Below are 230,686 nucleotides of genomic sequence, written 5' to 3'. Positions count from 1 at the left end.
AGCCCGACATCAGCCGCGTACCTATTATGATCGACTCCTCTAAGTGGGAAGTGATCGAAGCTGGCCTCAAATGTATTCAAGGCAAGGGCATAGTTAACTCTATTTCCCTCAAAGAAGGCGAAGCCAAGTTTATCGAGCAAGCAACACTGGTGAAACGCTACGGCGCGGCGGCCATTATCATGGCATTCGACGAACAAGGTCAGGCCGACACTAAAGCGCGTAAAATCGAAATCTGTACCCGCGCCTACCGCGTGTTGGTCGATAAGGTCGGCTTTCCGCCAGAAGACATCATCTTCGACCCAAATATCTTCGCCATCGCCACAGGTATCGATGAACACGACAACTATGCCGTCGATTTTATTGATGCCATTAAAGCGATTAAAGCCACCCTGCCCCACGCGATGATTTCGGGCGGCGTGTCCAACGTGTCGTTCTCGTTCCGCGGTAACAATCCAGTGCGCGAGGCGATTCACGCGGTGTTCCTGTACCACGCCATCAAAGTCGGCATGGACATGGGCATAGTCAACGCGGGCCAATTAGCCATTTACGATGATATCGACCCTGAACTTAAAGTGCGGGTCGAAAACGTAGTGCTTAACTTACCCTGCCCAGTTGAAGGCTCGAGCAATACCGAGCAGTTACTTGAAATCGCGGAGAAATTCCGCGGTGATGGCGCACAGGTCGGTAAGAAAGAAGATTTAGAATGGCGCAGCTGGCCAGTGAGCCAACGCTTATCCCATGCGCTCGTCAAAGGTATTACCGAATTTATCGATGAAGATACCGAAGCCGCTCGCCAAGAAGCGAAACGTCCGCTAGATGTGATTGAAGGCCCGCTGATGGATGGCATGAACGTAGTCGGCGACTTGTTCGGCTCGGGCAAGATGTTTCTGCCGCAGGTGGTGAAATCGGCGCGGGTAATGAAAAAAGCCGTGGCTTACTTAAATCCGTACATTGAGCTTGAAAAGGTCGAAGGCCAATCAAATGGCAAGATTTTGATGGTGACGGTAAAAGGCGACGTGCACGATATCGGCAAGAATATCGTCGGCGTGGTGCTCGCCTGTAACGGTTTTGAGGTATTCGATTTAGGCGTGATGGTGTCGGTGGAGCGAATTCTCGACGCCGTGAAAGAACACAATATCGATATCATCGGCATGTCGGGCCTCATCACGCCGAGTCTGGACGAGATGGTGCATAACGTGAAAACCTTCCACCGCGAAGGCTTAACCATTCCGGCGATTATCGGCGGCGCGACTTGCTCTAAAATCCACACAGCGGTGAAGATTGCGCCCCATTATCCCCATGGCGCTATCTATATCGCCGATGCGTCCCGCGCCGTGCCTATGGTGAGTAAGCTCATCAACAACGAGACTCGCCAAGCGACCATAGACGAAACCTATGCCGAATACGACGACATGCGCACTAAGCGTTTATCCCAAGCCAAGCGCAAAGAGATAGTGTCACTCGAAGCGGCGCGTGATAACCGCTGCCAACACGATTGGGCCAATTACACCCCGTTCACGCCAAACGTGCTCGGGCGCCAAGTATTTGATAACTATCCATTAGAAGACTTAGTCGAGCGTATCGACTGGACACCGTTTTTCCGCTCGTGGGAACTGCACGGCCATTACCCCGAAATCCTCACCGATAAAGTGGTCGGTGAAGAAGCGCAAAAGCTGTTCGCCGATGGTCAAGCCATGCTCAAACAAATCATCGAAGAAAAGTGGCTCACGGCGAAAGCGGTTATCGGCTTATTCCCAGCCAATACCGTGAATTACGACGATATCGAGCTCTATACCGATGAGTCGCGCACCACAGTCGAAATGACCACACATCACCTGCGGATGCAGCTTGAGCGTGTCGGCAATGACAACTTCTGCCTATCCGACTTTGTTGCGCCAAAAGACTCAGGCGTCGCCGATTACATGGGCGGCTTTGCGGTGACCACAGGCCATGGCATAGACGAACATGTGGCGCGTTTTGAAGCCAACCACGACGACTACAACGCCATCATGCTCAAATGCTTAGCCGACCGTTTGGCCGAAGCCTTTGCCGAGCGGATGCACGAACGGGTACGTAAAGAGTTTTGGGGTTATGCGGCCGACGAGCAGTTAAGCAACGAAGCCTTAATCCGCGAGAAATACAAAGGCATACGCCCCGCACCGGGCTACCCAGCTTGCCCAGACCACACAGAAAAAGGCTTGTTATGGGACTTGCTCAAGCCCGATGAGACTATCGACTTGAACATCACCGAAAGCTACGCCATGTTCCCCACAGCGGCAGTATCGGGCTGGTATTTCGCCCACCCGAAATCCCGCTACTTTGGCGTGAGTAATATCGGCCGTGATCAAGTGGAAGATTATGCGAAGCGCAAAGGGATGACTGTAGCTGAGACGGAGAAGTGGCTGGCGCCAGTACTTGACTATGATCCCGAGTAATCATGTTTACTCAGTAATTTGCCCAAACTGAATTTAGGCAACTTTATAAATGGGCAAAGTTAAGGGGCGAGTTATCGCCCCTTATTTTTTACTTTAGAAAATTAAAATCAAAGTCGTGGGGCTTCACCCCACACCCGACCAAGGAGGACTGCTCGTCCTATCCTCCTTGGATGCTCCAAGACGACCCTAGCGAAGTTACATGCATTGATTAGTGGCTTCGTGCTTATTCGAAAATCGCTAACGCTTCCGATGGGGCGTCCCTTCCCCCCGAAAGCTACGCAGACGTCCTGTCTGCGTCACGCTATTTTCTTCAACGCTCTTCAGCAACTTCGCAGGGGATCGGTGAACTTCTGTGGGATTAGAGTTAGCATATTGCATTGAAAGAGTTATGCCCGTCCCATCTATCTATTTACTTCTTTTAGAAATAGATAATATCTCTTTTTCAGAAACTTCTAATGCATGAGAAACCATTTTATGAACTGCCATTTGGTTCGTACGCTTTATTTCCCCTCTTGTTAATTTAGGCTGATCTTTATAAGACCAACTAAAACTATCCAACGTACTTATTTTCGCACCAATAATTCCAACTTGATAAAAACAAAGAAGTGACTCATACATAAAATCAGAAACATCAACACTCTGCCCTACCTCATACATTTTTCTGGCTACCACAGTACACGGGTCTATACTTAATTCTTCAGAACTAACAGCCAATTCAGAGGCTACAGCTTCAAGTTTATCACTGGATAATACGTTGCGCGTAAATGGTGACGTAATTCCTCTTAAAATTTCAACGGAAACCTCTAGATTTGGAAAAATTTCATGCCACTCTTCCTTTAAAGAGTCAAGCCTCTTAACCGAGTAACTTGATTCTGCAACATAAATTGATCTCCATGAAATCCTAGGAGTATCTAACGCAGCAACAAAACACTCATTGGCAAACTGTATAACATCTCGAGGTCGCATCAATGTCCGTTGAAAAATATAAGACAATGCATCGACATTATGTTTAGGCGAGGGAAATACATCATTAAACTCTACTGTACTTGAAGTATACTGCCTTCTATATACCTCTCTCAATCTTCTTTCAAGTAAACTTTTAAGATCGTGCTCCGTCCAATTTATTTTTACAATATATGACTCGTACTTGTCTTGCTGAAAACCTGAATCTCGTGTTTTATTAAATACTACATTTAACAAATCTACTCGAAGAGCTGTAATTATCTTAACCTGTGGAATATTCCTAAATGATTTAGTTTCCTCAATCAATGCCCTGATAAGCCTACAGCGCGTTTCTGTACTAGCCCAATCTTCATCAAGCTTATCTATTAAGATGTAGAATTTCTTTTGTTTATCATTAAATGCATAGTCTGACAACAATTCAAAAACTTCATTAAGTTTTTGAACCTGAATTTGATTTATAACTTGAGTCGCTAGTGTTTTCACCTCTACCTTAACTTCATCAGATAAATGCTTAGCACCTTCCAATGATATATTCAGCGTGGAGAATTTAGTTCCTAGCCCTGATTTTAAGTCAGTACTAAGTTTATTTGTAATCTCCCGAAGATGTTCACTTGTTTCTAACCAAAATTTATCACCCCACTCTCTAAAATAATTTAAAGCCCGTTGTTTAGTTTGGTCTCTACTAACTGACTCATATAGTCGTCTAAAAAATGTTGCACTTGCATCCTGACTTCTAAGGTCATATCTTAACTTTAATAGCTCAACAATTAGAATATGTCGCCAAAGCATCCGATAAAACAAATCTAGTTTTATACCTAGTTTATTAAAGAACTGTATTATATCTGAATGCTCAACAAATTGTACGGATATAGAGTGAGGATCAAGAAGCACTGAGTACTCTACAGATTGAGAAATATGATATATAAAAGCACTTTTCCCAGCCCCTGTTCTACCGACAAGAATAGATTCAGTTCGCTCGACATCAAGCAGATCACTTAACTGACCATTATCAACAAAACAAGCATCTAATAAGCTAGCATCAGATTCAGCATCTAACTGGCCGAGCTTTACGCCTTTTTTAATAATTATTTCATTCAAGACAACCCCTCCTACTCTTCAAAAAATCACACTAATAACAAGTGCAATCAAATAGAAAAAGATCCAAAAATACCTTTTAAATACAATTAAAAAATTGATATTAATTAATCGATTTCGCTAACTTTAGTTATATGGATTATATACCCTATCAAATTCTGCTTTTGCATCGGCTTTGTGGTTGATGCAGTTGACCATGTGTTCGTCGGACTTAAAGTTTTTACAGTCTTCGGGGACAAGATAATACTTGCGCCATGCTTCGGCTTTGCGTAATCGAGCGGCCTCGTTTTGCTTGGCTAGTCTGGATTTTTCAGCCGCATTTTGCTGTAACTCTTGCTGAATCTGATACTCAGCAAGCTGGCGATCTTTCGCAGCCTGCTGGCGAGCTAGTTCCGTTTGCTTTTGTTGCATAGCAAACTCATTAAGCCCTTGTGTCAGGCGGTATTCGACATAACTCAAATAGCCAATTCGCACCAACAAAGTGACTAAGCTCGCTAGCAAGATACCTAAGGTAATTTGTAGTATTAGTTTCATTGCAGCTCACATAACCCTAACTAAACTGAACCTAATGCTTTATCTGTTGCTGTCACTAATTCAGTAATAAACCGAATACACTTATCCACTTCATCACGCTTAATAATTTGAGGTGTTCCTATTTCAACCTGCGCACGATGAACCGCATCTCCACGCTTTCTTAGCCAAGTATTAAGGGTTTCTCTCGCTTGTTTAGGGATGTAATTCGGCCATTTCCAATGCTCTGTAACATCAATCCCGAAAAACTCTTCAAAAATTTGCTTCGTTTTAGCGGAGTCTGGGTTATGAAACATTTTCAAGCGGGTAGAAAACTGCTGCTCCATAAAGTTTCCAATTTGACACCCTTTTAGTGCACCAAACTTGTTGTTGAAAAGTTCTGTAGCAACATCTTCTACATAGGTTTCCCAAGCCGTCATAGTCATGATCAAAGCGGCTCTTTTTAATGCACCCAATGCTTGTGATTCCTGTTTTACATTTAGTTCGTCGTAGCATTCGATCAAAGCTCTTGCATCATTGATTGCACGCTTAAATGTATTTAGAGCAACAGACATTTTATTCCTTAGCCAAATAGTAGCCATACAAGTAACAATCTGAATTTTAATAAAGTTTTTTGAATAAACACTAATGCCAAGAGTTACACCAATACCCTGCGAAGTTGCCGACGGGCGTTGAAGAAAATAACGTGAGCGAGGCATGGATAATGGAATGGACCCATCCACTTTTAATCGGCCTCGCAATGGGCCACGATGTAGTCGCTAAAACTCATCAGAAAGAGGACGGGTCCACCTATGAAGATTACTACAATCGGTTTAGATATCGCAAAGTCTGTTTTTCATGCTGTTGGCGTCGATAAAGCGGGTAAGTTAATCAAAAAGAAAATGCTTAGACGCAAGGACTTACTTCCCTTTCTTGCTCAAATTGAGCCGTGTCTGATTGTGATGGAAGCCTGTGGTGGGGCAAATTATTGGGCCAGAGAATTTGAGCTGTTGGGCCACAGCGTCAAGTTAATTGCTCCTCAATTTGTAGTACCTTTTCGGCAAGGTAATAAAAATGACTACAACGATGCGCTAGCCATTGCCGAGGCTGCGCAGCGGCCCAACATGCGGTTTGTAAAACCCAAAAGCGTCGAGCAGCAAGATGTGCAACTGCTCCACCGTATGCGGGAACGATTAACTAAACAATCAACCGCCTTAATCAATCAAGTCAGAGGGATGCTAGCAGAATACGGCATTGTGATGACCAAAAGTAAATCGGCTTTTAAAGTACAGTTCCCAGATATTTTAGCGGATGAAGCCAATACACTGACCACTAAAGGTCGGGCCATTTTTTATCAGTTATATGAAGAATTTAGTGATATAGAAAAACGGCTTAAGAGTTGTGATGCACAAGTGCTCACAGAAACTAAAAACAATGTGATTTGCCAGCGTTTAGAGACTATCCCTGGCATTGGTCCAGTCACCGCTACCGCCTTTTATGCCGCCGCAGGTGATGGTAAAGATTTCAGTAATGGCAGACACTTTTCAGCTTGGTGTGGCTTGGTTCCCAAACAACACAGCAGTGGAGGTAAAGATAACCTTCTTGGAATAAGCAAGCGGGGAAATGCGTATTTACGCACCCTGTTCATCCACGGCGCCAGAGCGGTGTTGCAACACAGCCAGAATAAGCAAGATAAGTTTAGTTGCTGGGCAATCCAGTTAGCAGAGCGCCGAGGTTTTAACCGAGCCTGTGTAGCCGTCGCCAATAAACTCGCGAGAATGGCATGGGTTATCGCGGCGCATGACGAAGAATATCGACTTCCAGTATAGTGCTGAATAGATTCAATAAACGTTAATAATTAACCAACCAGCAAGTTGCTAAGACACTTGAATTGATGATGAGACAGTCAGACTGATCTACTAAAAACCTTAGCTCGCCATAGGCTCATAATGAAGCCGCAAGGATGATAAGGACAGTAGAAGCAGATATCCATCAGGGCCAGAGGCATACCTCAATAACAGGCCGAATATATGGGTGCAATGAACTCTTCTCAAAATTGATATCGAATGTCTTGCAAACCGGATGGGTCCATATATGCCGAGCTAGCTTTCGGGGTACAGGATGTACCATCGGAAGCGTTAGTGATTTTCGAATAAGCGCTAGGCCAGTAACTAATGCATGTAACTTCGCTAGGGGCGTCTTGGAGCATCCAAGGAGGATAGGACGAGCAGTCCTCCTTGGTCGACTCTTGATTGAAAATCAGGGGTTGAAGACCCACGACCTTGATTCACCTCGGCCGTTAGGCCGCAAAATTACCAGTTCACTACTTTGTGAACCGACAAATTGTGAACCGACAAAGCTTCCCCATTGCTACCGCACTTCGCCAACACCTGTCAGCCAAGCCATCAATCAAAACAAGGTCGCACTAGCTCAAAACGTCCACTGCTGAACATTGAGCAAAATGCCAATAAGCACTGTGGCAACAAGCATAAGTGCCAAAGCATATTCACGAATTTGCAGGAGGAGTTGGGTATCTAAGAAAGAGAAAAGACACATCGTCCTGATGCAAGTGACTCGAATCGCGGGTACGCGATTAAAGCTCATCCTTGTTAAAAACCTAAGATAGCGACATAGCGTACACTTGTCTATAACTTTAGCATTACAAATCAAGTAATTAAGCAAGCACTGATTTAACCATTTTGATATGACTGCATGTGACTAAACCTGTCGCCATCAAATAACACTATCTCTTGATCTTACGGTGGCAATGAAGTCTTGCCGTGACGGGCGGTTTGGTTTTGGCAAGCGAGCCAATTTCGACATGCGAATAAGCCCCAATTTGAGTGCATTGCTCAAGGGCTCTGCGCAAAGAGCACTGAACAAAATTCAGCCATAACGTAACTGAGTTGAATCACAGTACGAACATCACTGTAGAAGCCTGATAACACGGGTTTTACACTCTGATTTAGCTTGGTCAAAACTGCAACGATTAACCGCCTAAATTTGCATTTTCGGCCCTACATGCTAACGTGGCTAATGTAAATTTACATTCAGTGTTTATCAAAGCTATGTCGCAACAATCAATAAAAAGTCGATCGACAACAAGCTTATATCGGGCGATACCATGCAGCGCGGCTGATATTACACGGAAGCACAACTGAGGTTGAGATATGGAACCATCTAATACGTCACGCCGGACCTTTATCAAGCAATGTGTGATTGGCGGGGTTGCCGTATACTCGGCCCCTTTGTTGTGGGAAATGAGTCGCGCGAATGCGGCGATTGTCTCACCTGAACTAGCAGCCCAATGGCAAACTCAGGTTAATGGTCAATCCAAACCTAAGTTTCGTAACGACGGCATAGCTAAGGTCACAGGCCAAAAGGTCTATGGCCGTGATTACCGCGCTATGGACATGGAGGGCTGGCCCAAGCAGCAAGGTTACGCTTTTATCCTTCGCGCCGCCGATGCCTCCCATGTTTATCAAGGCTTTTCCCTCGACCACCTGCCCGCATCGGCTAAGCCCTATAAAGTGATCACAGCGGCCGATCTGGCCCGTGATAAAATCAAGCTGCCCGATTTTTACGGTTACAACATGTTGCTGGCCGAAGGGCAAACCGCCGACTACTTAGGCCATGCGGTGGCGATATTGTTGTTCGACAGTTTCCCCGCCTTTAAGCAAGCTAAGTCTTTACTGCAATTTGATCAAACCTTACTGCGCTTTGGTGAGCAAACGCCGTTTGTGTCGGACACCAAAGACCCATACGCCAGCTGGCGTTTGATTCGAGTTGAAGGTGAAGATGGCGCAAGGGAAGATTTATATAGCCCACTCCACGATGGGCTATTTTTCCCCAGCGTAAAAGATCGCAAGCCAGAATGGTTGGGCAATCCGAATGCCAAAGGGACAGTGTCTGAGCGCGGGCTTTATTATGCGGGCGAGATAGATAAGCAGATTGCTAGCGCCCAAGCCAATCAACAATGGCAAGTGCTAGAGCGGGAATATCGCACCCAGATCATCGATCCTATGATGATGGAACCCGAAGCCTTTAACGGCTGGTATGACGCGGCTAGCCAAACCTTTCATACTGTGATTACCTCGCAGTCGCCGCAGGACTTTCAAGAGATGGCAGTGCACATGCTGTTATCTAGCCCACTGGCAGGCAAGGTAAAACATCTGGTGGTGCACTCGCCTTATATCGGCGGTGGATTTGGCGCGAAAGACCATTCGATATTTCCTTATTACGGCGTGATCGCGGCCGTTTATGCCAAGGGGCCAATCCGACTCGCCAATGACAGATTCGAACAATTCCAATCTGGCCTTAAGCGTCATCCGTTCATCATGAAAAGCCGCTTAGCGGTGGATAAATCGACCTTAAAAATCCAAGCCTTAACTTCGCAGATGACAGTCGATGGCGGCGGACGAGTCAACTTTACTCCGTCTGTGACCTCGGTTGGCGCAACAGCGATGCAAAGCATTTATTACACGCCGCGCAACGATATTATCGCCACCGCCTATGCGTCGCGTAACCCAGATGCGGGGTCGATGCGCGGTTATGGCACGCTGCAATCGATGACGGCGATGGAATGCATGATCCACGAGATAGCCGACGAGCTAAAGGTTGATCCCTTTAAACTGCGCGCCGCCAACGTGATGGAGTCTGGCCAGCGTAATACTCAAGGTGCGATTCCTAACGGTACTTTGCGTTACCGCGAAATGCTCGAGATGGCCGAGCAAGATCCCGTGTGGCAAAACCGCGCGGTGAATAAAAAGGACTATGAGGCCAAACATCCGGGGATGCGTTACGGCGTCGGTTTTGGTATCGCCACCAAAGATTATGGTACAGGTGCAGCGGCGCCAAGTGCGGCGGTTCGCCTAGCGAAAGACGGTAAAATCACCCTAGAAATCGGCTTTATCGAAATGGGCACTGGCACGCAAACCTCCCAAGCCGTAGTGGTCAGCGATGCCCTTGGCAACTTTGCCGATGAAGTAAAACTCGCCGAAGTGGATATTTGGGATGCGATGCAATTAGTGCAAACCGATAATCCTTATATTATTTCGCAGCAACGCCAAGATGAAATGGCGGCTAATCCACGCTGGACACCGGTTAAAGCCATGGCATCGTCGGCGTCTATGTCGGCCTATTACCAAAGCCATGTCACCCGCATCGCCGCCGACGTTATCTACCGTCACGGCCTGTGGCCTGCGGCGGTATCAATTTGGAACGAGTTGTATTTTAACACCCCAATGGGTTCGACTAATTTACATAACTCACGCGATGGTCGCTGGGTCGATGGCAAGCTAACCGCCTTGGGCTTTCCACCATTGTCGCTAGATATTCTCGCGAAACGCGCCCACGACATGGGCTTAGTGGTTGGCGTGATGGGCCATGCCTTTAATCGCTGGGCTTGGGCCGAAGCTGATTTCGACATTCTTGGCACTAAAGAGCGTTTAGCACTCGATGCGCTGGCACTGCAATACGGCGAAGGGAACGCGACGTTTGCGGCCACTTCTGACACGACTATGAGTATCAAAGCGCGCCAAGCCAGCATGAAGTCTAATGGCTATCACTTGATCGATCGTCAAGCCATGAGTTATCCCAGAGCCGAACTGAACAATGCCATGGTGACTTACTACGCCCCCTGCGCCACTTTGGTTGAAGTGGCCGTAAACGAAGGCAATGGCGAAGTCACGCTACTGAGTTCTCATACTTGGTTAGAAGCGGGCAAAGTGATTGTTAAAGAATTAGTCGAAGGGCAAATTCAAGGTGGCCTTGCGATGGGGATTGGCCATGCACTGCATGAAGGCTTACCGCCATTTGAAGCCGGCGCTGGCAATGGTACCTGGAACCTCAATCGCTATCAGGTGCCGTTAGCGCGGCATGTGGGCGTGTGGGATCAACGTCATACCATATTGCCGCAGTTATCTGATAACGATCCTAGCCGTGGTATCGCCGAAGTCGTGATGATCCCTGTGGTCGCGGCGCTGATTGAAGCCGTGTATCAAGCAACCCATGTCCGCTTTTACGATTTACCTATGACAGCGAAAAAAATTAAGGAGGCCATGGCATGAGCCAGTCTATTAAACTGACCATTAATAACCAAGCCGTAGGCCCGATTGACGTCGCCGATGGCGTGATGATGATTGAGTTTCTACATGAATACTTGAACCTCACAGGCACTAAGTTTGGTTGCGGCGCGGGCGTATGTCACGCCTGTACCGTGATCGTCGACGACGAGCAAGGCATGAGCGAAGTGGTGCGCACCTGCATCAATGGTGTCGAGCGTTTTAATGGTAAACGCGTCCGCACTGTCGAAGGTCATGCTAGACAAAACTCCCTTGGCGAAATCACCGCCCTGAGCCCAGTACAAGAGGCTTTTTTGGAACATTTCTCGTTTCAATGTGGCTGGTGTACCTCGGGCTTTGTCAACGAATCGACTGCGCTGCTTGAGCGACTAGAGCGACAGCCTATCGCTAAAGATCAAGTTGAAAAAGTCGTTGAAGATGCCTTGAGTGAACACGTATGCCGCTGTACTGGCTACGTAAAATACTATGCGGCAGTTAAAGATCTGATCCTCAAGACTAAGGGGCTAACCCTGTGATGACATCAGCCTATCTGCGCTATTTCCCGCACATTAGTAGGATAAAAAATCTGTTGAGTCACAATCTACTCCTGAGTTTAGGGCTAGGTTTGCTCGCCTGTTCCAGCAGCGTTGCCGATGAAGGCGGCAATACGAATAACGACATTGCACGCGGCGCGTATCTGATGAAGATAGGCGACTGCGTAGCCTGCCATACTGCGGTCGGCGGGCGCGAACTCGCGGGCGGTTTGCCGTTCGAAACGCCCTTTGGCGCTGTGTACTCGACCAATATCACCTCAGATAAAGAAACTGGGATTGGCAAATACAGTTACGAGGAGTTTTTTGATGCCATGCACCACGGTGTTGGCGTCAACGGCAACCTCTATCCTGCTATGCCTTACACTTCCTACAGTTTGCTCACGGACGACGACACTCAGGCGATTTATGCCTATTTGATGAGTACTAAACCCATCAAGCAGGCCAATCGCGACAATGATGTGTACTTTCCGTTTAACCTGCGTTTTGGCCTAAAAGCTTGGAACTTAGTCGCCCACGATGCCAAGGAATTTACCCCGAACAAGGAAAAAAGCGAACATTGGAACCGCGGCAATTACTTAGTCAATGCCCTAGGGCACTGCGGTGAATGCCACACCCCAAGAGACACGCTGTTTGCCATGGAGCAGGACAAGCACTTTGAGGGCGCGATTATCGAAGGCTTAGAGGCATCGGACATTCGCCCCACTGAGCTTAACAGGCAGAACTGGACCCATGAGGATCTTAAGTCGCTGTTTACTGAAGGCTATTCCCGTAAAGGCACAGTATTTGGCGGCATGTATCCCGTGGTGTATCACAGCTTTAGCCACTTAACCGATGATGATATGCGCGCGGTAAGCAGTTATCTGCTCGATACCGACGAAGATATTAAACCACAAGCGCTCACCTTTAACGGCCATAAACCTGAACTGCCAGGCTATACGCTCTACAAAGGTTACTGCGCCGGTTGCCATGGTCAAAATGGTGAAGGTCGTCCTAATGTCGCCCCTGCGATGGCAGGAAACGCCACCTTAGATAAAGCGAGTCCACACAATATCGTCGCAGTGATGTTAAAAGGTATTCAAAGCCAGCATTACAACGCTACCACCAGCTTTTATGCCATGCCGGGATATGCTGATGAGTTAAGCGACGAGCAGATTAAAGACTTAGCCAATTACCTAAGACTCACCTGGAGCACACAACCCGGTAATCTCGATGTGAAAACCATCCAAAGCTTAAAAGAAGTGATCCTCGAGCACGACTAACCCACATAGATATGTGGGATATTTAAGATAAAAGCCGCATAGGTATGTGGGAGATTTAAGATAAAAGCCGACGCTAGCGTCGGCTTTTGCTTGATTAATATAGAGCGCGAGAATCGGTCACTCATCGACTTAATCAGAATAAGCGGGATCAGAGTAAGCGGAGCTTCACTTTCACTTAGCCACGCAGTCGAGTATCGAAGAAGGCTAAGCTGCGCGTCCATGCGAGCTCGGCGGTGGCTTTATCGTATCGGCCAGTAGAATCGTTATGGAAACCGTGATTCACATTCGGGTAAAGATAGGCGACATAATCGGCTTTGTTGGCCTTTAATTGGGTTTCGTACTCGGCCCAAGTGTCGTTTATCCGCTGATCGAGCCCAGCAAATTGCAACATCAGTGGACCTTTCACGCGGCTACGCAGTTCAGTGGCTGCGGGTGTGCCATAGAAAGGTACGCCAGCATTGAGTTCATCGGGAATGGTCGCGGCCAGCATATTGACGATATAGCCGCCAAAACAAAACCCCACGGCGCCGAGTTTGCCATTGCTTTGGGGATGGGATTTTAAAAACTGCGCAGCGGCAATAAAGTCTTGCTCGATTTTGGCTCTGTCTAAACTACTTTGCATGGCGCGGCCCGCATCATCATTACCCGGATAACCACCTAGGGAATAAAGCGCATCGGGGGCGAAGGCGATATAACCCTGCGCGGCTAAGCGGCGAGCCACATCTTCGATATAGGGATTCAGGCCACGGTTCTCATGCACCACTAACACCACCGCGGCTTTTTTAGTGGGATCTAAGGTTTTCGGCTCTCCTGCGGCACTGCCCGCGAGCAATAACTCATCGGGCATGACTAAGTAGCCGCGCCCTTCTCCGTAACCATTGGGCGAAGGAAACTTGACATAACTGGCTTGAATACTGGGGTCATTAAACGACACTTGTTCGGCTAAAGCGTAATTGGGCATCAGTGCGCCCGTGAGCGTGGTCAGGGTAAACCCTAGCGCCACCAGTCCTGCTAGCCGCCCCATAAACTCACGGCGATCGATAATGCCATGGGCATATTCGTCATACCAGTCAAAGGCTTCCTGCGGTATCGGTTGTACTTTCTGGACATATATCTGGCTTGTCTCTGCTAAGGCTTGCTTGTCTTGCTGTGTCATCGTTATTCCTCCGTTGAACAAGCTAACCACAGGTCACTTCCCTAGCTTGTGGGTGTTAAGATTTAACTCAAGAGTAAAGGAAGAATCGCACTTAGGGCAACTGACTTTAACGTTTGGCGTTTGGTAAGCTTGGTTTGAAATAACACACGATTGGCACAAACGGCTGTCGGTTAGGGCTAGGCTAGCTTAAAATAGCGATTTAGATTCTAGAGGGCCTAGCGTGATACAACATAGAGCTAGCCAGATGGTGATATTTCACACTCTGGTGACTAGTGGTAGTTTTACCCAAGCGGCGGCCAAGTTAAAAACCTCGACTTCCTATGTCAGCAAGCAGCTTGGCGCACTGGAAGCCGAGCTGAACTTGTTGTTAGTGCAGCGCACTACTCGCACCTTAGTGCTAACAGACGCGGGCCAACAGTTTGCCCATTACTGTGAGCAAGTGTTTGAAGCGACGCAAAATGCCGATGCGATGATGCTGGATGCCCGCGACGACATTAGCGGGACGATTCGCCTAGGTTCCTCCCAATCCTTCGGCACCTTACACATCATCCCCGCACTGGAAGTGTTGCAGCAAAAGTATCCCGAATTACGATTTGAACTAAGCCTGTTCGACCATAAGGCCGACATGCTAGAGGAAGGTCTCGATCTGTGGATCACTAACCATGAACAGCTGAACGAAGGTTATATCGCCCAACACCTCGCCGAGACGAACTTTGTGGTGGTTGCCTCCCCCGATTATTTACTCAAGCACGGCGTGCCACATCATCCGCGGGAGTTAGCTCAGCACAATTGTGTTATCTATCAAAGCAAAAGCCGTAATTATGATCGCTGGAGTTTTGCTAAGGATGACCTAGAACAAACCGTGCATGTGGCGGGGAATTACCGTGTCGACTTAGCCGAAGCTGTGCGCAATGCTGTGATTGCAGGGCGCGGCATAGGCTATGTGGCCACGTATTTACTCAGTGATGAGTTTCAAAGCGGCAAACTCATTCAACTCTTACCCGATTGGAAACCACTGCAGCAGATGCCCGTCTATGTGGTTTACCCAAGGCGGCGCCATTTACCGACTAAGTACAAAGTGATAATCGAGTGTTTAAAGTCCCATATCGGCCACCCGCCCTACTGGGATAAAAAGCTCAAACCTTGGTTAGGTAAGACAGTCACTTAAGCAACAGTCATTTAAGCTGCATTTCAAACCAGCGCTGACTACGACACCAGCCTAAAGTCGTCTGTGGCGTGATTTCGATTATTGCCGCAGACACAAATATTATTTCCTCTGGGCAACAGTAGCCGAAATTTATTTTATTCTCCTGCATAAACAGCAAGTTAAACTGTTGCTATTTTCGACACTTTTATCGTAACAGCCCAGTAACGCTCTCGACTTGCCCTTACGCTGGCTCGGCCTACAATGCGCGACTTCTTCTATCACTCAAAAGAATAAACCCATTATGACCGCGATATTAGGCATGATTAGCATCTTGTTTTTTGCTTGGTTACTGTCAGTGAACCGCAAGAATATTCCCTACCGCACTGTGATGTTAGCCCTAGGCCTACAAATTATATTTGCCCTGTTAGTGCTCTACGTCCCTGTGGGTAAGGCCGTATTGCAATCTGTTACGGCGGGCGTGTCGAGCGTGATAGCCTACGGCAACGAAGGAATTGGTTTCCTGTTTGGCGATCTCGCCACGGGTAAAGTCGGCTTCGTATTTGCGATCAATGTGTTAGGTATCATCATCTTCTTCTCGGCGCTGATTTCAGCTCTATACCATATTGGTCTTATGCCTAAGGTGATCAACATTATTGGTGGTGGTCTGCAGCGTTTATTGGGCACGGGCCGCGCCGAGTCTTTATCTGCCACGGCGAATACCTTCGTCGGCATGATTGAAGCACCGCTGGTGATCAAACCCTATTTAAAGCACATGAGCGATTCACAATTCTTCGCGGTCATGAGCTGTGGTTTAGCCTCAGTCGCGGGCGGCACTTTAGTGGGATATGCCGCTTTAGGTGTCGACCTTAACTATTTGATTGCCGCCGCCTTTATGTCGGCACCCGCGGGTCTGTTGATGGCTAAAATCCTTATGCCGCCTAGCGAAAACGATAAAAACAGCTCAGATGAAATCACCTCAGTCGAACTGCCACGCGCCACCAATGTGGTTGAAGCCTTAGCCGATGGCGCTATGTCTGGCATGCGGATCTCAGTGGGGATTGGTGCCACTCTGCTAGCTTTTGTCAGCGTTATTGCCCTGTTGAACGGCATGTTAGGCGCTGTGGGTGAATGGTTCGGTTACCAGTTAAGCTTCGAATTCTTGCTCGGTTATCTGTTCGCCCCTATGGCGTGGCTGCTGGGTATTCCTTGGCATGAAGCCATTACTGCGGGCTCACTGATTGGCCAAAAAATCGTAGTGAATGAGTTCGTGGCCTTTATCCAGTTAATGAAAGTCGAAGACCAACTGAGCGCCCATTCTCAGGCCGTAGTCACCTTTGCCCTGTGTGGTTTTGCGAACATTTCAACCATGGCAATTTTGATCGGTGGACTGGGTAGCATGGTGCCAGAGCGCCGTGAGTTTATCGCCCGTAATGGTTTTCGCGCCATTGCCGCTGGCGTATTCGCTAACCTCATGAGTGCGGCCATTGCCAGCGTGATCCTCTCGCTGTAGCTTGTTTTCGATAACAGCTTTCTGTCCTCGAGTATCAATCACTGATCTCGAGCATCGAAATAGAAACAGCGGCTCCCAGCGTAAACCCAAATCAAGCACGCCTTGGTTTGGGTTTTGCTTTATCCCCCGCTTAATTATCCGCTTAAGCTCGTCTTTACTGCCGCAAGGCTGACCTAAACCTCGTCGCAAACAAAATTAGCACGGACAGTCTCTTTACCTTGCTTACTCGCCTTTTAAGCTCACATTTTGATGACGTTGTTTTATTGCCTCAGATAGTTTTTGTGTATAATGTCGCCAAACCAAGATTAATACACTTACATTTCAATAACATGCGTAGCCAAGGGAGCACAAATGGCCACAGGGAAATACAAGGCAGTTCACGCCGCAATCGCACTGACAGTGGCAAGTATCACACTCTTGTTAACCGCCTGCGATGACTCAACGACGTCCTCAGAATCGGTTACGACGAATGTACCCACAGATCGCGAGTATCAGATTATTTCTACCATAAGCCTCAACGATGGTTTCGAAACTCGCAAAGTGTTGCAGGCACGATTACTGCTGGATTACCAATTACAAGATGTAGAGGGTAAGGCGGCTAACTTAACCACGCCACTAACCCATAATGCCCGCTTTTTTATCCAACCTAACCTGCTGCAAATTAGCGATTATGGCATGCCGATCCCGGTGAGTAATATTGACCCCAAAGGCAAGTCCAATGAAATCTTTCAGTTGGTTAAAGATGGCTTTAATGTGGAATTTAACAATGGTGAAGTCCGCGAACTGACCCCCATTGCCAAGATGGATCAAAAAGATATCAAGGAGTTATTTGAGCGCTGGCAAAATCTTAATCACTTGTTTAAACAAGCCCCAACCTTGCCTGTAGCGCTTGAGCCTAGCGTTGGTTATAGCATCAACGCCCCCATGGATGGGCGCTTAACTTGGACGGTTGAGCAGGTCAGTGAAGATAAGTTGATCGCCGTATTACAAGGGGAGAAAGACAAGTATAAGGCCTATGGCAAGTTCGAAGTTAACCGCAAAACCGGTTGGTTAGAGAGCATGGCGTTTTTTCAACGGGAAGAGCGCCAAGGGCGTACCTTTACCCACCGAACCGTAATGGCGCCTAAGGAGAGGCCGTATATCATGAGCACGCTTTGGCATGCCGATGATAGCTTTGATGCTGAGCGCGATAGGGATGATAGGCAAAAAGAACTGTACCGCATTAGCGATATACCGCAGGAATATCGCCCCAATAATGAGGCATTTATAAAATCCTTATTACCTGATCAACAAGGTATTTTAGATAATCTTGGCCCTTGGGGCACTGATACCCCTGAAGATCTGCAATTGCGCTTTGTCCACAATATGAGTCCGCAATATGTGGAAGCCGATGTGCGTTATGAAGACTTAACCGCCTATGACGCAAACGGCAAACCGATTGACATTCACTTCTGGCAGCACGGTAAAGGTTGGGCGAGGAATTACCATCCCTCGATTGAATCTGCAACCGATATAATTGCGACTGGGTGGGATAACACCGCGAATAAACTCAAACAGATAGACCATATTACTGCCAAGCTAACACTTATCCCACAGACGAATAAGATCGTCGAAAAGTCGTGGGATGAACTGCTGGCAACACCTTACAGGGTTGGCGATGCCAGCCTAACAATCCAAGTGCTCGATGCCGAGGCGAAACTCTTTAAAGTCGTGTCAAAGCAGAGTGAGGATCAGAGTATTAATCTGCCTTTCCAACAATTTAAAGGCATGATGGCTGAGGCCCGTCGCGAAGGTAATTATCCCTCTTGGCTAACGGCGACAGAAAAGGAACTGCTAGAGCAATTGATTGGAACCGATGAGAGCCATCACCTCACCAGCAACGCACTGTTACTCAAGCTGGATGAAATCCCTAAAACCCTAATGTTAATTGAGCAACAACCCCAGCCGGAGTTGACTCAAACCAAAACGATCCGCTTTGTACAATTTAGCGACTACAACAAAAATCTGGCGAATCCTCCCACCGAGTTTGGTAACGCTGGCCTAGGTAGCTTTATCAATCCGGCGCTAGATGCTGCAAAAAATGAGTTCAGTACGATCCAAGGGATAAAACCTGTAACTGACAATGGTCATAATCTGTATATTCCCATGTCAGCTGCCTTGGCAACCGCCTGCAAACCTGAAATAGATCAAGGTTTTAATGAGGGTAAAAATCCCGTCACTTGGCAGTTTGATCCCAACGCCCCAAACGGGGCAGCTTATAGCTTGATGACCCCAGACCGCGTGCGGCAGTTTTTCTACGATAAACAGATCAAGGGCAAGATCCATTGCCAAGGTGATATTCACTGGCAGCCTTTAGAACTGGCTGTAACCGACCGCCCTTGGTTAATCGATTTAGCGTCTTGGCTGACGCAAACCGGATATGGCAATGAGCCGAGTAGCGATCTTAAAAATTACTTTAAGGTCGAAGATGCCCAAGGCAATCTGTTAACCATTCGACTCCCCGAAAATACTGAGCAGCGGATAAACGAGGTGCTGGTCGATGGCCGTTATTTGAGTATTGCAGGCCCCGCGGCCAAGGTGAGTTATATGACTATCTCTAAAGACCCCGTCGATATTCCCTATGAATTCACCTTTAAACCTTTGCCATAAAAAGGAGCGGTTATGCGTCTATTTACAGTAAATCGGCTCCTTGGAGCACTCGTACTTATCAGTACCCATGCCAATGCAGAAAACGTGCTGCTCGATGCCCATTGGAAAGTTGTCAAAGATGAAAAACAGGCTTTGTACTATTTAAAGCTATCGACTGAAATGATCGATGGCCATTATAAGGCTGAGGTCTATTACAAAAACAAAGATATGCTTTTCTGCGCCAGCGCCCTCGCCGATAACAAGATCGGTAAAAAAATCACCAGCGAACAATTTCGCGGTGCGTATCAATGTTACTTTGATGATGGCAAACCGTACGAGCAAGGCTTTCGTAACGAGCAAGGCCAACTTCATGGCTTGCTTAAAAAATACATTGCCACCGGTCAACTGTATGTTGAAACGCACTATGAAAATGGCGTGAAACAAGGCCTAGAAACGAATTACTGGGAAGGCGGCAATATCCGTTACAAAGCGAGCTATCAAAATGGCAAAGAAGTCGGCATAAGCGAACTCTATGATGACGAAGGCAAACTTAGAGGCAAAGTCTGTAAAAGTGGCACCTGTGTCACCCAATACTATGACAATGGCAACTTACACCTCGAAATCCCCATGGTGGATGGGCTCAAACATGGCAACGAAACGAGTTGGGGCTTTGGTAAACTGCTTTCGACCCAAGCTTATGTTAAAGATAAAAAACAGGGGGATTATTTTGAATACTTCCCGGATGGCAAGGTCGAGCGCCACTACCAATATCAAGCTGATTATAAGGTCGGTGAGCAGCTGACTTATTATGAAAATGGTCAGATCAAATTAAAGGAAGTGACCAACGATAAGGGTGAAGTCATCCAAGCCATCGAATACGACGACCAAGGACAAATTAAAAAAACCACAGACAGCAAATACCAAGGTAATAGCTGGGTTTATCGTAAACAGCAGCGCTATCGCGATGACCAATTGATTGAGACTCAAGAAGAAGACAAACTCAAAAACTGGTCACTCTCCGAAACCTTCAAAAAAGGCTTGTTAATCGAGCGCCAGGAGCGACTCAATAAGCAATTGAATGGCTTACAGATAAAATCTTTCGACTACAACGATGTCATCACCCTCTCCCGCGAATATTATGAGGCGGGTAAGCGTGAAGGCGCCTATGAAACGGTAAAAATTGAGCCTGCCACAGGGAAAACTCAGCTAGTAGAGCAAGGTCAATATGCCAAAGATAAACAAGCAGGTACTTGGAAGAAATTTCAAGACGACGCCACCCTCACCTATAGCCACGATGATAATGGTGAGCTCCACGGTGAATACCTCAACAAGACCAACTCTGGCCAGTTGCTTGAATCTATTCACTTTAAACATGGCAAGCCCGATGGATTAGTCCAGCGTTACGCCAGTAACGGCCAAGTGTATGAAAAAGGCGAATACCGTAATGGTGAACAGGATGGCGATTGGATATTTACCGATGGTGAGTACGGTTTCCGCCCAATACCCAACCCTGAAAGACGCTATTGGTATGGTCGCTTCGACCAAGGTAAACGAGTCGGCCATTGGGAATTGCGCTCATCTGAAGACTATGTGCTCCAAATCGCCAATTATGACGAACTGGGCAGGCTTGATGGTAAGCAATACGAGTTTGAGGAACATGGCTGGATACGGGTGATTAATAGCTACCATAATGGCCAGTTTTTAAATCAGGAAATGCCACCCCCTGTGGTCACTTCTGATGATGTTTTCCCTCGGTTTTAGCTTAAGCCTAGACGCTGTGCACTGCATTGAGTGCACAGCGCAATAGATAATTAAAATTAGGATTCTTACATAGGCCGCACATACCTTGGCCTTAAGACCCAGAACAAGGAATCAGCATGTTCAATACCCCATTTCGCGTGATTAGCCTCGCCATTGCAGGGGCTAGCATAGTGAGTCTCCATGCGCAGGCCGCGCAAAATCTCTCCTCCATGATGGTCGAAATTCGTCAGCAAGACGGAATTCCCAGCTATTACAATCTCGCCACTGGCATGCCATTAAATGGCGATATCGCCATAGTCCGCGATAACCAAGGATATACCTTAGGGCAATTTTCCCAGGGGATACCGAATGGTAAATGGCAAGTATTTCATACCAATAACAGCAAGCTTATCGAAGGAAACTATCAGCAGGGTTATCAAGATGGCACTTGGCGACTGTTCGATTTAAGTGGTGCAGTCACAGAGGAGCAGCAATTTACCAAAGGCGTGCCCACGGGCGAATGGAAGGAATACAACAGCAGCGGCCAACTCACCCAAACAACACACTATAAAGACGGTAAAAAAGAGCAGGTAAAACGCTTCTATGCCAGTGGCAAACTGCAAGCCCAAGAAAGCTACCTCGACAACCTGCGCCACGGTAAATGGGAAAGTTACTATGAAAACGGCACCTTATCCCAAAGCCAAAGCTATGCAAACAACCAACTCTCCGGTCCCTATTTAGAACAAAATCCCGACGGGCAAGTTTCTGTGACAGGTCGCTTCGATGCCGAAGGCCGCCGCCAAGGATTGTGGGAAACCTTCTTCGACGACGGGACTAAATCGAGTGCCAGTCAGTTCAATCTTAATCAGCTCGATGGTGAAGAACGGACGTTTTACCCCAATGGCGAACTCGCCAGCCTCTGCCAATATAAGGCAGGGCAACGCCAAGGCAAGTGTCAGCAATTTAACGATGCGGGTAAATTACAAGTTGAAGAACAGTATGTTAACGACGCTTTAGATGGGCAGCAGCAATATTTTAATGCCGAAGGAAACCTCACCAGCGCTCTCAACTATAAACAGAACCAACTTGCCGGTACGCAAAAGTATTTCTACAACAACGGCCAACTTAAAGAACTGCGCAGCTATCAAGACTCAAAGCTGGCTGAGAATGGCCAGTATCCGCTTCATGGCCCATCGGAGCGTTATGATGCCGAAGGTAATTTACTCGAAAAAAGCCACTACGACATGGGCATTCGAGATGGGCTATTTGAGCGCTATAGCGCAGGCAAACTGCAATCTTCTGAGCAATGGCAACAGGGGCAGCGACACGGTGAATCACGCCGTTACCATAGCAACGGTCAACTGCGCAGCTTAGATGAATATGTCGAAGGTAAACTGACGGGTAAATCAGAGTCCTACTTTGAGGATGGCACTGTTAATGAGCGGGGCAAACGCATTAACGGTCAATGGGTTGGTCAATATGAATCCTTTTATGACAATGGCAAACCTCGCGAACTCGCCCATTATGCCTCAAAGAAAAAGGAGGATGCCAGCCGTTATCCACTCGATGGCCATTTTGCCCGCTGCTATGCCAATGGCGACCCTAATGAGGAAGGCGAATATCAAAACGGCAACAAACAAGGCTTATGGATCCAGTACCGCGAAGGCCTAAAACAACGGGAGCAAACCTTCGACGATGGCAAACTCAATGGTGACTATATTGAGTATTACCACGGACGTCGCCGTGCTGCTGGGCAATATCTCGACAACCAAAAAACGGGTCTGTGGATTGACTACCGCTACGAAGAAAAAGACCCGACCTATGGCGCTATTCCAGAAGGGAATATCCAGCAAAAAAGCCATTGGCAGGAAAACAAGCGTCATGGCGTTAGGGAGTTTTACAGCTTTAAGCAAGTGGTTTACCGCTCCGAAACCTATGATAAAAATGATAAAACAGGCCCGTATGCCGAATATTATCCCAATAATGGCCAGCTAAAACTCAGCGGCACTATGGATAAAGGCAATCAAACTGGGCTATGGGAAAGCTGGTTTGAGGATGGGATACAAGCGGCCAGCACTGAATTTTTAGACGGGCAAAACCATGGTCAATCGAAGGAGTACTACAGTAACGGCCAACTCAAACTAGAGGCCACATATGCCAAAGGCTCGTTCGATGGTCAGGTTAAACAATATCACCAGAACGGTAAGCCACAACTCGTTGAAACTTGGGTTAAAGGCCAAAAAGAAGGCGATGCCAGCTATTATCACAATAATGGTAAGTTAGCCGAGCAAGGCACGTATCTGAGGGATCGTAAGGAAGGTCTATGGCAAAGCTTTTGGCCTAATGGCGAAAAACGCACCGAAGGCAGTTACATCAGCGACCGAGAATCAGGGGATTGGAATCACTATGATCAACTCGGCAAACTGATTAAAACCGAGCACCACGGCTAACCTAGAAATGGGGTTTAGGATTAAAAAGCGATCTAGCTCAAATAATTATCCTTAACCCCAAATCTAAAAGAAGTTTCATGCAAACAGTGTCGCTACCTTAGGCGCACCGCAGGCATTAGGTGGCTTTATCGTGGCCTGTTTGATCTTGTCACCCGAAGCGGTGGGCGGATTTAAGGCGGCGTTAAACAATCAATTACAGCGGGCGATGAATCTGTACTTCGGCTCAGTGCTCGCCACGATTGCCCTTACCGTTCCCGCAGTCTTAATTATTGGCAGCGTGATAGATCAAGAAGTGCATTTAGGCTTGTCACCCGCCGACATGGTGCTGTTAATCACCAGTTTAATGGTCTGCAAGGTCAGCTTCAGCAGCGGTCGCACCAATGCCCTACACGGCGCGACGCATATAGTGTTATTTATCGTTTACTTATTCCTAATGTTTGAACACGCCTAAATCTTCAAAAATCCAAAGCCGAGCGCGACTTATTTGCGTCTCGGCTTACGCTTTTTAACTGGGCTATGGCCCTCAATCTTCCGAGTCCCCTGAGCACCTCGAGCCACCTGAGCACCTAGAGCATAGCGCAGCGAAAGGAAACCCAAGCCTAACCCACTCAGCAATCCGCCAACATGGGCAGCATTGTCCACTCCACCTAATAATCCGGCGACCAGACTTATGGTCACAAAAAATGCCAAATTAATATTCAATATCCAGTTGATATCCTCAGGGAAAATCTTTTTCCAAGCCCAAATCACGAGTATACCTAATAGCCCCATAATGGCGCCCGATGCACCGACACTCACAGTGGCATCATACCAACAGATACTGGCAATACTGGCCAATATCCCAGTGATCAAATACGCCAAAAATAGTCGCCACTTACCGAGTACAGGTTCAAGAAAGCTACCGACAAAAAACAAGCCGTAAAGATTCAGCGCTAAGTGGGCTAAACCGCCATGGATAAAGGTGCTCGTAATTAAGCGCCACCACTCACCAGCAAGCACTTTAGGTCGAAAGTTAGCTCCCCATTCAAGCAGGAAACTCCCCTGTAGACTAATAACATGTTGGCTTGACCATGCCATAAAGATAAACACTAATACATTGAGATACATCAGAATTGGAGTTGCAATAAAACCCGGCTTGGGCCGTATCATTTCAAAAAAATCATTAAGCTCGGCGATTGTGCCCGCATGGTTCAAACGCTTTGTAACTGTTTCAGCCTTAAGCACCTCTTCATCCAGTTTCACCCGCAGCAAGAGCACAAACCAGACTAACGCACCTGCAACAAACCAAATCAGCATCCAAGCGAGTTTATGGCCATTACGGGCTTCAAATGGCTCAAACTTCGGCATAAAAATCGTTGGGTATTCAGCTTGATAAAGCGGACTTTTCTCTGCTGCGCTAAGTAAGTCTCTCTGCAGCGACGAAGGGGCTAATCGTTCAAGGTAAACAAACGTTTGCGGGTCAAACTGATCAAGCTCACGTTGGGATTGAGTCAAAAATGCCTTGTATGCTTGTTCCTTTTCATCGGGTTTGAGTCTATTACTGATCTCCTGCTGATAAGTTTTACCATACCAAGCTAAGACAGAAGTTCGGCGACGATCGGCGCCACTCGCAAAAATCGGCATCGCAATATAGAGCGTCATATTCAAGTGACTGTTACCTTTTCCAGTCACCTCAATCTTTCGCTGCACACCAATTTGCGCCTTATCAATATAAGCTTGCTGTAACTGGTAATACTGTGTCTTTTTATGCAGATACAATTCTTGGATCGATGCTAATTGGGTTAACTGACCCGTTGCTGTTTTAAGATACTCCTGCGCAATAATGCAAGGCACAGCCACGAGCTGCACGGCGAAAAGTAGATAGAAAAAGCGCGAATTATCCTTAACAAACTTCAGCAGTTTTAGCCTTGGCCTCAGAAAAATAACCAACAAGATCCATGACAGTATCAGCGGTAATCCCAAATTGACCAGATCTTCATCTAAGCTAAAAAACTCAAATTTAATCAACAACAGCCAATGGATTAAGCTGTAGCCAGAAATAAATAACAGGCTCATGAATAAGAAGGGAAAATAGATCAATTGAAGTTTTTTTAGCAAAACAGCCACGCGTATTTCTTCCTTGAGTACATCAATCACTATGGTAATAATACCACGGGGAATTTACCAAAAATCATCAAGGACTTACAGTATTAAAAAAGCCAAAGGCCAGATGGATTGCTCATCTGGCCTTTGGTTTTTTAGTCTTTATAAAGCCGTTAAGGCAAGAGATATGCTCCTGCTCGACTTCTAGGTCAAAGTCTAGGTCTCACTCAACTTAGCTAATTGTTGCTGGCTACGCTGTTTCTTATATTGCTTAGCTTCGGCAGGGATCGGGGTGACTTTGCCTGTCTCTAACCAGTTACGTAAACGGTTTGCATCGGCAATATGGGTATATTTACCGTAAGCATCGAGCACCACAAAGGCCACTTGGCGTTTTGCCATTTCAGTACGCATCACAAGGCAGTGCCCTGCTGCATTCGTAAAGCCTGTTTTGGTTAGATGAATATCCCAGTTATCTTTATAAACCAAACGATTGGTATTACGAAAATCTAAACTGTATCTTGGGTTGGCAAAGGTAACCGTCTTCTTCTCGGTCGAACTCAGCTGGCCTAGCATAGGATACTTTTCACTGGCCTTAAGTAATACAATCAGATCACTGGCACTCGAAACGTTTTTATAGGATAAACCTGTAGGTTCAACATAGCGGGTATTTTTCATTCCCAGTGCTTTAGCTTTGGCATTCATCGCCTTAATAAAGGCTTTATGCCCACCGGGATAATGATGGGCAAGGCTCGCTGCTGCGCGGTTTTCTGATGACATTAAAGTCAGCAATAACATGTCTTTACGGCTAATTTCACTGCCGATACGCACTCTAGAATATACGCCGCGCATTTCTTTGGTGTCGTTAATATTAACCGTTAATTTTTCGTCCATCGCCAGCTTTGCATCTAAGGTCACCATGGCCGTCATCAGCTTAGTCACTGAGGCAATGGGCACCACGGCATTAGGGTTACTCGAATATAAAACTTCATTGGTTTTAAGGTCGACCACCATAGCGCTACTCGATGCCACTTCTTGCTGTTTTGCAGGTGCTTTTTTAGCGGGTGCATTTTTGTTGGCATGTTTAGTAGTGACAGAGGCCGAATCGGCTGAATGCGCTGTCGCGGCAACAGTGAGACTGCTGCATACAAGGATAAAACTACTGAGCAGAAAACGGATCTTCATTTAGATTTCACTGAATAGATAAGGGATCGATTGTGCTATGGCACAAGGTTTGGCTAAGTATAGGAGTTCTACCGTGAAAGAAATAGAATGCAATTAGACTTTTATCTGCAAGATCAGCAGTTTCTCCTCGATTTTTCTTATGTAAAACCAGCTTAACCTGTCACTAATCTTGAATAATCAAGCGGCTAGATCCAGTCTTTTGACTTACTACAGCAACTACGTCTTTAAAAGAGAGTTTTGGCAGTAGAATCATTGGCAATAAAAATAATGAACGACTTTTTACACTTTTAACAAAAGCGGCTGCAGTTCAGGGATTTTAAGGATTGGAAGATGTGATTTATGGCGTATAAACGCATTAACATACGCCATAAATACCGAGATTGAGCCGTTATAGGCTAACGTAAAACAAATTCGAGCAATGCTTCAGTATCTTGGCTCTCTTGAATTAATTGACCCGTCAGCACAAACCCGTGTTTTAAGAGGACTCGCTGGGAGGCTAGATTATGCTTAGCCACTTCGGCAAAGAGTGGCCTCGCACTCACTAAAGGCAAAAATTGCGCTAAGGTTTGGGTCGCGATGCCTTTGCCCCAGTAATCACGGTCAATCCAATATCCTATCAGCGCCTGCCCGTCACTGTGCCAATGGCCTATGTTGCCCACAAACTTGCCATCGAAATCGATAGCCCTCGCTAGCACATTGACTTGCCCAAGAATATTCCCATGCCAATGCTTAAAAAACGCTTCCCGATCCCTTGGTGGAAACTGTGCAAGCTGGTTAGCAATGGGATCGCTTTGATGGGCAAAAATCACCTCAAGATCAGTTTCATCAACCGGACGTAGACTCACGCTTTGTTGTGTTTTTAACGGTTTATCTCGCTCGTTAGACATCTGTAATCATCCTGAATACTTTGTATTTCAACTGGGTACAGCATGCCATATTTAGGACGGGTCACAAGTAAAAAAAAGGGCGCATAACTGAGAAGGTGTTAGCGCCCGAAGAGGCAAACTTGCCAAAACTGAGGTGTGTCAATTCAAGCCATAAAACTCACACGATAGCGTTCAAAGCCTAGATAAAGATCAAGGCAAACACGGGTGCGCCTAACACCATAGCGATACCAATAAAAATCATAGTTAAACTGGCGATAACGCCCTCTTGCTGGCCGATTTCAGTGGCTTTTGCCGCGCCGGCACCGTGGGCCGATGCGCCCAGTGCCACACCTTTACCTAACGAAGTACGAATCCGCATAAATTTGAATAACGGCTCACACACCAGCATGCCAATCACGCCTGTGATTAACACCATCATGGCCGTCAACTCAGGCACGCCGCCAAAGGCACTAGTGGCCTCCATCGCGAAGGGCGTCGACACCGAACGTACCAGCAAACTCTTAGACAATTCCACCGGCAAGGGCACAAACTTCACCAACAGCCAAGAAGACATCATCCCCAGAAATAATCCCGCCGTTACACCTAACCCTATCGTCAGCGGATACTGGCGGATCAAGTTACGCTCACGATAAATCGGCAAAGCAAAGGCGATAGTCGCGGGCGCTAACATGGCCATCAACCAATGGGTGTATTCAAAATAGGTTGGCAGCGGGATCTTAAGATTAAACACCAATAAGGTAATCACTATTGGCGCTAACACTATGGGCGCTAACCACCAGACTCTATGGTACTTATAGAGACGCTTGGCACCGAAGTAACAGAATATTGTCAGCAATAAGCTGAATAAGGCTAATCCGGTCTGCGACAACACAAAATCCACCACTTTTGAGTCTGTCATCATTAAGCCGCCTTAGCGTGGCGACGGGCTTGCTTTTTGATGTTCAGTTGGCGCTCAAAACGAAACACTCTATCGACCACAAAGCCTGTACCAAACATCACACACACACTGCCCATCACTAAAGTGAACAATATATTGGTGCCGTATTGCTCAAACAAACCTTCGTACTTAATAACGGATATCACTGGCGGGATGAAAAACAGCAATAACTCACCAATCAACCAAGCGGCGCCCAGTTGTACGGCATTTTCAGGAATGAGTTTAAAACCTAATAAAAATAAGAGTATGCCTAAGCCAATCACACTCCCTGGAATAGGAGAATGTGCCCAAGTGGCGAACCAGTGACATGCGAAGGACAGTAAACAGAAGAGGCCGATTTGGCTTAATAACAAAGCCCAATGTCGACACTGACGTATTGCGGCTTGTGGGAATGACATGATTTTCTCGGTTAGAACAAAGTTTTCTATAGGGCTATTCTAGGCTTGCTTATTTGATAAAAAAAATGAATATTAAGAATGTAATACATGAATTTTAAGAATACATATGAAGGTGAAGCCCAATGGACCTCAAAGTTATTCGCTATTTTATCGAAATCGTCGATGCCGGAGGCTTTGGTAAAGCCAGCGATAAAGTCCACCTCACCCAACCTGCGTTATCAAAAGCCGTGCGCCAATTAGAACAAGAGCTCGATCTCACCTTGCTTGAGCGGGGTAAACGCGGCACCCAAGTCAAACTCACTCCCTCGGGCGAAGTCGTTTATCGACACGGTAAAGACCTGCTCGCAGGACGGCAACGCATGCTCGCCGAACTCACGGCACAGCGCAGCTTAACTGCGGGCGAACTCAATCTGGGATTAGCGCCGCTCGGCAGCGCCGAGATTTTTGCCCCCATTATTGCTAAGTATCGCCAGCAATATCCGCAAATTGACATGCACTTGCTCGTCCGTGGCGGTGTAGAACAAACTTCGGCGATCCAAAAGGGTGAGATTGAACTGGCCACAGGGATTATCGATTTTGATGACGGCTATGATGGCATTCGGGTTTTTAACGATCCTATGGTAGTGGTGCTTCCCAAGGAAAATCCGTTATCCACCCGACAGATATTGTCGTTTAGCGATCTCAGTGCCGACCCTCAGGTGATGTTCGAAACTGAATACACTCTCTACCAATTAGTGCTCAATGCCTGCAGACACGCCGGATTTGTTCCTAAAAACATTACCCGCGTTAGCCAAGCCGATTTCGGTATTGCCTTAGTCGCCGCGGGCACTGGGGTGATGGTATTGCCGCGCTCCATCGCGCGGCGCTACAGTGTGCCCGGCGTCGTAAATATCCCGCTGGCGAGTGACGAGCTGCGCTGGGAGTTATCGCTCTTTTGGCGCAAAGACCAAGTTTTATCCTTCGCGGCCGAGGCCATGATCGCCTTAGTCGAGAAGCACTTAACTCATAAGTGACACTCTGTTACCAAGGGATCACTAAGCTCAAACGCACTAGCGTATCGCTATCCCATGGCAGAATAGGCACATACTCAGCCGAGTTAATATCGACTTTGGCATAGTGGTCTAAATTGTATTGCGTGTGCTCGGCGCTCAACACGAGCATGCTGTTAGGCCGCCAAAAATCGGTTTGGTAACTCAGCTCAAAGCGATATTGATTCTCTAACCATTTGCCCTCGTCCTGCCATGTCTGCGCGGCCACTTGCATATGTAGCTTAGGCGTCACATTAGCCCCGACACTTCCCATAAAGGTATAAGCAAAGGTACCGTTGCCAAAATCGCCACGATCGTAACCTCGGGTTCTAGGCACATCGTCATCGATTTCGAGATAGTAATAACCCGCTCCCGCCTTCAACTGGGCCTGTAATTCTTGTCCATCAAAGTTAGCCGTCAACCCAGGAAATACCTTAGCTTGTTTCTCCACCGAGCTAACGGTATTACGCTTTCCCTGTAAATCGAACTGCCAACCCAATGAAAATTCGGGGTTAATGCGATACAACTCACCACTCGCAGCATAGGTGGACTTAAACCACACTGGGATATGGTCAGGGTCGAGTTTATCGACATCTACATCTATATAGGCATCCAGTGCCGCCGTCAGCAAAATATCGCTTTGGGTTTTATGTTCTAACAATAGACTCGCATTCACCCCTAAGGTGTGAGAATCCTCGACCACAAAATCATGGCTGCCTAAGCTGTAATGCCACTGAGTTTGCTCTTCGGCCTGCAGTGCACTCGATAAGCACAGGGCTAAACACACTAATGCTGAGTTGAGATAGTTCACTTTTGACTCCTGAAATATCGTTTCTAGCTTGATAATCAAATCAACCAGAGGGTTAAACTGCATAAAATAGGAATAACACCAACTAAAGTTGCCGTTAAAGAGCGGCTAAACTAGCCAATTTAATCAAAGAATAATAGGCGATAGTTCAAATTATGACACTCTCATTGAGAAGCCGCTAATAAACACCACAGAAGTACAGATAGCCAAAAACCTAACAGTAACAATAGTTATAGACCAAAGCACAATAATTCAACCCAGAGAAAACAACTTACACACAAATTTGTACAGGAAAGCTGCGCCCCTCAATCTTGTGACTGAAAACCGCAAAATAGAAATGAATTTTTAATCAAATTAACAGCATAATTATTGACACTTAATGCTCATCTGCCTATAGTCGCCACACTGATAGTGAAATCGAACAAGAGAGTCTTAAATGAAAAAATCCATGTTATTAGGCGGCCTGACCTTAACTGCCACCTTGTTGTTAGCTGGATGTGGAAAAAGCGATGACGTGTTAGTCGTTGGCACTAATGCCGCCTTCCCTCCTTTTGAATATGTTGGCGGACAAAGTGGCGATGAAATCAAAGGCTTTGATATCGATCTAGCCAAGCAAATCGCTAAAGATGCGGGCAAGACGCTCAAAGTCGAAAACATGAAATTCGATTCACTGATCGTCGCACTCAACTCAGGCAAGATTGATTTTATCGCCTCAGGCATGACGATTACCGCTGAACGTCAAGCAAACGTAAACTTCTCTGACCCTTACTACGAAGCGACTCAAGTCGTACTGGTTAACAAAGATAACGATAGCATTCATACGCTTGAAGATATTAAAGGCAAACACTTTGCGGTGCAGTTAGGCACAACCGCTGACATCATGTCGAAAAAATATACCCAAAATATCACCGCCTTTAATACGGGTTTCGAAGCCATTATGGAGCTTAAAAATGCCAAGGTGGATTTAGTGTTATTCGACAGCGAACCTGCCGCTAACTATCTGGCTAAAAATCCTGAATTAAAGATGATTAAACTGGATTTTCCTGCTGAGTTTTATGGCTTCGCCGTATCAAAAGAGCAGCCTGAACTGCTGGCGAGCATCAATAAAACACTGGCTAACATGAAAGCCGACGGCCAATATCAGACGCTCGTTTCTGCCCATATAAAGTGATATCAGCATGATAGACGCAATTAATAACTCGCTGTTTAGCCCAATTGGCGAAGACGGCATGATAGGTATACTGCTGATATTAAATGGTTTGAAGGTGACGTTAATCGTCACTTTCTTCGCCATGTTATTAGGCGCAGTGTTAGGCATTGGCACCACTTTTATGAAGATGTCGTCTAAGTGGTATATCCGCTTTCCCGCCAATCTTTATGTCGGCGTGATCCGTGGCACGCCAGTGGTTGTGCAATTAGTGATCCTTTACTTCATCGTGCTTTCAGCCTTAGATGTCGATAAGATCACCGCCGCCATTATCGCCTTTGGTCTCAATAGCGGCGCGTATATTTCTGAGATAATCCGCGCGGGCATTCAAGCCGTTGATAAAGGGCAAACCGAAGCGGCCCGTTCGCTCGGTTTATCCCAAGCCATGACCATGAAATCGATTATTCTGCCCCAAGCAGTCAAGAATATTCTGCCCGCACTTGGTAATGAATTTATCGTGCTCCTCAAGGAAACCGCCGTTATTGGCTTTATCGGTGGCGTTGACCTGATGCGCGCCGGTGAAATCATCCGTAGCCGTACCTTCGAGGACAGTGTGCCCTTATTTACCTGCGCCCTTATTTACCTATTCCTGACCTACAGCTTCACGTTTGTGCTGTCGAAATTTGAAAAGAGGTTGAAACAAAGTGATTAAAATAACCAACCTGCATAAAAACTTCGGCGATAACCAAGTGCTCAAGGGTATTAGCGAGCATATTCGTCAGGGTGAAGTGGTGAGTGTGATTGGCCCAAGCGGCAGCGGCAAGAGTACCTTTTTGCGTTGTATTAATCTGTTAGAGCAGCCAAGCCAAGGCGATATCGAAATTGAGGGTCAATTGATCACAGCGCCAAACGCCTGCGTCGATAAACTGCGGCAAAAAGTGGGCATGGTGTTTCAAAACTTTAACCTGTTCCCCCATAAAACTGTCATCCAAAACATCACGTTAGCGCCCATTAGTCTAAAACTGATGACGCCAGCTCAGGCCGAAACCAAAGCCCTCGACCTACTGGCACAGGTTGGCTTGAGTGACAAAGCCAATGCCTACCCCGCCAGTTTATCGGGCGGCCAAAAGCAAAGAGTCGCCATTGCCCGTGCATTAGCGATGGAACCAGACTTGATGCTGTTCGATGAGCCAACATCGGCACTCGATCCTGAAATGGTCGGCGATGTGCTAGACGTGATGAAAGACTTAGCGCTAAAGGGCATGACAATGGTGATTGTCACCCACGAAATGGGTTTCGCACGGGATGTATCCGATCGCGTGATCTTTATGGACGGCGGTTATGTAGTTGAATCAAGCCCGCCAGATGAGCTATTCACCCATCCCAAAGAAGCCCGTACCCAAGCGTTTTTAAGCAAGGTATTGCGCTAGCTTAAGCGGCTTTAGTCCTGTCCCTCATGCTCACTGCAGTGACTTTAATAAATGCCTGCAGTGAGTAAATGATTCAATTTAGTATCCCAAAATTCAACGTTTATGACAAAGTCGAAATTAGACGAGTCAGGATACAATCATCTTTCACTACACCATAAGAATTATGCCTTGAATTAACAGGAATTGAACAAAAGCTAAATAGCCGTTTATCTGTTCAGGGAGTTTATTGTCATTGTTCTCCAGAGACACGCCGTGAATATGTCCTTATAGGCTCGACGGCGACATTCATGTCGCCAACGGTCACTGGTACCCAAAGCCAATTTTAACTACCAGTTTTGCTATATGTACGTAAAAAGCTAGTAGACATAAATGGGTTAGAATTCTTGCTCTAATCTATGATTTTCGGATTAAATTTTCTATGGATTAACGCCGCGCTCTAGGACAAACCAAAGCGCAGCGTAGATTTGTCCCTAGCAGCGCCTTGTTATGCGCTTGCCGCTTCACTTAAATCAATCTCCATTGGAATCTGATATGAATTTGTGTAAAGGCTAGCTTTAAATGATGCCCTCGGCGTGATCAGGACTTTTCCATCTTTTACTGAAATTGTACCGACAAGAGGAAATATATCCGATGGTCCCTTAAGATCAACAAACCTTTTAGTGAAAGTAGCACCTGTTTTGTGGTTAATGTATTTTACAAGCCCATGAGATGCTTCGCCATTTGGGCGCAATTTATATGAAACCAGAACCGAATATGACTTAGTATGTTTTGCCTTAACCGGAAGCTCGACCGCAGAACCAAATCTTTCCACCTCGTTTGAAGCAAGCTTGATTTTTTCGGTTTTTTCTATGCTCAACTTACAAAGGTGCTCAAGACACTCAAAGGTACTGCGAATTACAAATTGTTCAAGTTCGGACTCATTTAATGATTTTAATTTCTCAAAATTTACACCGCAGTCTATATACCTAAGCCACTTTTCTGGTGTTCTATCGGAAAAAACCATCGTGCCTTCTGGAATAGCATTTGTGTAGTTTACATATAGGTGATCGAATTCTCCGAGGGATAATCCATTTGCACCAAGTATTGTGGCTATACGAGCACCCCAGTAATGAAGCAGCTTAGGAAATTTGAAAAAGCTAGAACAACTCGAAGGTAGACTCTTACCTGTCTCATATAGGGAGTCGCTAGCGTAATACCTAATATCTATTAATGCTTTTTCCATTTATATATCCGATCTCTCTTCACGCATAAGCCGCAAACAGCCGCTGCTTTGTAGTGGATTGTTTTGCGATAGCGTAGCAAAACAAGGAACGAAAAAGCCATCAGGCTGGTTTGCATTGTTATGTGTTACTCACAGAATGGACAAAATAAGTTGTTCATGAAGTCTAGTGGATCAATATTGCAGCTAGGTAGTAGAACCGTAACTCTACCGTGCTTTTGACATTCTATTTCTTGGAAGCCACCTTCTGCTTTTAAAGTACTTATTTCCAGATCGCTCCAGCCGCACCAAGGGCAACATTTTATCTCAGCTTCAGTGATAGCAGCTATTTCCTGCTCCCAGTTACACTCTCCGCAATGGACTTTGCGAATCGTTCTGGCTTCTGTGAGGTTTATTACTTTGGGTCTTTCGATCATTAAGATTCCCTTACACATAACGTTGGGTATAAGCGGATCCGCGTTAGCGAATAATAAATCAAGCCATCCATTTTAAACCAACAACATAATGCACTTTTGGTTTGCCTTCAACCAACGATTGCTTTGTTAAGTAACTGAAATCATTAAGCTGTGTGCTAGGCTATATGCAGGGTGAACACTGGAAGCGAGATATTTCGATAATACCTATTCTTGCTCCCAATTATCCCCTTCTCGGCGACAAACATAGTCATAGTAAAGGGTGGAACCAAAGGGCTGAAATTCCATCTCAATGCCGTTTTCGTAATACTGACCATTTTCGCAGTCCATTCTGTCATTAAGTCGTACTAAGGCATCATGAATACCACCACGTCTAGCATTAATAAGCATCTTGACGAGAATCTCTCTTTGCTGGACAGTTAGTGACTTTAAGAACTCATTTATTTCTGAATTTTCCTGCCTGTTTGGATAGCTCCCTTCTTGCAAGACCCATTTTTCAAATACTCCATCATGTAACTGAGCAAACTCGTCAACAAAGCATTTCCACAATTCAACTGAACTCATTTTTTCTCCTGAAAGCATAACGCAGTGCCCATGCGCGTAAACTTGTAAATGCCGCAGGCCTCGAATGCCTCACTCTGTTATGTGTCTGCTGCTTCATTAAACAAAATCCTGTTTGAAAACGGATCTTTTACAGTAAAGCAACGATCGCCTCAAGGCGCATCTTCAATACTAGGTTTGTTGTATTTATATGGCTTAGAAGTCACATGAGCAAACAATTGATCAAGTTCACTCACATTCACAAAAATCTTACAGCCAGGAGTACAGTCGCCTGAATGTTCACTCAAGTGCAAAACAAAATTGCCAAGTGAAACTTGTATATAAATCGGGTAGCCATCCTCAAAGCGATGTTCCCAATCTAATTCCATCCCCAGAAAGCCAAGGTAAAACTCTTTGGCTTTATCTTCATCAAAGATCCGCATAATTGGGATTGTCTGAAACTTCATGCCATCGACTCCATCACACATAAGCTTTGTCTAGTACGCATAAGCACCCAGTTTCAAATTTTTTTTGAAACTAATACCTGTCTTGATCACATTGTTTTTTACTTGAACCTGCTTAAAATGCTGCCATTGAATTTGTATTCCTGATGATTTGGAGCTGTTACATGAGTGATTTAAGTTTCTTCGCCAAAAAACGTTACACCACTAAAGCCTTTGATCCAACAAAGACGATTCCAGCGGAAAAAATTGCAGACATCAAAACCCTGCTGCAATTCAGCCCTTCTTCAGTTAACTCACAGCCTTGGCATTTTGTACTAGCAAGCACGGCCGAAGGTAAAGCGTTAGTCGCTCAAGCAACTGAGAATTATGCCTTTAATACCCAAAAAATCCTCAATGCTTCCCATGTGTTGGTGCTCTGCACTCGCACTCAATTGGATGAAGCGTATTTACTGCAAATCCTTGAACAAGAGGAAAAGGATGGCCGCTTAGCTAATGAGGAAGCAAAACAAGCCCAGCATAATGGCCGTTCATTCTTCGCCAATATGCATAAGTTTGAGATGAAAGATGCCCAGCATTGGATGGAGAAACAGGTCTATTTAGCGCTTGGCACCTTAATGCTCGGTGTAAGTGTATTAGATATTGATGCGTGTCCGATCGAAGGTTTTGATGCCACTAAAATGAATCAAGTCTTAGGCTTAAGAGAACAAGGTCTATGCGCCTGCGTGGTTGTCGCCTTGGGTTATCACGCAGAAGATGATTTCAACGCTAAATTGCCTAAATCTCGCCTAAAACAAGAGGTGATTTTCACCGAAATCTAGTTCTACCTCTCAAGTGAGCAATCAGCATGCCCTTGATTTGATGTGATATAAACAAGGGCATATTTTTTAGCGCAGTAACCCGCTTCAGCAACAACATCCTAAAACCTGTCTGCTATTAACGACTTATTTGCACAAGAAACCATCTAAAGTAGGAGTAAACCACCATGGTATTGCTCTAAAATTCATCTTTGCCTACACTTTGCCTCTATGGCATGATTTGCTGCGCAGTTCAGGACGGCATAGCTTAGTGGATCATCGTTTATCGTCGTTTCGAGTCATCTTTTTTGCAGCCCAGCGGTTTTATCGGCGCATTGGTCACACTCACAATTTAGGATGGGACAGTCAGTATGTTATTTGCCAAACCCTCGCTCACTGAAGAACCTCAATCGATTCGAGTTGCAAACACTAAGGGCGATAATCCACTGATTTGGCCATTACTCACGGTTTTACAAGCCTCAAACCAAGGTTGGAAAATCCATCACTTAGCCACAGAATTACAAACCCAAGGGCTGATCCACCAGCTTGATGAAAATCCGGGTAACGATTTATTCAAACGTAACTTCCTACTGATGAACGCCCTGTTTGAGCTGCAGGAAATATTACTGCCAAAGCAATGGCTACAAGTCAAAGCCATGGAAATCCAAATCTTCCGCTTAGTCCCATCAAACGTTAACCTTCTGATTATGCAAGATACTTCCCTTCGTGAGTATTATCTCGATTGGAATAACTACGATACCAGCGAAAACGTAGTGCGTGAATTGCTTGAGGCCTTCTGGAGCAATTATAAGAGCTATATTGGCTTAAATATCAATCTGATGAACAAGGGTAATGCACTGCGAGTTTTCGAATTAGACGAGAGCGCCACCGCCCGCGACATCCGCAAGCAATGGCGCCGTTTAGCGCTCAAGTGGCACCCAGACCGACCCGATGGTGATGCGGCGCGTTTTCGCGAAGTGTGTGAAGCGTGGCAGTCACTAAGGGACATTGCCTAAGCATTTTTCTCTTTAGCAATCAGTTCCTGTCTGTACGTACTGCTGTGCCGCTAAGGCAAGGCTAAAGCAAATCTTAGGTAAAACTTCCATTGGGATCACAGATTTAGCCCAGTTACAACGAGCCAATTCAGTCATAATTAAGCCTTTCCATTTAACCTGAACCTATGCGTTACGCTGGCATTTTGGCTAGCTAAACTTCTAGATTGAAGCTCACTTTATGGCTTCTGTTGGCCGTTAAATATCGACGATACCCACAACTGACACAGTGAATTCAATCCCACCGAATTTGAGGAAACTATGATTAAACAATTAGCCTTGGCTGTAACCTTAGCAATTGCGCCCTTGAGCAGCTTTGCCGCCAATTTTGTTGAAGGCACACACTACACTCAAATCTCGGCAAAAGCGCCTAGCAGTGAACCTAAACTCACTGAATTCTATTCATTTTATTGCCATAACTGCTTCAATATGGAAACCAACTATTTGCCAGATATCAAGGCAAACCTCAACAAACAGATAAGCTTCGACAATAAGCATGTCGACTTTATGAATAGCGACATTGGTACCGAAGTGATGCGCTCTTTGGCCGTGATCCAAAGCCTTGATAACAAAGATGCCTTAACCCATGCCATGTTTACCGCAATCCAAGGTGCTGAGGGCGCAAACGGTCACGATCACAGTGCACCGGGCCATCAGCACGAGCCGCAAATTAACAGCCGTGATGACATCAAAAAAGTCTTCGCCCAATTTGGCGTTGATGCCGCTAAATACGACGAGTTAGCCGATAGCAAAAGCACTGATGAAAAGCTGGCCCTGTGGCGCACTCAGCAAAATGAATTCAAAATCGACAGCGTCCCCGCCTTTATCGTGAACGATAAATACGCAGTAAATTTAAACAGCATCAAAACCTTAGATGAATTGATTGGATTAATTAACTATCTTGCCGTTGAGAAAGATGCCGCAGCCGCTAAAACCTCATCGGGTGGCAGCCTAGGCTGGTTATTTTTAGTCTTTGCCGCCGCAATTGGTGTGACACGTCAGCAGCGTCTTAGCTAAATCCAGGCACAAGCGTTAAAGTAAGGAACCGTCAGCATAAAAAATGGCCTCCAAATTAGGAGGCCATTTTTATTCGCATTCGAAACACGCTTGCGATATAAGAACTTAATTCAATCGTCTATATAAATACAGTCATTTAGTGTTATTTTCCAATCTGTTATTGGCGAATGAAATCGAGAATATGACTCGCCGCCAAGATTAAATGTACGATCAAGAAACCGATAAAAGCCTGCGCAAAAATTTGATGATAACCGCGCCACGCCAACGCTGTTGGCGTCCCTTGAACAACAAACCAAACGAGGCCCGTAACCCCTGTCGCCACCAGCAACAGCATACCGATACCTTCTATTGCACTAAACAGCCCTTTACCACCTGCAACGGGGAATTTGCCTTTTGTGAGTCCAAGCATATCCTGTTTTAATTGCGTCCAATCGCCAGCTAGCCAACCAAAGTATTGGCGCCATTTTCCATGTAAGGTATTGCTGAGTAAGAAAAGAATCCCAAGCACAGTGCACGCTAAACCTAAATACACATGCAAATAGTCCCAAAAACCGGCGTTATCGGGTATCCGTCGGCCCATAAAAATCCACGGGCTGGCACAGACGAGTAAACTGCTTGATAGCACAACCCACACATGTAGATGCGCCATCATGACTCGGAACAAGGAGCTGAGTTTACTCATCATATTTTTCATCCTACTTAATGCTTCCTTTGCCCTTTGCATGATTGAAGTTTGAAGATTAAATGCATTCGCGGCGGCTTAATGAGCGCTAATAAAGTGGGCTAGGGGCAAAACGCGGCGCCGCGATTTAATGCCCAAATTAGGCGCGGTGGATCTGCTCACCAAATTCAGCCACTTTCTGCCAATCCGTGTATTCCACATTGGTAACTGGATCCGTAGGTCCTTTCGTTAACCACATGATGAAACGGATGATATTTCTATCTAAGGCGTTATAGCCTTGATAGTTCAAGTTACCACCAAAAACGCGTAATAACTGTGGCCGCCAAGTGGTTTTACTTAAGAATGCCTGCATATAAGGATTGGTTTCTGGGGTGTTTTTCTCAGGTTTACGCGCGACTAAACTAACGGAGAAAAAACCACTGACCTTATCCGTCAACACAGCTTGATGTTTTTCAATAAATTCGTACAAGCTAGGATTATGTTTACCATGGCGAATACTGGCGCCAATGATGATTTTATCGAACTCAGCGAGTGCAGGAACAGCCTTGATATCGGCGGTAACCACCTCATTGTCCAAGGCCGTTAACTGCTGCGCGAGCTTAGTTGCAATTTTTTGGGTCTGGCCGTGAACACTAGAATAAATGATGAGAATTCTTTTCAATTTAGCCTCGATTAATCCCAAGTAAAATAACCATTAAGATATTTCATACTAGGTGATTTACCCCGCAATTTACATGAAATAGATCACGGGCTTAGCCCCAAACCACTCAGGTATATGCGGTAGTTTTAGCAAGCTCACAAAAAAAGGCAAACCCTGAGGTTTGCCCATACTGAGATACACTAAACGGGATGAATCGACAAATTATCTTTTCACGCCCTACAAAGACATTAGAAATGCAATGACTTGTTCACGTTCATTTTTTGATAAATTCATAAAGGCAATTTGACTCTTTTCAGCTTCACCACCATGCCACAATATCGCCTCTTCTAGGGTTGCGGCTCGTCCATCATGTAAGAAACCGGCTTGTGGATTAACCGTCTGAGTTAAACCTATTCCCCATAGTGGCCTTGTACGCCATTCGCTTCCCGAGGCTAAAAAGTCTGGGCGGCCATCGGCGAGCCCTTCGCCCATGTCGTGCAATAATAAATCAGTGAAGGGATAAATCTTCTGTCCTTTTAAGCTATCACTCATGGCTCGCCCACCAATGTCACCACTCGTTTTAGTGGTATAAGAGGGCACATGACACGCAGTACAATTAAGTTGAGTGAATAATCTCGCCCCCTCTCTTACATTCGGTTGAGCAACATTCCGCCTTGCAGGAACGGCCAAGGTTTCAGCATAAAAAACAACAGCATCACTGAACTCAGCTCCGACTTCAGGTGCACCATTTTCATCTGCCCCTGTATCAATAAAACCAGTTCGAGTGAGATAAGCATCGTGTAGCGACGTACCTTTGATACTTTCATCGGGGAATAGAGGATTAGTTATGCCAATATCGCCACGCAGTGCACCTAAGGATTGCACCCGCACACTCGGGGTATTCGCCTTCCAGCCAAAACGGCCTAAAGACACAGGTTCTGGATCGCCCGTTTGTGCCTTCACAGCATCAAACACATAGTTCGCGCGGCCAGAAATACCGTCATGATTGGCATCATTTTCATCAACATGTTGCAAAATATCCGCTGCCGCAATCGCTTCGAGTAAACCTAAGCCAAAGACTGGCATGCCATTACGCCATCCCATTAACACATCGTCTTGCAAAAGATTTGAGGTCAAATTGGGGCTTTGCTTAGTTTCGCCGGGCGCATCATAGGGGTTTTCCACTTCAAATAGCGGCTGCTTCAATAAGACTTCAGTACCGTCTGGGTAGGTCACTGACTTTGTCTCATAGGATAAGTAAACATCTGCTTGGCCAATAAACTGATTCTGCTGCCAATCACTACGTGCTTGCAGTACGCCTCGATGAAACAGTTGTCCACCGAAATCAGGTACTGGAATGGGTGCACAATAATCATTACTCACGTCGCCTTTAATACAGGTATCGTTGGCAGCCTTACTTATCCGCAAAAAGATGCCCGCATCCGATCCTAATTTAACTCGTGTCTGGCCCGTGCTGACTTGCGGAGTCGAGTTACGTCCATCGCGTTGATGGCATGCATTGCAGTTAGCATTATTAAATACAGGACCTAAACCATCTAACTCAGGGTGTTCAGCGTTTGGCGCCGTGGTAAAAGAAGTCTCAAAAAACTTATCGCCCGCCATGTGCAGCGCAAGTTCAGTCGCGGTTAGATTTACCGATGGTGTAGAGAAACCATGTCCTGAATTACCTGCATCAAAGGTTGTCGTTGCGCCGCCGCTGGCAGTGATATCCGTATATTCAGGATAAACAATGGGTTCAGGTATGGGTGTATCAACATCTTGTGCATCGCCACTGCCACCACAGGCGCTCAGCTGTAAACAGCCAATGAAAAATGCAGGTACTAAAATGTGTCTGTTATTCATCAAAAATCTCACACAAATAAAATGACAAAGCAGCAACTATGCAATTGCATCCTTGCTGCTTAAGACATAACTCACCAAACGGGTTCCGTCGTTTAGCGTCATTTCATGACAATGCCAAGAACCTCTATCGCCTTAGCATTGCTCTGAATATGAAATTAAGATTTCCAACGAGAAAGTAATGGTATGACATCAGACTCAAGTGTGGTTTTCAGCTTGGTCAAGGCATCCACAGCCACTTGAATTCGCGCCCTTCCCGCATCATCTTTAATCGCTTGGCGGAAAGGCTGTTGATTGCTGCCAGCAATAGCGCGGATCTTGATAATGGCATCATCGATTTCACTGCTAACACGTGTCGCTAAGTTCGCATCGGCAGCAGCCACGAAGTTAATGATGCCTTGACGATCACTGTTACCGGTGAACTCTCCTTGATATACATTTCGTACCCCAATGATGTTATTGGCAAAGTCATCTAATGAGTTCCAAGAGTATTGCGACTCCACCTTTGAAGTATCAGCAGTGGCAAGGGAATCACCAAAGGGATCAGCAATCTTACCGTTACCGACCTCATCGACAATCGCGATCATGCCATTGATCAACTCTTCAACTACAGCCAATTGCGATGAGTAAATAGTATTGCCTGCTACACCGGGATTCTTCAGCAACTCAGCGTAAGGTTTAGCGGCAGCATCTTGCGGATTGTGGTTTATCTGCCAAGCGTCGTCGAGCTGCTTAGTGTAATCACGGAACACTTCGGCCAATGCAATAAGATACTCACGTTCTTTTGCTGTTAACTGACTGATAGGTTTAGTATTACCATTTACACCATCGCCGAATAATAAGAATTCAATGGTATGAAAACCTTGTACATCATCGTTCCAGCCCTTAATCGTCTCAGCATCAAAACCTGAATTAGAATTTAGCTGTGTTTGTAGATCGGTCGTATTAAGCGGCCAGCTATCAAGATGTGGATCGATACTGAGTGAGTCTACTGGGCCAAAAATATGTGATTCACCTTGCTCCCATGGTAAACGTGCCGCTTTCCACGCAGCTTGAGCAGCGTCTAAATCCGCTTGGGCTGTTGAGTTAGTGAGCTTCTGAGTCGCCAGTAAAAGGGCTTCCGCTTTCGCGGCTAAGTCCGCATAACCAGCCACGATAACGTCATCGGTCAAGTTAATGATCATCTCAGTGGCGGTGTAACTAAAGCGATTATCCGGCGTTGTCGGTGTTGTAGGCGTTGAATCATCCGATCCAGAGCCACCACAGGCTGCTAAGGTACTCATAAGGGCGATGGCTATTGCCGTTTTACGTAATGTCATAGTGCTTAATGTCCTATTTGTTCCATCAAAAATGAATGTGACTAGAGCGAAAATTGATAACCCACGCCAAGGGCGAAGAAATTAGTATCCGGAATGCTCGCGACGGCTACTTGTTGTAAGCCTGCTTCCGCTTTAATCACTATCTGTGGGATAGGAAAATAGTTAATGCCGACACTGGTCCAAGTATTTTCAAAACGCTGAGTCGCCGTGCCTGTTTCGACTTCCATCAAAGGATTGGAATAATCTATGTTGGCAAAAACGGTTAACGGAAGAGAAGTGAAATGATTCAAATCGATGCCCGCTTCAACAAAGAAGGCCTGTGACTGCGATCCTAGCTGTGCGAAGTTACCAGGCCTTAAGCCTGGCGTTGTTTTATTGGCTTGGGTAATGGCATCGCTGTCGCTTAAGGTGCCGTAGAGATACTGACCGCGTAAGATCCAAGGACCTTCAACATAAGCCGCGGCGACTGACACTATGCTAACTGTGCCATCCACATTGATTTTATTACTTTTGTGACGATTACCACTGGTATTACCATAGTAGTATGCGACCCCAACGGCGGAACCTTTTTTAAAGTTGCCGTAATCTAAACGTCCTGCAAATGCTAAATCGTCGCCATTAACATGCTCGAATCGTTTTTGATGACCCGATGCAGCCCAATCATAGGTTCTAAAATATTCCGAATTGAGACCACTGATAATTTGGGCCTGATAGTGGAAATCGGCCATTTCACCATATATTCCGATACCGTTTTCATTCCAAACAGCGGGGATCATGGCGGCTTCGCTTCGATGACGCATCACAGTAAGATATTGATTTGGTTTGTGCAGCATACTGGTCAAGCCAATAGGAACATGGATATTACCAAATTTAATCCCAAAGGCTTTAGACGGACGATAACGCAGCTCAGCCTTTTCAATCATCACCTCACCGCCAGCTTCGACTTCAGTCTCAAATTCACCGAACTCATCAAAACCATCGTATTCTAAGGCGACGCCTGTGCCGCCATGTTCATACTCTATTTCGACTTCCATGCTCCAAGCATCGGTAAATTGATAGCCGAACTCAGTGACAACGCGCTCTAAATCGAAACGATTACGGCGCTCTGGTGTGGTGTCTTGGACGTTATCAAAGTACTCATCACTGGTATAAACGGCGGTACCGTAGGATTGAAATGAAAACTTGCTAAGTTTATCGGCGGCGGTTTCAACACTATCTACCGCGGTATTGGTCTTAGTTTGATAGTCTGCCTGCTGAACTTGCTGCTGTTTCTGTTGCGCAGCTAATTCTGATAACTGCTGCTTTAATTCTTGTAATTGAGCCTCTTGCCTTGCGATAGCCTGCTCTAAAATCGCAGGGTCTGTCGCTGCCTGTGCAGTGCAATTAACCCCACCTATGAACGCAGTGACCAGGATGGCCAGTGAACTCAACTTTAACTCTGCTCTCATTTCTTTCTCCGCGCTGTGTAACAGCTTCCCCGTAAATGCGCGAACAAAATAGATCAATTGAGAATGATTTGCATTAGAATTTACAATTTAATTTACAAATAAATTACATTAGCATCTGATTGTATATCGAGTCTAACAAGCGTATTTTCATTCAAAAAAATCGCGATATTGATTAATAAACCACACATTATTTAAGCGTTAAGTTATCTAGCCTAATTACCAAAAAAGCATTAGCATTTGTAGACTTATCGCCTGAGTCCATATCCATGAAATCCATTCAAACCAAAGATCCTAAAGCACTCTTGCTATGGATGACCTTTGTAATGTCGCTCGTGTTTGCCGTTTGGCAGGCACTGCTCAATAACTTCGTGATTGAAAAAGCTCAGTTCACTGGTGCTGAAATCGGCATGTTACAAAGCCTGCGCGAGATCCCGGGGTTTTTGGCTTTTACCGCCATTTTTGTGCTTTTACTCATTCGAGAACAAGCCTTCGCCCTGCTTTCTCTGGCCTTGTTATGCATTGGCGTTGCTGTGACAGGTTTCTTTCCTCAAGTCATAGGCCTGTATCTGACGACGGTATTGATGTCTGTTGGATTTCACTATTTTGAAACCATTAACCAATCACTGACGCTGCAGTGGGTCGATAAAAAAGATACTGCGGGTTTTATGGGTAAAGCACTGGCGTGGCGCTCGGCCGCGGCCTTAGTGGGCTACGCCAGTATTTGGCTGGTGATGACCTGGTTGAAACTAGACTATCAACACATGTATCTGATTATTGGTGCGTTAGGTCTAGTCATGGTGCTAACTATGGCTTGGTATTATCCAAAATTTGAGACCACGGAAGTCCAACATAAGAAAATTATTCTGCGTAAGCGCTATTGGCTCTATTACCTGCTGACCTTTTTCTCAGGTGCGAGACGGCAAATCTTTATGGTGTTTGCGGGCTTTATGATGGTCGAAAAATTTGGATATAGCGTGAGTGAAATTACCGCGCTGTTCTTAATTAACTATGTCGTCAACCTACTGTTTGCGCCTGCGATTGGGCGATTCATTGGTCGGATTGGCGAGCGTAATGCGCTGACAGTGGAATACATTGGACTCATCATAGTCTTCATCAGTTACGCCTTAGTCGAGCAAGCACATATGGCGGCAGCGCTGTATGTTATCGATCATTTGTTGTTTGCGATGGCGATTGCGATGAAAACCTATTTTCAAAAAATCGCCGACAGCAAAGATATCGCCGCCACTATGTCGGTCAGTTTTACTATCAATCACATAGCCGCAGTGATTATTCCTGTGCTTTTGGGCTTATTATGGTTAACCGATCCCGCCTTGGTATTTTACATAGGCGCAGGCTTTGCCGTATGTTCGTTAATGCTGGCGCTCAATGTACCGCGCCACCCTGAAGCGGGTAATGAAACCTTATGGTCTTGGACAAGCAAAAAAGCTAAATCCATCGCTAAAACGGTCGAATAAAGCGGCATAATAACGAGCCAAGGAATCAGCTTAGCTCAATGTTGAGTCTAGCACTGAACGCTTAAGTGATCGCCATCTAAGCTAGGCACACAAGCGAGCTATTCAAACAAGATGTTCAAGTTAAATGCTCAAGCTAGGCAAACAAGTTAGACAGATAAAGGTGGGGGGCTATGCCCTCACCTAACCCCAATGTAGGCTCAAGGATTAACGCGATGAAGGATTCAGATATTTTACTGTTGGCAGAAGATGGCGAGTCAACATCCGAGGCATCTGCTCGCAAAAAAGCCCTGCTGCTCGGCCGTCAATTAGGTTTAGCCAGTGAGCAAGAATATCGCCCCGCGAATGCTTCCACCGCCGAACGCGCCCAACATAGATCCCGCAAGTTATCGAGCCAGTATCAAGCCAATGTGGAAACCATTTTTGCCTTAGCCCTCAGCTATACCCCGTCGGATGTGACTGGAGTCGATCTCGATCCCGACTGGAGCCATCAATTCTTTTTAATGGCGGAGCAAATCCATAACCGTAGAATGCAAGACTTGTGGGCACGAATATTGTCGAGCGAGATAGTCAATCCCGGTAACTTCAGTCTGCGTACTTTAGCGCTACTTAAGCAATTGACCCACAGGGAAGCACAAATTCTTGAAAAGGCCCTTGGCATGGCTGCTAAGGTCAATAGCGAACAGCGTCTAAAACTCATTAGCGGCTATCGCTTGTCGGGTGGGATTGGCCAATATTTCCGTAAAACAACCTCAGTCAATTTAGGTTTATCCCAGTTTGGCCTACCCTACTCCAGCATTCTGACCTTAGTCGATGCCGGGATACTGCACAGCAGCGAGTTCGAAACTGGTTTACTCAACAATAAAACCCCCATTCAATTTGCCCTACAAGGCATACAGATGAAGCTTACGCCCAAGAGCGGTAATCTGCTTTTTAGTTATTATCGCTTAACACCGATTGGTGATGAACTCGCCCAACTAGTGCAACCTAAACCGGATCAAGAATACCTCAAGGCACTGCAACTCTTGTTCGCTAAGGATTTTAAAATAGAATAATTACCCACCATAAAAATAAATTATAAATCAATAGCATAACCAGTAAAACTCAGAAATAACAAAGGAGCCTAAAGGCTCCTTTAAAGTAAGATAAGGGCTAAATGTTAAGCTAGCGCTTTAGCCTTATCGGCATTGATAACATTGATTGCCGTTAGATAATCGATTAAGGCGCGCACTTGAGTCGCTAAATCGCCTTTGCTGGTATCTATGGTTAATTCGGCCGCTAATGGCGCTTCATAGGGTGATGAAATACCAGTGAAATTACTGATTTCACCACTGCGTGCTTTCACATATAACCCCTTAGGATCACGCTGCTCGCACACACTTAATGGCGTCGACACGTGCACTTCAATGAACTGCCCTGCCGGGAAACGAGCACGAATGCTATCGCGCTCCTCACGGGTCGGGGAAATAAAGGCTGATAACACCACAAGTCCAGCATCCACCATTAATTTGGCCACTTCGCCGACACGGCGCAGGTTCTCGTCACGGTCTTCAACCGTAAACCCTAAGTCTTTACACAGTCCATGGCGCACATTATCGCCATCAAGCAAATAAGTGTGGAATCCCGCCTCAAATAACGCCCGCTCTAATGCACCAGCCAGTGTTGACTTGCCCGCGCCAGACAGTCCGGTAAACCAGAGTAATACGGGATTTTGGCCTTTCTGCTCGGCTCTGGCAGCTTGATCTACAGGATGTTGATGCCACACGATATTTGTCATAAAAACTCCTCAATCCTTATGCTGTCAAACGGCTAACACAAGGGCAATAAACTCAAGCTAATCACTAAAATGGAAAGATGATCGGCACCATAAATATCACTATCAGGGAATACAGCACAGATAACGGCAATCCTAGGCGGACGAAGTCACTGAAGCGATAATTACCCGCATTAAATACCATCAAATTAGTTTGATAGCCGTAGGGCGAAATAAAACTCGCGCTGGCACCAAAGACCACGGCCATAATAAAGGGTCTGGCATCGACACCGTAATTAAGCGCAATCGCGTAAGCGATAGGGAAAGCTAGCGCCGCGGCGGCATTATTGGTGACCAGTTCAGTCAACAATAAAGTCATTAAATACACACCAATAAAGGCGCCAAACACCCCATAACCATTAATAACCGAGAGTAATCCTTGGGCTAAACTGTCCGCAAGGCCAGTGCTCATCATCAAGTTGGCTAGCCCTAACGCACTCCCCACTATCACCACTAGTTCCAATGGAAAACGGCGTTTAAGCTCAGCTAAAGTAACTGCGCCGATGGCAAAATAACTCAGCAGCAAGAGCACTAAACCCTTAGCCAAGGGCAATACATCGGTGACACTCAAAACGATAGTGACCGCAAAGCCCAGTAATACCCAACGACCACGGTGACTGTCTAGGCGCACATTCAAATCTAGGCCGCTGATCGCCGCAAATTCTGAACTTAATTTTGCGCTATTGCTGAAACCATCGCCGGGCGTCAATAACAACACATCGCCGGGTTGCAAAATAATGTCACCGAGCCCGCCTTTTAGCGGATGATTGCCGCGGCGAATCGCCATCACTGCCGCATCGAACTGCTCGCGAAAACGCGATGCTTTCAACGTACTGCCGACTAAACTGGATGAGGGTGCGAGCACAGCTTCAACTAAATTTTGTCCCTTGGCTTGATGCTTACCAAACCAATCTAAACCATCGAATTGATGCAATAACTCAACCGATTCCACCGCGCCACTAAAACGCAGTACGTCGTCCGCTTGCAGCACTAACTGGGGCGGCACTGGGCAAATACAAATGCCGCTGCGCTCTAACTCAACCAGATATAACTTTTTCAGTGCCCTGAGTTTGTTATCGACCACACTGCGGCCGACTAAGGACGAGCCCTTTGCCACATGGGCTTCAAGCAAATAAGGCAGCGCCTCTTCATCCGATTCTTCCCGTCTGTCGGGCAGAATGTTCGCCAGTAGGATCAGCAATAACATACCTGCGATAACGATCACCACGGCGACCGGCGTGAACTCGAAGAACCCTAAGGCGGGTAAGCCGGCGTTCTCCACAAAGGAGTTCACAATCAGGTTGGTCGAGGTGCCAATCAGAGTCAATGTGCCACCTAAAATTGCCGCATAATTCAACGGTAATAATAACTTAGCAGGTGCGTGCGCTTGATTGCGACGCACAACCCCAATAAGCGACGCCACCACAGCCGTGTTATTGGTAAAGGACGACAGCAAGGCAGTAGATAACCCGAGTTTTGCCATTGTCATAGGCAAAGAACTATTGCCTATGACTTGACTCAACTTTCCCAGTAGGGAGGTTTTTTCTAATGCCGTCGCGGCCAATACCAAGAGGACAAGTGTGACTAAGCCAATATTGGTAAAGCTTGTTAATGCGGTATCGAGCGCAACCATGCCAAGCAAATAACAGAGCAAAAATGCAAATAAAAACAATACCGCAGGATTAATACGGCCGCTAATTAAGCCAGCCACAAGCCCTAACAAAATAATCGCTAACAGCCACAAGTCACTCACAAATTAAGCTCCAAGCTTAGAAATATCTATCGCTTGCCAATGGGGGAAGTGTTTACGCACTAAAGCATTAAACTCGACTTCAAAAGCACTAAATTGCGATGCGGTTTGCTTGTTAACGTGTTGACCTGACACCACCATTACAGCGGCAACTGTCGCATTGCTCAAGCGATCAATTAAGATCATTCCGCCCGTATCGCGCACTAACGAATAGGCATCAAACACTATGTCTTCGGTCAGTTCTAAGGTCACACGCGCAATCGCGTTTAACCCAAGTGTATCCGTTGCGCTGCGCGCTAAGGTATTAACATCAACCACATAATCGATAGCAGTCACAGAGGCTTGTGTCTTCTTACCAGCCACTTTGATATCGTATAGCTGGCCGAGTTGTAATGGCTTTTCGTCCATCCACACTAGGTCGGCGCTGATCAGGTTAGCAACGGCTGGCGCTGAGTCGGGTTTGGCCAGTAAATCGCCGCGGGAAATATCAATTTCATCTTCCAGCGTGATAGTCACAGCTTGGCCAGCAACCGCTTCTTGAATGTCGCCATCGAAGGTAACAATGCGTTCAACCTTGCTGCGTTTGCCCGATGGCAAAGCGATTAATTCGTCGCCGACATTGATGATGCCAGAGGCTAACGTGCCCGCAAAACCGCGAAAATCTAAGTTAGGACGCGACACGTATTGCACCGGGAAACGCACGGGCAATGCGCTGAGTTCACGTTGCGTATCAATGGTTTCTAGTAGTTCAAGCAAAGTACCGCCTTGATACCATGGGCTTTGGGTGCTGCGCTCAACCACGTTGTCACCATTAAGCGCCGATAAGGGCACAAAGTGGATATCGAGGTTACCGAAATTTTTCACGAAATCGGTAAAGTCAGCACGTATGCGGTTGAATACTTGCTCATCAAACCCAAGTAAATCCATCTTATTTACGGCAACGACAAAGTGACGGATCCCCAGCAATGAGGCGATAAACGCATGGCGTTTAGTCTGAGTCTGCACGCCGTAGCGGGCATCGACTAAGATCACCGCCAAATCACAGGTCGATGCACCCGTTGCCATGTTGCGCGTGTACTGTTCATGCCCTGGGGTATCGGCGATAATGAACTTACGCTTATCACTTGAAAAGTAACGGTAAGCCACATCGATAGTGATGCCCTGCTCGCGCTCGGCTTGCAGACCATCGACCAGCAAGGCTAGGTCAATCGCTTCACCTGTGGTGCCCATCTTAGCGCTGTCGCTCTTTAGACTCGCCAATTGATCTTCATAGATCTGGGCGCTGTCGTGTAACAGACGGCCGATTAAGGTACTCTTGCCGTCATCCACACTGCCACAGGTTAAAAAGCGCAGTAAGCCTTTGTTCTGCTGCTGAGCTAGATATTCTTTCACACCATGGAGGGTAATTTCTGCCGCCATGCGATTGGTTTTATTGACCGCTTTGTCCATCTTATTCTCACTCTTGATCTGCTTGGCTACAGGTCGCGCTTTACCAACGCCACCTTCACGAAATAGGATTAACCTTGCCGAGATTAGAAGTAGCCTTGACGCTTCTTCTGCTCCATCGAGGCACTTTGATCTGAGTCGATCAATCGGCCCTGACGTTCGCTTGAACGGGTTAACAGCATTTCTTCAATAATCTTCTCTAGGCTGTCGGCCTCAGAATGCATGGCGGCCGTAAGTGGGTAACAACCTAAGGTTCTAAAACGCACCACTTCTTCTTTAAACTGCTCGCCCTCGGCTAACTTCATCCGCTCATCATCGGCCATGATTAACTGACCGCCGCGCTCAACCACTTGACGTTTAGCCGCAAAATACAAAGGCACTAACTCAATGTTTTCTTGATAGATATATTGCCAAATATCCAGCTCAGTCCAGTTAGATAACGGGAATACGCGAATACTTTCGCCCTTGTTCACTGCGCCATTATAGGTGCGCCACAGTTCTGGACGTTGATTTTTAGGGTCCCATCTGTGGTGACGGTCGCGGAACGAATACACCCGCTCTTTGGCGCGAGATTTCTCTTCATCGCGGCGAGCCCCACCGAAAGCCGCATCGAAACCGTATTGGTTAAGTGCTTGCTTTAAACCTTGGGTTTTCATGATGTCAGTGTGTTTCGCACTGCCATGGTCGAAAGGGTTAATCCCCTGCGCCAACCCTTCTGGGTTAATGTGCGTCAGTAACTCGAAGCCAAATTTCTTTGCCTGCGCATCACGGAATGCGATCATCTCTTTGAATTTCCAACCCGTATCGACATGCAGCAACGGAAACGGGATCTTGCCCGGATAAAAGGCTTTTCGCGCTAAGTGCAACATAACGGAAGAATCTTTCCCGATGGAATACAACATCACAGGATTATCGAATTCGGCTGCAACTTCACGAATGATCTGGATGCTCTCGGCTTCCAGTTGTTGTAAGTGGCTTAATTCACGCCCGGCCATACTATTCTCCGTTTACCTTAAATTCGCTGCATTACCACAGCATGGGTTAGCTTAATTTTCTTAAAATTTTTAACTGCTTAGTATCTTTAACTGCTTGCGGCTTAGCTTATCGACGCGGCGACACGCTAACCGATTGAGTGTGCTCATCACTGGCTTGAGTCGATTCAACCACTTCAGGGTTGAACCAGTGCAAGGTGTCACTCAGCGCAACCACTTCACCTATGATCATCAAAGCTGGCATTTGTAATTCAGGATCGGCGGCAAGCTGTTCAAGCTCACCTAAACGGCCGATAAAACGACGTTGCTCTTTAGTGGTTGCCTTTGACACTATGGCCACCGGTGTTTCAGGGCTTCGGCCCGCATCGACCAAACCTTGGCGAATAATGCCGGCGTTAAGAATCCCCATATACACGACTAAGGTATTGTTAGGATTAGCATAACCTTGCCAGTCCATAGGGCGACTCTCTAACTGACAATGGCCAGTGATAAAAGTCACGCCTTGGGCATGATCTCTGTGGGTTAGGGGAATTCCCGCATAGGCAGATGTGCCGCTGGCGGCAGTAATACCGGGGACGACTTCAAACTCAACCCCCGCTTCGACTAAGGTTTGCAACTCTTCGCCACCGCGACCAAAAATAAAAGGATCGCCGCCCTTAAGACGCACCACATTTTTACGGGTGTAGGCTTTAGTCACGAGTAACTGATTAATCTCGTCCTGTGCGGCGCTATGCTTACCCGCACGTTTACCTACGGCAATCTTTTCAGCGTCTTTGGGAATAAGATCGAGGATATCTTGACTGACTAAAGCGTCGTATAGCACAGCATCTGCGGTTTTCAGGATACGCCATGCCTTTAACGTCAATAACTCAACGTCACCAGGACCTGCACCCACCAGCCAGACTTTGCCTTTGGCCGCTTGGCCCGGTAAAGATAAAATTTCCATCAACATCCCCAAGATCACTTTAGTCTGTAGAAATATAGCGCGTCTTATATTCCATAATAAATAGATAATTATTAGTTTTTATATCATTTAGATATAAAAGAAATCACTGATATCAATTTAAAGTGGAAAAATATTAAGTTTCAAAATCAAAAGCATCTTAACTTAATAATAAGCAATTGAATTTAAATAATTTAATAAGAATACAGCAGTTATCTACAACGATTATCTCTCGGTTAAGAATGTGATTCTGGCACTATGTTATTGCCAAAAATTCTACCAAAATCGGCCTCAACAAAACGAAAACCTCGCTAGCAAGGCAAGCTGTCACCCAATAGTGCAGAATTTTTCCATAACCATAAATTCACTTTCTAATGTTAAGCTGGGCATAACTATCTTTGTTGAGTACGACTGACAAATACACAAATAAGCACATCAAGGAGGGCCGATGAAACGACTTTATTCAGGTATTGCAATGGCTGGGCTATTAGCTTGTACGAGTATAAATGCCGAAGAATCATTAGTAGAAGGAAGGGTCAAAGATGAACTTGCCACGGCAGAACTGCCCTTTGTGATTACGCCACATAAAGTGAACTACCTTTTACCTGCGACCTATAACCCAGATCCCAACATGGCACCGTTCGCTGAAGATGCCATCCTCAATCCCTACACCTTGGATGAGTTCGAGGCTAAGTTTCAAATCAGTTTTAAATTCCCTATTTGGTACAATGTCTTTGGTGATAATGGTCATTTATTCTTTGCCTATACCAATCAATCCTATTGGCAGGTTTATAACAAAGACACCTCATCTCCGTTCCGTGAAACCAATCACGAGCCTGAAGTCTTTATGCTGTTTAATAACGATTGGAAAATAGGCAGTGTGACCAATTCCTTTTGGGGCGTTGGTGCTGTGCATCAATCAAATGGTAAATCAGGACCGCTTTCTCGCAGCTGGAATCGACTCTATGCCACTATGATTTTTGATGCCGGTCCACTCGCCTTCTCAACCAAAGTCTGGTGGCGTATTCCTGAGGATGAAAAAACCGATCCGCATCAAGCTCGCGGTGACGATAATCCCAACATTGATGACTACATAGGAAGAGCTGAGTTTATTGGTGTCTATGGTATCGATGAACATAGATTCACCTTAACCCTTAGAACAAACCTAGAAGATATCGACAGAGGTTCAGCAGAAGTAACCTGGAGTTATCCTATCGTCGGCAACTTACGCCTTTATACTCAATACTTTAATGGTTATGGCGAGAGCCTAATCGATTACAACTATCACAACCAACGTATTGGTATCGGGATTTCGCTCAACGATATTCTGTAGCAAATATAAAAGTGACAGAGTACAAAAATCAGCCATAATTTGCTGCTAATCTACAAAACCTGCTGCTAAATTGCTCAGATGGACCTGAGTTTATGGCCGAGCGGGACGATTTACATTGATCCGAATGGCATTTAAGCCGATAGTCGCACACCTTTTTGTGCCCTGAAGCTACGCCTTAACATCATGGAGGAATATGAGTTTTAGCTACCGCAGCATAGTCGTGCTACTCAGTGTCATTATTTTCGCGAGCTTACTTAAGCTCGCGTTTTTTGCTGTGCCAAAAGATAACACCGCACCTATGCTTAATGCGCAAGAGGTACGCCAAGATCTCTATGCCTTATTGGATCAAATCGAGCAACACTCGGCGTTTTATGCGTTAACGCCCGACAAAGCCAGTCCGCAACTCAAATATATGGCGAGCCTGATTGTCGAGCAGTACCAAGACATCACTCCCAATGACCGCTTTGCCGCTGAAATCACTAAACTACTCAATAGCCTCAAAGATCCCGGCGCTCAAGTACAGGACTTCAACGATCAAAGCGGCGAACTCCCGTTAACCTTACGACCACTTAACGACCAGTGGTTAGCCTTAGATAGCAGTAATAGTCCAATCAACAATGACTTTCCCTTTGTGACTCATATCGACGGTTTACCTATGAGTAAATGGGTAGCTGCCAGCCAAGCCTATTTACCTGAACCTGCAAAACAGAGCCAAGAAATGCAGTTACCTTGGCTGAAAAAACTTAACCTATTACGTGAAGATTTAGGGCTCAGCATCAAGCCCTATGTGCTCGTTACGCTGATTAATGATGATCTGCAAACCCAGCAGGTGACTCTCGCCCTGCCAAGCCGCGAACCGCAGACTCAATTAGTGGAAAATAATCAAGAAGATCAGACACAAGATATGAGTGTTTTTGAATTCATTAATCAGTTATCTCAGTTTGAGCGCACCGAATTTCAAGACACTCCAAATCAATTAGAAACAGTTAACAATACTACGGTCAAACTGAAGATCAGCGATCTGTACGCCTTTGAATTGGATAGAGATCTACAGCAAGAACTGCTAAAGGGCATGACACATCCATTACTCATTATCGATTTACGTCATGCCAGTGGTTTTAGCCCAAAGCTATTAACCCTGTTATCGCGATATCAAGATACTGATTTAAATAACACTTTAGCGCCAAACGTGATGGGATTTGCACACTATCGCCGCTCACCAGAATTGAGAAATGACTATCTACAACCACTCAACTTTAAGCCTTTAGCTGCGCTCGAATACAGTGCGCCACGACTAAAATCCCTCACCCGCAACTTACCCCCAGTCGATGAAGATAAATTCAGCCCTTGGTACGTTCGCACTAAACCTTCGGTGACTCCTGAAGGGCGAAATCGTTTAGCACTGCTCGTGAGTCCCAAATGCCGCCAAGAATGTGAGTGGATTGCCTATCGCACTAAATCTTGGTCTAGGGCGAATTTGATTGGTGAAAAAACCTCGGGCGATTTTGCTCGTCAGTACCATTTCAAACTGCCAAACAGTGGGTTAGACATAAGATTCAGTAGTTCGTTAACCTATGATGCACAGGGGAAACTCTTGTCAGGTGCTGGGACTGAGCCCGATATTTGGCTCCCGCAAAACAGCGATATCCAATGGCAAGGATTAGTGAGTTTAGTGCGTTCCGCTAAGCCAAAAACTCAGCTCATTCAAACATCACAAACCACTAAGTTGGCGCAAGCTAAGCTGAATTGACACAAAAAAAGAGCCAGCAATCTGCTGGCTCATTTCAAACATTGATTCGTTAACTGATATCAGTTAGCTAAAGAATGGATTCTAGAATTATTTCTTTTCAGTCGCTTTAGAATTGGCGACTGAGCCTATAACCAAACCTTGCTTATTCACATCGAAGCTCATTTGAACTCGCATGTTGTAATCTTTAAGCATTTTCATTTCTTCAGGAATTGGCTCGCCGCTCATTTCTAACAACGTCAGCATTGGAGTGAACATCTTGCCGTAATCGGCAGATAAGCTATACATGCCATTCGCAGACAGTTTCTCGCCCGCTAATTTGTTCGCCAAAGCCAAACCTTTGTCACCACTATACACCACTAAATGCTGACCTTTAATCGCGAGCATAGGCTTAACACCTAACTCAGGAGGCAACATCAATAGTGGTGATAAATCAGTGGCATCGCCGTTATCAGCTAATTGCACTTCGGCCAACATAGGTGCAAAAGGCTTCACCATATTGAACAACATAGATGGGTTTTCGGCGCTGAGGCTAACTAACGCATCTAAGCTTTCTAACTTAGGCTCTTGGTCTTGAGTGCTCATTTTAAAGTCGAGCAATGAAACGCTCATGCCTTTCACACCGTTCGCCATGCCCGTGAACATGCCAAGCATAGCTGGGCTCTGTTGGCTCAACTCAGCTTGCAACTCGGCCAGTGGCGCACAGGTCAATTGCGGCTTTTGCAGATCATCCCAAATAGCCGTTAATGAAGGTGAAACTTCGTTGACATCTAAGCCTATGCCCATAGAGAAGATAGTGCTGTCGATATCCGCCAGATGTGCAGGAATAAAGCCACGCATCTTTTGCATGGCCGCAAGAATCGGTTGATTCTTAGTTTCAACCACAAATGAGGCCGCCATATGGCTTTCTTTTTCTGTCACAGAAAACGCGGTTAAACCCGCAACCGTGCGCGGCCAATTAGCAGCAATGGCGGTTAATTCGGTGCGACATTCAGGTGTTCTAATTTGCGCTAATGGATCTTCACCGACGCTTTCATTAGCAAAAAACTTCGTCAATTGCTTAGATAACATATTGCTATCGGCTGAGGTCAACGCCTTTACAATTTCCACATGGTTGATAAAGCTGATGCTGTCATCTTTAAAACCATGGGTCTTAATAATATCGTCCAATATGCCAGAAGCGGCTAATGACTGCGGCGCCTTCTTAATACCGAATGCCATTTCTAATAATTCAGGCTCGGTAATAGAAGTGCTGAAAGTAATCGTTAATATGCCATCTTTTTGGGCAAATAGCAGATCAGTTTTTTCAGTTGAAGCTTCATCCGATAATGCATAAGCGCGATAATCAACATCACCCACTTTACGCATTTCGTGGGTCACACCACTGTCTTTTTCGGCTTTATCTAATGCAGCCCAAAATGCATCCGCTTGATTGACGTCAATCTTGAATACAGGCAAAGCACCTAGAGTATAGAAATATGGTTTAATTTCATCAGGAAAACCAAAGGTTTTCAACAGTAAGGCTGGATCTTTAATGCCATCCATATACTGCTGATAAATGCTGACGAAGAACTTACCCATAGGGCTATCCAGCTCACCAAATTCGGCAAGCGCGTTACTTGGATATTGCTGATAATTTCCAGAAATAGACTGTAAATACGCTTTCAACGGGAAGGGTTTTAGCTGACCCGAAAATATCGGCGTATCAGCAGGCACATAGTCGAGCAAAGGATTTGCAGAGGCACTAGAGCCAGCACCATTCTGCGTATACCAATAACCACCCGCACCAGCTGCAATAATTGCCGCGGCAATCACAATCTTTTTCATTTAAGAAACTCCATTTAATGACCATTCAATTTTATGAAATCAATACCTAAAGTAATCCCTAGGTATTTGAATATTTATCCGCTCTTACATATCCCTTACGCAGATAATGCAAAACCAGAAAACTAAGGTATAAATTTTGCCCGATAATTTAACATTAAAGCGATACAGAAGCGAACAGGATAGGGAGTCAAACCGTTAAAACGCATCAGCGTTAACCTTAATTCAACAGGTTTCCAATCTTATTTCAATTCAGTAATAAAAGATCTTTAAGTCGTCGACGATTAGCAAAGTGCCCAATGACTCATAAATGCATCTGGGCCAAACTCACACGCCAGACCTTCATCCCGCTTCGTGGACTTTTTTAAGCGTGACGTCACCTAACTGGCGCATCTGTTTGCGGATCCACGCCGAACGCTGCTGCACATAGGACGACGGAGGTGACACTTTATAGCGCCAAGGATTCGGTAAGATAGCTGCAAGTAATGAAGCTTCATATTGGGTCAGTTTTGCCGCAGACTTGCCAAAATAATGCTTTGATGCCGCTTCGGCGCCGTAAATACCCGGGCCAAATTCGACGATATTTAAATACACTTCAAGAATGCGCGACTTATCCCAAGTCAGTTCCATCATTAAGGTAAACCAAGCTTCTAATCCCTTACGAAAGAAACTGCGGCTAGACCACATAAACAGGTTTTTCGCCGCCTGCTGACTTAAGGTACTGGCTCCGCGAACTTTAGTGCCTTTCTGATTGTATTTCAGCGCCGAACTTATCGCGGCTAAATCAAATCCCGTATGCTCGGCAAAACGTTGATCTTCAGCGGCGATCACCGCCAATTGTAACTCAGGAGAAATGTGCGCTAAATCGCGCCACTGATGCATAACTTCCCCCATAGGTGCAGGTGGAAATAAGGCGCGTTCAATCCGCCAAGTCCACATGGGTGGATTAACGAATCTGAGTAGAATAACCAATAAGATTGAGCAAATGAATGCCCATACTAATCCCTTGAATAGCCAAGACAATAAACGACGAAAGCCACGCTTACGTCTCTGAGGAACAGGGCTATTCGACTTATTGGCACTAGGACGCCTGACATGATCTCGCATCGCATATAAAGGGGCCGTCATTTACACCATCTCATCCGCGCACTCTCGTTTCTGATATCCAGTTAAGCTAATCCATTAGGCATTCTTTACAACGTCCAAGGCTTATTAGAAAACCGTTTAAAGCACTAAGGAAGTTGCGGGCCGATCATGCTACGACAATGGAAGAAATACCAAGGATATCTTACTCGATAATCAAAGATAGGCAGAGAAATAACCACAATAACAAATCACTATTGAATATGGCGAGGGCTTAACTTGACTTGACCTCGGCAGCTTTGACGACAGCTGACCGAGGTTGCAATGGCTGATTAACGAGGGCTAGCAAGTCAATCAAACAGCTTGTTACTCGCAGCTGCGAGTCAGGTTTTCAACGCTTTCACTGCATCCAGTCGAATGATATCAATACACAGCAAACTCAGCCCATAAATACTGATATACAACCACTTAACCTCGAAAAAGACACAAGTCATGTCTATTTCACAGTAAAACCCCTCAAAACCATCTACGGGAACTTCAAAATATAGCTCAGGCTCAACCAATGTGCATAACCCTGTGAGTAAAAATGTACAACATTTTTACTCTTGAAAAAAGCCAGCAACACTAACTCTATGAATATCAATATATCTCACTGAAATGACGCTTAAATGACATCGCTTCACTTTCTCGTCACCCCAGAGTATTAAATTCAACCAAAGACTTATCTAACTGCAATAAAAACGCCCCAACGGTAATTGAGGCGTTTAATATTTTAAATCAATAAGATGACTAAACTTCAATGGGGAAACTAAATTTCGTAGTGCAGACCACACTCACGTTTCAGCCCATTAAAGCGCGTTTCTTCCTCTGTCATGCCTAATTCAAGTGGTTTACTCGAATGGGTATCACCAACAGAAACATAGCCTTGGTCCCAAAGTGGGTGGTACGGCAAGTCAAATTGAGTCAGATAGAGGTGCACATCTTTATTCGACCACTCGATAATCGGCAATAATTTAAAGCGAGTGCCATGAATCGCCAGTATCGGCAGCGCCTCACGGGTGCTGGCTTGGCTGCGCCTCAGCCCTGCAAACCAAGTACCGACCTCAAGCTCGGCCAAAGCACGTTGCATAGGCTCAACTTTATTTAAACGGTTGTATTGCTCTAACCCGTCTAACCCTTGCTCCCACAACTGACCAAAGCGCGCCTCTTGCCATGCAGCTGTCATCACTGCTTGATACACTTTTACATTCAGTGACAAACGCTCGGTCAGCTCATCGATAAACCGATAGGTTTCAGGGAACAAATACCCTGTATCCGTGAGGATAACCGGAATATTCGCCTGTGCCTGACTCACCATATGCAGCATCACAGCGGCTTGAATCCCAAAACTTGACGACAGCGCATGATTACCGGGCAAATAAGTTAAGCCCCACAACACTCGCTCTTGTGCGCTCAATCCAGCTAAGAACTGATTGATGCGCTCAAGCGCTATCGTTTGCTCGGCCTTAGTCGCACTCAATAGCGCCGTTAACTCGGCCGTGCTGACCACTGTCGGCACTGTATCACTGGTTTTTTGCTCAAGATCAACCATGAAAATCCTTAGCGGCATCAATAACCGCCTTCACAACGCCCACGCGGACGGTGAAGTTACCAAAGGTTTCGCCTGCATCACGCTCTACGGCGTAGCGGCCAAACAAGGCATCCAATTCGGCGAGAATGTCCGCCTCTTGGATATTTTCTCTGTGCATCTTGTTCAGACGAGTCCCTTCAAAGCTTGCGCCTAAGTACAAGTTGTAACGACCTGGTGCTTTACCCACAAGGCCAATTTCAGCGGCAAAGGGGCGTGCACAACCGTTTGGACAACCTGTCATCCGCACCACAATCGCTTGCTCACTGATGCCGTGTTTTGCCTGTAGCGCATCGATATGATCGATAAACTCAGGGAAGTAACGCTCAGCTTCCGCCATTGCTAATGGACACGTCGGCAACGCCACACAGGCAATCGAATGACCGCGGGTTTGCGTCAACACTTGGCCCAGTAGTCCGTGTTTGCGGGCTAAGCCTTCAATGGTGGCTTTATCTTCTGCCGCCACACCTGCGATGATCATGTTTTGATTCGAGGTCATACGGAAATCGCCTTTGTGGATCTTAGCAATTTCACGCAGTCCCGTTTGCAGGGTTTGGCCCGGTAAATCTTTAATGCGGCCGCTTTCGATAAATAAGGTTAAATGCCATTTACCGTCAACGCCTTCGACCCAACCATAACGGTCGCCGCGGTCGCCAATCACAACATCACGCTTAGGCTCAAACTTCACCCCAGCGCGCAGTTCGACTTCGGCTTTAAACTGCTCATAGCCATGGTCGACGATAGTGTATTTAAGGCGTGAACGTTTACGGTTAACACGATTACCCCAGTCGCGTTGCACTGTCATGACAGCTTCGGCAAACTTCATCACGTCTTCAGTTTTGATAAAACCAAAGTCGTCAGCCAGACGTGGGAAAGTCTCCACCTCGCCATGGGTCGAGCCCATGCCGCCGCCAGCGGTTAAGTTAAAGCCAACCAACTCACCGTTTTCAGCAACGGCGATAAAGCCTAAATCGTTAGTGTAAACGTCAACATCGTTATCGGGAGGCACCGCAACCGCCATTTTGAACTTACGTGGCAGATAAGTTTTGCCATATACAGGTTCAACGGTTTCATCTTCGGTCGAAAGTAACTTTTCTTCATCTAACCAAATTTCGGCGTAGGCGCGCGTATGGGGCAACAGATGATCTGACAGTTGTTTCGCCACCGCATAGGCTTGCTCGTGCAGTTTCGATTCCACCGGATTAGGATTACACATCACGTTACGGTTAACGTCACCACAAGCGGCAATCGAATCCAGCGCTTCACGATCTAAGTCTTGAATAATGGTCTTCAAGTTACGCTTAGGAATACCGTGGTATTGGAAGGTTTGACGGGTCGTCAAACGAATGCTGTTCGAGCTGGTGAGCGTCGAGGCAATTTTGTCTACACCTAACCATTGCTGCGGAGAACAAATACCGCCAGGTACACGGGCACGCAACATAAAGCTGTATAAAGGTTCGAGTTTTTGCTCTTTACGTTCGTTACGTAAATCGCGGTCATCCTGCTGATAGAAGCCGTGGAATTTGATCAGCTGCTGATCGCCGTCACTGAAACTGCCGGTTACCGCAGAATCTAAGCCTTCTTTGATGGTCCCGCGCAGGTAATCACTGTCGATCTTTAGGTATTCGTTTAACGCTAACTTTTGCTCACTCATGGCAACTGCCTCTTAAATTCGGTTCGCTGACTGCACGGGTCATCACGTGTGCAGCTTTGGCTATTCTTATGCGTTTCTTATCTGCGCAACGGTTGAGATTAATACACGTCTTTTTGGTAACGCTTATCGCTGCGCAGGGTTTCAAAATAGGCTTCAGCCGCTTCGGTATTCAAACCACCGACTTCGACAGCCACCTCAATCAAGGCTTGGTGAACATCTTTCGCCATACGTTCAGCATCACCACAAATGTACAGATGCGCACCGTTTTGCAACCATTGCCACAGGGCTTGGCCTTGCTCTTTAATACGGTGCTGCACATATATTTTATGGGCTTGATCGCGCGAGAATGCCACGTCGATACGGCTTAAATCGCCATTTTTCAAATACTGTTGCCACTCAGTTTGATACAAGAAATCCTGCTCAAAGTGAGGATTGCCGAAGAATAACCAGCTATCGCTTTGAATCCCTTGTGCTACGCGCTCCTGCATAAAGGCACGAAACGGCGCAACACCTGTGCCAGGGCCAACCATGATCACTGGTGTTTCTGGATTTTCAGGTAAACGGAAATGCTTATTAGGCTCAACATAAACCTTAACCTGAGTGCCTTCCTGCGCAGAGGCTAAGAAGTGTGACGCGCCGCCAAAACGGGCCGCGCCGTGACGCTCATCTTCCACTAACGCCACGGTTAAATGCACTTCAGTTTCGACTTCGCTTTGGCTTGAGGCAATTGAATAAAGCCTTGGCGTTAATGGACGCAGTAATTCAAGTAGTTTTGCCGCGCTTAAGGCCACAGCACCATTGGATAACGGATACTGAGTGACTAAATCGGCAAATTGATGCTTAAGGATAAACTGACGTACTTGTTCTTTATCTTCGCTCAATGCCAGCAGTTCAGCGCTGCCGCTCAGTTCGGCCCAGGCTTTGACTAATCCAGGGTATAACTGAGTCAGCTCTTTCTTATCGACCAAGGCTTGCTTAAGGGTCAAGGATTCTGTGCCTAGAGTCACTAACTCATCGGCGGCCAATGACAGACCCGCTAAGACTTCATCGACTAACACTTCGTTATTACTAAACCACACACCGAGGGCATCACCCGCTTGGTAGCTTAGGCCTGACTCGCCAAGGTCAATTTCTACATGGCGCACGTCTCGGTCCGAACCGCGACCGGTAATTTTTTGGCTCACAAGCACTTCAGCGCTATAGGGATTTTGCTTAGTAAATTCGCTTTCGCCAATCGCTTTAGCGGTGCCGATAGATACCACACTGGCGGACGAGGTTTCGATCAGCGGCTTAACGGCCTCTAACACATCGGCGTGCCACTGACCCGCAGCAGCTTCATAGTCCACATCGCATTCAATTAAAGGTAACAGTGATTTAGCACCCAGTGCCGCTAGGCGGGCATCGAAGTCTTTACCGGTTTGGCAGAAAAATTCATAGCTTGAATCCCCCAATGCCAGCACTGAGTAATGTAAATTGTCTAACTTAGGCGCGCGTTTAGAGGCTAAAAACTTATGTAATTCAATCGCATCATCCGGCGCTTCACCTTCACCATGGGTGCTGACCACCAGCAAGAGCACAGTTTCTTGCTTCAATTGGCGAACATTGTATTCGCCCATTGAAGCCAGATTGACCGCATAACCATGCGCCTGCGCCTTATCGGCGAGCGCTTTAGCGACACCACGGCCATTACCCGTTTGGCTGCCATAGAGAATCGTCACGGTTTGAGCCGCTTGCACCTCTGCGGCAGGCGCTAATTGGCCAGCATTGGCGGTGGCAGCAAGATAGCCACTCACCCAAGCCAGTTGCACAGCACTTAACTCAGAAGTGAGTTGTTTTAGCTTCTCGACTTGTCCTTGAGACAATGGCGAAGCCAGCGATGAAAGTTCTTTTAACAACATGAGACGGCCCTATGACAGTGTAATGTCCACAAGCTTATCGCGGTTTAAGAAAAGCAAAAAAGAATAAAATCGGATTTTTAATTCCATTTTGGAATATACAAAGTGCAAAATTTAAGCTACAAAAGTGTGCACTGGTTAAAAGTTTTTGATCCGACCAGTGCAGAAACGGCCTGCTTGAGAAATATGCACTTGTGCCAAGCTAAAGTATTGCCACAATGGTCATGAGCCTGTCGAACAGTAATTTCTGTTGCCCACAGAATAGTTTGTTTTTAAAACAAAAGTGTCCATCCTAGATTGAATGCCCCAACTGGCTCGAATCACCAGCCGAGTAAATGCTGGCGATGACAGATTGTGCAGTTGAGTACGATGAAGGAAGCACAGCAGGCACAACGATTAAATAAACCATCAGGGAGTAGTCATGCAGATTGGAATACCGAGAGAAAGTCTCGCCGGTGAAACTAGGGTCGCCGCGACCCCAGCCACCGTTGAGCAGCTTAAAAAACTCGGCTTTGAAGTTGTTATTGAGGCCAATGCGGGTCAACTGTCAAGCTTCGATGATGCAGCCTTTGAGGCTGCAGGCGCGAAAGTGACAACTGATGTTTGGCAAGCCGATCTGATTTTTAAGGTCAATGCGCCAAACGACGCTGAAATCGAACAAATCAAAGACGGAGCAACTGTCGTCAGCTTTATTTGGCCCGCACAAAACCCTGAGCTGGTTGCGAAGTTAGCTAAACGCAAAATCAACGTGATGGCGATGGACATGGTGCCACGTATCTCCCGTGCCCAGTCACTCGATGCCCTCTCCTCTATGGCCAACATTGGCGGCTATCGTGCCGTGGTTGAAGCCGCGCATCAATTTGGCCGTTTCTTTACCGGTCAAATTACCGCTGCCGGTAAAGTGCCGCCCGCTAAAGTGCTAGTGATTGGTGCTGGTGTGGCAGGTCTTGCTGCCATTGGTACTGCAGGTTCGCTTGGCGCCATAGTGCGCGCCTTCGATACCCGCTTAGAAGTGGCCGAGCAAATTGAGTCTATGGGCGGCCAATTCCTTAAACTGGATTTTGGTAACGAAGAAGGTGGCTCATCGGACGGTTATGCTAAAACCATGTCGGATGAATTTATAGCCGCCGAAATGGCGCTTTTTGCTGAGCAAGCCAAAGAAGTCGATATCATCATCACCACAGCGCTGATCCCGGGTCGTCCTGCGCCTAAGCTCATCACCAAAGCTATGGTCGATAGCATGAAGAGCGGCTCAGTGATTGTTGATTTAGCCGCTGCAACGGGTGGTAACTGCGAATACACGCAATCGGGTGAGCTGTTTGTTACTCCTAACGGCGTAAAAGTGATTGGTTATACCGACCTTCCCGGTCGCTTGCCTGCACAATCGTCACAGCTTTACGGCACTAACTTAGTCAACCTGATGAAGTTAATGTGTAAAGAAAAAGACGGCACAGCCAGCATCAATTTCGATGATGTGGTCATGCGCAACATGACTGTGCTCAAAGAAGGTGAAGTGACCTTCCCGCCACCACCGATTTCGGTTTCTGCGGCGCCGGCAAAACCTGCCGCAAAAATCGCGCCTAAAGACACCACCCCGAAAGCGCCATCTAAGCTCAAGTACGTGCTCGCCGCCTTAGGCGCTGCTGGATTTGCAGCCGTGGCATCGGTTGCACCACCAGAGTTCCTGTCGCATTTCACGGTATTCTTACTGTCCTGCGTCGTCGGTTATTATGTGGTGTGGAACGTGTCCCACTCACTGCATACGCCTTTGATGTCAGTCACAAACGCGATTTCGGGCATTATCGTGGTCGGCGCCCTGTTGCAAATCGGTCAGGGTTCAACTTTGGTCACTGTACTGGCGTTTATCGCCGTGCTGATCGCCAGTATTAACATCTTCGGTGGCTTCACCGTCACTCAGCGCATGCTGAAGATGTTCCGTAAGGATTAAGGGGGTTTAACGTGTCTCAAGGACTGGTAACAGCAGCTTACATTATTGCCGCCATTCTCTTCATCTTCAGTCTCGCGGGACTGTCGAAGCAAGAGACGGCAAAACACGGCAATTTATTCGGAATCGCAGGTATGGCAATCGCCCTACTGGCTACCATTTTCAACCCTGATACTAACGGTATTGCGTGGATCTTAATCGCCATGGTGATTGGCGGCGCGATTGGTATCCGTTTAGCATTAAAAGTCGAAATGACTGAAATGCCTGAACTGGTTGCCATCTTGCACAGCTTCGTCGGTATGGCCGCTGTATTGGTGGGCTTTAACAGCTTTATCGACTTGCACCCACAGGAAGTATCGCAAGTCGTCGTGGCTGTCGGTGGCGATATCAATACGACGCTCGCCGCAGTGCATGATGCCCTAAGTGAAGCAGCAAAAGCTGCCAGCAAAGAGCATCTCACTGGCGCCATGCTTAACATTCACTTAGTCGAAGTCTTCCTCGGGATCTTCATCGGTGCGGTCACCTTCACAGGTTCTATCGTAGCCTTTTGTAAGTTACGTGGGCTGATTTCATCAAAACCTTTGATGCTGCCACATCGCCACAAGTTAAACCTAGTCGCAGTGCTAGTGTCTTTAGCCCTGTTGGTATACTTCGTACAGACAGGCGGCACTATGCCAGCACTGCTGTTGATGACCTTGATTGCCTTCGCCTTTGGCTGGCATTTAGTGGCATCCATTGGCGGCGCGGATATGCCAGTGGTGGTGTCTATGCTGAACTCCTACTCAGGTTGGGCAGCGGCAGCGGCAGGCTTTATGTTGTCGAACGACCTCTTGATTGTGGTCGGCGCGTTAGTGGGTTCATCGGGTGCAATATTGTCTTACATTATGTGTAAGGCGATGAATCGCTCGTTTATTTCGGTTATCGCAGGTGGCTTTGGCACTGATGGTGTAGCCTCGACTGCCGATGAAGAAATGGGCGAATACCGTGAAACCAACGCTGAAGATGTGGCGGATATGCTGAAAAATGCGACTTCTGTCATTATCACTCCAGGTTACGGTATGGCAGTGGCACAGGCGCAATATCCAGTGGCTGAAATCACTCAAAAGCTGCGCGATCGCGGCGTAAAAGTCCGTTTTGGTATCCACCCAGTTGCAGGCCGTCTACCCGGCCATATGAACGTACTGCTGGCGGAAGCGAAAGTCCCCTACGATATCGTGCTGGAAATGGACGAAATCAACGAAGACTTTAACGACACCGACGTAGTACTCGTCATTGGTGCCAACGACACGGTTAACCCTGCGGCAATGGAAGATCCAGGTAGCCCAATCGCAGGCATGCCTGTGCTCGAAGTATGGAAAGCACAAAACGTTATCGGCTTTAAGCGCTCGATGAACACGGGTTATGCCGGCGTGCAAAACCCACTGTTCTTCAAAGAAAATACGCAAATGCTGTTTGGGGATGCAAAAGCCAGTGTCGAAGCGATTTTAAAAGCACTTTGAGTCTGATGTAATTTCAGCAGAGTGGCAATCGCTTAGGCGAAACACCCTGTTTCAATGATAAAAGGGAGCTTAGGCTCCCTTTTCATTTCACATTTCTTTAAGCCTTTTAAGCTAGTCTCCGCGCCCATAGGATGTGAGGCTTTACATACCCACAATCCCCATCGTTTTCGCAGGTCAAAATGCGAAGTAGAATCTAACGCTATTTAAAGGAAAGAATGAATGTTGCTTGGACTGTTTATCCTGTCTGGCGTATTAATCAAAACCTCATTACTCGGGCTTGGCTGGATATCGATTGCCATCGGCCTCAGTGGGTATCTGTTTTGTCGCTGGTTTCATTTCAATTTGGATATCAAACTGATTGGGAAATTTAGACGCCTTTTCATCACAGCTGCGGCTCTGCATCTTCTGGTCTATATCGGCTTAATCACTAAGCTTTTCCTTATCGACAGCTTAGAAGACTTGCCCACATTTCTGATAAGTCACTTAGTGTTTCACCACATCATCAGCGCCACTATTGCTGCCGTATTAACTTTTATGGCTATTGGTATTTATCTACTGCAACAAAAAATAAAAACGCCTTACCCGCAGCAACTTAGAAAAGGCGCTAAATGACCTAAATGCCATTTAGACCATAGTTAACCCGTTCACTCTGTTCTATTTTACTTACAATTTATGCTGCCTGTGCACGCAGACTTATCTTTTCTATTTACGCTGGATCAGTTAAAACCATTCAAGGGAATAGATAATTTTCCTGCAAGTCTCTAAACATCCCCTAACCATAACGTAGAAGATTCTCGATAGGCACCTCAGAATCACAAGGATCACCTCAATGGACTGCAAACTGAGATTATATTTAGCCCTTAGACACCAGATTAATCGCATCGCCTTGTTAGCGTGCATTTTCCTTATCTCGCCAGTTCAGGCTGAGAATAGTCCGACTCACACAATGCCAGTATCCGAGAGAAGCAACTTAGTTTACGGTCAAAGTTTTACTCATAACTCCAATCTATATAACGCCGAACGTCGCTATATGGTAGCGCTGCCTGAACGCTATCACGCGACCCAACGTCAGTATCCGGTGCTCTATATCATCGATGGAGATTTTCAATTTCGTCACGTATCAGCAGCGGTCAACAATCTCGCCCGCGTCGGTAAAATCCCACCAATGATAGTGGTCGGAATTGCATTACAAGGCCAAGCAGATTATATAAAAAGCACCACGTGGGCGGCAGAGGATAATCCAGAATATGGTGGTGCAGCTTTGTTGCAGAGTTATTTAGCTCAGGAGCTCATTCCTTTAATCAATCAGCAATTTCGCACTTCAGGTAACAATGCCTTGGCAGGATATTCTCTTGGGGGCTTATTCACCTTGTATAGCATGATGCAGCAGAATACGCCCTTTAACGCCTATCTTGCCATGAGCCCAAGCGTTTGGTTCGACAACTACAGCAGCAACGCCCTGTTCACTCAATATCTCAAACAAAAACAGCAGGACAAATCTAAGCTGCCGCCCTTGTTTTTATCTGTAGCCAACGAACAAGGTATGGGCGTGGTGGAGATGGTCGATGCGATTAACCCCATAGCAAGCGAGTTAGTTGCAAATCAACAGTGGCGTTGGCAGTTCCAACAGTTTCCGGATGAAAACCACTACACTACAGCGATGCCTGCACTATTGGATGCTCTAGCTTTTCTTTCACCCCAGTATTTTATCGACCTTGATGAGCTAGTGAAATTGCCAAAGTACGCCGATGTATTCGATTTATTTGCCGCTAAACAACAAACTTGGGCAGGATTTCAACTCGAATGGTTACAGGCTTATACCTTCGCTAAATATGTGTTTATTTCAAAACAAGAAGAGCAAATTGATCAACTCCTAAAAGATGCCAAACAGCAATTACCAGCATCTTATACCGAATTATGTATTGGGCTCGCGAAAGTCTTTATTTATAAACAACAGGCTGATAAAGCGCAGCAAATATTACTCAGTGCAAAAACAGAAGGTGAGCTAAGCGCCGATTGGCAGCAACAGATGAGCCTAAGCTATGCCGCACTCGGTAATAAAGATGCTGCTCTAAAAGCACATCAACGCGCACTCTTCCTCGCGAAATCACAAGGTTTAGAAAGTTGGGAATGGTGGGAACTGGCACCTTAGCGCATGCAAATACTTCAAGCACAGTTAAAGGGCAAACGTGCCCTTTAACTGTGCTTAGCTAAGGCCAACATCGACTTTATAAATGGATTAATCTACAGCAATGTCGTTATCGTTAAGCTCTTTTGACAGGGTTTCATAATTCGTTTTAAGCTTCGGCAAGGTATCTTCTTGGATCTTACTCAGTAAATTTTGTAGCAGGCCCTTGCCGTAGGAAACACTGTAGTGGCGGGTTTCAATATTACTGATGATCTGCTCAGACTCTAAATAAAAACGACGAATATCGGACAAGATATGACTCGGCGTCTCTAGGGCATTGGCTGAATAGCGCATATTATCCCAAACAAACAGTCCCATTTGCGGGCGCATTTTCACTAAGCTATTACCGCTCACCGTTTCAACCATGTCGACATAACGGCTCAAAGTGGCCACGTTATCACTCACTTCATCATAGAGCGCATGGCGCAGATGATAGTTGTTTTGCATATTACTTAAGTTATCGAACTTAATCGCCTGCGATAAACCTTCCTGCGCGGCCAAATACACCCCGACAACCGTCGCAATGATCATAAAGACCTGACTCACCCAAAAACTGGTTTTGATGAGCTCTGTATTATCGAGCTTGATGTTACGTTTGGGAGCATCGGCGGCATTAGGGCTAGGGTTCATGTCCATATGTGTATCCTGTCAAATCAAGAGTAAAAAGCGGTATAACGCAATAAAGGGCCTATCTTACATGACAAAAGAATGAGTTTCCTCAGTAAAAATCACGATTTTCCCCCATAAAAAAGGAGCCATCGGGCTCCATTTTTATATGTGTTGGTCAGTCTTTTATGCTGCTTTTGCCACATCAAAATTGGACAACAACATCATAGCAGTACGGCCTATTAAATGGTTGATCGTGCGATCACCCGCTAAGCCTAACTCAGCAATCGCTTGTTGACGTGCTGTGCTCACCGCTCTAAAGAGAGTGATTTCATTGTTGGCACCACCACAAAGACTAAAGAACAGTCTCAATACTGCGCGGTAATGCTCTTCCTGCATAGCCTGCATCCATGATGTTTCTAATGCCTCTTGGCTAGAAAAATCCAGAGCCGCAACAAATAGATTACCAATACGGCTATCTAAACGAACGAGAAAATCGCTCTTGCGTGGAAAATGGTGGCTAATACCTGTGCGGCTAATCCCCGTTGCTTCAGATAACGTGGTATAAGACATAGTCTCAAAGCCGATAGTCAAAATTTGTCTTAACGCTTCATCCATAATCTGATTTATGGTTTGCTCAGTTTGTACTCGCGAGCGCTTAGCCATAGTAAAGTCTCCCCTCTTATTTTTAGGGGGAAAGCTTACCAAAGCCGCTCAGGGATTACTGCTGTTCACTCGGCTGCAACCAGCGTATTTCGCTTTTGTTCAGCTAGGGTTCAGTTTAAAACAGGCTTAAACATAGAATCAATTAACACCTTCATAACATTGAATTTTGTACCAACCAGTTATGCGCTTTTTCCTCGCCCATGAGTAAAACGAAGGTGGGTTGTAGATAATGTCCAAGTTCGGCTTTTCGCCAAAATAGATATTCAGGAAGGGGTTGCAACACACTCGCGCCAAAAGTGCGTTGCATTAAGCTCGAATACTCGCCTAATAACCTCGGCGCTAATTGCTCGGCTTTAGGATAAAAATCCGCCAAAAAATCCCGATAATCGGCAAAACTCGCCACGTGAGCCACCTTATAGTGGTGCAACACTTGTATCAGCATAGGCGAACTCCAGTGCGACAAGTATTGCGGACTTGTTAACGCATCGAGATTGCGTCTATGGTATTGCTGCCATACCAAGGCAAAATCACCTCGCTCCCGCGCGATACGCCAAACCAGATAAATATCGGCCAGCCATTCATGCTGATATGCGCTCAATTGAGTCGGTAATACTGTGCCTTGCAGAGCAAGGTTCTCCAAATGACCGAGCTCATGCCATAGGGTTAATTGCGGCTGTTCGAGCAAAGGTAATTGATAGGTCACCAGATCGACACTGGCTAACTGCACTTGCGGCGACTGCAACTCGTTGACTAAGACTAGGCCTGCAACCTTATTGTCATCGACGGGCATAACCATGGCGCCTCGCTGGCCTAAATCGCGCCTAAATTGATCTAACGTAGCGGGCAGCTGCGCCAACACTTGCTTAGGCAATAATGCCAAGCAAGCGCCAAGCTCTGGTAAAGGGCAAATCAAAGCCTGCTTATCGGCGATGGGCGTCCAAGACAGGCTAGATGCGAATACCAGAGCAACTAAGCTCACTGATTCGCCATGATATTTTGAATAATCGCCGTGGTCGAAATGCCATCCTCAAATCCCAGCACTTGCACTTGACCGCCAGCGGCAATCACTTCAGCGCCGCCTGCGATATCTTCCAGCTTATAGTCGCCGCCTTTAACTAATAAATTTGGCAACAGTCGAGCGATAATGCGCTGCGGCGTATCTTCACTAAAAGGCACCACCCAATCGACAGAGGCTAAGCCCGCTAACACGGCCATACGACGATCCACCTGATTGACCGGACGCCCCTCACCCTTTAGGCGTTTAACCGAGGCATCATCGTTTACTGCCACAATCAAACGATCGCCTAAGGCTTTGGCTTGTTTGAGATAACTCACGTGGCCCGCATGCAAAATATCAAAGCAACCATTGGTCATCACCACACGCTCACCGCGCAGTTTGGCTTGCTCTAAGGCATAGGCGAGTTGATCTTCACTTACCACTCCAAAACCCGATTCTCCATGGTGCAAAGCTAACGCTTCAATAAGCTCAATGCGGCTCACGGTAGAAGTGCCAAGTTTACCGACCACCACGCCAGCGGCTGTGTTCGCAATTGCACAAGCTTGGGGTAAATCGGCGCCCGCGGCTAATGAGGTTGCTAAGGCCGAAATCACAGTATCGCCAGCGCCGGTCACGTCATAAACTTCACGGGCAACGGTAGGAATGTGCAGCTCGGGCGCATTAGCGGTCACTAAGGTCATGCCCTTTTCAGAGCGGGTGACTAAGATGGCATCAAAATGATGTTGCTTAAGTAAGCCACGGGCTTTTTCCAGCAGATCCGCTTCTGAGGTCACAGTGCCCACAACCGCCTCAAACTCGCTCATATTCGGGGTGATCAACGACGCCCCCTGATAACGACCAAAGTCACTGCCCTTAGGATCGACTAACACCGTCACACCTTTTGAACGCGCTAAAGCAATAAAATCTCGCGGCTGATCGATAGCGCCCTTGGCATAATCTGACAACACCACCACATCGACGGAATCGAGTAAGGCCTCAGATTGCTTGAGCAAACGCACGCTGTCAGCCTTGTCGAAAGCTTCTTCGAAATCGAGGCGGATCAACTGCTGATTACGTGATAACACCCGCAGCTTAGTGATGGTTGGCTTGTCTGCAATGGTTAACCATTGGGGTTCAACCCCTAAGGTTTGCACGCCGAGCGTTAGGGCGTTGGCGGTATCGTCTTGACCGACGAGTCCAGCAAGTTGGACTTGACCACCTAAGGTCGCGATATTGAGCGCCACGTTGGCCGCGCCGCCGGGTCTGTCTTCGACTTGATTAATCTTCACCACAGGTACGGGGGCCTCGGGGGAGATACGTCCCGTAGGGCCAACCCAATAGCGGTCTAACATCACATCGCCGACGACTAACACTCTGGCTTTTTCAAATGCTGGCAGAGAAACCTTCATAGTGCTCTTATCTTTATGCAGAAATTAAACCGTGATTGTACCTAATTTTCAGTAAAAATTGAGTTAGAATAAGCAGTAATTTTCAAAAGTAGTGAGTATTTTTGTGGTCGAGAAAGCCGAGTTTTCATCTTCTTTATATCATCCTAAGCATTGGCCCATGTGGTTTGGCGTATTTTTAATGCGCTTAACTCAGCTTCTACCGCTCTCATGGCAGATGAAACTGGGTAAAGGTTTAGGTCGCTTAGTGATGAAATTTGCAGGCAGTCGCACTCATACGGCGCGCCGTAACTTGGCCCTTTGCTTCCCTGAAATGTCAGAAGCACAGCGAGAAGATTTACTCAAGCGTAACTTTGAAGAAACGGGCAAAGCCATTTTCGACACCATCAATGCATGGTGGTGGTCCGATGAAAAAGTGCAGCAGCACATGAGCATCACAGGCAAAGAACACGTGCAAGACACTCTCGATGCTGGCCACGGCGTCATCCTCTTTGCCGTGCATTGTTTACCGCTGGAAATGGGCGCACGTATCTTCGGCCAATTCCAACCCGGCGTGGGAGTGTATCGCCCACACAACAATCCTGTGATGGAATACCTCCAAGTTAAAGGCCGTTTACGCTCGAATAAAGGGCTGGTTTCTAAACGCGACTTGCGCCAAATGGTGCGCTGCCTGCGTAATCCCGATGTCATTTGGTACACGGCCGATCAAGACTTTGGCCGCTCCAGCGCGGTATTTATCCCATTTTATGCCATGCCAGATGCGGCAACCATTACGGGTGCCACCACGTTAGCCAAACTCGGCAAAGCCAAAGTCTTGCCCTTTTTTGTGGAACGTACCGAAGGCGATGAGGGCTATCGGATTGAAGTGATGCCACCGCTGGATAATTTCCCCGGTGAAGATGAATTAGCCGATGCCATTCGTGGTAACAAGATTATCGAATCCATCATAGATAAAAACCGCGCCCAATATATGTGGTTACATCGCCGCTTTAAGACCCGTCCCGATCCAACGGACAAATCGTTATATCAGTAACTCATTCAGTTTTTAAATACAAAAATGCCAGCAAATAAGCTGGCATTTTTATGGTGACTTTCGATGGTAAGGACCATCTAGCACATAGAATTAGAGCGCATTCTCAGTCGGTAAACGAATACCCACGTTAGTGACTTTGCCTTCATACAGCCCCGCCACCACCCAATGCAACGATTGCCATTGGAACTGATCGCCCAGCACAGGATTAGCGCCAAGCTGTGACACCACCAGATCGGCAACTGTCATATCGTCAGCGAGATTATCTAAACTCAAGCCATAAATTGGTGCGAGATCCGCAAGTTTAACGTCTGTTTCAATAAAGAAATCACCGAAGAAACGTTGTACTTCTTTATTTTCTGGCGCTTGGCTAAAGAGGTTACTCAAGGCTTCTAAACTGCGCTCCTGACCCAGCACGCAGAGTATATCGCCCGCTTCGAGGCGAGTGCTACCTGATGGATGCAGTAAAGTGTCATCCCTAAATACCGCCGCAATTCGTGTTCCATCTGGCATAGCTAAACGTTTTAACGGTTCACCAATACACCACTTACTTTCACTCAAACGATAAACAAACACTTCCCATTCGCTGCTCGGGTAAATTTCAACTCCCGAACGCGAAACGGGCAACGGCTTTGGGGGCAGTTCCACCTTAGCTAAACGCGCCGCAGTGGTCAAAGACGCACCTTGAACCAGTAACGAGACTAGTACAACGAAGAAGGCTAAGTTGAAGTACAACTGAGCGCCCGGTAAGCCCGCCATCATAGGGAACACCGCCAAGATGATAGGCACAGCGCCGCGTAATCCTACCCACGAAATAAACCAGCGGTCGCGACTGCTGAAGCTCTTAAAGGGCAATAGGCTGATCCACACAGCGACAGGACGAGCAAATAAAATCATCCCAAATGCCAGCGCAAAACCTGGGATCAAGATATCGACTAAATCGGAAGGGGTAAGCAATAAGCCTAATACCAAGAACATGCCGATTTGGCTGACCCATGTCATACCATCCAACACGTTCAAAATCGCATGGCGGCCACGGGTCGGCTTATTGCCGAGGAAAAGCCCGACTAAGTAAATCGATAAAATACCACTGCCGCCAAGTTTGTTGGACGCCGCATAAATGATCAGCCCACCGCTTAAGACTAAAATAGAGTACAGACCGTCGGCTAATTTGCTCAAATTAACCAGCTTCCACAGCATCCAGCCGCCGCCTAAACCTAAGCAAATCCCCAGACCAAATTGCTTAATAAAGCTGATAAACATAAAGCTGAAGGACAGCTCAGTGTCCACATTGGCGAGAATCGCAATCAGCGTCACTGTTAAAAACACTGCCATAGGGTCGTTACTGCCGGACTCAATTTCTAAGGTTGCCCCAACCCGCTCGTTGAGACTGCGCCCTTTCAATAATGAAAATACCGCAGCGGCATCAGTCGAGCCCACAATCGCGCCCACCAGCAAACCTTGCAACCAATGCAAGTCAAATAGCCATGCGGCCATCATGCCTGTGATACTTGTGGTAATAGCAACACCAAAGGTCGCTAGGGATAATGCAGGCCACAGCGCCACCCTAAAACTGGCAACACGGGTACGCATGCCACCATCGAGTAAGATGATAGCTAGTGCTAAGTTACTGACTAAATAAGCAGTGGAATAATCATCAAACAGTATGCCGCCAGGGCCATCTTCACCAGCCAAAATACCCACGGCAAGGAAGATCAAAAGAATCGGGATACCCAAACGGGAAGACATGGGACTGAGTAAAACACTCACAGCAGTAAGCAAGGCGCCAATCAGAAAAAAACTATTGATGGAATTTGCATCCACAAACGCCTCCTTATACAGGTTGTTTAGTTAAACGATAGACAAATCACCGAGGTTAAAAATGACTCAACTTACAATTTTATGATTTTATATTAGCACAAAAATAGCGAATTATTGGAGCGTTAAATATTAAATTTCAATCATCTACATAGAAAATGCCATAAATGTCACTTTGCATTAACCTTGAGATAAAGGCTAACGTAAAACCTAAATAACAGCAGAACATTTCCACACGACTTATAAAAATTAAAATAAATGAATATCAGATAGTTAAAAACAACGAACTCAACATAAACTTAAATCATTAAAGCCAAACCAGGCTGATAAACCTGTATAAACTAAGGGTATCATAGTGAATTCTGCACCAGATAAAACAATGTCGAGTGAAACGGCGAATATTCGAACATCACTCTCAAGCTAATTGTTTTCACACTATTTATCTAACAATCAATTCAACTCGGCGGGCTTTGTCAGGTTGCGCATCACCTAGTTCAAAAAGTATCTTAAGCAAGTGCACACACGCTATTTTCTTAAAACCAATCTATTCAGCCATCATTTTTGGCTGAGCGACCATCATAGAAGAACTACAACACAGTAGCTTAAAACAGGGAATTGCAGCGCATAGGGCGATAAAGTAGGCAGAGGGTTTAACGGTAAGTCTAAATACTGACAACCTCAGTCATCGAAGAAAACCGTTAAAACAAAAATTAAGCGATAAATACGCTGTACGGATCATATTTCAGTTGAAATAATGTCCAAAATAAGGAAGGATGCGAGCTTCGCGCGCCAGTGCATTTTGCTCGTCAAATTGCCGCTCTCGTTTTAACAGAGAAAGCTGCGTTAAACACGCTTTTTTATTAACAGGAATCGTAGTATCCGCTTATGAGTATGCTTCGCACCACAGCTTTATTATTGACTTTGGTTTTCCCTAGTCTGTCCGCTTTAGCAACGGAATATCCTTTACCAGCCGCCCAAAGCAGGCTAATTGGCGAGAACCAGTATTATACGGTTCCAGAGGGTAAACACACTCTCGAAGATATTGCTGCCAAATACCAGCTCGGTCTCAGTAACTTACTCGAAGCTAACCCAGGTGTAGATCCATTTCTGCCAAAGCCAGGTAGCCAACTGTTAATTCCATTACAACTGATCCTGCCTAACGCTCCCCGTGAAGGCATAGTGATCAACGTGGCCGAAATGCGTTTGTATTACTATCCAAAAGGCAAAAAAACAGTTGAAGTCCTGCCTATTGGTATTGGCCAAATTGGTAAAGACACACCAGAAAACTGGGTGACCTCAGTACAACGTAAGCGTGCCAATCCAACTTGGACCCCGACACCGCGCATTCGTAAAGAATATGCTGCTAAGGGTGAAATCCTGCCAGCAGTATGGCCAGCGGGTCCAGACAACCCTATGGGGCTGTATGCGCTGTATATCGGCAACTTGTATGCGATTCACGGTACTAACGCGAGTTTCGGTATCGGTTTACGTGTCAGCCAAGGTTGTGTGCGTTTGCGCCACGATGATATCGAGCACTTGTTCAAGAACGTACCTGTGGGCACCCGTGTACAATTTGTGAACCAGCCGATTAAAGCAACCGAAGAGCCAGACGGTAAGCGCTACTTAGCCGTGCATCAACCTCTGTCTCGTACTGTGGCTGAGTTTGAATCCAATGAGCCAGTCGCGATTTCATTACCTAGAGATATCGCCAAGTTTATCGCTAAAGCTGACACAAATTCTTCTGTGATCAAAAAGCTGCTCGATGAGCGTACCGGTGTGCCAATGCGAATTAATCAATAATTCACCGGCAAATATCACCTAAAAAATACCCGCTATCTGCGGGTATTTTTTTGTCATTTATCAGGCGATTAAACACCTAATAGAATAACAAGATCAATCACATAATGGTGCGCACAGGGCTAAGAAGTGAGTCATAGCAGCACTGTTTGCCAATACGCGTTGATCGAAGTTTTGCAGCGCAGGCGTTTCAGTACAAGCACCGACACGGGCACCGCTTCGCACTAAACACGCTTCAAACGACGTATCAAAGTGATTGAAGATCAAGCCATCCTTCACTGGACACGCATCAATCTCGCCATCCACAGCAATCGGGAAATAACCGCCTAAGGTATCGCGCAAATCGAGGCTAAAGCGTCCTGGCACTTGGCTTGGCTCAAAAGAATACACATAGGCTTCACGGCTCAAGACATCTTCGTGGCAAGTTAAAATACCGTCTCGACTCGCAGCAAGCAGTAACTGTGCATGGTCTAACAACAACTTACCTTCCACCGACGTATGTTCGTTGGCTTTAGGTTTACCATTCTCAAATACAAAACCGCGATTCGGGTTTTCGCCGTATTTGTTAAATCTATGGCCGCGGCTAAATCCGGTTGGATTAACGAGGGGCAATAAACTCAAGTTCACCCGTTCAAATAGATCTGCTGAAGCTTCACTCAAAAAATGCAGCAAACCCCAAGGGCCTGCAGATTCTTCGCCATGAAATCCTGCGCTGATTAATAAAGAAGGTAAGCCTGACTTAGCGGCGGGAGACTGATACAAGCTAACCTTGTATTTACCGACTTCACCCAAATTCTTCTCAACCATGCCCAAACGGGTCATTTCCTGCTCAAGCAGCAGATAAAAATTATCAATATCAGTGCTTTCACAGTTAAAAATATCGCTTTTCCACTGAAAGGATTCGAACGGAGATCTGCTTACCATATCTTGTACTTATGCCAGAAAAAGAACTGTGCCATCATAGCAGTTCTTTTTAAAAACTGAATGCTATTCAACTGATTTCGATGAAATCCGAGCAGTCGCTAACCATATCGCAATTGGTATCGATACCTGTTGTAGGGTTAATCATCACTGAGTTACGGCATTCAGCTTCGATGAATCTTTTAACGAATTCAACCAATATGCTCGGCAGGATGCACTTATGAGAACTCACATCGCCTATTTTATTGCCCTTGCGACCAGTGTTTTTAGCAATACGCTGCAGGCGCAATGCCGCGCCGAGCAAGATGCACGCGCCTTATACACACTCGAAGCGAACCTAAAAACCTACACTCTCGAAAATGGCCTAACGGTGCGCTTACTGCCCATGGCTGATAAACATACAGTCACCATCGCCAGCCAATTTAATTTAGGCGCCCGCAACGAAGCTGAGGGCCAGAGCGGTTATGCCCATCTGTTTGAGCACATGTTATTTAAGGGCAGTGAGAATGCCCCCGGCGATACCTATGCCCAGCAGCTCAGTGCATTAGGGGCACGTTTTAATGCCAGCACCCATTTTGACTACACCAATTACTATGTGACACTGCCAAGCCCAGCATTAGAACTGGGCTTGTATCTCGAAGCCGACCGCTTTATCCGCCCTAGCCTTAATGCCACAAGCGTTAAAAATCAGCAGGAAACCGTACTGCAGGAAATGGCGCAAACCATAGATAATCAACCCTATGTCCGCAGTGCGATGGCATTCTTACTCGAGCAAGTGCAAGGCACGCCATATGGCCACGGTATTATTGGTAGTCGTGAAGATATCTTGCAAGCCACACCTGAAAGTCTCACCGCCTTTCACCGTGCTTATTATCGCCCAGACGCCATGCAGCTTTCCCTTGTCGGCAAGTTAAGTCCACAAACCCAGCAATGGATTGAGCAAAATTTTGCGACTTGGCCTAAACCAACGACGACTGAGCCTAGATTCACTGAATTGAACATCCAGCCTAAACAAGTGCATGCTGAGTTGGTCGATGAGCGCGGGCCTTGGCCTGGATTATTGCTCGCTTGGCATACCGTAGGTAAAGATCATCCCGATGCGGCGGCGATTCAACTGCTCGAAGGCTATTTATTTCAAAATAGCGCCAGTGCAATTGCTAAAATGAGCCAACATAATCCTGCGCAAATGCTCAGTTATTCCCTGCCCTTTGAGTTAGAAAATCATGGGATTGCCAATATTGTCTTGGTTCCTCGCGCTCGCACTTCACTGGATACCTTAGTGGAAAAAGTACTCGGACTTGTCGCACAAACGCAGCAAGAGACTCTGGATGAAACTCGCCTGTGCACACTTAAACAAGTGTGGTTAAACAATCGATTACAACAACTTAGTGACACCCAAGCATTAGCCACGCAGCTTTCGGCGACCTCAGTTCAAGATAAAGACCATCCCTTTAGCGCGCAGTGGCTGCGGATTAATGCGGTCACGGCAGGCGATATCCGAAGAGTCGCAACACAGTATTTTACTCAAGACTATGTACGGGTCGACCTACTGCCACCTTGGTATATTCGCTGGGGAAAAACACTGCTGGAATGGCTGCCTGGTGATATAAGCGACAGCCTAGAGGATGCGGTATTATGATTAATCTAACTGCGACTCATGGACGACCTAAGCAACTACACAGCTTAATGTGCTGCGCAGCGGCGTTATTACTGAGCGCCTGCCAGCAAACGCAAATCGTCTTTACACCGACCGAACCGCCAAGCTTAGCGAGCTTTGACACACCTAACTCTTTGAGCACTCATTTACCCGAAAGCGGCGTCATCATCCCCGCAACGGATCCAATGTTTAGCGATGAAGTGCATACCGAGTTGGATTTACCCTATCAGTTACATAGACTTGCTGCATTTGAAAGCAGTAATAGTCTAAGCGCTCATGCTCTAAGCAGTAACAGTCTCAGCAACAGAGTCAGTTTAGCGGCGATAAGTCCACAGGCTCCCTTCAATAATCCCGATATTTTGCAGCTTGCCCTGCAAGAGAAAGCCCGCGCACTGGCCATTCATCTCGCAGACCCCTGCCTTGAGACCTTCAGTATTCGCGTCAGCTTGCATAGCATAAATCTAAGCCTCACCTGCCCCGACGATGTTAATCATATCTACGGTTTGCTAATGCAATTTTGGCAGCCCAATACCTTTGTTGATGTGGCAACCGCCCCCGTCGATATTGACAATATTCGCCGCCAACTCAAGCTCAATAAGCACTTGAATGCCTTTAGTGGCGCCGAGATAGATAAAGTGTGGCGCGAGAAATTGCTCGGGCCTGAACATCCCTACAATAAAGTGCTCAATAATGATGAGCTGTTCGATTCACTCAGCCTAAAGCAACTGCAACAGATCCAGCAGCAGGCGGTATCGCAAGCACAGTGGCATCTTTTTTTACCCAACTCGCAGGCTAAAAACGCCGAGTTTGATCTTCAAGCCAGCATCAAACAGTGGCCTATGTTGACGACATCCTTGCCTAAATTCTTGTCTAAATCGTCACCGCACGCAGATAAGCTAGAAACAACCACACCTAAGCAAACCAAGAAGATTTACCTTATCGATGCGCCGGGCAGCGTGCAGACCCAAGTCCGCCTAGGCTATCGCATAGACTATCGCATAGACTATCGCATAGGCTATCGCATAGATCATTCCATAAATCATGCCATAGGTCATACCGTAGATAGTGAATTAGGCGATACGTCCGAGACGAGTCAACTCAGTTCACAGGAAGTCGCCTTAGGCTGTCGCAGTTTATCCGCGCTGATGGGACGCAGTTTTTCGGGCAGACTCTATTATGATTTGCGGGAAAAGCGCGGTCTCACCTATGGCATTTACGGCCAGTGCGCCAATGCACCGCTGTCCAGCAGCATCAAATTTTATGGCAGTACAGCCATGGAACATACGGGCGCCTTTTTGGTAGGCATACTCGATCACCTCGCGCTCGTTAAAACCCAAAGTGCCAGTCAAGGCGAAATCAATGCACTTAAAACCTATTTGATGGGGGAGGATGTGCTCAGCCAAGACAACAGCATTCAGCGTGAAAACCAATATCTCCAACAAATTGCGACAGGATTAACTCAAGTTGATGTGCAAAAGCTGAATGCAGAGTTGCAGGCGCTAACGCCAAAAAGGCTGCAGCAGTTAGCCAACGGGGCGTTTAGCGGTGAGCCATTGATTATCTTGCGGGGCGATATCGATAAAATAATCCCAGACTTAACCTCTAAGCTACCAGAGTGGCAGCTTGAAAGGGTAAAAGTGGATTAAATTCTGAATGCAAAAAAGTAAAAGCTGAACAAATAGACTAGCGTACTCTGTGGTAGCAACGTTCGGGACGGCCGATGGAACCATAACTCTGATCCGCCGCCAGCTCATTGCATTCCAACAAAAATTCTAAATAACGCCGCGCGGTAGAACGGCTAACACCTAACTTTTCACCCACCATCTGCGCCGTGAGTTTATCCTGCGGCTTAGCATCAAACACTTCGCGGATTTTCTGTAGGGTCAATTGATCGACCCCCTTTGGCAAACGGGTTGCGGCCTTAGTCGCTCCTGTCGGCACTTCCATAAAGGCATCGACCACGGATTGAGTCAGCTCTTCGGTGGCAGAAAGTTTGAGCTGGCGACTCTCGAATCGACTCAAAGCTTGGTCTAATCGGCTCAAGAGTACAGGTTTTACCAGAAAATCGAACACGCCGAGCTGCATGGCCTTTTCTAAAATCTGCACTTCCTTGGCCGCAGTGAGCAATACCACTTCGCTACTGATCCCTTGGCTGCGTAATTCTGCCAGCAAATTCAAACCATTACCGTCGGGTAAATACACGTCTAACAGTAAGAGGTCCGGCGTGATTGCGCCTAATAAAGACCGCGCGGTATTGATATCGCTGGCCATGCCAATCACTTTGTAACGATTAGTCGAGAACAAATATTGCGCGACCAAATGGGCAACTTCGACTTCATCCTCAACGATGATCACTGTATGCATTAAACGGTACCGACTTCAGGTAAAGGTTTAGTGGGAATATACACAGAAAAACGCGCGCCACCTAAATCTGAGTCGGCGAACTCTAAACTGCCATGGCAGGCACACAGATAAGTATTGACGATATACATGCCCACTCCGTGCTGCGCCCCCTGCTTAGAGCTGTAATCTGGATCGAATATCGTGCTGTACTCGGTTTTAGAAATCCCATCGCCACTGTCTTCCACATCAAAAATCAGGTTAGAGGCAGTTTCATCTAAGGTCACGACCACGCGGCGGGGCTTGTGATTGTTCGCCCTATGCACGGCCTCAATGGCATTATCGATAAGGTTGCCCATAATCGACACCATCCGCTCTAGCATAATGGCGTCTTGCACATCGCTGAGTTGACTATCTGGGCTGATTTGAAACTCAATATTGAGCTCTTTCGCCTTGTGGTACTTACCCAAGAGTAATCCCGCGATCGTCGGCTCATGGATTTGCGACAGTAATAAATGGATTTGAGCCTGCCAACCTTGGCTTTCTTGGCCGATAAATTCGACCGCTTTGTCGTAAGCTTTAAGTTGCAACAAGGCGCCTAGGGTATGGAGTTTATTCGAGTAATCATGGGTTTGCACTCTGAGCATTTCGGCAAACTCTTGTACTTTGGCGAGTTGCTGGCTCAAGCGTTCAATCTCATCGGCGGGGCGCATAGTCAGCAGCAAGCCATCATTTTGATCCCGCACCTGAAACGGCACCCGCGACATCACCAGCCATTGCTCATTGGCAAATAACTCGAATCCCCTGATGGTTTTGTTTTGGTTCGTCAGTAGAAAGTCGGCGTGCTGCGGCAATAAATCACTCAGCATCAGAGTATTAGGTTGGCAGGTCGGAGATAAAGCCAAGATCTCCCGCGCCCTTTGGTTCAACTTGCGGATACGGCCATCAGCATCCAATGCCACCACACCCATTCGCACTGTGTTAAGAATCGCGTCTTGCTCGACGAATAAACGTCCAATTTCAGCAGGTTGCAAGCCGAACAACATTTCCCGCACTTGCCGTCCCATCCAAAAAGCCACCAGCACGCCCATCAGTAACACTCCTAGGACTGTCATGATGATTTCAGGAATACGTTTATCGATTAACGCGCCCACGGACTGGCTCAAAAAGCCCACGGAAACCAAGCCGATAATCTGGCCTTGCTCGTCAAACACTGGCACTTTGCCGCGAATAGAGCGGCCTAAACTGCCCTGCGCCTCGGAGATATAAGACTCCCCTTCTAATGCCGCTTGGCTGTCACCGCCCTCCATCTTCTTGCCAATTTTATCTGAATCTGGGTGCACGATACGGTATTTATGAGTATCGCCCACCACGATAAAATCGGCCTTAGACGCTAGGCGTATCCCCTCTATCGCGGCCAATAATTGGGGGCTCGAATGCCCCGTTTGCAAAGCGGTAATCACATCGGCCCGTGTCGCGACTGCATGTGCCAGCCCTAATGCCTTAGCGCCCGATTGCTCAGTAATACTGCGGCTCAAAATTTGATAGCTGATGCCGCCAAATAAGGCGCACAGCAACAAACTCAGGCAAGTTACCCCACTGATTAACCAGGTTTCTAAGCGTTTAGGGCGTCTCATTAGCGTACCTTTACTTAAGAGGCTTTCGCCAATTTATCACTACGATGACTACGAATAAAACCGATCAAGGGCACAGCCAGCATAGCAATTGCCACAATCAAGATAGTCAGCGTCAGCGGGCGTTCCCACAGGAAGCTCAAAGAACCATCGGAAGCGATCATAGCACGGCGGAAGTTACGCTCAATCATATCACCGAGGATGAAGCCCAGTAGCAGCGGCGCCATTGGGAATGCCAGCAAACGCAGCACCACAGCGACAATCGCAAAACCTATCATCAGGAACAGATCGAAAGTATTAAACGAGACTAAATACACCCCAATCAAACTGAAGAACAGGATCATCACAGTCAGAATCGACTTAGGCAAAGCCAGCACTTTGGCAAAATAAGGGATCAGTGGTAAATTCAGTACCAGCAGAATAATATTGCCAAAATACATAGAGATAATCACAGACCAAAACACGTCTGGACGCTCCTGCATCAACATAGGGCCAGGTTGAATACCATAAGCAATCAATGCACCGAGCATGATGGCCGTGGTACCCGACCCCGGAATACCCAAAGTTAATAAGGGGACAAATGAGCCAGTACAGGCCGCATTGTTAGCCGACTCAGGCGCCGCAACACCGCGAATCGAGCCCTTACCGAACTCATCGCGTTTCGCGCCGCGGGATAAATTACGCTCAGTGCCGTAGGCCATAAAGCTGGCAATGGTTGCACCTGCGCCCGGTAATACCCCAATCAAGAAACCGAAAATCGACGAGCGACCAATCACAGGCGCTATCTCTTTCACTTCCTCTTTGGTTAAATGAGTGCTGCCAATGGGCTGCGCCGAAAAATTGATGTTTTCGGTCGCCTTAGGCGGCTTAATCACATTCATTAACGCTTCCGACAGGGCAAAAGTTGCCATGGCGATTAACAGAAAACTGATGCCATCGAGTAAATCTGGCTGACCGAAAGTGAAACGTTCCATCCCCGAGAAAGGATCGATCCCCACTGACGAGAGCAACAAACCTAAGTGAGTCATCATCATAGCCTTGAGGAAATCGCCACGATTCGAAAACGCCGCGATGGCCGTCAAACCGAGGAACATCAAGACCACATAATCGCCCGATTGAAAGCTCAATGATACTTGCGCTAGTAGCGGCGCCGCGACCATCAACATGATGGCGCCGATAGTGCCGCCGGTAAACGAAGCATAGGCGGCAATCGCTAATGCTTTGCCCGCCATGCCTTTTTGCGCCATCGGATAACCGTCGAATGACGTCGCAACCGTTCCTGCTACGCCCGGTGCGTTGATCAAAATTGACGAAGTCGACCCACCAAAAATAGCGCCGTAGTACACGCCCGCCATTAAGATCATCCCTGAACTGGGGCCAATGCTGTAAGTCACAGGGATCATCAGAGCAATCGCTGTGATCGGCCCTAATCCCGGCAGCATACCGATCACAGTACCGACCAAGCAGCCTAAGACCACATACATGAGGTTTTGCAATTCAAACGCGGTCGATAGACCTATAAACATTGCATCGAACATAGTTAACTCCAAAGAGAACCTGAGGCCAAGTAGATACCTAAGACTTGCGTCATCAACACCCAGAACACCAACACCACGGGCACAGAGGCGAGCAGCAAAATCTTAAAGCGGCGCTCTCCCATCAACCAAAATCCAGCGACCAAAAACAATAAAGTAGCGACAACAAACCCCAACGGTTCGAGTCCGGCTGCATACAAGACCATCAGCACAATCAGCGCCGCGGTTTGTTGTAAGGCGGCTTTCGTCAGCAGCGCCCCTCGCTGTTGAACCGTGTTTCCTTTCAGCAAGACGGCAACCAGAGAGAACAGACTAAACATCAGCCCCATGGCAGCATAAATCTTCGGCATAGTGGAAGACGTCACGACTTCAAATTCTTCAAACGGCAATAAGGGAATTTGCCATGCCAGCACGCCATATCCGGTAAACACGGCGACAAATAGCAAGGAACCAAGCAGATCACGATTCAACATCTGTCACTCCTTACTTAATAAAGCCCAGTTGCAACATAGTGGCTTTAAGCTGTTGCTCCTGTGCTTCCAATGACTTAATGAATTCGGCTTGGGGTTCAAACAAGTTGATCCAACCATTACGGGCACGCACTTGTTCCCATTCAGGCGTCTTAATCAGCGCCGCAAACTTGGCCACATACTCATCAACTTTAGCTTTAGGCGTATCAGGCGCCGCAAAAAAACCGCGCCAGTTAGTAAACGTCATGTCATAACCGAGTGATTTAATCGTCGGAACCTCTGGATGCTCGGCAACGATTTCAGGTGCTGTCATCGCAAGGATCCGCCCTTGACCACTGCCTGCAATTTCTAACGCTTCACTGAATCCCGTCGACAATAAATCGACTTCGCCCGAGAGTAAGCCAGCCTTAGCTTGACCGCCCGCATCGTAGGGAACATAACGTAAACGCCCGCCATCTAAGCCCGCCGCAGCAATCGCTTGCGCCGCAACTAAGTGATCCATACTGCCGCGCGCTGAGCCGCCAGCGATATTGAATTTTTGTGGATCCGCCTTAAAGGCCGCCAACACGTCATCCCAGGTTTTCAACGGTGAATCATTACGCACCACAAAGGCACCGTAATCGGCGACTATGCCTGCAACCGGCGTTAAATCACGATAACTAAACGGGATTTGCCCAGAAAGTGCACGCAGCACAATCGGAGTCGAGTTAACCAGTAAAATGTCGCCCTGTTTGTTTTTCGATTTGATCATAGAGGCAATCGCACGACCGCCACCGCCGCCCGAGAGGTTCTCAAAAGAGGCATTACCATCAATTTTCGACTTCACTAAGGCTTCACCGACGCCGCGCGCCGTGGTATCCCAACCACCGCCTGGACCGCCAGGAATGATAAAGTGGATATCAGCACTCGCCATGCCAGAGACACCGAGTAACAGCGCACTCATGACTAAAGATTTCATTTTCAACATGATTGATTACTCCTAAAACACGTATTGCAAACGGGCAGCAAAGGCATCGCCCACATCTTCATTGCCGACTAAGGCAATCGTGCCTGCGCCATCGACGGTAGAATGGATGTAGTTAGCCATCACTTTGATTTTTGGATTAAAGTAGTAAGACACGCCTAAGGTGTAGGTCTGAGCCCGAGTGCCTTGGGCTCGAATACCTTGAGCTTGAATGCCTTGGAAGTCGGAGCTTGCATCCACGCTAGAAAAACGTGCCGCCAATTCCCACGCATGAGTTACGCCCTTAGGCTGAGAAAACACCGCGCTGCCCTTGGAATAGCTACGCTGTTCGCCCGTTAAGAAATAACTCGCCTGCAGGTAATACGCCTGATAACGCTCACCATCGAGCACTGACTGAGGATCTTGGGTGTTTAAACTGCGCAGGGCGTATTCGCCCTGCAACAACAAGGTATTATGTTGAAATGCCAGCTCTAAACCCGCTTGGTTTAGATGATCAATCGCCGCCGTTTCACCACCAGCGACATAGTTAATCAGGCGAGTATTCGTCTCGCGCAGTTCACCGCGAGCAAAGCTGGCAGACAAGTCATCGCCGCCCATTTGGCGCGCCGAGTACCACAAGCCTGCATGCAGCACTTGGCCCGGTTCTTTAGCCTGTGACCAAGTCACTCGCGAGCTCAGGGCATAATTCAAATCATCGGTTTCATCTTTGCCATCACTACCAAAGGCATCGTTTTTATAAACACCCAAGGCGTAACGTAAACCTGTGCTTGGGAAATATTGATAGGCAGAAACACCCCAGCGGAAGTACGGCGACACAGTATCGGCAAGGCTAGAACGTTCAATCAACGCAATGTGATTACTGCTGGTGAGCGCATCGAGACTGATGTCCTCACGCAACTTACCAAATTGCAGTTTAGGGCCATTCTCAAAACCCGAATAACGCATCCGAGCCATGACGATTTCAGCGGTATTCTCAGCAAATTCAAGCAGTAGCTTGTAGTCCCAATCCTGTAATTCGCCTTCAACAAAGGTACGTACTCGGCGAGGGAAAATATCCTGCGCGCTACTGCCGTTATGTTCGGCGTTATAGGCACCATTGAAGAGGTTGTAATCGAGTTGAATGCGTCCCCCTATCTCAAAAGCTGGCGCGCTAGGCTTAGATGGAGTCGCAGTGGCATTCGCTGCCTGCTGTTGTTTTAGCTGGTTAACTTCTTGAGTCAATTGGGTGAGTTGTGCTTGAAGCTCTTGTGGCGTTAAGTCTTGCGCATGCGCAAAACCAGTAAAAGCCACAGCGGTTGCCGCGGCAAGTAAGGTCAATCTAGGCATCAATGCCTCCTGTATTGCAGTCTGCCATTCCCTGTGGGAATGCCTGTGTTATTAGAATTGTGTCAGGTCTGTGACGGACTACTTCCTCGCCCAGAGGATGAAATATATCGTTAACATTTCGTTAAAGATATTTAACGCACTTAATCTTCATTAAGTGACTTAAGGTGACTAAAAATCATAAAGAGCATGAACAAAATGAACTTAACTCAATGGAAACGACTTGAAGTGCACAAAACAGGTAAAAATGAGAGATAACTCAATGAAAATATGACAGGAATATTAGCGGACACTGAATGTTAACAGATGAGTGAAATCACAGAGAAATAGGACGAATCTGCTCTTAAGAAGTTAAATTAAGCATAGAAGCCACTCATGAAAGCAAAGCGCCGTTAAGCGCCTCAGAGAGAACTTGCACCAATACTTGAAGGGATATTGAGCAGGATATTGGGCGATAAGCATTAGCAACTATATGCAGATAACACTGGTCGAGCAAAAAACTAAATGCTCGAGCCAAGGATGCGAGTACCTATTTATTCAAGCTAATTTATTCAAGCTAATAAATTCGAGCTTTCGCTTAGCAATCAGAGCTTATTACCTGCATTCTCGCTGGTGGGCGTGGCGCCATTATCCCCCTGCGCCATCTGTGCATGGCCTTGTTCCATCTGCTGTAAATCTTCCATCGCCGAATCCTGCGATAAAGCCAGCGGATCGGGTTCTGCGGATAACGCCGCCGTATTGTCGGCATTCGCGGTATCTGGCGCAATCGTTTGTTCAGTCAGTAATGGATTAGTAGCCTTTGCCGCATCTAGCCCTTGAGCCACAGGAGACACCTCAGTGTTGAGCGGGCTATCACTCACAGGTAACCAGTCACGCAATTGTTCGGGTCCAAAACTAAAGCCCAAGGCGATGACGACCGTTGCCGCAGCAACATACAACCAAGGGCGAATCGCCCGATTATCGCCTCTTAATGAGCCATTTTCACTGGCATATAAGTGCGCATCCGAGCGTTGAGCTGCTGGCGCGATAGCTTTTAGCATGTCAGGCAAGGCATCAAGCTCGGGACCTTTAATCCGCTGACCAATAAACTGGCCGCCTTCGTAAATCTCCATCTGATGGCTGGCAACTTCACCGTCAACCACACCAGAACTGGTAATAATCAACTTATTACAACAGACTCGCCCACTAAATACGCCGCACACCCGCAACTCATCACAGCTGACTTCACCGGAGATCTCGCCGCCAAGTTCGATCTTAATTTGTCCCGCTGAGCCAATCTTGCCCTGCAATTTACCTGCAATTAATGCCGTGCTCTCTAACTGGATGTCACCCTCAATCGAGGTTTGCGCACTGATAAAAGTAATGCCATTGCCTTTGCTAGCCATAGGATTCATTCCATATCATTATTTTTGTGACAAAGATGTTAAGGTAAAAGTCCCCGAGAATAAAGCACTGGTTTCGTTTAGTATTTGACCTAAGCCTCAGAGCGGGATTTAAGTCACGCCAGCGACTATGTTACCCTGAGCATCTTGCCATATGGCTCCCAATCACTGAGTTATGAGTAGCATGATGCCTCGCAAAGTGAGTGATGATACCCTACTAAATCAACGCTAAAGCACACACTGACTGCAGCAAACACCTTAAACAACCGCCAACGAGACCCCGACATGGCTCATTCAAACTTCGCTAGCTCGCAATCGATAACACCAATGATGACGCCACTGGAAGTGTATCGCGCCAAAGTGAGTGAAAATCTAGTTGATGATCCCGCGCAGCAACAGGCGGTGTTAGCGCTCGATATGCTATTTAAGCAGTTGATACCACAAGCCAATTCAGCACGCCTGTCCCAATCACAATCCATGAAAGGCTTGTATCTGTGGGGCGATGTCGGTCGCGGTAAAACCTTTCTGATGGATTTGTTTTTCGATTGTTTGCCAAGTGAAGGCAAGTTAAGACTGCATTTCCACCGTTTTATGGCGCGGATACACAATGCATTACGCGAGCATTCGGGTAAACGAGACCCGTTAACTCTGATTGCTAAAAATCTCGCGAAAGAGTGCAAGGTGCTGTGTTTCGATGAGTTTTTTGTCTCAGACATTGGCGATGCCATGATACTCGCAGGGCTGTTTGAGTGCCTATTCGAACAAGGTGTGGTGCTGGTCGCGACCTCTAATATTCCAATTGAGCGCTTATATGAGAACGGCTTAGCGAGACACAGATTTTTACCTTGTATCCAATTGCTGCAAACGCACACGCAAATGCTGCATCTCGATGGCAACCAAGACCACAGGATGCACGCCATCAATACTTTATTAAACAACGAGATTGGCATTGAAATCGATGAAATGAGTGCCTCGATTTCCCGCAATATTGGCATTACCGGAACACTCGATTTTGAGCAGATTTTTGACAAGCTAGTGAATAGGTTAACGCCAAATGCCCCCAGTATGAGCGCAATTAGCATTAGTGATACTGGTATTTGCGATTCTAACGTTAGTGATAGCAGAATCAGCAATGCTAGCCTCACCATCTGCAACCGTGAAATCCCAGTGATCCGCGCCGCTTTAGAGCCCACAGACAACGCCGTTGCTTGGTTCGACTTTTATGCCCTGTGTGATGGCCCGAGCTCCCAACTCGATTACATCGAAATCGCCAGTCGATTTAAGATCTTAATGGTGAGCGGTGTTCCTAAACTGGGCGGCGAAGTGAAAGGCTGGATCCGTGCCCGCGGCACGGAGGACGGCACAGGTGAAAACCAAGCCGCAGCCACGGGCGAGCGCAAACTCTCCTACGCCGCCAACGATGACCCAGCGCGACGTTTTATCAGCTTAATTGATGAGTTGTACGATCAAAATGTCAGTCTCTATCTCAGCTGCGACGTGCCACTGAGCGAACTCTACCAAGGTGGTGCACTCAGTTTTGAATTCCGCCGCACCTACAGCCGATTAATAGAAATGAGCCGGCATGAATTACCGCAAAACAATTGATTATTTATCGCTTCGCATAAATAAGAAAAGAGATAAGAAAAGAGACAAGAAATAAGCACCAATCGTTTACGTCTCATTTATCCATTTATTATCGAACAATTCTGATCACAAGAAATAAAAACGCTTAAAGGAACAGTCGATTACAAAGGTTTTATACAAAAAGAATACTAACGGTTTGAATACTCTCTTTAAATGCTGATATCAAGCATAAAGCTAACGACCTAAATTGCTTTATTAGAACCTGATTAATCCAGCAAAAATTCATTTTAACTATCTAAAATTAAAATAGTAATCACGTTAATACCTTTATTCAAACTAACCTGACTCTAATCGATAGTCGAAATAAAACCACAGACATCATCACACTCAATTGGGCAATACAGTTTGCTAACGCCAATATTTAAGGTACGGTATAACTTAGTTTAAGTTTTACTAATTTACAGCCAGTCGCTTTTAATCGGCTAAATTTACAATCCAAAACGAAAAAGTTAGAGAATATAATCTATAGTGTATTAAACCAAAAACTCACAGTTCCGACTCGGCGCGATAACAGTTAGTTTAACGTTAGCAAGCATGAGTTCAGCCTTTTGGCTCAAGCTTCATGGCTCGAAAGCAGTGATTAAAAAGTATGAGCTCAAAAGCAGTAAGAACGACCTTAGACGGAACTCATTTAAATACAGGGACGACTCGCTTATGTGGTTACGACAAATTAAGATTGGCTCACGACTCATTACTGCCTTTGGCTTACTCGGCCTAGTCTTGTTACTTCAGGGGCTCATGTCGCTGCAAACTATGTCATCTATGCGCGCCTCCTCTGAAGAAATTGAAAAAAATACCCTACCGACACTCGTCACCCTTTCTAGCATCAATCTTAACGTGATGCGCGCTAGGGTATTTACATTTCGTCTGTTACTCGCCGATTCAGCTGCTGAGCGTGACAAAGGGCTCGAAACCTTAAGGCAAATTCGCGAGAACATTGAAACGGATCAAAAGGCCTACGAGCCTTTAATTAGTTTGCCTGGTGAGCAAGCCCTCTATCAGGATTTTAGTCATAATTTAGAGCTGTATTTACAGAATCAAGATCAAATGATCAGTAAGCTGCAGGCCAATGACACGACCGAAGCTAAACGGATCATGGATGAAGTGATGACGTTACAAGCTGATAAAATAACTAAAACGCTTATCAGCATTGGCGACTTAAATACCGAATATGCAGGCAAACAAGGCGAACTCACCGCACAAGCTTACGAAGAAAGTAAGCTACTCAACAGCGTAGTGATAATAGCCTCCTTGATTGCCGCATTTGTCGTGGCCACATTATTAACCCGTAGCATTGTGCAGCCAATGAAAGAAGCGGTAGACATTTCAGTGACAGTCGCAAGCGGTGATTTAACACAGAAAATTAGTGCCGATGGCGAAGATGAAACCAGTCAACTGATGCAAGCACTAGCAAAAATGCAGCAGAACCTGCGCGATACCCTATCCCACATCGCAAACTCCTCTAACCAGCTCGCCTCCGCCGCCGAAGAACTCAATTCAGTAACTGAAGATGCGTCCCGCGGCATACAGCAACAAAATGATGAAATACAACAGGCTGCAACCGCAATTACCGAGATGAGTTCGGCGGTGGATGAAGTTGCCAATACTGCAGCACTCGCTTCAGAGGCCTCAGAAGAAACCGCCCGCAATACCGAATTAGGCAAAAAACAGGTAGATCAAACCGTCGCAGCCATTATCGACATGAATCAGGATGTGACGCAAAGTTCACAAATTGTCCAAACCTTAGCCATGCAAGCTATCGATATTGGTAAAGTTTTAGATGTGATCCGCGCGATTGCAGAACAAACGAATTTACTGGCCCTCAACGCAGCTATTGAAGCGGCGCGAGCAGGCGATACTGGCCGTGGTTTTGCGGTCGTTGCCGATGAAGTGCGTGCGCTAGCCCACCGCACTCAGTCTTCGACCCGTGAGATTGAAGACATGATCAACAAGATCCAGCACGGCACTGAAACCGCTGTGCTATCGATGCAGCACAGTGGTCAAAAGGCAGAGCAAGCACTCGCTGTCGCAAGGCTCGCTGGGGACGCACTAAACACGATTAACACTCAAATCAGTACGATGAACAACAGCAATATGGTCATCGCAAGCGCCGCAGAAGAACAAGCGAAAGTCGCCCGTGAAGTCGATAAAAACATAGTGAACATTAGCGATCTCGCCAGCCAAAGCGCCGCGGGAGCGCAGCAGACTAGTGCCTCGGCACATGAATTATCCAGGTTAGCGGTAGAACTGAACAACCTACTGACGCGCTTTAAGGTGTAAAGTCGCCTCGTACAGTCGTCAGATTTAAGACCAAATCTCGTTTTACAATAGAACCTGAGGGTAACTGCACAAGGTGTGCTGTTACCCACAACCTATGACCACATCTCTAACTTAATAAAATTATTCAGTATCAAAAACATGAACTCAGTTAAAACCGAGTTTGCGGCGCCTGATTAAAGTGCATAGCCAGTTCACTGATATCGGCAGCAACCCATTCTGGCTCGATACACTCGGCCAAATGCGCCGCCATAAAGTCCACCAGCTGCATGGCAGCATAGGGCAAGCGGCGATCTTTGCGGCCAACTAGATACCAGTTACTTTCAAGCGGAAAACCCGTTACCGGCAAAATAGCCGGTTTTTCACGGCCCTCTTGCAGCGTGTGCGCCGAAATCACCGACAAGCCTAAGCCAGACGCGACGCTTAGGCGTATCGCCTCATTGCTCTCGATTTGCATAGTGTCACCGAGCGTGATGCCTTGACCGCTGCACCAAGACTCGAACATCAAGCGGGTGGCAGAACCCGGCTCGCGCACGATAAAACGCTCATTTTTGAGATCGTTAAAACTTACTTGTTCACGGCCCACCGCCCAATGATGCTTTGGCGCAATCAACTGTAACGGGTTTTTAATGATCCGCGCAGATAGCACATTATCGCCACTAGGTGGATGACTAAACAGATATAAATCATCTTCTTGGCGCTCAAATCGACCTAACACATGGGCACGGTTACCTATATTTAAGGTCACTTTAACCTGCGGAAACTGCCGATAAAAGGCCCCTAAAATCCGTGGGAGTACGTACTTAGCGGTAGTGACGATACCGATATTAATATGCCCAACGCTGCCACCTTTGGCCTGCTGCATAAAGGCATCGAAATCCTCAAAACGACTCAAGGTATCGCAGGCGGCGCGGTAGAGTTCATTGCCAATCAAAGTCGGTAACATACGGCCATCACGACTCTCGAGTAACGGCTCACCCAACACATCAGCCAGCTTTTTAAGCTGTAATGACACTGTGGGTTGGGTTAAATGCAAGGCCCTCGCCGCTGCGGAAATATTGCCTAACCGCACAACTTGTACATACACCTGCAGTAACCGAAAACTCAAGTGCCGCAATTTAAGTTGAGTCGATGACGTACGCTTATCCATAGACAATTATCTATACCTAAGTGTTAAACAATTTATTTTTCAATATAACCAATTAGGTCCAAAATCACCAGCCATCAGGATCACTCGACAATTAAGCCTGTTTTGTACGGCTTAAAAGTCAAACTTAATGAGATACCCATGCCCGATATTGTCATTGCATTTTTCGCCTTAGGCCTGTTAGCCGGCCTAGTGAAGTCAGATCTTAAAGTTCCCCCTGCTATCTACGAAACCCTATCCATACTGTTAATGCTCACTTTGGGCCTAAAGGGCGGAATGGCGCTCCACGGTCACACCCAAAACTTAGTGATCTCTGAGCTGTTAGCGGTTGTTGCTTTAGGCTTTATTATCCCCTTAGCCTTATACCCAGTGTTAACTCGGCTGGTTCGCATTGGTCACACAGATGCCATTAGCATTGCTGCCCATTACGGCTCAGTCAGCGCGGGAACCTTTGCGGTGGTGATGGCTATGGTGGAAAAATCAGGGTTGATCTTAAGGCCCGAAACCACCCTGTATCTCGTGCTGCTGGAGCTGCCTGCGATCGTCGTAATGCTCTGGCTACACAGGTACTTAAGCGCCAAAAAAGCAATTGAATCATCACCCAAGAATGAAACTCAATCGAGCGTATTGCACGAAGCGTTAACCAGCCGCGGCGTTGTACTACTCGTTGGTGGTGTGGTGATAGGTTGGCTTTACGGCCCAACGGGGCTTGCGCCGCTCACTCCTGTGTTACTCGGTGGGTTCAAAACTTTACTGGCATTATTTTTACTGGAAATGGGCTTAGTGACGGCTAAAGTGTGTTTGCCGCTACCACTGAAACAATGGCGCTTATTGGTGTTCGCCGCCGTTACGCCCTTTGTATTGGCTTGGTGCGGTATTGCGGTAGGATTATGGCTCGACTTACCTTCTGGCAGCATTTTAGTGCTAGCAGCATTAAGTGCCAGTGCATCTTATATCGCAGCGCCTGCAGCTATTCGAGCCGCAATACCCGAGGCCAATATTGGACTGGCTATGCTGGCCTCACTCGGCATTACGTTTCCGGTTAATGTGTTAATTGGCTTACCTTTATATCAACACTGGGTGATGCTCATTACGGCTTAATGGCGTAGCTTAGTACTTCTTGGTCGAATAAAAATCAATGAAAAGGGAGACATAATTGTCTCCCTTTTCATCTTGCTTAAGCACAAATCAATTAAGGCGCATCACTGTGGTGGGCGGCTTTATCCTGATACATGGCCTTATCGGCGGAATCTAATAGATCCACTAAACTCATCTCAGAATCTGGCGTCCAATGGGCGATACCAATACTGGTCGCTAAGCTATGTTGCTTAGGATGCTGTTGATTATATTGTTCAAGTAACAGCTTAAAACGCTCGATGACACGATTGACTGTATCGCTATGTACAAAACTTAATAGCACCACAAACTCATCACCGCCAAGCCTTGCAATCACATCCGACTCCCTAAAAGCGGTCATCAGGATATGAGCAAAATCGTATAACACTTGGTCGCCCTTGAGGTGACCAAAGTTGTCATTCACTTCCTTAAAAAAATCGAGATCGAAGAAGAGTAAGGCCGCCTCAGATTCGGTACGTCGACAACTCGCCAGCGCCTGATGGGCCAGTAATTCAAATCCACGCCGATTCGAAATCGTGGTCAAAGGATCTAAAGTATTTTGCGCGATAGAGAGTAATTCCGCCTCCACCATTTCACCCAAATCCGTCAAGGTTTCAATATCTTCAGCCGTAAACTCCCGCGGTTCAGTGCCGATCACACACAAGGTTCCTACCCGATATTGCCCGTGAATGGTTAAAGGATAGCCAGCGTAAAAGCGAATATGCGGCTGCTCCGTCACCAGTGGGTTGTCACTAAAACGCGGATCTTTGAGGGCGTCGTTTACAATTAAAATACTGTGTTGATTAATCGCATGGCCGCAAAATGAAATTTCCCGCGGTGTTTCAGTCACCTCCAATCCTTGGCGAGACTTAAACCACTGCCGTTCGGCATCCACTAAGGTCACAACACAAACTGGCAAAGAGAAAATTCTGCGCGTCAGCCGAGTAATACGATCGAAACGTTCCTCGGCATCGGTGTCGAGCACATTGAGTGCCCGTAACGTGGCCAAACGTTGCAGCTCGTTTTCAGGGATAGTAGGTAATTGCATTATGCTCTCTGCTAACTGCTTTCATTAAACTCTAGCCTAAATTGCGTATTCTTGCGGAGTTAAGGCTGATATTCGTTCCAGCCTTCCCCTCTTTAAATGACTGTATAGATGACTGTACTATTCCAGCACAGCGCGATAGATATTGAGCACTCGCTCGGCATGTTCCTCTACGTCTAACACAGGTAACTGCCCCGCCTTTTGTTGCAGAGTAAGTCGATGATTTTCATCCCGTAGCAAGCAATAGGTTTGAGTTAAATGCTGGGCACTCATTATAGGTAAAAGTTCAAGTTCAGCTAACACACCGAAAATCCGCACATTGTCAGACCAAATCGTTAGCTCTGGATACTCATTGGCATTAGCCAGCACTAAGTACTGGGCAATAAACTCAATATCGGCAATCCCGCCAGGGCTCTGTTTTAAATCAAACATGCCATCGCTGACTTTAAGCAAGTGATCGCGCATCTTCTGACGCATCTCACGCACCGCTTTTTGCAGCTCAGCTTTATCCCGCGGCTTTTCCAATACAGAAGCGCGAATACGGCTAAATTTGACCGCTAAACTATTGTCGCCAAAAACAAAACGCGAGCGCACTAAGGCTTGATGCTCCCAAGTCCACGCCTCATTAGCTTGGTATTCGCCAAAACGCTCAATCTCACTGACCATCAAACCCGAGGCGCCAGAAGGACGCAGCCGCATATCTACTTCATACAACTCACCCGAAGTCGTGCGAGTCGAGAATAAATGCAAAATACGCTGGGCAAGTTTGAGGTAAAAATGGCCAACTTCAATCGGCCGATCCCCATTGGTCAGGCCGTTTTCTGTTTTATTTTCACACAGGAAGACTAAGTCGAGATCGGAGCCGTAACCCAATTCTATCCCACCGAGCTTGCCATAACCGACAACGGCAAAGCCGGTGTCACTGCCCTCAAGGTGAGCGGGCACCCCATGGCGCACTGAAACCTGTTGCCACGCCTGCATCACCACTTGTTCTATAATGGCTTCGGCTAAAAAGGTTAAGTGATCGCTCACTTGCATCACGGGTAAAACCCCCGTGACATCGGCGGCGGCGATTTTAAGTTGTTGTGAAAGCTTAAATTGTCGCAGCGCTTCCATCTGCTGCTCCATATCGTCCTCTGGCACGCGCAACATGTACTGGCGCAGCTCGCTCGGATAATCATCGATGGAGGTTGTGTCATAAAGCTGCGACGGATCGATAAGCTCATCGAGCAGCATAGGAAATTTAGCCAACTGCGCCGCAATCCAAGGGCTGGCACAGCACAGGCTCACTAACTGTTGCCGCGCGCCAGGGTTTTCACACAAAAGCTCAAGGTAAGTGGTGCGAGTTAAAATCTGCTCCAGCACCTTAGACACGGGTTCAAAGGCCGACGATGGACTCTGCTGATTAATCAACTCTTCCAATAATCTTGGCATTAATTTATCTAAGGTTTCCCGCCCGCGTGGACCAATCGAACGCTTAGTCACTGTTTCGCGCCAGCTGCTGAGCATAGGACTGAGCTTATCATCGTCGATTTGCTGTTCGGCCAATAACGCGACGGCATCATCAACATCTTGCATATGCCACAGCTGCGCTGTCCAGTGTTCGGCCTTTTCTTCGCCTTCTTCACCGCCCACAGTCGCTTTAAAATGACGATGGATTTTGCTCATTGCTGCTTCAATATGGGTACGTAAATCGACCTCATTGGCCATATCGAGCACATGACACAATCGCGCCCAATCCAGCGAATTATTCGGCAAGGTTTGGGTTTGTTTATCATCTATGGCTTGGAGTAAATTCTCCACTCGGCGCAGCAGTAAATAGCTGTGTTTAAGCTCATCCACAGCCAAATACTCAAACTGCCCTAAGCTATAGAGCGTATCGATAGCACCGAATAAACTCTGCTGGCGCAGCGCAGGCTCGCGGCCGCCACGAATTAATTGGAAACTCTGCACCACGAACTCGACCTCACGAATACCGCCTGCACCGAGTTTAATATTGTCGGTCAAATGACGGCGCCGCACTTCTTGCGCAATGAGCTGCTTCATTTTTCGCAGAGATTCAATCGCTGAAAAGTCGATATAACGGCGATACACAAAGGGTCTCAGGAGGCTGTGTAGTTCATCGGAAAAATGGTTCCAAGGCCCGAGCGCACGCGCCTTGACCATGGCATAGCGCTCCCAATCTCGGCCCTGTTCTTGGTAATAATCCTCAAGACCGCTAAAACTCACCACCAAGGGGCCACTTTCACCGTAGGGACGCAAACGCATATCCACGCGGAACACGAAACCATCGACAGTGACTTGATCGAGCAAGTTCACTAGCCTTTGCCCCATGCGGATAAAGAATTGTTGATTGTCTAAACTGCGACGACCGCCGACGGTTTCGCCATGCTCAGGAAACGTGAAAATCAAATCGATATCGGAGGAGAAATTGAGCTCGCGGCCGCCTAATTTGCCCATGCCTAAAATCAGCAATGGCTGTGCATTGCCTTCTTTGTCCATCGGCGTGCCGTATTGGGCGCACATATCTTTATAGAGCCAATCGCGGGCGCAAATGACTAACGCTTCGGCAAGCGCCGACAGATCGAGCAGAGATTCTTCTAAACTGGCGTAGCCTAAAAAGTCACGCCAAGCTAAGCGCACCATTTGATAATTACGAAACCGCCGCAAGCTGGCTTTTGCCATATCTTCAGTTGTGGCGCGGCTTAGGACTTCGTGTAACTCAAGATCGAAGTTTTTACGCTCAATCAGGCTTAACTCGCCAGCAAGCAGAACATTAATCCACTCAGGATGTCGGCATAGCTGGGCCGCCACGTAATCACTGAGCCCTAGAACCGTTTTGAGTTCTTGCTGCTGGGCAGGTGTTAATTGCACGAGTCCTTCGGACCATACTTCCTCTAACCGCAGCCAGTTATGCTCAGCGGTTTGATTAACGAGAATAGACAATGACTTATTACTGTCTTTTTGCATGGTCATAATAATCCCTAACAAATTTAGCTATCGACATATTATGTCGTAAATGATATAGATTGACGCCACATCATGTTATGTTCGACGAGACTTGCAGCTACCTGATGTAGCACACAAATAAAGGTATCCCCTTTTATCTGTGGCATTTAAGGGTACTATAACCTGCGCAGCAGGCATATTGGGCAAGCAGATTATTATTGCCTGCAAGTATTTGAGTTTTATTTCATTACCATTTGGAGAAAACATGGCAGGAATGCTAAACCGTGTTCTCACATCGATCCTCTTTTTAGCCGTTATGCTGTCGCTGACGGGTTGTGGCGATGAGAGACCGGATAAAATCGCGAAGTATCAACAACTCACGCAGCAACGTCTCGCTACGCTCACGACGATGATCGATGACGGGCAGTTGCGTAACGCTAACCTCTTAAAACAATACACCACACTGTTAAAACAGCAGAAACCCGATTTAGCCCCATTACTTGATGAATTAGCAAAGGATTCTGGCACCCAAGGTCCCATGTATACCTCGCTGAAACGTCGATTAGATGAGTCGAAAGTGGCGAGTAACTTTGCCGATCTCGATCAACAGCTGGCCGAAGCGGAAAATCTTTATCAAGCCGCAGATCCCAGTTTGTTTAACGATATGTTGTCCGACCCTGTCAACGTGGTCGCCGATATGTCCGACGGCAAACTGGCCCGCGTGAATGCGATTAGCCGTGAGGCCGCAACATTAGCCAATGGCGGCGAAGATTTTGGTCCAGGCAGTCAGCTAGTTGGTAATCCGTCTTACGGTAACTGGCAAACCGACTCGAGCGGCACTTCGTTTTGGGCTTGGTATGGCATGTATTCAATGTTTTCGAATGTGTTCAATCGCCCAGTTTCTTACGATCGTTGGTCGGGTAACCGAGGTTATAGCTATTACAATGACGTAGGTCGTTATCGCTATACCTCACCCAAACAAGCGGATGCGCAAAATAAGACCTTCGAACAAACGAAAAAACGTTTCGATTCCCAAGGTAAGCGCTTCGACAGCCCTTATGCCAAACCGCGTACCGGTGGCACGGCGTTATCCCGTGAAAGTACCAGCGCACCTAAGGCTAGCAACACCACAAGCGCAAGCAAGAGTTCGAATAGTAAGTTCCGCTCTAACTATGCAAAAGACAGCAGTTTCCGTAATTCCAGTAATCGCACGACCCGCAGTGTGCGCCGGGGCAAGTAACTAAGGATTTCCAATGACACTATTTCAGGATTTCGGTATCACACCAGAGCTAGCCATCATTCTGGCTATCGATCTCACCATAGCCGTAATTTTGCTAACGCTGATGCGTTATTTGCAAGGTTGGAGCGTTAAAGTTAACAGCAGTAAGGAACTGGCGGAGCGTGATAACTTTGCCTTCGGCATCAGTACCGCGGGTGCAGTTGCGGCACTGGGTATAGTGCTCACGGGCGCTATCACAGGCGCCGCAGCACACTCTTATCTTACCGAAGCGATTGGTATGAGCTGCTATGGTTTATTCGGCTTAGTGCTAATAAAACTAGGCCGCTTCCTCCACGATAAGATTGCCTTAAATGAGTTTGATAAGAACGAGCAAATCATCAAAGGTAATGTGTCTGTCGCGATTGTCGATGCCAGTGCTGCCATCGCCACTGCGATTATCATCCGCGCCGTGTTGTTATGGGCAGAAGACTTAACCCTAGATACTTTTATCGCTATCTTCAGCGCCTTTGCGATTTCTCAGTTGATGTTAGTGCTACTCACGCGCTGGCGTGAAAACCGTTTCGCAAGCCGCAACCAAGACTCGTCTATGCAGCAAGCCTTAGCCCAAGGTCATACAGCGTTAGCGCTACGCCACGCGGGTTATATGATTGCTATGGCACTGAGCTTTAATGCCGCCAGTCACTTTATTATTTATAATCCAACGGCTTATGTGACTAACGTGATCGGTTGGTTAGTGTTCTCAGTCATTATGCTGATCGCACTCTCCTTACTGCTGTTCGTCGTGAAGAAACTGGTATTAGCCCGTATCGATTTAGCCGATGAAGTGGAAAGACAACACAATATCGGTATCGCCGCAGTAGAAATGGCGATCAGTATCGCTATCGCACTTATTCTTACGGCACTGATGGCTTAATCGAATGCAAGAAATTAGCTTAACTCCCTCGGCGGCTAAACCTAGCCGCCTAGGTTGGTTCGACGATGTTCTCTTACTGGGCATTATGGCCGTATTAGCAGGTTGCGGCCTGATCTACGAATATCTTTTATCCCACTATGCGGGCCGCATTTTAGGCGCATTAGAAGCCGCCATTTACACCATGATAGGCTTAATGATTGTCTCCATGGGGCTAGGTGCCTTCGCCGCCCGTAAGATCCGTGATGCCTTTACCGGTTTTGTGATTTTAGAACTCACAGTCGCACTCTGTGGCTCACTCGCCATTTTAATCACAGCGGCAGTGATTGGTTTCGGCCAACAACTGCCCTTGATGATTGCCAACACCTTAGGTTTACCACCAGATCAACTGCCCGAAGGCGGCATGATAGGCTCGCTGCAAAAACTCAGCGAATACTTACCCTATGTGTGGGGCGTGTTACTGGGCTTGATGATAGGTATGGAGATCCCGCTGATTGCTAGGGTGCGCCAATCACTCTCTGACGAGCATTTGCTTCACAATGCGGGAACAATTTACGGCGCCGATTACATAGGCGCAGGCATAGGTGCCGCCATTTGGGTGGGCTTTATGCTTGCCATTGATATCCAACTCGCCGCCGCCTTAACAGCCAGTTTCAACCTGTTGGCGGGTTTTGTGTTTATCTGGCGCTTCTGGCCTAAAATCCGCCGCCCTAAACTGCTTTTGACTGGGCACTTTATCGTGACTGGCATTTTACTCGTGTTAGCCATCCACGGCCCACGCTGGGAGCAAGAATTTAATAATTTGCTGTATAAAGACAAAGTGGTTTACGCCAAGGCGACACGCTTCCAGCAGTTGACCTTCACCGAGCGACTGCGCGGTAACGGTCTGCCGCCCGTTTATGCGTTATACATCAATGGTCGCTTACAGTTTTCGAGCATAGACGAACACATCTACCATGCGTTTCTCGTGCATCCCACACTCGCCGCCAGTGCTCGCCATAACAAGGTGTTGATCATTGGCGGTGGCGATGGACTCGGTCTTAAGCAAGTGCTGCGCTGGGAGCCTGAGCAAGTGACGCTGCTCGATCTCGATGTAGGACTAGTGCAATTATTTAAGTCGCCCGATACGGATATGCCCGAGCGTTTGAGCCGCGCTATGTTGGCGCTCAATGGCAATGCGCTGAACGATCCCCGTGTTACTGTGATCAACGACGATGCCTTTAATGGCGTCGATAAGCTGATTGCCACAGGCGTGAAATACGATGCGATTATTGTGGACTTGCCCGATCCGAGCCATCCCGATCTTAATAAGCTGTATTCGGATTATTTCTACCGTAAATTAAAGGAACTTATGAGCAGTGATGGCGCTCTGACAGTACAGTCAACATCGCCTTATCATGCCCCTAAGGCCTTTATTTCGGTAGCAAAAACCTTGGCATTGGCGGGATTTGACGTCAAACAGTACCATCATAATGTGCCCAGTTTTGGCGAATGGGGCTGGAGTATAGCCACCGCAGGTGGGCTCGATGCACAACACAGACTAGCTAAGTTAACTGAGCTCCCCATCAAAGATGACTGGCTCACTTTAGGTTTAGTGGATGGCGCCTTTGAGTTTCCAGCCAATTTTTATCAAGATGCCGCCAAAATAAAACCCAATGAATTGGGTTCATTGCAGCTGTATCACTACCATTTGCAAGATTGGTCCGAGAATCAGGGACTGAATCTTTTTTAATAGGACAAGATAGTGCTTGACATATTATGTCTCAGTGCTATCTTTGAACACAGACATAATATGTCAATAAGGACAAATATGAATATCCATACCCTTGCCAATCACCTCAACAGTCTTGGCAATAATAGCCAAACCGGCTTTCAATTCGATTGTTATCCTATTGATGGCGAAGTCGAAGTACTGCAAGTGAATGTGGTTGGTCGTGAAGAAATACCGGTATTCGTATCGGTGACGGATAACCAGATTCTTTGCATCAGTTACCTGTGGGGCGAGAACGAAGTAAACCAAGAACGTCGCAGCGAAATGTTTGAAACCATGCTAGAACTCAACATTCCGATGCCCTTGTCAGCCTTTGCGAAAATTGATGACAAATACGTAGTTTACGGCGCGCTTTCACTGCAATCTAGCATGCTCGAAATCGAGCAAGAATTAGCAGTTTTATCCGATAACTGTTTAGAAGTTATCGATGAAATGGTCGACTATCTAAAATAAGGAGCCACAAAATGGGCATTCTGAATAAAATTTTAACAGCGTTTCGCGGTGGTGCCACCGAAGTTGGCCAAAGCATCGTTGACGCAAACTCAACGCGTATTTTCGAACAGGAAATTCGCGACGCCGAAAAACATTTAACCAACGCTAAGCGTGAACTGACCGATGTCATGGCGAAAGAAATGCAAGCCAGCCGTGAAATCGACCGCCTGAAACGCTCGATTGCCGAGCACGAAGGGTATGCGACTCAAGCATTGGACAAAGGTAATGAAGCCCTAGCAATTGAAGTCGCTGAAAAAATTGCCCAGCTCGATCAAGAGCTTGCTGAGCAGCAAACTGCCAACGATAGCTTTAGCGCCCATGCAGCACGTTTGAAAGACTTAGTGAAGAAAACCGAGCGTCAACTGTCTGATTATCAACGTCAGCTGAGCATGGTTAAAACCACTGAAAGCGTGCAAAAAGCCACGGCAACCATTACTGACTCGTTCGCGTCTAGCAACTCTAAGCTGCTGAACGCTAAAGATTCACTTGAGCGCATCAAGGCACGTCAGCAACAGTTTGACGACCGCCTGAAAGCGGCAGAAACCTTAGCCGATGAAAACAGTGACAAGTCACTGCAATCTAAGCTAGCCGAAGCCGGTATTGGTGAGCAAAAGTCGAATGCAAATGCAGTGCTAGACCGAATCAAAGCACGTAAAAGCTAAGCAATGATTGACCGAATGCCGAGTCTCAGTGGGATCATCACCCCCTACTGACCTCGGCATTTTTTTGTTTCATCCGCATAAAATAATTGACCACTATTGCCCGTTACGATCCGCAGCCAATCGATTTGAAGCCGCACGCGAGCATAGTCAGCAGGAGTCACTATGGGGTTTTTCAATAGTATTTTTGGTAAGAAAGCAGCGCCACAGCGCGAGCTCAATCACCCATCCCAGCTCAATGTGGGCGACATGATCTCAATTGATGACAGCTTTGCCCTGCCGCCACAACTTCGTGGTCAACAATTGAGGGTAGAAGCCGTACATACTTATGAGTCTGAACGTAATCAGCAAGCCGAATGGTTACTTAAAGGCCATGGTAGCGACACACTCTTTTTAAGCATCGAAGAAGACGACGAAACCTATCTCGCCTTCTCGATTAAAATTTCCCGCGCCCAAGTGGAACAATTATTCGATCTTGAGCAGTTCAGCGCCCTGTTCGATGAACCGGGTCATGCCGAGTTAACCACGAAAGAATTACCAGCCGACTTAACGGAAAAACTGCAACAATGGCTTGGAAAGCAATATCACCAAGTGACGTTTGCCGCTTTTGGCTATTTCCATCGTCAGGACTACCGCGGCCAAAGGCCACCACAAGACGCCAATGGCGCCACGGGTGAGCCCTTCGAGTACTATTTACTGCTCGATGACGATGAAAGCCGCGCCGTCGAAGTGGAAGTCTACGAAGGTGGCGATACAGATGTTGTCTTGACCTTATATCGCCCACTGACGGATATTCGGGAATACTGGCCAGCGAAATAAGCCAAAAATAAGATAAAGTGCGCGCTCGCACTTTATCGATAATCCCAATACAATCTCACAGATAAGCGCTAGAAACGGTTGATAGCAATAGGTAATACGCCATGAGTAAGACCAAACACCCTCTCCCCGAGCAATGGTTAAAGAACCAACAAGCCGCGAAAGCAACGCAAGTCGCCTTTGATCTCGATGAAAAATTTCAATACTCAATTCGTAAAGCCGCGTTAGATGCAGGAGTGAGCCCTTCGGATCAAATTCGCACGATTTTGGGCCTAAGCGTGTCGAAACGACCAACGCGTCCACGTCTTACTGTGTCACTCAATGCCGATGACTATGTACAACTGGCAGAAAAATATGGTTTAAGCGCCGATTCGCAGCTAGAAATTAAACGCCGAGTCCTCGACGATTTAGTTCACTTTGTAGATAAGAAATAACTCCCACAAACATTGCACAGGCTATTGAATATATAGCCTGTGCAATTAATTGACGAAATTCGATTTTATTGGCTTAGACAATTTACTCACAGCCTAAAGTCTTTTACTTTAGTTGAGACATTCGCCGCACTTAACAGGGATCATGTTTGGCATGACAGATAAAACCCCATGGTCACTTCGCACCCTTGGCAGCCCTTCTCCATTCGAAATGGCGATGATGTTGCTATCCTTGCTGTCGGTGATCATAGTGCTCGTCATGACCTTCGGCCGCCTCGATAGCGAAACTTACCGCTTACTCTTTTTCGTCGATACCAGCATTTGTATGATTTTCATGATCAACTTCTTTATTGGGTTGTTCAGAGCTCGCGATAAACGCTTTTTCATTAAACACCATTGGATTGATTTTATTGCCAGCATTCCGGCAATTGAAGCCCTGCGGATGGCACGCTTGTTCCAAATCCTGCGGGTAATCCGCCTGATCCGCATGAGTCGTTCACTGCTGCTTCCACTGATCAAACAACGTAAACAAGCGACCTTAGCCAGTTTGCTGGTCGCCATGGTGACGATTCTAACCTTAGCCTCTGTGATCATTTTGATCGTCGAGAGCGGCACCGAAGGCGCTAATATCCAAACCGCAGAACAAGCGATTTGGTGGGCGTTAGTCACTATCTCGACCGTCGGTTACGGCGATTATTATCCGGTGACGACAGCTGGCCATATCATAGGCGGTATTGTGATTGTCAGCGGCGTGAGCTTTTTTGGGGTGATTTCAGGTTATATGGCGTCGGTATTTGTCGCACCCGATGAAACTGAGCGACAGGAGCGCCAAGAGGCCCATAAAGCCGAAATAAAGTCAGAACTCGAATTAGCCTTAGCGAGAATGGAAGAAAACCAGCAAAAGATGGAACAGAACCAAGCGCAAATGCTCGCAAAAATTGCAGAGCTGAAGCAAGTTATCGAAAACAGAAACAACTGATTTAGCGAATAATTGGCTAATAATAAAAAGGGCTCAATCCAATATGAATTGAGCCCTTAGCATTATAGGGCCGAGTTAGGAACAGTGCTGCGCCAGTCAACGGCTTAGCATCAGTTCAACGTTATAAACATAACCCTACCAATAGGCCTGTTGTTGCATCGCATTACGGCGTGTCGACTCCATGGCAAATAACAAACTTTGCTGTTTATCTTCCAGCCATTCATTTAAATCAATATCCAACGCTCGGCTCGCATCCTGCACCGCGCGGTAGCAGGCTAAGGTTTTAATCCCGAGCACCAGATCTTGCCAAGGTGCACGAAATGCATCCCGTGATTTCGCCTCATACAAACTGCCATAGGCATGACCGACTAAGATACTCTCATCAAGCACTGCAGCTACTTGCAGGTAATTTGCACTGGTCATGACACTATTGAGTGGCATGACATCAAGGATTGCCACCCAAGAGGCTTGCTGAGCGCGGTCGGCATGCTGGCGTAAGCTAGGCTGATGGCTGATGTCCACTTCACCTGCACTGATCTTAAGCAATAGTTCAACTATCGCCAGCTGTAATTGACCATATTCAGTTTGTTGCCACAGGGAGAGTAAACGTCCCTTCAGATTCATCTCTGTCAGTTGCACCATAAGGCGCGCGTTAACTTGAGCATGTTGACCAAGCTTTGCGAACAAGCCCCTTTGGCTTCCAAGCAAGGCAGTCAGCGCTTGTGCTTGCTCGATAAAATCGAGCTGTTTTTCAATCGACATGAATTGACTAGAGAGTTTCACATTCAATAACTTGAACTGACTTAAGGTCATACGCAGCAAACGAATACAGGCACGCATTCGCCACCACAGTGCCACACAGGCTTCGGGTTCGCTTTCCTCTGCAATCATGCTTTCTAATAATTGCCAACGCTCAAGCGCGGTTTCAAGCAGGATTTGGCAGTTTGCACTTAAATCCAGTGAAGAATCGTGTGATTCTGCCAGTGGCAGAAATTCCAATGCGTTTAAATCGAGCGGCTTAGCCTTGCCCGCCAATCGATAGCCCCGCTGTGCTTTACTGGCTTTACCTAACCGCACAGGCACCACGCTCGCCACTTGCATCGCCAGCTTAAGTAGCGCTTCGGTATCGCCACTGAGGAGTTCAAACTCAAGCTCACACAGCGCTTCTTGCTGACCATTGGCGGTGATTTCACCTATGTCTAACGCCACTTCAACCACGCTATTATCAATCTGAACATGCCAAGCGCGGCGATAAAAATCGGTGTGAAATATACAAGTCAACTGGGCTTGAGTGGCCGCTAAATCGGCATCGGCGGGCCAAATACTGGCTGGGAATAGACTTAAATCTGGGCTATCGGCTTGGATAGTCACATTATATTCGGGCCGCGAATGAATGCCGCCCACGACTTGTCCTGCGGTTTTTATGGTCTGCTCCCTGTGCGCATCGTAACCGCGCACCCGCAAACCCATGTCCCACTGACGCAGTTGTAAGTCAGGGGTGTCGAAATAACCATTCGCCAAACGACGTTTACCTTGAGGTACGGCATTGTCGAGACTATCTAACTTATTTATCAGGGATTCTTGATATATCGGCAGGAAAAACAGTTTTAATTCAATCTCAGCATTCATTGCGTTACCGCTCATTTTGTCATCAAACATTCATTGATGCGTCATCTTTAGTTCATAATGTCACAAATGTGTCATAAAAATCCCGTAGGATTTGGTTTTGCAGTTGGTATATAACCCGTTAGAATAAAGCTGTCGTTTTTTCTGAAAAAACACAGTTTCAATACGCGGACGCATAGGTTAACATGCGCCCGCTTTTTCCAATAATGGAACAATCTAAATAGGTAAACGGCAATGCCAGTAAACTCTATTTTGGGCGTGTTTGCAAAATCGCCAATTAAGCCTCTTCAAGAGCACATGGACAAAGTACACGATTGCGCATCGTTACTCGTCCCCTTTTTCGAAGCCACTATCACAGGTAACTGGGACAGTGCAGTTCAATTACGTAAGCAAATTAGTTTAGCCGAGAAGCAAGCAGATTCACTGAAGCGTGAAATCCGCCTGACTCTGCCAAGCGGTTTGTTTATGCCAGTAGAACGTACAGATTTATTGGAACTTTTAACTCAACAAGACAAGATTGCCAACAAAGCAAAAGATATTTCTGGTCGTGTTATCGGCCGTCAGCTGTTAATCCCTCAGGTCATGCAAGTCCCTTTTATTGCTTATCTACAACGCTGTATCGATGCGGTAGCACTAGCAAAACAAGTCATTAATGAACTCGAAGATCTGTTAGAAACAGGTTTCCGTGGTCGTGAAGTCGACTTAGTGGCAAAAATGATCAACGAACTCGATATCATCGAAGAAGATACTGACGATCTACAAATTCAGTTACGCCGTCAGTTATTCGCCATGGAATCTGAATTGAATCCTGTCGATGTGATGTTCCTCTACAAAACGATTGAATGGGTCGGTGGTCTTGCAGATCTTGCCGAACGCGTCGGTTCACGTCTTGAGCTTATGCTGGCTCGCGTTTAACAAATAAGGTTATCAAGGTATCAATATGGTTGATGCAGGTATTGAGGTGGCTAACGTCTTAGTCACCAATGGCCCGTGGCTTATTGCCGTTGCGGCTGCATTTGGTTTTCTCATGGCATGGGGTATTGGCGCCAATGACGTTGCCAATGCGATGGGAACCTCTGTAGGTTCAAACGCAATTACGATCAAACAAGCGATTATTATCGCGATGATCTTTGAGTTTGCGGGCGCATATTTAGCCGGTGGCGAAGTCACCAGCACGATCCGTAATGGGATCATTGATTCAAGCTACTTTACAAACACCCCAGAATTGCTGGTTTACGGCATGATAGGTTCGCTTTTAGCGGCAGGTATTTGGCTAGTGGTTGCGTCAGCTTTAGGTTGGCCAGTATCAACAACCCACTCTATCGTCGGTGCCATCATAGGTTTCGCGGCAGTCGGTGTCGGTACTGAATCGGTCGAATGGGGTAAAGTAGGCGGTATCGTAGGTTCTTGGGTGATTACCCCTGCAATCTCAGGCTTTATGGCTTTTATCATATTCCAAAGCGTACAAAAGCTTATTTTCAACACTGACGACCCATTGAGCAATGCTAAGCGTTATGTGCCTTTCTATATGGCATTCGCTGGCTTTATCATGTCATTAGTGACCATTCTTAAGGGCTTATCCCATGTGGGTATTCACTTAAGTGGCGCAGAAGCTTACCTGTTAGCGGGCGCTATCGCAGTTGTGGTGGGTTTATTTGGTAAAGTGGCCATTTCACGTTTACAAATGAGCGATAAAAACGACCGTCAAACCCAGTTCAAAAACGTTGAAAAAGTGTTTGCGATCTTAATGGTACTGACGGCCTGTTGTATGGCTTTCGCCCATGGCTCAAACGACGTTGCCAACGCGATTGGTCCTTTAGCAGCGGTGGTTTCTGTCGTTAACAGCGGCGGTGAAATTGCATCAAAATCACCATTAGTCTGGTGGATTCTACCTTTAGGTGCCGTAGGTATTGTAATGGGTCTGGCGATTTTTGGTCAGCGCGTGATGCAAACCATCGGTAAAAACATCACTCACCTGACGCCAAGTCGTGGTTTTGCGGCTGAATTAGCAGCGGCTTCGACAGTGGTTATCGCATCGGGCACAGGCTTACCTATCTCTACCACACAAACCTTAGTGGGTGCGGTATTAGGTGTGGGTATGGCCCGTGGTATCGCAGCGATTAACATCGGTGTAGTGCGTAATATCGTTGTGTCTTGGGTTGTGACCCTACCTGCAGGCGCAGGCCTATCAATCATCTTCTTCTACATGATTAAAGGTATCTTTAATTAAGAAGTTTCGCTAAATAAGTTGCTGAAGTTAAGCAGCATTAGCGCCTAGGACTAGAAGGTCATAGGAAAGATTGAGTGAAAAGGGAATGGTCATAGCATGGATGCAGTAAAGTTGAGGGAAGTCTATGACTTCCCTCTTGCATTACAGGCCTCAAATCCCTAGCATGTGCAGACTATTTCGTTGATGAGAATACAAAAGTGTTTAGACTCCTGACTCTGGTAGGAATGATGTTACTGTCTTCCAACCTGCTGGCCGAAGGCCAATCCCGTTACATCTCGGATAACGTGTTTCTTTATCTTTTAGGTGGCCCTGGTACTGAGTTTCGAATTCTTGGCTCGATTGAAGCCGGTCAACCTGTGACACTGCTCAACGAAACCCAAGGTGATTACTCTAAAATCATCGACCATAAAGGCCGTGAAGGTTGGGTACAAACTAACTTAATCAGCTCGACTCAGAGTTTCCGCGAACAAGTGCCAGCGTTAACCACTGAGCTTACACAAGCTAAAGCTAAGCTAGCGGAAGTATTAAGTTCGACAGATAACCACGCCGACGAAGTTGCCGAACTGAAGGCTAAGCTAAGCGAGTTAGAAACAAACCTAGCCAAAACCACTCAAGAGCGTGATCAACTGAAGAATGCTGTAGATCGCACCGCCCAAGACGAGCGTTTTGAGCTTTGGCGTCAAGGTGGATTAATCGCAGGTTTAGGTTTAATCCTAGGCATTATTTTAGTGTATTTACCCAGACCACAACGTCGCAGTAAAAAACGTTGGATGTGAGTCTGACACACAAAAAGTCTTAATTTACCTTCCAAAAGCCAGTGTTTTCAAACACTGGCTTTTTGTCAATCATGCGTTACATCTACTTATTAACAAGCCAATCAAACAAGCTTCACAATCTTTCACGCTATAGTGTTGTCCGTCACATTTTGGTTGTATAATCGGCGCGCGCAAACCTTCATATTGTATACAAAATATCAAATGCGTTTGGCGCCTCCCAATTTGTTTCAACAATAGCGCCCCAATAACGGCCAAGATGGAAGCGATAACTATGTTCAAAGCGAGTGAAGTGCTGGCAGGCCGCTACGATTCTGCCAATCTCGACGAACTGTTCAAAGCGATCAGCGACAACTACATTGTCGATGAAGAACAATACTTGTCAGAGTTGATCCAACTAGTTCCCTCCAGTGATGAAGCCATAGCGCGCGTCACTCGTCGTGCCCACGAACTGGTTAACAAGGTTCGTCAATTCGATAAAAAAGGTTTGATGGTTGGCATAGATGCCTTCCTGCAACAGTACAGCTTAGAAACACAGGAAGGCATTATCCTGATGTGTTTAGCCGAAGCGCTACTGCGTATTCCCGATGCGGCCACTGCCGATGCACTGATTGAAGATAAGCTTTCAGGCGCTAAGTGGGATGAGCACATGAGTAAGAGTGACTCTGTACTCGTTAACGCATCGACCTGGGGCCTTATGCTCACGGGTAAAATTGTTAAGCTCGATAAAAAAATCGATGGCACCCCAAGCAACTTACTGAGCCGCTTAGTTAATCGTCTCGGCGAGCCAGTGATCCGCCAAGCCATGATGGCCGCGATGAAGATCATGGGTAAGCAGTTCGTGCTGGGCCGCAACATGAAAGAAGCCCTGAAGAACAGCGAAGACAAGCGTAAGTTAGGCTATACCCATTCCTACGACATGCTGGGCGAAGCGGCGTTAACGCGTAAAGATGCTGAGAAATACTATACCGATTACGCCAATGCGATCACTGAGCTCGGTGCTCAAAGCTATAACGAAAATGAATCACCGCGCCCAACGATTTCAATCAAGCTATCGGCATTGCACCCACGTTACGAAGTGGCCAATGAAGACCGCGTTTTAACTGAACTGTACGACACAGTTATCCGCCTGATTACACTGGCTCGCGGCTTAAATATCGGTATTTCTATCGATGCTGAAGAAGTCGATCGCCTCGAGTTGTCACTGAAACTGTTCCAAAAACTATTTAATTCAGAAGCGGCAAAAGGCTGGGGATTACTCGGCATTGTGGTCCAAGCTTACTCTAAGCGTGCCCTGCCCGTACTGGTTTGGTTAACGCGTCTTGCCAAAGAGCAAGGGGATGAAATCCCCTTACGTCTGGTAAAAGGCGCCTATTGGGATAGCGAACTGAAATGGGCCCAACAAGCTGGCGAAGCCGCTTACCCACTTTACACTCGCAAAGCCGGTACTGACGTTTCTTACCTCGCCTGCGCCCGCTACTTGTTATCGGATGCGACTCGCGGCGCTATCTACCCACAATTTGCTAGCCACAATGCGCAAACTGTAGCGGCGATTTCCGATATGGCGGGCGATCGTCACCATGAATTCCAACGCTTACACGGCATGGGACAAGAGCTGTACGACACTATTCTGTCGGAAGCTGGCGCCAAATCGGTACGTATTTATGCGCCTATCGGTGCCCATAAGGATCTGCTGCCCTACTTAGTCCGTCGTCTGCTGGAAAACGGCGCTAACACGTCGTTCGTCCATAAGCTTGTCGATCCTAAAACCCCCATCGAGTCATTAGTGGTGCATCCGCTAAAAACGCTGACGGGCTATAAAACCCTGGCTAACAACAAAATCGTATTACCTGCCGATATTTTCGGTAGCGAACGCAAAAATTCCAAGGGACTCAATATGAACATCATTTCCGAATCTGAGCCGTTTTTCGCAGCTTTAGAACAATTTAAAAATACCCAATGGCAAGCGGGTCCTCTGGTTAACGGTAAAACTTTAACTGGCGAACACAAAACAGTTGTTAGCCCATTCGATACCACTCAAACTGTGGGTCAAGTGGCCTTTGCCGATGACGCAGCCATAGAACAAGCACTAGCATCCGCCGAAGCGGCATTTACCTCTTGGGCACGTACGCCAGTAGAAACCCGTGCCTCTGCACTACAAAAGTTAGCCGATTTATTAGAAGAAAACCGCGAAGAATTGATCGCCCTGTGCACCCGTGAAGCGGGCAAGAGCATTCAAGACGGTATCGACGAAGTACGTGAAGCCGTTGATTTCTGTCGTTACTACGCAGTACAAGCCAAGAAGATGATGGCGAAGCCTGAACTGCTTCCTGGCCCAACGGGAGAGCTGAACGAACTGTTCCTCCAAGGCCGCGGTGTGTTCGTGTGTATCAGCCCATGGAACTTCCCATTGGCCATCTTCCTCGGTCAAGTCTCTGCGGCATTAGCGGCGGGTAACACAGTTATCGCAAAACCCGCGGAGCAAACCTCGATTATTGGTTACCGTGCGGTGCAACTCGCTCACCAAGCGGGTATTCCTGTCGAAGTGCTGCAATTCCTACCGGGTACTGGTGCGACTGTGGGTAGCGCAATTACGGCCGATGAACGTATCGGTGGCGTGTGCTTTACCGGTTCAACTGGCACAGCAAAACTGATTAACCGCACACTCGCCAACCGCGAAGGCGCGATTATTCCATTAATCGCCGAAACGGGCGGCCAAAATGCCATGGTGGTGGACTCAACCTCACAACCTGAGCAAGTGGTTAATGATGTGGTTTCATCGTCATTCACTAGCGCAGGTCAACGCTGCTCCGCATTGCGCGTGCTCTTCCTGCAAGAAGACATCGCCGATCGCGTGATCGAAGTGCTGCAAGGCGCGATGGATGAGTTGGTGATTGGCAACCCAAGTTCAGTGAAAACCGACGTAGGCCCAGTGATTGATGCTACCGCCAAAGCCAACTTAGATGCGCACATCGACCACATCAAGCAAGTCGGTAAGCTTATTAAGCAAATGCCGCTTCCTACTGGCACTGAGAACGGTCACTTTGTGACGCCAACGGCGGTTGAAATCGATTCGATTAAAGTGCTTGAGAAAGAACACTTTGGCCCAATCCTGCACATTATCCGCTACAAGGCATCTGAACTTGCCCACGTGATCAACGAGATCAACAGCACAGGCTTTGGTTTAACCTTAGGTATCCACAGCCGTAACGAAGGCCATGCCCTTGAAGTCGCGGATAAAGTGAACGTAGGTAACGTGTACATCAACCGTAACCAAATCGGCGCAGTGGTTGGCGTTCAGCCTTTCGGCGGTCAAGGTCTATCTGGCACTGGTCCTAAAGCCGGCGGCCCACACTACTTAACCCGTTTTGTGACTGAAAAGACTCGCACCAACAACATCACCGCTATCGGTGGTAATGCGACCCTGTTGTCACTGGGTGATAGCGAAGAATAAGCTCTCTTACCTATGAGAGTTGAACAAAAGCCAGACTGAGTCTGGCTTTTTTTATTCGGCTTTGTCTCGTCTGAAAATCAAATATGAGGCTGTGAAGTCATAGCCTCATCTTAATAAACTAAATAAGCCATTTTTTGAAATAACAATATAACTCTACAATTACACACACTAAAAGCCAGACCGAGTCTGGCTTTTATATTACATATCCGTCATTAAGACAGGTTGACCAAAACCTTTGAGTTCAGCATGGGAGGACTCAAAATACTGCTGCCAAAACTGTTTTAATGGCAACATCACTTGGCCGCCTCTAAATCCTTTTGACGTTGCAGGTACCCAACCCGCACCTAATACATAAATATCTGCCTGCTTAAAGTCACTCAGCATATTTGCGTTTTGGATTTTCAGCATTTCTTGCTCAGGCTCGATGACTTTTAAGGTATTTTTACTGTAAAAACTAGTCACGTCTGAATTCTCAACCATATCAGACACCAGTAACAATACCCGACGTCCTTCGGTATCAGCAGCCACTTGCGGCGCAATAACCTGCGATAAATTGCTGAGGATTTCAGTTTTAGGCAAATCCACATCATTAGGTTTAAAGGCATGTTTTATATGGGCATCAATCTTACTTCTAACGAACTGGGCCTGTTTATTCATGCAGCTATCAAAGGTCATTAGGTTTTTCTTCGATACATCATCTCTGTCAGCAATATCAGTATCCAATCTACCGCTAAACAAGACATCGGTATAAAAATCTTTCACATAAGCACTAAAGCTGATGATAGTGATCTTATCCCCAGGCTGAAGAAAGAGATGCACCTTCTCATGAACTAGCTTCTTAATATTAATATCTGGTGAGAAAGTTCCATCAATCGCCACAAACAAGTGTCGACTAGATACATTCGTCGCTGTCAGTGGGTCAATTTTTGCAAATTCGTAGCAACTTTTAATGTCATTTCTCTCGGCAGCTACGGTACGCAGACACATAGACATAGCCAGTATGCCAAACATTCCTGTAAGCACTAACTTAGCGAGCTTTGTCATTTCAGGCATTAACTTAACTCTCCAAGCATCTCTTTGCGTAAACGATCGCGCATCTGCTCTTCAGTTTCGACAGGCTTTTTCTGCTGAGCGATTTCAGCAAGCAATTCTTGTCGAATACGCTGTTCAGCTTGTTCTGGCGTTTCGGTTTCAGCGGCCTTTTTAGCGTTCGCTTCTGCCACAAGCTCTGCTTTCAATCTTGCTTCCATCGCTTCTACTGCTTCAGGAGCCTCTACTGCCTCAACAGCATTCGTCGTTGCGACTACAGGTGTACTCTTCATCGCCTGATGACTAGCTAACGTTTGATGCTCGCGTAAACGTACAGATTGATCATATCGGCTTTCTGCATTACCTAAATCTTCCATATACGTCAGGAATGAACGATCACCACATGCCTCCAATACCTCTAAAACCTTAGGATCTTGGCAATTAGTTTCGGCTTTTTGATTCATTCTTTGCTGCAAGTTAGTTAAGCGTTTCTGGGCCACGCGCGCGACTTGTTGCTTTAAACGAGAATAGTGTGTCTTAAACTCGCGCTCACTTTTAAAGTTACCAATTTCTTTACGGGCATCTTTAGAATGTTTGCCAGCAAATCCCGTTTTAAAACCGATTAAAATACCGAAAATTTGCAATAAAATGAACAGGAAGGCAAGAAATATAAAAGTCCCCCAACCGCCTTTCTGCTCACGCTCCCATATGTCAGTATCGGTTTTAGCATCGGCACTTTTAGACTCTTCCACTAAGAATGCAGGCGGAGCTTCGGCATAAGGGTCTTGCTCTTGATAAAGCCCACTATTTTGCTGGATATTAACTTCGTCAATATGCATCTTTTCAAGTACTTGACCACGTACATAGGTTGCCAATACAGCAATCACTAAAATCGCAATAGCAGTAATTGTTGTAATGAAATAGCGAGGCTTAACTTCAGCATTAGTAGAAATCCGATTAATGACTTGCTTATATTGCGGTTCATCATCATCTTCAAAGGTTTTATCTAAATTAATACGAGTATTAGGCGCTAACTCTGGTGTAGTCTTATCGCGGTTTTTAGCATTTTTCCACCATACTTTGGCCTTTTTAATAAGCGAGTTCGCATGCAGCTCGTGCCCAGTAAAGTGAGTCAAACCAACCAGTAAAACCGAAATGATAAAGGCAATACCCACGGCACCTTGTTGCTGGAGTTTTTCCGATGCACCAGGGATGGTAAAGCCAGAAAGTACATAACTGAATCCCATAGCCTCTACAAAAACTAAAGCTGCAATCAATATCCAACCAAAAATATGTAAGTTGTTACGGCCGTTTTCAGTCACTTTGCCTAAATAATCTTGGCTTTTACTGAAAAGCTCTTCATCCTTATTCACTTTCTCATAATGAGCAGCAAAATCTGTACAAAGTGCGACTTCTGTATTTAACCAGTCCTTGTCGTAGATCTTAACTTGTGTTTCATAATCTTTCGCTAAGCGACTTTCCTTGCCGATTAATGGAAAGGCATACCAGGTATTAAGCCACCAAAAACTGACTTTATCCCACCAAACCATAATCACGACCACAAGAACCATCAACGAAAGTAACAGCGACACTAGCGCGCGATACTCATTAAACAACATAGACACAAAATCCATTTCCCACTCCTAGGCGTATTACTTATAACAATTTAGGTTCAAAATCGGCTTCATAAACCGTTTTATTCTTTTCATAATACAACTTGCCAGCAATCGCGGTCGCAGAACGATCAATTGGCATTACAACATCCATACAGCGCACTGGAGAGTCTTTTTCTGTTGTAAAAACACGATATAACAAGCCTTTATCACCATAATAAGTTTCTACATGGCTAGTGAGCTGATAGTTAGGCGCATCTTTACTTGAACCTTTGTAGTTCTTCCAAATATTCACTTTAGGCGCAGAAACAGCCGTACCAGTGTCTTTAATGACAGCCACAGGGGTTAAGCCAATATAGTGACCATTCACTTTATTTACCCAAACGGTACCGTTCATGCCCGGTAAGTAATCAGCAGTGTTGTAGTCATTACGGTTGTAACTCTCACCCGTAGCTAAACTCTTCACATCACCAGTAACCCGAGGTCCTTCAACTGCGCAGTTTAAGCTCGAAACTTCAGATGCATAGGCCTTGCTGAACAATGCAAAACCGCTCTCTTTCTTAACACCCACTAACTGGGTGAAATTCGTCGATGGGTCGAGCATTTTTTTACCGCCAAAATCGACTAAGGCTTTTTGCAGCTTAACTGGCTCAAGCAATTTTACGATTTCCGACTGAGTCATTTGTATTTGAACGGGGTCGGAGGTAGATATACTCGGTTTGCTTGACTGAGTTGTAGGCTGCTTTACCACTTGAGTGGGTTTGACTGTGGCAACTTTATCCTGTGAGCGGCGAGACAAATAACTTATGTTAGTTTTCTGCTTATAAGAATAAGCCAGTAATTGATCAGGTTTACCATCGATCTCAATAATTTCTACTCGACGATTTTTTGCCTTGCCAGCATCATCGCTGTTAGCGGCAACAGGTTGTGATTCACCCGCACCTTGGAAGAATAATCGCTCTGTAGGAATACCTGCTTGATTAAATAGGGTAGCCACATAACGAGCTCTTGCCTCGCTGAGCTCTTGATTTAAGGCCTCTCCACCACTGGCATCGGTATGCCCTGTAATCAGGATATTCTGTTTTGAGTCTTTATAAATGGCGGCGAGTTTTTGAAACTTTTGCTTAGCTTTTGGCGTAGCCTCTGAAGATCCTGAAGTAAACATCACTTCACTATTGCTCGAAACAGTTGCAGCCATCCCTACAACTTGGTAATTAGCGTATTTATCTGAATCTTCCTTCGACATCGTTTGTTCGGTTGAGCTGATCAGTAAACTACTTTGCTGCTCATTGGATGCTTTCGAAGCGCTGATTGAAGTAAATTGAATATCAAGATTTTCTGTTTTCGCTAACTGTTCTAATGCTTCACGCTTTTGTTGGAAATCATAACCAACGGTACAACCAATCGCGGCACCAGCGGCACCGCCATACACCATTCCTTCTTTTCCACCTAAGTAGTTACCAATAAGCACACCCAAACCCGTGCCAATTGCACAGCCAATAACGGTTTCTTTATTGTCTTCGACAGATTGAGTAATAGCGCAACTACTAAGAGATAATACACCAGCAACGGCAAGCGATATGGATCTCAAATTTGACTTCATAGTCATCCCTAACCTTTTAAAAATTCAAAATTGAATTTTAGATGCAATAAATTAAGTAAGAATTAGAAGGAATTAACCCTAAAAAGTCAATCTAAAGTTGATACTGGTGTAAACGAAATATTAATTAAGACTGAAATTTATGAGCAACTTTATATCGAAGATATTTAAATTACTCAATTTAACACAATTTAACGCCATATATGGACGCTCCCAATGAGCCAAGACAATACTCTGCTCACCGAAGGCTTTTTGGCCTTAGTTTTCTGTTTAACTGCTTTACTCCTACCATTGTTATTGATGTGACTCATTACCGCTAAAAGCGGTTGTACTACCATATATACGGACTTAACAGTCTGGCTGCGCCCCTAATGAAATCCGTACCACTGCGCCTGTTAATGTGAAACACCCATGCGGATTAAGTTACCCTATCCTTGGCATGTTCGGCTTACACTGGTTGGACTGAGCCATTTATTCATCGTTTACAACAACCTTGGTGAGTATTCAATGTGCCCCAACACACTCTTATCACTCACTTACCTTACAAGAATTTTCCTCAAAACTGAGTATCACTCAGCGAGAGGCTTCAAACCAATGTGAGCGGCTTCAAATTGTTAATAGGATGGATTTCAAAGTGATACCAGGGGATTGCGCCTAAGAGATAAAAACCTTCATAATCGCACTCAATCAACCGATTTTTTACTTTCTCAACGTCACTTTCTCAAGGCAACTATGACATTTTCGCTATTAGATATTTCTGCATTGGTGTGGTTTATCGTTTCTTGGGCTGGCTATACCGCCTTTGCTCGTCGTAAGGCGAAAGATACCGACTGTATTGCCCGTGGTCTGCATAAGCATAGAATTTACTGGATGCTTGAGGTGATGACCCGCGGCGTGCGGGTGGGTGATGCGGCGCTGCTGGCCAACCTTGAGCGCAATATTGCCTTTTTCGCCTCAACAACCCTGTTTGTGCTTGCGGGGGTACTGACCTTATTTGCGCAAGTTGAACGACTAGAAAGTGTTATTGCCACCATTCCCTTCGCCACGCCACCGAATCATGCGTTGGTGCAAGTCAAACTCGCGCTGTTAGTCGGCATTTTTGTGATGGCCTTCTTCCAGTTTACTTGGTCGATGCGCCAATACGGTTTTGTGAACGTGATGATAGGCGCGGGTCCTTTAGACAGCGATGGCTCGAACGACAATCTCAAAGCCTACGCAAGACAGATGGCGACGGTACAAGATCAAGCGGCGCACTCCTATAACTATGGCTTACGCGCCTATTACTTTTCGATGGCGGTATTGTGCTGGTTTGTGCACCCGATACTGTTTATTTCGGCCAGCTTATTTGTGGTCGCGACCTTATATCGCCGCGAATTTAAGTCCCGCGCGGTTCAAGCTATTACAGCGGCAAAAGGCCATCTGCAAATAGAGAATCAAGTCCGGGAAGCGGCTCGTAACCACAAAATAGAGTCATAACCTTAGCGGTTTAGGTTGCAGGCGTCATCTGGGTTGAAATTATTGTTCTATACTCTTTGGGTTATGTTTCTATTGAAATACTGGGAGAGTGCTATGAGCGATAACTTATTAACCTTAGATGAAGTGTGCAAAATGTTAGATAAAACACCTGCGACCATCAAACGTTTCGCTCGGGAGAATTTACTCTCGAGTGTTCAAGAAGGTGACGAATTAAAATTCCCTGAAGCGGAAGTGAAACGCTATCTCGCCTTTTCACAACGCTTAGGCTAAAACGCATTAGGCAAGTCATGGCAAGTAAAGCGGGGTAACCGCTGCTTAAATCGTTTGATTTTAATTTTGAGTCTAAGTTTTTGAAAGTAGCTTGAATTTTAAAGGTGATGCTTAAGTTTAATGACAAGGCTTAAGTTTAAGCCGTCGATAACGAATGAAAACAACCTATGAATACAACATGGACAGTAAAACTCAAAGGGATTTGAACTAAGCCATTCCGGTTTGTTGCGAGGGATTGGTTAGCCGAATTTAGCGGTGCAAGCCATTAAACTTAAGCGATGAAATTTTAAGCTATTAAGCCTCAAGCTGTTAATCCAAAAGATTGAACCATTACTTATTATTTAAAGCCTGCTGCAACTGCCGATAGGATAACCACTCCCGCTGCGTTTCACTTAAGCCCAAATCGGCAGCGAGTTGTTGCAATTGAACTTCATACTTAGGCAACAGGGTTTCATCATTGGTCATAATCGCGAGTTCAGCAAAATCCCCTAAACCTTCTATATGATCAATTGTTAGATGAAATTCATCCAGAAAATAGATGCTGCGGCGCTTTTTAATTTCCAATACGCACTCATAACCTAAGGTCTGCAGCATACTTTTTGCCTTGGTCGCTTCGGTGATATTCACGGCTTCACAGCGGTCTTTTTCTGGCCCTTTCACTATCCACAGCATAATCCCCGATGGCTGCATCTCACGGATACACAAGCTCTTGTGCTCACCTTTAAGTGACGGTGATGGCAGATCAAAGTAACAGTCATGCTCAAGGTTATCTTCGAGCATGACCTCGGGATTTCTCATTTGTAAGGCAGCGAAAAAAGCGTGGCGATCCAATAAGCGGTATTTAAGCTCGACCTCAAATTGACCATTAAAATGAGCATTAATTTGTGGGGCTAACGCTTCGGGCATCGCAGAGTTCATCGATTTATATCCGCTTTTAATGGGTAAAAAATATCGCTATTTATCATATTGAACGTCAGAGACTTGAACGTTAAAGGCTTGAATACAGGAGGCTTAAGCGAGTCTTTGGTATAAGGCCTGATACTCTGCACTGTCTTCAATTAAGCTCTGGTGAGTGCCAGACACAATAATCTTACCCTGACCGAGTAGATGAATGTGATCCATCTTCGCCATAGCAGTTAAACGATGGCTAATCATCAGCAAGGTTTTATCCTGAGCAAATTCAAATAGTAAACTTAAAATCTCTCGCTCGGTGCGTTTATCAAGCCCTTCGGTTGGCTCATCGAGCAATAGCAGCGGCGCATCACGCAGCAGCGCTCTTGCAACCCCGATTCGGCGCTGCTCGCCACCCGAAAGCTGACGTCCACCTTCACCAATCCACATATCCAGCGGTTTATCACCCGTGAGTAAAGCGCCAAGTCCAACCCGCTGTAACACATCAATCAAGCGCGCGTCGTGGGCCGTGCGTTTCTCACCTTCGATAACAGGTAGCGCTAATACTAAATTTTCCCGCAAGGTGCCCGCAAACAGATAGATGCGTTGGCTAATCACAGTTATCGCATCCCTAAGGCCGCGCTCGCTGTAATCTGAAAGAGGAAGACCATCGAGCTTGATGTGCCCTTGCTGGGCTTGCCATTCGCGGGTAATCAGCGCCAGTAAGCTCGACTTACCGCAACCCGTTGGCCCAAGTAGCGCGACTTTTTGCCCCGCTTTAATCTCAAGGGACAAGCCTTGCAGCACGTGTTGATCGTCTCGATAACCAAAGTGGATATCTTCAATCTGCAATGCGCCAGATTTTGCCTTAAGGCCGATATCGGTAACAAATTGAATATCGGCCTCTTGTTCGGTGATTTCGTTAATCCGTGTCGCCGCCAATACACAGCCAGACAAATGCTGAAACGCGCCCGCAATCGGCATCATCATCTCAACGCAGGCCATAGTGGCAAACACCATAAGCGCAAACATTGGGCCTGGCGGCACAGCATCACCCACGCCTTGAGCGGCTAAATACAGCATCATGATCAAGGCTGAGCCGGTTGCGAGGATCAACATGGCTTGGCTGAGCGCTGTGATATTGGCCATCGCACTTTGGCTGCGAAACAGCTCTGTTTGCGCATCATTCAGTTTTTGCCTGAATCTGTCGTTGGCGCCAAATAGGCTGAGTTCGGCTTGGCCTTGCAACATATCCAATAATTGCACCCGATAATGGCGCTTGGTTTCGAGCATAGTTCGGCTCGGCGCGTGTCCAAGGCGATAAAATAGCAGTGGCATCACCAGCCAAACGGCGACTAAAAATAGGCAGAGACTCAGGGCCAACTTGGCATCGAACCAAGCAAGAAACAGATACAAGAGCCCAGTCATCAGCAGTGATGCCGCCATAGGCGTGAGCAGTCGCAGATATAGATGATCTAGGGTATCGATATCGGCCACTAAGCGATTGAGCATGTCGCCACGGCGTAGCCCCTGCAGATTTTTAGCACTGAGCGGCAAGAGTTTACGCCACGCCCAAACGCGAAGCTCAGTCAGCAACTTAAAGGTCGCCTCATGGGTCGCTAAACGCTCGCCATAACGACTGGCAGTACGGGCAATGGATAAGAAACGCACGCCGCCCGCAGGAGTAAAAAAGTTAAAGGACTGGGCCGTAACTATCGTCAAACCCGCGACCGCGGTAGCAGAAAGAAACCAGCCCGACAGTGACAGTAAACCTATGCCAGCCATTAAGGTAATAATGGTTAGCAGCAAGCCCACGGACATCATCAGCCATTGGCGTGAGAATAATCGAATAAAGGGGATTAGCACTTTCATTGGGCCTCTCCTTTAGTGGGCTCGGCGGCACTGTCGAGTAGAGCGCCACAATCAAGCTGCACATCACTGCCGCTGACCGATAACGATACAAGTTCAATATCCGCCACGGACTCAACATTTTCACGCAGTAAAGTTTGGAATAAGCCGTTTGTGTTAGACAAAGTGGTAAAGTTGCCCCGCTGTACTATCAAGCCTTTATCGAGCACAAGAATAGTATCCATTTGATCTAACTGATCTAATCTATGGGTCACCATAATGCACATCTTACCCGCCATGGCCCGATTTAACGCAGAACTAACCGCCTGCTCACTTTGGCTATCTAAACTGGCTGTGGGTTCATCGAGGACAAACAAACTCGCCTGCTGCCCAAGCGCCCTTGCTAAGGCAATACGTTGAGCTTGACCAACAGATAAACCGGAAGATTGCTCACCGACTGGCGCATCTAAACCCAGTGACTGCGCCTTAACGAAGTCGCTGATATTGGCCTCTGCCAGCAAGTGCCACAGTCTATCATCGGGCAGAGTGGGGTCGGCTAAAGCTACGTTATCCCGCACCGTGCCGTGGAATAACTGGGGTTCTTGGCCCAGCCAAGCTAAATGCTGTCGCCAATGGGCTAAATCTAATGCGGATAACTCATGACCATTGATCAGCAAATGGCCCTTGTAAGGTAAAAATCCCAATAAGGCATTGAGTAAACTGGTTTTCCCCGCGCCGCTTGGGCCAACTAAGGCTAAACGTTGATTGTCTTTTAATTCAAAACTCAGCGGGCCGAGTAAACGCGTGCCATCAACACTAAACACTTCAAGATTATCAGCACTCAGGGTTTCTATGCTATTGATAAGCACTTGGCCGACAAACTCAGGTTCAGGATGTTCGAGCAAGATAATCAAGGCTTCCGCGGCGCCGACGGCCTGCGCCTTAGCGTGGTAATGAGTCCCCATGTCGCGCAGCGGTTGATAAAACTCAGGGGCTAAAATCAGAATAAACAGCCCAGTAAATAGGCTAAATGGAATACCGACTATTTGAGGATCTGTACTTGAGCTGATATTGGCATGGGCGCCATAGTAGCCAAAATCTAAGTGACCTAAGTAACTGAAACCAAAATAAACCGCCAATACTGCAATCGATACCGCCGCAAAAAACTCTAAAACTGCCGAGCTTAAAAATGCCATGCGTAGCACCGACATAGTGCGGCTACGAAACTCTTCTGAAGCACTCGCGATCACCCTTAGCTCTGCATCACCACGGTAGAAGAGTTTCAAGGTGCTTAAGCCTTTTAATCTATCCATAAAGTGGCCGCTTAATCTTGCAAGCGCACTGAAATTTTTGCGATTGGCATCGGCAGCGCCCATGCCAACTAAGATCATAAACATAGGGATTAACGGCGCAGTGAGTAACAGGATTAAGCCTGCCGCCCAGTTAATCGGGAATACCGCCGCTAAAATGAGGATGGGAATAAAAGCAGCAAGACTGATTTGCGGAAGGTATCTGGCATAAAAGTCTTGTAAATCTTCGACTTGCTCTAACACTATGCTAGCCCAACTGCCTGCGGGTTTACCTTTAATAAACGCCGGACCTAGCTTAGTCAACTTGTCCATTACTGCCGCGCGGATATGACCACGTAGACGCTTACCCGCCTCAAAACTGGCGCGTTCACGTCCATAAGCCAGCAAGGCACGCAGTAACATCAAGGCAATTAACGCAATAAAATGAGGTGTATAGGTATCAATACTCACGCTGGAACTGACCATCTGGACATTGTCAGTGAGCGGCATGACTTGCCGCCCCATGATCACGCCATCGAGAATCGTCGCGATAATATAAGCCTGCGCCACCATAGCAACGGCGCTTATCATCCCAAGCCATAACGACAATTTAAGGAACAAGCCACAGGCTTTTTTCTGGGCTTTAAGCCAAACAAGCAGGGATTTTTCTAACGACTTATCCATGGTGCTCCAACAAGAAAACAATTAAGCGACTCGTAGCGAGGATCGGCTATCGATAACGACTCAGTTTACGGGGCTTGCAACGGCTAAAAAGTTCCGATAGGGGCGCAGTATCGCAGGCATCTAAAACAGATGAAACCCTATCACAGACTTTTGCTAGCGGACTCACAAAAACGAGCTAAAGATAAACAAATCCCTGAGTTAACGGAACTTTCCCTAGCACTAGCCTGTTTGGGGAAACTTAGGTAGCATGAACCTCTTTGTATTAATTATCTTCTACCTATGCCAAATAAACATGCCGGTTTTACCCTGATTGAACTCGTTGTGGTCATAATTATTCTAGGTGTATTGGCCGTAGTTGCTGCGCCTAAATTCATTAATATACAATCAGATGCCTATAAGAGTCAGCTATCTGGTGCACAGGCTTCGATGAAATCCGCCGTCACCTTGTTTAAAGCTAAGTCGGAAATTGCTAACAGCGGCACCACCAATCGAGTCGTTTACGACGGGATCCGTGGCGAAAACTACCAACCTTGGGCAGCCAGTGCCAGCGGTACAGCCCCAAGCGCCGATTACACTACGCCGCCAGAGATCTTTAAGGCTGCAGGGCTCAATGTCGATGAATGGTCCTATCGAATCCATACTACTGGCGGCACCTACCAAGTCATTGCCACACCGAAGCAAAAACTGAATCTTGACACGCCGACTCAAGCGCAAGTCGAAGCGACAAATTGTTATATCGACTATAAATGGGAGACAACGGGCGTCCCCACTTATAAAAAAGTCGACACAGGTTGCTAGACGACCTTAACGATAAGATATCTATAGAAAAACAGCGAGCTAACCTGAGGTTATCTCGCTGTTTTTTTAGCGTCACATTTTACAGCCAAACGATTTTTAAAAACTTAACCCTCACTGCACTGCGCCGTATTTCACTAACACATGCCAAAGTAACTTAAGTTCGTGGGCGACTTGGGCACGGTTACCGCGGTCGCGCCAATGCTGGGGTGAATGATATAAATCCCGCGCGGCCACACCTATGGCATGGGCATCGACTCTGTCTTCTATGGCGATACGATTAGCCAGCGATGGCATAGTTGGCCCGCGAAAATCGCTCGGGATCTGCGCCGTATGTAGGCTAAAACCATCATGATATTGCAGCTCTATATCATATCTGTCGCAAATTTTACTTAAGCTGGCGCCAATATCAGTGCCTTTAAAACTTGGATCGGCCACCAGCATGGCGATATCTTCATCGAGGGAAACATCACCGTGGATCTGCGCCTCGATATAATGATCGAGATTATTCGATAACGGCCGCTCGAAACGTGACAGCAAGGAAGCATTGAGCTGATGTCCCAAATAATGAATCACATTTAGCGGCTTAAAGTCAGATTTGCCTAAGGCATAGTGACGCTCAAAACTCTCGGTCAGCAGCGCCGCTAACACATCATCGAAACATGACAGTGTGCCCTTTTCTTTCGGATGGCGGTACGAGTCGAGATAACAAAAGCTTGAACGTGCCATCACGCTGGCGTGAGTCAGCAAATAGCAGCTACCAAAACGCGGCGCGGGGCCGTCCTGCCACATGCCTAGATCGAGTGCGCCATATTTAGGCCGAGATTTAGTGCCCTTATACACATCACCAAACAGCTGATTTTCCCAGTGATCCCTTGGGCCACCTAACTCAGGGGATAACTGACCGTTGGAAATATGGGTCTCAAACTGACTGCGGTATTGACCATCGCGCAGCAAACCTTCGGCTACTGTCATACCACGGCTGTCGATTCTATCGGGGTGAAAATGCAGCGCAATTCGGCCGCAGTTGAGCAATTGTTTGAGGGCGAGTTGCATCTCATGCATGGGGATGTTCGACATCTGCTGCACATTTTTAATCACAGCGACGGCCTGTTCACTGCGTCCTCGAGCAAGGCGTTCAATATGCTGTATCGCTGTCATAATCCACCTATAAATGAGAGGCGTTTAACCGTTTCCCGCGTTGGCTCATCCTAAAATAAACACGAGACTCATCGCAAGCATGCAGAGAATAGATATTGATGAATTCTACTCCTATCGCCTTGAGTTTATACCACTCAAATTAATCTAGCGTGATCTAGCGCTAACTCACTCTAATTTTGGATAAAAAGAGTCGACGAGTTAACTTTATACCGGCCTGTTTAGCTGATTGAATCAGCCTGATAACCATACTGTACATTTGGAGAATCCATTAGACTCAACCGCACACTAAAATCATAGTAAAAGTGCGCCCCCAAAGCCTCTCGCAAAACAAAACGATACTTTGCAGGATGCCGTTTCACCCTCAATAAGCTCAAACTCGGCTGAGGAAACTTGCGCCTAAAAGATAAGCGAGACTGAGTTAAAGCCGCTGACAAGCGATTTATGTGCCAATATGAATGAAACCCGCCGCAAAAGTCTTTATTCGATGGCACTTAGGCCCCCGATCCTGTAAGCTGCACGCCCGCCAGCAGACCTGGCTATTGACCATAAATGCAGCAAAGCGTTGCCACAAGAGACCAATCTATGAGTTTTACCTCCCTGGGCTTATCGGCCCCGATACTTAAAGCCGTTGCCGAACAAGGCTACGACACACCTTCGCCAATCCAAGCTCAAGCCATTCCAGCTGTGCTTCAAGGCAAAGATGTGATGGCGGCCGCCCAAACAGGAACAGGTAAAACAGCAGGTTTCACCCTACCTATGCTCGAACTCCTGAGTAAAGGTAACCGTGCCCAAGCAGGCCAAGTGCGCGCATTAGTGTTAACTCCGACACGCGAATTGGCAGCTCAGGTTGCAGAAAGTGTTGAAACCTATGGTAAGAATTTACCACTACGCTCAGCGGTAATATTTGGTGGTGTGCCCATCAATCCACAAATCGCGAAATTGCGCCACGGTGTCGACGTATTAGTCGCGACGCCGGGTCGATTGATGGATCTATATAATCAAAAAGCGGTAAAATTCAGCCAGCTTGAGATCTTAGTGTTAGATGAAGCCGACCGCATGCTCGACATGGGCTTTATCCGCGATATCCGTAAGATTTTGGCCATTTTACCTAAGCAACGCCAAAACCTGATGTTCTCAGCCACCTTCTCCGATGAAATTCGTGAACTGGCAAAAGGCTTAGTGAATAATCCGGTCGAAATTTCGGTTACGCCACGTAACGCGGCGGCGACCACAGTAAAACAATGGGTTTGCCCAGTCGATAAGAGCCAGAAATCGGCACTCTTGATCCAACTCATCAAGCAAAACGATTGGCAACAAGTGCTGGTATTCTCGCGCACTAAACATGGCGCTAACCGTCTGGCGAAAAGCCTTGAAGATGCGGGCATTAAAGCCGCAGCTATCCACGGTAACAAGAGCCAAACAGCGCGAACTAAAGCCTTGGCCGACTTTAAAAATGGCCAAGCTCGCGTACTGGTTGCGACCGATATCGCCGCCCGTGGTTTGGACATTGACCAATTGCCACAAGTGGTTAACTTCGACTTACCGAACGTGCCAGAAGATTATGTGCACCGCATCGGCCGTACTGGCCGCGCTGGCGCATCGGGTCAAGCCGTGTCACTGGTGAGCAACGAAGAAATCAAACTGCTGAACGATATCGAGCGCTTGATCAATCGCGTATTAGACCGAGAAATGGTTGAAGGCTTTAACCATGTATTGCCTGAGTCACGTTTAGGTGGCGGCGGAAAAAGCAGCGGTAAATCAGTACCAAGCCGTAGAAATACCCGCAGCTCAAACCAACCTAGCTCACGCGATGGCACCCCAAGAAGCGCCGAGCATAAAGATGGTCAACGCAGCGGTGACGTCGCGCGCGGCCACAAGCCAAACGACAAAAATCCAAGACACAGCGCCGATGCCAAACCACGTCCACCACGTTCAAACGATGGTCGAGCTAATAACGCAGGCGCTAGTCGTCCAAGTGAAAGCCGTTCAGGTGCTGGCGAAAATCGTGGCCAAGCAGGTGAGAATCCTTACGCCAATGGCCCAAAGAAAAACACCCGTCGCCCAAATCACGGTGCGAGTCGTCCAAGACATTCACAGGATTAATGCACCCGCTGAGCCAACTCGCTTGGCGATTTAGCCGCATTAAGCCCTAAAAAAACGCCCAACTCCGTCAGGAATTGGGCGTTTTTGTTTGTCTTTATTTATTGATGCTTAGCGCATTATCCACACATTGATCAATAACTCGCTTGAACAATCGCTACTTTAAACAACAGCCTAAAAAAAACTTTAAACAGCAACCTAGGTTAATTCGCCTTAATATCGGGCAACTGCTGCAGGACTTCATCCGTAAAATAGGGTTCATCTTCAACCCAAAAAATATAGTCTAGCCCTAGGTAGTTTTGTGCAAAATCCAGCAAGTCAGGCACAGTATTCTTTTTACCTGTTTTGGGATTAATCTGCCGCAAATTACCGTCTTGCACCGCCATGCCTTTTACTAATGCCGCTGGATATTCTTTAATAAAAGCATAACTTTGTGCCATGTGGCTTTTACGATATGGCATTAAATCTGGGCCACCTACCCCCATATTGAGCGCTTTGGCTTGCGCAAACAAACCTCGCATATAGCCTTTGTCATTCCATGGCAGCCATTCGTCTGGTAAAAGTTCAAATACACCATAGCGGTTGAATGCTGAAATGACTCAGCTAATACTTGCATGTTTTCGCCAATCGCATCGATATAGGCTTTAGGATTAAAATCACTGGGGAACGTCGTTGTTCCATCGGCGTTTTCAGTCCCCACATCAATTGAGCTTTCACTAAAGTTAATGCCCGCAATTTTCCCATCAAACTCTTGACCTAGCTGGCGCACCAATTGCTGATAACGCGCACGTACTGCAGGCTCCCACATTTTGGCAGACCAGCCATACTCATCATCCGTCACAGGTTTATTAGGATCACGCTCTGGCGCGCTCAGCATGCTTTGCTTCAACACACCGCCTTGATAAATCGGAGCATCGAGCAAATACTGAGGCACGTTAAACCTCGGCGTAAAGGATTTCTCTTGCAACTGGATCCACAATTTTTTGCCTATCGAATCGAGATACGCAATATCGGCCCTAATCGCGCTGAAATCATATTCGCCCAGCTTAGGCTCTAAACTGCGCCAAGTATAAACAATCTGCGCACCGCCAAAACGGGGATCGCGCAGCGCCTTGTCGGCACGAATGTTTTCTCCGTTTTCCTCACGATGATTAATATAAATGAAGTGTTGTAACGGTTGAGACGCTGGCTGTGACTCTAGCTGCAACTCTGGCTGAATTGATGCAGCGCTCGTTGCGCTCAAAAAGAGGCTTAGTAAAATAGTCCATCGAAACATAAATACTCCAAACCGATGCAGGCCTTAGCACCTGACAAAGTCGTTAATCTGCTCATTTATTTTTACCCTGAATCACTTCTACCACAGGCAAGCTGAGGGGCATATCAATTCAGCAGACAAATACAAAGTGTTACTTAACCCCCGCCAGAATTAACATTTACAAAACAAACAGACTCAGTCACTGCATTAATCACCCAATAAAAAAGGGAATAAACTTGAGTTTATTCCCTTTAAAAATAGAGCGAATTAAATCGAGGTACGATTCAACTCAAGCTAAGCCAAGCTTACTTCATTGGCCAAGCGCGGTAAGATTTCCCTTTAATGCGGCCGCCAGTAATTTTGTTCAGCGCTTTCTTGGCAACCTTACGATTAACGGCCACATAGGCGCGGTAATCGGTCACTTGGATTTTACCCACCTGCGAGCCTTCGATACCGTTTTCGCCCGTCAGCGCGCCTAAGATATCCCCTGGACGCAGTTTTTCTTTCTTACCGCCATCGATCTGCAAAGTGATCATGGTTGGCGCTGCAGGCGTGTTGCCGAGCAGGCTTTCAGATGGCAGTGATTCGCTGGTAATTTCGCGCTCTAAATACTCTTCTAACAAGGCAATCTTGTAACCGTCTTGGTCGTTATAGAAGGTATAAGCGGCGCCTTTACTGCCCGCACGGCCAGTACGACCGATACGGTGAATGTGCACTTCGGTGTCGTAGGCGACGTGATAGTTAAACACGGCATCCAGCGCATCGATATCTAAACCACGGGCGGCAACGTCGGTCGCCACCAATACGCAGGCACTCTTGTTAGCAAATTGCAGCAGGGTTTCGTCCCTGTCTCTTTGCTCTAAATCACCGTGCAGGGCCAATACGCTAAAGCCTAAACCTTCAAGCTCATCGGCCACTTTTTGGGTTTCGCGTTTCGTGTTACAAAACACTACTGCGCTTTCAGGCTTATGTTCTAACAACAATAATTGCAGCGCTTGCATACGCGCCTTGTCATCGTCTAAGCGATAAAAATGCTGGGCTATGCTTAAACTGTCGTGATTACCTTCCACTTTAACCATGCTTGGGTCATACATGATTTGCTTAGCAATCGATTGAATTTGCTCTGGGAACGTCGCGCTGAATAGCAGCGTCTGACGCTCACGTGGCGCTTGTTCGATAATCGCATCGAGGGCGGGTTGGAAACCCATTTCTAACATGCGATCGGCTTCATCGAGCACTAACATGTTGAGATTGCTTAAATCTAAGCGATTGCGATCTAAGTGATCGACGATACGACCCGGCGTACCCACAATAATGTGCGCGCCGTGTTCCAGCGAGCCAACCTGCGGCCCCATAGGCACGCCGCCGCAAAGTGTCAGTACTTTAACGTTATGAATACCACGGGCAAGGGTACGGATTTCCTGCGCCACTTGGTCGGCCAACTCGCGGGTTGGGCATAACACTAAGGTTTGAATGCGAAAGCGTTTAACGTCTAACTTGTTCAGTAATCCTAAGCCGAAGGCGGCCGTTTTACCCGAGCCAGTTTTACCCTGACCTATCACATCCTGCCCCGCTAAAATGGGTGGCAAACTTTGCGCCTGAATTGGCGTCATCTCGTTGTAGCCCATAGAAGAAAGGTTCTCAAGCAGTTCGGGTTTTAGCTTAAGAGTCGAAAAAGCCATTGATGGATTAGGCTTAGTATCAGAGTTGCTCAAGGTGAATATCCTGTGGTGGGTAACGAAGCGGCTGCTAGGTTACTGAAATTGCGTTACTTATCGATTTAACTGGTCTATCAAGATTCTGGCTAGCTTGAGTTAAGAATAAAGCGCTATGCTCGCTCAACCCAAAAGCACGGCTATTGTAGCAACAAAGCGCAGCTTTTGCCTCAAGTCCTTAAGCAATAGACATAGCTGGAGTGAACAGCAACAAAAAGCCCTGTAGGAATACAGGGCTTAGGGCTAACTTAGATTTAGGTTTGGGTTTAGAATTCGCTCAGCGCGGCTGATTTAACAAATTACGCGATTTGGCCGAAACGCCCTTCTTGATAATCGCGAATCGCCTGCTGAATTTCCGCTTGGGTGTTCATTACAAATGGACCCATCTGGACGATTTTTTCACGGATAGGTTTCCCCGCAAACAGTAACATCCCAGCGCCGCGCTCATCGGCTTTAAGCATAAGCACACTTTGGCTATCGATCACTAAAAACTCGCCCTGATGATGTTGATTTGAAGCAGATGACCACTGCGAATCTTCGCCTTTACTCGAATCGCTTTTATATAAGTCACCTTGGTACAAGTACAAGGCGACAAACTCGTGTTGAGACAAATCCAACTTGGCCTCAGCATTTGGCGCTAGGCTCAAATCAGCAATGGCAGCTTCGCCCGCCAATCCTTGGATAGCCGCACTAATCAGCGGTTGATCTTTAAAGCCCCAATCACCCGCTAAGGCTTTTAAGCTAGCACCCGTGTCATTGGCCACTTCAACGCTCGCGCTACCCGCAGTATCTTGATACTTCGCTGGACGCAGCTTGTCTTTGGCGGGCATGTTGACCCAAATTTGGAATCCATGCAGACCATCGACAGCATCGGCCAGCGGCATTTCAGAGTGCACTACACCGAACCCGGTACTCATCCACTGCACATCGCCGGCACGAATCGCCTTCACATTACCCATTTGGTCGCGATGCTCAAAACCGCCCTTACGAATGTAAGTGAAGGTCTCCATCCCGCGATGGGGATGTGCGGGGAAGCCGCCAATAAAATCTTGTTCATCATCGGATTTTATTTCGTCGATCATCAAGAAAGGATCAAATTTAGTCGTCACAAAATCGGCGACACGGCGAATATTGACCCCATCGCCATCCATCGCGGCTTTGGCGGAAAACTGACTTAATACTTTCATTGCTGTTCTCCTATCGGTTGAGCAAAGCGATACGTGAAACGCCAAGACCGTACGGCTAACACAAGACGCAAACGCTTTGCTGATGGAAGCAGAATAACAAGGAAGTTTACAAAAGAATAACGCGAAATCACGCTTGGATTTTTCGAAAAAGTAGAATGGTTGAAGATTGAGCACAAGGCGTTCTAGCTAGCCTAAACGAGACTGATCACTTAAGCGTTTTGAAAGAAAAACTGAATAACGTTTGATCACTGGTTCAGAGGTAATTGCCATTATCTCCCCAGTGACACGCCGTAAACTCTTCCATGAGGGCTCGACGGCGACATCCATGTCGCCAACGGTCACTGATGCCCCAATGGCAATTCTCACACCCGATACAACTGTTTTGTCATCTAAAAATGGAGCATAACCTTGTCAGATAATTTATCTCTATATTAGCCAGATTCGGATTAGCTATTCTATTAATAACGCCTCTTTCGACTACAAACCAATCAACGCTTGATATAACTAGTCAGAATGGGCGTAACAGGAACATGAATCAGTTCTCTAGAGATTTGATTCATCTTAAGGGAAAAAACCGCCCCAGAATAGCCGCAAACAGGGCAATAGGACGGGGTTTAGCGGCTGACGTGAATCAGTCTGGTGTAGAGTGATTCACAGGCTTATTTTTGGATAGAAATCAATCTCATCTATTCTATAAGATCACTGATAAATTTAGTTGTAAATTCATCAGAGTTTTTCTTTTTCCTTGCCCGGACATAGCCGACATAACACACTTGAATATAAGTCGTAAAACCATGTTTAAGTGCGATTTTTTCTATAGACTTTAAAAGTTCTTTATTTATACAGTCGAGTTGAACCTCATGCATAGATAGCATTCTGAGATATTTATCTTTATTGTCAGAATGTGAGGCCATGGAAGCACTCTTAGATTTAAGAATGACCCCATACAGATCTTCTAAATCAATCGCCAGCACAGGAAAAATAGGAGCTATGTCATCAATAGATTTCTTAAAATCTTCCCTAACTGATTCTGGCTCAAGAAAATGACGATTGATTATGCCTTTTCTGATGGACTCATACTCAGTCCAGTCTCCTTTATAGTCTTTCATTTTTTCAGTCGCCAATATTACGGTGGCTAACTGTCTTTGTACCCTGATTAGTTTTGTCAGGAGGTTTCCGATCAATTTTTTTCGATCAGACATGTCTTTTAAATTGGCGCTAAGGGTTGTTAAAGCCCACCCAAGAAGCACCCCAATTAAAGGTAATATAAATTTTTCATAATCCATTACTTGTTCTCATAATCAGAATTCAGCGCAAAACTCCAAGATTGTATACATGAATCGCTTTGGGAGAAAGCGAGCTAGATTCCTAATATTAGGATTAAAATGTCTATGGATTAACTCTTAGTGTTGCAACCCTCTAAAAGCAGAACGACAAAGCGAAGCCATTTTGTGGGCATAGTTTAAGCAATTGTTAGATACTTTTTGCCAACATACTAATAGCGTTTGAGAAACTGACTCCTAAGCCTACTCTTGATATTTCAATTCGCTCATTTAATCCAGTATCGCTTGTGAAGTTAATATCTTCGTAAAGAGCTATTGGCAATTCGCGATTGCCTTTGAAACGTTTATCTGGACCGCAGACTTGTTGACATACTTCCAAGTTTTATCTATCACCTTAGTTTATAGATGAGATCTTGTATGGTAGCTCATTAATCTATTTGTGAGACACAAAGGGGGTTGCGGGTTAACCCGAAGCCAACGCAAACAGACGGGTATTGGCGCGTGAATCAGACTGTCCTAGAGTTATTCACGAGCAAAATTTTGGGTTAAAACCGATGAAAAGCACAAAATACTAACCTACTTATTTTCAATAAAAAACCTTACCCGCTCAATAGACTCATCGCATTTCAATTTAATGCGATGATTAAGGGGCCAATGTGCCCATTACATCTATAGATGTAAAATCACTCTCGACCAGTATGTGACAAAACTATTACTTCAAATTTTAAGTTATTATTCATTAACATCTCGCTGGCAGTGCGGGCAGACTTTAGCTTCTTTTAATATTTTTTCTGCACAAAACTGGCAAGCTTTGCGGTTATGATTATCTTGAATCAATACGAAAAGAAGCCCTAGCGGACCTAAAGCTATCCCGTTAATAAAAGCGAGAAACGGAAAACCCCTTTGCACGCCTATATATGTGGCAATCAAGGTACTGATCAGCCATATAATAAAAATTATGTGACTATTTTGAACAAAAATAATGGCAACTTCATTCATTTGGTTTAACACCTTTTAGTTTTCTGTAGGGTATAACATTTGCTTAAGAGGTAAGCTATAGCTCCTACCCACCGCATGCGCGCTAACTTGTGAGCGCCGCAGTTGAAGCAGGCCTTGAAACAGTCTTTCTTATTTGTTTAGTATTAAATGTAACTTTTTTGTAAAAGCAATCAGTATGATATCCTAAAAATTGTAATTGATACAAAGTAAGGCAAAGTTTGTTGTGTTGCTTAAAATAACCAAACAGATGAGCACTGTTTAGTACTTAAAACTTTGCAAAACCAAAGTGAATAAGAAGTGATTTTTACCCCGTGAATCAGACTAGGCAAGTCTGGTTCACTGTAACGGTGTTTGCAATCCCTCACGGTCAGGTCTTACTTTTTAGTATCTATTACTTTTTGTATCTCTAGCTATCAGACAACAAAGGACTAATCTTTGAGCCGTTGAGGCAATAGCTTTTTAGCTAAACGAACATCGATAGGGTTAGTTAAGATTGGCATTGTTGCAACAGTGACCGTTGGCGACATGGATGTCGCCGTCGAGCCTATAGGGATATATTTACGGCGAGTCACTGGGGAAGCAATGACAATTCATCCAACCACCTGACGACAAAGTTATCTTGCTTTGGGGCATGAGCTTTTTAGGACAGGCTGAGATATAGAGAACATTCCCAAGATTGGCATTATTGCACCAGTGAAAGTTGACGACACAGATATTACCATCGAGCCTATAGGGATACTTTTTAAATTAAAGGGCGGCGAGTCACTGAGGAAACAATGACAATTCATGCTGCACAACTGACGATACCGTTATCTTGAATGGTTAGCCAAGCTTTAGAATGTGACCGAAAATATGGTCACATTCAGATTCTCACTTGAATTGAATCTTCAACCTAATCCGGCTTAAACACGCCGATCACAGCACCGGTGGCTTTTTCTGTCACCTTTTCATCGGTTTGCTGTTCACGGTAGTCACACTCTGTGCATTCAACGGTTTCGATGCCGTTTTCCTTGTAGAGTAAAATGCTGTCTTTGGCGCTGCATTTTGGGCACTTAGCACCGGCTACGAAACGCTTTTTGATTTTAGTGTTTGTCATAATAGATAAAGGACCAGATAGCAGGGCCAAGGGACTCGGCCGAAGAAATTGGCGCTATTTTGCCACACTGATGATTGAATGCCAGTGTTACCTGAAAGTATGAGGCCTTAAGCCAATGTGATGCGATTCGCTCAAGATCGTCCTGAAAAGTCGAATAATTGTCCTAGTTATCGGGTCAGGCTGTGGTTTGAAACTGGGTTGTACGCTATTATCTGTGCCCTGACGAATTCACGTTCTAACCAAGTTGTAGTCAATGATCAGCATCAACCAAGCGCAATTAATCCGTGGCAGCAAAACCCTGCTAGATGAGACCTCTCTCACGATTTATCCCGGCCATAAGGTCGGTTTAGTCGGTGCTAACGGCACAGGCAAATCTTCACTGCTCGCATTAATTTTAGGTCACTTAAGCCTAGATAAAGGTGAATTTAGTCTGCCTTCTGGCTGGCAAATTGCCACTGTGGCCCAAGAAACCCCTGCGCTCGACGTCTCGGCACTGGAATATGTGATCGATGGCGATAGCGAATATCGTCAATTAGAAGCCCTATTACACAAGGCCCAAGAAGATAACGACGGCAATGCCATCGCACTCTTACACGGCAAAATCGACGCTATCGGTGGTTATGCGATTCATTCGCGCGCGGGTTCATTGTTAGCGGGTCTGGGCTTTAGTGAAGCCGAGCAAAGCAATCCGGTGAAAAGCTTTTCGGGCGGTTGGCGTATGCGCCTCAACTTAGCCCAAGCGCTACTGTGCCGCTCTGACTTATTGCTCCTCGACGAACCGACCAACCACTTAGACTTAGATACAATGTATTGGCTCGAAGGTTGGATTAAGTCCTATCAAGGCACGCTGATTTTAATCAGCCATGATAGGGACTTTATCGATGAAATCGTTGATGAAATCGTCCACGTTGAAAATCAAAAACTCAATTTCTACAAAGGCAATTACAGTGCCTTTGAGCGCATTCGTGCCGAACGTATGTCGCAGCAACAGGTTGCCTTCGAGCGTCAACAAAAAGAACGTGCGCATATGCAGTCCTTCGTTGACCGTTTCCGTTACAAGGCAAGTAAAGCCAAACAAGCGCAGAGCCGCTTAAAGGCATTAGAGCGCATGACTGAGTTGTTGCCGTCTCAAGCCGACAGCCCATTTTATATGGAGTTTCGGGCTCCTGAAGCCCTACCCAATCCGCTGATTAAGATGGAGCAAGTCGCAATAGGCTATGGCGATAAGCCAATCCTGAGCAAGGTGCATTTAAACTTAGTGCCGGGTGCGCGCATTGGTTTACTCGGCCGTAACGGCGCAGGTAAATCGACATTAATCAAGCTGTTATCAGGTCAATTATCGCCAATGACAGGTTTGTATGAACCTAATCCTGGCGTCAATATTGGTTACTTTGCTCAGCATCAAATCGAATTTTTACGCCTCGACGATACGCCTATGCAGCATTTAGTGCGTCTTGCGCCCAATGCCCGCGAACAAGAGTTGCGTAACTTCTTAGGCGGTTTTGGTTTTAACGGCGATATGGCGCTCTCACCTGTGCGACCCTTTTCCGGCGGCGAGAAAGCCCGTTTAGTGTTGGCGCTATTAGTGTGGCAACGCCCTAACCTATTGCTGCTCGATGAACCCACCAACCATTTAGACTTAGAGATGCGCCACGCCCTAACGATGGCATTGCAAACCTTTGAAGGTGCTATGGTTGTCGTCTCGCATGATAGGCATTTACTGCGTTTAACCTGTAGTGATTATTATCTGGTGGATCAAGGTGAAGTGCGCGCCTTCGACGGTGACTTAGACGATTATCACCAATGGTTGCTCGATGCGGCGAAAGCCAACTCGAATCAAAACAGCACCAGTGACGAGATCAAACCTGCCGCTGATAAAAAGCAGCAAAAACGCCTCGAAGCAGAGATCCGCCAAAAGGTATCGCCGCTCAAGCGTAAACAAACTAAGTTAGAAACCGAACAGCAAAAGCTGAGCGAACGCCTCGCCGAGCTTGAACACTTGCTGGCCGATAGCGAATTGTATGATCAAGATAACAAAGCCAAGCTGACCTCGGTACTAACCGAGCGAACGAGCTTGACGCAAACCTTAGAAGACAGTGAAATGCAATGGCTCGAGTTGCAAGAAGAGATAGATGCAATGGAACTTGAGGTCATGGAGCAACAATAACTCCAGCATTCTTTTAAATAAAAGTCAGTAGCAGCGGCAATACAAGGAAATAGTATGGCGGTTTTAACCCAGTTCGACAGTCAACTCTGGCAATGGTGTGATATGAGCTATGCGCAAAACAAAGCGCTCTGCCTCGAATTGCAAAATAGCTGTCAGGTGAACGTCAATCTACTGCTACTGGCACAATATTTAGATATCACTATGGATGTGTCTGGGCCGCAGCAATACAGCACAAAACAATGGCAAACGCTGATGAGCGCCGTGAGTGGATGGGATGAAAGATTTCTCATGCCCTACCGCAAATTACGTAAACTCGCTAAGTCCAGCCTGAATGAGCAAGAGTATCAGCAGATGCTCGCCGTTGAGCTGATGATGGAACGTAAAGCGCAGCGAACCATCTTGAATAAACTCAATGAACTCAGCCCAAGCGGCCAAGCAACAAATCTCGTGAGCTACTTAAGCCTGTTTGGACTCAGTGACATTGACGCCAACGAAATCGGCTTAATCGCCCCCTGATCTAATCCAAACAAATCACGTTAAATCAAGCACCGCAAAATTAGCTCGATCAAATCAACTCAGTGATCATCAAATCGCTAACGGCTGCGTGCTTGTGGATAGCGTTGACAGTTATCCTCAATCACCAACCAGTTCAGCTGACTCTCAGTGTAAATATGGTACTTGGGCTGAACTTGGTTAGCGTCGTCCAGACTCGCTATGCTCAAGGTCGAGTAATCGGGATATTGAAGATGTCGGTAAGTTAATGATGTACCGCATTTATCACAAAATCCACGGCGAATAAGCTCGGACGATGCGAACTCAGTCACCTGACCTTTAAGCCAAATAACTTGCGTTATCTTGAAGTCCATCCAAGCCCCAAATGCAGATCCCGTGCTTTTTTGGCACGAACGGCAGTGGCAATAATCCGCATCAAAGGGTTCACCTTCAATCTGATAACGAATCGCCCCGCACAAGCAGCCACCTTCCCGTAATATGTTTTCAGACATTCACACCCCATCAAGCTTTATCAAGCTAAGCTGCATTTTGATAAGATAACATCAGGCTTTACCGTCAGTGAGCTTCTGTGCGAGTGCGGTGGCATTACGTGCCGTGATGCCATAAATCGACAGCTGCGGGTTAGCGCCAAGGCTGGTCGGGAAGATAGAACCATCCATTACAGATAAATTCTCTAAATAGTGCGACTGACCATAACTGTTGACCATAGAAAGCTTTTCATCTTCGCCGAAGGGACAACCGCCCATCACATGGGCCGATGCAACGATAGTGCGCAGTGGCGCGAGTGACATCTGCGCAATGCTCTCTTTGGCGTCTTTCCACGAGGATAAGTAAGGCATACCATCGCTGATCGGCAACACTTTTAAGGCGCCCGCCGAGAATTGTAACTCCGCCATACTAGCAAAAGCGCGTCTCGCGGCCCGCCAAAAAGCATCGGTCAACGGATAATCTAAAGCAAAGCCCTTATCCGTTAAGTGTACTTCACCGCCTTGACTGTCGGGATGATAACCATCGCGGATTAAGGCAATAGTCACTTGCAACTGATTGAACTGCGCCATCAACTCGGCATGACTCGCGCCATATCCTAAAGTTTTAGAGGCGATTAAAATCGGGTGCACTGGCGGCACTTCGAGTTTATAGCCCAGCTCACCATCGGCGTCATTCTTCCACACAAATTCATCGGAATAGATAGATTGCGGCGCGCCGCTATGGCCGTTTATCGAATCGGCAAACACGCCACCGGATAACAAAGTCGGATGTAAAAAAGTGCGTTTGCCCAAAAGCTTGTGGGGATCGGGCACCTGCGAGCGCATCAAAATCGTCGGCGTATGGATAGCGCCCGCACTCAAAATATAATGTTTGGCCTTAAATAACAGCTCAACGTCAGTGGGTCGTAAATTCACATCTAGCGCCTGCGCCTTTAACGCAAAGACTTGACCATTATGGTGCTCAATTTTAGTCACTTTAGCGCGACTGATCAGCTGCGCGCCTTTCTCAAGTGCCGAGGGAATGGTGGTGACTAACATAGATTGCTTCGCATTGACCGGACAACCCATGCCGCAATAGCCAGTATTCCAACAGCCCGCCACATTGCGTTTAATCACTGTGTATTCCCAGCCAAGATTGATACAACCTTGCTTCAGGGCGGCATTATTACGGTTAGGCTCATAGTTCCATTCATGAATGTTGAGCCGCTGCTCCATCTGTTCAAACCAAGGGTCTAAGCTTTCGCGATTAAGCCCAGCAACCGACTTATGTTGCGCCCAAAAAGCTAGCGCCTCGGTCGGTGTGCGAATAGAAGTGGTCCAGTTAACTGTGGTTGAGCCACCGACTGCGCGGCCTTGAAAAATCCCAATCGCCTTGTCGGCGGTTTTCATCGCCGCAGCTTGTTGATACAAGTTGGGGTAAGCGACCCGCTCTTCCATATTAAAATCGCTGGAGGATTTTAGCGGTCCCGCCTCAATCATGATCACGCTCAGCCCTGCTTGGGTGAGGATTTCGGCCGCCACACCGCCGCCAGCACCTGTGCCGACAATAATCACATCGGCTTCAAACTGTTGGTTTGCTTGCAATTGGCTCGCATCAGTGTGCAACCAACCAGAGTTTAAACCATTCACTATAGGATCTATGATTGCCAACTTGAGTGCTCCACTGTCGCGGGTAAGATGCTTATTATTGGGCGTTTGATTCGGTTACAAACGGGCGAGCTAGTTGAACAGTTCAGGTTTGGCATAATGCAGGCGACTCCAGTGTTCAGGGCAAGCGTAGTAACTGGCCATCACTAATTCCCGCAACCCGAGATAAGCCGTTTGTAATAGCGCAAAATAACTGTGGCGCCAGGTTTCTAGCATGTCGGTTAACTCGGCTGGCGAGCGCATCAATAACGGTGTCATACTTGAGGTCAGTACGAGTAAGCCGAGGCGATTTTCGAGCATATCGAGCAGTTCAAATAACTCGGTCTGCTGCTCATCGGGCAACACAGTAATTGACTGTTTGATCGCATCTAAAGTGCGATTTTGCGCCGCGAGCTTGTGGGTTGCCACATCGGGTAAAGCCCCGTCGAGCATCACAGGTAACAGTACGCTAAACAACAAGCGATAATCTTTGCTTTCGCTGTCTTCTGGCACACTAAACTCAGGAGAATAAAGATTGACCCCTAAGGCTAACGCCGCCGTACCGGCAAACGCGCCCATCAAAAAGGTTCGTCGCTTCATCTCTATCTCCTAAATATCAATCTAAATGTCGGCCTAAATATCAGCATAAAAAACAATTGTGCTACACTGCCCACGCGTTTATATCTAAGCGACTTCAGAATAAGAATTTCAGCATTTTGAGGTCGCTTGGGTATAAATTAAACACACGTTTTAATTTTCAGCAATAGCCGATACCAAGATAAACATCCATGCCAAATTCTTTTATGCCACCTTGGTGGGCCAAGAGCCCCCATGTACAAACGATTTTACCCGTATTCACTAAAGTGGCCAAACCAGCATTACAGCGGCAGCGCTTAGAGTTACCCGATGGCGATTTCATCGATTTAGATTGGCAGGATGTTCCGCAGTCTGGCAAACCGATAGTGGTGATCATCCACGGCTTAGAAGGCAGCGCTCAGTCCCATTATGCAAGACGGATACTGCAAGCCTGCAAAGGACAGCAACTCGCAGCCGTGGTGCACCATCACAGAAGTTGTTCGGGTGAGGCCAATCGCCTCGCGCGCAGTTATCACAGTGGTGACACGGACGATTTACAGTTTAGTCTATCGACACTGAAAAGCGCGTATCCGCAATCGCCCTTATTAGCCGTAGGTTACAGTTTAGGCGGCAATGTGCTGACTAAGTATCAGGGCGAATATCAGGATGACAGTTTACTCGCCCGCGCTGTGGTAGTGTCGGCGCCGCTGCAATTATCGGCCTGCGCTAAACGCTTAGAAAATGGTTTTTCAAAAGTATATCAAAGCTATTTAATCAAACAGTTACAGCAAAAAATCAGCCATAAATTAAACGATCCCGACTTAGCCCTCTCTATGCCGCTGAGCCAGTTGCAGGTCGATCGTTTAAATACCTTCTATGATTTTGACGATAAAGTCACAGCGCCTTTGCATGGCTTTGACGGCGTCGACGATTACTATACGCGTGCCAGTGGCTTACCTTTTGTCAGCCGCATAACTAAACCGACGCTTATCATGCATGCCAAAGACGATCCCTTTATGACCGATGAAGTGATCCCAAAGACAAACCAACTGTCGGGTTATGTGGAATACGAACTGCACCCCTATGGCGGCCATGTCGGCTTTATCGAAGGCGGTACACCTTGGAAACCACGCTTCTATCTTGAACGACGGATTTTGCACTTTTTATCAGGCGATCAAAGTGTTGACTCACATAGCGCAGACCCAATCAACGGCGACAATACTATCCAAGGAAGCACCGATGCTCATTCCCTATGAAGCCCTGTTACAACTCCCAAAGGAAACGCTCGCCAATTTGATCCGCGAGTATCTTCTCAGTCAGGTGGAGGATGGCAGCTTTGCCAGTCTCGATGAACAGGAACTGGCTCAGGCGATAGTTCAATGTCAACAAGCACTTAAACAAGGTAAGCTGAAATTAGAATACAGTGAAGACGATGAGTCCTTCGCGATACGCTCGGCGGATCAAATAGCACAGCAGCAAGATTGACCAGCCCTACCTCTGTACCGTATAAATAGTACTCGCGTTTTTATCGCTTCCCCATAAGCGGCTCTTTTGGTTCCTAGCTAGGTAGAAAAAATGTCAGCAAAACATCCCATTATTGCAGTTACAGGCTCATCAGGTGCGGGAACTACCACCACCACGACTGCCTTTAGCCATATTTTTCGCCAACTCGGGATCAACGCCGCCTTTGTCGAAGGCGACAGCTTTCATCATTTTACCCGCGCGGAGATGGAAGTCATGATCCGCAAATCCCAAGCTGAAAACCGCAACCTCAGTTATTTTGGCCCAGAGGCCAATAACTTTGCCCGCTTGGAACAATGCTTTCGCGACTACAGCACCACAGGCCAAGGTGAAACCCGCAGCTATTTACATACCTTCGATGAGGCCGTGCCTTTTAACCAGATGCCCGGCACTTTTACCCAATGGCGACCACTACCTGAAAATACCGACATGCTCTACTACGAAGGCCTGCATGGCGGCGTGGTGACTGGTGATGCCAATGTCGCCCAGCATGTGGACTTGCTGATCGGCATGGTACCGATAGTCAACTTAGAGTGGATCCAAAAAATTATCCGTGACACTTCGGAGCGCGGCCATAGCCGTGAAAAAGTCATGGGGTCAATTGTGCGCAGCATGGATGACTATATTAAGCACATGACGCCGCAGTTCTCCCGCACTCATATTAACTTTCAGCGAGTGCCAACGGTCGATACTTCTAACCCCTTTAGCGCCAAAGATATTCCGAGCTTAGACGAGAGCTTTGTAGTGATCCGCTTTCGCGGCATCAATAACGTCGACTTCCCCTATTACCTCAATATGATCCAAGGTTCATTTATGTCACGGGTCAACACCTTAGTCGTGCCCGGCGGTAAAATGTCGCTGGCGATGGAGCTTATCCTCACGCCTTTGATTAAAGATTTGATGGAAAAACGCCAGCAACTCAATACTCCAGAAGCAAACTAAAACTTTGCGAATGGGGGGCGAATTTAACTAAAGGCTAAGGAAATAAAGTCTTTTTTTGCAATAGATTAAGTTTGATTTAAGCCATTAGCGCTAATCTTATCGGCATCGGGATTTCAGGCGAAAGAACGATAGTTGGCATACTCTTGGGAGTTAATTCCCCCATCTTGATCTGTTGATTCCCTCGAGTATGTCAGCAACCTCTTATGAACAGTTAATTCCACATCCATGCTTGATCTGTTGATTCCCTCGGGTATGTCAGCAACTTTTAAATCTTCAGAGTTAATTCCACATCCATGCTTGATCTGTTGATTTCCTTGAGTATGTCAGCAACCTCTCAGAAAATAGGTTCTAGCAGTTGCAAAGCAACGCCCTAGATTCTAGCAGCGTTTTTTGCGGCGCCCTAGCAAGCCAAAGGCCGCCCTAGATTTTTATACATCACCCTGCACTCTAAGGCTATGCCTCTAGGCGAGCAGTAGATGGATTCCTCTTCTAAACCTTCACCACCAAAACCACAGTGGCGATAGAAATCCACCGCATTTAAAGTTGATTCTAATCTGAGTTGGGCTATCCCCTGATTAAAAGCCATGGCTTCAATAAATTGCAGTAGCGCTTTACCGACACCAAGCCCCATAGCATCGGGGGAAACAAACAGCGCCTCTATCTGAGCATAGGGTTCATCCAACATGGCCGTGCCGACCACAGTCTTAAGCTGCGACTCGTCAGAGGACAACTCTGCCACATAAAAATGTGCATCGACGATACGACTAAATTGCTCGGTCAGTTCGCCCTCGGTCCAAATCACCAGATCGCCCGCATCATAAAATCCGGCGCAGCCTTTATTAATAGCTGCATTACGGATATCCCAGCAGACCTGAGCATCAGCTTTCGTCGCTTTTCGTATAGTTATCATCATGTTTTCCAATTAAAAATGCTCAGCCATAACATGCCATGAAGCCGCTAAAACGCCAAGTAAACGAGTGTTCTAATCTTTCAACCAATAAAAAACCGCCCGTAGGCGGTTTAATCAAAGCTACAGAACCTTAATGGATCTTAGCTAACATATCTGACTTAGTCTTAGCGCTAGACTTAGCCTTTAATCAATTCACTAGCTAGGCTTAGCCTTTAATCAATTCACTAATAGTCAATACGCCGTGGGTTGTTGCACCCGCGCCCCACATGGCAGAAGCTGAATCTTCAAAAGCGCCCGCTAAATCAACGTGTAACCATTTAGCTTCGGGTGACACGAAACGCCATAAGAAACCAGCGGCATTAGAAGCACCACCTGCACCGCCGCCTTTCATTGCGCGGCTGTTTGCGGTGTCAGCATAGGCAGATGGACACATTTCTTTGTGCCAAGGATCCAGCGGCAGCGGCCATACTCGCTCGGCAACGCTAGTGGCTTTTTGCTGGGCCAGTTGCAACACATCCGCCTGTGGCGAGAAAATCGCGTTGTAGTTAGAACCCACCGCCATCACAGCGGCGCCTGTAAGGGTCGCTGCATCGATAATAAAAGGTGCGCCTGTAGCAGAAGCAGCTTGTAGGCCATCGGCCAACACTAAGCGTCCTTCAGCATCTGTGTTCACCACTTCAACTGTTACACCATTTTTGTAGGTCAGAATATCACCTAACTTATAGGCGCGGCCGCTGATCAAGTTTTCAGCACAACATAAGAAGAGTTTAACGCGTTTGTTGAGGCCAGATTTGATCGCTAAACCAAGTGCTGCAGTCACAGTCGCCGCGCCGCCCATATCGCATTTCATGCCTAACATGCCTTCAGAAGCCTTGATGCTGTAGCCGCCAGAATCAAAGGTAATCCCTTTACCCACAAGCGCCACAGACACGGGTGCATCGGCGGCTAATGGGTTGAAGTCTAACTCTAACATTGCTGGTGGACGCTCACTGCCGCGACCGACGGCATGGATACCAATCCACTGCTCTTCAAGCAGCGCTTCGCCTTCGATAATCCGATAACTTACCTTGTCGCCACCAACGTCAGCCAACCATTTTGCTGCTTGTTGGGCAAGCTTCACTGGCGACAGGTTTTCAGGCGTATCGTTGATGAGTTGACGGGCAAAGGTTGCCACATCGAGTCGACGTTGCAATTCTGCTTGCACAGACTCATCACCACACCAATAAATTTGATAGCCTGGTTTTGCCGTCGCGAAACCTTGGGCAAACACCCATTGGCTATTGAGATCCCAAAACTGCCCAGCTAATTCCACACTGCTAATGCCTTGGCTGCGCAGTTTACGGGCCGCCATTTGAATTTGGCGTAGCTCATCGCCACCTGCTAAATGAATTTGCGCACCGTCGGCAGTATAAGTCACATCAGCCTTGCCCCAGTGGGCGGCTGGTACTTCTTTGGTTAATTGCACTTTCATCAATTCTGTTACTTTTAGTTCACTCATTAGGGATCCTTATTTTTCGATTCGTTTTAGAACAATCAGAACAAACTTTATGGCGGCAGTTTACTGCTAGCAGGCGATGACGCAAAGCGATTGGCTGAAGTTACTCAGGTAAAATCTGTAAACATTTGCGAAATTTGCTAGGCTTTGCGGCCTAGAACAGCCGATATAGGTCTACCGATGGAATTTACACCGCCACTACAACAGGGCATTTTATTGCGCCGCTATAAGCGTTTTCTGGCCGATGTGCAGCTAAGCGATGGCAGTGAGATCACCCTACATTGCCCCAATACCGGCTCTATGCGTAATTGCCTGTATCCCGGTGAAACCGTATGGTTTTCTACCTCTGATAACCCTAAACGTAAATATGCCCATACCTGGGAACTGATGACCACGCCCAATGCTGGCTTAATCGGTATCCACTCGGGTCAGGCCAACACCTTAGCCGAAGAAGCCATCAATAAAGGTATCATTACTGAACTAACGGGTTATGACAGCCTAAGCCGTGAAGTCAAATACGGTGATGAAAATAGTCGCATCGATATCCTGCTACAGGGTGCTCAAAAACCCGCCTGTTATATAGAAGTCAAAAGTTGTACTTTGCTCGAAGATGGCCAAGGTTATTTTCCTGATGCTGTGAGCCTACGCGGTCAAAAACATCTACGTGAATTAATGCACATGGTGAGTCAAGGCCACAGAGCTGTATTGCTGTTTGTGGTGCAGCACAGTGACATATTCAGTGTTGCACCCGCAGCACATATCGACCCTGAATATGCTAAGTTACTGAAAATAGCTGTGTTAGCTGGAGTGGAAGTCCTTGCCTATCGCTGCGAAATGTCCCCGACTGAGATTCACCTAGCCCAAGCCTGCGATGTACGAGTATGATGTTAAGGCTGAGTTAAATTTGATTTCAGTTGAATTAGCGAACATAGTCAAAAAATTCAATCAAAGCAGAATGAAAAGTTTGCCTCGATGTGAAGATTCTGCTATAGATAGCGGCCGTTCTTAAGGACGCCCTACAAACGCAAATGATTACAGGAGATGCGTTATGCCTGAAGGCACCAAAAAACTTGGCGTACTCGCTATCGCAGGTGTAAATCCTTACCAGGAAAAACCGGGTGAGGAGTATATGAACGCTAAGCAACTGGGTCACTTCAAGACAATTCTTGAAGCTTGGCGCAATCAGTTGCGTGAAGAGGTCGACCGTACTCTTAGCCACATGCAGGACGAAGCCGCAAACTTTCCCGATCCTGTTGACCGTGCAGCACAAGAAGAAGAGTTCAGCCTCGAACTTCGTGCTCGCGATAGAGAACGTAAGCTGATCAAAAAAATCGAAAAAACACTGCAAAAAATTGAAGAGGACGATTTCGGCTTCTGTGATTCTTGCGGTATCGAAATCGGCATCCGCCGTCTCGAAGCGCGTCCAACAGCCGATCAATGCATCGACTGTAAAACGCTTGCAGAGATCAAAGAGAAACAAATGGCTGGTTAATCAAGCATACTGGGCGGGGATTTCCCCGCCTATTTGTTTCTAGCAACTCGTAATCTCGACGAGCTTAAGCCAAGCTCACTCCAATTTACCCCGATTCGCTTTTCTCTTGGCATCCCTCTAAAATACATCCACTTTTACCGTCGCGACTTTAAAACGCCATCTAGTTGTTATGTCAAAGCCATTACATTCCGATTTATCCAGCCAGCACTATGTCGGCCGCTTTGCGCCTTCGCCTTCGGGTGCCTTACACTTTGGCTCGCTTATCGCCGCCCTTGGCAGTTATCTGCGCGCCCGCTCGCAACAGGGTAAATGGCTAATTCGCATTGAAGACATCGATCCTCCGCGGGAAGTCAAAGGCGCTGCCGATGATATCTTACGCACCTTAGCAGCCTATGGATTTGAGTGGGATGATGTGCCGCTTTATCAGAGCCAGCGCACCGCGGCCTATCAAGCACAAATAGATTCGCTGCTCGCCCAAGATAAAGCCTATTTCTGCCAATGTAGTCGCAAGCAAATTCAAGCCATGGGCGGCGTCTACGATGGCCGCTGCCACCGCTTGCCACAAACACAAGCTAGAAATGTGGTTAAGTCTGGGGCGGTGCGGATAGTCAATACCGCGCAAGTGCAGCAATTTGACGATAACCTCATGGGGCATATTTGCGTCGATAGCCATTTTGCCGCTGAGGATTTCATTATCAAACGCAGCGATGGCCTGTACGCCTATCAATTAGCCGTGGTGCTCGACGATGCTTATCAAGGGGTCACTGAAGTGGTTCGAGGTTGTGATTTAATCGAAGCCAGTTGTCGCCAACTGAGTTTGTATCAAAATTTTGGCTTAGCGGCACCGCAATGGTTGCACTTGCCACTCGCCTGTTTAAGTAAAGGTTTTAAGCTCTCAAAACAAAATCATGCACAGGCAATTGATACGCTTAATCCGCAGGCGAGCCTCAATGCGGCGCTGGCATTTTTAGGCCAACAACCCGTTGAGACCCAAGGTTCTGTGGCACAAATGCTCGCTCAAGCCGTGGGACAATTTCAATTATCCACTATACCGCAACAATCTGAGATACTGATCGAGCCCTGATATACTCATTAGGCCGCATTTGGTATATGATAGCCGCCAGATTTTTAATCAAATAACAGATCATATTTCGAGGTGTCCCATTTTTCGCCGTATCAGCCAATTCTGCAAACAGCTATTTGAAGACGCGCCTAAAACGACCGCTCCGACTCCAGCTCAGATTGAACCAACAACGCCTGAACAAAGTTCTGGAGCGTTAAGCTTAGAGTTAGTGCCAAGAGATGCCCATACCATCTCGCGCAAACAAATCAGCGAAAATGCCCTTAAGGTGTTATACAGACTGAATAAATCAGGTTTTAAAGCCTATTTAGTCGGCGGCGGTGTACGCGATTTACTCTTAGGGATTGAACCGAAAGATTTCGACGTAGTGACCAATGCGACACCGGAAGAAATCAAAAAACTGTTCCGCAACTGCCGAGTCGTTGGCCGTCGTTTCCGTCTGGCCCATATTGTTTTCGGCCGCGATGTTATCGAAGTGGCGACCTTTCGTGGTCACCATGGCGAAAGCAATGAGAAAGTCTCTAAAGCCAATGCCGAAGGGCGTTTGCTACGTGATAACGTTTATGGCGAAATCGACGAAGATGCCGAGCGCCGCGACTTTACCGTCAATGCCCTCTATTACGATATCAGCGATTACTCGATCCGCAGCTACGGCGGCGGTATGGCCGATCTCAAAGCGGGTACGTTGAGATTAATTGGCGATCCTGAAACCCGTTACCGTGAAGATCCGGTGCGTATGTTAAGGGCGGTGCGTTTCGCCACTAAACTCAACATGGGTATCGAAACAGTAACAGCTGCGCCGATTAAACAATTAGCGCCACTGCTAAAAGATATTCCCGCAGCGCGTATGTACGAAGAAGTGCTGAAACTCTTCTTTGCAGGCAAAGCCTTAGCCAACTTCGAACTGATGCAAGAATACAAGCTATTCGCGCCGCTGTTTCCACAAGTGGCCGCTCTGCTAAAAGATGATCCTAAAGGCACGACCATGAAAATGGTGCAAGCCATTATGAAGAGCACAGATCAAAGAGTTAACGAAGATAAGCCTGTTACGCCTTCATTCTTCTATGCTGCGCTTCTCTGGTATCCACTGCGTCAACGCGCCGAAGATATTGCCGTTGAAAGTGGCCTGACCTTATACGATGCCTTCTTTGCCGCTATGGGCGATGTAATGGAGCAGCAATGCCAAACCATCAGTATTCCACGCCGCTTTAGTACGCCAGCCAAAGACATTTGGCAGTTACAGTTACGCTTTGATCGTAGCCAAGGCACTCGCGCCTTTAAACTGATGGAACATCCTAAGTTTAGAGCCGCATACGATTTGCTCTTGCTCAGAGGCGAAGTCGAAGCGGGTAATGTCGCTAAGAGTGCCGCTTGGTGGCAACAGTTTGTTGAAGCCGATGAAACTGAACGCTTAGCCATTGCGCGTAGCGGCAGTAAATCGCCAAATCGCAACCGTAATGCCACTCAACGTCGTCGCCGTCCTCGCGCGCCGAATGCCGATGGTTCAGCGCCGACGAGCACACCTAAGGCAAGTGGCACACCAAAAGCGAAAGCGGCGGAATAATGCCTCGCGTCTACGTCGCATTAGGCGCGAATCTCGACGATCCCAAGGCGCAATTGGACAATGCCGTCACGGCATTGTCCGCATTAGCCTTAGGCAATAGTCTACTGGTTTCCCCTTATTATCATTCGACGCCTATGGGCGATGTCGTGCAACCCGATTATGTTAATGCGGTGGTCAGTTTCGATACTGATCTTGAGCCATTAGCCTTACTCGATGCATTGCAGCATATCGAAAACACCCAAGGTCGAGTGCGTCTTGAGCGTTGGGGCCCCAGAACCTTAGATCTCGATTTACTCTTGTATGGCAATGAGAACATTGACATACCTAGACTCAAAGTGCCCCACTACGGTATGAAAGAGCGCAGCTTTGTGCTCGTGCCTTTAGCTGCAATCGCACCAAATCTTATTCTGCCGTGCAACACTGCAATCGGCAGTCTTATCGATACAAAAATGTTGGCCGAGTTACAACAACTGGGCATTGATCATTGAAGTCCGTCCCCAGTTAGCTTATAACACCACTTCTATTTGGTTTGAAGATCATCCATATGTCTAAAATTACTAGCTCAACCCTGTTGAAATACAAACAGGAAGGTAGAAAATTCACGGCACTGACAGCCTATGATGCCAGTTTTGCCAGCGCGTTCGATAGCGAAGGTGTAGATGTGCTGCTCGTCGGCGATTCTCTAGGAATGGTTCTCCAAGGCCATGACGATACCCTGCCCGTCTCTACAGCAGATATCGCTTACCATACTCGCTGTGTCCGTCGCGGTATCGAACGTGCCCTGCTGATCGCCGATATGCCCTTTATGAGTTACGCCACACCAGAACAAGCTATGGTTAACGCCACTGAGTTGATGCAGGCTGGCGCGAACATGGTCAAAGTCGAAGGTGGCCACTGGTTACTCGAAACTGTCACTAAGCTCACGGAACGCGGTATTCCCGTGTGTGCTCACTTAGGCTTAACACCTCAGTCGGTCCATGTATTTGGTGGTTTTAAAGTGCAGGGCCGCGACGCCGAAAATGCCCAGCGCATTCTCGACGAAGCAAAAGCATTAGAAGCGGCTGGTGCTCAACTATTGGTTGTGGAATGTATTCCTGCGCCACTCGCAACGGCGATCACTCAAGCCTTAACGATTCCAGTTATTGGGATTGGCGCAGGCGCATCGACCGATGGACAAATTTTGGTCATGCATGATGTGTTAGGTATTTCAAGTGGTTATATTCCACGTTTCTCGAAAAACTACCTAAAACAAACCGGTGAAATTCGCTCGGCCGTGCGCGCCTATATCGACGAAGTTGCTCAAGGAACATTCCCTGGCGACGAACACACTTTTAATTAATAACCGATTTATGCAAGGTAAGGCTCAATGATCACTAGCGCCCATATTGATGATATTCGCACCCAAGTGCGTGCATGGCGTGCCAAGGGCGAAACCGTCGCCTTTGTGCCTACCATGGGCAATCTCCATCAGGGACACATTACTTTAGTCAAAGAAGCCGCGAGCAAGTGTGACCATGTGGTGGTCTCAATTTTCGTTAATCCAATGCAATTTGGTCAGAACGAAGATTTAGATGCTTACCCACGCACACTGGCTGCCGACAGCGGAGCCCTCAACGCCGCTGGCGCTGAGCTGTTATTCACCCCGACGCCAGCCGTGATGTATCCCAAGGGTCTAGAGCAGCAAACCTATGTCGAAGTCCCTGGGATTTCCGACGTGCTTTGTGGTGCGAGCCGTCCGGGACATTTTCGTGGTGTTGCGACTATCGTTTGTAAACTGTTTAACATAGTACAGCCCGATGTGGCGCTATTCGGTAATAAAGACTATCAACAACTGTTAGTGATCAAAACTATGGTTGAAGACTTGTCATTACCGATTGAAATTATAGGTATTGATACCATACGTGAAGACTCAGGCTTAGCCATGAGTTCGCGCAATGGTTACCTCACTGCCGCAGAAAAAGCCGCAGCGCCTGCACTAAAACAAGCCATAGATGCCATGGCCACTGGGATCAAGCAAGGTGAAAGCTTTGAACAAGTGACCGAGCAAGCAAAAGCCAAGTTAGTCGCGGCCGGTTTTACGCCGGATTATCTCGAAATTCGCCACGCTCACACGCTAGAACAGGCCCAACATCAGGATCAAGCCTTAGTGATTTTAGCCGCCGCCTATATAGGTAAAGCACGGCTTATCGATAACTTAAGGTTCGATCGCTAATAGTTAGCGTCAATCAATAAAGGGAGCTCTCGCTCCCTTTTTTATGCTTTGAATCTGCCGCGCACCATTAAATTTATCGTTTAGAATCAACCTTAGCGCCAAAAAATTGAATCGTCAAAAAACTGGTTTTATCCCTTAACTTACGCCATAGTATGATGCAGATGTTAGCGATAAGTAAAATCTTGGCCACTACAATAAACACAGTAAATTTGCCCCTTTACTGATATATAGCTAATACTTTAATACCTTAGGTTTAATGGCCCAAAAAACCAACGTCCCATGGGACGAGGCATAAATCACTGATTGAATAGACTTAATGGCGCAAGCATTAAGCTGACTATTTATCGATTGTAATCAAAGAACTAAATCATAATCGCTATGCAAGTGTACAAAGGATTTGTGGCCTAATGGTAAGACTGATACTCACCCTAATCTGTGTTATTTTGCCAAGTACAGTACAGGCAAATACCATTTATAAATGCCGTAAAGATGACAAAATTGTCTTTAGCCAAACCGCTTGCCCGCAGGAATTTAGCCAACATAAAATCGAATATCAGTTGGGGATCACCACAGAAGTCGACTCAGATAAAAGGGACATTCCAGTCGATCCCCTGCAAGCACTACTGAATCGCCAAACCATTTCTAAAGAGAAATTACTGCAATTACTCGATGGCGAGATCTATCGACTTAAACAGGAGAACAGCTATTTTGAAATCCTGCGCACCAGTGAATTACAAAAACTAGAACGTAAGCGTTATTGGCAGAATAAAGAGAAAAGCGATCCTGAATACATTAACGAAATGGACGATATCAATACTCGCTTCAATGCGTTAACCGTGAGCAATAACAGTGCGATGCAGCAACTGAAGGATCGTAAAAGCCAAATCAGTACTGAGGTATCCCCTGAAGAATCAAAAGAACCAGAAAAACACTGATCTCATATAAAAGGTTAGTGCTCAGCTTGTCACTCATTCACCAAGGAATTCGACCACTATGGTCGAATTTTTCAACTCATTAAACCGCTCATTGACTCTTCATCACTCTTTAAGGACAGCCGTAGTTCAAACCATCTAGTTCGCCTTTTAACACGCTGTAATACCGCTGAATCACCCTTGAATTGATTCAATCCCACAACACTATTCCCACCATATTTCCTATAATTTTTTCCCCGATAAATATCACGTGATAATCGATGTATGACTTGAGATTGTTGCAGTATTGTTTAAAAGCCATGAGATAACTTAGCAACGAATACGACTTAACTACTAGGCCAACTAGACTACTCAGCCTAAAAAAACACTCTCTAAAAAACAGATAAAATCCACTGAATCAATTGGATAACGATACATCCATCATTTATCTACTGTGAATCCTTTGCGTAATAAATACCCTTTTGGCCAATTGCGACATATCAACGGGACTCGTATCTTCAGGGCTGAATTTGGAGTGTCTGTTGTTTTAGGCAACCCAAAATATTTGATGCAAGGAGTCACCCGTGCCAAATACCTCGATACGCTTTTTGGTACCGCTGCTCTTGCTCTGTAGTTGTATGACCTCAGCACAAGAGCTGAATGTCAATGAGTTACCTGTAACCCTTCAGGCATTACTGGAACGTTCCGGTCGCGATAATCTTATCGAGCTGGTGCAACAAGGCAATGCCAACCAAGGATTACTGTTCCAATCAGGCAACGATAACAAGGCCGATGTGACACAAGTCGGCAATGATAACGATGCGCTAATCACACAAATTGGTTCAAACAATGAAGTGCAACTACTGCAGGTCGGCAGTCAAAATACGGCTTCAGTGACACAAATTGGCAACGACAATCTAGTGCAACTGAACCAACTAGGAAGCGGTAACTTTTCGATTCAACAGATTGCAGACGGTGCTGCAATCTCAATAACTCAATATTAAACAGGGAGCGTCACATGAAATCACAAGCTAAAAAATCACTTATTGCTTTGGCCATTGCAACAGGTTTAAGCGGTCAAGTTTTTGCTGCCAGTACCGTGAGCGAAATTAGCGTAGTACAGTCAGGCCAAGCCCAAGACACGTTAGTCTCACAAACGGGTGCCCTTAACGCTGCTGCGGTTGTGCAAACCGGTACTGAGCAAACCGCAACAGTTATCCAAGACGGTGTGTGGCATGAGGCGGCTATTAATTCAACGGGCGATGAAAACAAAGTCCAAATAACGCAACAAGCTGATTGGCATGTGGCAAGTGCAAATGTTGTCGGTGACAACAACTTTGTAAATGTTTCGCAAGACGGTTTCTATAACCAAAGCAGTAATGATGTTACTGGCGACGATAATACAGTAGTCGTTAACCAATTAGGCGAAGTCAACGAAAGCCAAGTTGAAATCACTGGCACTGAAAACACCGTGTTTGTTGAGCAAGAAGGCGATGCTAACTTTGCAGTATTCCGCGTTGAAGGCAGCAACAACGATGGGAAAATCACCCAAATCGGTGACAACAACCAAGCAGGCTTAATCGCCCTCGACTTAACCGCTAACGTGGGGAATAACAACGACGTTTCTGTTAATCAAGCGGGTAACAATAACTTTGGCGCGGCTAAAGGTATTGCAGGCGACAACAACACAGTAGACATGGTCCAAAAAGGTGATAACCATGTTGGCTTCGTTTACGCTCTTGCTGGCAGCGACAACGATATTTCAATGGATCAAAAAGGTAACGGCAACACAGCTTATCTTGCTATGACTACGGGTGATGACAACACTGTCGATATTACCCAAAATGGCAGCGGCAACACAATCGGCGATACTTTAGTGGCTGATATCCAAGGTGATGATAATGATATTACTATCACTCAAAAAGGCGATGTCAACGGTGCAGAGTTCCAAGTATGGGGCGATAGCAACGACGTTGACTTGAAACAAAAAGGCGATGCTAACTTCGCAACCTTTGGCGCCTACGGCACAGATAACGACTTCGATTTATCTTCTAAAGGCAATAACAACGAAATCGTTGCCTTTGCTGATGGTCAAGATAACAGTATTGAAGTTAGCCAAGAAGGCGATACTAACTTTGCCTATGTCGATGCAGTAGGTAGCGATAACGAAGTGGATGTTGAGCAAGATGGCGCTCAAAACGAAGCCGTCATTTCCATTGCTGGCAACAATAATGCCGATGTCACTGCACTGCAAAATGGCGATCTTAACCTTATCGATTTAATTATCGAAGGTGATGAAAACACTGCACAAATTGCTCAATCAGGTAACGGTAACTGGATTGGTGGTGACGCAAGTAGTTCATTTGAAGTAAGCGGTGATAATAACAGCCTGTTGATCACTCAAACAGGTAACGATAACTTAGTACTAGGTTCTCAAGCTGGCAATAACAACAGCATCAGCGTTAATCAATCAGGTAATATGAACGTTGCTACTGTAGTGCAATACTAGTCAATCCTGTTAAAACCACCACAGCTACACTCTTTGGTGGTTTATCAAAAGGGTGTTGAACAAAAAGCGGGAATGTTTAAATAAACATTCCCGCTTTTCTATTCTGATTAACCAGTAATTATTAACATTAACCACTCAAAGCGAAAAGCTAACGATCAATATCTTTAACTGACTAACTGCACAGCTCAAAGTGAGTCTGATAGGTTTGTGCCCAACGCAACAACTCAACACGATTACGGGACTGGGTTTTACGGAAGATAGAGGAAATATGAGCCTTCACCGTATGTTCGCTGATGCACAATCTGTGGGCGATTTCTTTATTCCTCGCGCCACTCGACACAAATTGAATGATAGTGCGCTCACGGGAAGTTAGCATCTGCAGCATAGCCACAGTATCGGAGGGCATCTCATTGTTGCCATCGAGTTTTTGTACTACACGACGGAACATCTTACTCAGTAGTGTTCTGTCGTACCACAGCTCCTCTGCCACCATTTTACGTAAACCTGTTAACATCAAATCCATACGTTGATCGGCAAATAAAATGCCTCGAATGCCAAGTAACATAGCTGACTCTTGATCTAAAGAGTCTCGCTCGACTTGATACAGCGCCACGGGGAAGTGTGATACTAAGCGCGAAGCCAGTAAAGGGATCCCCTTGTTATCGAGTGCAGAGCCTTTTTGGGTGATCAGATAAAAACTTCGACGACTCTTATCTAAATCTAATTCCGCCGCATGCTTAACGATACGAGTTTTCAAGCCTATGGATTCAGCGAGTAACGCTAAATGACATGGCGCTGCCATTTGATGTAAAAAAACTAATTCATTAATTGTGCTCAATGACTCTCCTCCCTGAAAAGTATTTTCTATTAGCAAAATGGTATGTTTGACCAGCCTCTTTAGTTAGATTTTTAAACATTCCATTAACCTAGTTGATTTTGACTAGTTAAAGACTGAAAAACATCACCCAAATGTACTATTCCCTCTTTAATCCTAGTAAGTTCGACTAACTAACCACAGATAATTTGAATAACAGTAGAAAATACCATTGAACTTAATCAACTCACGAAACCTAGTACTTTCAAACTATGAAGATATCAGCCCAAAGTTGCAACATAAAGATAACATTAAAATGTGACAGCTAAATGCCATCACACTCACGCCAAATTTTTTATGGAAGGATGAACGCAACTCACTGCCACTAGCTCCTGAGTTTAAGTGCTGCTATTTGCTTATCTTGAAAACGAGACAATAAAACGAGTGCGACAATTGCGCCAATTAATGCCATCAACATATCTGATTGAGTATCCCATACATAGCCTTGGGTGCCCAAAAAGGCTTCGGCGCCTTCACCTGTTGCCACGGCAACCCACCATTCGATGAGTTCATAAAACGCCGAAAACGCGAGCACAAAACACGTGACTAAAAACGCACACCAAGCACCGGGTTTGACCGCTTGATTACGCAGCATAATTTCACGCGCTAACATGGCAGGGATAAAGCCTTGAGCAAAATGACCTAACTTGTCGTAATTATTACGTTCTGAGCCCATCCAATGGGCAATAGTGTCGAATAATGGCACTTCAGCATAGGTGTAATGTGCGCCGACAAACAACACACAGCAATGGGCTAACACTAAAACATACACCAGCGGCGTTAATGGGAAGCGTTTGCGGGTAAAAAATAGCAGTGGCACAGCCACTAATGCTGGAACCGCTTCGAGCCACCAAGTGAAAGAATCTGCGGGATTTATCACCGACCACACGAGCACTAAGAGGTAAATAGCACACCACGCGATTTTGTTATTCAATGTTTCTTCCTCTTATGCGATATTGTTCTTAATTTAGAATATTAACTTTAGCCATCTAGCCCTCCACACTGAGTAAAAAAAGTGCTATTTTGGTGGGTGAAGGTTGTCAGCATATCATAAGAAACATTTCTATTAATTAGAGGGTACCCATATCATGGCGAAACATTCGCTGGACAAGGATAAGATCAAGATCCTGCTGTTGGAAGGCGTCCACCAATCTGCGGTCGATGTACTTGAGCGTGCGGGATACACCAACATCGAATACCACAAAGCCTCATTAGGCGATGAAGCATTAATTGAATCCATCAAAGATGCACATTTCGTGGGACTTCGTTCACGTACCCAATTAACTGCCGAGGTGCTAAAACGCGCCGAGAAGTTGATCGCGGTCGGTTGCTTCTGTATCGGAACCAATCAAGTTGATCTTGCCACCGCCGAATCCCTTGGTATCCCAGTATTTAACGCGCCATTCTCCAATACTCGCAGTGTTGCCGAGCTCGTGATTGGCGAAATCATTATGCTGATGCGCGGTATCCCTGAGCGTAACGCCATCGCCCACCGTGGTGGCTGGATGAAAACCGCCGCTGGCAGCTACGAAGTGCGCGGAAAAACCTTAGGCGTAATCGGTTACGGTCATATCGGTACTCAGCTTGGCATTCTGGCTGAGACGCTGGGCATGCGCGTGGTGTTCTTCGATATCGAAGACAAACTGCCGTTAGGCAATGCACAGCAAATTCATTCAATGGAACAATTGCTGGCGCAATCTGACGTAGTGAGCTTACACGTACCTGAAACCCCACAAACCAAAGACATGATAGGCGCAGCTGAATTTGCGGCGATGAAAAAGGGCAGCATCTTTATCAACGCATCACGCGGCACTGTAGTCGATATCGAGGCCTTAACAGTCGCACTCAAAGAGCGCCACCTTGCGGGCGCGGCGATTGATGTGTTCCCAGTTGAGCCGCAATCGAATGACGATGAATTTATCAGCCCACTTCGAGGTCTTGATAACGTATTGCTGACACCGCATGTTGGTGGTAGTACTGCTGAAGCCCAAGAAAACATTGGTATCGAAGTCGCTGGCAAGCTCGCTAAATACTCAGACAATGGATCGACCGTATCTGCAGTTAACTTCCCTGAAGTTTCGCTGCCTATGCATAAAGGCACCTCACGCTTACTGCATATTCACCAAAACCGTCCAGGCGTGCTGATCAAGATCAACCAAGCCTTCTCGGAAAAAGGCATCAACATTGCCGCGCAATATCTGCAAACCACCGCAGAAATTGGTTATGTGGTCATGGAAGTTGACACCCACCAAGCCGAAGAAGCCTTAGTAGAGTTGAAGGCCATTGAAGGCACACTGCGTACCCGCGTGCTGTTTTAAGAGTTAAGCCGAATCGCATTAAGCGTTTCGGCTAAAGTACAAAGACTAAGGCGCACATATCATTCACAGATATGTGCGCCTTATGCTTTTGAGCCAACAGGAATTCCGTTACAATCTAGCCTCTCACATCGCCTTCATTTTCAGGATCTCGCTATGACTATTTCAGTTTCTACGCCCCATTGGGATCTGGACGCTTCTTTGCCTCCACTCATGCTTGCCAACTTATCTCATATGGGCCTTATTAAAGTGGTTGGAGAACAAGGCCGCAGTTTCATCCATGGCCAAGTGACCACTGACATCAGCTCATTAGCCGATAACCAATGGCGCTGGGGTGCACATTGCGATCCAAAAGGTAAAATGCTGGCCAGTTTCAGAACCTTTGCCATCCAAGATGCGCTCTTTATGCTGATGCCAAAGGATGCCATTGAAGTCGATTTACCCCAGTTACAAAAATATGCCGTGTTTAGCAAAGCCACCTTAAGCAATGCATCCGCTGAATGGACTCTGCTCGGGGTTGCCGGTGAACAAGCAAGCCAGTTCGTGAGCGAACATTTTGGCGACATTCATCAAGAATTCACGCCCATTGAACATGGCGCGATTTTAAAAGACGCTGACCGTTTCATTTTAATGTTAACCCCAGAAGCGGCTGCAGCTTTAGTGGCCAAATCAAAGTTGAGCGTATTTGATGCCAGTGCTTGGCAAGCGTTAGAAATTATCGCGGGTTACCCCAACCTTGCCGCCAGCCATGCCAGCCAATATGTACCGCAGATGTGCAATCTACAGGCAGTCAACGGTATCAGCTTCAACAAGGGCTGTTACATGGGGCAAGAAACCATAGCGCGGATGAAATATCGTGGCGGCAATAAACGCGCCCTGTATATTCTGCATGGTCATACTAATCTGCAAATCAGCCTAGAGTCAGGCCTTGAAATCGCGATGGAAGATGGCTTCCGCCGTGGCGGCCATATTATTGAGTTTGTACAGCGTGGCAACCAAGTGTTGTTAACTACGGTGCTTGCCAACGATACCAGCAACGATACTAAACTGCGTTTTGCCGACGATGAGCAATCAAGCTTAACGATTCAAGCCCTGCCCTACTCATTAGACGAAGCATAAGGCTTTGATTTAATAAAATGGTGTAGAGATTGAAACAGAATAAAGGCGCCAATGGCGCCTTTAGCTGATCTTGTACTCACCCCCTCAAACACCCGAGCACCCGAGCACCCGAGCATCAGTTTTCCAAATAAGTATCTCGAATAGCGATCGCCTCAGGCAGGATTTCTTTAAACATTTCCACCAGCTTAGGATCAAAATGTTTTCCCGCTTGATTGTCAAATAACTCCATCGTCGCTTCGATCGTCCAAGCCTGCTTATAAGGCCTTTGCGAAGTCAAGGCATCGAACACATCGGCAATCGCAGTGATCCGCCCTTCAAGGGGAATATCCTCTCCCACCAAGCCATTAGGGTAACCTGAACCATCCCACTTCTCATGGTGAGTTAAGGCGATACGACGGGCCATCTGCAATAACGGACGCTGTGTTCACCGATAATTTCGGCGCCGATAGCGGCATGTTGCTGCATGATGCGCCACTCCTCGGCATCAAGCTTACCCGGTTTTTTCAGCACTGCATCGGGTGTGCCGATTTTACCGATATCGTGCATCGGCGCCGCATTAAAAATTAAGTCGCAGAAAGTGCTAGGTAAACCAAGCTTTATCGCCAATATTCGGGCGTAGTGGCTCATGCGTACCACATGTAGACCTGTCTCGTTGTCCTTATATTCGGCGGCGCGGCCAAGACGGCGGATGATTTCGAAGCGGGTTTCTTCTAACTCGTGGGTACGTATTTTAACTTGTTGTTCGAGTAGGCGTTTTTGATCATAGAGCGCAAGATGGGTTTTAACTCGCGCCTTAACCACAGGCGCACTCACGGGCTTAGTGATGTAATCCACTGCGCCCAAAGCAAAACCTTGGGCTTCGTCGGAGGATTCAGATAAAGCAGTCACAAAAATGATTGGAATATGACTGGTCAGCGGATCTTGCTTTAGCAGCTTGCAGACCTCATAGCCATTCATTCCCGGCATCATCACATCAAGCAGAATTAAGTCGGGCCGCGACTTTGCTACTAAGGCTAACGCCCTTGGCCCGTCGATCGCCACTTTGACTTTATAGTCATCACCCAAAATACCGATCAAAATATCGATATTCTCCGGTGTGTCATCGACGACTAATATTGTTGCCTTTTCCATTAACAACTCCATTCCATGTCATGCGTTTGAATTCAGTGTGCTACTTTTTTATCCTAACTGAGCAATCACATCATCAATCAAGTCGATCGCCTCATCAAACTGGTACTGATTAATCATAGACAAGGCGGGGCTTAACGCTTGCCACATTGCACTACTCACCTGTGGCTTTAAGGCATCAATCTTTGCCACTGCGCTGGCATCGGCATCATCTAAATTCTGTCGCAAGGCCTGTAATGCCGCCCTTAAATCCTCTGTAGATAACAAGTCAACGTCTTGGGGTTCGGCTGGATTCACCGCTGCGGGTTTAGCGTATTCAATCGCATCGCAAATAGAAGCCACCAGCGGTTGAATTTGAACTAACTCAGCTTCAAAGGGCGCGCCCTCAGTTAAATGCAACTCAAGTAAACGCGCTAACTCCACCAATTTAGCTGAGCTTAAATTACCCGCTAAGCCTTTAAGGGTATGGGCAATACGCACTGCATCTTCGACTTGATTCGCTGCGATGGCTTTGCGAACTTGTTCCACCACATTACGCTGACTGCTCACAAAACGATCAAATATGCGTTGATAAAGCCGCGCCGAGTGTTGCACCAATTGCAAACCTCTATCAATATCCAGCTCAGGGTGCTCAGGCCACTTAAGCAATACGATTTGTTCGGCACTATTGCCCGCTCCGTATTTTGTATTAGATGGCATTGTTTGAGCTGAGGTAACTACTGCAACCGTTTCTGATGCAGGTGCGAGGTATTTCAATAGGGTTTGATAGAGAACATTCACTTCTATGGGTTTGGCGATATGGTCGTTCATGCCCGCCCTGATGCACATATCCCTATCGCCCGCCATCGCATTAGCCGTCATGGCGACAACGGGTAAATTTGCCAACTCGGGTCTTTTTCTTATCGCCTGAGTGGCTTGATAACCATCCATGACCGGCATTTGGCAGTCCATTAACACTAGATCGAAATACTGCTGCGACAGTTTATCTAAAGCGATTTGGCCATTGGTCGCTATGGATAAAATAATCCCCACTTGATCTAAAAACTCACTGGCGACTTCGAGATTCATCTCGTTATCTTCCACTAACAGGATACGCTTCCCTTGCAGTGGCAATAACAACTGTGGTGCCAGCTCTTCGGTACGGCGCCTTACTGGCAAAATGCCTTCGCGGCCAATCGCATTCATTATGCCGTCGAGTAAGCGTGAGGCACTGATGGGTTTACTGATGTATCCCGCTAATGCCAGTTGCTCAATTTGAGTGAGGAACTCATGATCCGCATGGGCAGATACCATTAAAATTTTGGGCTGAGACTGAGGTTGTGATTGAGGCTGCGACTGAGCCTGCAATTGGATTTGACGCGCGGTTTCCAGCCCATCCATGTTAGGCATTTTCCAATCGATTAACGCCACTTCATAGGCTTGCAGTAGGCAGCGGCTTATCGCTTCTTCACCCGAGCGCACTGTATCGACCCTAAAGCCCATACTTTCGAGTGTAGTGCGCATAATATCTCTGGCGGTCGCGTTATCATCGACCACCAGCACAGACATGCCCTCAAGCTCTTGTTCGAGGACTAATTTCTGACCATCGGAAATGTGCAACTTAACCGTGAAATAAAAAGTGCTGCCATGACCGAACTGACTTTCAACCCCTATTTTCCCGCCCATCAGTTCGACGAGCTGCTTACAAATAGCCAAACCTAAACCTGTGCCACCGTATTTACGGGTGGTTGAAGTATCCGCCTGGGTAAAAGATTTAAATAATTTTGCTTGCTGCTGCTCAGTTAAGCCTATGCCACTGTCACGCACACTAAAACGCAGCACGACATCATCATCTTGCTGCTCAACTAAACTGAGCGACAGCAAGACCTCACCGCGTTCGGTGAACTTAATGGCGTTATTCATCAGGTTAATCAACACTTGGCCTAATCGCAGCGAATCCCCTAACAGATAACGAGGCACGTTGGGCGCAACGGCGAACAATAATTCAATCTGTTTGTGGGCAGCTTTCTCAGAGAACATATCGCTGAGATCTTCCAACATAGTGTCGAGCTGAAAGGGTACTGAATCTATGTCTAACTTACCCGCCTCAATCTTTGAGAAATCCAGAATATCATTGATAATCGACAGCAAAGATTGCGATGCCCGCTCAATCTTCTCCACATAATTCTTCTGTTTTTTATCTAACTCGGTCTGTAAGCACAGCTGGGACATGCCAATAATGGCATTCATTGGGGTGCGGATTTCGTGGGACATATTCGCCAAGAAGTCGCCCTTGGCTTTACTGGCCGCATCGGCTTGCTCTTTGGCGAGTAGTAGTTCATCTGAGAGCAATTTAAGTTCTGTCATATCGACCATACTGATCACGGCCGATTCAAATTGCCCTTGGGCATCAAGCAATGCCGACACATTGACTGTCATCCACAAAGGTGCACCGGAAGGACGAATAAAACTGCGCTCGCCGCGATAATGATCAATTTTACCTTCGACCAACTCCTGAAATTGCGCCTTGGCTATGGATTGATCTTGCTCACTGAGAACCTCAAAAATAGCAGTATTACGTAAATGGTTACGTGACAGCGCCATATCGGCACAGAATTGATCATTACAATCTAAAATAACGCCTTTAATATCCACATTGACTATACCAATAGTTGCCCCATCGAACAGCGCCTTAAAGTGCGCCTCACTGAGGGCTAACTCTTGCTCTACGGTTTTGCGTTGGGTAATGTCCATCACATAGCCGTTCCACGTGATGCCACCCTCTTCACCCAAATGACCGCTCGCGCCAGCTTCCATCCAACGTATGCTGCCATTAGGGTGGCGATAACGAAACTCACGTATCCATTGCAACCTGTCTTCACTCTGACCCGATAATGCTCGCACAACATCTGGTCTTTCTTCGTCAAAAATCCGCTCGGCTATGATGTCAAAATTACTCATAAGATCATCACGATGTAGCCCAAGCATCTTCATTGCCGCACCAGAGAGGAAGGCAAATCTTCTGTCTGTTGGAGAATGCCATTGCAATTGATACACAGTACAAGGAATCGACTCAGTAATATTGGTCAGTTGCTGACGCGATGCTTCGAGTTCAACTAAGGCGAGTTTACTCTCGGTAATATCGTCGATACTGCCGTCAAACCAGAGTGGCATGCCCTCTTCGGTATAACTCGCCTTACCTTTCTCATGCACCCAACGGATGCTGCCATCGCGGTGGCGAATACGGTATTCCACCTCAAAGGTTTCCTGTTGTGCCAGCGCTCGGTCAATATGGCGATGGCATAGGGCAAGATCCTCCTCCAAAATCAAGGATGCGAATGTGCGTTGGCGATTCTCAATAAATTGATTTGCAGCGTAACCGGTAATCTCGGCGATATTGTCGCTGATATATTCCATGACCCACACATCCCCGATGCGAGTCCGATAAACGGCGCCGGGAATATTCGTCACTAGCCCACGAAAACGCTGTTCGCTATCACGGATCTTCTGCTCAACGGCCAGTTTTTGTGTCATATCGCGTATTGAAGCCGCCACTTGCCTCTGTCCATCAAAGGCGGTGGGAAGAATACTCAGTGCTATTTCTGCAATAAATTCATTACCATCGGCTTTTAACGCCCGCACATGACGGGCATTTGCCATGCTTCTATCGCGGCCTTCGCGCAGGAATGTTTGCCGCTCGAGCACATGCCCATTTCCTAACTCTTGCGGCAATAACGTCTCAACCAGCAACCCCAACATAGCGCCCGTTTCGTATCCAAAGAGCTGCTGGCAGCGACTGTTTGTAAAGACGATTTTCCCCTGCTCATCAACTATCAACATCGCCTCTGGCGCGGCTTCCAGTACCGCATTTGACCAGACCGCCGCTGAAAACTGCTCTGTGACATCGGTAAATAACATCTCCACCGACATTAGCTCACCTGTGTCAGACATTAATGGCTGCATAAACACATCGAGCCTTCTTAAATGCCCTTGTTCATCCAGCATTTCCACTTGATGCGAAGGCACATTTTGGCCTTTCAAAGCCAAATCAGTGTATTGCCAGTTTTGCTCATTGAGGGGATTGGCCGAAAATAGCCTTTGATATTTGCGCTTGAGCAGTTCAGGGGAAATCCCCAGCACCTTAGTCACGCCCTCGCTCACCTGCGCCAGCTGGCCGTCAGGATCGAGGGAGCAATAGAAAGACTTATCGCTCATACCATCAATCAGGCGAGCAAAGCGGTTGCCGCGGGAATCAAGAATGGCTTGCTCACGTTCTGCGAGTAATTGTGCCATTTGATTGAAGGTATTGCTCAGCGTCACTATCTCACTCACAGCACCTTGGGGAATAATGAGCTGCTGGGTTTTACCCTGTCCAAAGGACAAGATACCCGACTCGAGTTGCTCTAACGGCCGAGTTAGTCGCTTAGCGGCCAGATAGCAAGTCAACAATAATAAGAGGGTTAATAAACTTAAATTGAGTATTATGGATGCGATATCATCGAGCATTGCTGTGTACAAATCTTGCTCTGGTGCTAGCACTATAACGCGCCATTTTAGCTGTGGGACAGTCGCAATACTCGCGAGGTACACCCCATCCTTGTCGTCAACAAACCTAGCCTGACCATCAAGTCCTTTCGCTTCTAAGGCCCAAAAGTCAGCATTCCTATGTTTGTTTTTATCAAACAACTGTGTCGAAGTCGTGGCCAGTACTTTGTCTTTATCAACATGATAAATTAGCCGCCCTTGATCGTCTAAAACCACCAGTCGATTAGGCGCAATTCCTAATTGTTTTGGCAAGCCATCTAACGCTAAGTCAACCGTCGCGACGCCAAAATAATGCTCTGCCTCACCAAAAGGAGCCGAATAAGTCACCATCAGAATATTGCCCGCCCCCTCATCAAAGTAGGCCTTTGACCAGTAGCCCGCCGCTTGATTGATGGCATTGTTCCACCAATCCCAAGTGCCATCGGTATAATCGTAACCCTCTGCGCCAATATCGAGATAATGGAGATCGTCGCTACCACTGGTGTCGCGGTAAACATAGGGGGAAAAGAGTTTGCGATTGGGGAAGGTGTTGGGTTTAAACGCGACTGCGGAGCCAAAGAAATCAGGATTACGTTTGAGCCGATTCATCAAGACACTTTTCACGCTCTCAGTGTCATTCATATCTTCTTTGCTCGACAAAAAACCAATAAAATCAGCAAGGCCTTGGGTATTGGCTTGTGCGTGCTCAAGTAAAAATTGCAGACGCGAAGCCGAATGACTCGCCTCTTGCGTCAGGCTATGGTAAAGCCGCTTCTCCGAGGAGAGATAACTCAACCAAGCATTGACAGCATAAACGCTCGCCATGATTAAAATGAGAGGCAAGGCTATGTGGGATAATATTCTGCTGCGAAAAGTACGAAGTTTACTTTTGTCCATGGCGTTGCCTTAAAGTCCTCGATTTTATATGCACTATTTTTTAAATAGTGCATATAAAGTAAACCAAGAAACCAGTGACGACAATGCTAACGTTAAAATAATGTGAAGTAATTTGTTGTTTTAACAACACTAATAAGCCGTCTCTAAGAAGCAGTCTCTAAAGTTTGATTCGGTAAGATACGGGCAAAATAACTTTGGGTTTCGGCGATGATGATATGCCTCAAGCCCACAATGGCAATCAAGTTTGGAATCGCCATCAAACCATTAACGGTATCGGCCAATAACCAAATCACATCGAGCTTGATAAAAGCGCCGCCCGCGATCAACACCAAAAACACCACTTGATACAAGCGTAAACCGCGCTCGCCGACTAAGTAGTACCAACAGCGCTCGCCGTAATAATGCCAGCCTAGAATCGTCGTGAAGGCAAAACACACCAGAGCAATGGTGACCAGATACTGACCCACAACCGCTGAGCCTCCGAGGGCAAACGCCGCGCTCGTCATCGCCGCGCCCGCATTTTCACCACTCCACACACCTGTGATGATCAGCACTAAGCCCGTCATAGTGCAAATAATGATGGTATCGAAGAAGGTGCCCGTCATACTGACTAAACCTTGCTCAACGGGTTCATTGGTCTTAGCGGCAGCCGCTGCAATCGGCGCGCTACCAAGACCTGATTCATTGGAAAACACGCCGCGAGCAATACCGATTTGAATCGCCTGCGCCACTGTCGCCCCTAAAAAACCTCCCGCTGCCGAGAGTGGTGTAAAGGCCGATTCAATCACTAAACCTAAGGCGGGTAAAATTTGCTCAGAAAATCCCACTAAAATCCACACGCAGGCCAGCACATAACCAATCGACATGGCAGGCACTAGCTTTTGCGCCACATTCGAAATGCGCTTAACCCCACCTAAAGTAACGGCGGCAACGAGCACTGTTAGCACGGTCGCGGTCAACCAAGTCGGTACTTCAAAGGCAATCGTCAGCGCATCGCTGATGGCATTAACCTGCGCAAAAGTACCAATACCGAAAAAAGCCACACCAACCCCAAATAGAGCGAACAATTTCGCCATCCAAAGCAGACCAAGGCCGCGCTCGATATAGTACATAGGGCCACCCGCAATCTGCTCGCGCGCATCGGTCGTGCGATATTTTACTGCGAGCATACACTCGGCATATTTAGTCGCCATGCCGAAAAATGCCGCCAGCCACATCCAAAATAACGCCCCAGGACCGCCCATTTTGATGGCCGTTGCCACGCCGACAATATTGCCCGTGCCTATGGTGGCGGACAACGCAGTACAAAGCGCTGCGAAGGACGATAAATCCCCATGACCTTTTGCCGGTTTAAATAACAATCCCAGCGCCATAGGCAGACGAAAAACTTGGATAAGCTTGAGGCGTGCAGTGAGGTAAATCCCCGTGCCCACCAGCAAACAAAGGGTGATTGGGCCCCAGACGATGCCATTAATACTGGCAAGAAAAGCTTGAAAACTCATGATATTCCTCGAATATTAAACAACAAAATTAATAAACGGAGGAGGAAAAGAAATGGCTGTGACGCGCCACAGTCGGACGCTATGGCAAACTATTTCTATCCTGTTCTCGACTGAGATTCGCCCAAGCTGAACGCGAAATGCGTAACAAGCGAATACTCTATACGAGTGCTTTCGATAGATGCAAAAGTGCGCCATCTTAAGCAAAGGGTAAAAATAGCCCACGACGACAAACGACAGGGACTGTGCAGTCATCCTCTCCTCTGTCCTTTTGCCTGAGCGTTTCGCGTCGCTTCAATAACACCACGACACTTTCGCCTTCGGCGCCACCTGATTGCACAATGAGTGCAACTGGTAGTCTCTCCAGAGGCTCGTCCAGTAACAGTCCACGCCTTACGGCACCTGAAAGAGTGCTTTGTTTTTATGGGAAGATTCGATTCAATAAAACCGTCGCTTCACTAAAACCAAAGTTGCCTCGTCGGTGTGGGGTCTATTCCCCACTCTCCTGCTACCTTCATCCGAACGGATTGCTAGATTGAGATTAACTCCCAAGCTAACAGGACGCACAGAATGCAACAAACGCGGCGTCAGCTCAAGCCGTTTGCTCACAGTTCGTCGAGGATTTAACTCAATTGACTATTTTTACGGCAAGTGACGATTTATGTTTTGTGATCCCGTTTATGATCCCATTACAGGAAAAATCAGTATCTATCTGAATAGAAAATGCTTTATCTTGAACACTGGATTGCAACACTAAATTGCAGCCAGGATATGTTGCAGCCACAGTTGAAAACACTACTGACTACACCCGCCGCCAATGGATATAAAGGAGTTGCTCAATGGTCGACGTCGCTAAGCTTAATCAAGTCACCAAAAGCTTTCGCGATGGTGAGCAATATCATCAAGTGCTGCAAGCGGTCAATCTACAGATCCACAGGGGTGAAACCGTCGCACTCACAGGCCCCAGCGGCAGCGGTAAGAGCACCTTGCTCAATCTCATTGCCGGTTTTGAAACACCAGACTCGGGCGAGATATTGTTAGAACAAGCGTCCACCTCCACTTGGCAAGATAAAGAATGGAGCCGTTTCAGGCGCGATTCCTTGGGCGTTGTGTTTCAGCAATTTAACTTACTCACGCCCCTAAACGTGAAAGACAATATCGCCTTCTCCTTAAGTTTAACCGCGCAGCCATGGTCAGCTTGGTGTGACTATCTGGTTGAAAAACTCGGGCTCTTACCATTACTTCATCGCCCAGTTGAAGCCCTGTCCGGCGGTCAACAACAGCGGGTCGCCATCGCCCGCGCCTTAGCCCATAAACCGACGTTACTGCTGGCCGACGAACCCACAGGTAACTTAGATGATGTATCGGGTAAGCAAGTCATGGCATTACTGTGTGAACTGGCACGGGAAAGCCAAACCAGTATCTTAATGGTCACCCACAGCGAAGAGTGCGCCGCCTTTATGCAAAAACGTTGGCACTTATCCCAAGGTGCAGTCGCTATCTATGAACAATAAACCGCTCACGAAAGCAACATCTGCTGGACTTCAGCAGACTGGGCTGAGACTGACATGGCTCAGTCTAAAGGTGTTTATCGCCCATTATCGCCATGCGCCCATACAAGCAGGAGCCATTCTGCTCGGTATCGCCTTGGCCGTGACGCTACTGATTGGGGTTAAAGCGACCAACGATAATGCCGTGCGCAGCTATAGCGATGCGACTGAGCTTTTGAGTCAACGCGCCGATGTGTTACTCACGCCGCCCCTAGGACAAAACACCTTAGATGAATCTGTCTATTTCGCCTTGAGACGAGCCGGATTAAGTCAGAGTCTCGCCGTCGTGAATGGCAAAATCTCCGGTAAGAATGGTCAGTTTTGGCAACTAGAAGGCAGCGATCTGATTGCCGCATTAACGCTACAAAAATCGAGAAGTCACGCCTCGAGTGAAACGCAGTCAACCACCTCGCCGCAGATGAAAAACCTGCCACTTGCCGATCTGCTGAATGGCGCACCCACAGTGATAATGAGCCGCAGCCTAGCTGCCAAAGTAGCACCAGATGGTAAACTTGCTTTAGAAAATAGCACCTTAGACGTTATTACAGTTGATGACAGTTTTGGTCTCGGCAGCGCCATCTTGGCCGATATGTCCCTCGCCCAGCGATTACTAAACATGCAAGGCCGATTAAGCTATATCGCCATGTTCAGTGAGCGAGAAAACCTACCTAAACTAAAATCCCAACTCGACGCTTTAGGGATTACGCCGCAAAAGGCCAGTTTTAGCCAGCAAGATCAAGGCCAAGCGCTGATAGCGCTGACCCGCAGTTTTCACCTTAATCTTAATGCCATGAGCATGTTAGCCTTCGTTGTCGGCCTCTTTATCGCCTATAACGGTGTGCGCTACAGCCTAATGAAACGGCAAAAACTGTTAGTGCAGTTATTGCAACAGGGAATAGAGCGCCGCGCCTTGATGACGGCACTGATGTTCGAATTAATTTTGTTAGTTGTCATAGGTTCAAGTCTGGGCTTTATCAGTGGTTTGCAACTCAGCCACTGGCTGCAACCTATGGTCGCCATGACCTTAGAGCAAATGTATGGCGCCCACTTACTCCCCGGTATTTGGCAATGGACTTGGCTTTTTGAGGCAATTGCCCTCACCTTAATTGCCGCGCTCGCCGCTTGCTTGCCCTTGTATTTAGATCTTACCCGCCAAGCATTAGCGCAAGGGGCGAATCGTTATCAGCAAATGCAGGCACACCGCAAAACCCATAGCATTCAATTTGCCTTAGCCTGTGGCTTATTGACCTTAGCGGCTCTGCTGTTTCCCTTCAGCCAAAGCTATAACATCAGCTTAGTGTTGCTCGGTATCGTCGCTATCGCTATTCCCTTATTGTTACCGCAATTATTGCATTGGGGCGTCAGTGCGTTAATGCCCTTGGCACGTCCTGGATTATGGCAATATCTGCTCGCCGAAACCCGTGAGCTTATTGCACCGCTTTCCCTTGCTATGATGGCTATCTTACTGGCGCTCAGTGCCAATGTGTCGATGAACACCCTAGTGGGTAGCTTCGAACAAACCCTGCGAACTTGGCTAGAAACTCGCTTGCATGCCGATCTCTATATCCGCCCACCGAGCCAGCGTATCGACACTATTCAAACCCAATTGATGCACGATCCTAGAGTCAGCGGTCTTTATCAGCAGTGGCAAATTGAAGCCCAGCTTTCACTGCCAGTTTCGACGGATAATCCGAGCGAGCAGACGATTCCGGTGAGCCTACTCAGCCGCGATGAATTTTCGACTAGGCACACCAGTGCGCTTAAGGAAAGCCTGCCCACATTGTGGCAATCCTACTTTAATGCCCCCGTGATCTTAGTGAGCGAGCCCTTAGCCATCAAATACCAATTACAGCTTGGTGATACTGTGTCATTGGATGTGCTCGAGAAAACAGGTAACAGCAAAGCCATTATCGGCGGCATTTATTATGATCACGGCAATACCCGAAACGAGGTCATTATCAGCCAGCCACTTTGGCAACGGGCCCAGTTACCTGTACTGCCGGTGAGTTTAGCGGCAAGTTTTCACGGTAAAGAGCAAGGCAGTAGGATAAGTGAAGCGCAGCTTGATCAACTACAAGTCCAACTGGCGACTGAGTTAGGTTTATCCCAAGCGCAAATCTACAGCCAAACTAAGATTAAAACCCAAGCTATCGCTATGTTTAAACGCACTTTTTCCATTACCTTAGTGCTGAATAGTTTGACGCTGATTGTCGCCGCGATTGGTCTCTTTAGTGCCTGCTTAATGTTGACTCAGGCAAGGCAAGCGCCACTGGCACGGCTGTACTCCTTAGGTGTGAGTCGTAATGCGCTGCGCGCTATGGTGTTTATGCAGATGCTGATTGTGGTGCTGATCACTTGCCTGCTCGCTATGCCAACGGGTGCGCTGTTAGGTTACCTGCTCATCAACAAGATCACCTTGCAAGCCTTTGGCTGGACGATAAAAATGATTTGGGATTGGCAAGCCTATGGCGAAGCAATACTGATTGCCTTAGCCACCTGCACCTTAGCCGTGCTCTTGCCGCTATATTGGCAAACCCGCAAACCACTGGTCGCCAGTCTGCAGCAGGAGACACTGTGATGAAAACACTCAATCTGAACAGTATTGTATGGGCAGTCGTTGGGTTAATGCTTATCGGCGGCTGTGATAAAACACCATCGACCCCAAATACTCAGTCCAAATCCATGGCCAATGTGGTAGGGAAAACCTCGACTAACCAAGATGATTTAGCCTTTGCCCCTGTTGTTCCCGGCTATAGATTTGAATTTCCGCGGGATCACTTGGCGCACAATCACTTTCGCCAAGAATGGTGGTATCTGACCGCCAATTTAACCACAGAAACAGGTGAGCAACTCGGCGCTCAGTGGACGCAGTTTAGAGTTGCCCTTAACCCCACAGATTTGCAAGCAATCATTTCACACACAACAGATCTGCAAGCAACTGATGCAACGCCCAAAAGTGAATCCACTTGGGCGACTCAGCAGCTTTACTTAGCCCATAGCGCATTAACCTCGAGTCAAACTCATCTGGCTCACGAAAAGTGGTCGCGCCGCCATAGCGAGTTTGCCGAGGTGAAATTAGATCCCTATCAAATCCGCCTCGATAACTGGCGCTGGCAGAGCGAAACCAATGCACTCTTTCCCGCCACATTAACGGTGGAGAATCCTGATTTTAGCTACCAACTTCAGCTTAACAGCCAAGCGCCACTGCAATACCAAGGCGCTAATGGCTATAGCCTTAAAAGTCGCGATGGCCAAGTGGCCTCTTACTATTACAGCCAGCCCTTTATTGAAATCTCAGGTGAAATCAACCGCAATGGCAAAGTGGAGCAAGTAACAGGTCAAGGCTGGCTCGACAGGGAATGGAGCTCGCAATTTCTCACTAAAACGCAACAGGGTTGGGATTGGTTCGCGCTCAGGCTAAACGATGGCTCGACGCTGATGTTGTTTCAGTTACGAGATCAGTCGCCAGCAGAGTCCGCAAATAATGCGCCTATCTCGGCATTTTATAGCGCCAGAAGAATGTTTGCCGATGGTACAGGGCGCAACATCAATTCCACTGACAATCCCAATGACATTCAGATGACGCCACTCCAATGGCAACACACAGTCAATGGCGACTATCCCGTCAGCTGGCAAGTTAAGATCCCCAGCGAGGATATCGATCTCATTATCACGCCGCTCAATCCCAATAGCGCCATGCCATTATCGACACCCTACTGGGAAGGCCCTGTGCAGCTCTCTGGCAGCCATACTGGTACAGGTTATATGGAACTGACGGGCTATTGAGCCCAAACATAGTTCTTATAACCAGAAATGCTAAGTCAGCGCGAAGTAGCATAACAAGATAGTTATTCAGAGAATGATCTTAAGCTGCTGTTGTATAAAGACATCGCAACACGCAATACGTGACCAAGCCCACAATAACACCCTATTTGCGATCGAGTTCAAGACTAATAATCAACCAATTGTTGCATTTTAATGTCAACCCAAATACATTATCATAAATTGAAATGACAACGCTGTCATAACGTACAGATAACAGTTTAACTCTCACGTTTATGAGTGACTGCAATGCGCATCAACCGACACAAATGGAGTTGTGAATGAGTTCTATCATCCGCATAGAGAAAGGTTTTACCTTAATTGAACTCATGATCGTCGTTGCAGTTATTGGCATTCTCGCTGCTATCGCTATCCCTTCTTTTTCCGAATACCTAAAGCAAGGTCGTCGTTTCGATGCCCAGCAATATTTGATGACGAGCGTGCAAGCATTGGAACGCAATTATTCCCGTCAAGGTAAGTATCCTGCTGCGCAAACCTTAACCAACAGTCCTTACTACACTTTTAGCTACACACCGGCGGACGACAAGTTAAGTTTCTCCCTCTCGGCAGTCCCAACCAGCCGCCAATCGGATAGCTGTGGCACGTTAAGCGTTAATCAGAAAGGTGTGCGAACTCCCGCAGCCAATTGTTGGACGAATTAAATGTCAAACAAGTGGAATCAAGGATTTACCTTAGTTGAGCTTATGGTTACCGTCGCGATTATCGGTATTTTAGGCAGCTTAGCCCTCCCTTCGTACCGCGACGTTATGGCACGTGAACAGCTAACAGCCGCTGCGAATGAATTGGTCTCTAGCTATAAATTTGCCCGCAGTGAAGCGATAAAACGCAGTACTTTAATTACTCTCACGGCAACAGAAGCAGGACTTTGGGTCATTAAAGATAGCGACGATAACGAATTGAAGATTTTTACGCCTCCGACGCATGGAATTGATGTAACAGGACTGACTAGCATCAGCATCAGTGCCACGGGCAACACCGCCAAAACCAGTATTTCATTGACGAACAGTCAAGGTGAAAACATGAATTTATGCATTTTACCGAGCGGCCAAAGTCAACTTCAAAGTGAGAATTGTGCATGAAAGCCTTCAATCACATAGGTAAAAAGCACCTTGGCTTTACCATGACAGAAGTTTTAGTTTCACTCGTGGTATCAGTCACTTCATTGCTTGCACTGGCAAAAGCGCAACTATCATCGCTACAACATGCCAGCAATAGCTTTCAATACACTGTTGCCACAGTGCAAGCGCAAAATGTCATTGAGCAGATTTGGCCAAGATTATGCGAAGTGCAAAAGCAACCCGCCCGCTTCGAAGATATTAATTTTAGAGCCAGTTTAAGCCAAGATTTCCCCGCAGGCTTTGACTTAGTATTACCCGCCACTTATCAAGACAACATGGCAATTACTGTAACTTGGCAAGACGGTCGAGTCGATACCGATAATAGCGTCAGTCTTAACGCCAGCTTTCCGCATCTGTGTAAGGTTTAACTGTGATTTCAGCTCATCGCACTCAACGGAGACACATTAAACTCACCTCAAGACAAACGGGGTTTAGCTTATCCGAACTGATGATTGCCATGGTATTAGGGCTAATCATCATGATCGCTGTGATCAATTTCTTTGCGCCACTTAAGACTACTGTTGAGGAAAGTAAACGTCTAGAAAATGCCGCTGACACCTTAAGGTACGCCACGCTAACGCTCAGTAAAAGCATCAAACAGGCGGATAATGTCGCCCTTGTATCGGCTAACGAACTCGTCCTAAGCACGCGTGCCTCCGCAAGCCAACCGAGTATTAGCTGTTTAGGCCAAAGTAAAACCGCTGATTACACCGAAACCTTTAGCTTTTTAGCACCTAACTTATCCTGCGACGATGGTGATGGTGCACAAACGCTTCTCACTGGGCTAGAAGCGGCTCACTTCTCTCAAACTGGTGAACTCGTCAGTATTAATTTGAAACCCTTAGCTTTACCGACCCAATATGATCAGGGTATTAGCTTACAGATCGCACTGCGTAAACCTCTTTGGCAACAAGCCATAAATTCACAACAAGTGCCATAGGCACGAGGAAGCACAGACATGCACACGGAACGTTCATTTGCTCACGCTTCGCCACTTCGCGGCAGTATTAATAAGCAAAAGGGTGCAGTGTTACTTATCGTCTTAGTCTTCAGTATATTAGCCAGTTTATTGGTCGTGACATCACTGCGAGATAACTTAGTACAAGAGCGGCTGAGCGGGAACTTCCAGAAGCAAGTCAATGCGCAACTCACCGCCGAACAAGGCATGTATGAAAGCTATAACACCCTCAAAGCGACTTTAATTAAAGCGCCTCAAAGCACGGCGGTCTCCTTACATGACAGTCTGCCAAAGAGTGCCTCAGGCAGTATCGACAGCAGCGCCTATACATTGACAAAAACCGTGACCCCTAGCACCGAACTCAGCGTCAACAGCACAGGGCAACACTTAGAAGGTCAGGCCAAACTCAATGCACTCTTCGCCCTAAAAGGCGCAAAGGGCAATAACATTTTTAACGATGCCATCGTTTCCTGCGAGAGCCTCAATCTGACTGGTAGTAGTACAATCGATGGTTATGACTCACGAAAAGGCGCCTACGGCGATAGCTTCAATAATGATCAAGGCAACAGCCAACTCAATAAGCACGGCAAAGGCAATGTGACGACGGTTGAACCGAATGCCGATGTAACCTTGTCGGGCAATTCGCCGATTTACGGCGATGTCAGTGCAACGGGAAATGTCACATTAACCGGCTCATCTTCCCTAATAGGCAATATTCAAAGCAATAAAGATGTCATCGTAGGCACAGGTACGGTCGGTGGGAATATCGCTGCGGGTCATAATTTCGAGCTAAAAAACAGTGGCACTGTTGAAGGCTCAGTGCAAGCCAATAACAACGCATCAACGGCCCCTGGTGCCAAAGTGAATGGGACACTTCAATATGGTGGTGATGGCAACTTCCATCAAAATAGCAGCATTGGCCAAGCAGTGAAACAAGCGCCTAATGTCCCTCCCGTTCCCACTAAGTCCTGCGATCCCTTAGATATTGGCGCCGTGATGGGAGGGTTTAAAATGCCCAACAATGGCGCGAGAACAATAGCATCAACCCAAAATGTCACCATTTCGCCAACGGGCTCGACAGCGAGTTCAGGTAACAGTAATGCGTTTCCTGCCCTGTCCTCAAGCTCAGAAAACATCTTCGGTTCTGAAACCCCAGTATTTAACCTCGACAGTTTAGTCATGAGTAGCGATGGTGTATTAAACATCAGTGGTGGAGATGTAACGCTGATCATCAATGGTGATTTTAAAATGAGTGGCGCAAACCAACTTAATATCGCCCCAGGTTCAAGTTTAACGTTATTTGTGAATGGTGAAATTTCCTTTACGGCAGGTACCAATAACGGCAATAGCATTAAAAGCCAAACCTTAACCAGCAGCAATAAACCGCCGTTAGCGATTTATTCGGGTTCAAATAAAGATGTAACTGTCAGTGGAAGCGTGCCGATATATGCCGCGCTTTATGCGCCTAAATCCAAAGTCAATCTGCCCGGTGGGCCCGAAATCTTCGGCTCGGTAAGAGGCAAATCCATTACCGCTACGGGTGATGGCAAAATCCATTATGACAATGCTTTAGGCGAAGCCGATTTAGGCAGTGACAATGCCATTCCCCCCGCGATAATACTTAAAGGTTGGCAATATTTATAATCTTGAATTATTGGCCGTATCCCATATACGGCCAAGTACAACACACCTCATCAACAATAAACACACAGCTTAAATTTCAAACTGAGAGTTAGATCACTCGCAAAACTTTGATCCGGATCGACTATCGCTTTCAATACCTCTTGAGAGGTATACCCACATTTTTTATCCGGTCTAGACTCGCCTGTATCAGCACTCGTTTGCTCTGCTTTTCCAAATCAAGTAACCGAGTTTACGCCACTACAGGTCACCCCAATGAGTCAGGAATACCACGTCACTAGCCTTGTGGTGCATGCCGCTCCTAAAGCCTTACAACAGGTTGAAGCCAATATTAGCGCATTAATCGGCGCTGATATTCATGCGGTTACGCCAGAAGGGAAATTGGTTGTTACCCTCGAAGGGAGTAGCCAAAGAGCAATTCTCGACAATGTTGAAGCCATCAATGCCCTGTCCGGCGTGTTATCCGCCAGTTTGATTTACCACCAAGTCGCACCTTTAGAACAAGAAAATGAGGAAAGATTATGAGCATAAGCCGCCGCGAGTTTCTCAAGGCCAACGCAGCGGTTGCCGCCGCAACAGCCGTTGGTGTCACGCTTCCCATTAAAATGGTTGAAGCCGCCGAACAGCCAGACAATATCAAATGGGATAAAGCCCCATGCCGCTTCTGCGGTGTGGGTTGTAGCGTATTAGTGGGCACCCAAGCGGGCAAAGTGGTCGCCACTAAGGGCGATCCTGAGAGTCCAGTCAACCGTGGCCTTAACTGTATCAAGGGCTATTTTTTATCGAAAATCATGTACGGCAAAGACAGATTAACTACGCCATTGCTGCGGATGAAAGACGGCAAATACCACAAAGAAGGTGAGTTTACACCAGTCAGTTGGGATATGGCCTTCGATACAATGGCCGCTAAGTGGAAACACAGCCTCGCCACTAAAGGCCCGACGTCTGTGGGTATGTTCGGCTCAGGCCAATGGACCATCTGGGAAGGTTATGCCGCCTCTAAACTGCATAAAGCCGGTTTCCTCACCAACAATATCGACCCTAACGCCCGCCACTGTATGGCATCGGCCGTGGGTGGCTTTATGCGTACCTTCGGTATCGACGAGCCAATGGGCTGTTATGACGATTTAGAAGCCGCCGATCACTTTGTGCTCTGGGGCGCCAACATGGCCGAGATGCACCCAATTCTATGGGCACGATTATCCGACCGCCGCTTAAGCCACAAAGACTGCCGCGTACATGTGCTGTCGACCTTTGAGAACCGCAGCTTCGATTTAGCCGATAACCCTATGGTGTTCCGCCCACAGTCGGACTTAGTGCTCCTCAACTATATCGCCAATTACATTATTGAAAATAAAGCCGTTAATACCGACTTTGTTAGCAAACACACTAAGTTTGCCTTAGGCGTTGACGATATCGGCTATGGCCTGCGTCCAGATCATCCGTTAGAGAAAAAAGCTAAAAATCCAGGCAATGGTAAATCGACACCGATTAGCTTTGATGAGTATGCTAAGTTTGTCAGCACTTATACGCTGGAATACGCGGCTAAGATGAGTGGTGTTGAGCCCGAGAAATTAGCAACCTTAGCCAAGGCCTATGCCGATCCTAAGGTTAAAGTCATGAGCCTGTGGACCATGGGCATTAATCAACACGTTCGCGGCGTGTGGGCCAACAACATGCTCTACAACATCCATTTGCTCACGGGCAAAATTGCCACACCGGGTAACAGTCCTTTCTCATTAACGGGTCAACCTTCGGCTTGCGGTACTGCACGTGAAGTGGGGACTTTCGCCCATCGTTTACCCGCCGATATGGAAGTGACGAACGACAAACACCGCGCCATTACCGAAAAACTATGGCAAGTACCTGCTGGGACGATTCCCGCCAAACCTGGCTACCATGCCGTACTCCAGAGCCGAATGCTCAAAGATGGCAAGCTCAACTGCTACTGGACCATGTGCACCAACAACATGCAGGCGGGCCCTAACATCAACGATGAAATCTATCCTGGTTTCCGTAATCCAGAAAACTTTATCGTAGTTTCAGATCCCTATCCAACTATCACAGCCATGGCGGCGGATTTGATTTTGCCAACGGCAATGTGGGTCGAGAAAGAAGGGGCTTACGGCAACGCCGAGCGTCGTACTCACCTATGGCATCAACAAGTAAAAGCGCCAGAAGGGGCAACCTCAGATCTGTGGCAACTAGTCGAATTTTCGAAACGATTCAAAGTCTCCGAAGTCTGGCCAGCTGAGTTAATCGCTAAGCAACCAGAATATGCGGATAAGACCCTGTATGAAGTGCTATTTGCCAATGGCGTGATCGACAAGTTCCCAACTTCCGATTGTAAAGCCAAATTAAACGATGAGAGCGAACACTTCGGTTTCTACCTGCAAAAAGGGATTTTCGAAGAATATGCAGCTTTCGGTCGTGGCCATGGCCATGATTTAGCCGACTTTGACCGTTACCACGAAACCCGCGGCCTACGCTGGCCAGTCGTTAATGGCAAAGAAACCCTGCGCCGTTTCGTTGAGGGGAGCGATCCTTATGTCAAAGCGGGTGAAGGCTTTAAATTCTATGGCAAGCCAGATGGCAAAGCGGTGATTTTCGCCCTGCCCTATGAACCCGCCGCCGAAGAGCCGAATGAAGAATACGATTTGTGGATGTCGACTGGCCGCGTGCTGGAACATTGGCACACAGGCTCGATGACCGCACGCGTACCAGAGCTTTACCGTGCCTACCCCGATGCGCAGATTTTTATGCATCCAGAGGATGCCAAAGCCCGCGGTGTACAACGCGGCGATGAGGTCATAGTAGCCTCACCGCGCGGTGAAGTGAAAACCCGAGTTGAAACTAAAGGCCGTAACAAACCGCCACGCGGCGTGGTATTTATGCCCTTCTTCGATGCGCGCCAGTTAGTCAATAAACTGATTTTGGATGCGACCGATCCCCTATCAAAAGAAACTGACTTTAAAAAGTGCCCAGTCAAAGTCACCAAGGCGGAGAATAACCAATGAAAAAAATACTCACCTTAACTGCATTACTTATCGGCATAGCGGGCTGTTCCGGTCAGCAAGCCGACACTAATGCAGCGCCGGTTAACATTCAATCCCTCGCAGGAAACATGGCGATCACCGACATTCGCCCAGCCGATGCCATGGCAACTTATCCTAGTCGCGGCACCGCCATTGAGCGCAGTTTTAGCGAGCAACCACCGCTCATCCCACATAAGGACGATTACAAGATCACCTTAGATAAAAATGGCTGTTTAAGCTGCCATAGTTGGGACAAGGCAAAACGCATGAAAGCCACGCCTGTCGCTAAGTCCCACGTGATTGATGATAAAGGCACAGTGAACGGACATAACTATTTCTGTACTCAATGCCATGTCGCTCAAGCCGAAAACAAGCAACCACTCGTTGAGAATCAATTCTCCGGCCAATAAATCACTTTCCCCTGCAGAGCAAAGCCACCCGAGTTTATAGGGTGGCTTTTTTACTATTTAAGCATCCTATCCTAATGAATAGGCTTAGAGTCAGTAATGAGCATTCAAGTAAATATAAGACTAAACGTCTATCGCTGGCTCAGCGTCCGTTGCTGAACAGTTCTTTCACCGAGGAAGGATTGAGCAGAAGTTAAAAAGGCAAAGTGAGAATACAGGGAAATAAAGATAAGAGCAGAACCTAAAACGCAGAAAAGTAAAAACCCAGCCTAGGCTGGGTTTACTTGTTGTTTTGCTTTATGCAAATCACCCGCTGGAGCCGTTTTAGTGACTTGCGCCGCTTTAGCGTTTTGCACCTCTTTTGCCACAGGCATAGCCGCCTGCCACAAAGCCCCTACCCATAGACTTGAACTTGATTTCATCGGTATTCCCCTGTTTTGTTAACAAGGTCAAAGTAATATTTAAGCCATCATTAGTAAAATGAATAAATTCCATAATATGGATTCCATTTAAGCATGAACATCCCAATCAAGACCTTACAATGTTTTCTGACCCTAGTGGAAACCGAAAACTTTACCCGCGCCGCACAGAAATGTTTTATCACTCAGCCGACACTGAGCAAAATCATCCAAAGACTCGAAGAAAGCCTAGGGGAAACCTTGCTGATCCGAAATAACCAAAAGGTTGAGCTAACTCAGGCAGGGCAGCTATTTGAGCACAGTGCGCGGGAAATCCTCGGTCAATGGCATAGATTGCAGGAGGACATGAGTAACCTCAGCGGTCTCAAGTCGGGGCGATTGCGGCTAGGGGTGTGTCCCATGATGAGCAGCCTAATTATAGGTTTGCTCACTAGCTATCGTAAGCGCTACCCAGGAGTTGAGCTACACATGTATGAGTACGGCGGATTTGGCTGCGAGCAAGCCCTACTCAATAACAGTCTCGATATCGCCTTTACTGCGCTCCCCACGACCCATGAGACCGAACTAGTCAATCAACCCCTGACTAAGTACCCTTTACTCGCATGCCTGCCAGAGGGGCATCCCTTAGCCGAGAAAGACCACTTAAACTGGCAGGACTTCCAACCCTACCCTTTTATCCTCTATAACGAAGACTTCTCCCTCGCTAAACTGATTAATCGCCTCAGTCGAAAAGCAGGTGTTCAGCTCAATATTGCCTTTCGCAGCGGCCAATGGGATTTTCTCGCCGCCATGGTTGAGGCCGATATGGGTGTCGCCATTTTACCTGAGCCTATCTGCAATAGGCTAAGCACCAGCAAACTGATCTTTAAACCTATGCAGCCCGCAATGACATGGGATCTGGCGCTTATTTGGCGTCAAAGTTTACCTTTAACACCGGCGGCCAAGGCCTTGCTTGAATTGAGTAAACAAAAAACTGAGCGCTGAAATACTGAGAAGATAAAGCGAGAAATGATATTCTGTAAAACAAAAGGATACGGACTTTAAACAAAGAGATACGAAGCTTCGTCAACCGAAGCGAGTGATGACCGTTGGAACTCACCCATAAAAAAACCGCTGTGAGCCTAGGGGCCGACAGCGGTTTTTATTAGCTAACTAAATATTAGCCAAGATAAGTTAAGAATTACTTCTTAGCTTCAGCAGCTTTACGTTCTTTAACTTGAGCAACAACTTTCTCAGCTACGCTAGCTGGACATTGGCTGTAGTGAGAGAACTCCATAGAGAACTGACCACGACCAGAAGTCATTGTACGTAAAGTACCGATATAGCCAAACATTTCTGATAACGGTACGTCAGCTTTAACGCGAACACCTGTTACACCAGCAACTTGGTCTTTGATCATGCCGCGACGACGGTTTAAGTCACCGATCACGTCACCCACGTTGTCATCTGGGCTGAACACGTCAACTTTCATGATTGGCTCAAGAAGTTGTGGTTTAGCTTTAGCGATAGACTGACGGAAAGCGCCTTTAGCAGCGATTTCGAACGCGATTGCTGATGAGTCAACTGCGTGGAATGCACCGTCAGTTAATTCGAACTCAACGTCTAACACTGGGAAGCCAGCGATAGTACCTGTGTTCATCATGCTCGCGAAACCTTTCTCAACTGCTGGCCAGAATTCCTTCGGAACGCTACCACCAACTACTGAAGATTTGAACACGAAACCAGTGTTTGGCTCACCTGGGCGGATGATATATTCGATCTTACCGAATTGACCAGAACCACCTGATTGTTTCTTGTGAGTGTATTGATCTTCAACCATTTGAGTAATGGTTTCACGGTAAGCAACTTGTGGCTCACCTACGATCAATTCAACGCCATAAGTACGCTTCAGAATATCTACTTTGATATCTAAGTGAAGTTCGCCCATACCTTTAAGGATGGTTTCACCTGAATCTTCGTCAGTTTCTACGCGGAATGATGGATCTTCAGCGATCATCTTACCGATAGCGATACCCATTTTCTCAGAGCCGCCTTTATCTTTTGGCGCAACTGCGATAGAGATTACTGGCTCTGGGAACACCATGGCTTCAAGAGTACATGGGTGTTTCACGTCACATAAAGTGTGACCAGTTTGAACGTTTTTCATACCCACGATAGCGATAATGTCGCCAGCTTGAGCAGATTCAATTTCAATACGGTCATCAGCTAGCATTTCACACATACGGCCGATACGTTCAGTCTTGCCAGTCGCGCTGTTCAGGATGGTATCACCCTTCTTCAGACGGCCTGAGTAGATACGTACGAAAGTCAGGGCACCGAAACGGTCATCCATGATTTTGAACGCTAACGCTTTTAATGGCTCATCAGCAGAAACGATAGCGAATTCGCCAGTTTCGTTGCCTTCTTCGTCAGTTAATGGCTGTGGATCAACTTCGTCTGGTGCTGGTAAATAATCAACAACAGCATCAAGAACCAGTTGCATACCTTTGTTCTTGAACGCAGAACCACAGTATGTTGGGAAGAAAGCCATAGTACGAGTACCTTTGCGGATACAACGCTTGATATCTTCGATAGATGGCTCTTCGCCTTCCATGTAAGCTTCCATCAGGGCATCATCTTGCTCAACGGCAGTTTCGATCAGCATTTCACGGTATTCTTCAACCATGTCAACCATGTCAGCAGGTACATCTTGGATATTAAAGTTTTCTGGTAAACCAGACTCATCCCACACGTATGCTTTACGAGATAACAGATCAACAACACCAGTGAATTCGTCTTCAACACCGATTGGCAGAACCATAACCAGTGGAGTAGCAGCTAATACGTCTTTAGTTTGCTTAACTACGCGTAAGAAGTCAGCACCCATACGGTCTAACTTGTTTACGAAGATAATACGCGCAACTTCAGATTCGTTCGCATAGCGCCAGTTAGTTTCTGATTGAGGCTCAACACCGCCTGAACCACAGAATACACCGATACCGCCATCAAGCACTTTCAGAGAACGATAAACTTCAACTGTGAAGTCAACGTGTCCTGGGGTGTCGATAACGTTGAAACGGTGATCTTTCCAGAAGCAACTTACAGCAGCGGACTGAATAGTAATACCGCGCTCAGCTTCCTGTACCATGAAGTCAGTGGTAGATTCGCCATCGTGAGTCTCACCGGCTTTATGGATTCTTCCTGTTAACTTAAGGATACGCTCGGTGGTCGTGGTTTTACCCGCGTCAACGTGAGCGAAGATACCAATGTTTCTGTATTTGGATAATTCGGTCATGATTCAACTTTAATGAGTAGTTTAAGAAGTAGACGGAGTATGCGACAAATACCGACACACCGCACATCAGATTATTTTAGGCGCATATTGTAAATTGGAACCCAGCTACACGCAAATGGATAGCGCACTTTTTCACGATAAAGTCGCGTAATAATTTAAGGAAATCGCCATAAATACGAACTAAAACAACTGAGTAAAACTCTTTAGCTTATTTTTCACTCAATCAATAAAAAACGTTAAAAAAACTACATTCTAATGGGATAAGGTCATTTCTAATGAATTTCTATCATATTGTTAGGTACAAACCACTAATATTAACCCATGAGCATTACGGCTTGTGCAATAATGCTAATCCTTCCTCTAAAATAAAGATGGCTTAGTAAACTCATCTCAGTAGCAACCATTTACTTAAATAACGGTAAATCATACTTGCGCAAATGCTTACCTGTCGGTGCACATTTGATTACGCCCTTGCGCTTTAGCACGATAAAGCGCGCGGTCGGCACGTTCAAAGCACAGCATCATAGGTTCGTTATCGGCAAGCTTAGCGACGCCAAAACTGCAAGTTAACTGCACATTGTCAGTAAATTGATAATGTTTGATCCTCTCAGCTATCCGCACACACAAGCTTTCAACTAAGGGTAAAGATGACTGCTGACAGAGGATCACAAACTCTTCGCCACCCCAACGGGCAACCACATCAGATTCACGCACACAATGCTGTAGCACCTGTGACACTTGTTCAAGGATCCGATCGCCGACGTTATGCCCCAGCGTGTCATTAATCTCTTTAAAGTAATCGATATCAATCATCACCAGGCACATGCCTGCCTTAGCAGATTTATCATGTTGCTCATTATTAATAAAAAGGCGATTAAAGTAATGTCGGTTATACAACTTGGTCAGGGGATCGTGGGTAGATAAAAATTCAAGTTCCGCATTAGAAGTCTCAAGCTGCTGCCGCAAGGTTTCGAGCTGCTGATTTTTATCGGTGAGTCTACGGTTATATTGACTAATAAAGTAAGTTCTCGCCCCCAATATAAGCAGTAACAAAAATGTCGCGCAGATCACTTGATAAACAAGTGAATAATTAGTCTCATCTATCACAGTCACATTATTCCACTTCTGGTAAATCGTGATCCGCTCTTGCTCACTCACAGCATTTAAGGCCTGATTTACCATAGGTAACAAGGACTCTTGACCATAGGCGACGCCCATCCGCAGCTCATCTTCTGGACCACCCCAACCGGCTATTTTCAAATGATTAAATCCCGTTTGTTGGATATAAGAGTTAACCGAAAACATCGATCCCACAAAAAGATCGGCACGTTTATCCAGCACAGATTGCAATCCTGCGGGTTCACTGGCAACGGTAAGCGTCTCTATCTGAGGATAATAATGCTGAATATATTCGGCCAAACGATAGCCTTTAGGTACGGCTAAAGTACGTGCGCCAATATTCTCAAATCCTTGCAAGAAAGGCTGATCTTTAAGTGACACCAATACATTAGGAGAGCGAAAATAAACATCACTGAAGTGCAGATAAGTCTCTCGTATCAGGGTTTTATTTAGCATAGGAGTTAAATCACACTGTCCGCTTTGCAAAAAAGATAAGGTCTCGGTCCAAGAGGAAGTCGGCACCAGCTGAAACTTGAGCGAGGAATGCGATTCAATATAATCAATATAGTCTGACGAAATACCCAGATGCTTACCCTCTCGGATTCCTTCATAAGGCAACCAGTCAGGGTCGACGCAATATCTTACTGTCTGAGTAACACTAACGTCTTGGCCAGCAGGCTTAACATTCGCCATCGCTAAACGGTCGGCATAAGCCAGTAATGGCATACACATCAATAGCGGCAATAACCTCAATAAGCCACGCAATTCCATTGATAATTTCAACCTAAAAGCAGATGCTCGATGGGGAATGTAAAAAAGTGTATACGTGAAAACCGCATAATACCAATTCCCATCACGATGAGTGCGAAGCAGTTACTTATCTATAGTCGGCTCAAAACGCCAGAATATGTGCCTACGCGACACAATAATGGATGTGTAGACTGGTATAAAAGCCTCTTGAGTGAGGATGGCTAATACCATTCCGCATTAAAGTTCAGTCACCTTTGCCCATTCCCGAGAGCACATTTTTACCACGCGTTTTGTACAACTGATAAAGCTGTTCCATGCCTGGCTGCAGGCATCCACTATGTCCTCATATCCTTTAAAACAGCGATTGGCGAGATAATGTTGGCGCAGCCAACTCCATACCTGTTCGATGGGGTTTAGTTCTGGGGAATATGGCGGCAGTTTGAGTATAGACAGGTTGGGGATATCAGCAGCAATGTCATTGGTATGCCAACCCGCACCGTCCATTACCACGACAGCATGGCGGCCAGGTTTGGTGCGTTTTGCAATCAGCTCCAAGTGCTGGTGCATGATGTCCTTATTAACGAATGGCGTGATGATGGCTTCAGTTTCTCCTGTTGCAGGACAGACTGCGCCGAAGAGATGCACATATTCAAACTGCTGCTGTCTTAGCGCTCTTGGTCTACTGCCTTTGGGGGCCCAAAGTCGTGTCGTTGTATTTTGCTGGCCGAATCTGGCTTCGTCCTGAAACCAAATATCAATCTGGTGTGGTTGTATATGAATGGGAGCGTGAAGGATCGTTTCCAGAGGAAACTTTTTTAAAAGCGTCCTGTAAGCTCTGAGTTTGTTTTGGATGCCTGGAGCGGCTGGTTATCCAACAGAATCCCATGCTCTTTAGTAGCTTGTAGATGTGATTGGGATGGTACTCGACATTAAATTCACTCGAGATGTATTGCTGGATGTCGGCCCCAGTGAGTCTGCCGCCCTCATCTGATTGTGCTTTGAACTCAATGTATCTGGCGAGTCTCCTTTTTTGCTCATTTGACAATGACGGCTTCTTCCCTAGGCGTGGTTTATCTTCAAGTCCTGCCAGTCCTTGCCCAGGATAGCTGGAGACCCATAAGTTGACGCTAGATCTGGCCACCTTCAACTGGCTTGCCACCTGAGTGCGGTTATGGCATTGCAAAAATAGCGATACAGCGAGCAATCGCATGCGCTTATGCGGATTTTTTTCTCTTTTGGAGAGGCTAAGCAGACTTTCAGCAGTTTCAGGTTTCATAATCCAATTTTAAGCTGTTGGGTTGCTTGCTATTAGATCAGACTTCAATGCGGAATGGTATTATCTGTCTATAAAGATAAAGCAGACCCGTAATTATTTTGGCAAAAGTAAAATTTTCTAACATGCCAATACGAAAAAAGCCTCTACATTTCTGTAGAGGCTTTCGTCTTTATGTTGGCGGAGCGGACGGGACTCGAACCCGCGACCCCCGGCGTGACAGGCCGGTATTCTAACCAACTGAACTACCGCTCCTTTAACTTAACGTTTGCACATTAAGCTAAATTAGGCGCTTGGCGATGACCTACTCTCACATGGGGAGACCCCACACTACCATCGGCGCGTTTGCGTTTCACTTCTGAGTTCGGGATGGGATCAGGTGGTTCCACAAGGCTATTGTCACCAAGCAAATTCTTACTGGTTAATTGTCCGTCTGACGGCATTGTCTCCTCGCTACTGTGCTCATGTACTAACGTACACTCCGCGCCTCGCTCGTCACGGCTTTATCAGCCTAACAATTTCCTGCGTAATTAACCTTTTAATTAAAATTTGAAAAGCTGATTTTTTGAGTCTTTAACTTTATCAAGTGTCGATATTCTGTCTAAGTTCGCTTAGCAAAACCCATCTGGGTTGTATGATTAAGCCTCTCGAGTCATTAGTACATGTTAGCTCAACGCCTCACAACGCTTACACACCATGCCTATCAACGTCCTAGTCTCGAACGGCTCTTTAGAGGAATTAAATTCCTAGGGATGACTCATCTTAGGGCTCGCTTCCCGCTTAGATGCTTTCAGCGGTTATCGATTCCGAACGTAGCTACCGGGCAATGCCATTGGCATGACAACCCGAACACCAGCGGTTCGTCCACTCCGGTCCTCTCGTACTAGGAGCAGCTCCCTTCAATCATCCAACGCCCACGGCAGATAGGGACCGAACTGTCTCACGACGTTCTGAACCCAGCTCGCGTACCACTTTAAATGGCGAACAGCCATACCCTTGGGACCGACTTCAGCCCCAGGATGTGATGAGCCGACATCGAGGTGCCAAACACCGCCGTCGATATGAACTCTTGGGCGGTATCAGCCTGTTATCCCCGGAGTACCTTTTATCCGTTGAGCGATGGCCCTTCCATTCAGAACCACCGGATCACTATGACCTACTTTCGTACCTGCTCGACGTGTATGTCTCGCAGTTAAGCTGGCTTATGCCATTGCACTAACCGTACGATGTCCGACCGTACTTAGCCAACCTTCGTGCTCCTCCGTTACTCTTTGGGAGGAGACCGCCCCAGTCAAACTACCCACCAGGCACTGTCCCTAATCCCGATAAGGGACCTAGGTTAGAACATCAAAACTACAAGGGTGGTATTTCAAGGACGACTCCATCATGACTAGCGTCACAACTTCAAAGTCTCCCACCTATCCTACACATGTAGGTTCAATGTTCAGTGCCAAGCTATAGTAAAGGTTCACGGGGTCTTTCCGTCTAGCCGCGGGTATACGGCATCTTCACCGCAATTTCAACTTCACTGAGTCTCGGCTGGAGACAGCGTGGCCATCATTACGCCATTCGTGCAGGTCGGAACTTACCCGACAAGGAATTTCGCTACCTTAGGACCGTTATAGTTACGGCCGCCGTTTACCGGGGCTTCGATCATGAGCTTCTCTTGCGATAACCCAATCAATTAACCTTCCGGCACCGGGCAGGCGTCACACCGTATACTTCCTCTTGCGAGTTTGCACAGTGCTGTGTTTTTGATAAACAGTTGCAGCCACCTGGTATCTGCGACTCCCGTCAGCTTAGAGAGCAAGTCTCATCACCAACAGGAGCGTACCTTCTCCCGAAGTTACGGTACCATTTTGCCTAGTTCCTTCAGCCGAGTTCTCTCAAGCGCCTTGGTATTCTCTACCCGACCACCTGTGTCGGTTTGGGGTACGATTCCCGCTAACCTGAAGCTTAGAAGATTTTCCTGGAAGCATGGCATCAACTACTTCAGTCCCTTAGGACCTCGTCATCAGCTCTCAGTGTGTACATCAAAGTACGTGTCCCCGGATTTGCCTAAGAACACCACCTACCACCTTAAACGCGGACTACCAACGCCGCGCTAGCCTAGCCTTCTCCGTCTCTCCATCGCAGTTAGCGGAAGTACAGAAATATTAATCTGTTTCCCATCGATTACGCCTTTCGGCCTCACCTTAGGGGTCGACTCACCCTGCCCCGATTAACGTTGGACAGGAACCCTTGGTCTTTCGGCGAGGGGGTTTTTCACCCCCTTTATCGTTACTCATGTCAGCATTCGCACTTCTGATACCTCCAGCGTGGGTTACCCCTTCACCTTCAACGGCTTACAGAACGCTCCTCTACCGCGCACAGTAAACTGTGCACCCGTAGCTTCGGTGACTAGCTTAGCCCCGTTACATCTTCCGCGCAGGCCGACTCGACTAGTGAGCTATTACGCTTTCTTTAAATGATGGCTGCTTCTAAGCCAACATCCTAGCTGTCTAAGCCTTCCCACATCGTTTCCCACTTAGCTAGTACTTTGGGACCTTAGCTGACGGTCTGGGTTGTTTCCCTTTTGACGACGGACGTTAGCACCCGCCGTCTGTCTCCCGAGTAGTACTCATTGGTATTCGGAGTTTGCAAAGGGTTGGTAAGTCGGGATGACCCCCTAGCCTTAACAGTGCTCTACCCCCAATGGTATTCGCTCGAGGCGCTACCTAAATAGCTTTCGAGGAGAACCAGATATCTCCCGGTTTGATTGGCCTTTCACCCCCAGCCACAAGTCATCCGCTAATTTTTCAACATTAGTCGGTTCGGTCCTCCAGTTGATGTTACTCAACCTTCAACCTGCCCATGGCTAGATCACCGGGTTTCGGGTCTACACCTTGCAACTAAACGCGCAGTTAACACTCGGTTTCCCTACGGCTCCGCTATTCGCTTAACCTCGCTACAAAATGTAAGTCGCTGACCCATTATACAAAAGGTACGCAGTCACGGTCTCAAGAACCGCTCCCACTGCTTGTACGTATACGGTTTCAGGTTCTATTTCACTCCCCTCACAGGGGTTCTTTTCGCCTTTCCCTCACGGTACTGGTTCACTATCGGTCAGTCAGGAGTATTTAGCCTTGGAGGATGGTCCCCCCATATTCAAACAGGATGTCACGTGTCCCGCCTTACTCGTTTTCATCAATGGTTAGTTTTCATGTACGGGGCTATCACCCTGTGCCGCTGTGCTTTCCAACACATTCCACTAACACCCCACTGACTTAAGGGCTAATCCCCGTTCGCTCGCCGCTACTAGGGGAATCTCGGTTGATTTCTTTTCCTAAGGGTACTTAGATGTTTCAGTTCCCCTCGTTCGCCTCGCAACACTATGTATTCATGTTGCGATAACAGCTTATGCTGCTGGGTTCCCCCATTCGGACATCGTTAGCTCAAATGCTTGTTACTAGCTCGCCAACGCTTTTCGCAAGTTACTACGTCCTTCATCGCCTCTGACTGCCAAGGCATCCACCGTATACGCTTAGTCGCTTAACCATACAACCCAAATGAGTTTCACTCACCTGAGTCGCACTGCGACCAGCTTGGTTTTACTTGTCTCACTTCTGACCAAAGAAGTGGACGCGCCTTAGACGTAAACTATCCAATAAAGAATAATTTACTTTTGAATATTCAAGACACTTAATAAAGTGTTTGAGAACTCATGATGCAAACGTTTCCACGTTTACATCGTTTTGTAATTAATCACATGACAGACTCATGCAATTAAATACTATCAGCTTTCCAAATTGTTAAAGAACAATGCTAACCGGCTCGCGGTGCATTCAGCTCTGACTTCTCCTAAGAGAAGCTAAACAAGCAATCTGTGTGAACACTCAAAAACACGGATGTTTTTGTGTCGACTCGGCACGTATGCCATGTTGTCGACCCAACAAGCGTAAGTTAGTCGTATAGGTAAGGAGGTGATCCAGCCCCAGGTTCCCCTAGGGCTACCTTGTTACGACTTCACCCCAGTCATGAACCACAAAGTGGTGAGCGCCCCCCGAAGGTTAAGCTACCCACTTCTTTTGCAGCCCACTCCCATGGTGTGACGGGCGGTGTGTACAAGGCCCGGGAACGTATTCACCGTGGCATTCTGATCCACGATTACTAGCGATTCCGACTTCATGGAGTCGAGTTGCAGACTCCAATCCGGACTACGACGAGCTTTGTGAGATTAGCTCCACCTCGCGGCTTTGCAACCCTCTGTACTCGCCATTGTAGCACGTGTGTAGCCCTACTCGTAAGGGCCATGATGACTTGACGTCGTCCCCACCTTCCTCCGGTTTATCACCGGCAGTCTCCCTAGAGTTCCCACCATTACGTGCTGGCAAATAAGGATAGGGGTTGCGCTCGTTGCGGGACTTAACCCAACATTTCACAACACGAGCTGACGACAGCCATGCAGCACCTGTCTCACGGTTCCCGAAGGCACTAAGCTATCTCTAGCGAATTCCGTGGATGTCAAGAGTAGGTAAGGTTCTTCGCGTTGCATCGAATTAAACCACATGCTCCACCGCTTGTGCGGGCCCCCGTCAATTCATTTGAGTTTTAACCTTGCGGCCGTACTCCCCAGGCGGTCTACTTAATGCGTTAGCTTGAGAGCCCAGTGTTCAAGACACCAAACTCCGAGTAGACATCGTTTACGGCGTGGACTACCAGGGTATCTAATCCTGTTTGCTCCCCACGCTTTCGTGCCTGAGCGTCAGTCTTTGTCCAGGGGGCCGCCTTCGCCACCGGTATTCCTCCAGATCTCTACGCATTTCACCGCTACACCTGGAATTCTACCCCCCTCTACAAGACTCTAGTTCGCCAGTTCGAAATGCAATTCCCAGGTTGAGCCCGGGGCTTTCACATCTCGCTTAACAAACCGCCTGCGCACGCTTTACGCCCAGTAATTCCGATTAACGCTCGGACCCTCCGTATTACCGCGGCTGCTGGCACGGAGTTAGCCGGTCCTTCTTCTGTAGGTAACGTCACAGCAATGGTGTATTAAACCATTACCTTTCCTCCCTACTGAAAGTGCTTTACAACCCGAAGGCCTTCTTCACACACGCGGCATGGCTGCATCAGGGTTTCCCCCATTGTGCAATATTCCCCACTGCTGCCTCCCGTAGGAGTCTGGGCCGTGTCTCAGTCCCAGTGTGGCTGATCATCCTCTCAGAACAGCTAGGGATCGTCGCCTTGGTGAGCCATTACCTCACCAACTAGCTAATCCCACCTAGGTTCATCCAATCGCGGAAGGCCCGAAGGTCCCCTCCTTTCCCCCGTAGGGCGCATGCGGTATTAGCAGTCGTTTCCAACTGTTATCCCCCTCGACTGGGCAGATCCCTAGGCATTACTCACCCGTCCGCCGCTCGCCACCTCAGAAGTAAACTCCCTTGTGCTGCCGCTCGACTTGCATGTGTTAGGCCTGCCGCCAGCGTTCAATCTGAGCCATGATCAAACTCTTCAATTAAAGTTTTGTTGCTTCCGTCTTACGACTTCAGCGGCTCAATGAATTCTGATTTTTTGTTTCCGCCCTCTCTTCATAAAGAGAAGAAAGCGAAACCAAAATTATGTACATATTGCTATGAACACTCTTCATCATTGATTTAATTCTTTGACTGCCAACCCTAAGGTTAAGCAGTTTCGATTAACTCAACACCTGTGAGTGTCCACACAGATTTCTTGTTTTATCTTGTTAAAGAGCAACTCAATATTCGTAAGAGAACTTGAGTACCACACTGAGCGCCGAACGCTTCCAGTTGGCTAGGGCTGCGTATTTTACGCATTTCCCGTTTCACGTCAAGGAGTATTTTTCAACTTCTTGCTGCGCTTGAATTAAATGCTTAAAAGCGACTCAATTCAAGCTAACTCGTCAGCAGGCTTTCGCTGTCTGCCGTGTCAGTGGATGCGCATTATAGGGAGATTGAGAAAGTGCGCAACCCCTATTTTAAGGAAATTTGCAGTTAATTCTAATTATCTAATCTAGCCACACCATACCCACCGCTTACCCCCAAAGTTATCCACACACCGCTCATTTTAGACTCAGTTTCAACTTAAAATGAGGTTTGATGAACCTCTATTACTACGAATAAAGCACGGAGATTCCGTTGACTCTCGAGGCCAGAGGTGGGTTCTTGATGCAGCTTGTTCTAATAAATGGGCGAACGATAGATTAAAGAAACTCTTTGCCGACTTAATCAGAGATACAGGCCGTATTGCACAAAGCTGATATTGGCCACTTGTTAGTTATGAGCTTATCTATTAAAGCTAAGTTGATTCATCAAAGACGTCATGCACATTATGAGCGGCATGCTCGCTTACCTATATTTAGTGACAGGAAATTTAGTGACAGAAAATTTAGTGGCAATAATTTAGAAGCAAAAAAATACCCGCCAATGGCGGGTATTTTCTCATTCAGCTATGGAGTTAAACGCTGAGCTTATTCTTCAACAGGCGAGACCACGAACAGTAAGTCGCCTTGAGACACTTGCTGACCATTGCTGTTCAGGATGCGCTCTATACGATACTTCTTATCTTCAGGGTACAGAATCGCACTCTGACGGTTAAAGCCGGCTAAGGTCACTTGCGAGAACATCTTCATCGCTTCTGTTAGTGCTAGTGTTTGATCAACGGTGACTATGTCACCTTCTTTCACAAAATCCGCTTCACCCGGTGCAGAAGAGGTATAGAAGATACCTGCGCCTTGGGCTAACACTTTCAGTTCGTTACTTTCGCCAACACGCAGTGACTCAGTATCTACTTCCACAGTTTCAGCGGCAGCTTCCATTTCTGCGATCAACGCAGGAATATCGAGCTCGGCCATTAAGCGTGGCAGATAGTTAGTGTCGTAAACACCTTCGTTGAAGGTACCATCTTTCAAGATCAGCTTGAGTAACGGAATGTTAGTCGCGATGCCTTTCAGCACTACGCTGTCTAAGTATTCGTACAGTTTGGCAATCACATCCTCACGGTTTTCACCGCGCATGATGATTTGCGCAATCAAGCTATCGTAGTATGGCGATACTTCTTTACCTGGCGCTGCAATCGAAATGATTTCCACATCGGGATGATCTGGGAACACACATTCAGTGATCTTGCCCGGATTTGGGATCAGCTGCAGTATGCCGTGGCTATCGAGCGCCGCTTTCTCAGCGGTTACACGTACTTCCATCGCATAACCAATTTCTTTAGGCTCTAATGCTTCAATTGAACGGCCAGCGGCAATATCAAACTGCGCACTAACGATATCAATACCTGAAGTCGCTTCCGTAACAGGATGCTCAACCTGCAGACGCGTGTTCATCTCCATGAAGTACACTTCGTTGGCATCTAAGTTATAGATAAACTCAACGGTACCTGCGCCCATGTAATCGGTCGCGTCACCTAAGGCACGAGTATAAGCCAGCACTTGTCGCTTCAGCTCATCTGGCAACATAGTTGAACCAGATTCTTCGACTACTTTTTGGTTATTACGTTGAACCGAACAGTCACGCAAACCTAATACTTTCGCATTACCGAACTTATCACGCAGTAACTGCACTTCGATGTGACGCAGCGATGTCACATATTTCTCTAAGTACAAGTCACCGTTACCAAAGGCTGCAGCCGCTTCGGTTGCCGTTTTTTGGAATAAACCAATCATGTCTTCAGGACGTTTTACAACCTGAATACCTTTACCGCCACCACCTTGTACCGCTTTAAGCAATACTGGATAGCCGATTTCGCTCGCCACGTTTACGGCTTGTTCAGCATTGGTCAGAATACCGTGCGAACCAGGCACAACAGGTACGTTTTGCGCTTGCGATGTCTTAATCGCGTTCGACTTGTTACCCATAGTCGTCATTGAATGCACGCTAGGACCGACGAAGTTAACACCGTTATTCACACACAATGCAGCAAACTGCGGGCTTTCTGATAGGAAACCAATACCAGGATGCAATGCATCAACCTGTTCATATTCGGCCACTTTCAGCACTGAGTATGCGTTCAAGTAACTTTCGTCCGAGGTGTTACCACCAAGACAAACTAACTTGTCAGAATCTTTGAGCATGTCCGCTGGCACTGATGTCATATCAGGATCCGACGCCACTAATACCACATTGATATTATTGTCATGCGCCTTACGGATCAATTTCACCGCAGTACAACCACGGGCGTGAACCAATACTTTGTTAATTGGCTTCATTAACTTACGTGGATCGTTCTGCACGATCACTTCTTCTTCAACAGTTGCTTCAACCACTAAGGTCGACAGTGCATTGATGATCACGTCGTTAATTTTTGCCGAAGGCATTGGCATCAGAGGATCGATACCTGCTAACTGAGAGTCTAAATTGTCGCTGAATGGGTTATGGACTAAGCCCGCCATTGCGCCAGGTACTTTTGACAAGTAGTTAGACAGAGTCGCCGTTGATGGCAAGTAAGCTGGCACTACCATTTGGCCTGCGAATGGCATGTTAGTGCCAGACAGGTAGTAAGTTTGCACTAATGGGTGAGTCACAAAACTCGCCTGTGCACCACCAGTACAGTCACCAAAACCAAACATCAGTACAGGCAATTCGTTATCACGAATAAAGCGCGTGATACGGTCGTTCACCACAGCCATAGAGAATAGCGCCGCGGCACCTTCTTTAGTCTGCATACCACCTGAACTGATAAAGCACACAACGGGTAATTTACGCTTAGCACACTCGATCAATAGTGCAGAGAATTTCTCAGCACTGGCCATATCAAATGCACCGGCTTGGAATGCGGTGTTAGACACAGCCACACCCACGCGAACTTTTTGACCTTTTTCTTTAAAGTCAGCAATACCTGTGATCAAGCCACATGGGCGAATGCCTTTATCTAACGCATCTTCGATTGATAAACGGAAGCCAGGGAAGTTGAGCAAGTTAGCCGACATCTTGTCGCCATTGATCTCTTCGAAATGGGTAAAGAACTGTTTAACCACATTTTCCCAAGTCATGTTGCCTTTACGTTTTTCGTCACGCAGCACTTTTTGGATCAATAGATCCTGATAACCCATGGTCAAGCGGTTCCAGAAGTCCTTACGACGACCGATACGCACTGGGTTGATCGCGCCAGTGTACTTGCTGGTATCGCTTTCGCTATCGAAATACTCAGGCAGTAGACGTTCGAAGAAGTAAGTCAGTACCACGAATAGACTGTCGTTAAGTTGTGGGAAACCCACACTCTTCCACTGCTCTACGCGGACTAATAAATCGGCACGGTTCGATTGACCCATGAAGTATTTTAGCCACTTGTAGAACTTAGCTTTGTCGTTCGAGGTATCTTGTGTCGACATTGCATGGTCAATTGACTTGTGCAGCAGGTTGTTCACTGAATTACGTGACAAACTCTTCGACATCATGGCTTCTTTCGCGATTGACGCTAAGCTACCGACAACGTTGTCGTACAAGGCATTGAAGATCAGAATGTTATGGCATTGCCAAATAAAGTCTTCACGCAGCTCTTCATTCACAACCACATCGAGTACGGTCAGCTGATTCAGCTCAGGCCATTTAGCTTGAGTTACAGATTTTGGCAAACTTTCTAAGTGCTGAATCAGCCCTTTGAAGTTGTTGGCCGCATTACTCTTCCAGCGGTGATACAAAGACCAGCTGATGTTAAATAACAGCGCCTTACGTGCTTTCTTATAGTTCTCTTTTGGTTCACCCAAAATCAAACGAGTCAACATGTTACGCTCGGTAGACACTTCATCACGCTTAGCGACAAAAGTAGTCCACAATTTGTTCAGTTCTTCGTCATAAACCAGTTTATCTGGGTTAGATAACCAAGCTTGGAACACACGATCTTGTTCCTGTTGGATACGCGCCAACAAATCACCTTCTGGCACACTAGCACGTGACAGACGACCGTATTGCTCTTGAGAAATCGAATGGATACGGCTACGCAGCGTTAAATAACGCAAATAACGATAAGCACTACCAAACAGATTGTGGTGACTGGTTGGGCTCGTTGCCACAGCCAATTCGGCGTTCAGTTCCAAAGCTATCAAGTTTTTAGATGGATTTAGGAAACGAGTTAAGCTGCGGTCATAATGCTCACGTAAATCTTTAGATTCACGCACAAAATTCATCGCTGCACGCTCAACCGCTTCTACGCTGCTAATAATAGCGCGGCGCAAATTGTGCTGACGCTCATCACGGTCACCCGGTGAAAAGTCGATGATACCGTCGATACAGCCTGAGGTATAAAGCTCTTCTGGTGATACACCCACAGATTTCGCACATTCCTGCCAAGATAAGTTGTACTTACGGGCAATACTTTGCAGACCTTGTGGCTGGATCGTGTTGAAAATACCGTCACGCAACGACAACAGAATGTTCGCCGCCGCTAATGGAATCGCACCACCAGAATAACCGGCACCGATCACAATACCGACTGTCGGTACGTCAACGTTGGCGCTTTCTGCGATAGCTTTAGAAATTGAATGCGCTTGGTTTTGGCTGTTAGCGATTTCGCCCGCATCAGCTCCAGGAGTATCAATTAAATAGATAATAGGCATAGACAATTCGGCGAAATGACGAATTGCTTTACAGGCAGCGTAATGATGCTCAGGCATCCAAGCACCGTTTGCGGTAGTGCGTTCTTGGGCGATAAAGCCAATACGACGAGTGCGTGAACCAAAGTTCAGCTCGACCTCAGCACTGTAAAAAGAGCCCAAGTGAGTTTCAGTAATCAAGCGACCTTTAAGATCGGCAATGATACGTTTTGCACCAGGACGACCTTTATCTTGGGTCGGCTGGATCACTTTAGTAACGTAACCGTCGACATCTAACGATGCCAAGTCTTTCAAGTTTGCCTGAATGGCATCCTCATTTAAAAGACCTTTAATTTCTTCCGATAAACTCTGTTTACTGTGCTTAGGAAACAGAGAAAAATCCTTTGCCAAATGCTCGGCTTGTAAAAAAAGCGGATCGGGCGTTTGGGCTTGAGTCATGTGTGTGGGCTGATTATTGCTGGTCATCAAAAGATCCTCTGCTTAGCCTCTGAAAATTTTTAGCCAATAAATATAACTTTGTTATCCCGTCAAATGCCATTAAACTGCATAAGACGCTATGTTCCAAATATGAGACAGTGGGAAAAACATGCCAGATTTAAACGGTATGATGCTATTTGCAGCCGTAGTTAGAGCTAAGGGATTCTCCCAAGCTGCACGTGAAACCGGCCACCCAAAATCCACCATAAGTCGCAAAATCGCGCAGCTTGAAGAACAACTTGGCGTGCGATTGCTACAGCGCGACACCCGTAACTTGAGTCTGACCCAAGTCGGGGCACTCTTTTACCAACACTGTGATTCCATTCGCAATGAGGTGGAAGCGGCCAAGGCTGTTATCGAGAATACTCACGATGATGTGTCAGGATCATTACGGATTGCGATCCCAGTGTCATTTAGCCAAGAACTTATCGCTAACCTCTGTAGCGGATTTATGCGTTTATATCCCAATGTTGAATTGGATGTCCAGTTTACCGACAACGATATTGGTTTAGTCGGCGAAGGATATGACATAGCCATCAAATATGGCCCACTTCAATCGTCGGACTTAGTCGCACGATTACTGTTTGAACGCCAACCGATTTTAGTCGCAAGCCCTGGTTACTTAAAACTCAAAGGCACGCCCGCAACGCCAAAAGAACTCAGCCTGCACAGTGGTATTTTATTGGGCACTTCTCGCTCGGCGCCGATTTGGCCATTGGGTAAAGGTTCGCGTAAAACCATGGCGAACTTCCAACGTAAAGTACGGGTCAACAGCCCTATCATGGTGAAGCAATTAGCCATGGATGATTTTGGCATCGCCATGCTATCCAATTCGGCCTGTAAGACCGAACTCGCCAATGGACAGCTAGTACCGATTTTACAGGAATGGCCAATTGAACCCTTTAAGGTTTACGGGGTTTATTCGAGTCGACGCCAACTGGCCACCAATATCAGCGTCTTCTTAGACTTCTTCGTAAAACGCTTTAGCAGCCAAGAAAGTCTGCAATCCCTCATGGGCTAAGGAATTACGTGTTCCAGTTTTAACACTTCTTTAGTAATGGCTTGGCGCAATGGCAAACCTGCGGCATCTGGGATGTCCATATTCATTGCAAAAAACCACACATTATCATCGAGTTCTACCCAACCAACCCACCAGCCAATGCTTGGCTCAGCTCTGACCGCATAACCGGTTTTTGCGCGGATAATATAATCAGAATTCGCCTCGGTGAGCATGGCCTGCTTAACGATGCGTTGACTGCGCTCTGAAGCGTGTACCTTGTTGTGATAAAGTCGGCGCAGGAAATCGATTTGCTCAGTGGCCGATATCCGAATACCACCATCAAGCCAAAAGCTATCTAAGTTACCCGAGATAGTCTCATTGCCATAATCGAAAGAGGCGATCATCTTCGACATTCGCGCCTCACCAATTTGGCGGGCAAACTCTTGATAGACTGGCACCACCGAATACTTCATCCCGGTAATCAAGTTGTGGTCACGATTCCAAGTGGCAATATCACGGCTTTTACCATCCCACTTAAACACTTGATGTTCATCCTTCACCACACCGAGATCTAGCGCAATCAAACTGTTAGGGATTTTAAAGGTCGATGCAGGTAAAAAACCTTGATTGGCACGTTTAAGATTGTTGGTATATCCCTGTTGCTTGTTTTCGTTCCATAGTGCTACCACGCCCGAGGTTTGTTGAAGCTTAGTTTTTTGCAGTTTAGCTTGTTGCGGTTCAACTTGATGCTGAGTAAAAATGGCATCCCAACTGCGGGTTTCTTGCCACTCCTTCTTCACCGCGGTTGAGGCAAAAGTCGGGGCGGCAATGATTGACGACGCTAACAGTGAGGACATCACCAACACAGTCGATATGGCGAACGAACGCATAAAGTCTCCTTGTAGAAACAAAAAATCCAATGAACTAAAAAAGTGATTAAGGCTATCACTTAGCGTTTTTGCATGCCCTAGCAAACTGCTGACAAATTGTGGCAAAAAAGAGGCAAGTAAATTCTGCCATAGAAGGACTGATGTCAGCTCAGCGCCTTTGAAAGAGAAGATGATGAGATAGAAGATATTGGCATAAGATGACGAAGATCAGCCTGCATAACTTTATTACCCTTGGCTTGTAGTGCATACTTTTTGGCATAAGAGCCTTCCAGTGGACGAGATGAACATCATTTCCAATCAATAAGGTCTAATCACTACAGGGAAATCAAAAATGTTGAAGCCAGTATTGAAGCCAGTGTTAACGCTAATCCTCACCAGTAGCTTGATCAATACGGCCAGTGCTGTGCAGCTATTGGGTGATGTTGAAGTTTCCCGCCTACCCACAGCCGAAAAAACCATGGGCGAAGTCGTGACTCGCTATCAAGCACTTGACGATGGTCTGGCTCAACTAAGCTCAAAGAAAAACGAAGTTGACGCCACCCAATTAGCCGCGCGCCAAGGCCATAGATTATGGCAACAAGCGGTACGCGATGTGCAGTCAGGTCATGTTGACGACCGACCTTTATATTGGGCGCGCCTTGCCATGCTTAATAGTCTTAAGAGCACCAGCGCCAACTTTAAAATGGCCGATTGGCAAAATGATATATTAATGAGTGCGGTTGAAAAGGCCTCACGGGGATTTAGCGATATTCAATATGCTGATGATGTTCAAATCAAAATATTCCTCACGGGTTTCGATCCTTTCTTTCTCGACAAAGATATCACCCAGAGTAATCCTTCTGGCTTAGTTGCCCTCGCCTTGGATGGTTTCCGCTTTGATGTAAATGGCAAAACGGCGCAAATCGAAACCGCTATGGTGCCAGTGCGTTTTGAAGATTTTGACCAAGGACTTATCGAATCGCTACTGAGTCCGATATACCGCGATCCTAAAACCCAATTTGTATTTACCGTCAGCATGGGCCGAACTGACTTTGATATTGAACGCTTCCCTGCCCGAAATCGCAGTGCTGCTGCGCCCGATAACCAAAATGTCCTCACTGGCGGCACTAAAACCGCACCGCTTGCCCCAAAGCTTAATGGTAAAGATTTTATCGGCCCTGAGTTTGTCGAATTCTCGCTGCCGGTTGCCGCCATGCAAGTAAAAGATGGCCAATGGAAAGTCAACGATAACCACACAGTCACTACCCTTGCCCGCGGCGAGTTTAGTGCAACATCATTGAATGAGCTGCAAAACGAGACGTCAGTCGAAGGCTCTGGCGGCGGTTATCTTTCTAATGAAATATCCTATCGCGCCATAGTGTTGCAGCAAAAGTTTAATAGCAGTGCGAAAGTCGGCCACATTCATACCCCAAGAGTCAAAGGCTATGACGCCGATACTGAGCAAGCCATAGTCGAACAAGTGCGCACTATGGTAATGCAAGCGGCGAGTCTATAACCAAGCCACACTGGCTGAAACTGGCATTGTCAGATAGCGTTCGCTATGATGCGAACGCTTGGCCTGACTCTTATTTCAAGCGCTGATTTCAATCGCTGATTTGGAAGGCTGAGTATTAGAGCAGATTGCAAGAACAAGCGTTCGAATGCAGAAGCCAAGCGCCATACATAGGATTGGCTTCAAAACTGACGCTTTATAACTGATGCTTTTACAACCAAATGAGTGTTAAGCACTCAATATTTACCTTTAACCGACGAGATCCAACGCTAATCCTATGTTGAAACCTGCAGACTTACTCAATGCTTTACGTCGTCGCAGCAGTGAAGCACTCGCCCCACTGACAAAATCGACATACGCAGCCTTAGGCCAAAGCCAAGATAAGTCGCAGGCGATAACGAGTCCACCAGTACAAGATACGGCTCAGGCACATAATTTCACCGGTTCATCACGCCCACTCTCATCACTGCAAATACAAGTACTAGAGCGAATTGAAGCTTGTTATCAAGAAGCGGAGATATCGCTTAAGCGCGCTTTCCCACGCCCAGTCACACAATTTAGTCTCAGGGGAAAGAGCGCGGGTACGGCTCATCTGCAGCAGAATCGCTTACGATTCAATCCGGTGTTGCTAAGCGAAAACAGCGAAGCTTTTTTGACTGAGGTCGTGCCCCACGAAATTTGTCATTTACTGTGTTTTCAGCTTTTTGGCAAAACCAAGCCCCACGGTAAAGAATGGCAATCTTTGATGCTAACGGTATTTAAGGTTAACCCGAGTACCACCCACAGCTTCAATACCACTTCGGTGGCAGGTCGCGACGTTGAGTATCGCTGCGCCTGTGGACCTATTCGGTTGAGTATTCGCCGCCATAACAAAGTGTTGCGGGGCGAAAGCCGTTATATCTGTAAACGCTGCAAGACCCATTTAATGGCGAACTAAGCACTCTTCGCGCACAATACTCACACCCACCCCACAATTCGAATTTCAGCATTTGGGAATTGCGTGAGTAAAAAGTACGACGCAATTTGCATAAGCAGCGGCATTTCCCTTACCATCACGCCATAAAAGACGAGCCAAAGGCTCGCGTAGTATTTGTTATTTTGGGATAAATTTTGAACAAAACGTCTTTAACCGTTAATTCACGGCGTCTCTTGCTGTGCCTGATCACTTGGGCGGCAATCTTAACTGTGCCAGCAAGCGCCTCAGTATCACACCCCAATAGTTTCAGCCAAGCAAAAACCAAGTCGCAGGCACTCTACGCCGGAAGTCGCCAAGGCACTCTACCCGCTGTGAGTTTTTACTGTGGCTGCGATATTCAAATCAAAGGCAAATCCTGGAAACCCGATCTCGCCAGCTGCGGTTATCAAGTCCGAAAACAGGAAACCCGCGCAAATCGTATCGAGTGGGAACACATAGTGCCCGCCTGGGAATTTGGCCATCAACTCCAATGCTGGCAAAAGGGCGGGCGTAAAAACTGCGCCGATAACAGTAACGAATTTAATAAGATGGAAGCGGATATGCACAACTTAGTGCCCGCCATCGGTGAAGTGAACGGCGATCGCAGTAACTTCCGTTTTAGCCAATGGAACGGTAAAGCTGAGCAATATGGCCAATGTGCTATGGTCATCGATTTTAAGCATCGTCAGGCGCAGCCGCCCGTAAACGCCCGCGGTAAGATTGCCCGCACTTACTTATATATGCAGCAAACCTATGGGCTTAAAATCGCTTCACAACAATTAAAATTGTTCAAAGCATGGGATAAAACCTATCCAGTTGATACTATTGAGTGCAAACGCGATAACGCTATAGCGCAAACTCAAGGCAACCATAATCCCTTTGTGCAAAATGCCTGTAAAGCGCCACCACAGCGTCAACAACTAGCCGAGTAAGGTCGAATGAGAGTCCCAAGAATTTATCAACCTCAGCCATTAGCCATCAATCAACAGCTGAACTTAGACGAAGATGGCGCGGCCCATATCGGCAAAGTGCTGCGCATGGGTAACGGCGAACATATCAGCCTATTCAATGGCGATGGCCATGATTATCTTGCTGAAATTGTCGATGCAGGTAAAAAGCATGTCACAGTAAAACTGCTTTCCTGTGAGGCCAATTCATCTGAGTCGCCACTCAACTTGCACTTAGGCCAAGTGATTTCCCGTGGCGACAGAATGGAATTCACCATTCAAAAATCGGTCGAGCTGGGGGTTAATACCATTACGCCGCTGTTTTCCGATCGCTGCGGTGTAAAGCTTAATGGCGAACGCCTAGAGAAAAAAATTCAGCAATGGCAGAAAATCGTTGTGAGCGCCTGTGAACAATCGGGCCGCAGTCAAGTACCTGTGGTTCGCCCAGCGATGGACTTACACGATTGGTGCAGTGAGCCAACCTCGGCACTGAAACTCAATTTACACCCACGTGCCGCACACGGTATCAATGGTTTAGATTTAGCGCACACTCGCGTGCGCCTGTTAATTGGCCCAGAAGGTGGTTTGTCGGCGGAAGAAATCGCCATGACAGAAACCTATCAATTTACCGATGTGTTGCTTGGCCCCAGAGTGCTTCGCACTGAAACCGCCTCGCTCACGGCCATTACGGCGCTGCAACTCAGATTTGGTGATTTAGGCTAAACCGCAGCAGCAAGCTGCGCTGGCATAACAGCCCCCATTATCCAATCAATGCTTTTTGCCTGCAAACGGCGACAAATAAGGAACAGATTAATGATAAAACTCGGCATAGTGATGGACCCCATCAGTGAGATCAACATTAAGAAAGACTCTAGTTTTGCCATGTTAATGGCCGCGCAGGACAGAGGTTATCAGCTGTTTTATATGGAAATGGCCGATCTTGCCATGGTCAACGGCGTGGCGATGGCCAATATGCGTCCGTTAACTGTTATCAATGATGCGAGCAAATGGTATGAGCTAGGCGAATCTCAAGACACGCCAATGAGCGAACTCGACGTGATCTTAATGCGTAAAGACCCGCCATTCGATACTGAGTTTATCTACGCCACTTACATGCTGGAGCGCGCCGAAGAGCAAGGCGTATTAATCGTCAACAAGCCGCAAAGTCTACGTGACGCTAACGAAAAGCTGTTCACCGCATGGTTTAGTGAATTCACCCCAGAAACGATCGTGACCCGCGATGCCAAGCGTATCCGCGCTTTCCACCAAGCTAAGGGCGATATCATTCTTAAGCCTTTAGATGGCATGGGCGGCACCTCGATTTTCCGCGTAAAGCAGGATGATCCTAACCTTGGGGTGATCATCGAGACCTTGACCAGCTATGGCCAACAATATGCGATGGCGCAAGCCTTTATCCCTGAAATTACCAAAGGCGACAAACGCATTTTAGTGGTCGATGGCGAGCCTGTTCCTTACGCGCTGGCACGTATCCCAATGAAAGGCGAAACCCGTGGCAACTTAGCCGCTGGCGGTAACGGTGTGGCACAACCTTTATCTGACAGCGATTGGGCGATTGCCCGCGCCATTGGCCCTGAGCTTAAAAAACGCGGGCTGATTTTTGTCGGGCTGGACGTGATTGGTGACAAGCTGACTGAGATCAATGTGACCAGCCCAACCTGTATCCGTGAGATCCAAGCGGCATTTGATGTCGACATCACGGGCATGTTAATGGATGCTATCGAAGCACGCATTCAAGCCACAGCATAAGAATTTACCAACGAGTTTGTTGATTGTAAGGCGCGAGCCAACCGCGAGCGCCGAACCACTTCTAGGGATGTGATATGAGTTTCACCAAAGCGCCACTCTTGTTACTCGGCATCAGTTTGCTGTTATCTACGCCAGCTTGGGCTGATGAAACGGGTCCAACAAAAGCGCCATCGCGACCGAAAAATATCGTCATCATGATAGGTGATGGTATGGGACCGTCTTACACCAGCGCCTACCGTTACTACAAAGATAATCCTGACACTGAAGAAGTCGAACAAACCGTATTCGACCGTTTACTGGTGGGCATGGCAAGCACCTATCCCGCGAGCGTCAGTGGTTATGTGACTGACTCAGCCGCGGCCGCGACAGCGCTGGCCACAGGAGTAAAATCCTATAATGGGGCGATTTCAGTCGATACCCAAAAACAACCACTGCCGACCATACTCGAAAAAGCCAAATCCCTTGGCCTCAGTACAGGAGTCGCGGTAACGTCACAAATCAACCACGCCACGCCAGCCGCCTTTTTGGCCCACAACGAAAGCCGTAAAAACTACGATGCTCTGGCACTCAGCTATTTAGAAACCAACGCCGATGTATTTTTAGGCGGCGGTCAAAAATATTTTCCCCCTGCATTATTAGAGCAGTTCAAAGCCAAAGGTTATCAGCACATTAGCCGCTTTGAGGATCTCGCCAGCATCACCCAACCTAAAGTGTTGGGCCTGTTTGCTGAAGTCCAATTGCCTTGGGCAATTGATGAAAAAGATGCGAAAAAACTCAGTACCTTAACCCAAAAAGCACTCAGCTTGCTGTCGCAGAATGACCAAGGATTTGTGCTATTAGTCGAAGGGAGTCTCATCGACTGGGCGGGCCACAATAACGACATCGCCACTGCTATGGGTGAGATGGATGAATTCTCCAATGCCATTGAAGTGGTTGAGCAATTTGTGCGTGAACATCCTGATACCCTGATGGTGATCACCGCCGACCACAATACTGGTGGCCTATCGATTGGCGTCGATGGTAACTACAACTGGAACCCTGAAATCCTGCGTAATATCTCGGCTAGCACAGACACTTTAGCCTTAGCCGCCATCAGTGGCGAACAATGGCAAGCCGATCTTGCCCGCGGTTTAGGCTTTGAGCTTAGCGAAGAAGAAGTCGCCAAATTAAACGTCGCCAGAATGCAGGGATTAGAAACCATGGCGGTGGCAATTCGCCATCTTATTGATAAACGTACTGATACAGGTTGGACAACCGACGGTCACACAGGCACAGACGTACAAGTCTTTGCCGCAGGTCCGGCATCTGAGCTGTTTAACGGCCATCAAGACAATACCGATATCGCCAATAAGATTTTCAGCTTACTGCAAAAACCGAAGAAACCTAAGAGCTAATGTCTAAATGATTCAACGAATAGAAGGCAACCGCATAATGCAGTTGCCTTTTTTATTGGTTTTTTTATTAGGGATTTTATCAGGTCTTAGCGCAGGGATTCGATGCAAACTGGCTCAGGCGTGAATAACGGGTATAATGCCCACACTTAAGTTTATAGGTGCCTGTAACTGTGTTAACCAATCCATCGCAAGTCATTATTCGTAATCAAGACAGCCTAAGCCAACATAAAGTGTTAGTGCTCAATCATGAAGCCGATCTTCTGCCAAAAGCCCTGCTCGATGTCGCGGCATCGGTCGATGCACTCGCCTTGGATTACCACCATTACTTGCACTTAGCGCCGCACGCCAACTCAAAGCTGCGTTGCTATTTCGGCCATGAACTGCCAAACCAAGACCCAGTTGAGCGAGAAAAATACGATACGGTTATTGTTTATTTCCCCAAGGCCAAACCCTTAGCGCCTTATCTGTTTAACCTCGCCGCCAATCATCTTGTGCCTAACGGCCAACTGTTAGTCGTTGGGGAAAACAAAGGCGGGATTAAGTCTTTAGTGAAGCTGTTGCCAGAGTATTTTGCGACTGGGATGAAGCTCGATAACGCTCGCCACTGCCTGTTATTTGGCAGCCATTTAGAGGGCAGCGCGCCAGCGATGAAGCTCAGCGATTGGGTCAGTCAGTATCAACTCGCGACCCCACAGGGCGAAATCAGTATCTGCAATTTAGTCGGGGTATTTAGCGAAAAACGCTTAGATCTGGGCACTGAATTATTACTGTCGCACCTGCCGACACTCTCGGGCCGAGTGCTCGATTTTGGTTGCGGCGCCGGCGTGATTACCGCTGCCCTACTCAAGGCACAGCCGAGCTTATCCTTAGAGTGTGTCGATATTAATGCGATGGCCTTGGCTTCCTGCGAACTCACCTTAGCCGCCAATGGCATGACGGCCGAAGTCTATCCTTCCGATGGACTGGCGCAAACCACGGGGAAATTTAACGGCATTATCTCTAATCCACCGTTCCACGATGGCCTTGCAAGCACCACCAGCATAGCGCAGAACTTTGTCACTGATAGTGCCAAGCAATTACAACATAACGGTATTTGGCAAATTGTCGCCAACCGCCACTTGCCCTATTCCGATATCATTGCCGCCGAATTTGGCCAATTAAAAGTGGTTGCCGATAACAACAAGTACAAGCTGTATTACTTCCAACACAAGTAAAACTCTACAGATAACGCGCTTATGCTTTGGTTATAGGCGCGTTATTGACTACGCCTCATACTCACTCGTGTCACTATCCCATTTTTCAGATAAAGCTTATCTTTCCTCGTGTTACAAAACTCAATATTGTGATCTGCCGCATGTCAGCGATTCCCGTAAACACACTTCCATTTACCTCAAATTGCCGTTCCTAGCATAGGAATTTGATTTAAAACACCAAAATAATCGCTAAAGCGAAAGTTAGCATTAAGTTGCGACTTACACTGCGATTAGTAGGAATAAACCAGAGATAACACTGTTTATCTCATTCAATTTCTTATAAAAAACCAACTATAAATCGCCCAGTAGACCATTAACAACAAAATGCCAACATTTGCTGTTTTTGCAGCCAAAAAGGCTTCTTTACCCTAAGTTTCTACTGTTATACTCAAATCAGCTTCTTAAACAATAATAAAACGCAATTACTAGGAATGCCCCTATGCTGGACCCTGAACTCATAGAGCTAAACAGCGATAAGACCAAAGCTGAATTGCGCCTGATCCCTAATGTCCATGGCCCAGTCACCCATGAAGACATAATGCGCCTGCTGTCTTTACCTGAATTCGGTTCCCTGTTTCCTTTAGAGCCAGCTATTACTAAAACCGTCGCTAAAATTAACGCTCTGTGCAGCCAAGATGAGGGGAAGTTTGAGCTATTCGCCACTTTAGCTGAACGCCGCGATGGCACCATAGCAATCGAAATTAGCCCAGATAAAATGCAAGCCAGCCTCAAACTGACCGCAGCATGGGGCGGTAAACAGATAGATTTGCCAGAGATCCTCACCCATCTCAAAAAGAACAACGTCTGCATGGGGTTAAGCAAGCTCAAAATTCAAACCCTACTCAAACAACTTAGCACGCTGAAGCCGGGTGAAGTTTGCCAAAGTGACATAGCCCAAGGTAAAGCGCCGGTCAATGGACTCAATGCGGTATTAGAACGCAAAGTGTTCCTCGCGCGTGAACGCTTACTTCAACCACAAGAGCGGGAAGATGGCAGTGTCGATATGCGTAATCTCGGCTCACTTATCGTCGTCAAAGCCAATGATCTCTTGATGGTTAAACACCCCGCCACCGAAGGTACACCAGGTTACAACATCAAGGGCGAAGTACTTAAACAAAAACCGGGTAAAGATGCCGTACTCCAAGCGGGTACCGGCACAGCTTTGCATCCGCAGGATCCCAATAAACTCATCGCCACTGTGCCAGGCCAACCCGTCGAAACCCGTACAGGCATGAATGTCGATGATATTTTGCAGCTTAAAGATGTCGATATCAGCACAGGCCATATCAGCTTTAAGGGCAGTATTTTAATCACCGGCGATGTCCACGAGGGCATGCTAGTTAAAAGTTCGGGTGATATAACCGTAATGGGCTTTGTGGACTCCGCGACCCTAGAGGCGGAAGGTGATGTCACAGTCAGTAAAGGCATCATAGGCAGACAAATCAAAGCTAATGAATACTCTACCAATATCCATTCTCAAGGCCAGATCAGCGCCCAGTTTGTGCAATATTCCGACTTAGTGGCCAAGGGCAATATCTTAGTCACTAAACAGTTGCTGCACAGCCATACCAAAACAGCTGGCAGTTTAACGGTCAGCGATCCGAGTGGTCGTCGTGGCGATCTGGTGGGCGGTGTCGCACGTGCAGAGAAAGGCATCACGGCGGTTGTCATAGGGGCAACGGCGGGAACCAAAACCGACGTTTATTGCGCGATGGAACATGGGGAACTTAAGCAAGCTCTCAAGCTACTCGATGAAAGCGTTAAAGCTATGGTTGTCGCCAGTTTAGATATTGAGGCTCGCCTCAATAAATTACCCCCAAAGTCAGAATGGCAAGGCGACGCTGTGATGATCGAGCAAATCAAGATGATGCTCGACCAGAAGAATCGCATTCTGGATGAGCGCACCCGTGAAGAACTCGAGTTCGATACCTTAAAACAAGAAGTCGAAGGCTATTACGAGAAATACCGCATCGAAGTGCTTAAGCACGTATTCCTCAATGTTGAGTTACATATAGGTCCAGCGAATCATCGCACTGCCCGTGAACACGGCACTTGCTGCATTGCCAATGTTAATCAAGAAATTAACTTTGACTATAACGCCAAGGCCAAAGCTGTACCGACGACTTAATACTCGCGAGGAGTAATGACGCATTCACTACTCCTTACTCATTCTGCCAGACTCTGCGAACGCGTTCTGGCCTCTATCAATCTTCCCTCAGCGTGGCATACTGCTATTAGATAAACTCACGCAGCATGCCAAGTATCTTCTTGTATAATTCTAATCCTTGCCTACTGCCAATGATTGTTCTCAGAGACTGTCTCAGAGCCCATTTTAAACTTCCTAAGGATCTGAAATGACTAGCGTTAAGATGTCGAATATTGAATGGCCTGCCATTGTAAAATTGACCCAAAATGACGAATTACTTTACCTAGAACACCAAAGGGATTGGCTCGAATTGGCCTGTCTCTATCAGCATCATTTTATCGATACTGACCAATTACTGGACTCCAAAGGCAGGCGCTATCTTATCAGTGCCTGTCCGCAAAAAATCCATGAAGATCCCGTCGGTGAACTACCGCGATTAGTACGCCAAAAACAAGATTTATCGCTCAATGAATTTATCAAGTGGGTTCAAAATCATGCCCAAGCACTGGGACAATGTTGCGTCGCTAAGTTGGCTTTCACAACGATTTCCCAAGGGATTGAAATTGTACGCACCCTCGATGAATAAACGGCAAGCAGCTGAAATATCATCATAAATGGCTAGCAATAACTCAGTTACTCAATAAAAAACACTATGACCTTAAAAGCTAATATCCTCATAGTGAATTCACAGGCATAATTTGCCGCTGTGTAGTAGCGCCGAGTCAACCGACAAAGCGCAGCTAAAATGCACTCCAAAATGACCGTTTTCAGCGTCGACTCAAGGGATGACGTTTAAGTTGGCACTAAATATACAAACAGATGGAACCGAAATTGGAACTACTTAAGATTGACTGCTTAGGCAAACAACTGCGCTTAGAAGGCTCACTCGCGGGCTGGCAACAACTCTTCTGGGACAATACCTTAGTCTCACAAAAAGAAGCTTCCGTCGACAATGGCGGCCTCAAGGTTCATGTCTTTGAGCTCACCCACCACAGCAGCCCATTGGCGACCGAAAGTGGCGAGCAAGCCATCGCCATGACAGAAAATAAAATCCAAGTTCGCCTCGAAACCGATCTCGTTTGGCAGCCTTTCCGCCTTGATTACTGCTTGCTGCTGGATGACAAAATCATCGACCAAGGCCGACGCACCGAAAAAGATATCGAACGCCAAACTCCAGAAACGCCCATTGTTAAGCAGCAAAAACTGAGCATGGTAGGACTTGCCTCCCTTGGTTTTAAACTATTAAAGAGCGCCAAAGTCATAAAAGTAGTGTTAGCGGGCGCCAGCGTTGCCGCTTATTCTTGGCTATTCTCCTTCCAATTTGCCCTTGCGCTTATCGCCTGCTTGGTATTCCACGAATACGGCCATATCCGCGCGATGAAATATTTTGGGATGAAAACCAAAGGAATTTACCTTATTCCCTTTATGGGCGGACTTGCCCTCTCCGATGAGAAAATTAATACGCGTTGGCAAGATGTGGTGATTTCTATCATGGGGCCAACCTTTGGACTCCTGATGTCCATCGCATCCTTGATTGCTTACCACGCCACGGGCAATGTGTTTTTTGCAGGCCTTGCCGCCTTTAATGCGCTACTTAACCTATTTAATTTATTGCCTATTTTGCCACTCGATGGCGGGCATATTTTAAAGAGCATTAGTTTTTCAATGAACAGCATCATGGGCTTGGTCGCCTGCGCCGCCGGTGCCGCTTTCGGAGTGTATATCAGCTACACCTTAGGCTTAGCGCTATTGGGCTTCTTATTGTTAATTGGCAGCCTAGAAATCATTTTCGAGTGGCGTACTCGCCATCAAAGCCATCTGCTGCCATTAGACAGATACGGGCAAATCTTCTCGGTTATTTGGTATTTGCTCACGGTTGGCGCCTTAGTCGGCATCATCTGGCACTTAGCTGGAACGGGCGATGATATGCTCAGCCTGCCGTTGCAAATACTCCGCAGCTAATGTGGCTTAACGGCTAAACACAGCGCAAAGGCACTAGCAACTCAGAGGCTTGCGCTTGCCTGAGTTATATAAAAACGAAAAAACCGCTATTAATAGCGGTTTTTGTTTTTCTATAGTGCTGTAATACTTTTACAACCGTGCGTTATTCCTTTGCCAAAGGCGGGGCGATATCGCTGCCGCCAAGGGCTTGATAAAGCGTCGCTTGGGCGGTGAGTTGGTTGTAACGATTCTCGAGCAAAGCCACCTCGGCGCTGCGACGATTCTCTTGGGCATCAATCCAATTCTGAATACCGATAGCGCCATTGCGGTACTGGCTCTCATAAATGGCTTCAACGGCCGCCGCGGCAATGAATTGCTGCGCCAATTTCTCCCCTTGATAGCGATATTGCTGCTTAGCCGAAATCGCGTTATCGACATCTTCAAAGGCGGAATAAAGCGACTTGCGATAATTCACCACTGCGGTTTGATAATCGATATCGGCTATATCATTATTGATTTGCATTTGATTCCACTGCAAAAAGGGCAAGACTAGCCCTGCGCCTAAACTGCCAACGGGATTGCGTAACAGCTCTTTTAACTCTGAGGTCGACTCTCCAACACCGCCGGTTAAACTCAGGCTGGGGAAATAACTCGCATAGGTGGCATCTTTACTCGCCAAGGCGGAGCGCAGTTGATACAAGGAAGCCTTCACATCTGGGCGTCTGACTAACAAATCTGCGGGTACACCCACGCTAACGTCCGGCACTGCCACATCGGGGAGTTGCTTAATCTCAACCCAAGTCTCCCCTGAGGCTAAACTCTGCGCCGGATCAGCCGCTGGTGCCTGATTGAGTAATATCGCGAGGGCATTTTTAGCCACAGTTAATTGTTGAATAAGCTGGCTATGCGCCGCCTCTTGTCCCGCCATACTGCGCTGCGCTTCGAGCACATTCACTTGCGTCACGGCGCCAGAATCATACTGCCTTTGGGTTAATGCCAGCGTTTGCTGACTGTACTCGATACTCTTTTGGCTTAAATCAATCCGTTGATTTAAATAACCTATCTGCCAATACAAGGATGCGGTGGTCGCCACTAGGCTTTGGGTAGTACTTTCCCTATCTTCGGCGCTCGCCAGCGCAGCCCATTGGGCTTGGTCGATATTGGCCGACACTTTGTCCCACAAATCCACCTCATAACTCACGGACAATTTCGCTTGATAGCTCTTAGTCGCATCGCCGCCCTCAAGTGGCTGATTACGGGAAGCACCAAGATTGGCCGATAATTGCGGATACAGATCGTCCCGCGTTAGCCCTGCCTGCAAGCGTGCTTTACGCAGCGTTAAGGTCGCCAGGGTTAAGTCATTGTTAGTGCTCAATACTTGGCTAACCAGCTTATCAAGCTGCGGCTGATGAAACTGCTGCCACCACGGGTCGACTTTTACTTGCTCGTTCACTGTGGTGTGTTGCCACTGTTCTGGAATTGCCAATGCAGGCGGTTCAAAGTCTGAGCGCATCAAACTGCCGCAGCCACTTAGCAAAGCGATTCCCAAAGCCGTGCAAACAGCAATAGTACTGCTACGAAGCAAAAATGGCTGATTAAAAAGTTTAGTATTCATGGTGTTATTACTCTCTGGCTAATGCGTCAACGGGATCTAACTGCGCCGCATTGCGGGCGGGTAAGAAACCAAATAGCACACCAATTAAGGTCGAACAGGCAAAGGCGGCAACGATGGAGGTGGTGGAATAAATCATTTGGAAACTGCCCCCCGTTTGAGCAAACACCACGCCAATTAAGTAGGACAAGGCGATGCCTAAGGTGCCACCACACAAACACACTAAAATGGCTTCGATAAGGAACTGGCGTAAAATATCACTCTGGCGCGCACCTACTGCCATACGCACACCGATCTCACGGGTTCGCTCAGTCACAGACACTAACATAATGTTCATCACCCCAATTCCGCCAACGACAAGGGAAATCACCGCGATCGCCGAGATAAGTAAGGTCATGGTTGCTGTGGTTTTTTCGATGTTCTGCCTAATGGTATCGGTATTGATGGTGAAGAAATCTTGCGTGCCGTGGCGCATTTTAAGCAGCGTGATAATACCCTGCTCCGCCGCGTTACTCGGCACAGTTTCATCGAGTCGAACGGTAATACCATCCAAATAATTTTTACCCACCATACGGCCAGAAACTGTGGTGTAAGGCACCCACACATTAAGCGCATCGCTGTTACCAAAAGCACTTTCTTTAGGCTGCGTCACACCTATGATACGTACGGGTAAATCGCCGAGGAAAATCACTTGCCCTATCGCCGAGTTATTGTCGGCAGCGCTGTTAGGGAAAAGCTCCTTACGGGTGTTGTCATCAATCACCGCATCTTGGGCGAGTGTTGCAACGCTGGCATCATCCCAAAACTGCCCCTGCGATAACTCATAACCTCTCACGCGAAAGAACTCAGGCCCCACCCCATTCACCGATGCCGATACCGCTTTATTACCAAAACGTACCGTCGCGCTAGAGCCAATACTAGGGGTCACGCTATCGACATAGGGCAGATTTTTAAGGGCATTGGCATCGGTCGCCGTTAAGGTACGCACCCGCGCCGAGCGTCTATCGCCAAAACCTGAACCAGGGCGAATATCAATCGTGTTAGTCCCCATCGAACTGATACTTTTAAGAATGGCCTGCTGCGAGCCTTCACCTAAGGCCACTACAGAAACTACAGAGGCAATACCGATAATAATCCCGAGCATAGTCAAGAAGGTACGTAACCTGTGGGTCGACATCGCCACCAGCGCCATTTTAAGCGCTTCGACATATCTGTCCCACGAAGCCACCCGCGCACGCGAGCTGTCTTTTGCTGCCACTGTTTTGGCGACCACAGTGCCGCTAGGCTTTTGTGGCGCCATATTTTGTAACGTTGAGCTTTGCGACGTCGAAGTTTGCGGCTTAGCCGTTTGTTTATCCAGACTGCGCTCATCGCTGATGATCACGCCGTCTTTAATTTCGATAATGCGATCGGCATATTGGGCCACATGCATATCATGGGTCACGATAATGATGGTGTGACCGTCGCTGTGAAGCTCCTGCAACAACTGCATCATTTCTTCGCCGCTGTGACTATCCAGCGCACCGGTCGGCTCATCGGCAAGGATCACATCGCCGCCATTCATCAAGGCGCGCGCCACACTGACCCGCTGCTGTTGACCACCACTGAGCTGATTGGGTTTATGGTCGAGCCTGTCGCCAAGGCCTAAACGCGTCAACAAATGCTCGGCTCTGTCTTTACGCACCGAGCGTTCTTTACCCGCATACACGGCGGGCACTTCGACGTTGCCTATGGCGGTCAAATCGCCCAGTAAATGATAACGCTGAAAGATAAAGCCAAAGTGCTCGCGGCGCAGCTGAGCTAACTCATCAACGTCCATAGTCGAGGTATCTTGGCCATTGATAAAATACGCGCCCTTTGACGGTTTATCTAAACAACCAAGAATGTTCATTAGGGTCGATTTACCCGAGCCAGAAGCGCCTACTATCGCCACCATCTCGCCACGGCCAATCGACAGGTTCACATTTTTCAAGACTGTGAGTTGCTGCTCACCCGCCTGAAAAGTGCGATAACAGCCTGAAATTTCAAGTAATGCCGTTGTCACTGTTAAAACCTCACGCTAGGTGGACGACGGAACTTGCTGCTGCCATCATCGGAAGACGGCATACCAAGCACGACCTGATCGCCTTCCTTCAAACCTGCGATGATTTCGGCATTGATTTTGTTGTTAATCCCCACAGTGACATCCACATATTGCACTTGGTTATCGACTAACACAGGCACTTGATATTGCGGGCCACTGCGGGCTTTGCGCTCGCCAGACTTAGCCTCTGGCGCCGCGGATTTCTCCCTCGGCTTTATACGCAATATCTGCGCAGGCACCAACAGCGCATCATCGGCCTTAGCTAACACTATAGACACCTGCGCCGTCATGCCGATACGCAAGGTGCGGTCAGGGTTTTCTACATCAAACAGACCATGGTAATAAATGGCGTCTGAGTCGCTAGAGCTCATATTGCTATCGTCGCCATCCATCGAAATCGGCCCAGGCTCAATCGCCCTCAAAATGCCACGGTAGGGATGATTCGGTTTTCCAAGAACCGTGAAATACACAGCTTGACCCGGATGAACATTGACGACATCGGCTTCGGAAATCTGCGCTTTAACTGTCATTGTATCCAGCTGCGCCATTTCCACGATTGTCGGCGTCGTTTGATTAGCGTTAACGGTTTGCCCCACTTCCACCGCGGAATACACCACAGTGCCATCCATAGGTGCGGTAATTTTGGTATAACCTAAATCGATTCTGGCACTGTCGACGTTAATCTCAGCCTGTTGTTTTTGCGCTTCTAATTGCTCAAGCTCGGCTTGATAAACCGTTAGATTAGCATCGGCCACTTCATAATCGGCACGGGAACTGGCCTTATCGGCAAGCATTTGCTGCTGGCGGCTAAATTCCAATTTAGCTTGGCGGATCTGCGCCTGTTTAGCACGGAACTGAGCATTGATACTTTTAAGTGATGCGAGGGCATTCTTCAAATTATTCTGCTGCGCTAGACTGTCAATTTGAGCAATCAAATCGCCTTTCTTTACTTCATCACCTAGTGCCAGCGGCAAACTTAAAATTTGCCCCGATACCTGCGCGCCCACACTCACCAGTTTAGAGGCCTGCAACATGCCATTGGCCAACACTGAGTTTTCGATATCGCCACGGCGCACCGCTTCAGTCACATAGGTAGGTGCCGTTTCAGGCTTATGCCACATAAAATAAGCCCCGCCACCTAGGAGGATTAAGCCGCTTAACGCGAGCAGCAATTTACGCTTTGAGGATTTTTTCATCGGTATTGTCGTGTCCATCAATGCTAAAGACAGCAAGCATGCATCTTGCTAAGGAACTGAAATTGTTCCAACAGTATATAGAGTTAGCCAAAGACAGTAGACGAAGGAAGTGTCGTTAACAGGTAAAGATTTGCAAATATCTGTGTAAAAATTTGCAACGGAAGCACGGCTGAGCATTAGGTAGCAATGCCGATTTAGTGCGATACCAAATCGTTAGGCGGTAAATTGTAGGGGTTCGACGTTCTATGATTGTGCCACTTGCGGTAGCTCTGCCATTCAAACGAATCTAGATATACAAACTTCATTTAATTCTTTTTCAAGAAAGATCAAGGTCGTGGGGTGAAGCCTTATGACTTTGATGTCGATTTAAATACAAAAACGAACGATCCTATTCGACAACAATAACGCCAAGTACTGGCCACTCTCAGTGAATAACCCAATGATTAATCGAATTAATCATTCAATTCAACTAATTCATGCTGGCGAGGATCACCTGCGTGGCATCAAAACAGGCAAAACATGGCTCGCCGACAGCCAACGCTTGCATTTGGGTGAGTGGCATCACTGAATAGATGATGTCTTTACCATTAATATCTATGGCTAATTCGGCCTTATCGCCAAGCTCAGTCACACTCAGCAAACGGCCGCTGAGGCAATTTTGCCCATCCAGTTCACCGGCATGTGTCGTCGCCCGTACCGCAGGGGCTTTAAACAGTAACAACACAGATTTATCCAAGGCTAACTGTAAGCGCTCGCGGCTCGAATGGGTCACTGAAATCTGAATCTGTTGCCCGCCCGCTAAGGTCACGCTGATGTTGTCATTTAATCCAAATGAATCAATGCCATTGATACGACCCGTTAACTGATTACGGGCGCTAGTATTGAGTGAGAAATGCGCCATCACATCCAATAAACTGTGCATGTCGACGGACTCATCAAGCAAGGCGGCCAAGGCCATTGCTTGTACTTGGGAGGTGATGGAATACACCTTGAGCAAACGCTCGCCAAATTCGGTGAGTTTCGCGCCGCCACCGCCTTTTCCGCCCTTTTCGCTACACACTACGGGTTCGGGCATGGCGGTGTTCATCTCATTGATCGCGTCCCACGCTGCTTTATAACTGATCCCCGCAAGCTTGGCGCCTTGGCTGATCGAGCCTGTGTTGGCGACCTGCTCAAGCAGGCTTATCCGCCTAGGATTGGCGAAGGGCTTATCCCCGAGGGAAAGCGTAAGTAATGCATGTAAATCCATCGTTTATCCCGCACCCAAGTCTGACTTGAGTCCTATTGTCCTTCATCGTCTTGAGGATACCAATAAGATTGCCGAGATATTTCAGCGGATCAATACCATTAATCAGCAAGAAACCGCACACAGATCACTAATTGATTGCTTAGGGCTTGAATGATCGATATATAGATTGATATATAACGATCACTTTTTATCACGGAGGAATACAATGAAATCCATTCACCTTAAGCAATTACTGCGTTTTACCACGGCTTCATTATTCACAATGGTACTGACATCTAGCCCAGTTTTTGCGGCAGACAATGAGCAAGTGACTGTTTTTGCTGCGGCATCACTCACCAATGCCCTTAACGAAATCGGCGAGCAATATGAAAAAGAACACCATACTAAGGTGGTCTTCTCCTTCGCCTCTTCTTCAACACTGGCAAAACAAGTGGCCAATGGTGCGCCCGCCGATCTGTTTGTCTCGGCGAATCAAAAGTGGATGGATTATCTGGTCGATGCTAAAGCGGTCGATGTTAACAGCCGAAAAATCTTGTTAAAAAATACCTTAGTCTTGATTGCCGAGAAAAATAGTCCCATCACAGAGGTGGTGCTCAATGGCGATTGGGATATTAAAACCGCATTAAAAGGCGGCCGTATGGCTGTTGGCGACCCTGATCATGTGCCCGCTGGACAATATGCCAAGCAAGCCCTCGAAAACCTTAAGCTGTGGCAAGTCGCTGAGCCATTACTCGCCCGCGCTAACAATGTCCGCGCCGCACTCGCCTTAGTTGAACAGGGTGAAGCGCCGCTAGGCATAGTGTATTCAACCGATGCGAAAGTCGCCCAAAAGATCAAAATCGTTGGCACCTTCCCAGAAACGAGTTACAGCCCAATTGAATACCCTATCGCCTTAGTCAAACAAGAATCGACCACAAGCGCCAAAGCGTTCAATGAGTATCTGCAAGGCCCAAGCGCGACAAATGTGTTTGAGAAATATGGCTTTGGAGTGAATTAGGGTGCTGAGTGGTTCTTTGTTAAGCGGCTCATTTTTAAGCGACTCTATGCTAAGTGGCTCTCTTTTAAGCGACTATGAAATTGCCGCACTGCTGCTCAGCTTAAAGGTGTCATCCGTTGCCGTTATCGCCAGTTTACCCTTGGGTATTTTGTGCGCTTGGTTACTGGCAAGGGTCGAGTTTCCTGGCAAGGCTATATTTGACAGTGTGCTCCATCTACCACTGGTGTTACCGCCCGTGGTAGTGGGTTACCTTCTGCTGATCAGCATGGGCCGCCAAGGTTTTATCGGCCAGTGGTTATTTAATTGGTTTGGCATCAGTTTTAGCTTTAGTTGGCGCGGTGCGGCTCTCGCGGCGGCGATAGTGTCATTCCCGCTGATGGTCAGAGCCATACGCCAATCCTTTGAAACTGTTGATATTCGACTCGAGCAGGCCGCACGCACTTTAGGTAGCAGTCGATGGCGAGTATTTCTCACCATCACACTGCCGCTCACCTCTCCTGGGATAGTGTCGGGGATGATTATCGCCTTTGCCCGCAGCCTAGGGGAATTTGGCTCGACCATTACCTTCGTTTCTAATATTCCCGGTGAAACCCGTACGATTCCGCTCGCCATGTACTCTTTTATTGAAACTCCGGGAGCCGAATATCAGGCCATGCGTTTATGCATTATCTCGATCGTTATCGCGCTCGCGTCTTTACTCGCCTCCCAATGGCTGAGTAAAAAAGCCCTGCAGAGGACGGCAAGCGTATGTTAACAATCAATATTGAAAAACGACTCGGACAACTGCAACTGAAAGTCGATACCCAATTGCCATTGCAAGGCGTGACAGCCGTTTTTGGCCGTTCGGGTGCGGGTAAAACCTCGCTCGTGAACCTACTCGGTGGGCTTTCAACCCCAGATTGCGGTGAAATCCGCCTCGGTGACAAACTGCTTTATCAACAAGGCAAAGTGAACCTTCCACCAGAGAAGCGCCAAATTGGCTATGTATTTCAAGAAGCACGACTGTTCCCGCACTATAGCGTGAAGGGCAATCTCAACTATGGAGTACGTAAAACCAATCCCGTGCTATTCGATAGAATTGTGCAACTACTAGGGATTGATAAACTCCTCAATCGCTATCCCGGTACGCTATCGGGCGGTGAAAAACAACGGGTTGCCATTGGCCGTGCCCTGCTGACATCGCCCGATATGCTGTTGATGGATGAGCCGTTAGCGTCACTCGATTTACCCCGTAAACGCGAGTTGTTGCCCTACCTGCAAACCTTATCGCAGGAACTAAAACTGCCGATAGTGTATGTGAGCCACAGCCTAGATGAGATCTTACAACTGGCGGATTATATGCTGGTGCTGCATCAGGGAAAATTGATCGCCCAAGGCGTCTTAAGTGAAGTGTGGAATAGCGAGCAAATGCGCCCTTGGGTGCCATTGCAGGAGCTCAGCTCACTCCTCAGTGCAAAGGTTGCCGACAGACATCCCGACTACCCCATGACGCGACTCGTGATGGATGATGGAAACTATTTGTGGGTAAGCGGCTATCTGGCTGAAACGACAAATAAACTCAAAGTGCGTATTCAGGCAAACCATGTCTCGGTTTGCACTGAGGTTCCCAAAGGCTCAAGTATCCGCAACCTACTAAAGGGAAAAATTAAAGAGTTATACCCCAGCGATAACGGCGAGCAAATCCAATTAAAAATCGCCCTAGGCCGCAATGAACTTTGGGCCAACATCACCCCTTGGGCCTGCGATGAACTGCAACTCACTCATGGAAAAGCGATTTATGCACAAATCAAAGGCGTGACTATGACGCAAATGGATATCGCCGAATCCCACTAGCTCACCCTAAAGCACCGAGCAAAAACCAAATTTCAGGCACAAAAAAACCGACGCTAGGTCGGTTTAGTTCCTTCATTAGAAGGATTTGGTACCAGTGGCCAGACTCGAACTGGCACGCTTTTAAGGGCGGGGGATTTTGAATCCCCTGTGTCTACCGATTTCACCACACTGGCATATCAAATATGCACTTAGAAGCAATCAAACAACTGGCTGTCTCTAAGTGCTGGGAATTATACCTTTGCCCATGACAATGGCAAGTCTTTTGCCGCGACTTTAATACAAATTGCATTTAACCGCTCAAAAATCATGCTCTTGGGGTTATTCTGCGCCATGGGATAACAAAAAGGCGGTATATTCTTTATCACTTTTTTGAATATGATTAACCAACCAAGCCTTCAAGAAAGTCATTAATTCGTCGGCAACATCTTCTCCTTTTACAACCCGCTTTTGAAAATCAAGTACTTGCCCGACTAACTTGCCGTGTTTTTCCTTGTGACTGTCAGTTTGTGGGTAGCCAAAGCGGGCAAAGAGTTCTTCTTCATAGGCAAAGTGGTTGGCGGTGTAATCCACCAGCCCTTGCACGATACGTTTGATGGCTTCGAGCCCATAGTCTTCATTTAATGTACGGTGTAATTCATTGATCAATGAGACTAAGCGCTGATGTTGACGATTGATCTCTGGCATCCCTATGTCTAATTCAGGTCCCCATTTCACAAACAGTTTATTTTGTGCCTGAGTCGAATTAAAGAAAGCCGCATTCACATGGAATCGGTGCAGCAAGGAGCCGATTTCCTGCGACATGTTATACACTTTCAAGCTCGATAAGTTAGTGTTGTTGGTGTGAGATGCATTACTCAGCGCGAGTTCTGCCATCACAGTAATATTTTTATTAATCTCTTCAGCAACAGTGTGTTGTTGCCCCGATGCCGTGGCAATTTGATGGGACATATCGGTAATAGTCTCCACCTGAGCGACAATCTGCCCGAGTGCACTGTGGGCTTGATCAACCATATCAGCTGTTTCGTCGGCAATAGCCACGTTTTTCAACATGACTTCAACACCATGTTGTGCACCTTTTTGTAAGGCGGCGATTTGTTGTTGGATTTCAACCGTGGCTTCAGATGTCCGCTTAGCGAGATTACGCACTTCATCGGCGACAACGGCAAAGCCGCGACCATGCTCGCCAGCTCTCGCACTTTCAATGGCAGCGTTTAAGGCGAGCAAGTTGGTTTGCTCAGCCACCTGCGAAATAGTTTCGATAATGCTACTGATATTGTTGCTGTCGGCGGCCAAGTGCTCAATCACGGTTCGAGTGCTATGGATCTGCTCTGACATAGCGCCAATTTTAGTGACTATGCCATTCATGATTTGGTCGCCATGCTTAGCAGAACTTTGGGCAATATCGGCAGCTTTCGCCGCACTGACTGCATTTTGCGACACAGCTTGCACGCTTGAAACCATTTGCGTCATCGCACTGGCGGCCAGTTCAGTTTGATGCTCTTGCTCTAACACACCTTGTTTGGCCTGCTCACTGATGACCTTAATATCTGAGGCGACTTTTTTCATGCCTTCGCAGGTATCAGACAAAGATAAAATGGTGCGGCTAACATCCTCGCCCATGCGATTAATGCTATGCACAACCTTAATGAAGATGCCCGCATCTTTCTCTTCTAATTGATAACTTAAATCCCCTTCGCCTAAATGATGGGCGGCGCGCTCAAGCTGCCTTAAATTGCGAATTAATTTATTGATGTTAAAAATTAAAATGCCGGCGAGCGCGCTTAAACACAGGATGGCGACAAAGTGCCCTGTGGCAACTAAACAATAGAGTGGATAAATCAGCAACAGCAGTGGCGCAAAGATAGAATTATATCCCATTGAATCCTTGCGACTTTTATTAGAATCCATTTTTTACTCCTTTAAAAAACTGATATTGCCGCATTCATATTAAACAAGGGCGAATAGATGGAATGCGCGTTAACTAAATAAATAACGAACTCATTGAGTAGGTTAATCCTAGACGCTAACAGAAGATGAAACAAAGCCAAATTATTTGAACTCATCACTGTTAAGCATAGCCTTAAACTTGACCAAGATCACAGAGTTAACTAAGAGTTATCGCTTTGTATTCCTATGTCGATTTTTTATTGATCGAGATCAGTATTTTGGCTATCGAATATCGCTAATTTAGAGAGGACTTCACAGGAAAGAGGATTTCAGTCATGGCATTTTGGTTAGATCTAATGTTTGGTAACCCCATAGGCTTACTTTCAATGATCGTTATCTTTAGCACAATAGGGATAGTGTCCTATATCACTTGGATGTTCATTGTGAAGTCGGCACCGAAACAATAGTTTTTGCTCCAGTTGTTCTTCATGTTCTTGTATAAATGCAAAATCTAGGGGGTTTTTATCACCCCCATTTTTTGTTATCTCACTTTTCCGATTACTGCAACTTACCTAAGCCAGCACTCATGCGAGCGAGACAAAACACGCCTATGCGGCGTGTTTTCTGTTTTGTACTAGGCCATTTAAAAACTGCGGACGTGCCTTAATCAACGACTGCATTTCCTCTTGGCTCGGCTCACCCGCAGGTAAACGCAGCACATCGCGGTTGAGGTACATGCGAGCCTTCATAGCAATCTTATAATCGGCTGTCGGTCCCTGAATCGCATAATGGCGCTCGTTCCCTAGCTTTTCTAAGATACAGGCATTCAATAAACTTTTTACGGCAGGCTCATTTTGCGGCAGAGTCAAAATCGTGGCGCCCTGAAGAAAAAACTCTCTGACTAATGCTCGCTCAGCGGGATCAAGCAAGTTCACTTTAGCTTCAATCGTCTCAATAACGCGCTTATCACTTAAATGACGAATTGATTCATCTAAGCCTAAGTTAATCAGCTGACTCAAAAAATAGGCGATAGAGATGATTAGACCTAATCCAACAAAATGAGCATGTTCGGGCACAAATTTATCGAGCGCCAGCACTGCCAACGCATTAGGAGGAATAAGGAGTAAGACAGTACAACTCACCATTAGCCACAGCATGACTCTAAACATCATTTTCTTCGGGCTAAAAAACTTAACTGAATCCAGCTTGAGTTTAAACATAGTGCTATCCCAGTGACAAAAAATTGAACTTATTGGCTACAAAGCAAATTTAATGCCACAAATGAAGACATATTTCATTGATTTTATCTGCGAGAAAATGCACTTTCTGGATCTGTAGGTCTATGCTTATAAGCATCTCAAGCCGCTATTGCATAAAGAAAATTTAAGATGCTGACATTCTTTAGCCAACTTATCAAAAGTCCCATAGGCAGGCACCTGACCTTGTCTATTGTACTTTTTAGCTCTGTTATCACCTTAATCACCACTGCGTATCAATTGATCAGTGATTATCGCAATGACGTTGTGCGTATCGACAGAGTGTTTTCCAATATGGAAAAAGTGAATTTAGATGTGCTCGCCGCCAGTATTTGGGTGATTGACGAGCGGCTGATTAACACTCAGCTCAATGGCTTAATTCAGCTGCCCGATATTAACTACATTTCGATTAAAGATGACAGCGGCCAAGCATGGAATGCAGGCGAGCAAAAGCAAGAACACTCCTTAGATAAAACCTTCCCGCTAGTTTATAAATCCCCGACCGAGAGCATTAATGTCGGCACACTTGAAATACAAGTCGATGTCGATGCCATATATCAGCGCTTGTATGATAAAGCCATTATCATTCTGCTCTCTAATGGAATAAAGACCTTCTTAGTTGCTGGATTTATTCTGTTTTTAGTATGGTTCAATATCACCAAGCACTTAGATAAACTCAGTCAATACTGCAAAGATATCGACCTAGATCAAGAATACGAGCCGCTGCAATTTGCCCGCCAAGAAAAAATTGATGAGTTTAAACAAGTCGCCGACTCCATCAATAGCATGCAAGTACAGCTGAGAAGCTCCTTTGGCGCCTTAAAGAAATCTAAGGCTGAACTGCAAACGGCCCTAGAAGACAGAGAGCGGCTACTCAAGCTCGAACGTAGCTATAAAGAAGAACTCGCCAGACAAGTCAAAGAAAGGACCATAGAACTAGAACAATCCCTTAGCGCACTAAAACGGGCGCAACAAGTGTTAGTTGAGCAAGAAAAAATGGCGGCCTTGGGAGGACTCGTGTCAGGGGTTGCCCACGAGATCAACACACCGATTGGCATTTGTTTGACGGCGGCGAGTGCACAGCTGAGCCATATTGAAGAACTGATCGATCTGATCCACAGCGATCAAGCCACCTTAGACGAAATCAATGAGATCCTTAATGAGTATCAAGAAAGCTGTGAACTCATAGTCCGCAATATCACCAAAGCCAGTAGTTTGATCCAAAAATTTAAGACGATCGCCATCGATCGCAGTCATGAAGAACACCAACCTTGTAACTTAAGTCAGCAACTCCACGAGATTTTGGAGTCAACATTGATTATGCATCCGCATGTCAACGCCGTTACTGAAATCAGCGTAGAACCCACACTCAATATTCAAACCAATATCAGCTTATTGAATCAGATTGTTAGCAATATTCTGTCGAACGCCTTTACCCATGCTTTCCATGGACGCGAAGATAATCTTATCCACATCAGCGCCACAGTGGATGAAGAGTCGATTCTAATTAGCATCCAAAATAATGGTTTAGAAATTCCAGCCGATGTCGCTGAACACATGTTCGAGCCATTTTTCACCACCAATCGTAATAAAGGCGGCACAGGCTTAGGATTATCAGCAGCCTTTAATGCCGCGACGCTGTTGAAAGGCACTATGAGTTATCGCGCAGACTCAACACTTGGTGGCCCGCAATTTGATATCAAATTTCCGTACACTCAATGTGAGCCTACGGTCCCCAGTGTCCAACACGATTTTTATATCTAGATATAATGCAGTGGAATGACCAATATTGAAGTGATACTCACCGCTCATACGAGCGGTGAAATTATGGGTAGAAAAACCTTAACCCTTTAAAGCGTTTCTTGAGCCTGTAGTGCCAAACGCGCTAATACTCGACTTGCCGCCACAAAACCAAATGTCCCAGTGACCATAGTGACAGCACCAAAACCCGACGCACAATCCATTCTCATGCTGCCATCGGCCGCGGCTTTAGTACCACAAACAGAGCCATCGGCTTGCGGATACACTAACTGCTCACTGGAAAAAACCGCATCGATAGCAAAGCGGCGTTGCACGTTTTTAGAGAAGTTATATTCACGGCGCAAAATATTGCGCACTTTGGCTAACAAAGGATCTTGGTAAGTTTTAGCGAGATCAGTTAACTGAATTTGAGTCGGATCTGTCTGGCCACCCGCACCACCGACAGTAACAATTTTGATTTTTTGACGCTTACACCAGGCAATTAGCGCAGCCTTTTGCTTAACGGCATCAATACAGTCAATAACATAATCAATGTTGCCGCCCTCTTTAGCCCCGAGCAAATACTCGCCTAAATTATCCAATGTAATAAAATCTTCTATTTCATTTACTTGGCAATCAGGATTAATCTCACGGATCCGCTGCGCCATCACAGCGACTTTAGAACTGCCAATAGTGGAACTGAGCGCGTGAATTTGACGATTAGTGTTAGTAACACAGATATCGTCTAAATCCATCAAGCTTATCTGCCCAATGCCGCTTCGCGCTAAGGCCTCTGCCGCCCAAGTACCTACGCCACCAATACCAATCACCACCACGTGGGATGTAGCAAATTTAGCCAGAGCCTTTTGTCCATACAAACGGCCAATTCCGCCAAATCGATTTAGATAGGCCTCAGTCATAAATACTTACCTTATATTACTCAATAACAGCAGGAGCGCTTGCCCTAGCATCGAAGTGATGCCAGCAGGGACAGCTTAATAGCAGCACTAAAAATGTGCGGTGGATTCTAAACGATCTGGACATAAATCGAAATCAGATCCGCAGACACATAACACCAGATGCAAAAGGATACGATTGCCAAGTAAGCGTAACAAATGCAAAGACTCATAATGCATGGCCGAACAACTCGGTAATCAACATAGTGAAAACCTGTATTTAACTTGTAAAACAATACGTTAAATAAAGCACCCTTTATATGAAACTTGATCCAGATCACACTTTATTGCTGACAGTCTGTGCAGACTTTGCCACACAAAAGCTCAACAGCATGCATAGATACTTAAGTAATCCATGCATATAACAGCGATAAGCATAGGAAAATGAAGATGAAAAAGAATCTGCTGACGACGGCTATTATTTCTAGCCTCACACTCTATTCATTCACAGCACTCGCCGATGGCCCTGAATTCTATGGTCATGCTGATCTTGCCATTACCAATTCAGACACAGGTTATGCAACTCAAAACCAAAAGGAGGGCACTGTCCTTGAAAACAACTTCTCTTGGTTAGGCGTAAAAGGTTCTGAAGCTGTAAGCCCGTATTTTGACATCATTTATCAAATGGAATTTGGTGTCGAAAACTTTGACAACTCAAATAAAACCTTCAATGCCCGTAATACATTCCTAGGGATCAGAAGTGCCGCTGGTACGGCCTTAGTAGGCCGTAACGATACCGTATTTAAATCAGCTGAAGGTAGCTTCGATCTTTTCGGTAATACCAATGCTGATATCGACTTACTGGTTGCAGGCCAAACACGCTCCGCCGATGGCATTTCTTACTATTCACCTAAAATTGCCGATCTGG

176 protein-coding genes, 2 tRNA genes, 3 rRNA genes, 2 pseudogenes and 1 riboswitch (2 of these 184 only partly in view) are annotated in these 230,686 nt (G+C 46.8%); of the genes and pseudogenes, 95 read left to right on the top strand and 88 right to left on the bottom strand.

The window, feature by feature from the left end:
• Window positions 1–2,435 carry the 3' portion of a methionine synthase gene (metH, locus tag AYJ58_RS07615; RefSeq protein WP_106649636.1) on the top strand. 1,300 nt of this gene lie to the left of the window's left edge, so only the last 2,435 of its 3,735 coding nucleotides appear in the window; the start codon falls outside the window, past its left edge; the stop codon is at window positions 2,433–2,435.
• A 405-nt stretch (window positions 2,436–2,840) separates the two neighbouring features.
• On the opposite strand, the gene AYJ58_RS07610 is transcribed toward metH, so the two are convergent.
• The 3 genes from AYJ58_RS07610 to AYJ58_RS07600 form a co-directional block, all read right to left on the bottom strand.
• Window positions 2,841–4,496, bottom strand: coding sequence for a P-loop ATPase, Sll1717 family (locus tag AYJ58_RS07610; RefSeq protein ID WP_106649635.1), 1,656 nt, complete (start codon window positions 4,494–4,496; stop codon window positions 2,841–2,843).
• Window positions 4,497–4,619: 123 nt separating this feature from the next.
• Window positions 4,620–5,027: a hypothetical protein gene (locus AYJ58_RS07605; RefSeq protein WP_106649634.1), complete on the bottom strand. Its 408-nt coding sequence runs from the start codon at window positions 5,025–5,027 to the stop codon at window positions 4,620–4,622.
• A gap of 20 nt (window positions 5,028–5,047) precedes the next feature.
• Window positions 5,048–5,578 (bottom strand): HEPN domain-containing protein, encoded by a 531-nt coding sequence (locus AYJ58_RS07600; RefSeq protein ID WP_063883774.1) that lies wholly within the window; start codon window positions 5,576–5,578, stop codon window positions 5,048–5,050.
• Window positions 5,579–5,815: 237 nt separating this feature from the next.
• Between AYJ58_RS07600 and AYJ58_RS07595 the strand changes: the two genes are divergently transcribed.
• The 4 genes from AYJ58_RS07595 (at window position 5,816) to AYJ58_RS07580 (ending at window position 12,878) form a co-directional block, all read left to right on the top strand.
• A complete protein-coding gene (locus AYJ58_RS07595; RefSeq protein WP_106649633.1) occupies window positions 5,816–6,832 on the top strand; it encodes an IS110 family transposase in 1,017 nt (338 codons plus the stop codon).
• Window positions 6,833–8,173: 1,341 nt separating this feature from the next.
• Complete coding sequence (locus AYJ58_RS07590) at window positions 8,174–11,071, top strand: xanthine dehydrogenase family protein molybdopterin-binding subunit (RefSeq protein ID WP_106649632.1); 2,898 nt, start codon at window positions 8,174–8,176, stop codon at window positions 11,069–11,071.
• Window positions 11,068–11,601: a (2Fe-2S)-binding protein gene (locus tag AYJ58_RS07585; protein ID WP_106649631.1), complete on the top strand. Its 534-nt coding sequence runs from the start codon at window positions 11,068–11,070 to the stop codon at window positions 11,599–11,601. The genes AYJ58_RS07590 and AYJ58_RS07585 overlap by 4 nt, the downstream gene beginning before the upstream one ends.
• A complete protein-coding gene (locus AYJ58_RS07580; protein ID WP_106649630.1) occupies window positions 11,601–12,878 on the top strand; it encodes a cytochrome c in 1,278 nt (425 codons plus the stop codon). The genes AYJ58_RS07585 and AYJ58_RS07580 overlap by 1 nt, the downstream gene beginning before the upstream one ends.
• A gap of 175 nt (window positions 12,879–13,053) precedes the next feature.
• Here AYJ58_RS07580 and AYJ58_RS07575 read toward each other — a convergent pair whose 3' ends face one another.
• A complete protein-coding gene (locus AYJ58_RS07575) occupies window positions 13,054–14,034 on the bottom strand; it encodes a dienelactone hydrolase family protein (protein ID WP_198555620.1) in 981 nt (326 codons plus the stop codon).
• Window positions 14,035–14,254: 220 nt separating this feature from the next.
• Between AYJ58_RS07575 and AYJ58_RS07570 the strand changes: the two genes are divergently transcribed.
• From AYJ58_RS07570 to AYJ58_RS07545, 6 genes and pseudogenes are all read left to right on the top strand, one after another.
• Entirely contained in the window at window positions 14,255–15,202 is a 948-nt protein-coding gene (locus tag AYJ58_RS07570) for a LysR family transcriptional regulator (RefSeq protein WP_106649629.1), read from the top strand.
• Window positions 15,203–15,482: 280 nt separating this feature from the next.
• Window positions 15,483–16,691, top strand: a complete 1,209-nt coding sequence (locus AYJ58_RS07565) for a NupC/NupG family nucleoside CNT transporter (RefSeq protein ID WP_106649628.1) — start codon at window positions 15,483–15,485, stop codon at window positions 16,689–16,691.
• A 351-nt stretch (window positions 16,692–17,042) separates the two neighbouring features.
• Window positions 17,043–19,340: a hypothetical protein gene (locus AYJ58_RS07560; RefSeq protein ID WP_198555619.1), complete on the top strand. Its 2,298-nt coding sequence runs from the start codon at window positions 17,043–17,045 to the stop codon at window positions 19,338–19,340.
• Between the two features lie 12 nt (window positions 19,341–19,352).
• Entirely contained in the window at window positions 19,353–21,080 is a 1,728-nt protein-coding gene (locus AYJ58_RS07555) for a toxin-antitoxin system YwqK family antitoxin (protein WP_106649627.1), read from the top strand.
• Between the two features lie 116 nt (window positions 21,081–21,196).
• Window positions 21,197–23,509, top strand: a complete 2,313-nt coding sequence (locus tag AYJ58_RS07550) for a toxin-antitoxin system YwqK family antitoxin (protein ID WP_106649626.1) — start codon at window positions 21,197–21,199, stop codon at window positions 23,507–23,509.
• Window positions 23,510–23,594: 85 nt separating this feature from the next.
• Window positions 23,595–23,960: pseudogene (locus AYJ58_RS07545) on the top strand (calcium:proton antiporter); the annotation flags it as partial.
• 29 nt (window positions 23,961–23,989) lie between these two features.
• Here the strand turns inward: AYJ58_RS07545 and AYJ58_RS07540 are convergent.
• The 5 genes from AYJ58_RS07540 to AYJ58_RS07520 all read right to left on the bottom strand — a co-directional run bounded on the left by AYJ58_RS07540 (window position 23,990) and on the right by AYJ58_RS07520 (window position 28,995).
• The gene (locus AYJ58_RS07540; protein WP_106649625.1) at window positions 23,990–25,615 is read right to left on the bottom strand and encodes a rhomboid family intramembrane serine protease; all 1,626 of its coding nucleotides are present in this window, start codon (window positions 25,613–25,615) and stop codon (window positions 23,990–23,992) included.
• A 192-nt stretch (window positions 25,616–25,807) separates the two neighbouring features.
• Window positions 25,808–26,773: a D-alanyl-D-alanine endopeptidase gene (pbpG, locus tag AYJ58_RS07535; RefSeq protein WP_106649624.1), complete on the bottom strand. Its 966-nt coding sequence runs from the start codon at window positions 26,771–26,773 to the stop codon at window positions 25,808–25,810.
• Between the two features lie 395 nt (window positions 26,774–27,168).
• Window positions 27,169–27,660, bottom strand: a complete 492-nt coding sequence (locus AYJ58_RS07530; protein ID WP_106649623.1) for a GNAT family N-acetyltransferase — start codon at window positions 27,658–27,660, stop codon at window positions 27,169–27,171.
• A gap of 178 nt (window positions 27,661–27,838) precedes the next feature.
• Window positions 27,839–28,558 (bottom strand): LrgB family protein, encoded by a 720-nt coding sequence (locus AYJ58_RS07525; protein ID WP_106651768.1) that lies wholly within the window; start codon window positions 28,556–28,558, stop codon window positions 27,839–27,841.
• A gap of 2 nt (window positions 28,559–28,560) precedes the next feature.
• A complete protein-coding gene (locus AYJ58_RS07520) occupies window positions 28,561–28,995 on the bottom strand; it encodes a CidA/LrgA family protein (protein ID WP_028761649.1) in 435 nt (144 codons plus the stop codon).
• 122 nt (window positions 28,996–29,117) lie between these two features.
• Here AYJ58_RS07520 and AYJ58_RS07515 point away from each other — a divergent pair, with 122 nt between their 5' ends.
• Window positions 29,118–30,008 (top strand): LysR family transcriptional regulator, encoded by an 891-nt coding sequence (locus tag AYJ58_RS07515; RefSeq protein WP_106649622.1) that lies wholly within the window; start codon window positions 29,118–29,120, stop codon window positions 30,006–30,008.
• A gap of 7 nt (window positions 30,009–30,015) precedes the next feature.
• On the opposite strand, the gene AYJ58_RS07510 is transcribed toward AYJ58_RS07515, so the two are convergent.
• Window positions 30,016–30,834 (bottom strand): hypothetical protein, encoded by an 819-nt coding sequence (locus tag AYJ58_RS07510; RefSeq protein ID WP_232790875.1) that lies wholly within the window; start codon window positions 30,832–30,834, stop codon window positions 30,016–30,018.
• A 433-nt stretch (window positions 30,835–31,267) separates the two neighbouring features.
• On the opposite strand from AYJ58_RS07510, the gene AYJ58_RS07505 reads away from it, so the two are divergent.
• Genes AYJ58_RS07505 through AYJ58_RS07495 form a run of 3 tightly spaced genes read left to right on the top strand, consistent with a single transcriptional unit; the run spans window position 31,268 to window position 33,408 of the window.
• Complete coding sequence (locus tag AYJ58_RS07505) at window positions 31,268–32,002, top strand: basic amino acid ABC transporter substrate-binding protein (RefSeq protein WP_106649620.1); 735 nt, start codon at window positions 31,268–31,270, stop codon at window positions 32,000–32,002.
• Between the two features lie 7 nt (window positions 32,003–32,009).
• A complete protein-coding gene (locus AYJ58_RS07500; protein WP_106649619.1) occupies window positions 32,010–32,690 on the top strand; it encodes an amino acid ABC transporter permease in 681 nt (226 codons plus the stop codon).
• The gene (locus AYJ58_RS07495) at window positions 32,683–33,408 is read left to right on the top strand and encodes an amino acid ABC transporter ATP-binding protein (RefSeq protein WP_106649618.1); all 726 of its coding nucleotides are present in this window, start codon (window positions 32,683–32,685) and stop codon (window positions 33,406–33,408) included. The genes AYJ58_RS07500 and AYJ58_RS07495 overlap by 8 nt, the downstream gene beginning before the upstream one ends.
• A 484-nt stretch (window positions 33,409–33,892) precedes the next feature.
• Here the strand turns inward: AYJ58_RS07495 and AYJ58_RS07490 are convergent, their stop codons facing one another.
• The 3 genes from AYJ58_RS07490 to AYJ58_RS07475 form a co-directional block, all read right to left on the bottom strand.
• Window positions 33,893–34,630 carry a hypothetical protein gene (locus tag AYJ58_RS07490; protein WP_106649617.1) on the bottom strand — a complete coding sequence of 246 codons (738 nt, stop codon included), beginning with the start codon at window positions 34,628–34,630 and terminating at the stop codon, window positions 33,893–33,895.
• Window positions 34,631–35,247: 617 nt separating this feature from the next.
• Window positions 35,248–35,604, bottom strand: a complete 357-nt coding sequence (locus AYJ58_RS07480) for a DUF6547 family protein (protein WP_232790874.1) — start codon at window positions 35,602–35,604, stop codon at window positions 35,248–35,250.
• 149 nt (window positions 35,605–35,753) lie between these two features.
• On the bottom strand, window positions 35,754–36,047 hold the full coding sequence (locus AYJ58_RS07475; protein ID WP_232790873.1) for a glyoxalase superfamily protein: 294 nt from the start codon (window positions 36,045–36,047) through the stop codon (window positions 35,754–35,756).
• A 161-nt stretch (window positions 36,048–36,208) separates the two neighbouring features.
• On the opposite strand from AYJ58_RS07475, the gene nfsB reads away from it, so the two are divergent.
• Together nfsB and AYJ58_RS07465 are read left to right on the top strand one after the other, a co-directional pair.
• Entirely contained in the window at window positions 36,209–36,862 is a 654-nt protein-coding gene (gene nfsB / locus AYJ58_RS07470) for an oxygen-insensitive NAD(P)H nitroreductase (RefSeq protein ID WP_106649615.1), read from the top strand.
• Between the two features lie 347 nt (window positions 36,863–37,209).
• Window positions 37,210–37,854 carry a DNA-J related domain-containing protein gene (locus AYJ58_RS07465; RefSeq protein WP_106649614.1) on the top strand — a complete coding sequence of 215 codons (645 nt, stop codon included), beginning with the start codon at window positions 37,210–37,212 and terminating at the stop codon, window positions 37,852–37,854.
• Window positions 37,855–37,866: 12 nt separating this feature from the next.
• Here the strand turns inward: AYJ58_RS07465 and AYJ58_RS22125 are convergent, their stop codons facing one another.
• Window positions 37,867–37,989, bottom strand: coding sequence for a hypothetical protein (locus AYJ58_RS22125; RefSeq protein WP_269801905.1), 123 nt, complete (start codon window positions 37,987–37,989; stop codon window positions 37,867–37,869).
• Window positions 37,990–38,151: 162 nt separating this feature from the next.
• Between AYJ58_RS22125 and AYJ58_RS07460 the strand changes: the two genes are divergently transcribed.
• Entirely contained in the window at window positions 38,152–38,907 is a 756-nt protein-coding gene (locus AYJ58_RS07460) for a DsbA family protein (RefSeq protein ID WP_006082874.1), read from the top strand.
• A 157-nt stretch (window positions 38,908–39,064) separates the two neighbouring features.
• Here the strand turns inward: AYJ58_RS07460 and AYJ58_RS07455 are convergent, their stop codons facing one another.
• The 5 genes from AYJ58_RS07455 to AYJ58_RS07435 form a co-directional block, all read right to left on the bottom strand.
• Window positions 39,065–39,592, bottom strand: coding sequence for a cytochrome b/b6 domain-containing protein (locus AYJ58_RS07455; RefSeq protein ID WP_063883843.1), 528 nt, complete (start codon window positions 39,590–39,592; stop codon window positions 39,065–39,067).
• A 136-nt stretch (window positions 39,593–39,728) separates the two neighbouring features.
• Window positions 39,729–40,250, bottom strand: coding sequence for a menaquinone-dependent protoporphyrinogen IX dehydrogenase (gene hemG / locus AYJ58_RS07450; protein ID WP_106651767.1), 522 nt, complete (start codon window positions 40,248–40,250; stop codon window positions 39,729–39,731).
• Window positions 40,251–40,466: 216 nt separating this feature from the next.
• Window positions 40,467–42,092 carry a di-heme oxidoredictase family protein gene (locus tag AYJ58_RS07445; RefSeq protein WP_106649613.1) on the bottom strand — a complete coding sequence of 542 codons (1,626 nt, stop codon included), beginning with the start codon at window positions 42,090–42,092 and terminating at the stop codon, window positions 40,467–40,469.
• 155 nt (window positions 42,093–42,247) lie between these two features.
• Window positions 42,248–43,408, bottom strand: coding sequence for an imelysin family protein (locus AYJ58_RS07440; RefSeq protein ID WP_106649612.1), 1,161 nt, complete (start codon window positions 43,406–43,408; stop codon window positions 42,248–42,250).
• 41 nt (window positions 43,409–43,449) lie between these two features.
• Window positions 43,450–44,856, bottom strand: coding sequence for a hypothetical protein (locus tag AYJ58_RS07435; RefSeq protein ID WP_106649611.1), 1,407 nt, complete (start codon window positions 44,854–44,856; stop codon window positions 43,450–43,452).
• A 266-nt stretch (window positions 44,857–45,122) separates the two neighbouring features.
• Between AYJ58_RS07435 and AYJ58_RS07430 the strand changes: the two genes are divergently transcribed.
• Together AYJ58_RS07430 and AYJ58_RS07425 are read left to right on the top strand one after the other, a co-directional pair.
• Entirely contained in the window at window positions 45,123–46,331 is a 1,209-nt protein-coding gene (locus tag AYJ58_RS07430; protein ID WP_106649610.1) for an MFS transporter, read from the top strand.
• A gap of 212 nt (window positions 46,332–46,543) precedes the next feature.
• A complete protein-coding gene (locus AYJ58_RS07425; protein ID WP_106649609.1) occupies window positions 46,544–47,383 on the top strand; it encodes a TIGR03899 family protein in 840 nt (279 codons plus the stop codon).
• Window positions 47,384–47,487: 104 nt separating this feature from the next.
• On the opposite strand, the gene cysC is transcribed toward AYJ58_RS07425, so the two are convergent.
• From cysC to cobA, 5 genes are all read right to left on the bottom strand, one after another.
• Entirely contained in the window at window positions 47,488–48,105 is a 618-nt protein-coding gene (cysC, locus tag AYJ58_RS07420) for an adenylyl-sulfate kinase (protein WP_007645632.1), read from the bottom strand.
• Between the two features lie 64 nt (window positions 48,106–48,169).
• Window positions 48,170–49,894, bottom strand: coding sequence for an SLC13 family permease (locus tag AYJ58_RS07415; RefSeq protein WP_106649608.1), 1,725 nt, complete (start codon window positions 49,892–49,894; stop codon window positions 48,170–48,172).
• A 3-nt stretch (window positions 49,895–49,897) separates the two neighbouring features.
• Window positions 49,898–51,340, bottom strand: a complete 1,443-nt coding sequence (cysN, locus tag AYJ58_RS07410) for a sulfate adenylyltransferase subunit CysN (protein WP_106649607.1) — start codon at window positions 51,338–51,340, stop codon at window positions 49,898–49,900.
• 83 nt (window positions 51,341–51,423) lie between these two features.
• Window positions 51,424–52,332 carry a sulfate adenylyltransferase subunit CysD gene (gene cysD / locus AYJ58_RS07405; RefSeq protein ID WP_006085924.1) on the bottom strand — a complete coding sequence of 303 codons (909 nt, stop codon included), beginning with the start codon at window positions 52,330–52,332 and terminating at the stop codon, window positions 51,424–51,426.
• 106 nt (window positions 52,333–52,438) lie between these two features.
• Entirely contained in the window at window positions 52,439–53,275 is an 837-nt protein-coding gene (gene cobA / locus AYJ58_RS07400) for a uroporphyrinogen-III C-methyltransferase (protein WP_106649606.1), read from the bottom strand.
• A 445-nt stretch (window positions 53,276–53,720) separates the two neighbouring features.
• Between cobA and AYJ58_RS07395 the strand changes: the two genes are divergently transcribed.
• Window positions 53,721–54,605, top strand: coding sequence for a phospholipase A (locus AYJ58_RS07395; protein ID WP_106649605.1), 885 nt, complete (start codon window positions 53,721–53,723; stop codon window positions 54,603–54,605).
• Window positions 54,606–54,798: 193 nt separating this feature from the next.
• A complete protein-coding gene (locus AYJ58_RS07390; RefSeq protein ID WP_106649604.1) occupies window positions 54,799–56,355 on the top strand; it encodes a S41 family peptidase in 1,557 nt (518 codons plus the stop codon).
• Window positions 56,356–56,442: 87 nt separating this feature from the next.
• On the opposite strand, the gene AYJ58_RS07385 is transcribed toward AYJ58_RS07390, so the two are convergent.
• From AYJ58_RS07385 to AYJ58_RS07360, 5 genes are all read right to left on the bottom strand, one after another.
• Window positions 56,443–58,179 (bottom strand): hypothetical protein, encoded by a 1,737-nt coding sequence (locus AYJ58_RS07385; RefSeq protein WP_106649603.1) that lies wholly within the window; start codon window positions 58,177–58,179, stop codon window positions 56,443–56,445.
• Between the two features lie 339 nt (window positions 58,180–58,518).
• Entirely contained in the window at window positions 58,519–59,304 is a 786-nt protein-coding gene (gene mtgA / locus AYJ58_RS07380; RefSeq protein WP_106649602.1) for a monofunctional biosynthetic peptidoglycan transglycosylase, read from the bottom strand.
• Window positions 59,305–60,067: 763 nt separating this feature from the next.
• Window positions 60,068–60,850 carry a phosphoadenylyl-sulfate reductase gene (locus AYJ58_RS07370; protein ID WP_106649600.1) on the bottom strand — a complete coding sequence of 261 codons (783 nt, stop codon included), beginning with the start codon at window positions 60,848–60,850 and terminating at the stop codon, window positions 60,068–60,070.
• Window positions 60,843–62,540 (bottom strand): assimilatory sulfite reductase (NADPH) hemoprotein subunit, encoded by a 1,698-nt coding sequence (gene cysI, locus AYJ58_RS07365; RefSeq protein WP_106649599.1) that lies wholly within the window; start codon window positions 62,538–62,540, stop codon window positions 60,843–60,845. The genes AYJ58_RS07370 and cysI overlap by 8 nt, the downstream gene beginning before the upstream one ends.
• 98 nt (window positions 62,541–62,638) lie before the next feature.
• Window positions 62,639–64,438, bottom strand: coding sequence for an assimilatory sulfite reductase (NADPH) flavoprotein subunit (locus AYJ58_RS07360; protein WP_106649598.1), 1,800 nt, complete (start codon window positions 64,436–64,438; stop codon window positions 62,639–62,641).
• A 418-nt stretch (window positions 64,439–64,856) separates the two neighbouring features.
• On the opposite strand from AYJ58_RS07360, the gene AYJ58_RS07355 reads away from it, so the two are divergent.
• The 4 genes from AYJ58_RS07355 to AYJ58_RS07340 all read left to right on the top strand — a co-directional run bounded on the left by AYJ58_RS07355 (window position 64,857) and on the right by AYJ58_RS07340 (window position 70,031).
• Window positions 64,857–66,383: a Re/Si-specific NAD(P)(+) transhydrogenase subunit alpha gene (locus AYJ58_RS07355; RefSeq protein WP_106649597.1), complete on the top strand. Its 1,527-nt coding sequence runs from the start codon at window positions 64,857–64,859 to the stop codon at window positions 66,381–66,383.
• Between the two features lie 11 nt (window positions 66,384–66,394).
• Window positions 66,395–67,879 carry a Re/Si-specific NAD(P)(+) transhydrogenase subunit beta gene (gene pntB / locus AYJ58_RS07350; RefSeq protein ID WP_106649596.1) on the top strand — a complete coding sequence of 495 codons (1,485 nt, stop codon included), beginning with the start codon at window positions 66,395–66,397 and terminating at the stop codon, window positions 67,877–67,879.
• Window positions 67,880–68,098: 219 nt separating this feature from the next.
• Window positions 68,099–68,491: a hypothetical protein gene (locus tag AYJ58_RS07345; RefSeq protein ID WP_106649595.1), complete on the top strand. Its 393-nt coding sequence runs from the start codon at window positions 68,099–68,101 to the stop codon at window positions 68,489–68,491.
• 217 nt (window positions 68,492–68,708) lie between these two features.
• Window positions 68,709–70,031, top strand: coding sequence for an alpha/beta hydrolase (locus tag AYJ58_RS07340; RefSeq protein WP_106649594.1), 1,323 nt, complete (start codon window positions 68,709–68,711; stop codon window positions 70,029–70,031).
• 87 nt (window positions 70,032–70,118) lie between these two features.
• Here the strand turns inward: AYJ58_RS07340 and AYJ58_RS07335 are convergent, their stop codons facing one another.
• The 4 genes from AYJ58_RS07335 to hldE all read right to left on the bottom strand — a co-directional run bounded on the left by AYJ58_RS07335 (window position 70,119) and on the right by hldE (window position 73,745).
• Window positions 70,119–70,703: a hypothetical protein gene (locus tag AYJ58_RS07335; protein WP_106649593.1), complete on the bottom strand. Its 585-nt coding sequence runs from the start codon at window positions 70,701–70,703 to the stop codon at window positions 70,119–70,121.
• A gap of 156 nt (window positions 70,704–70,859) precedes the next feature.
• Window positions 70,860–71,339, bottom strand: coding sequence for a TetR family transcriptional regulator (locus AYJ58_RS07330; RefSeq protein WP_106649592.1), 480 nt, complete (start codon window positions 71,337–71,339; stop codon window positions 70,860–70,862).
• A 151-nt stretch (window positions 71,340–71,490) separates the two neighbouring features.
• Complete coding sequence (locus tag AYJ58_RS07325) at window positions 71,491–72,318, bottom strand: hypothetical protein (protein WP_106649591.1); 828 nt, start codon at window positions 72,316–72,318, stop codon at window positions 71,491–71,493.
• On the bottom strand, window positions 72,315–73,745 hold the full coding sequence (gene hldE, locus AYJ58_RS07320; RefSeq protein WP_106649590.1) for a bifunctional D-glycero-beta-D-manno-heptose-7-phosphate kinase/D-glycero-beta-D-manno-heptose 1-phosphate adenylyltransferase HldE: 1,431 nt from the start codon (window positions 73,743–73,745) through the stop codon (window positions 72,315–72,317). The genes AYJ58_RS07325 and hldE overlap by 4 nt, the downstream gene beginning before the upstream one ends.
• 103 nt (window positions 73,746–73,848) lie before the next feature.
• On the opposite strand from hldE, the gene AYJ58_RS07315 reads away from it, so the two are divergent.
• Window positions 73,849–74,775: an LpxL/LpxP family Kdo(2)-lipid IV(A) lauroyl/palmitoleoyl acyltransferase gene (locus AYJ58_RS07315; protein ID WP_106649589.1), complete on the top strand. Its 927-nt coding sequence runs from the start codon at window positions 73,849–73,851 to the stop codon at window positions 74,773–74,775.
• A 90-nt stretch (window positions 74,776–74,865) separates the two neighbouring features.
• Here the strand turns inward: AYJ58_RS07315 and AYJ58_RS07310 are convergent, their stop codons facing one another.
• The gene (locus AYJ58_RS07310) at window positions 74,866–76,596 is read right to left on the bottom strand and encodes a potassium/proton antiporter (protein ID WP_106649588.1); all 1,731 of its coding nucleotides are present in this window, start codon (window positions 76,594–76,596) and stop codon (window positions 74,866–74,868) included.
• Window positions 76,597–77,475: 879 nt separating this feature from the next.
• Here AYJ58_RS07310 and AYJ58_RS07305 point away from each other — a divergent pair.
• Window positions 77,476–78,390 carry a L,D-transpeptidase family protein gene (locus AYJ58_RS07305; protein WP_106649587.1) on the top strand — a complete coding sequence of 305 codons (915 nt, stop codon included), beginning with the start codon at window positions 77,476–77,478 and terminating at the stop codon, window positions 78,388–78,390.
• Between the two features lie 93 nt (window positions 78,391–78,483).
• Here AYJ58_RS07305 and AYJ58_RS07300 read toward each other — a convergent pair whose 3' ends face one another.
• Window positions 78,484–79,311 (bottom strand): N-acetyl-ornithine deacetylase, encoded by an 828-nt coding sequence (locus AYJ58_RS07300; protein ID WP_106649586.1) that lies wholly within the window; start codon window positions 79,309–79,311, stop codon window positions 78,484–78,486.
• A gap of 217 nt (window positions 79,312–79,528) precedes the next feature.
• Between AYJ58_RS07300 and AYJ58_RS07295 the strand changes: the two genes are divergently transcribed.
• Together AYJ58_RS07295 and AYJ58_RS07290 are read left to right on the top strand one after the other, a co-directional pair.
• Window positions 79,529–80,947 carry a M16 family metallopeptidase gene (locus tag AYJ58_RS07295; protein ID WP_106649585.1) on the top strand — a complete coding sequence of 473 codons (1,419 nt, stop codon included), beginning with the start codon at window positions 79,529–79,531 and terminating at the stop codon, window positions 80,945–80,947.
• Window positions 80,944–82,611: a M16 family metallopeptidase gene (locus AYJ58_RS07290; RefSeq protein WP_106649584.1), complete on the top strand. Its 1,668-nt coding sequence runs from the start codon at window positions 80,944–80,946 to the stop codon at window positions 82,609–82,611. Before AYJ58_RS07295 ends, AYJ58_RS07290 begins: the two co-directional genes overlap by 4 nt.
• Window positions 82,612–82,648: 37 nt before the next feature.
• Here the strand turns inward: AYJ58_RS07290 and AYJ58_RS07285 are convergent, their stop codons facing one another.
• From AYJ58_RS07285 to AYJ58_RS07255, 7 genes are all read right to left on the bottom strand, one after another.
• The gene (locus tag AYJ58_RS07285; RefSeq protein WP_106649583.1) at window positions 82,649–83,329 is read right to left on the bottom strand and encodes a response regulator; all 681 of its coding nucleotides are present in this window, start codon (window positions 83,327–83,329) and stop codon (window positions 82,649–82,651) included.
• Window positions 83,329–84,942 (bottom strand): ATP-binding protein, encoded by a 1,614-nt coding sequence (locus AYJ58_RS07280; protein WP_006082910.1) that lies wholly within the window; start codon window positions 84,940–84,942, stop codon window positions 83,329–83,331. The genes AYJ58_RS07285 and AYJ58_RS07280 overlap by 1 nt, the downstream gene beginning before the upstream one ends.
• 14 nt (window positions 84,943–84,956) lie before the next feature.
• The gene (locus AYJ58_RS07275; protein WP_106649582.1) at window positions 84,957–86,477 is read right to left on the bottom strand and encodes a tripartite tricarboxylate transporter permease; all 1,521 of its coding nucleotides are present in this window, start codon (window positions 86,475–86,477) and stop codon (window positions 84,957–84,959) included.
• 2 nt (window positions 86,478–86,479) lie between these two features.
• Complete coding sequence (locus AYJ58_RS07270) at window positions 86,480–86,947, bottom strand: tripartite tricarboxylate transporter TctB family protein (protein ID WP_006085948.1); 468 nt, start codon at window positions 86,945–86,947, stop codon at window positions 86,480–86,482.
• A gap of 10 nt (window positions 86,948–86,957) precedes the next feature.
• Window positions 86,958–87,911, bottom strand: coding sequence for a tripartite tricarboxylate transporter substrate binding protein (locus AYJ58_RS07265; RefSeq protein WP_106649581.1), 954 nt, complete (start codon window positions 87,909–87,911; stop codon window positions 86,958–86,960).
• A 12-nt stretch (window positions 87,912–87,923) separates the two neighbouring features.
• Window positions 87,924–89,234 carry an OprO/OprP family phosphate-selective porin gene (locus tag AYJ58_RS07260; protein ID WP_106649580.1) on the bottom strand — a complete coding sequence of 437 codons (1,311 nt, stop codon included), beginning with the start codon at window positions 89,232–89,234 and terminating at the stop codon, window positions 87,924–87,926.
• A 581-nt stretch (window positions 89,235–89,815) separates the two neighbouring features.
• Window positions 89,816–90,616, bottom strand: a complete 801-nt coding sequence (locus tag AYJ58_RS07255) for a bactofilin family protein (protein WP_106649579.1) — start codon at window positions 90,614–90,616, stop codon at window positions 89,816–89,818.
• Between the two features lie 282 nt (window positions 90,617–90,898).
• Between AYJ58_RS07255 and zapE the strand changes: the two genes are divergently transcribed.
• Both zapE and AYJ58_RS07245 read left to right on the top strand, forming a co-directional pair.
• Entirely contained in the window at window positions 90,899–92,218 is a 1,320-nt protein-coding gene (zapE, locus tag AYJ58_RS07250) for a cell division protein ZapE (protein ID WP_106649578.1), read from the top strand.
• 693 nt (window positions 92,219–92,911) lie between these two features.
• Window positions 92,912–94,537 carry a methyl-accepting chemotaxis protein gene (locus AYJ58_RS07245; RefSeq protein ID WP_106649577.1) on the top strand — a complete coding sequence of 542 codons (1,626 nt, stop codon included), beginning with the start codon at window positions 92,912–92,914 and terminating at the stop codon, window positions 94,535–94,537.
• A gap of 148 nt (window positions 94,538–94,685) precedes the next feature.
• Here the strand turns inward: AYJ58_RS07245 and AYJ58_RS07240 are convergent, their stop codons facing one another.
• Window positions 94,686–95,684 (bottom strand): LysR family transcriptional regulator, encoded by a 999-nt coding sequence (locus AYJ58_RS07240; RefSeq protein ID WP_106649576.1) that lies wholly within the window; start codon window positions 95,682–95,684, stop codon window positions 94,686–94,688.
• Between the two features lie 138 nt (window positions 95,685–95,822).
• Here AYJ58_RS07240 and AYJ58_RS07235 point away from each other — a divergent pair, with 138 nt between their 5' ends.
• Window positions 95,823–96,782, top strand: a complete 960-nt coding sequence (locus AYJ58_RS07235) for a sodium-dependent bicarbonate transport family permease (protein ID WP_106649575.1) — start codon at window positions 95,823–95,825, stop codon at window positions 96,780–96,782.
• 91 nt (window positions 96,783–96,873) lie between these two features.
• Here AYJ58_RS07235 and AYJ58_RS07230 read toward each other — a convergent pair whose 3' ends face one another.
• Entirely contained in the window at window positions 96,874–97,845 is a 972-nt protein-coding gene (locus AYJ58_RS07230) for a GGDEF domain-containing protein (RefSeq protein WP_106649574.1), read from the bottom strand.
• 117 nt (window positions 97,846–97,962) lie between these two features.
• Window positions 97,963–100,818 (bottom strand): bifunctional [glutamate--ammonia ligase]-adenylyl-L-tyrosine phosphorylase/[glutamate--ammonia-ligase] adenylyltransferase, encoded by a 2,856-nt coding sequence (gene glnE, locus AYJ58_RS07225; RefSeq protein WP_106649573.1) that lies wholly within the window; start codon window positions 100,816–100,818, stop codon window positions 97,963–97,965.
• A gap of 238 nt (window positions 100,819–101,056) precedes the next feature.
• Here glnE and AYJ58_RS07220 point away from each other — a divergent pair, with 238 nt between their 5' ends.
• From AYJ58_RS07220 to AYJ58_RS07185, 8 genes are all read left to right on the top strand, one after another.
• Window positions 101,057–102,031 carry a hypothetical protein gene (locus AYJ58_RS07220; protein ID WP_106649572.1) on the top strand — a complete coding sequence of 325 codons (975 nt, stop codon included), beginning with the start codon at window positions 101,057–101,059 and terminating at the stop codon, window positions 102,029–102,031.
• 13 nt (window positions 102,032–102,044) lie between these two features.
• Window positions 102,045–102,944, top strand: a complete 900-nt coding sequence (locus AYJ58_RS07215) for a DUF350 domain-containing protein (protein WP_106649571.1) — start codon at window positions 102,045–102,047, stop codon at window positions 102,942–102,944.
• 4 nt (window positions 102,945–102,948) lie between these two features.
• Window positions 102,949–104,673: a polyamine aminopropyltransferase gene (locus AYJ58_RS07210; RefSeq protein WP_106649570.1), complete on the top strand. Its 1,725-nt coding sequence runs from the start codon at window positions 102,949–102,951 to the stop codon at window positions 104,671–104,673.
• Between the two features lie 78 nt (window positions 104,674–104,751).
• Window positions 104,752–105,165, top strand: coding sequence for a YjfI family protein (locus AYJ58_RS07205; protein ID WP_007645549.1), 414 nt, complete (start codon window positions 104,752–104,754; stop codon window positions 105,163–105,165).
• An 11-nt stretch (window positions 105,166–105,176) separates the two neighbouring features.
• Window positions 105,177–105,866: a PspA/IM30 family protein gene (locus AYJ58_RS07200; protein WP_106649569.1), complete on the top strand. Its 690-nt coding sequence runs from the start codon at window positions 105,177–105,179 to the stop codon at window positions 105,864–105,866.
• A 162-nt stretch (window positions 105,867–106,028) separates the two neighbouring features.
• Complete coding sequence (locus AYJ58_RS07195) at window positions 106,029–106,682, top strand: hypothetical protein (RefSeq protein WP_106649568.1); 654 nt, start codon at window positions 106,029–106,031, stop codon at window positions 106,680–106,682.
• A gap of 101 nt (window positions 106,683–106,783) precedes the next feature.
• Window positions 106,784–107,113, top strand: coding sequence for a hypothetical protein (locus tag AYJ58_RS07190; protein WP_106649567.1), 330 nt, complete (start codon window positions 106,784–106,786; stop codon window positions 107,111–107,113).
• 151 nt (window positions 107,114–107,264) lie between these two features.
• Window positions 107,265–108,089 (top strand): ion transporter, encoded by an 825-nt coding sequence (locus AYJ58_RS07185; RefSeq protein WP_106651766.1) that lies wholly within the window; start codon window positions 107,265–107,267, stop codon window positions 108,087–108,089.
• Window positions 108,090–108,224: 135 nt separating this feature from the next.
• Here AYJ58_RS07185 and AYJ58_RS07180 read toward each other — a convergent pair whose 3' ends face one another.
• Window positions 108,225–109,718, bottom strand: coding sequence for a CYTH domain-containing protein (locus AYJ58_RS07180; RefSeq protein ID WP_106651765.1), 1,494 nt, complete (start codon window positions 109,716–109,718; stop codon window positions 108,225–108,227).
• 231 nt (window positions 109,719–109,949) lie between these two features.
• On the opposite strand from AYJ58_RS07180, the gene AYJ58_RS07175 reads away from it, so the two are divergent.
• From AYJ58_RS07175 to putA, 4 genes are all read left to right on the top strand, one after another.
• Window positions 109,950–110,630, top strand: a complete 681-nt coding sequence (locus AYJ58_RS07175) for a TIGR00153 family protein (RefSeq protein WP_105251552.1) — start codon at window positions 109,950–109,952, stop codon at window positions 110,628–110,630.
• 25 nt (window positions 110,631–110,655) lie between these two features.
• On the top strand, window positions 110,656–111,945 hold the full coding sequence (locus AYJ58_RS07170) for an inorganic phosphate transporter (protein WP_106649566.1): 1,290 nt from the start codon (window positions 110,656–110,658) through the stop codon (window positions 111,943–111,945).
• Between the two features lie 227 nt (window positions 111,946–112,172).
• On the top strand, window positions 112,173–112,721 hold the full coding sequence (locus tag AYJ58_RS07165) for a TIGR04211 family SH3 domain-containing protein (protein ID WP_063883822.1): 549 nt from the start codon (window positions 112,173–112,175) through the stop codon (window positions 112,719–112,721).
• A gap of 256 nt (window positions 112,722–112,977) precedes the next feature.
• Window positions 112,978–116,172 (top strand): bifunctional proline dehydrogenase/L-glutamate gamma-semialdehyde dehydrogenase PutA, encoded by a 3,195-nt coding sequence (gene putA / locus AYJ58_RS07160; protein WP_198555617.1) that lies wholly within the window; start codon window positions 112,978–112,980, stop codon window positions 116,170–116,172.
• A 198-nt stretch (window positions 116,173–116,370) separates the two neighbouring features.
• Here putA and AYJ58_RS07155 read toward each other — a convergent pair whose 3' ends face one another.
• The 3 genes from AYJ58_RS07155 to AYJ58_RS07145 all read right to left on the bottom strand — a co-directional run bounded on the left by AYJ58_RS07155 (window position 116,371) and on the right by AYJ58_RS07145 (window position 120,417).
• A complete protein-coding gene (locus tag AYJ58_RS07155) occupies window positions 116,371–117,225 on the bottom strand; it encodes a hypothetical protein (RefSeq protein ID WP_106649563.1) in 855 nt (284 codons plus the stop codon).
• Window positions 117,225–118,793 carry a hypothetical protein gene (locus AYJ58_RS07150; RefSeq protein WP_157825769.1) on the bottom strand — a complete coding sequence of 523 codons (1,569 nt, stop codon included), beginning with the start codon at window positions 118,791–118,793 and terminating at the stop codon, window positions 117,225–117,227. Before AYJ58_RS07150 ends, AYJ58_RS07155 begins: the two co-directional genes overlap by 1 nt.
• A gap of 64 nt (window positions 118,794–118,857) precedes the next feature.
• Window positions 118,858–120,417, bottom strand: coding sequence for an OmpA family protein (locus tag AYJ58_RS07145; protein WP_157825768.1), 1,560 nt, complete (start codon window positions 120,415–120,417; stop codon window positions 118,858–118,860).
• Between the two features lie 729 nt (window positions 120,418–121,146).
• Between AYJ58_RS07145 and AYJ58_RS07140 the strand changes: the two genes are divergently transcribed.
• Both AYJ58_RS07140 and AYJ58_RS07135 read left to right on the top strand, forming a co-directional pair.
• The gene (locus AYJ58_RS07140) at window positions 121,147–121,890 is read left to right on the top strand and encodes a DUF599 domain-containing protein (protein WP_063883826.1); all 744 of its coding nucleotides are present in this window, start codon (window positions 121,147–121,149) and stop codon (window positions 121,888–121,890) included.
• Between the two features lie 93 nt (window positions 121,891–121,983).
• A complete protein-coding gene (locus AYJ58_RS07135) occupies window positions 121,984–122,160 on the top strand; it encodes a helix-turn-helix domain-containing protein (RefSeq protein WP_063883827.1) in 177 nt (58 codons plus the stop codon).
• A gap of 330 nt (window positions 122,161–122,490) precedes the next feature.
• On the opposite strand, the gene cyaB is transcribed toward AYJ58_RS07135, so the two are convergent.
• The 3 genes from cyaB to cydD all read right to left on the bottom strand — a co-directional run bounded on the left by cyaB (window position 122,491) and on the right by cydD (window position 126,872).
• Window positions 122,491–123,078: a class IV adenylate cyclase gene (cyaB, locus tag AYJ58_RS07130; RefSeq protein ID WP_106649560.1), complete on the bottom strand. Its 588-nt coding sequence runs from the start codon at window positions 123,076–123,078 to the stop codon at window positions 122,491–122,493.
• Between the two features lie 93 nt (window positions 123,079–123,171).
• Window positions 123,172–124,923 carry a heme ABC transporter ATP-binding protein/permease CydC gene (gene cydC, locus AYJ58_RS07125; protein ID WP_106649559.1) on the bottom strand — a complete coding sequence of 584 codons (1,752 nt, stop codon included), beginning with the start codon at window positions 124,921–124,923 and terminating at the stop codon, window positions 123,172–123,174.
• Window positions 124,920–126,872 (bottom strand): heme ABC transporter permease/ATP-binding protein CydD, encoded by a 1,953-nt coding sequence (cydD, locus tag AYJ58_RS07120; RefSeq protein WP_106649558.1) that lies wholly within the window; start codon window positions 126,870–126,872, stop codon window positions 124,920–124,922. Before cydD ends, cydC begins: the two co-directional genes overlap by 4 nt.
• 279 nt (window positions 126,873–127,151) lie before the next feature.
• Here cydD and AYJ58_RS07115 point away from each other — a divergent pair, with 279 nt between their 5' ends.
• Window positions 127,152–127,670, top strand: coding sequence for a type II secretion system protein (locus tag AYJ58_RS07115; RefSeq protein WP_106649557.1), 519 nt, complete (start codon window positions 127,152–127,154; stop codon window positions 127,668–127,670).
• A 111-nt stretch (window positions 127,671–127,781) separates the two neighbouring features.
• On the opposite strand, the gene AYJ58_RS07110 is transcribed toward AYJ58_RS07115, so the two are convergent.
• Window positions 127,782–128,828 (bottom strand): DUF3626 domain-containing protein, encoded by a 1,047-nt coding sequence (locus tag AYJ58_RS07110; RefSeq protein WP_106649556.1) that lies wholly within the window; start codon window positions 128,826–128,828, stop codon window positions 127,782–127,784.
• Window positions 128,829–129,410: 582 nt separating this feature from the next.
• Between AYJ58_RS07110 and AYJ58_RS07105 the strand changes: the two genes are divergently transcribed.
• Window positions 129,411–130,931 carry a DEAD/DEAH box helicase gene (locus AYJ58_RS07105; RefSeq protein WP_106649555.1) on the top strand — a complete coding sequence of 507 codons (1,521 nt, stop codon included), beginning with the start codon at window positions 129,411–129,413 and terminating at the stop codon, window positions 130,929–130,931.
• A 200-nt stretch (window positions 130,932–131,131) separates the two neighbouring features.
• Here the strand turns inward: AYJ58_RS07105 and AYJ58_RS22015 are convergent, their stop codons facing one another.
• The 7 genes from AYJ58_RS22015 to AYJ58_RS07065 all read right to left on the bottom strand — a co-directional run bounded on the left by AYJ58_RS22015 (window position 131,132) and on the right by AYJ58_RS07065 (window position 138,463).
• Window positions 131,132–131,389 carry a hypothetical protein gene (locus AYJ58_RS22015; RefSeq protein ID WP_232790872.1) on the bottom strand — a complete coding sequence of 86 codons (258 nt, stop codon included), beginning with the start codon at window positions 131,387–131,389 and terminating at the stop codon, window positions 131,132–131,134.
• Window positions 131,390–131,403: 14 nt separating this feature from the next.
• On the bottom strand, window positions 131,404–132,204 hold the full coding sequence (locus AYJ58_RS07100; protein WP_232790871.1) for a hypothetical protein: 801 nt from the start codon (window positions 132,202–132,204) through the stop codon (window positions 131,404–131,406).
• A gap of 284 nt (window positions 132,205–132,488) precedes the next feature.
• Window positions 132,489–133,865: an ATP-dependent RNA helicase DbpA gene (gene dbpA / locus AYJ58_RS07095; protein ID WP_106651764.1), complete on the bottom strand. Its 1,377-nt coding sequence runs from the start codon at window positions 133,863–133,865 to the stop codon at window positions 132,489–132,491.
• A gap of 332 nt (window positions 133,866–134,197) precedes the next feature.
• Window positions 134,198–135,085 carry a pirin family protein gene (locus AYJ58_RS07090; protein ID WP_106649554.1) on the bottom strand — a complete coding sequence of 296 codons (888 nt, stop codon included), beginning with the start codon at window positions 135,083–135,085 and terminating at the stop codon, window positions 134,198–134,200.
• A 686-nt stretch (window positions 135,086–135,771) separates the two neighbouring features.
• Entirely contained in the window at window positions 135,772–136,371 is a 600-nt protein-coding gene (locus AYJ58_RS07080) for a hypothetical protein (RefSeq protein WP_106649553.1), read from the bottom strand.
• Window positions 136,372–137,100: 729 nt separating this feature from the next.
• Window positions 137,101–137,367: a hypothetical protein gene (locus AYJ58_RS07075; protein ID WP_106649552.1), complete on the bottom strand. Its 267-nt coding sequence runs from the start codon at window positions 137,365–137,367 to the stop codon at window positions 137,101–137,103.
• An 892-nt stretch (window positions 137,368–138,259) separates the two neighbouring features.
• Entirely contained in the window at window positions 138,260–138,463 is a 204-nt protein-coding gene (locus AYJ58_RS07065) for a YheV family putative zinc ribbon protein (protein WP_012088350.1), read from the bottom strand.
• A gap of 253 nt (window positions 138,464–138,716) precedes the next feature.
• Between AYJ58_RS07065 and AYJ58_RS07060 the strand changes: the two genes are divergently transcribed.
• Complete coding sequence (locus AYJ58_RS07060) at window positions 138,717–140,630, top strand: ABC transporter ATP-binding protein (RefSeq protein ID WP_106649551.1); 1,914 nt, start codon at window positions 138,717–138,719, stop codon at window positions 140,628–140,630.
• A 54-nt stretch (window positions 140,631–140,684) separates the two neighbouring features.
• Entirely contained in the window at window positions 140,685–141,146 is a 462-nt protein-coding gene (locus AYJ58_RS07055) for a TIGR02444 family protein (protein WP_106649550.1), read from the top strand.
• A gap of 77 nt (window positions 141,147–141,223) precedes the next feature.
• On the opposite strand, the gene AYJ58_RS07050 is transcribed toward AYJ58_RS07055, so the two are convergent.
• The 3 genes from AYJ58_RS07050 to AYJ58_RS07040 all read right to left on the bottom strand — a co-directional run bounded on the left by AYJ58_RS07050 (window position 141,224) and on the right by AYJ58_RS07040 (window position 143,857).
• Window positions 141,224–141,634 (bottom strand): GFA family protein, encoded by a 411-nt coding sequence (locus AYJ58_RS07050; RefSeq protein WP_106649549.1) that lies wholly within the window; start codon window positions 141,632–141,634, stop codon window positions 141,224–141,226.
• 51 nt (window positions 141,635–141,685) lie between these two features.
• Window positions 141,686–143,281: a GMC family oxidoreductase gene (locus tag AYJ58_RS07045; protein ID WP_106649548.1), complete on the bottom strand. Its 1,596-nt coding sequence runs from the start codon at window positions 143,279–143,281 to the stop codon at window positions 141,686–141,688.
• Window positions 143,282–143,350: 69 nt separating this feature from the next.
• Window positions 143,351–143,857 (bottom strand): TAT leader-containing periplasmic protein, encoded by a 507-nt coding sequence (locus tag AYJ58_RS07040; protein WP_106649547.1) that lies wholly within the window; start codon window positions 143,855–143,857, stop codon window positions 143,351–143,353.
• Between the two features lie 188 nt (window positions 143,858–144,045).
• Here AYJ58_RS07040 and AYJ58_RS07035 point away from each other — a divergent pair, with 188 nt between their 5' ends.
• The 3 genes from AYJ58_RS07035 (at window position 144,046) to AYJ58_RS07025 (ending at window position 146,296) form a co-directional block, all read left to right on the top strand.
• A complete protein-coding gene (locus tag AYJ58_RS07035; RefSeq protein WP_106649546.1) occupies window positions 144,046–145,089 on the top strand; it encodes a hydrolase in 1,044 nt (347 codons plus the stop codon).
• Window positions 145,073–145,318 (top strand): YheU family protein, encoded by a 246-nt coding sequence (locus AYJ58_RS07030; protein WP_106649545.1) that lies wholly within the window; start codon window positions 145,073–145,075, stop codon window positions 145,316–145,318. Before AYJ58_RS07035 ends, AYJ58_RS07030 begins: the two co-directional genes overlap by 17 nt.
• 90 nt (window positions 145,319–145,408) lie before the next feature.
• On the top strand, window positions 145,409–146,296 hold the full coding sequence (locus tag AYJ58_RS07025) for a phosphoribulokinase (RefSeq protein ID WP_011847692.1): 888 nt from the start codon (window positions 145,409–145,411) through the stop codon (window positions 146,294–146,296).
• Between the two features lie 400 nt (window positions 146,297–146,696).
• Here AYJ58_RS07025 and AYJ58_RS07020 read toward each other — a convergent pair whose 3' ends face one another.
• Window positions 146,697–147,206 carry a GNAT family N-acetyltransferase gene (locus tag AYJ58_RS07020; RefSeq protein WP_198555674.1) on the bottom strand — a complete coding sequence of 170 codons (510 nt, stop codon included), beginning with the start codon at window positions 147,204–147,206 and terminating at the stop codon, window positions 146,697–146,699.
• 205 nt (window positions 147,207–147,411) lie between these two features.
• Complete coding sequence (gene pepB, locus AYJ58_RS07015; protein WP_106649543.1) at window positions 147,412–148,704, bottom strand: aminopeptidase PepB; 1,293 nt, start codon at window positions 148,702–148,704, stop codon at window positions 147,412–147,414.
• Window positions 148,705–148,881: 177 nt separating this feature from the next.
• On the opposite strand from pepB, the gene sfsA reads away from it, so the two are divergent.
• The 10 genes from sfsA (at window position 148,882) to AYJ58_RS06965 (ending at window position 158,470) form a co-directional block, all read left to right on the top strand.
• The gene (gene sfsA / locus AYJ58_RS07010) at window positions 148,882–149,586 is read left to right on the top strand and encodes a DNA/RNA nuclease SfsA (protein WP_106649542.1); all 705 of its coding nucleotides are present in this window, start codon (window positions 148,882–148,884) and stop codon (window positions 149,584–149,586) included.
• A gap of 163 nt (window positions 149,587–149,749) precedes the next feature.
• Window positions 149,750–150,193, top strand: coding sequence for an RNA polymerase-binding protein DksA (gene dksA, locus AYJ58_RS07005; protein WP_006082967.1), 444 nt, complete (start codon window positions 149,750–149,752; stop codon window positions 150,191–150,193).
• Window positions 150,194–150,362: 169 nt separating this feature from the next.
• On the top strand, window positions 150,363–151,277 hold the full coding sequence (gene gluQRS / locus AYJ58_RS07000; protein WP_106649541.1) for a tRNA glutamyl-Q(34) synthetase GluQRS: 915 nt from the start codon (window positions 150,363–150,365) through the stop codon (window positions 151,275–151,277).
• 19 nt (window positions 151,278–151,296) lie between these two features.
• Entirely contained in the window at window positions 151,297–152,838 is a 1,542-nt protein-coding gene (locus AYJ58_RS06995) for a polynucleotide adenylyltransferase PcnB (RefSeq protein WP_198555616.1), read from the top strand.
• Window positions 152,838–153,326 (top strand): 2-amino-4-hydroxy-6-hydroxymethyldihydropteridine diphosphokinase, encoded by a 489-nt coding sequence (gene folK / locus AYJ58_RS06990; protein WP_106649540.1) that lies wholly within the window; start codon window positions 152,838–152,840, stop codon window positions 153,324–153,326. Before AYJ58_RS06995 ends, folK begins: the two co-directional genes overlap by 1 nt.
• A gap of 56 nt (window positions 153,327–153,382) precedes the next feature.
• Window positions 153,383–154,177: a 3-methyl-2-oxobutanoate hydroxymethyltransferase gene (panB, locus tag AYJ58_RS06985; protein WP_106649539.1), complete on the top strand. Its 795-nt coding sequence runs from the start codon at window positions 153,383–153,385 to the stop codon at window positions 154,175–154,177.
• A gap of 27 nt (window positions 154,178–154,204) precedes the next feature.
• The gene (gene panC / locus AYJ58_RS06980) at window positions 154,205–155,050 is read left to right on the top strand and encodes a pantoate--beta-alanine ligase (RefSeq protein ID WP_106649538.1); all 846 of its coding nucleotides are present in this window, start codon (window positions 154,205–154,207) and stop codon (window positions 155,048–155,050) included.
• A gap of 407 nt (window positions 155,051–155,457) precedes the next feature.
• On the top strand, window positions 155,458–155,985 hold the full coding sequence (locus AYJ58_RS06975; RefSeq protein WP_106649537.1) for a hypothetical protein: 528 nt from the start codon (window positions 155,458–155,460) through the stop codon (window positions 155,983–155,985).
• Window positions 155,986–156,545: 560 nt separating this feature from the next.
• Window positions 156,546–156,965 carry a curlin gene (locus tag AYJ58_RS06970; protein WP_106649536.1) on the top strand — a complete coding sequence of 140 codons (420 nt, stop codon included), beginning with the start codon at window positions 156,546–156,548 and terminating at the stop codon, window positions 156,963–156,965.
• A gap of 14 nt (window positions 156,966–156,979) precedes the next feature.
• Window positions 156,980–158,470, top strand: a complete 1,491-nt coding sequence (locus tag AYJ58_RS06965; RefSeq protein WP_106649535.1) for a curlin — start codon at window positions 156,980–156,982, stop codon at window positions 158,468–158,470.
• 172 nt (window positions 158,471–158,642) lie between these two features.
• On the opposite strand, the gene AYJ58_RS06960 is transcribed toward AYJ58_RS06965, so the two are convergent.
• Together AYJ58_RS06960 and AYJ58_RS06955 are read right to left on the bottom strand one after the other, a co-directional pair.
• A complete protein-coding gene (locus AYJ58_RS06960; protein ID WP_063883912.1) occupies window positions 158,643–159,308 on the bottom strand; it encodes a helix-turn-helix transcriptional regulator in 666 nt (221 codons plus the stop codon).
• A 361-nt stretch (window positions 159,309–159,669) separates the two neighbouring features.
• The gene (locus tag AYJ58_RS06955) at window positions 159,670–160,278 is read right to left on the bottom strand and encodes a DUF2238 domain-containing protein (RefSeq protein ID WP_106649534.1); all 609 of its coding nucleotides are present in this window, start codon (window positions 160,276–160,278) and stop codon (window positions 159,670–159,672) included.
• A gap of 154 nt (window positions 160,279–160,432) precedes the next feature.
• On the opposite strand from AYJ58_RS06955, the gene serA reads away from it, so the two are divergent.
• Both serA and ygfZ read left to right on the top strand, forming a co-directional pair.
• Window positions 160,433–161,662, top strand: coding sequence for a phosphoglycerate dehydrogenase (serA, locus tag AYJ58_RS06950; RefSeq protein WP_106649533.1), 1,230 nt, complete (start codon window positions 160,433–160,435; stop codon window positions 161,660–161,662).
• A 153-nt stretch (window positions 161,663–161,815) separates the two neighbouring features.
• Window positions 161,816–162,778 (top strand): tRNA-modifying protein YgfZ, encoded by a 963-nt coding sequence (gene ygfZ / locus AYJ58_RS06945; RefSeq protein ID WP_106649532.1) that lies wholly within the window; start codon window positions 161,816–161,818, stop codon window positions 162,776–162,778.
• A 115-nt stretch (window positions 162,779–162,893) separates the two neighbouring features.
• On the opposite strand, the pseudogene AYJ58_RS06940 reads toward ygfZ, so the two are convergent.
• The 3 genes and pseudogenes from AYJ58_RS06940 to AYJ58_RS06930 all read right to left on the bottom strand — a co-directional run bounded on the left by AYJ58_RS06940 (window position 162,894) and on the right by AYJ58_RS06930 (window position 170,808).
• Window positions 162,894–163,909 (bottom strand): annotated as a pseudogene (locus tag AYJ58_RS06940) (response regulator).
• A 48-nt stretch (window positions 163,910–163,957) separates the two neighbouring features.
• Window positions 163,958–169,306, bottom strand: coding sequence for a PAS domain S-box protein (locus AYJ58_RS06935; RefSeq protein WP_106649531.1), 5,349 nt, complete (start codon window positions 169,304–169,306; stop codon window positions 163,958–163,960).
• Between the two features lie 143 nt (window positions 169,307–169,449).
• Window positions 169,450–170,808 (bottom strand): alanine/glycine:cation symporter family protein, encoded by a 1,359-nt coding sequence (locus AYJ58_RS06930; protein ID WP_106649530.1) that lies wholly within the window; start codon window positions 170,806–170,808, stop codon window positions 169,450–169,452.
• 250 nt (window positions 170,809–171,058) lie between these two features.
• Window positions 171,059–171,182: riboswitch (glycine riboswitch) on the bottom strand.
• A gap of 462 nt (window positions 171,183–171,644) precedes the next feature.
• Here AYJ58_RS06930 and AYJ58_RS06925 point away from each other — a divergent pair.
• The 11 genes from AYJ58_RS06925 to napB all read left to right on the top strand — a co-directional run bounded on the left by AYJ58_RS06925 (window position 171,645) and on the right by napB (window position 183,360).
• Entirely contained in the window at window positions 171,645–172,319 is a 675-nt protein-coding gene (locus AYJ58_RS06925) for an ABC transporter ATP-binding protein (RefSeq protein ID WP_106649529.1), read from the top strand.
• Window positions 172,309–174,933: an ABC transporter permease gene (locus AYJ58_RS06920; protein WP_106649528.1), complete on the top strand. Its 2,625-nt coding sequence runs from the start codon at window positions 172,309–172,311 to the stop codon at window positions 174,931–174,933. Before AYJ58_RS06925 ends, AYJ58_RS06920 begins: the two co-directional genes overlap by 11 nt.
• Window positions 174,933–176,141 (top strand): lipocalin-like domain-containing protein, encoded by a 1,209-nt coding sequence (locus AYJ58_RS06915; RefSeq protein WP_198555615.1) that lies wholly within the window; start codon window positions 174,933–174,935, stop codon window positions 176,139–176,141. Before AYJ58_RS06920 ends, AYJ58_RS06915 begins: the two co-directional genes overlap by 1 nt.
• A 317-nt stretch (window positions 176,142–176,458) precedes the next feature.
• The gene (locus AYJ58_RS06910) at window positions 176,459–176,839 is read left to right on the top strand and encodes a type IV pilin protein (protein ID WP_198555614.1); all 381 of its coding nucleotides are present in this window, start codon (window positions 176,459–176,461) and stop codon (window positions 176,837–176,839) included.
• Window positions 176,840–177,277 carry a GspH/FimT family pseudopilin gene (locus AYJ58_RS06905; RefSeq protein ID WP_106649526.1) on the top strand — a complete coding sequence of 146 codons (438 nt, stop codon included), beginning with the start codon at window positions 176,840–176,842 and terminating at the stop codon, window positions 177,275–177,277.
• A complete protein-coding gene (locus tag AYJ58_RS06900; RefSeq protein ID WP_106649525.1) occupies window positions 177,274–177,684 on the top strand; it encodes a type IV pilus modification PilV family protein in 411 nt (136 codons plus the stop codon). The genes AYJ58_RS06905 and AYJ58_RS06900 overlap by 4 nt, the downstream gene beginning before the upstream one ends.
• A 2-nt stretch (window positions 177,685–177,686) precedes the next feature.
• Window positions 177,687–178,256 (top strand): PilW family protein, encoded by a 570-nt coding sequence (locus tag AYJ58_RS06895; protein WP_106649524.1) that lies wholly within the window; start codon window positions 177,687–177,689, stop codon window positions 178,254–178,256.
• Between the two features lie 18 nt (window positions 178,257–178,274).
• Complete coding sequence (locus AYJ58_RS06890; protein WP_106649523.1) at window positions 178,275–179,918, top strand: DUF7305 domain-containing protein; 1,644 nt, start codon at window positions 178,275–178,277, stop codon at window positions 179,916–179,918.
• A 252-nt stretch (window positions 179,919–180,170) separates the two neighbouring features.
• The gene (locus tag AYJ58_RS06885; protein ID WP_106649522.1) at window positions 180,171–180,440 is read left to right on the top strand and encodes a chaperone NapD; all 270 of its coding nucleotides are present in this window, start codon (window positions 180,171–180,173) and stop codon (window positions 180,438–180,440) included.
• Window positions 180,437–182,932: a nitrate reductase catalytic subunit NapA gene (gene napA / locus AYJ58_RS06880; protein ID WP_106649521.1), complete on the top strand. Its 2,496-nt coding sequence runs from the start codon at window positions 180,437–180,439 to the stop codon at window positions 182,930–182,932. Before AYJ58_RS06885 ends, napA begins: the two co-directional genes overlap by 4 nt.
• Window positions 182,929–183,360: a nitrate reductase cytochrome c-type subunit NapB gene (gene napB / locus AYJ58_RS06875; RefSeq protein ID WP_012088326.1), complete on the top strand. Its 432-nt coding sequence runs from the start codon at window positions 182,929–182,931 to the stop codon at window positions 183,358–183,360. The genes napA and napB overlap by 4 nt, the downstream gene beginning before the upstream one ends.
• A gap of 266 nt (window positions 183,361–183,626) precedes the next feature.
• Here napB and AYJ58_RS06870 read toward each other — a convergent pair whose 3' ends face one another.
• The gene (locus AYJ58_RS06870; protein ID WP_006082989.1) at window positions 183,627–183,779 is read right to left on the bottom strand and encodes a hypothetical protein; all 153 of its coding nucleotides are present in this window, start codon (window positions 183,777–183,779) and stop codon (window positions 183,627–183,629) included.
• A gap of 93 nt (window positions 183,780–183,872) precedes the next feature.
• Between AYJ58_RS06870 and AYJ58_RS06865 the strand changes: the two genes are divergently transcribed.
• The gene (locus tag AYJ58_RS06865; RefSeq protein ID WP_106649520.1) at window positions 183,873–184,760 is read left to right on the top strand and encodes a LysR family transcriptional regulator; all 888 of its coding nucleotides are present in this window, start codon (window positions 183,873–183,875) and stop codon (window positions 184,758–184,760) included.
• A 196-nt stretch (window positions 184,761–184,956) separates the two neighbouring features.
• Here AYJ58_RS06865 and fusA read toward each other — a convergent pair whose 3' ends face one another.
• The 8 genes from fusA to AYJ58_RS06825 all read right to left on the bottom strand — a co-directional run bounded on the left by fusA (window position 184,957) and on the right by AYJ58_RS06825 (window position 201,212).
• Window positions 184,957–187,050 carry an elongation factor G gene (fusA, locus tag AYJ58_RS06860; RefSeq protein ID WP_106649519.1) on the bottom strand — a complete coding sequence of 698 codons (2,094 nt, stop codon included), beginning with the start codon at window positions 187,048–187,050 and terminating at the stop codon, window positions 184,957–184,959.
• A gap of 441 nt (window positions 187,051–187,491) precedes the next feature.
• Window positions 187,492–188,940, bottom strand: coding sequence for a diguanylate cyclase (locus AYJ58_RS06855; protein WP_106649518.1), 1,449 nt, complete (start codon window positions 188,938–188,940; stop codon window positions 187,492–187,494).
• Between the two features lie 216 nt (window positions 188,941–189,156).
• Window positions 189,157–190,195 (bottom strand): IS630 family transposase gene (locus tag AYJ58_RS06850; protein ID WP_106649517.1). Its coding sequence is split into 2 segments (ribosomal slippage): window positions 189,157–189,735 and window positions 189,737–190,195, totalling 1,038 coding nucleotides; the frame shifts between segments, so codons are not numbered across the junction.
• Between the two features lie 175 nt (window positions 190,196–190,370).
• Window positions 190,371–190,447: transfer RNA gene (locus tag AYJ58_RS06845), tRNA-Asp, on the bottom strand.
• A gap of 36 nt (window positions 190,448–190,483) precedes the next feature.
• Window positions 190,484–190,599 (bottom strand): 5S ribosomal RNA (gene rrf, locus AYJ58_RS06840).
• A gap of 227 nt (window positions 190,600–190,826) precedes the next feature.
• Window positions 190,827–193,729 (bottom strand): 23S ribosomal RNA (locus tag AYJ58_RS06835).
• 418 nt (window positions 193,730–194,147) lie between these two features.
• Window positions 194,148–195,689: ribosomal RNA gene (locus tag AYJ58_RS06830) — 16S ribosomal RNA — on the bottom strand.
• Together the 16S, 23S and 5S rRNA genes with 1 tRNA gene alongside form the textbook arrangement of a ribosomal RNA operon.
• Window positions 195,690–196,658: 969 nt before the next feature.
• Window positions 196,659–201,212: an ATP-binding protein gene (locus AYJ58_RS06825; RefSeq protein ID WP_106649516.1), complete on the bottom strand. Its 4,554-nt coding sequence runs from the start codon at window positions 201,210–201,212 to the stop codon at window positions 196,659–196,661.
• 121 nt (window positions 201,213–201,333) lie between these two features.
• Between AYJ58_RS06825 and AYJ58_RS06820 the strand changes: the two genes are divergently transcribed.
• Window positions 201,334–202,245, top strand: a complete 912-nt coding sequence (locus AYJ58_RS06820) for a LysR family transcriptional regulator (protein WP_006082994.1) — start codon at window positions 201,334–201,336, stop codon at window positions 202,243–202,245.
• Here AYJ58_RS06820 and AYJ58_RS06815 read toward each other — a convergent pair.
• Window positions 202,242–203,114 carry an OXA-548 family class D beta-lactamase OXA-552 gene (locus tag AYJ58_RS06815; RefSeq protein ID WP_087587943.1) on the bottom strand — a complete coding sequence of 291 codons (873 nt, stop codon included), beginning with the start codon at window positions 203,112–203,114 and terminating at the stop codon, window positions 202,242–202,244. The genes AYJ58_RS06820 and AYJ58_RS06815 overlap by 4 nt on opposite strands.
• A gap of 331 nt (window positions 203,115–203,445) precedes the next feature.
• Between AYJ58_RS06815 and AYJ58_RS06810 the strand changes: the two genes are divergently transcribed.
• From AYJ58_RS06810 to AYJ58_RS06760, 10 genes are all read left to right on the top strand, one after another.
• On the top strand, window positions 203,446–204,609 hold the full coding sequence (locus AYJ58_RS06810; RefSeq protein WP_106649515.1) for a hypothetical protein: 1,164 nt from the start codon (window positions 203,446–203,448) through the stop codon (window positions 204,607–204,609).
• A 274-nt stretch (window positions 204,610–204,883) separates the two neighbouring features.
• Window positions 204,884–205,543: a SprT family zinc-dependent metalloprotease gene (locus AYJ58_RS06805; protein WP_106649514.1), complete on the top strand. Its 660-nt coding sequence runs from the start codon at window positions 204,884–204,886 to the stop codon at window positions 205,541–205,543.
• Window positions 205,544–205,716: 173 nt separating this feature from the next.
• Complete coding sequence (gene endA, locus AYJ58_RS06800; RefSeq protein WP_443019231.1) at window positions 205,717–206,493, top strand: endonuclease EndA; 777 nt, start codon at window positions 205,717–205,719, stop codon at window positions 206,491–206,493.
• A 6-nt stretch (window positions 206,494–206,499) separates the two neighbouring features.
• Window positions 206,500–207,231 carry a 16S rRNA (uracil(1498)-N(3))-methyltransferase gene (rsmE, locus tag AYJ58_RS06795; protein WP_106649512.1) on the top strand — a complete coding sequence of 244 codons (732 nt, stop codon included), beginning with the start codon at window positions 206,500–206,502 and terminating at the stop codon, window positions 207,229–207,231.
• A gap of 90 nt (window positions 207,232–207,321) precedes the next feature.
• Window positions 207,322–208,275, top strand: coding sequence for a glutathione synthase (gene gshB / locus AYJ58_RS06790; RefSeq protein WP_106649511.1), 954 nt, complete (start codon window positions 207,322–207,324; stop codon window positions 208,273–208,275).
• A gap of 74 nt (window positions 208,276–208,349) precedes the next feature.
• A complete protein-coding gene (locus tag AYJ58_RS06785; protein ID WP_106649510.1) occupies window positions 208,350–209,669 on the top strand; it encodes an alkaline phosphatase in 1,320 nt (439 codons plus the stop codon).
• 170 nt (window positions 209,670–209,839) lie between these two features.
• On the top strand, window positions 209,840–210,883 hold the full coding sequence (locus AYJ58_RS06780; protein ID WP_106649509.1) for a methyltransferase: 1,044 nt from the start codon (window positions 209,840–209,842) through the stop codon (window positions 210,881–210,883).
• A gap of 478 nt (window positions 210,884–211,361) precedes the next feature.
• A complete protein-coding gene (locus tag AYJ58_RS06775; RefSeq protein ID WP_106649508.1) occupies window positions 211,362–213,050 on the top strand; it encodes a DUF342 domain-containing protein in 1,689 nt (562 codons plus the stop codon).
• A gap of 226 nt (window positions 213,051–213,276) precedes the next feature.
• Entirely contained in the window at window positions 213,277–213,654 is a 378-nt protein-coding gene (locus AYJ58_RS06770) for a DUF4144 domain-containing protein (RefSeq protein WP_106649507.1), read from the top strand.
• A gap of 233 nt (window positions 213,655–213,887) precedes the next feature.
• Complete coding sequence (locus AYJ58_RS06760; RefSeq protein ID WP_012586842.1) at window positions 213,888–215,030, top strand: site-2 protease family protein; 1,143 nt, start codon at window positions 213,888–213,890, stop codon at window positions 215,028–215,030.
• A 142-nt stretch (window positions 215,031–215,172) separates the two neighbouring features.
• Here AYJ58_RS06760 and AYJ58_RS06755 read toward each other — a convergent pair whose 3' ends face one another.
• The 4 genes from AYJ58_RS06755 to AYJ58_RS06740 form a co-directional block, all read right to left on the bottom strand.
• Window positions 215,173–216,624: an efflux transporter outer membrane subunit gene (locus tag AYJ58_RS06755; RefSeq protein ID WP_106649506.1), complete on the bottom strand. Its 1,452-nt coding sequence runs from the start codon at window positions 216,622–216,624 to the stop codon at window positions 215,173–215,175.
• Window positions 216,625–216,631: 7 nt separating this feature from the next.
• Complete coding sequence (locus AYJ58_RS06750; RefSeq protein ID WP_106649505.1) at window positions 216,632–218,665, bottom strand: MacB family efflux pump subunit; 2,034 nt, start codon at window positions 218,663–218,665, stop codon at window positions 216,632–216,634.
• 2 nt (window positions 218,666–218,667) lie between these two features.
• On the bottom strand, window positions 218,668–219,900 hold the full coding sequence (locus tag AYJ58_RS06745) for an efflux RND transporter periplasmic adaptor subunit (protein WP_106649504.1): 1,233 nt from the start codon (window positions 219,898–219,900) through the stop codon (window positions 218,668–218,670).
• Between the two features lie 469 nt (window positions 219,901–220,369).
• A complete protein-coding gene (locus tag AYJ58_RS06740) occupies window positions 220,370–221,149 on the bottom strand; it encodes a TOBE domain-containing protein (protein WP_106649503.1) in 780 nt (259 codons plus the stop codon).
• Between the two features lie 205 nt (window positions 221,150–221,354).
• On the opposite strand from AYJ58_RS06740, the gene modA reads away from it, so the two are divergent.
• From modA to modC, 3 genes are read left to right on the top strand one after another with little or no spacing between them, the layout of a single operon-like run.
• The gene (gene modA / locus AYJ58_RS06735; RefSeq protein ID WP_106649502.1) at window positions 221,355–222,146 is read left to right on the top strand and encodes a molybdate ABC transporter substrate-binding protein; all 792 of its coding nucleotides are present in this window, start codon (window positions 221,355–221,357) and stop codon (window positions 222,144–222,146) included.
• A gap of 46 nt (window positions 222,147–222,192) precedes the next feature.
• Window positions 222,193–222,900, top strand: coding sequence for a molybdate ABC transporter permease subunit (modB, locus tag AYJ58_RS06730; RefSeq protein ID WP_198555613.1), 708 nt, complete (start codon window positions 222,193–222,195; stop codon window positions 222,898–222,900).
• Entirely contained in the window at window positions 222,894–223,979 is a 1,086-nt protein-coding gene (gene modC, locus AYJ58_RS06725) for a molybdenum ABC transporter ATP-binding protein ModC (protein WP_106649501.1), read from the top strand. Before modB ends, modC begins: the two co-directional genes overlap by 7 nt.
• A gap of 86 nt (window positions 223,980–224,065) precedes the next feature.
• Here the strand turns inward: modC and AYJ58_RS06720 are convergent.
• Window positions 224,066–224,152: transfer RNA gene (locus AYJ58_RS06720), tRNA-Leu, on the bottom strand.
• Between the two features lie 145 nt (window positions 224,153–224,297).
• A complete protein-coding gene (locus AYJ58_RS06715) occupies window positions 224,298–225,887 on the bottom strand; it encodes a bacteriohemerythrin (RefSeq protein WP_106649500.1) in 1,590 nt (529 codons plus the stop codon).
• A gap of 314 nt (window positions 225,888–226,201) precedes the next feature.
• Between AYJ58_RS06715 and AYJ58_RS06710 the strand changes: the two genes are divergently transcribed.
• The gene (locus AYJ58_RS06710) at window positions 226,202–226,333 is read left to right on the top strand and encodes a DUF3149 domain-containing protein (RefSeq protein WP_006083014.1); all 132 of its coding nucleotides are present in this window, start codon (window positions 226,202–226,204) and stop codon (window positions 226,331–226,333) included.
• Between the two features lie 141 nt (window positions 226,334–226,474).
• Here the strand turns inward: AYJ58_RS06710 and AYJ58_RS06705 are convergent, their stop codons facing one another.
• Window positions 226,475–227,086, bottom strand: coding sequence for a superinfection exclusion B family protein (locus tag AYJ58_RS06705; RefSeq protein ID WP_063882249.1), 612 nt, complete (start codon window positions 227,084–227,086; stop codon window positions 226,475–226,477).
• A 168-nt stretch (window positions 227,087–227,254) separates the two neighbouring features.
• Here AYJ58_RS06705 and AYJ58_RS06700 point away from each other — a divergent pair, with 168 nt between their 5' ends.
• Entirely contained in the window at window positions 227,255–228,886 is a 1,632-nt protein-coding gene (locus AYJ58_RS06700; RefSeq protein WP_106649499.1) for an ATP-binding protein, read from the top strand.
• Window positions 228,887–228,972: 86 nt separating this feature from the next.
• Here the strand turns inward: AYJ58_RS06700 and tcdA are convergent, their stop codons facing one another.
• The gene (gene tcdA, locus AYJ58_RS06695) at window positions 228,973–229,782 is read right to left on the bottom strand and encodes a tRNA cyclic N6-threonylcarbamoyladenosine(37) synthase TcdA (protein ID WP_006083017.1); all 810 of its coding nucleotides are present in this window, start codon (window positions 229,780–229,782) and stop codon (window positions 228,973–228,975) included.
• A 426-nt stretch (window positions 229,783–230,208) separates the two neighbouring features.
• On the opposite strand from tcdA, the gene AYJ58_RS06690 reads away from it, so the two are divergent.
• A protein-coding gene (locus AYJ58_RS06690; RefSeq protein WP_106649498.1) for a porin crosses the window boundary here: on the top strand, window positions 230,209–230,686 show its start. 587 nt of this gene lie beyond the right edge of the window; 478 of the gene's 1,065 nt are visible here — the first part of the coding sequence; the start codon lies at window positions 230,209–230,211; the stop codon falls past the right edge of the window.

The organism is Shewanella sp. Pdp11 (assembly GCF_002838165.1).
Classification (GTDB): Bacteria; Pseudomonadota; Gammaproteobacteria; order Enterobacterales; family Shewanellaceae; genus Shewanella; species Shewanella hafniensis.
This window is presented reverse-complemented; position numbering and strand designations above follow the sequence as displayed.

Excerpts from the sequence above, each read along its gene's own strand:
- AYJ58_RS07525 (WP_106651768.1), bottom strand. The coding sequence starts at position 28,558 with ATGACAGACTCAAAAGTGGTGGATTTTGTGTTGTCGCAGACCGGATTA.
- AYJ58_RS06905 (WP_106649526.1), top strand. The coding sequence starts at position 176,840 with ATGTCAAACAAGTGGAATCAAGGATTTACCTTAGTTGAGCTTATGGTT.
- AYJ58_RS06705 (WP_063882249.1), bottom strand. The coding sequence starts at position 227,086 with ATGTTTAAACTCAAGCTGGATTCAGTTAAGTTTTTTAGCCCGAAGAAA.
- AYJ58_RS07515 (WP_106649622.1), top strand. The coding sequence starts at position 29,118 with ATGGACCTCAAAGTTATTCGCTATTTTATCGAAATCGTCGATGCCGGA.
- AYJ58_RS07330 (WP_106649592.1), bottom strand. The coding sequence starts at position 71,339 with ATGGCTAAGCGCTCGCGAGTACAAACTGAGCAAACCATAAATCAGATT.
- AYJ58_RS07505 (WP_106649620.1), top strand. The coding sequence starts at position 31,268 with ATGAAAAAATCCATGTTATTAGGCGGCCTGACCTTAACTGCCACCTTG.
- AYJ58_RS07235 (WP_106649575.1), top strand. The coding sequence starts at position 95,823 with ATGCCCGATATTGTCATTGCATTTTTCGCCTTAGGCCTGTTAGCCGGC.
- AYJ58_RS07500 (WP_106649619.1), top strand. The coding sequence starts at position 32,010 with ATGATAGACGCAATTAATAACTCGCTGTTTAGCCCAATTGGCGAAGAC.
- gshB (WP_106649511.1), top strand. The coding sequence starts at position 207,322 with ATGATAAAACTCGGCATAGTGATGGACCCCATCAGTGAGATCAACATT.
- AYJ58_RS07205 (WP_007645549.1), top strand. The coding sequence starts at position 104,752 with ATGAATATCCATACCCTTGCCAATCACCTCAACAGTCTTGGCAATAAT.
- AYJ58_RS07025 (WP_011847692.1), top strand. The coding sequence starts at position 145,409 with ATGTCAGCAAAACATCCCATTATTGCAGTTACAGGCTCATCAGGTGCG.
- rsmE (WP_106649512.1), top strand. The coding sequence starts at position 206,500 with ATGAGAGTCCCAAGAATTTATCAACCTCAGCCATTAGCCATCAATCAA.
- AYJ58_RS07100 (WP_232790871.1), bottom strand. The coding sequence starts at position 132,204 with ATGTTTCGATGGACTATTTTACTAAGCCTCTTTTTGAGCGCAACGAGC.
- AYJ58_RS07480 (WP_232790874.1), bottom strand. The coding sequence starts at position 35,604 with ATGAGTTCAGTTGAATTGTGGAAATGCTTTGTTGACGAGTTTGCTCAG.
- AYJ58_RS06745 (WP_106649504.1), bottom strand. The coding sequence starts at position 219,900 with ATGAAAAAATCCTCAAAGCGTAAATTGCTGCTCGCGTTAAGCGGCTTA.
- AYJ58_RS06820 (WP_006082994.1), top strand. The coding sequence starts at position 201,334 with ATGCCAGATTTAAACGGTATGATGCTATTTGCAGCCGTAGTTAGAGCT.
- AYJ58_RS07185 (WP_106651766.1), top strand. The coding sequence starts at position 107,265 with ATGACAGATAAAACCCCATGGTCACTTCGCACCCTTGGCAGCCCTTCT.
- AYJ58_RS07305 (WP_106649587.1), top strand. The coding sequence starts at position 77,476 with ATGAGTATGCTTCGCACCACAGCTTTATTATTGACTTTGGTTTTCCCT.
- AYJ58_RS07385 (WP_106649603.1), bottom strand. The coding sequence starts at position 58,179 with ATGAAAAAGATTGTGATTGCCGCGGCAATTATTGCAGCTGGTGCGGGT.
- panB (WP_106649539.1), top strand. The coding sequence starts at position 153,383 with ATGTCTAAAATTACTAGCTCAACCCTGTTGAAATACAAACAGGAAGGT.
- AYJ58_RS06975 (WP_106649537.1), top strand. The coding sequence starts at position 155,458 with ATGGTAAGACTGATACTCACCCTAATCTGTGTTATTTTGCCAAGTACA.
- AYJ58_RS07430 (WP_106649610.1), top strand. The coding sequence starts at position 45,123 with ATGAAATCCATTCAAACCAAAGATCCTAAAGCACTCTTGCTATGGATG.
- modB (WP_198555613.1), top strand. The coding sequence starts at position 222,193 with ATGCTAAGTGGCTCTCTTTTAAGCGACTATGAAATTGCCGCACTGCTG.
- AYJ58_RS06760 (WP_012586842.1), top strand. The coding sequence starts at position 213,888 with ATGGAACCGAAATTGGAACTACTTAAGATTGACTGCTTAGGCAAACAA.
- AYJ58_RS06715 (WP_106649500.1), bottom strand. The coding sequence starts at position 225,887 with ATGGATTCTAATAAAAGTCGCAAGGATTCAATGGGATATAATTCTATC.
- AYJ58_RS07220 (WP_106649572.1), top strand. The coding sequence starts at position 101,057 with ATGGCAGGAATGCTAAACCGTGTTCTCACATCGATCCTCTTTTTAGCC.
- AYJ58_RS07195 (WP_106649568.1), top strand. The coding sequence starts at position 106,029 with ATGGGGTTTTTCAATAGTATTTTTGGTAAGAAAGCAGCGCCACAGCGC.
- AYJ58_RS07210 (WP_106649570.1), top strand. The coding sequence starts at position 102,949 with ATGCAAGAAATTAGCTTAACTCCCTCGGCGGCTAAACCTAGCCGCCTA.
- glnE (WP_106649573.1), bottom strand. The coding sequence starts at position 100,818 with ATGACCATGCAAAAAGACAGTAATAAGTCATTGTCTATTCTCGTTAAT.
- AYJ58_RS06920 (WP_106649528.1), top strand. The coding sequence starts at position 172,309 with ATGAACAATAAACCGCTCACGAAAGCAACATCTGCTGGACTTCAGCAG.
- nfsB (WP_106649615.1), top strand. The coding sequence starts at position 36,209 with ATGAGTGATTTAAGTTTCTTCGCCAAAAAACGTTACACCACTAAAGCC.
- AYJ58_RS07055 (WP_106649550.1), top strand. The coding sequence starts at position 140,685 with ATGGCGGTTTTAACCCAGTTCGACAGTCAACTCTGGCAATGGTGTGAT.
- AYJ58_RS06885 (WP_106649522.1), top strand. The coding sequence starts at position 180,171 with ATGAGTCAGGAATACCACGTCACTAGCCTTGTGGTGCATGCCGCTCCT.
- pbpG (WP_106649624.1), bottom strand. The coding sequence starts at position 26,773 with ATGAAGATCCGTTTTCTGCTCAGTAGTTTTATCCTTGTATGCAGCAGT.
- AYJ58_RS07050 (WP_106649549.1), bottom strand. The coding sequence starts at position 141,634 with ATGTCTGAAAACATATTACGGGAAGGTGGCTGCTTGTGCGGGGCGATT.
- AYJ58_RS06710 (WP_006083014.1), top strand. The coding sequence starts at position 226,202 with ATGGCATTTTGGTTAGATCTAATGTTTGGTAACCCCATAGGCTTACTT.
- AYJ58_RS07135 (WP_063883827.1), top strand. The coding sequence starts at position 121,984 with ATGAGCGATAACTTATTAACCTTAGATGAAGTGTGCAAAATGTTAGAT.
- zapE (WP_106649578.1), top strand. The coding sequence starts at position 90,899 with ATGGCTCATTCAAACTTCGCTAGCTCGCAATCGATAACACCAATGATG.
- modA (WP_106649502.1), top strand. The coding sequence starts at position 221,355 with ATGAAATCCATTCACCTTAAGCAATTACTGCGTTTTACCACGGCTTCA.
- gluQRS (WP_106649541.1), top strand. The coding sequence starts at position 150,363 with ATGTCAAAGCCATTACATTCCGATTTATCCAGCCAGCACTATGTCGGC.
- cydC (WP_106649559.1), bottom strand. The coding sequence starts at position 124,923 with ATGAAAGTGCTAATCCCCTTTATTCGATTATTCTCACGCCAATGGCTG.
- AYJ58_RS07145 (WP_157825768.1), bottom strand. The coding sequence starts at position 120,417 with ATGAAGTCAAATTTGAGATCCATATCGCTTGCCGTTGCTGGTGTATTA.
- AYJ58_RS06700 (WP_106649499.1), top strand. The coding sequence starts at position 227,255 with ATGCTGACATTCTTTAGCCAACTTATCAAAAGTCCCATAGGCAGGCAC.
- AYJ58_RS07355 (WP_106649597.1), top strand. The coding sequence starts at position 64,857 with ATGCAGATTGGAATACCGAGAGAAAGTCTCGCCGGTGAAACTAGGGTC.
- AYJ58_RS07605 (WP_106649634.1), bottom strand. The coding sequence starts at position 5,027 with ATGAAACTAATACTACAAATTACCTTAGGTATCTTGCTAGCGAGCTTA.
- AYJ58_RS06805 (WP_106649514.1), top strand. The coding sequence starts at position 204,884 with ATGTTGAAACCTGCAGACTTACTCAATGCTTTACGTCGTCGCAGCAGT.
- AYJ58_RS07175 (WP_105251552.1), top strand. The coding sequence starts at position 109,950 with ATGCCAGTAAACTCTATTTTGGGCGTGTTTGCAAAATCGCCAATTAAG.
- AYJ58_RS07300 (WP_106649586.1), bottom strand. The coding sequence starts at position 79,311 with ATGGTAAGCAGATCTCCGTTCGAATCCTTTCAGTGGAAAAGCGATATT.
- AYJ58_RS07460 (WP_006082874.1), top strand. The coding sequence starts at position 38,152 with ATGATTAAACAATTAGCCTTGGCTGTAACCTTAGCAATTGCGCCCTTG.
- AYJ58_RS06815 (WP_087587943.1), bottom strand. The coding sequence starts at position 203,114 with ATGCGTTCGTTCGCCATATCGACTGTGTTGGTGATGTCCTCACTGTTA.
- AYJ58_RS07255 (WP_106649579.1), bottom strand. The coding sequence starts at position 90,616 with ATGGCTAGCAAAGGCAATGGCATTACTTTTATCAGTGCGCAAACCTCG.
- cysC (WP_007645632.1), bottom strand. The coding sequence starts at position 48,105 with ATGACAAATATCGTGTGGCATCAACATCCTGTAGATCAAGCTGCCAGA.
- panC (WP_106649538.1), top strand. The coding sequence starts at position 154,205 with ATGATCACTAGCGCCCATATTGATGATATTCGCACCCAAGTGCGTGCA.
- AYJ58_RS07060 (WP_106649551.1), top strand. The coding sequence starts at position 138,717 with ATGATCAGCATCAACCAAGCGCAATTAATCCGTGGCAGCAAAACCCTG.
- AYJ58_RS07560 (WP_198555619.1), top strand. The coding sequence starts at position 17,043 with ATGGCCACAGGGAAATACAAGGCAGTTCACGCCGCAATCGCACTGACA.
- AYJ58_RS07280 (WP_006082910.1), bottom strand. The coding sequence starts at position 84,942 with ATGAGACGCCCTAAACGCTTAGAAACCTGGTTAATCAGTGGGGTAACT.
- AYJ58_RS07090 (WP_106649554.1), bottom strand. The coding sequence starts at position 135,085 with ATGAAAGTATTAAGTCAGTTTTCCGCCAAAGCCGCGATGGATGGCGAT.
- AYJ58_RS07290 (WP_106649584.1), top strand. The coding sequence starts at position 80,944 with ATGATTAATCTAACTGCGACTCATGGACGACCTAAGCAACTACACAGC.
- AYJ58_RS07215 (WP_106649571.1), top strand. The coding sequence starts at position 102,045 with ATGACACTATTTCAGGATTTCGGTATCACACCAGAGCTAGCCATCATT.
- cydD (WP_106649558.1), bottom strand. The coding sequence starts at position 126,872 with ATGGATAAGTCGTTAGAAAAATCCCTGCTTGTTTGGCTTAAAGCCCAG.
- AYJ58_RS06810 (WP_106649515.1), top strand. The coding sequence starts at position 203,446 with ATGTTGAAGCCAGTATTGAAGCCAGTGTTAACGCTAATCCTCACCAGT.
- AYJ58_RS07155 (WP_106649563.1), bottom strand. The coding sequence starts at position 117,225 with ATGCCTGAAATGACAAAGCTCGCTAAGTTAGTGCTTACAGGAATGTTT.
- hldE (WP_106649590.1), bottom strand. The coding sequence starts at position 73,745 with ATGAAGGTTTCTCTGCCAGCATTTGAAAAAGCCAGAGTGTTAGTCGTC.
- cyaB (WP_106649560.1), bottom strand. The coding sequence starts at position 123,078 with ATGAACTCTGCGATGCCCGAAGCGTTAGCCCCACAAATTAATGCTCAT.
- AYJ58_RS07170 (WP_106649566.1), top strand. The coding sequence starts at position 110,656 with ATGGTTGATGCAGGTATTGAGGTGGCTAACGTCTTAGTCACCAATGGC.
- serA (WP_106649533.1), top strand. The coding sequence starts at position 160,433 with ATGGCGAAACATTCGCTGGACAAGGATAAGATCAAGATCCTGCTGTTG.
- AYJ58_RS07040 (WP_106649547.1), bottom strand. The coding sequence starts at position 143,857 with ATGAAGCGACGAACCTTTTTGATGGGCGCGTTTGCCGGTACGGCGGCG.
- AYJ58_RS06740 (WP_106649503.1), bottom strand. The coding sequence starts at position 221,149 with ATGGATTTACATGCATTACTTACGCTTTCCCTCGGGGATAAGCCCTTC.
- AYJ58_RS07035 (WP_106649546.1), top strand. The coding sequence starts at position 144,046 with ATGCCAAATTCTTTTATGCCACCTTGGTGGGCCAAGAGCCCCCATGTA.
- AYJ58_RS06900 (WP_106649525.1), top strand. The coding sequence starts at position 177,274 with ATGAAAGCCTTCAATCACATAGGTAAAAAGCACCTTGGCTTTACCATG.
- AYJ58_RS07080 (WP_106649553.1), bottom strand. The coding sequence starts at position 136,371 with ATGGATTATGAAAAATTTATATTACCTTTAATTGGGGTGCTTCTTGGG.
- AYJ58_RS06890 (WP_106649523.1), top strand. The coding sequence starts at position 178,275 with ATGCACACGGAACGTTCATTTGCTCACGCTTCGCCACTTCGCGGCAGT.
- AYJ58_RS07030 (WP_106649545.1), top strand. The coding sequence starts at position 145,073 with ATGCTCATTCCCTATGAAGCCCTGTTACAACTCCCAAAGGAAACGCTC.
- AYJ58_RS06910 (WP_198555614.1), top strand. The coding sequence starts at position 176,459 with ATGAGTTCTATCATCCGCATAGAGAAAGGTTTTACCTTAATTGAACTC.
- AYJ58_RS07165 (WP_063883822.1), top strand. The coding sequence starts at position 112,173 with ATGTTACTGTCTTCCAACCTGCTGGCCGAAGGCCAATCCCGTTACATC.
- AYJ58_RS06755 (WP_106649506.1), bottom strand. The coding sequence starts at position 216,624 with ATGAATACTAAACTTTTTAATCAGCCATTTTTGCTTCGTAGCAGTACT.
- AYJ58_RS07595 (WP_106649633.1), top strand. The coding sequence starts at position 5,816 with ATGAAGATTACTACAATCGGTTTAGATATCGCAAAGTCTGTTTTTCAT.
- AYJ58_RS22125 (WP_269801905.1), bottom strand. The coding sequence starts at position 37,989 with ATGACTGAATTGGCTCGTTGTAACTGGGCTAAATCTGTGATCCCAATG.
- AYJ58_RS07260 (WP_106649580.1), bottom strand. The coding sequence starts at position 89,234 with ATGCCTAGATTGACCTTACTTGCCGCGGCAACCGCTGTGGCTTTTACT.
- putA (WP_198555617.1), top strand. The coding sequence starts at position 112,978 with ATGGAAGCGATAACTATGTTCAAAGCGAGTGAAGTGCTGGCAGGCCGC.
- folK (WP_106649540.1), top strand. The coding sequence starts at position 152,838 with ATGCCTCGCGTCTACGTCGCATTAGGCGCGAATCTCGACGATCCCAAG.
- AYJ58_RS07490 (WP_106649617.1), bottom strand. The coding sequence starts at position 34,630 with ATGGAAAAAGCATTAATAGATATTAGGTATTACGCTAGCGACTCCCTA.
- AYJ58_RS06855 (WP_106649518.1), bottom strand. The coding sequence starts at position 188,940 with ATGGAATTGCGTGGCTTATTGAGGTTATTGCCGCTATTGATGTGTATG.
- AYJ58_RS07370 (WP_106649600.1), bottom strand. The coding sequence starts at position 60,850 with ATGGTTGATCTTGAGCAAAAAACCAGTGATACAGTGCCGACAGTGGTC.
- AYJ58_RS07550 (WP_106649626.1), top strand. The coding sequence starts at position 21,197 with ATGTTCAATACCCCATTTCGCGTGATTAGCCTCGCCATTGCAGGGGCT.
- AYJ58_RS06825 (WP_106649516.1), bottom strand. The coding sequence starts at position 201,212 with ATGACCAGCAATAATCAGCCCACACACATGACTCAAGCCCAAACGCCC.
- AYJ58_RS07395 (WP_106649605.1), top strand. The coding sequence starts at position 53,721 with ATGAAACGACTTTATTCAGGTATTGCAATGGCTGGGCTATTAGCTTGT.
- AYJ58_RS07435 (WP_106649611.1), bottom strand. The coding sequence starts at position 44,856 with ATGAGAGCAGAGTTAAAGTTGAGTTCACTGGCCATCCTGGTCACTGCG.
- AYJ58_RS07465 (WP_106649614.1), top strand. The coding sequence starts at position 37,210 with ATGTTATTTGCCAAACCCTCGCTCACTGAAGAACCTCAATCGATTCGA.
- dbpA (WP_106651764.1), bottom strand. The coding sequence starts at position 133,865 with ATGGCTTTTTCGACTCTTAAGCTAAAACCCGAACTGCTTGAGAACCTT.
- AYJ58_RS07020 (WP_198555674.1), bottom strand. The coding sequence starts at position 147,206 with ATGATAACTATACGAAAAGCGACGAAAGCTGATGCTCAGGTCTGCTGG.
- AYJ58_RS07585 (WP_106649631.1), top strand. The coding sequence starts at position 11,068 with ATGAGCCAGTCTATTAAACTGACCATTAATAACCAAGCCGTAGGCCCG.
- AYJ58_RS07110 (WP_106649556.1), bottom strand. The coding sequence starts at position 128,828 with ATGACAGCGATACAGCATATTGAACGCCTTGCTCGAGGACGCAGTGAA.
- AYJ58_RS07230 (WP_106649574.1), bottom strand. The coding sequence starts at position 97,845 with ATGCAATTACCTACTATCCCTGAAAACGAGCTGCAACGTTTGGCCACG.
- AYJ58_RS07530 (WP_106649623.1), bottom strand. The coding sequence starts at position 27,660 with ATGTCTAACGAGCGAGATAAACCGTTAAAAACACAACAAAGCGTGAGT.
- AYJ58_RS07115 (WP_106649557.1), top strand. The coding sequence starts at position 127,152 with ATGCCAAATAAACATGCCGGTTTTACCCTGATTGAACTCGTTGTGGTC.
- cysN (WP_106649607.1), bottom strand. The coding sequence starts at position 51,340 with ATGGACAAAGCGGTCAATAAAACCAATCGCATGGCGGCAGAAATTACC.
- fusA (WP_106649519.1), bottom strand. The coding sequence starts at position 187,050 with ATGACCGAATTATCCAAATACAGAAACATTGGTATCTTCGCTCACGTT.
- AYJ58_RS07075 (WP_106649552.1), bottom strand. The coding sequence starts at position 137,367 with ATGAATGAAGTTGCCATTATTTTTGTTCAAAATAGTCACATAATTTTT.
- cysD (WP_006085924.1), bottom strand. The coding sequence starts at position 52,332 with ATGGCCGGGCGTGAATTAAGCCACTTACAACAACTGGAAGCCGAGAGC.
- AYJ58_RS07335 (WP_106649593.1), bottom strand. The coding sequence starts at position 70,703 with ATGGACATGAACCCTAGCCCTAATGCCGCCGATGCTCCCAAACGTAAC.
- ygfZ (WP_106649532.1), top strand. The coding sequence starts at position 161,816 with ATGACTATTTCAGTTTCTACGCCCCATTGGGATCTGGACGCTTCTTTG.
- AYJ58_RS07475 (WP_232790873.1), bottom strand. The coding sequence starts at position 36,047 with ATGAAGTTTCAGACAATCCCAATTATGCGGATCTTTGATGAAGATAAA.
- AYJ58_RS07565 (WP_106649628.1), top strand. The coding sequence starts at position 15,483 with ATGACCGCGATATTAGGCATGATTAGCATCTTGTTTTTTGCTTGGTTA.
- napB (WP_012088326.1), top strand. The coding sequence starts at position 182,929 with ATGAAAAAAATACTCACCTTAACTGCATTACTTATCGGCATAGCGGGC.
- AYJ58_RS07180 (WP_106651765.1), bottom strand. The coding sequence starts at position 109,718 with ATGAATGCTGAGATTGAATTAAAACTGTTTTTCCTGCCGATATATCAA.
- napA (WP_106649521.1), top strand. The coding sequence starts at position 180,437 with ATGAGCATAAGCCGCCGCGAGTTTCTCAAGGCCAACGCAGCGGTTGCC.
- AYJ58_RS07580 (WP_106649630.1), top strand. The coding sequence starts at position 11,601 with ATGACATCAGCCTATCTGCGCTATTTCCCGCACATTAGTAGGATAAAA.
- AYJ58_RS07345 (WP_106649595.1), top strand. The coding sequence starts at position 68,099 with ATGTTGCTTGGACTGTTTATCCTGTCTGGCGTATTAATCAAAACCTCA.
- AYJ58_RS06965 (WP_106649535.1), top strand. The coding sequence starts at position 156,980 with ATGAAATCACAAGCTAAAAAATCACTTATTGCTTTGGCCATTGCAACA.
- AYJ58_RS07440 (WP_106649612.1), bottom strand. The coding sequence starts at position 43,408 with ATGACATTACGTAAAACGGCAATAGCCATCGCCCTTATGAGTACCTTA.
- tcdA (WP_006083017.1), bottom strand. The coding sequence starts at position 229,782 with ATGACTGAGGCCTATCTAAATCGATTTGGCGGAATTGGCCGTTTGTAT.
- modC (WP_106649501.1), top strand. The coding sequence starts at position 222,894 with ATGTTAACAATCAATATTGAAAAACGACTCGGACAACTGCAACTGAAA.
- AYJ58_RS06930 (WP_106649530.1), bottom strand. The coding sequence starts at position 170,808 with ATGAGTTTTCAAGCTTTTCTTGCCAGTATTAATGGCATCGTCTGGGGC.
- dksA (WP_006082967.1), top strand. The coding sequence starts at position 149,750 with ATGCCTGAAGGCACCAAAAAACTTGGCGTACTCGCTATCGCAGGTGTA.
- mtgA (WP_106649602.1), bottom strand. The coding sequence starts at position 59,304 with ATGACGGCCCCTTTATATGCGATGCGAGATCATGTCAGGCGTCCTAGT.
- AYJ58_RS07590 (WP_106649632.1), top strand. The coding sequence starts at position 8,174 with ATGGAACCATCTAATACGTCACGCCGGACCTTTATCAAGCAATGTGTG.
- AYJ58_RS07270 (WP_006085948.1), bottom strand. The coding sequence starts at position 86,947 with ATGTTGAATCGTGATCTGCTTGGTTCCTTGCTATTTGTCGCCGTGTTT.
- AYJ58_RS07240 (WP_106649576.1), bottom strand. The coding sequence starts at position 95,684 with ATGGATAAGCGTACGTCATCGACTCAACTTAAATTGCGGCACTTGAGT.
- cobA (WP_106649606.1), bottom strand. The coding sequence starts at position 53,275 with ATGGAAATTTTATCTTTACCGGGCCAAGCGGCCAAAGGCAAAGTCTGG.
- AYJ58_RS07265 (WP_106649581.1), bottom strand. The coding sequence starts at position 87,911 with ATGTTGAAAATGAAATCTTTAGTCATGAGTGCGCTGTTACTCGGTGTC.
- AYJ58_RS07105 (WP_106649555.1), top strand. The coding sequence starts at position 129,411 with ATGAGTTTTACCTCCCTGGGCTTATCGGCCCCGATACTTAAAGCCGTT.
- AYJ58_RS07140 (WP_063883826.1), top strand. The coding sequence starts at position 121,147 with ATGACATTTTCGCTATTAGATATTTCTGCATTGGTGTGGTTTATCGTT.
- AYJ58_RS07425 (WP_106649609.1), top strand. The coding sequence starts at position 46,544 with ATGAAGGATTCAGATATTTTACTGTTGGCAGAAGATGGCGAGTCAACA.
- AYJ58_RS07575 (WP_198555620.1), bottom strand. The coding sequence starts at position 14,034 with ATGACACAGCAAGACAAGCAAGCCTTAGCAGAGACAAGCCAGATATAT.
- AYJ58_RS06915 (WP_198555615.1), top strand. The coding sequence starts at position 174,933 with ATGAAAACACTCAATCTGAACAGTATTGTATGGGCAGTCGTTGGGTTA.
- AYJ58_RS07285 (WP_106649583.1), bottom strand. The coding sequence starts at position 83,329 with ATGCATACAGTGATCATCGTTGAGGATGAAGTCGAAGTTGCCCATTTG.
- AYJ58_RS07275 (WP_106649582.1), bottom strand. The coding sequence starts at position 86,477 with ATGTTCGATGCAATGTTTATAGGTCTATCGACCGCGTTTGAATTGCAA.
- AYJ58_RS06865 (WP_106649520.1), top strand. The coding sequence starts at position 183,873 with ATGAACATCCCAATCAAGACCTTACAATGTTTTCTGACCCTAGTGGAA.
- AYJ58_RS07200 (WP_106649569.1), top strand. The coding sequence starts at position 105,177 with ATGGGCATTCTGAATAAAATTTTAACAGCGTTTCGCGGTGGTGCCACC.
- AYJ58_RS07455 (WP_063883843.1), bottom strand. The coding sequence starts at position 39,592 with ATGATGAGTAAACTCAGCTCCTTGTTCCGAGTCATGATGGCGCATCTA.
- sfsA (WP_106649542.1), top strand. The coding sequence starts at position 148,882 with ATGGAATTTACACCGCCACTACAACAGGGCATTTTATTGCGCCGCTAT.
- AYJ58_RS07245 (WP_106649577.1), top strand. The coding sequence starts at position 92,912 with ATGTGGTTACGACAAATTAAGATTGGCTCACGACTCATTACTGCCTTT.
- AYJ58_RS07390 (WP_106649604.1), top strand. The coding sequence starts at position 54,799 with ATGAGTTTTAGCTACCGCAGCATAGTCGTGCTACTCAGTGTCATTATT.
- AYJ58_RS06935 (WP_106649531.1), bottom strand. The coding sequence starts at position 169,306 with ATGGACAAAAGTAAACTTCGTACTTTTCGCAGCAGAATATTATCCCAC.
- cysI (WP_106649599.1), bottom strand. The coding sequence starts at position 62,540 with ATGAGTGAGCAAAAGTTAGCGTTAAACGAATACCTAAAGATCGACAGT.
- AYJ58_RS07295 (WP_106649585.1), top strand. The coding sequence starts at position 79,529 with ATGAGAACTCACATCGCCTATTTTATTGCCCTTGCGACCAGTGTTTTT.
- AYJ58_RS07520 (WP_028761649.1), bottom strand. The coding sequence starts at position 28,995 with ATGTCATTCCCACAAGCCGCAATACGTCAGTGTCGACATTGGGCTTTG.
- AYJ58_RS07445 (WP_106649613.1), bottom strand. The coding sequence starts at position 42,092 with ATGAATAACAGACACATTTTAGTACCTGCATTTTTCATTGGCTGTTTA.
- AYJ58_RS06785 (WP_106649510.1), top strand. The coding sequence starts at position 208,350 with ATGAGTTTCACCAAAGCGCCACTCTTGTTACTCGGCATCAGTTTGCTG.
- AYJ58_RS07190 (WP_106649567.1), top strand. The coding sequence starts at position 106,784 with ATGAGTAAGACCAAACACCCTCTCCCCGAGCAATGGTTAAAGAACCAA.
- AYJ58_RS06770 (WP_106649507.1), top strand. The coding sequence starts at position 213,277 with ATGACTAGCGTTAAGATGTCGAATATTGAATGGCCTGCCATTGTAAAA.
- AYJ58_RS07555 (WP_106649627.1), top strand. The coding sequence starts at position 19,353 with ATGCGTCTATTTACAGTAAATCGGCTCCTTGGAGCACTCGTACTTATC.
- AYJ58_RS06870 (WP_006082989.1), bottom strand. The coding sequence starts at position 183,779 with ATGAAATCAAGTTCAAGTCTATGGGTAGGGGCTTTGTGGCAGGCGGCT.
- AYJ58_RS07360 (WP_106649598.1), bottom strand. The coding sequence starts at position 64,438 with ATGTTGTTAAAAGAACTTTCATCGCTGGCTTCGCCATTGTCTCAAGGA.
- AYJ58_RS07340 (WP_106649594.1), top strand. The coding sequence starts at position 68,709 with ATGGACTGCAAACTGAGATTATATTTAGCCCTTAGACACCAGATTAAT.
- AYJ58_RS07600 (WP_063883774.1), bottom strand. The coding sequence starts at position 5,578 with ATGTCTGTTGCTCTAAATACATTTAAGCGTGCAATCAATGATGCAAGA.
- AYJ58_RS07065 (WP_012088350.1), bottom strand. The coding sequence starts at position 138,463 with ATGACAAACACTAAAATCAAAAAGCGTTTCGTAGCCGGTGCTAAGTGC.
- AYJ58_RS06775 (WP_106649508.1), top strand. The coding sequence starts at position 211,362 with ATGCTGGACCCTGAACTCATAGAGCTAAACAGCGATAAGACCAAAGCT.
- AYJ58_RS06925 (WP_106649529.1), top strand. The coding sequence starts at position 171,645 with ATGGTCGACGTCGCTAAGCTTAATCAAGTCACCAAAAGCTTTCGCGAT.
- AYJ58_RS22015 (WP_232790872.1), bottom strand. The coding sequence starts at position 131,389 with ATGCCATATCGTAAAAGCCACATGGCACAAAGTTATGCTTTTATTAAA.
- pepB (WP_106649543.1), bottom strand. The coding sequence starts at position 148,704 with ATGAGTGAACTAAAAGTAACAGAATTGATGAAAGTGCAATTAACCAAA.